The organism is Paenibacillus albiflavus (assembly GCF_004344915.1).
Lineage (GTDB): Bacteria > Bacillota > Bacilli > Paenibacillales > NBRC-103111 > Paenibacillus_AM > Paenibacillus_AM albiflavus.
Map to the genome: position 1 here is coordinate 173015 of NZ_SKFG01000001.1, position 230686 is coordinate 403700.

At 41.7% G+C, this 230686-nt stretch carries 211 protein-coding genes, 1 pseudogene and 5 riboswitches (2 of these 217 cut by a window edge); of the genes and pseudogenes, 32 read left to right on the top strand and 180 right to left on the bottom strand.

Features of this window, described 5'->3' with window-relative positions; genetic code table 11:
* The 6 genes and pseudogenes from E0485_RS00905 to E0485_RS00930 form a co-directional block, all read right to left on the bottom strand.
* Nucleotides 1–375, bottom strand: a pseudogene (locus E0485_RS00905) (carbon starvation CstA family protein) (its annotated part extends 132 nt beyond the left edge of the window); the annotation flags it as partial.
* 85 nt (nt 376–460) lie between these two features.
* Nucleotides 461–1486, bottom strand: coding sequence for an LCP family protein (locus tag E0485_RS00910; protein ID WP_132415621.1), 1026 nt, complete (start codon nt 1484–1486; stop codon nt 461–463).
* A gap of 342 nt (nt 1487–1828) precedes the next feature.
* Nucleotides 1829–2368, bottom strand: coding sequence for a GNAT family N-acetyltransferase (locus E0485_RS00915; protein ID WP_132415623.1), 540 nt, complete (start codon nt 2366–2368; stop codon nt 1829–1831).
* Between the two features lie 131 nt (nt 2369–2499).
* Nucleotides 2500–3678, bottom strand: coding sequence for an MFS transporter (locus E0485_RS00920; protein WP_132415625.1), 1179 nt, complete (start codon nt 3676–3678; stop codon nt 2500–2502).
* 97 nt (nt 3679–3775) lie between these two features.
* A complete protein-coding gene (locus E0485_RS00925; RefSeq protein WP_165921061.1) occupies nt 3776–4330 on the bottom strand; it encodes an SLOG family protein in 555 nt (184 codons plus the stop codon).
* A 98-nt stretch (nt 4331–4428) separates the two neighbouring features.
* On the bottom strand, nt 4429–4863 hold the full coding sequence (locus E0485_RS00930; RefSeq protein WP_132416420.1) for a GNAT family N-acetyltransferase: 435 nt from the start codon (nt 4861–4863) through the stop codon (nt 4429–4431).
* Between the two features lie 128 nt (nt 4864–4991).
* Between E0485_RS00930 and E0485_RS00935 the strand changes: the two genes are divergently transcribed.
* Complete coding sequence (locus E0485_RS00935) at nt 4992–5315, top strand: DUF3889 domain-containing protein (protein ID WP_235857341.1); 324 nt, start codon at nt 4992–4994, stop codon at nt 5313–5315.
* On the opposite strand, the gene E0485_RS00940 is transcribed toward E0485_RS00935, so the two are convergent.
* The 27 genes from E0485_RS00940 to E0485_RS01065 form a co-directional block, all read right to left on the bottom strand.
* The gene (locus E0485_RS00940) at nt 5312–5782 is read right to left on the bottom strand and encodes a hypothetical protein (RefSeq protein WP_132415629.1); all 471 of its coding nucleotides are present in this window, start codon (nt 5780–5782) and stop codon (nt 5312–5314) included. The two genes, E0485_RS00935 and E0485_RS00940, sit on opposite strands and share 4 nt — an antisense overlap.
* A 49-nt stretch (nt 5783–5831) precedes the next feature.
* Nucleotides 5832–6164 (bottom strand): HIT family protein, encoded by a 333-nt coding sequence (locus E0485_RS00945; RefSeq protein ID WP_165921035.1) that lies wholly within the window; start codon nt 6162–6164, stop codon nt 5832–5834.
* Between the two features lie 248 nt (nt 6165–6412).
* Complete coding sequence (locus tag E0485_RS00950; protein WP_132415633.1) at nt 6413–6940, bottom strand: DinB family protein; 528 nt, start codon at nt 6938–6940, stop codon at nt 6413–6415.
* A gap of 19 nt (nt 6941–6959) precedes the next feature.
* Nucleotides 6960–7103: a hypothetical protein gene (locus tag E0485_RS24965; RefSeq protein WP_165921036.1), complete on the bottom strand. Its 144-nt coding sequence runs from the start codon at nt 7101–7103 to the stop codon at nt 6960–6962.
* Nucleotides 7104–7109: 6 nt separating this feature from the next.
* Complete coding sequence (locus E0485_RS00955) at nt 7110–7553, bottom strand: VanZ family protein (RefSeq protein WP_132415635.1); 444 nt, start codon at nt 7551–7553, stop codon at nt 7110–7112.
* 30 nt (nt 7554–7583) lie between these two features.
* On the bottom strand, nt 7584–8603 hold the full coding sequence (locus tag E0485_RS00960; RefSeq protein WP_132415638.1) for an alpha/beta fold hydrolase: 1020 nt from the start codon (nt 8601–8603) through the stop codon (nt 7584–7586).
* Between the two features lie 33 nt (nt 8604–8636).
* A complete protein-coding gene (locus tag E0485_RS00965) occupies nt 8637–9203 on the bottom strand; it encodes a GNAT family N-acetyltransferase (RefSeq protein WP_132415640.1) in 567 nt (188 codons plus the stop codon).
* A 13-nt stretch (nt 9204–9216) separates the two neighbouring features.
* Nucleotides 9217–10008 (bottom strand): VanW family protein, encoded by a 792-nt coding sequence (locus E0485_RS00970; protein WP_132415642.1) that lies wholly within the window; start codon nt 10006–10008, stop codon nt 9217–9219.
* Nucleotides 10009–10121: 113 nt separating this feature from the next.
* Nucleotides 10122–10751, bottom strand: coding sequence for a pyridoxamine 5'-phosphate oxidase family protein (locus tag E0485_RS00975; RefSeq protein WP_132415644.1), 630 nt, complete (start codon nt 10749–10751; stop codon nt 10122–10124).
* A gap of 77 nt (nt 10752–10828) precedes the next feature.
* Nucleotides 10829–11674, bottom strand: coding sequence for an aldo/keto reductase (locus E0485_RS00980; protein WP_132415646.1), 846 nt, complete (start codon nt 11672–11674; stop codon nt 10829–10831).
* 161 nt (nt 11675–11835) lie between these two features.
* Nucleotides 11836–12600: an ABC transporter permease gene (locus tag E0485_RS00985; RefSeq protein WP_132415648.1), complete on the bottom strand. Its 765-nt coding sequence runs from the start codon at nt 12598–12600 to the stop codon at nt 11836–11838.
* Nucleotides 12601–12620: 20 nt separating this feature from the next.
* Nucleotides 12621–13532, bottom strand: a complete 912-nt coding sequence (locus E0485_RS00990; RefSeq protein ID WP_132415650.1) for an ABC transporter ATP-binding protein — start codon at nt 13530–13532, stop codon at nt 12621–12623.
* Nucleotides 13533–13558: 26 nt separating this feature from the next.
* Entirely contained in the window at nt 13559–14338 is a 780-nt protein-coding gene (locus E0485_RS00995) for a MerR family transcriptional regulator (RefSeq protein ID WP_132415652.1), read from the bottom strand.
* A 141-nt stretch (nt 14339–14479) separates the two neighbouring features.
* Nucleotides 14480–15436, bottom strand: a complete 957-nt coding sequence (locus E0485_RS01000; protein ID WP_132415654.1) for a hypothetical protein — start codon at nt 15434–15436, stop codon at nt 14480–14482.
* Nucleotides 15437–15493: 57 nt separating this feature from the next.
* Nucleotides 15494–16540 carry a HAMP domain-containing sensor histidine kinase gene (locus E0485_RS01005; protein WP_235857342.1) on the bottom strand — a complete coding sequence of 349 codons (1047 nt, stop codon included), beginning with the start codon at nt 16538–16540 and terminating at the stop codon, nt 15494–15496.
* Nucleotides 16530–17225, bottom strand: coding sequence for a response regulator transcription factor (locus tag E0485_RS01010; RefSeq protein ID WP_132415656.1), 696 nt, complete (start codon nt 17223–17225; stop codon nt 16530–16532). Before E0485_RS01010 ends, E0485_RS01005 begins: the two co-directional genes overlap by 11 nt.
* A gap of 5 nt (nt 17226–17230) precedes the next feature.
* Nucleotides 17231–17842, bottom strand: coding sequence for a DedA family protein (locus tag E0485_RS01015; RefSeq protein WP_132415658.1), 612 nt, complete (start codon nt 17840–17842; stop codon nt 17231–17233).
* A gap of 24 nt (nt 17843–17866) precedes the next feature.
* Complete coding sequence (locus E0485_RS01020) at nt 17867–18991, bottom strand: phosphatase PAP2 family protein (RefSeq protein ID WP_165921037.1); 1125 nt, start codon at nt 18989–18991, stop codon at nt 17867–17869.
* A complete protein-coding gene (locus E0485_RS01025) occupies nt 18975–19568 on the bottom strand; it encodes a class I SAM-dependent methyltransferase (RefSeq protein ID WP_132416426.1) in 594 nt (197 codons plus the stop codon). The genes E0485_RS01020 and E0485_RS01025 overlap by 17 nt, the downstream gene beginning before the upstream one ends.
* 166 nt (nt 19569–19734) lie before the next feature.
* Nucleotides 19735–20187: a DinB family protein gene (locus tag E0485_RS01030; RefSeq protein WP_132415662.1), complete on the bottom strand. Its 453-nt coding sequence runs from the start codon at nt 20185–20187 to the stop codon at nt 19735–19737.
* Between the two features lie 27 nt (nt 20188–20214).
* Nucleotides 20215–20712, bottom strand: coding sequence for a HugZ family pyridoxamine 5'-phosphate oxidase (locus E0485_RS01035; protein WP_132415664.1), 498 nt, complete (start codon nt 20710–20712; stop codon nt 20215–20217).
* A gap of 31 nt (nt 20713–20743) precedes the next feature.
* A complete protein-coding gene (locus tag E0485_RS01040) occupies nt 20744–21532 on the bottom strand; it encodes an ABC transporter ATP-binding protein (protein WP_132416428.1) in 789 nt (262 codons plus the stop codon).
* 1 nt (nt 21533) lies between these two features.
* Nucleotides 21534–22523, bottom strand: coding sequence for a FecCD family ABC transporter permease (locus tag E0485_RS01045; protein WP_132415666.1), 990 nt, complete (start codon nt 22521–22523; stop codon nt 21534–21536).
* Between the two features lie 40 nt (nt 22524–22563).
* The gene (locus E0485_RS01050) at nt 22564–23574 is read right to left on the bottom strand and encodes an ABC transporter substrate-binding protein (RefSeq protein WP_132415668.1); all 1011 of its coding nucleotides are present in this window, start codon (nt 23572–23574) and stop codon (nt 22564–22566) included.
* A 270-nt stretch (nt 23575–23844) separates the two neighbouring features.
* The gene (locus E0485_RS01055; RefSeq protein ID WP_132415670.1) at nt 23845–24534 is read right to left on the bottom strand and encodes a hypothetical protein; all 690 of its coding nucleotides are present in this window, start codon (nt 24532–24534) and stop codon (nt 23845–23847) included.
* Nucleotides 24535–24639: 105 nt separating this feature from the next.
* Nucleotides 24640–25209: a TetR/AcrR family transcriptional regulator gene (locus E0485_RS01060; RefSeq protein ID WP_132415672.1), complete on the bottom strand. Its 570-nt coding sequence runs from the start codon at nt 25207–25209 to the stop codon at nt 24640–24642.
* A 6-nt stretch (nt 25210–25215) separates the two neighbouring features.
* A complete protein-coding gene (locus tag E0485_RS01065) occupies nt 25216–25944 on the bottom strand; it encodes an MBL fold metallo-hydrolase (RefSeq protein ID WP_132415674.1) in 729 nt (242 codons plus the stop codon).
* A 154-nt stretch (nt 25945–26098) separates the two neighbouring features.
* Here E0485_RS01065 and E0485_RS01070 point away from each other — a divergent pair, with 154 nt between their 5' ends.
* Complete coding sequence (locus E0485_RS01070) at nt 26099–26338, top strand: DUF3951 domain-containing protein (RefSeq protein WP_132415676.1); 240 nt, start codon at nt 26099–26101, stop codon at nt 26336–26338.
* 29 nt (nt 26339–26367) lie between these two features.
* Here the strand turns inward: E0485_RS01070 and E0485_RS01075 are convergent, their stop codons facing one another.
* The 6 genes from E0485_RS01075 to E0485_RS01100 form a co-directional block, all read right to left on the bottom strand.
* Nucleotides 26368–28671: a histidine kinase gene (locus E0485_RS01075; protein WP_132415678.1), complete on the bottom strand. Its 2304-nt coding sequence runs from the start codon at nt 28669–28671 to the stop codon at nt 26368–26370.
* Nucleotide 28672: 1 nt separating this feature from the next.
* Nucleotides 28673–29299 carry a potassium-transporting ATPase subunit KdpC gene (gene kdpC, locus E0485_RS01080; protein ID WP_407944817.1) on the bottom strand — a complete coding sequence of 209 codons (627 nt, stop codon included), beginning with the start codon at nt 29297–29299 and terminating at the stop codon, nt 28673–28675.
* 26 nt (nt 29300–29325) lie between these two features.
* Complete coding sequence (gene kdpB / locus E0485_RS01085; RefSeq protein WP_132415682.1) at nt 29326–31356, bottom strand: potassium-transporting ATPase subunit KdpB; 2031 nt, start codon at nt 31354–31356, stop codon at nt 29326–29328.
* 19 nt (nt 31357–31375) lie between these two features.
* A complete protein-coding gene (gene kdpA / locus E0485_RS01090) occupies nt 31376–33055 on the bottom strand; it encodes a potassium-transporting ATPase subunit KdpA (protein ID WP_132415684.1) in 1680 nt (559 codons plus the stop codon).
* Between the two features lie 118 nt (nt 33056–33173).
* Complete coding sequence (locus E0485_RS01095; RefSeq protein WP_207910911.1) at nt 33174–33590, bottom strand: hypothetical protein; 417 nt, start codon at nt 33588–33590, stop codon at nt 33174–33176.
* Between the two features lie 229 nt (nt 33591–33819).
* Nucleotides 33820–33998: riboswitch (cyclic di-AMP (ydaO/yuaA leader) on the bottom strand.
* A gap of 155 nt (nt 33999–34153) precedes the next feature.
* Nucleotides 34154–34333, bottom strand: a riboswitch (cyclic di-AMP (ydaO/yuaA leader).
* Between the two features lie 291 nt (nt 34334–34624).
* Nucleotides 34625–36574 carry an ATP-dependent DNA helicase gene (locus tag E0485_RS01100; RefSeq protein ID WP_132415686.1) on the bottom strand — a complete coding sequence of 650 codons (1950 nt, stop codon included), beginning with the start codon at nt 36572–36574 and terminating at the stop codon, nt 34625–34627.
* A 185-nt stretch (nt 36575–36759) separates the two neighbouring features.
* Here E0485_RS01100 and msrB point away from each other — a divergent pair, with 185 nt between their 5' ends.
* On the top strand, nt 36760–37725 hold the full coding sequence (gene msrB, locus E0485_RS01105) for a peptide-methionine (R)-S-oxide reductase MsrB (RefSeq protein WP_132415688.1): 966 nt from the start codon (nt 36760–36762) through the stop codon (nt 37723–37725).
* Nucleotides 37726–37826: 101 nt separating this feature from the next.
* Here msrB and E0485_RS01110 read toward each other — a convergent pair whose 3' ends face one another.
* From E0485_RS01110 to E0485_RS01140, 8 genes are all read right to left on the bottom strand, one after another.
* Nucleotides 37827–38555 carry an MOSC domain-containing protein gene (locus E0485_RS01110; protein WP_132415690.1) on the bottom strand — a complete coding sequence of 243 codons (729 nt, stop codon included), beginning with the start codon at nt 38553–38555 and terminating at the stop codon, nt 37827–37829.
* A 78-nt stretch (nt 38556–38633) separates the two neighbouring features.
* Complete coding sequence (locus E0485_RS01115) at nt 38634–39107, bottom strand: hypothetical protein (protein ID WP_132415692.1); 474 nt, start codon at nt 39105–39107, stop codon at nt 38634–38636.
* A 162-nt stretch (nt 39108–39269) separates the two neighbouring features.
* Nucleotides 39270–41603 carry a M28 family peptidase gene (locus tag E0485_RS01120; protein ID WP_132415694.1) on the bottom strand — a complete coding sequence of 778 codons (2334 nt, stop codon included), beginning with the start codon at nt 41601–41603 and terminating at the stop codon, nt 39270–39272.
* Between the two features lie 82 nt (nt 41604–41685).
* On the bottom strand, nt 41686–43317 hold the full coding sequence (gene abc-f, locus E0485_RS01125; protein WP_132415696.1) for a ribosomal protection-like ABC-F family protein: 1632 nt from the start codon (nt 43315–43317) through the stop codon (nt 41686–41688).
* A 128-nt stretch (nt 43318–43445) separates the two neighbouring features.
* Nucleotides 43446–43616 carry a hypothetical protein gene (locus E0485_RS24970; protein WP_165921038.1) on the bottom strand — a complete coding sequence of 57 codons (171 nt, stop codon included), beginning with the start codon at nt 43614–43616 and terminating at the stop codon, nt 43446–43448.
* Between the two features lie 96 nt (nt 43617–43712).
* Nucleotides 43713–45446, bottom strand: coding sequence for a protoglobin domain-containing protein (locus tag E0485_RS01130; RefSeq protein WP_165921039.1), 1734 nt, complete (start codon nt 45444–45446; stop codon nt 43713–43715).
* A gap of 169 nt (nt 45447–45615) precedes the next feature.
* On the bottom strand, nt 45616–47925 hold the full coding sequence (locus E0485_RS01135) for a thiamine pyrophosphate-dependent enzyme (RefSeq protein WP_132415700.1): 2310 nt from the start codon (nt 47923–47925) through the stop codon (nt 45616–45618).
* Nucleotides 47926–47990: 65 nt separating this feature from the next.
* Complete coding sequence (locus E0485_RS01140; protein WP_132415702.1) at nt 47991–49001, bottom strand: 2-oxoacid:acceptor oxidoreductase family protein; 1011 nt, start codon at nt 48999–49001, stop codon at nt 47991–47993.
* Between the two features lie 299 nt (nt 49002–49300).
* Between E0485_RS01140 and xerS the strand changes: the two genes are divergently transcribed.
* Nucleotides 49301–50389: a tyrosine recombinase XerS gene (xerS, locus tag E0485_RS01145; protein ID WP_132415704.1), complete on the top strand. Its 1089-nt coding sequence runs from the start codon at nt 49301–49303 to the stop codon at nt 50387–50389.
* 2 nt (nt 50390–50391) lie between these two features.
* Here the strand turns inward: xerS and E0485_RS01150 are convergent, their stop codons facing one another.
* From E0485_RS01150 to E0485_RS01165, 4 genes are all read right to left on the bottom strand, one after another.
* A complete protein-coding gene (locus tag E0485_RS01150) occupies nt 50392–51288 on the bottom strand; it encodes a TetR/AcrR family transcriptional regulator (protein WP_165921040.1) in 897 nt (298 codons plus the stop codon).
* Between the two features lie 15 nt (nt 51289–51303).
* Nucleotides 51304–54462 (bottom strand): efflux RND transporter permease subunit, encoded by a 3159-nt coding sequence (locus tag E0485_RS01155; protein WP_132415708.1) that lies wholly within the window; start codon nt 54460–54462, stop codon nt 51304–51306.
* 225 nt (nt 54463–54687) lie between these two features.
* A complete protein-coding gene (locus E0485_RS01160; RefSeq protein ID WP_132415710.1) occupies nt 54688–55164 on the bottom strand; it encodes a low molecular weight protein-tyrosine-phosphatase in 477 nt (158 codons plus the stop codon).
* 24 nt (nt 55165–55188) lie between these two features.
* Entirely contained in the window at nt 55189–56682 is a 1494-nt protein-coding gene (locus E0485_RS01165; protein ID WP_132415712.1) for an MDR family MFS transporter, read from the bottom strand.
* 291 nt (nt 56683–56973) lie between these two features.
* Between E0485_RS01165 and E0485_RS01170 the strand changes: the two genes are divergently transcribed.
* Complete coding sequence (locus E0485_RS01170; protein ID WP_235857343.1) at nt 56974–58359, top strand: YheC/YheD family endospore coat-associated protein; 1386 nt, start codon at nt 56974–56976, stop codon at nt 58357–58359.
* A 35-nt stretch (nt 58360–58394) separates the two neighbouring features.
* Here the strand turns inward: E0485_RS01170 and E0485_RS01175 are convergent, their stop codons facing one another.
* The 6 genes from E0485_RS01175 to E0485_RS01200 form a co-directional block, all read right to left on the bottom strand.
* Complete coding sequence (locus E0485_RS01175) at nt 58395–59504, bottom strand: YheC/YheD family endospore coat-associated protein (protein WP_132415714.1); 1110 nt, start codon at nt 59502–59504, stop codon at nt 58395–58397.
* A gap of 105 nt (nt 59505–59609) precedes the next feature.
* Nucleotides 59610–60812 (bottom strand): hypothetical protein, encoded by a 1203-nt coding sequence (locus E0485_RS01180; RefSeq protein ID WP_132415716.1) that lies wholly within the window; start codon nt 60810–60812, stop codon nt 59610–59612.
* A gap of 14 nt (nt 60813–60826) precedes the next feature.
* A complete protein-coding gene (locus E0485_RS01185; RefSeq protein WP_132415718.1) occupies nt 60827–61648 on the bottom strand; it encodes a hypothetical protein in 822 nt (273 codons plus the stop codon).
* Nucleotides 61645–62334, bottom strand: coding sequence for an ATP-binding cassette domain-containing protein (locus tag E0485_RS01190; RefSeq protein WP_132415720.1), 690 nt, complete (start codon nt 62332–62334; stop codon nt 61645–61647). The genes E0485_RS01185 and E0485_RS01190 overlap by 4 nt, the downstream gene beginning before the upstream one ends.
* On the bottom strand, nt 62331–62723 hold the full coding sequence (locus E0485_RS01195; protein WP_132415722.1) for a GntR family transcriptional regulator: 393 nt from the start codon (nt 62721–62723) through the stop codon (nt 62331–62333). The genes E0485_RS01190 and E0485_RS01195 overlap by 4 nt, the downstream gene beginning before the upstream one ends.
* A gap of 156 nt (nt 62724–62879) precedes the next feature.
* Nucleotides 62880–64271: an amino acid permease gene (locus E0485_RS01200; RefSeq protein WP_132415724.1), complete on the bottom strand. Its 1392-nt coding sequence runs from the start codon at nt 64269–64271 to the stop codon at nt 62880–62882.
* A gap of 210 nt (nt 64272–64481) precedes the next feature.
* Nucleotides 64482–64625, top strand: a riboswitch (SAM riboswitch).
* Between the two features lie 99 nt (nt 64626–64724).
* Between E0485_RS01200 and E0485_RS01205 the strand changes: the two genes are divergently transcribed.
* The 4 genes from E0485_RS01205 (at nt 64725) to E0485_RS01220 (ending at nt 67590) form a co-directional block, all read left to right on the top strand.
* Complete coding sequence (locus E0485_RS01205; RefSeq protein WP_132415726.1) at nt 64725–65747, top strand: methionine ABC transporter ATP-binding protein; 1023 nt, start codon at nt 64725–64727, stop codon at nt 65745–65747.
* Nucleotides 65741–66394 carry a methionine ABC transporter permease gene (locus E0485_RS01210; RefSeq protein ID WP_132415728.1) on the top strand — a complete coding sequence of 218 codons (654 nt, stop codon included), beginning with the start codon at nt 65741–65743 and terminating at the stop codon, nt 66392–66394. Before E0485_RS01205 ends, E0485_RS01210 begins: the two co-directional genes overlap by 7 nt.
* A gap of 28 nt (nt 66395–66422) precedes the next feature.
* Complete coding sequence (locus tag E0485_RS01215) at nt 66423–67217, top strand: MetQ/NlpA family ABC transporter substrate-binding protein (RefSeq protein ID WP_132415730.1); 795 nt, start codon at nt 66423–66425, stop codon at nt 67215–67217.
* 142 nt (nt 67218–67359) lie between these two features.
* The gene (locus E0485_RS01220) at nt 67360–67590 is read left to right on the top strand and encodes a hypothetical protein (RefSeq protein WP_132415732.1); all 231 of its coding nucleotides are present in this window, start codon (nt 67360–67362) and stop codon (nt 67588–67590) included.
* On the opposite strand, the gene E0485_RS01225 is transcribed toward E0485_RS01220, so the two are convergent.
* From E0485_RS01225 to E0485_RS01245, 5 genes are all read right to left on the bottom strand, one after another.
* Complete coding sequence (locus E0485_RS01225) at nt 67587–68144, bottom strand: DNA-3-methyladenine glycosylase I (RefSeq protein ID WP_132416434.1); 558 nt, start codon at nt 68142–68144, stop codon at nt 67587–67589. The two genes, E0485_RS01220 and E0485_RS01225, sit on opposite strands and share 4 nt — an antisense overlap.
* A gap of 61 nt (nt 68145–68205) precedes the next feature.
* The gene (locus E0485_RS01230) at nt 68206–69096 is read right to left on the bottom strand and encodes a metal ABC transporter permease (RefSeq protein ID WP_132415734.1); all 891 of its coding nucleotides are present in this window, start codon (nt 69094–69096) and stop codon (nt 68206–68208) included.
* Nucleotides 69089–70024 (bottom strand): metal ABC transporter permease, encoded by a 936-nt coding sequence (locus tag E0485_RS01235; protein ID WP_132415736.1) that lies wholly within the window; start codon nt 70022–70024, stop codon nt 69089–69091. The genes E0485_RS01230 and E0485_RS01235 overlap by 8 nt, the downstream gene beginning before the upstream one ends.
* 24 nt (nt 70025–70048) lie before the next feature.
* The gene (locus E0485_RS01240; protein ID WP_132415738.1) at nt 70049–70792 is read right to left on the bottom strand and encodes a metal ABC transporter ATP-binding protein; all 744 of its coding nucleotides are present in this window, start codon (nt 70790–70792) and stop codon (nt 70049–70051) included.
* A 20-nt stretch (nt 70793–70812) separates the two neighbouring features.
* Nucleotides 70813–71730, bottom strand: a complete 918-nt coding sequence (locus E0485_RS01245) for a metal ABC transporter solute-binding protein, Zn/Mn family (protein ID WP_132416435.1) — start codon at nt 71728–71730, stop codon at nt 70813–70815.
* A gap of 630 nt (nt 71731–72360) precedes the next feature.
* On the opposite strand from E0485_RS01245, the gene E0485_RS01250 reads away from it, so the two are divergent.
* A complete protein-coding gene (locus E0485_RS01250) occupies nt 72361–72681 on the top strand; it encodes a hypothetical protein (RefSeq protein WP_132415740.1) in 321 nt (106 codons plus the stop codon).
* Between the two features lie 76 nt (nt 72682–72757).
* Here E0485_RS01250 and E0485_RS01255 read toward each other — a convergent pair whose 3' ends face one another.
* Both E0485_RS01255 and E0485_RS01260 read right to left on the bottom strand, forming a co-directional pair.
* On the bottom strand, nt 72758–73906 hold the full coding sequence (locus E0485_RS01255; RefSeq protein ID WP_132415742.1) for an MFS transporter: 1149 nt from the start codon (nt 73904–73906) through the stop codon (nt 72758–72760).
* A 39-nt stretch (nt 73907–73945) separates the two neighbouring features.
* Nucleotides 73946–74482 (bottom strand): hypothetical protein, encoded by a 537-nt coding sequence (locus tag E0485_RS01260; protein WP_132415744.1) that lies wholly within the window; start codon nt 74480–74482, stop codon nt 73946–73948.
* A 156-nt stretch (nt 74483–74638) separates the two neighbouring features.
* On the opposite strand from E0485_RS01260, the gene E0485_RS01265 reads away from it, so the two are divergent.
* The gene (locus tag E0485_RS01265) at nt 74639–75754 is read left to right on the top strand and encodes an aminopeptidase (protein WP_132415746.1); all 1116 of its coding nucleotides are present in this window, start codon (nt 74639–74641) and stop codon (nt 75752–75754) included.
* A gap of 83 nt (nt 75755–75837) precedes the next feature.
* Here E0485_RS01265 and E0485_RS01270 read toward each other — a convergent pair whose 3' ends face one another.
* Both E0485_RS01270 and E0485_RS01275 read right to left on the bottom strand, forming a co-directional pair.
* Nucleotides 75838–76800: an ROK family protein gene (locus E0485_RS01270; RefSeq protein WP_132415748.1), complete on the bottom strand. Its 963-nt coding sequence runs from the start codon at nt 76798–76800 to the stop codon at nt 75838–75840.
* A gap of 129 nt (nt 76801–76929) precedes the next feature.
* Nucleotides 76930–78183 (bottom strand): spinster family MFS transporter, encoded by a 1254-nt coding sequence (locus E0485_RS01275; RefSeq protein ID WP_132415750.1) that lies wholly within the window; start codon nt 78181–78183, stop codon nt 76930–76932.
* Nucleotides 78184–78284: 101 nt separating this feature from the next.
* Here E0485_RS01275 and E0485_RS01280 point away from each other — a divergent pair, with 101 nt between their 5' ends.
* Together E0485_RS01280 and E0485_RS01285 are read left to right on the top strand one after the other, a co-directional pair.
* A complete protein-coding gene (locus tag E0485_RS01280; RefSeq protein ID WP_165921041.1) occupies nt 78285–79229 on the top strand; it encodes a zinc dependent phospholipase C family protein in 945 nt (314 codons plus the stop codon).
* A 72-nt stretch (nt 79230–79301) separates the two neighbouring features.
* Complete coding sequence (locus tag E0485_RS01285; protein ID WP_132415754.1) at nt 79302–80699, top strand: hypothetical protein; 1398 nt, start codon at nt 79302–79304, stop codon at nt 80697–80699.
* Nucleotides 80700–80728: 29 nt separating this feature from the next.
* Here E0485_RS01285 and E0485_RS01290 read toward each other — a convergent pair whose 3' ends face one another.
* The 11 genes from E0485_RS01290 to ebgA all read right to left on the bottom strand — a co-directional run bounded on the left by E0485_RS01290 (nt 80729) and on the right by ebgA (nt 91119).
* A complete protein-coding gene (locus E0485_RS01290) occupies nt 80729–81127 on the bottom strand; it encodes a GNAT family N-acetyltransferase (RefSeq protein ID WP_207910912.1) in 399 nt (132 codons plus the stop codon).
* Nucleotides 81127–81705 carry a histidine phosphatase family protein gene (locus E0485_RS01295; RefSeq protein ID WP_132415756.1) on the bottom strand — a complete coding sequence of 193 codons (579 nt, stop codon included), beginning with the start codon at nt 81703–81705 and terminating at the stop codon, nt 81127–81129. Before E0485_RS01295 ends, E0485_RS01290 begins: the two co-directional genes overlap by 1 nt.
* Before the next feature lie 15 nt (nt 81706–81720).
* Complete coding sequence (locus E0485_RS01300; RefSeq protein ID WP_132415758.1) at nt 81721–82185, bottom strand: DinB family protein; 465 nt, start codon at nt 82183–82185, stop codon at nt 81721–81723.
* Between the two features lie 23 nt (nt 82186–82208).
* Nucleotides 82209–82676, bottom strand: coding sequence for a GNAT family N-acetyltransferase (locus E0485_RS01305; protein WP_132415760.1), 468 nt, complete (start codon nt 82674–82676; stop codon nt 82209–82211).
* A gap of 31 nt (nt 82677–82707) precedes the next feature.
* The gene (locus E0485_RS01310) at nt 82708–83163 is read right to left on the bottom strand and encodes an NUDIX domain-containing protein (protein ID WP_132416439.1); all 456 of its coding nucleotides are present in this window, start codon (nt 83161–83163) and stop codon (nt 82708–82710) included.
* A gap of 17 nt (nt 83164–83180) precedes the next feature.
* Nucleotides 83181–83972 (bottom strand): class I SAM-dependent methyltransferase, encoded by a 792-nt coding sequence (locus E0485_RS01315; RefSeq protein ID WP_132415762.1) that lies wholly within the window; start codon nt 83970–83972, stop codon nt 83181–83183.
* A gap of 496 nt (nt 83973–84468) precedes the next feature.
* Complete coding sequence (locus E0485_RS01320) at nt 84469–85029, bottom strand: DEAD/DEAH box helicase family protein (RefSeq protein WP_132415764.1); 561 nt, start codon at nt 85027–85029, stop codon at nt 84469–84471.
* A 5-nt stretch (nt 85030–85034) separates the two neighbouring features.
* Nucleotides 85035–85430, bottom strand: coding sequence for a group-specific protein (locus E0485_RS01325; RefSeq protein WP_132415766.1), 396 nt, complete (start codon nt 85428–85430; stop codon nt 85035–85037).
* A 26-nt stretch (nt 85431–85456) separates the two neighbouring features.
* A complete protein-coding gene (ybaK, locus tag E0485_RS01330) occupies nt 85457–85927 on the bottom strand; it encodes a Cys-tRNA(Pro) deacylase (protein WP_132415768.1) in 471 nt (156 codons plus the stop codon).
* A gap of 132 nt (nt 85928–86059) precedes the next feature.
* Nucleotides 86060–87595: an ABC-F family ATP-binding cassette domain-containing protein gene (locus E0485_RS01335; RefSeq protein WP_132415770.1), complete on the bottom strand. Its 1536-nt coding sequence runs from the start codon at nt 87593–87595 to the stop codon at nt 86060–86062.
* A 446-nt stretch (nt 87596–88041) separates the two neighbouring features.
* Nucleotides 88042–91119 carry a beta-galactosidase subunit alpha gene (ebgA, locus tag E0485_RS01340; RefSeq protein WP_132416441.1) on the bottom strand — a complete coding sequence of 1026 codons (3078 nt, stop codon included), beginning with the start codon at nt 91117–91119 and terminating at the stop codon, nt 88042–88044.
* Between the two features lie 239 nt (nt 91120–91358).
* On the opposite strand from ebgA, the gene E0485_RS01345 reads away from it, so the two are divergent.
* Nucleotides 91359–91805 (top strand): GNAT family N-acetyltransferase, encoded by a 447-nt coding sequence (locus tag E0485_RS01345; RefSeq protein WP_132415772.1) that lies wholly within the window; start codon nt 91359–91361, stop codon nt 91803–91805.
* Between the two features lie 61 nt (nt 91806–91866).
* Here the strand turns inward: E0485_RS01345 and E0485_RS01350 are convergent, their stop codons facing one another.
* From E0485_RS01350 to E0485_RS01375, 6 genes are all read right to left on the bottom strand, one after another.
* On the bottom strand, nt 91867–92991 hold the full coding sequence (locus E0485_RS01350) for a Ger(x)C family spore germination protein (RefSeq protein ID WP_132415774.1): 1125 nt from the start codon (nt 92989–92991) through the stop codon (nt 91867–91869).
* A 5-nt stretch (nt 92992–92996) separates the two neighbouring features.
* Entirely contained in the window at nt 92997–94082 is a 1086-nt protein-coding gene (locus E0485_RS01355) for a GerAB/ArcD/ProY family transporter (RefSeq protein WP_132415776.1), read from the bottom strand.
* On the bottom strand, nt 94063–95586 hold the full coding sequence (locus tag E0485_RS01360) for a spore germination protein (protein ID WP_132415778.1): 1524 nt from the start codon (nt 95584–95586) through the stop codon (nt 94063–94065). Before E0485_RS01360 ends, E0485_RS01355 begins: the two co-directional genes overlap by 20 nt.
* Before the next feature lie 228 nt (nt 95587–95814).
* Complete coding sequence (locus tag E0485_RS01365; RefSeq protein WP_132415780.1) at nt 95815–96909, bottom strand: glycosyltransferase family 4 protein; 1095 nt, start codon at nt 96907–96909, stop codon at nt 95815–95817.
* A gap of 16 nt (nt 96910–96925) precedes the next feature.
* Nucleotides 96926–97978 (bottom strand): YheC/YheD family endospore coat-associated protein, encoded by a 1053-nt coding sequence (locus tag E0485_RS01370; protein ID WP_132415782.1) that lies wholly within the window; start codon nt 97976–97978, stop codon nt 96926–96928.
* A 22-nt stretch (nt 97979–98000) separates the two neighbouring features.
* Nucleotides 98001–98879 (bottom strand): hypothetical protein, encoded by an 879-nt coding sequence (locus E0485_RS01375; protein WP_132415784.1) that lies wholly within the window; start codon nt 98877–98879, stop codon nt 98001–98003.
* A 201-nt stretch (nt 98880–99080) separates the two neighbouring features.
* On the opposite strand from E0485_RS01375, the gene E0485_RS01380 reads away from it, so the two are divergent.
* Nucleotides 99081–99776 (top strand): glycosyltransferase, encoded by a 696-nt coding sequence (locus E0485_RS01380; protein ID WP_132415786.1) that lies wholly within the window; start codon nt 99081–99083, stop codon nt 99774–99776.
* A 72-nt stretch (nt 99777–99848) separates the two neighbouring features.
* Here the strand turns inward: E0485_RS01380 and E0485_RS01385 are convergent, their stop codons facing one another.
* Together E0485_RS01385 and E0485_RS01390 are read right to left on the bottom strand one after the other, a co-directional pair.
* Entirely contained in the window at nt 99849–100361 is a 513-nt protein-coding gene (locus E0485_RS01385; RefSeq protein WP_132415788.1) for a GNAT family N-acetyltransferase, read from the bottom strand.
* A 121-nt stretch (nt 100362–100482) separates the two neighbouring features.
* A complete protein-coding gene (locus E0485_RS01390) occupies nt 100483–101058 on the bottom strand; it encodes a class I SAM-dependent methyltransferase (protein WP_235857344.1) in 576 nt (191 codons plus the stop codon).
* A 151-nt stretch (nt 101059–101209) separates the two neighbouring features.
* On the opposite strand from E0485_RS01390, the gene E0485_RS01395 reads away from it, so the two are divergent.
* Complete coding sequence (locus E0485_RS01395; RefSeq protein WP_132415790.1) at nt 101210–102358, top strand: phosphotransferase; 1149 nt, start codon at nt 101210–101212, stop codon at nt 102356–102358.
* A gap of 84 nt (nt 102359–102442) precedes the next feature.
* Here the strand turns inward: E0485_RS01395 and E0485_RS01400 are convergent, their stop codons facing one another.
* The 8 genes from E0485_RS01400 to E0485_RS01435 form a co-directional block, all read right to left on the bottom strand.
* A complete protein-coding gene (locus tag E0485_RS01400) occupies nt 102443–102889 on the bottom strand; it encodes a DinB family protein (RefSeq protein ID WP_132415792.1) in 447 nt (148 codons plus the stop codon).
* Nucleotides 102890–102904: 15 nt separating this feature from the next.
* Complete coding sequence (locus E0485_RS01405; protein WP_132415794.1) at nt 102905–103405, bottom strand: NUDIX hydrolase; 501 nt, start codon at nt 103403–103405, stop codon at nt 102905–102907.
* A gap of 4 nt (nt 103406–103409) precedes the next feature.
* Nucleotides 103410–104165, bottom strand: a complete 756-nt coding sequence (locus E0485_RS01410) for a hypothetical protein (protein WP_132415796.1) — start codon at nt 104163–104165, stop codon at nt 103410–103412.
* A 76-nt stretch (nt 104166–104241) separates the two neighbouring features.
* On the bottom strand, nt 104242–105210 hold the full coding sequence (locus tag E0485_RS01415) for a GNAT family N-acetyltransferase (RefSeq protein WP_235857345.1): 969 nt from the start codon (nt 105208–105210) through the stop codon (nt 104242–104244).
* A gap of 159 nt (nt 105211–105369) precedes the next feature.
* Complete coding sequence (locus E0485_RS01420; RefSeq protein ID WP_132415798.1) at nt 105370–116286, bottom strand: non-ribosomal peptide synthetase; 10917 nt, start codon at nt 116284–116286, stop codon at nt 105370–105372.
* A gap of 327 nt (nt 116287–116613) precedes the next feature.
* Nucleotides 116614–117177, bottom strand: a complete 564-nt coding sequence (locus E0485_RS01425; protein ID WP_132415800.1) for a hypothetical protein — start codon at nt 117175–117177, stop codon at nt 116614–116616.
* A gap of 138 nt (nt 117178–117315) precedes the next feature.
* Complete coding sequence (locus tag E0485_RS01430) at nt 117316–118029, bottom strand: uracil-DNA glycosylase (protein ID WP_132415802.1); 714 nt, start codon at nt 118027–118029, stop codon at nt 117316–117318.
* Nucleotides 118030–120327, bottom strand: a complete 2298-nt coding sequence (locus tag E0485_RS01435; protein WP_132415804.1) for a type IA DNA topoisomerase — start codon at nt 120325–120327, stop codon at nt 118030–118032.
* Between the two features lie 362 nt (nt 120328–120689).
* Here E0485_RS01435 and E0485_RS01440 point away from each other — a divergent pair, with 362 nt between their 5' ends.
* Nucleotides 120690–122777, top strand: a complete 2088-nt coding sequence (locus E0485_RS01440) for a HelD family protein (protein WP_132415806.1) — start codon at nt 120690–120692, stop codon at nt 122775–122777.
* A gap of 93 nt (nt 122778–122870) precedes the next feature.
* Here the strand turns inward: E0485_RS01440 and E0485_RS01445 are convergent, their stop codons facing one another.
* A complete protein-coding gene (locus tag E0485_RS01445; protein ID WP_132415808.1) occupies nt 122871–123386 on the bottom strand; it encodes a glutathione peroxidase in 516 nt (171 codons plus the stop codon).
* Between the two features lie 235 nt (nt 123387–123621).
* On the opposite strand from E0485_RS01445, the gene E0485_RS01450 reads away from it, so the two are divergent.
* Nucleotides 123622–124794 (top strand): M20 family metallopeptidase, encoded by a 1173-nt coding sequence (locus tag E0485_RS01450; RefSeq protein ID WP_132415810.1) that lies wholly within the window; start codon nt 123622–123624, stop codon nt 124792–124794.
* 75 nt (nt 124795–124869) lie between these two features.
* On the opposite strand, the gene E0485_RS01455 is transcribed toward E0485_RS01450, so the two are convergent.
* From E0485_RS01455 to E0485_RS01495, 9 genes are all read right to left on the bottom strand, one after another.
* Entirely contained in the window at nt 124870–125757 is an 888-nt protein-coding gene (locus E0485_RS01455) for a DMT family transporter (protein WP_132415812.1), read from the bottom strand.
* Between the two features lie 2 nt (nt 125758–125759).
* The gene (gene ytxJ, locus E0485_RS01460; protein ID WP_132415814.1) at nt 125760–126101 is read right to left on the bottom strand and encodes a bacillithiol system redox-active protein YtxJ; all 342 of its coding nucleotides are present in this window, start codon (nt 126099–126101) and stop codon (nt 125760–125762) included.
* A 33-nt stretch (nt 126102–126134) separates the two neighbouring features.
* A complete protein-coding gene (locus E0485_RS01465) occupies nt 126135–126683 on the bottom strand; it encodes a chromate transporter (protein ID WP_132415816.1) in 549 nt (182 codons plus the stop codon).
* Nucleotides 126684–126816: 133 nt separating this feature from the next.
* Nucleotides 126817–127509, bottom strand: coding sequence for an ABC transporter permease (locus tag E0485_RS01470; protein WP_132415818.1), 693 nt, complete (start codon nt 127507–127509; stop codon nt 126817–126819).
* The gene (locus tag E0485_RS01475) at nt 127502–128425 is read right to left on the bottom strand and encodes an ABC transporter ATP-binding protein (protein WP_132415820.1); all 924 of its coding nucleotides are present in this window, start codon (nt 128423–128425) and stop codon (nt 127502–127504) included. The genes E0485_RS01470 and E0485_RS01475 overlap by 8 nt, the downstream gene beginning before the upstream one ends.
* A gap of 87 nt (nt 128426–128512) precedes the next feature.
* Nucleotides 128513–130831: a cation-translocating P-type ATPase gene (locus E0485_RS01480; RefSeq protein ID WP_207910914.1), complete on the bottom strand. Its 2319-nt coding sequence runs from the start codon at nt 130829–130831 to the stop codon at nt 128513–128515.
* A gap of 200 nt (nt 130832–131031) precedes the next feature.
* Nucleotides 131032–131967, bottom strand: a complete 936-nt coding sequence (locus E0485_RS01485) for a sensor histidine kinase (RefSeq protein ID WP_407944818.1) — start codon at nt 131965–131967, stop codon at nt 131032–131034.
* A 3-nt stretch (nt 131968–131970) separates the two neighbouring features.
* A complete protein-coding gene (locus tag E0485_RS01490) occupies nt 131971–132663 on the bottom strand; it encodes a response regulator transcription factor (RefSeq protein ID WP_132415824.1) in 693 nt (230 codons plus the stop codon).
* Between the two features lie 179 nt (nt 132664–132842).
* Nucleotides 132843–134528, bottom strand: coding sequence for an AMP-binding protein (locus tag E0485_RS01495; protein ID WP_132415826.1), 1686 nt, complete (start codon nt 134526–134528; stop codon nt 132843–132845).
* A 329-nt stretch (nt 134529–134857) separates the two neighbouring features.
* Here E0485_RS01495 and E0485_RS01500 point away from each other — a divergent pair, with 329 nt between their 5' ends.
* Nucleotides 134858–136126, top strand: coding sequence for a serine hydrolase domain-containing protein (locus E0485_RS01500; RefSeq protein ID WP_132415828.1), 1269 nt, complete (start codon nt 134858–134860; stop codon nt 136124–136126).
* 74 nt (nt 136127–136200) lie between these two features.
* Here E0485_RS01500 and E0485_RS01505 read toward each other — a convergent pair whose 3' ends face one another.
* Nucleotides 136201–137199 (bottom strand): NADP-dependent oxidoreductase, encoded by a 999-nt coding sequence (locus E0485_RS01505; protein WP_132415830.1) that lies wholly within the window; start codon nt 137197–137199, stop codon nt 136201–136203.
* A 157-nt stretch (nt 137200–137356) separates the two neighbouring features.
* Between E0485_RS01505 and E0485_RS01510 the strand changes: the two genes are divergently transcribed.
* Complete coding sequence (locus tag E0485_RS01510) at nt 137357–137704, top strand: winged helix-turn-helix transcriptional regulator (RefSeq protein ID WP_132415832.1); 348 nt, start codon at nt 137357–137359, stop codon at nt 137702–137704.
* A 64-nt stretch (nt 137705–137768) separates the two neighbouring features.
* On the opposite strand, the gene E0485_RS01515 is transcribed toward E0485_RS01510, so the two are convergent.
* From E0485_RS01515 to gcvH, 8 genes are all read right to left on the bottom strand, one after another.
* Entirely contained in the window at nt 137769–138701 is a 933-nt protein-coding gene (locus E0485_RS01515) for an alpha/beta hydrolase (RefSeq protein WP_132415834.1), read from the bottom strand.
* Between the two features lie 46 nt (nt 138702–138747).
* On the bottom strand, nt 138748–139578 hold the full coding sequence (locus tag E0485_RS01520) for an alpha/beta hydrolase (protein ID WP_132415836.1): 831 nt from the start codon (nt 139576–139578) through the stop codon (nt 138748–138750).
* Nucleotides 139579–139592: 14 nt separating this feature from the next.
* Nucleotides 139593–140675: a sulfate/molybdate ABC transporter ATP-binding protein gene (locus E0485_RS01525; RefSeq protein ID WP_132415838.1), complete on the bottom strand. Its 1083-nt coding sequence runs from the start codon at nt 140673–140675 to the stop codon at nt 139593–139595.
* A gap of 2 nt (nt 140676–140677) precedes the next feature.
* A complete protein-coding gene (gene cysW, locus E0485_RS01530) occupies nt 140678–141535 on the bottom strand; it encodes a sulfate ABC transporter permease subunit CysW (protein WP_132415840.1) in 858 nt (285 codons plus the stop codon).
* Nucleotides 141536–141563: 28 nt separating this feature from the next.
* Nucleotides 141564–142415: a sulfate ABC transporter permease subunit CysT gene (gene cysT / locus E0485_RS01535; RefSeq protein ID WP_132415842.1), complete on the bottom strand. Its 852-nt coding sequence runs from the start codon at nt 142413–142415 to the stop codon at nt 141564–141566.
* Entirely contained in the window at nt 142396–143463 is a 1068-nt protein-coding gene (locus tag E0485_RS01540) for a sulfate ABC transporter substrate-binding protein (RefSeq protein ID WP_407944819.1), read from the bottom strand. Before E0485_RS01540 ends, cysT begins: the two co-directional genes overlap by 20 nt.
* A 293-nt stretch (nt 143464–143756) precedes the next feature.
* On the bottom strand, nt 143757–144233 hold the full coding sequence (locus E0485_RS01545; protein WP_235857346.1) for an acyl-CoA thioesterase: 477 nt from the start codon (nt 144231–144233) through the stop codon (nt 143757–143759).
* A gap of 132 nt (nt 144234–144365) precedes the next feature.
* Complete coding sequence (gcvH, locus tag E0485_RS01550; protein ID WP_132415844.1) at nt 144366–144752, bottom strand: glycine cleavage system protein GcvH; 387 nt, start codon at nt 144750–144752, stop codon at nt 144366–144368.
* A 192-nt stretch (nt 144753–144944) separates the two neighbouring features.
* Nucleotides 144945–145130: riboswitch (glycine riboswitch) on the top strand.
* 3 nt (nt 145131–145133) lie between these two features.
* Nucleotides 145134–145237: riboswitch (glycine riboswitch) on the top strand.
* 111 nt (nt 145238–145348) lie between these two features.
* Between gcvH and gcvT the strand changes: the two genes are divergently transcribed.
* The 6 genes from gcvT to trxA all read left to right on the top strand — a co-directional run bounded on the left by gcvT (nt 145349) and on the right by trxA (nt 151400).
* Nucleotides 145349–146443: a glycine cleavage system aminomethyltransferase GcvT gene (gcvT, locus tag E0485_RS01555; RefSeq protein ID WP_132416451.1), complete on the top strand. Its 1095-nt coding sequence runs from the start codon at nt 145349–145351 to the stop codon at nt 146441–146443.
* 29 nt (nt 146444–146472) lie between these two features.
* A complete protein-coding gene (gene gcvPA / locus E0485_RS01560) occupies nt 146473–147825 on the top strand; it encodes an aminomethyl-transferring glycine dehydrogenase subunit GcvPA (protein WP_132415846.1) in 1353 nt (450 codons plus the stop codon).
* A complete protein-coding gene (gcvPB, locus tag E0485_RS01565) occupies nt 147825–149318 on the top strand; it encodes an aminomethyl-transferring glycine dehydrogenase subunit GcvPB (protein ID WP_132415848.1) in 1494 nt (497 codons plus the stop codon). Before gcvPA ends, gcvPB begins: the two co-directional genes overlap by 1 nt.
* Nucleotides 149319–149476: 158 nt before the next feature.
* Nucleotides 149477–150526: a PdaC/SigV domain-containing protein gene (locus tag E0485_RS01570; protein ID WP_165921042.1), complete on the top strand. Its 1050-nt coding sequence runs from the start codon at nt 149477–149479 to the stop codon at nt 150524–150526.
* A 182-nt stretch (nt 150527–150708) separates the two neighbouring features.
* Nucleotides 150709–151083: a MerR family transcriptional regulator gene (locus E0485_RS01575; RefSeq protein ID WP_132415852.1), complete on the top strand. Its 375-nt coding sequence runs from the start codon at nt 150709–150711 to the stop codon at nt 151081–151083.
* On the top strand, nt 151080–151400 hold the full coding sequence (trxA, locus tag E0485_RS01580; RefSeq protein WP_132415854.1) for a thioredoxin: 321 nt from the start codon (nt 151080–151082) through the stop codon (nt 151398–151400). Before E0485_RS01575 ends, trxA begins: the two co-directional genes overlap by 4 nt.
* A gap of 92 nt (nt 151401–151492) precedes the next feature.
* Here the strand turns inward: trxA and E0485_RS01585 are convergent, their stop codons facing one another.
* The 42 genes from E0485_RS01585 to E0485_RS01790 all read right to left on the bottom strand — a co-directional run bounded on the left by E0485_RS01585 (nt 151493) and on the right by E0485_RS01790 (nt 193914).
* Nucleotides 151493–152179, bottom strand: coding sequence for a 4'-phosphopantetheinyl transferase family protein (locus E0485_RS01585; protein WP_132415856.1), 687 nt, complete (start codon nt 152177–152179; stop codon nt 151493–151495).
* 62 nt (nt 152180–152241) lie between these two features.
* Nucleotides 152242–153030, bottom strand: a complete 789-nt coding sequence (locus E0485_RS01590) for an aminoglycoside adenylyltransferase domain-containing protein (RefSeq protein ID WP_132415858.1) — start codon at nt 153028–153030, stop codon at nt 152242–152244.
* A gap of 27 nt (nt 153031–153057) precedes the next feature.
* Nucleotides 153058–153876, bottom strand: coding sequence for an SPL family radical SAM protein (locus tag E0485_RS01595; protein ID WP_132415860.1), 819 nt, complete (start codon nt 153874–153876; stop codon nt 153058–153060).
* A 26-nt stretch (nt 153877–153902) separates the two neighbouring features.
* Nucleotides 153903–154835: a carbohydrate kinase family protein gene (locus tag E0485_RS01600; protein WP_132415862.1), complete on the bottom strand. Its 933-nt coding sequence runs from the start codon at nt 154833–154835 to the stop codon at nt 153903–153905.
* A 12-nt stretch (nt 154836–154847) separates the two neighbouring features.
* Nucleotides 154848–155414 (bottom strand): nucleotidyltransferase family protein, encoded by a 567-nt coding sequence (locus E0485_RS01605; RefSeq protein ID WP_132415864.1) that lies wholly within the window; start codon nt 155412–155414, stop codon nt 154848–154850.
* Between the two features lie 113 nt (nt 155415–155527).
* Complete coding sequence (locus tag E0485_RS01610; RefSeq protein WP_132415866.1) at nt 155528–155977, bottom strand: hypothetical protein; 450 nt, start codon at nt 155975–155977, stop codon at nt 155528–155530.
* A 52-nt stretch (nt 155978–156029) separates the two neighbouring features.
* Nucleotides 156030–156437 (bottom strand): sporulation phosphorelay system protein KapB, encoded by a 408-nt coding sequence (gene kapB / locus E0485_RS01615; RefSeq protein ID WP_132415868.1) that lies wholly within the window; start codon nt 156435–156437, stop codon nt 156030–156032.
* Nucleotides 156438–156542: 105 nt separating this feature from the next.
* Nucleotides 156543–157856: an RNA polymerase factor sigma-54 gene (rpoN, locus tag E0485_RS01620; RefSeq protein ID WP_165921043.1), complete on the bottom strand. Its 1314-nt coding sequence runs from the start codon at nt 157854–157856 to the stop codon at nt 156543–156545.
* Nucleotides 157857–157970: 114 nt separating this feature from the next.
* Nucleotides 157971–158300: a thioredoxin family protein gene (locus E0485_RS01625; protein WP_132415872.1), complete on the bottom strand. Its 330-nt coding sequence runs from the start codon at nt 158298–158300 to the stop codon at nt 157971–157973.
* A gap of 11 nt (nt 158301–158311) precedes the next feature.
* Complete coding sequence (locus E0485_RS01630; protein WP_132415874.1) at nt 158312–158827, bottom strand: hypothetical protein; 516 nt, start codon at nt 158825–158827, stop codon at nt 158312–158314.
* 36 nt (nt 158828–158863) lie between these two features.
* Nucleotides 158864–160480, bottom strand: coding sequence for an ABC-F family ATP-binding cassette domain-containing protein (locus E0485_RS01635; RefSeq protein ID WP_132415876.1), 1617 nt, complete (start codon nt 160478–160480; stop codon nt 158864–158866).
* A gap of 36 nt (nt 160481–160516) precedes the next feature.
* Nucleotides 160517–161560, bottom strand: coding sequence for a M42 family metallopeptidase (locus E0485_RS01640; RefSeq protein WP_132415878.1), 1044 nt, complete (start codon nt 161558–161560; stop codon nt 160517–160519).
* A 131-nt stretch (nt 161561–161691) separates the two neighbouring features.
* Nucleotides 161692–161979 (bottom strand): Dabb family protein, encoded by a 288-nt coding sequence (locus tag E0485_RS01645; protein WP_132415880.1) that lies wholly within the window; start codon nt 161977–161979, stop codon nt 161692–161694.
* Between the two features lie 127 nt (nt 161980–162106).
* Complete coding sequence (locus tag E0485_RS01650) at nt 162107–163711, bottom strand: DUF6382 domain-containing protein (protein ID WP_132415882.1); 1605 nt, start codon at nt 163709–163711, stop codon at nt 162107–162109.
* 17 nt (nt 163712–163728) lie between these two features.
* A complete protein-coding gene (locus tag E0485_RS01655; protein WP_132415884.1) occupies nt 163729–164241 on the bottom strand; it encodes an A24 family peptidase in 513 nt (170 codons plus the stop codon).
* Nucleotides 164242–164278: 37 nt separating this feature from the next.
* Complete coding sequence (locus tag E0485_RS01660) at nt 164279–164986, bottom strand: TadE/TadG family type IV pilus assembly protein (protein WP_132415886.1); 708 nt, start codon at nt 164984–164986, stop codon at nt 164279–164281.
* A 32-nt stretch (nt 164987–165018) separates the two neighbouring features.
* Nucleotides 165019–167232: a hypothetical protein gene (locus tag E0485_RS01665; protein ID WP_165921044.1), complete on the bottom strand. Its 2214-nt coding sequence runs from the start codon at nt 167230–167232 to the stop codon at nt 165019–165021.
* Between the two features lie 20 nt (nt 167233–167252).
* Entirely contained in the window at nt 167253–168233 is a 981-nt protein-coding gene (locus tag E0485_RS01670; RefSeq protein WP_132415890.1) for a TadE/TadG family type IV pilus assembly protein, read from the bottom strand.
* Nucleotides 168230–168454 (bottom strand): Flp1 family type IVb pilin, encoded by a 225-nt coding sequence (locus E0485_RS01675; protein WP_132415892.1) that lies wholly within the window; start codon nt 168452–168454, stop codon nt 168230–168232. Before E0485_RS01675 ends, E0485_RS01670 begins: the two co-directional genes overlap by 4 nt.
* Before the next feature lie 27 nt (nt 168455–168481).
* Nucleotides 168482–169351 (bottom strand): type II secretion system F family protein, encoded by an 870-nt coding sequence (locus E0485_RS01680; RefSeq protein ID WP_132415894.1) that lies wholly within the window; start codon nt 169349–169351, stop codon nt 168482–168484.
* Nucleotides 169352–169355: 4 nt separating this feature from the next.
* Complete coding sequence (locus E0485_RS01685; RefSeq protein WP_165921045.1) at nt 169356–170135, bottom strand: type II secretion system F family protein; 780 nt, start codon at nt 170133–170135, stop codon at nt 169356–169358.
* Between the two features lie 4 nt (nt 170136–170139).
* On the bottom strand, nt 170140–171387 hold the full coding sequence (locus E0485_RS01690) for a CpaF family protein (RefSeq protein WP_132415898.1): 1248 nt from the start codon (nt 171385–171387) through the stop codon (nt 170140–170142).
* Complete coding sequence (locus tag E0485_RS01695; RefSeq protein ID WP_132415900.1) at nt 171387–172514, bottom strand: AAA family ATPase; 1128 nt, start codon at nt 172512–172514, stop codon at nt 171387–171389. The genes E0485_RS01690 and E0485_RS01695 overlap by 1 nt, the downstream gene beginning before the upstream one ends.
* 174 nt (nt 172515–172688) lie before the next feature.
* Nucleotides 172689–175799, bottom strand: coding sequence for an efflux RND transporter permease subunit (locus E0485_RS01700; protein WP_132415902.1), 3111 nt, complete (start codon nt 175797–175799; stop codon nt 172689–172691).
* A gap of 312 nt (nt 175800–176111) precedes the next feature.
* Entirely contained in the window at nt 176112–176828 is a 717-nt protein-coding gene (locus E0485_RS01705) for a KDGP aldolase (RefSeq protein WP_132415904.1), read from the bottom strand.
* 34 nt (nt 176829–176862) lie between these two features.
* On the bottom strand, nt 176863–177969 hold the full coding sequence (locus E0485_RS01710) for a DgaE family pyridoxal phosphate-dependent ammonia lyase (RefSeq protein WP_132415906.1): 1107 nt from the start codon (nt 177967–177969) through the stop codon (nt 176863–176865).
* A gap of 24 nt (nt 177970–177993) precedes the next feature.
* Nucleotides 177994–178650: a DUF4310 family protein gene (locus tag E0485_RS01715; RefSeq protein WP_132415908.1), complete on the bottom strand. Its 657-nt coding sequence runs from the start codon at nt 178648–178650 to the stop codon at nt 177994–177996.
* A gap of 1 nt (nt 178651) precedes the next feature.
* Nucleotides 178652–179440, bottom strand: coding sequence for a DUF4311 domain-containing protein (locus tag E0485_RS01720; protein WP_132415910.1), 789 nt, complete (start codon nt 179438–179440; stop codon nt 178652–178654).
* A gap of 52 nt (nt 179441–179492) precedes the next feature.
* Nucleotides 179493–179831 (bottom strand): DUF4312 family protein, encoded by a 339-nt coding sequence (locus E0485_RS01725; RefSeq protein WP_132415912.1) that lies wholly within the window; start codon nt 179829–179831, stop codon nt 179493–179495.
* 4 nt (nt 179832–179835) lie between these two features.
* Nucleotides 179836–180201: an SFCGS family glycine-rich protein gene (locus E0485_RS01730; RefSeq protein ID WP_132415914.1), complete on the bottom strand. Its 366-nt coding sequence runs from the start codon at nt 180199–180201 to the stop codon at nt 179836–179838.
* A 5-nt stretch (nt 180202–180206) separates the two neighbouring features.
* Nucleotides 180207–180578, bottom strand: a complete 372-nt coding sequence (locus E0485_RS01735; protein ID WP_132415916.1) for a PRD domain-containing protein — start codon at nt 180576–180578, stop codon at nt 180207–180209.
* Entirely contained in the window at nt 180569–181702 is a 1134-nt protein-coding gene (locus tag E0485_RS01740; RefSeq protein ID WP_132415918.1) for an amidohydrolase/deacetylase family metallohydrolase, read from the bottom strand. Before E0485_RS01740 ends, E0485_RS01735 begins: the two co-directional genes overlap by 10 nt.
* Before the next feature lie 4 nt (nt 181703–181706).
* Entirely contained in the window at nt 181707–183632 is a 1926-nt protein-coding gene (locus E0485_RS01745) for a BglG family transcription antiterminator (RefSeq protein ID WP_235857347.1), read from the bottom strand.
* 43 nt (nt 183633–183675) lie between these two features.
* Nucleotides 183676–185415 (bottom strand): phosphoenolpyruvate--protein phosphotransferase, encoded by a 1740-nt coding sequence (ptsP, locus tag E0485_RS01750; RefSeq protein WP_132415920.1) that lies wholly within the window; start codon nt 185413–185415, stop codon nt 183676–183678.
* 47 nt (nt 185416–185462) lie between these two features.
* Nucleotides 185463–185723 carry an HPr family phosphocarrier protein gene (locus E0485_RS01755; protein ID WP_165921046.1) on the bottom strand — a complete coding sequence of 87 codons (261 nt, stop codon included), beginning with the start codon at nt 185721–185723 and terminating at the stop codon, nt 185463–185465.
* Nucleotides 185724–185988: 265 nt separating this feature from the next.
* Entirely contained in the window at nt 185989–187059 is a 1071-nt protein-coding gene (locus E0485_RS01760; RefSeq protein ID WP_132415922.1) for an SAM-dependent methyltransferase, read from the bottom strand.
* Between the two features lie 27 nt (nt 187060–187086).
* Nucleotides 187087–187848, bottom strand: coding sequence for an ABC transporter ATP-binding protein (locus E0485_RS01765; RefSeq protein WP_132415924.1), 762 nt, complete (start codon nt 187846–187848; stop codon nt 187087–187089).
* A gap of 47 nt (nt 187849–187895) precedes the next feature.
* On the bottom strand, nt 187896–188231 hold the full coding sequence (locus tag E0485_RS01770) for a cyclic-phosphate processing receiver domain-containing protein (RefSeq protein WP_132415926.1): 336 nt from the start codon (nt 188229–188231) through the stop codon (nt 187896–187898).
* Between the two features lie 131 nt (nt 188232–188362).
* Complete coding sequence (locus tag E0485_RS01775; protein WP_132416457.1) at nt 188363–189199, bottom strand: deoxyribonuclease IV; 837 nt, start codon at nt 189197–189199, stop codon at nt 188363–188365.
* A gap of 19 nt (nt 189200–189218) precedes the next feature.
* Entirely contained in the window at nt 189219–190595 is a 1377-nt protein-coding gene (locus E0485_RS01780; RefSeq protein ID WP_132415928.1) for a ribonuclease H-like domain-containing protein, read from the bottom strand.
* Nucleotides 190596–190652: 57 nt separating this feature from the next.
* Nucleotides 190653–192929, bottom strand: a complete 2277-nt coding sequence (locus E0485_RS01785) for a DEAD/DEAH box helicase (RefSeq protein WP_132415930.1) — start codon at nt 192927–192929, stop codon at nt 190653–190655.
* A gap of 250 nt (nt 192930–193179) precedes the next feature.
* Nucleotides 193180–193914: a CAP domain-containing protein gene (locus E0485_RS01790; protein WP_132415932.1), complete on the bottom strand. Its 735-nt coding sequence runs from the start codon at nt 193912–193914 to the stop codon at nt 193180–193182.
* A gap of 180 nt (nt 193915–194094) precedes the next feature.
* Here E0485_RS01790 and E0485_RS01795 point away from each other — a divergent pair, with 180 nt between their 5' ends.
* The gene (locus E0485_RS01795) at nt 194095–194451 is read left to right on the top strand and encodes a hypothetical protein (protein WP_132415934.1); all 357 of its coding nucleotides are present in this window, start codon (nt 194095–194097) and stop codon (nt 194449–194451) included.
* Nucleotides 194452–194539: 88 nt separating this feature from the next.
* Here the strand turns inward: E0485_RS01795 and E0485_RS01800 are convergent, their stop codons facing one another.
* From E0485_RS01800 to metH, 5 genes are all read right to left on the bottom strand, one after another.
* Nucleotides 194540–195358, bottom strand: a complete 819-nt coding sequence (locus E0485_RS01800) for an alpha/beta hydrolase family protein (protein ID WP_132415936.1) — start codon at nt 195356–195358, stop codon at nt 194540–194542.
* A gap of 4 nt (nt 195359–195362) precedes the next feature.
* Nucleotides 195363–196157 carry an SDR family oxidoreductase gene (locus E0485_RS01805; protein ID WP_132415938.1) on the bottom strand — a complete coding sequence of 265 codons (795 nt, stop codon included), beginning with the start codon at nt 196155–196157 and terminating at the stop codon, nt 195363–195365.
* A 488-nt stretch (nt 196158–196645) separates the two neighbouring features.
* Nucleotides 196646–196873, bottom strand: coding sequence for a hypothetical protein (locus E0485_RS01810; RefSeq protein WP_132415940.1), 228 nt, complete (start codon nt 196871–196873; stop codon nt 196646–196648).
* A 94-nt stretch (nt 196874–196967) separates the two neighbouring features.
* Nucleotides 196968–197885, bottom strand: coding sequence for a ribonuclease Z (gene rnz, locus E0485_RS01815; protein WP_132415942.1), 918 nt, complete (start codon nt 197883–197885; stop codon nt 196968–196970).
* A gap of 102 nt (nt 197886–197987) precedes the next feature.
* A complete protein-coding gene (gene metH / locus E0485_RS01820; protein ID WP_132415944.1) occupies nt 197988–201431 on the bottom strand; it encodes a methionine synthase in 3444 nt (1147 codons plus the stop codon).
* 183 nt (nt 201432–201614) lie between these two features.
* On the opposite strand from metH, the gene E0485_RS01825 reads away from it, so the two are divergent.
* On the top strand, nt 201615–202157 hold the full coding sequence (locus E0485_RS01825; protein ID WP_132415946.1) for a 1,2-dihydroxy-3-keto-5-methylthiopentene dioxygenase: 543 nt from the start codon (nt 201615–201617) through the stop codon (nt 202155–202157).
* A gap of 122 nt (nt 202158–202279) precedes the next feature.
* Here E0485_RS01825 and E0485_RS01830 read toward each other — a convergent pair whose 3' ends face one another.
* The 3 genes from E0485_RS01830 to E0485_RS01840 all read right to left on the bottom strand — a co-directional run bounded on the left by E0485_RS01830 (nt 202280) and on the right by E0485_RS01840 (nt 203844).
* The gene (locus E0485_RS01830) at nt 202280–203077 is read right to left on the bottom strand and encodes an HAD family hydrolase (RefSeq protein WP_132415948.1); all 798 of its coding nucleotides are present in this window, start codon (nt 203075–203077) and stop codon (nt 202280–202282) included.
* Between the two features lie 4 nt (nt 203078–203081).
* Entirely contained in the window at nt 203082–203285 is a 204-nt protein-coding gene (locus E0485_RS01835) for a DUF896 domain-containing protein (protein ID WP_132415950.1), read from the bottom strand.
* Between the two features lie 121 nt (nt 203286–203406).
* Nucleotides 203407–203844 carry a LysM peptidoglycan-binding domain-containing protein gene (locus tag E0485_RS01840; RefSeq protein WP_132415952.1) on the bottom strand — a complete coding sequence of 146 codons (438 nt, stop codon included), beginning with the start codon at nt 203842–203844 and terminating at the stop codon, nt 203407–203409.
* 149 nt (nt 203845–203993) lie between these two features.
* Between E0485_RS01840 and lexA the strand changes: the two genes are divergently transcribed.
* The gene (gene lexA / locus E0485_RS01845) at nt 203994–204620 is read left to right on the top strand and encodes a transcriptional repressor LexA (protein WP_132415954.1); all 627 of its coding nucleotides are present in this window, start codon (nt 203994–203996) and stop codon (nt 204618–204620) included.
* A gap of 145 nt (nt 204621–204765) precedes the next feature.
* On the opposite strand, the gene E0485_RS01850 is transcribed toward lexA, so the two are convergent.
* A complete protein-coding gene (locus E0485_RS01850; RefSeq protein WP_132415956.1) occupies nt 204766–206163 on the bottom strand; it encodes an MATE family efflux transporter in 1398 nt (465 codons plus the stop codon).
* Nucleotides 206164–206319: 156 nt separating this feature from the next.
* Nucleotides 206320–206775 carry a GyrI-like domain-containing protein gene (locus tag E0485_RS01855; RefSeq protein WP_132415958.1) on the bottom strand — a complete coding sequence of 152 codons (456 nt, stop codon included), beginning with the start codon at nt 206773–206775 and terminating at the stop codon, nt 206320–206322.
* A gap of 227 nt (nt 206776–207002) precedes the next feature.
* Between E0485_RS01855 and E0485_RS01860 the strand changes: the two genes are divergently transcribed.
* Nucleotides 207003–207863, top strand: coding sequence for a hypothetical protein (locus E0485_RS01860; RefSeq protein ID WP_132415960.1), 861 nt, complete (start codon nt 207003–207005; stop codon nt 207861–207863).
* A 190-nt stretch (nt 207864–208053) separates the two neighbouring features.
* On the opposite strand, the gene glnA is transcribed toward E0485_RS01860, so the two are convergent.
* From glnA to E0485_RS01890, 6 genes are all read right to left on the bottom strand, one after another.
* On the bottom strand, nt 208054–209382 hold the full coding sequence (glnA, locus tag E0485_RS01865) for a type I glutamate--ammonia ligase (RefSeq protein ID WP_132415962.1): 1329 nt from the start codon (nt 209380–209382) through the stop codon (nt 208054–208056).
* Between the two features lie 232 nt (nt 209383–209614).
* On the bottom strand, nt 209615–210025 hold the full coding sequence (locus tag E0485_RS01870) for a MerR family transcriptional regulator (RefSeq protein ID WP_132415964.1): 411 nt from the start codon (nt 210023–210025) through the stop codon (nt 209615–209617).
* 156 nt (nt 210026–210181) lie between these two features.
* Complete coding sequence (locus E0485_RS01875) at nt 210182–211435, bottom strand: methionine gamma-lyase family protein (RefSeq protein ID WP_132415966.1); 1254 nt, start codon at nt 211433–211435, stop codon at nt 210182–210184.
* Between the two features lie 15 nt (nt 211436–211450).
* Nucleotides 211451–212740 (bottom strand): GTPase HflX, encoded by a 1290-nt coding sequence (gene hflX / locus E0485_RS01880; protein WP_132415968.1) that lies wholly within the window; start codon nt 212738–212740, stop codon nt 211451–211453.
* A 195-nt stretch (nt 212741–212935) separates the two neighbouring features.
* Nucleotides 212936–213916 (bottom strand): AAA family ATPase, encoded by a 981-nt coding sequence (locus E0485_RS01885; protein ID WP_132415970.1) that lies wholly within the window; start codon nt 213914–213916, stop codon nt 212936–212938.
* A 200-nt stretch (nt 213917–214116) separates the two neighbouring features.
* Nucleotides 214117–215166 (bottom strand): LCP family protein, encoded by a 1050-nt coding sequence (locus tag E0485_RS01890; RefSeq protein WP_132415972.1) that lies wholly within the window; start codon nt 215164–215166, stop codon nt 214117–214119.
* 182 nt (nt 215167–215348) lie between these two features.
* Between E0485_RS01890 and E0485_RS01895 the strand changes: the two genes are divergently transcribed.
* Together E0485_RS01895 and E0485_RS01900 are read left to right on the top strand one after the other, a co-directional pair.
* Nucleotides 215349–216125 carry a GNAT family N-acetyltransferase gene (locus tag E0485_RS01895; protein ID WP_132415974.1) on the top strand — a complete coding sequence of 259 codons (777 nt, stop codon included), beginning with the start codon at nt 215349–215351 and terminating at the stop codon, nt 216123–216125.
* Nucleotides 216126–216208: 83 nt separating this feature from the next.
* Nucleotides 216209–217087 (top strand): SDR family oxidoreductase, encoded by an 879-nt coding sequence (locus E0485_RS01900; protein WP_132415976.1) that lies wholly within the window; start codon nt 216209–216211, stop codon nt 217085–217087.
* Here E0485_RS01900 and E0485_RS01905 read toward each other — a convergent pair.
* From E0485_RS01905 to E0485_RS01950, 10 genes are all read right to left on the bottom strand, one after another.
* The gene (locus E0485_RS01905) at nt 217077–217691 is read right to left on the bottom strand and encodes a YdcF family protein (protein ID WP_235857348.1); all 615 of its coding nucleotides are present in this window, start codon (nt 217689–217691) and stop codon (nt 217077–217079) included. The two genes, E0485_RS01900 and E0485_RS01905, sit on opposite strands and share 11 nt — an antisense overlap.
* A 24-nt stretch (nt 217692–217715) precedes the next feature.
* Nucleotides 217716–218423, bottom strand: coding sequence for a peptidylprolyl isomerase (locus tag E0485_RS01910; protein ID WP_132415978.1), 708 nt, complete (start codon nt 218421–218423; stop codon nt 217716–217718).
* A gap of 25 nt (nt 218424–218448) precedes the next feature.
* Complete coding sequence (locus E0485_RS25665) at nt 218449–220983, bottom strand: transglycosylase domain-containing protein (RefSeq protein WP_132415980.1); 2535 nt, start codon at nt 220981–220983, stop codon at nt 218449–218451.
* A gap of 137 nt (nt 220984–221120) precedes the next feature.
* Complete coding sequence (gene hfq, locus E0485_RS01920; RefSeq protein WP_132415982.1) at nt 221121–221360, bottom strand: RNA chaperone Hfq; 240 nt, start codon at nt 221358–221360, stop codon at nt 221121–221123.
* A 59-nt stretch (nt 221361–221419) separates the two neighbouring features.
* On the bottom strand, nt 221420–222400 hold the full coding sequence (gene miaA / locus E0485_RS01925) for a tRNA (adenosine(37)-N6)-dimethylallyltransferase MiaA (RefSeq protein WP_132415984.1): 981 nt from the start codon (nt 222398–222400) through the stop codon (nt 221420–221422).
* Nucleotides 222394–223167, bottom strand: a complete 774-nt coding sequence (locus E0485_RS01930; RefSeq protein WP_132415986.1) for a class I SAM-dependent methyltransferase — start codon at nt 223165–223167, stop codon at nt 222394–222396. Before E0485_RS01930 ends, miaA begins: the two co-directional genes overlap by 7 nt.
* A gap of 5 nt (nt 223168–223172) precedes the next feature.
* Nucleotides 223173–225053: a DNA mismatch repair endonuclease MutL gene (gene mutL / locus E0485_RS01935; protein ID WP_132415988.1), complete on the bottom strand. Its 1881-nt coding sequence runs from the start codon at nt 225051–225053 to the stop codon at nt 223173–223175.
* Between the two features lie 14 nt (nt 225054–225067).
* The gene (locus tag E0485_RS01940; RefSeq protein ID WP_132415990.1) at nt 225068–226492 is read right to left on the bottom strand and encodes a S41 family peptidase; all 1425 of its coding nucleotides are present in this window, start codon (nt 226490–226492) and stop codon (nt 225068–225070) included.
* Between the two features lie 29 nt (nt 226493–226521).
* On the bottom strand, nt 226522–229245 hold the full coding sequence (gene mutS / locus E0485_RS01945) for a DNA mismatch repair protein MutS (RefSeq protein ID WP_132415992.1): 2724 nt from the start codon (nt 229243–229245) through the stop codon (nt 226522–226524).
* A gap of 211 nt (nt 229246–229456) precedes the next feature.
* Nucleotides 229457–230686, bottom strand: the 3' portion of a protein-coding gene (locus E0485_RS01950; protein ID WP_165921047.1) for a putative amidoligase domain-containing protein. 204 nt of this gene lie beyond the right edge of the window; only the last 1230 of its 1434 coding nucleotides appear in the window; its start codon lies beyond the right edge, outside the window; its stop codon occupies nt 229457–229459.

The following is a 230686-nucleotide window of genomic DNA, read 5'->3' on the forward strand; positions in this document are numbered from 1 at the left end:
ATAACCTTTGGCTGCTGGATTTAGATACACATTCTTAATCATCCAGAGTCCTGCTGCGTTGACCGTAATGTACAAGTAAGCTAGTGGAATCAAGCATGTGAGCACATACCAACGTTTTTCTGCAATCTTCAGAATAACCGTTGCACCGATAATTAGCCCAATGGATGCCATTAACTGGTTAGAAACTCCGAACAGTGCCCAGATTGAGCTGATATCCCCTGAGTAGAGAAGATAGCCCCAAACAAAACATGCTAACGCACTTGCAAAAATGTTGCCAGGTAACCAATCCGTTCTCTTTAATGGTTTATATAGATCTCCGAAGAAATCTTGAATCAAGTATCGTGCTACACGAGTACCCGAGTCGATTGCAGTTATGTCCTATAATTTGGAATTGATGTGTATCATGCAAGAAGATCGCCCTTTGTGCTTGCAGCACAACCATGCGATCTTCTATGATTAATTAATTATTAATTACCCCAATCACGTCACCTAAACGGAGTGAATCGTGAGGATTCAACCCAACTTCAGTCCGCAAGGCGAGCAATGCTTTATGCATATCCTCTGCATTTATGTATACATAGGGACTCTTCCATTGAGCTTCCAATTGTAGGGAATGAATTTGAAGCGGTTTAATTTTCGAAAAATTCAATATCCAATTACGCAGATCAGTTTCCGATACATCCGTCTCCACATTCTGACCGAAAATGTCAAGTATATTCCCCCATTGCATGATTCCCTTGAATGATCCCAGCTTCTCAATGATTTGTTTGATCACTTGCTGTTGCCGTTCGTTACGGGCAAAATCTGACGATTCACTTGTTCCCTGATTCGATTTACGATACCTCACAAAATCAAGAACTCTTTGACCGTCCAGCTTTTGTAGTCCTTTTTTCAAATCGATAGAAGTTCCATCCGCTGTATCCCTATATTTCATGTCCATGTCGACATCGATTTCTAGACCACCGACCGCATCCACGATACCGCGCAGTGCATCAAAATCCAGGACGACCATATGATCGATCGGCAGCTCAAGCAGGTCGCTGAAAAACTGTTTTGTTTTGGGAATGACTGATGCTTTGTCCTTGATGTAGTAATATGCGTAGTAATAATTTGCTTTGCGGGAGGGTAATGTTGTGGGCTTCATCAGCAAATCGCGCGGCAGCGACAAAATACTGGCAGATTGGGTTTGCGGATTAAAGCTTATCAACATAAGAACATCCGTATTTATCGCGCCTCCACTTCCATCGCGACTATCGATTCCGGCTAACAAAAATATCAATGGCTTGAGAGTGGCGTTCGAATGATCGTTAGCCATCTCATCCTCTCCTGACGAATTACCGGCGGCAGCCATACGATGGATTGCGGAATCACCTTTGTAAATTAAATAACCTGCATAGCTTCCAAGACCAAGTAAGAGAATGCCAATCACTGCTGCAATGAACGTAAGAATTCTTCTTATCTTTTTTTTCCTAAAAATAAATGCCATAATATCCTCCAGCCAATTCATATTTAATAAACACGAAATGAGTCTTTTCATAACTTCGGAAGCATTCGGTGCTGCATAAAAAAACCTCCGTTTAGGGAGGCGATTTGTCATTCTACATTTGAATTATAGATGTAAAAGTAATTATTAATTAGAATGATATGTCCAATGCTACCCATGCTCTCCTATTTTATATTTTTATAGCATTCAAAAGGTTATGAAAAAGTTAAAATTAATTCCTAAACTTTCCGCTAAAAACTTAAAAAGGACGATATCCATAAAGTCCAATGACTTTGGGATGTCGTCCTTTTTATACTTGCATACATTCATATTTATTTAATCTATTTAATTAATAATTCCGTAATACACCAAATCTTCATATCGATTTTCTTTCTTGACATGGTCGATTAGTATTCCTTCTTTTTTCATACCTAGTTTTTCTATAACTCTCCCTGAAGCTGGATTTGAGCTAAAATAACGAGCAAATACTTTATGGTATAGTTTTTCATCAAATGCGAACTGTACAATAGCTTCTGCTGCCTCTGTAGCATAGCCATTTCCCCAATATTCTTCACCAATCCAATAAGCAATTTCACCATTATTAAAATTCTGGTTATTAGATAACGCTATTGCTCCATATAGTTTGCCGCTTTCCTTATCTGTTACAGCAAATTCATAGGATCTATTCGCATTAAAATTATCCAGATGTCGTTCCATCCAAGTTAATGCATCCTCTATTGCATATGGATAAGGTAGATACAATGTACTTTTATAAAGGTTATAATTATTGCAAAGCTTAGCAACTGCTTCTGCGTCAGATTGCTGGAACAGCCTTAGTATCAACCTATTAGTCGTAATTGTTTTATTGTGGCTATCAAATATCATATGATTTCCCCCTTAATTTTCTTGCCATTATATCTGAAATTTCTAAAAAATCGAATATATTTAATAACAAAGACTAGCAACTGCATAAAAAAAGCAGAAGTAACTTCTACTTCTGCTTGTTCATTATCAATTTAAGAAGTAACTCTTACCGCTCTCTTTTTAACCTGGCCCCATACATAGAACCCTACCGCGGCTGCAATGCTAGTTAACATACCCATCCCATACATCGCTACTTCCCCAAAGTTCTGTTGCAATAAACCACCTACTGATCCACCAACTAGACCCGATACACCAAGGAATACCATACTTAATAAAGCTAAGCCTGTAGCTAACAAGTGCTTTGGTAGAATGGTCGAGATGTACTTAACGGCTAATGACCACATCGCAACGAATGTGAAAGCATGTGATATTTGAAGAATAATAATAATCGTCGGATCGGTAACCACTGCATAGAGCAGCCATCTGATCGCATACAGTACGGATACGACGGAGAACATGGAAATGATCGAATAGTGACGCATGATTCTGCTGATAAAATAAAATCCTATAATTTCTCCAACTCCTGCTACAGCCCAAGCCCATGACAATTGAGCTGAATTCGCTCCTAACGCTTGCAGATGGATCGTTAACAAGGCATCATTCATCCGATGTGGCATCGCAACTAAGAAAAAGAATCCGAAGAAAATTAAAACCTGCGGGTTTGACAATGTTTCTCGAATTACTTTGAGATTGACGGATGCTTGTGTCACGTTGTTCTTGGATGAAGCAGGCGCAGTCTTCGGCTCTCGTACGAAAATAGCCAGAATCATCACAGCGATCCATATTGGCATGAACATCCAAATTAGACTATCGACGCCTCCAAGCTCTTCAAAACGTTGACCAATCAGAAGTAAAATGACCATGAAACCAACTGATCCCCAAATGCGGAAAGAATCATACGATTGATTGCTTTCTCTAGCACTTTTGATCGTTAATGTATCTAATAGGGAAGTTGTTGGCTGGTAAAAGATATATAAAGAGATAACGCCAATCGCTACGATTGTCATTTGATTACTTGTAAATAAGAGTACCGAACTGATCCCTAGTAATATCCAGAAACCAATTATTAAAGGCTTTGTGGCTCGAAGCTTGTCGCTGACGATACCTGTTACAGGTTGTATGAACATTGCTATGAAGGGACCAATCATAAGCAGTGTTCCAGTTTCCGCCACGCTAAAGCCGCGTTTATCTAGCAATAATGGCAAGTACGGAATTAGGATTGAATTGATTCCATAAAAGAAAGTAAGCAGCATTTTGAGCGTGATTTTCATGAATTGACCTCTACTCTCGTCCATCTAATTTCATTAGAGAATTGAATCACAATAAGAGTATACTACTACAGATATAGGATCGAGGGAAGCTGTTAAATCAATAAGAATTCAATTGTTCCTCATCCGCAATGCTTTGCAGATCAAATGCATTAATCGTCAAGATCATATAATCATTCGTATATCCCCACTGTTCCGCCAGCTCCTTCATAAATCGAGGTGAACCAGGGTTCTCTTCATCGTAAATCAGTATCAATCCATCTGTGTTGCGAAGTAAAAATTTATTCTTCTCTTTAAACTGCCAGCCGCCCTCATATTTCTTCTTGCTGACGCTATTCAAATAGTCCGCATTTCGTAAGACATTCGAATAAACTTCTTTCTTCTCTTCATTCCAATTCTCTTCTTGATCGATAAAAGGTGTGATCACAGCTAATTGCAGATAACTATAACTCTGCTTCATCTCAATGACGACCTCGGCAGCCCATATCTCGACTCCCCACTGTCCACTTATGATCACCCATTCTAATCCATCATCTATTAAAGATTGAAGCTGCTTCTTAATGGCCTTCTTTATAATCGCTATTCCGGGATGCTTAAGGGAGAATATACCAAGCTCCGTCGCTTTATAACCTGAAATTAGAACCCGTCTCAATATGATTCATCCTCCGAATGCAATTGATTTATCGATAACATGTTAACACAAATAAAGCCTCCACGAAATGATTCATAGAGACTTGATCTATTCACTTAACCCTAAAGGATTATTGTTAGCCTAATCATATCTTTACACTGTATTCCATTCTCGAATATAGGCTCATCGTAATTGCGCATGAAGAAATCATGATCTATACCAGAAATGCGGAATCCACACTGTTGATAGAGCTTTAATTGGTGGATACTTGAATTACCAGTCCCAATCTCTACCGTTGCTGCGCCTAACTTAGCTGCTTCTTCTAATGCTTTATGAATCAGTTGCTTGCCAATTCCTTTGCCTTGGTAATCCTCATGAACGGCTACATTCATAATTTCCATCGTGCTTGGTTCTGTAGGAACCAGAACAATTTCGCCAATCAACGTATTATCGCTATAAGCCAAGTAACAAATACCCTTCTGAAGATAGCTATTCACTATTTCTTGGGAAGGATCTGCTAACAGGAGTAAATCATATGGAATTTCATCTTTAAGCATATCAAGTTGTTTATAAGTGATTATCACAATAATTGCTCCTTCTAAATGTTCGAATTCTGATTAATATTCATGGCTAATGACATACACTATATTCGGTATAATGATCATTGCCGATTAGGAGGTCTCACATGATGTTCAGACAAATCATCTATATTATAACACTTGTGTGCACACTGTTGTCATTTACTCCTACCATCTATGCTGCTGATCAGCCGCTGTATGCCAAATGGGGTAAGATTGCAATGAATGAAACAAAGAACAAATATCATGCTGCTATTGTTGATTACTTACATATGGGGAGAACACAAATCAATGAGAATATAACGGAAGAGAAATTTAAGCTGTGGCTCCGTAAAGCGAATCAACAAGAATTTGGGGTATATATTACGATCCGATTTGACACACATACAGAGCAAATCTTATTCATTCATTTTGAAGAAACGGCTCATTAAAGCTGCGCAGCCTCACTAGCATTAGTAGTAAGCTTGGATATAAAGAATCCTATTAGTTCATTCATAAGAAAAGCGGTCACTGCACCACACACACTTAATTTAAGAAAAGGAAGATAGCTTACAAAATCATTAAACATATCGCTTCCTCCAATAATAAGCATGAACAAGCTATATAAAAGAATACCGCCAAGCCCATATGCTACAATCTGAATGGGTAGCCGATAAAACCACTTTATATCAAATCGCGTCATATATTTAAGCCATAACCAATCCATTAATATGGAGAAAGGAACCCCTCCAATCAGATAGAATGGTAAACCAGCAATAAAATAAAGTACAAAAATGAAAGAGATCGACCCATAGAAGCTAACCTCTCTATCAAACAGAGGAACGATGAGCCACAAGCACATGAATGCATTTGATAGTATAACTGAGATGATTTTCCGGAGAATATGATACTTGATCATCCTAATTCCACCTCATGCCCTAATAGTTGAATCAACTAAAAAATATATGCTATCGAATCTGTTTACCGCTGACCACATGCCAGTGAAAATGCTTAGAATCCTGATACGCTCCCAAATTGGTTAAAACTCTGGCAGCCCCTGTTCGAGCTGTCATCTCTGCTGCTATTTCTTTGATTGTATGTAATAAATCTAACAATAACTGATCATTATTCTCCGCTTCATTTGAGATGAGAGAGAGTACATGAATTTTGGGAATCACCACAATATGATGTTCATAATAAGGTCTAGTATGGTGATATGCTAGTACAGACTCCGTCTCCATTACCTTTTGAACCTCTGTCTTCCCATTCAATACCTCGTCGCAATAGAAATCTTCTGTCATGATTCAGCCTCCTCTTATTTATGTTCAACTATAACCTTCTCCAGGAGAAATCTAAAATTATTTGTTTCTCTATAGACTAAATACGCAAACAAAGAAGAGAAAACTAAACCTGTAATTAGTGCAAATACGAAGTCTTTTCGCCAAGAAGCTTTGGTATAATAGCTCATGAACCTGAATATCCCAAATGCAACAATACTTATAATAAACCAGTTAGCGAACAATACACGTCCCCCTTTTACTTATAGAGACTAAAGCTGAATCTTGTTCTTTATCAAACGAATCTGACCCCTGTGATTAATCTCATCTTCAAAAACATGGAACCACATAAAATAGATGTTGCCTGGCTTCCCATCCCAAAAAGGCACTTCAAAGTGCAGCCAATTGTCATCTACGGTACGAAACAACTCACATGTTCTCGCTCGAACTTCATCCAATTTATTCAGATAGTAGCTTATTTCGTGACCTCTAATTTCTGCCCGTGCACGGTCGCCTAAGTTTAAGGCAGGCTCTAACCTAGCGACTTCTTCATCTGTCAATGCTCTTCTCTCAAAAGTACCGACCTGATACGCCGTCTCAACAGCGGCACAATGCAATAATAAGGCCCCTATCGAATTACTTTGATCATCAAGTAAATAATCGAGCTGATCAACGGTTAAATTTTCAACCGCCTGTAGTGTGGTATGCCTAGCATAATTCATCATCGATATTAACCTACTAATGTGCGGTGAGTAACCTTCTATATCTTTTACTAAGTAAATTTGATCCATATTCATCATGTGATTACAACCCCTTCAACTATTTATCAATGATTAATAAAGCGATAACAGCAATAACCATTACACTAATGCATATATAGCCAAACACACGAATTGGTGTTGGTATAGACTGGAATTTAGCACATCTCATCTCTACTTCTTGCTCTTTGTTATCCTCACTCACTCATGCTCACCTCAATCTGCGACTTAACCTCTTAGTCAAACTAAATCCAATTAGTGCACCAACAATATTCAGAATAATATCATCTACATCAAAGCTTCCTACCTTCAACACCATCTGCAGCAACTCCACAGATAATAACAGTGCGAGTGCCGATATAATAAATAATAGCGCTTTCAGAAATCGGTTGTTTAGCAGTGGGAGTATAATGCCAATAGGAATGAATAAAAGGATGTTCCCGAACAGATTCTTAGCCCAAGTATCTAGATCAAAATAGGCTCGATTGACAATATACAATTTAATTGTTTGAAATGGTATATAATTATAGTGATAATCCGAATCATGACCACGCCAAAACAGGAGTACAGCCATGATCAGCATATAGATGATCCCGATGATCAGAATCGTAATATTCAGTATTCGATTGCTGGACACAGCATAACGAAAGTTCATCGTGACCACCCCATCACAATTAATATAGCTTCACCCTAGCATGCGAATAAGCGTTCGCTCGTTATCTTCAGCATCTTCTAGATGAAACATATGGGAAGATTTATCCTTCCAGATGAAATTCTTACCCTGAGGAGCGTCCAGCTTCTTATAGAACTCTTCCACTATATGACCATATACATGAACGTCCTTGCGACCATGGATGAAAGTAACAGGAATGTCCAGCCGCGGGATTGTAACGGCAAAATCAATTTGTGCGAACTCTTCAATCAATGCTTGCGTGTAGCTGTGTTTAAATCCACGAAATATGTTGGCGAAATCGATGATTGAATAATCCGGTGACCGTGATAGAATCGACATGACTAATTTCATCCCTGGGTGCTTCACTTGCTCATCGTTATAGATCATTGAATTATATCTCGCCATCCACATGCGAAGTGTTGACCACTGCTTAACACTTGTTACAAAAGGCGGTTCGCCGCATGCCTCAAGCGCAGCTACAGCTTTTGTATGACCAAGTGATCTAGCCCTTTCGAGTGTCCATTGCAAGCATAGGCGATCATTCTCGGCCCAGTTGATTATTTGAGAGAATCCAATATAACTGTATAATTCATCAGGTATTTCTTGCGCTAAACGAAGCCCTAGAATAGATCCCCATGAGTGTCCTGCAAGATAAATACGCTCTTGATGGAATCGGCTCTTTAAATAATTAATAACTTCCTTAGCGTCTTGTATAAATTGAGAAAGGTTGAATGTATCCGCTGAGACATGACGACTAAACGTCTTCCCCGCTCCTCGCTGGTCCCAGAAAACTAACGTATACTGCTTAACTAACTCTTTGGTTGTCGTGACCATAGCGAAATCTCTAGAACGATTCGACACGCCAGGCACTGGAAAACCTGGTCCACCATGAAGCATCAACAGAACAGGATGTTTAACATTCTCCGTCTGAATTAATAAATATTGGTCAATCCCGCCAATTCTCGTCTTTACAACCTCACTAACTCCGGAAGAGGTAAGTTCAAAATCCTTTTTGGCCCAAAATAGTCCCATAGTCCGTTATTCCCAATCCCATCTACTGTAGATTTAATCCTCGTCTATTTCAAGATCCGTATTCCGCATGACCATATGGATATGATCTTCCCAAACGCCATTGATTTTGAGGTATTTGAGGGCTAGTCCTTCCTGGTAGAAGCCGAGATTCTCAATCAGCTTCATTGAAGCTTGATTCCTCGGCATAATATTCGCTTCAATTCGATGTAGTCCCATCTTGTTAAAAGCGTGATGAATAACCTTCTTGAGTGCTTCGGTCATATAACCTTTATTTCTTACATTCTGATCGATTCGATATCCGAGATGACATGACTGAAAGGCACCTCTTACAATATTATTCAGAGCGATTGACCCTATGATAAGTTCTGGTGCTTCTTTTGTACAAATCCATACTTTAAACATATCTCCACTTCTGATTTTGTGCTTTTCATCTGCAAGAATTTTATGATGGAAGTCATAAGTAAAATATTCATCTGTCCTCTTGATCTCCCATTGTGCCAAGAAATCTTTATTCCGAATAACATAATCCAGCACTTCGTTCGTGGCGGATTCATCAACGATTTTCAGTAGAAGTCGTTCAGTATACAGTTCATTTGTCATCAGCTTCTCCACTCTAGCATGAGATTTCATATTTCACTTCAGAATAATTATGAATTAATTGCTCTTCTGAAATGATCATACCAGTTCGCTTATCAACTACCTTCCTCCAAATTTCGTTCTCGCGATAGTTTTTACCTGCTATTTGATGAAAATGATGATTTCTTTCTTCAACATGGTAAGCATAAGGCCATTCTTGATCACAAGTTATGCAGCCTTTGAGATGCGTATCTGTTAACCACACACGAATCTGGAATTTCTGATTGGTCGGGTTATATAAACGAAGATCTACGTAGTTATAGAAGACACTTGCCCCGCTTCCAAAAGGCAGCACTCTCTGCTCATCAGGAAACGGATCAAAGCTGTGATGATGTCTTTCTTTGATGATGAGTGGTGAATGCAGTGATAGCCAAAATAAAAGATTCGCCAATTGGCACAGACCACCACCAACGCCAGTCCTTACTTCTCCTTGGGACAATAGCAGCCCTTCAATATATCCTTTACTCACACTCGGTTTACCGATCAGCTTCCAGAATGAGAACGTCTCCCCTGGTTCAATCAGGATTCCATCGAGCTGCTTAATCGCAATACTTAAATTCGTAACTTTGTTCTCCTGCAGTTGGGGATCAGACGAACCTAATTTTCTACGTAGCAAAGATTGATGTCGTTTGATCGTGAATGATAATGATTCATTATCATGACCCGAAGCAAATTTAATCCTAAGATTGCGCAATGACCTTGTCATCCGCAGCTGCCAAATTCGAAGCTTATAGATCAGAGGAATCTTTGCTAACAATTGTTTCATCATACATACACTCTCCACGTATGAAACTTATACACCGATATTACATTACCATTTATTTGAAGCTCATTAAGTACAACGCATCTACCCCTAGCAAGGTTGCATCATTTATAAAAAAATTAATACAATCGCTTTTCATACGTTTCTTTGAGAGATTTCTCAACGTCCTCAGCAGTTAGCCCTTCCAAATTGGCATGATCCGCCAGAATTCTAGCCACAGAGGGAAGCTTCTCTTTCGTTGGCCATGTATTCAACTGCCACAACTTCGAGCGTTTGAATGCTTTCGCACAGTGGATATAGCATTCCTCAACCTCAACGCCTATCCCTAGCAATGGTGCTTTATCATTTACTTTCATCTGATCAAGTACATTTGCATCACGTATAATGCAGGCCTTTCCATTAATTCGTAGCGTTTCTTCCAGCCCAGGAATTAGAAAAATAAGACCTATTTTCGGATTACTCAAAATATTTAGCATGGAATCCATTCTGCGGTTACCTGGGCGCTCAGGAATAACAAGATGCCAATCATCCATTACATAGACGAATCCTGGACTATCCCCACGTGGCGATACATCACACTCACCGTTTGCGTCTGCCGTAGATAGGAAGGCTATTGGCGATTGTGCTAGAAACCTGCGACAATGCTCATCCAAATGCGTAATGGATTTATTCTTCACTACTTCACTCGGATATCCTAATAAATCTCTAAGCTCTTGCTCTGTAGTAATTTGATTTTGAAAAAATGTCATCCGAATCTTCCCCCTATTTAAATACAATACCGAAAAAAAGCCAGCTGAGATTCCCCAGCTGACTCTTGATTCTGATCCTATTTCAAGAAATTAGCGGTTTCTGGGTCTGGACCAATACGCTCATTCTTGTTGAGTGCGTCAATTTTAGCCATATCTTCAGCAGAAATTTCAAAATCAAAAATATCCGCATTTTCGGCAATACGAGCTGCTTTAATGGATTTCGGAATCGTTACGACGCCATTTTGCAGATCCCAACGCAGAATAATTTGTGCTGTTGATTTATTGTACTTATTCGCAAGCTCTACTAAGGTTGACTCATCTAATAGAACACCTTGTTTAAGCGGGGACCAAGCTTCAAACTGAATATTTTTGTCCTTGCAATAAGCATGAAGTTCAGTTTGTGTCAGATGCGGATGATACTCCACTTGGTTCACCATCGGCACGATTTCAGCATCTTTGAGCAAATCTTCCATATGGGAGATGTGGAAGTTACTTACACCAATTGCTCTAATGCGACCTGCTTTATATAGGGTCTCCAGTGCTCTCCAGCCTTCTTTATAAGTACCCATCGCCCAGTGAATCAAATAAAGATCCAAGTATTCAAGACCGAGTCTTTGTAAGCTCGCTTCATATGCAGCAAGTGCATCTTCATATGCAAGATCGGTTACCCATACTTTGGAAGTAATAAATAAATCCTCACGGGATAATCCAGTAGCTGCCAGACCTTCACGAATTCCTTGTCCAACGCCTTCTTCATTCTTATAGATAGCTGCTGTATCAATACTTCTGTAACCTTGCTTGATAGCTTCTCGAACAGCAGAAACTGCTTCATCTCCATCTTGTACCTTAAACACACCAAGACCAAACCAAGGCATTTTCACGCCATTATGTAATACGGTAGTATCCTGCAAGCTTTGTACCATATATCATTACCTCCATCAATTCGATTTCCTGCCAACAATGCCGGGTATTCGTTAAAAAAGATAACGCTTTTTTATCACATTGCACCAATATTATACCATTTCTGTGTAAAGCGAACAATGTGGACGAGGATCTAAACAACAGGCCAGATTGGCCTGAGTTGTCATATATCCTTGTGTCGAAAGCTCCATACAGCCAAAATCGACGTGAGCAAGCTCCAAATAATTAGAATAAGGAAAGCTGTTACAATTCCCGTGTATTCTATACTGCCACTCTGTGCCACCCCTGAAAGTGAGTGTATAGCGGATGCGGGTAATATCGGCACAATAACATCCTGAATAGATCCCGGAAAAAGCTCTGCGATGGCAGGAAGGAACAACACCACGAGCGGAATGACGATGCCAGCTGCTGTATTTCTTGACAAAAATGCAGCGCTAACTGTAAGCCAAATATAAAATAGCGGCATAGCAACGCATCCAGCGACGAACTGCCAGACCTCAGATGCCGGGAGTGTCTGCCCGTGGATAGCTGAAAGCATTAGCTGTCCATTGCCAAGCACAATGAGAGCGACAATCACGCCTACCACTAATGACAAAGAGAAGTATGTCAGGAGCTTTGCAACAAAGTAACGGGTTCGGTCAGGTGTAGCTGTTAGATAGGTTTGTATCGTTTTTCCCTGAAATTCTCTGCCTATCTGGACGGCGGTAAAAAAAATGAGCAGGATGGTGACTACATCTACGCCGAGCATATTGACCTCAATGACCGACATTGGTTTAAGCTCGGACAACGCCTTGTTTTGGGTTATTTCTGTTGTAAAAGCAAGCACAAGTCCCATTAAAATGCTGAAAATCATTGCAATCGGTAAATAAAGCCGTGAGGATTTAGGAAACCATATTTTCTCCCACTCTGCACGAATAGCCTGTATCATTGTATCAGCTCCCCATTATCTTAATTGAGATTAATGCCTTTATAGTCTGTTTTTCCGTCTACCAATTCGGAAAAAAGCTGTTCCAGTGAAGGCTGATACTTTACCAGCTCGTAAATATGAATGCCGTAGGCAAAAGCAATATCTCCAATACGTCGTATGTCCATTTTCCGTACATGAAGGATCTCCGATTCCGGCACATCAACCCCCGCACCATGTTCTATCAGCGCTTTCTTCAGTAAAGGCGTGTTGCTCGACTGCACTTGCACATAAGAGCTAAAGCTTTCGTTCTGCATTTCGTCCATACCCATATCGGCAATCAATTCACCACGTGCAAGCACAATGATCCTGTCAGCTATTTCCTGAACCTCACTGAGTAGATGGCTTGAGATCAGAACGGCCTTGCCTTGCTTTGCTAAATCCCCGAGCAAATTTCGAAGCCAGTGAATACCTTCCACATCCAAACCGTTAAATGGTTCGTCCATCATGATCGTTTCAGGGTCGCCTATAAGGCTACCTGCAATGCCAATCCTCTGCTTCATACCAAGGGAGAACTCCTTAATTTTTTTATCCGCAACCTTGTGTAATCCCACAAAACCAAGAAGTTCATCCACTCTGCTTTTATTTATCCCAGCGGCAGTTGCTAAGATCGTAAGATGCTGCCGTGGCGTCAGCCGTCCATCTATGGCGCTGGCATCCACCATTGCGCCAATTTTACTCAAAGGCTGTTCCAGTGCAGCGTAAAGTTTTCCAGCAACGGAAATGCTACCGGAGGTTGGGGCGGCCAAGCCCAGAATCATGCGCATGGTCGTCGTTTTACCCGCTCCGTTAGGACCAAGAAAACCAGTGATCACACCGGGATGTAGATATAAACTGATGTTGTTTACAGCGGTTTTATCAGCAAATTTCTTTGTCACATTCGTTAGTTGTATCATCGTCTTTCCTTCCTTCCTTCCGTACATCAATCTGCGGTTTTAAGATGTAAGTCGTTATTAGCGGAATAGATACTAAATGCATTTTCAATATAACGTTTGGCTGACTCCATCATTTCTTCGTTTTGTCCGATCATCCGATTTTCAAGGTTAAGTTCAGATAAATGTTTGAGTAATTCCATATTGCCGCCCGTAAAGGATACTATGGTTTCCCCCCAACGTCTTGCTAAATCCTGTGCCAATGGGTTGTTAGGTGAAATGTTGTCATGATGCAGGATGGTTGCTTCGATCAAAATTTCTTTCCATTTATGATAAAATATTTGGATGGGTTCGATGTCTTGAAAATGCGGAGAAAGCAAGTCCTGTTGTTCCTTCGTCAGCATCTGAGGGGCATGCGAAAAAATATCGTCCCCAGGTAAAGCACTAAGAAACCGGAGCAGCACATGAAATGGAGGCTCTTTTCCTGCCTCAATCATTTTGGACATTATGCCAATTGTGGCAAACGACGTATGCAAATGCTCTATTCTTTGCAGCAAAAGCAATTGCTGATTTTTAAACATTTCCAGTAGTTCCTTCGTACCTGGCTGAAGTAAAAGCTGCTCCTTAATCTGGTCTAATGAAAAATCAAGAGACTTATAAAATACAATCTGCTCAAGGCGGATTAAATCGTCCTGCGTATAATATCGGCGCCCACCTTCCGTCCTTCCCGAAGAAGGCAATAGCCCGATATTGTCATAATGCTGAACTGCACGAATCGTTAGACCCGCAGCAGAAGCGATCTCACCGCTTGTGTATCTCTTTTCGTTCATATTAATTCCTCCTCACAAACAATATATTTCATTACGTAGCGTAATGAGCAAGCGATATTTTAAGTTATGTCAAAATCGGGCACAACAAAGCCGCCCTTAATCCTATTAAGGCGGCTTTGTTGTAATGCAATAACTCATTCGTCAAGAAGTAACGATTAAGCTCGCTGTATGTTCATCTAACAACGTACGGCTATACGCTGCAATTTCCTTATATGGAATCCCATAATATCGATCAAGTGCTTTTATTTGGCCATCCCCCCAGAATTGTTTATCTAGAGCAGTTATGATTTGATACGAAGCATGACTATGTGGAAAGCACTCATCTTCCTTAGCTTCTTGCGCAAATTTAATCAAGCATTCAGCATCTTGATAATATATCAGCTCAACTAACTTGGCGCGATACTCCAAATCCACTTGCGCCATATTCGGATACATACGCATGTCCATCAAATGTTGGCCTTCGTGCTTCAGATAAGATACGAGGAAGGCATCTTTATGAAGGATGTGTTTATACCTGTTATAGACGCAATAAAGTCCGTGAGAAGTAGCCCAGCCACCAGTGGAACCCCACCCAAAACTTGCAAAATGCAGCCAGCTAAGCATTAGAAAATGATGCATAAAATTCACAATAACGGTTTGCTCTCCATAAGGAAGAGACACTTGAAACTCCTCAGCACTGTTCTTTTGCCAAATATAAGGTCCTCTGTATGGCCTCGTATATCCGCCTAAGAAGTTATAGCCTTTGTCCTTAAATAGCAGTTCTAGCTTTCTTTCCGTCTCATCAAGATCCGTAGTTGGAGTTGGAATGCAGGAATTAAGTCTAGTATGAAGTAGGTGCTCACCTTGTTCAGCACTTACCCGCTTCGTTAGAACTTCAATGAAATAGTCGTAGTATGCACTTAGTACATCTTGTATCCATCTATCTTGAGTAGGAATATGCAAGCGAGCATTTTCTGAGTAAAATCTTCTTGTATATCTTCGCTCTAATAATCGAAGTTCGGGTAAATTCGGTTTATGATCATGAATATATTGTAGAACCTCTGTGACATCCCCTTGAACACATAAAGAAACAATTTGCGATTTCGTATTAGGCATCATTATTCTGATCCATTTCCTTTCATCATCTGTATTCTGTATCGCCATCATCATCATTCTCTATGAATGGAGTGGCAGTTCAATATAAAATTTGTAATGCCCCTCACTGTGTAGCAGCCCGACTCGACCTTGATGCAATTCGATGATTTGCTTTGTAATAGATAACCCGAGTCCATAACCATAGGGCATCTTCTGGTTTTTGGGTGATTCCTCCAATTGATAGAATCGTTCAAATAACTGCTGCGCTTGTTCCTGTGTAATTGGCCTCCCGTAATTCTCAACTGATAGAATGATCTGATCAGGAAGCCCCAACATTTTCACCTTAACGGATCCAGGCTTAAAAGAGTACTTAAGTGCATTTACAAGTAAATTATCGATGGCTCTTACTATTTTCTCCACATCAAGTGGGACCATCGTGCTGGTTGAATTGGTTTCAATTTCAAACGTGATTCCTTGCTCCTTGGCAACTGGCTCTATTTCAGAAATCATCTGCTGGAGCAAGCTGTGCAAATTTACGATTTGATACGTTAACCGAACATCTTGATTTGTTAAACGAGTATATTCGAATAGATCATCGATCAGCTTCTTAAGCTGTTGCGTTTTGTTATAAGCATTATCAATGTATCGTTCTTGCTCCTTTACATCATCGAATTGATGAGTTTTCAGCAGATCCAAATAACCGATAATACTTGTCAGTGGTGTTCTCAGATCATGGGAAACATACGTGATTAATTCCATTTTGGACTTTTCTAGCATGCGTTCTCTTTCGAGCTGCTTCTGTAATTGCTCGGCCAAATAGTTCATATGCTCAGCAACCTTGCCAAGCTCATCCTGCCTTGTTATCGGAAGTCGGTAATTGAGATTACCTTCAGATATCGTTCTTAATCCATCCGTAAGCGTAGAGAGGTATTTGACAATATGGCGAGTAAAGATAACGAACAATCCAACAAAGACCACAATAAAAGTAAGCATGGTTAAATCGGGCGCAACCAGCTCTACAATGGCCAAAATAAAGAACGTACAAATAAAACTTAGACAAATAGCCCATAAAATTTGAATACGGATGCTCTTCTTCCCACTAATGATCTCCCACAGTTTATTTTTCAATCTTATACCCCACTCCCCATACGGTCTTAATATACTGAGGCTCTCTAGGGTTAACTTCGATCTTCTCCCTAATATTGCGAATATGAACCATCACCGTATTCTCAGAATAATAAGCCGTCTGGTCCTTCCACACATTGCGATATATGCGATCGATGTTGAATACTTGCCCTGGATGCGTTGCCAGTAATTCCAGAATGGAGAATTCAATAGGTGTTAAAGAAATTTCTTGATTGCGGATAGCTACTGTATGATGAGTAATATTTATCGAGAGATCATGAATCTGAATAATCGATTGGTCTGTATTAGCTTGTGAGGCATTGATATTGGCTCTGCGCAGCTGTGCTTTGATCCTGGCGAGTAATTCCAACGGGTTAAAAGGCTTCGCCACATAATCATCTGCACCTGTCGATAAGCCCATAATTTTATCGAGATCTTCACCCTTTGCGGATAACATAATGATTGGCGTCCCCAGCTTCTCGCGAATCTGATAGCAAGCTTTAATCCCATCCAAATTAGGCATCATAATGTCTAATATGATCAACTGGATCGGTTCCCGCTCAAGGATCGCTAATGCCTGCATTCCATCCTCTGCTTGCAGAACTTGATAACCTTCGTTACGAAGATAAATATGGAGGATATCTCTTATTTCCTGATCATCGTCAACAATAAGGATTTGCGTCGGCATGGAATCTACCCTCTTTCTTTATGACCTCGATATTGCTTCAGGATTTGAACAATCAATAACATGACGAGACCAATGAGCACAAGCACCAAAATATCTATTCCGTAATTATAAATCAGTTTTCCAATTTCTTCTATATGTTTCCCTACAAAACGACCTATCGTGAAAAAAGTAAAAGTCCAGATCAATCCACTCGTATAAGCAAATAAAGCATAATGTCTGAATTTCATACGATGAAGCCCAACCAGATACGGCATCACATGTCTAACAATAGGAAGTAAATAACTTATACTGAGAGCAAATTTTCCGTATTTCTGCATCAAACGGTCGGATATTAAGAAGTATTTATCAAACTTTTGCCGGCGACGCAATCGATTTACGATCTTCTCACCCATCGTTCTGCCAAGTACATACCCTAACGATAATCCTGATATTACACCTAAATAAGTGAGCAGGAATGCAGGAATAACTAGCAATATCCCATTAGCTGTAACCGCTCCTCCAGTCATGACAATAACCTCATCTGGTATGGGTATGCCAACAATTCCTAACCACAATGCAAAGAATAAGGCCGCATAGCCGAAATCATGGATCATCATGACTAATGAATCATAATTCATCTTCAGACCTCCCTTCCCACCTGATCAACGAATCAGCACAGTCATAAAAAGTGCGGAACCAATCCCAAGCACACTACCTGCGATACAATCTGATGGGTAATGCAAGCCAAGATGGATGCGAGATAAGGCAACCGATACTGCAAGCAATAGGAGAAGAATACCATAGCTGCCTGTAATAAATAGGAACGGTGTAACTACGGCAAAAATGGCTGTTGTATGACCTGATGGAAAAGAGGAATCTTTTAACGGATTCGATCCAATATTTGCATATGGAATAGCTACATAAGGTCGATTCCGCTGCATATTTTTTTTGAGGATAACCACAATGAAGTGACTAAACGTCAATGCTGCGACACTTTGCCAACCAATCGTCTGCCACAACCCTGGCGCAAATATAGCTACAGAGACGGAACAAACAATCGTAGCAATTCCACCACCCAGATGTGTAATCACACGCATCAACCGATTAAAGAATGGCCTATGAAGCGACTGATTGAATAATTGAAATATACGTTTATCATAATGCGCGAGTTTGACTAAAGTTCGATTATGCATACACTTGCCAACAATATAGTAGAGAAATTGGGCTAATACAATTCCGCCTGCAGCATCCAGTATGACATGCTGTTTCACAAATAAGGTTGATAGGATAACCGACCAAGCGGAAATGATAAATCCGAATCGAATCATAAAGGGCACATTCTTACACTGACGAATTGCACTGAAGACAAGATAGCTGGTAAACACATGAATGCTCGGAAAGCAATTGTATGGTTGATCCGTCTGATATATGAGCCACACTATCGAATTTATTAAGCCATCTGGCGTTATGTCTGGTCGTGGCATCGTTGTTTGATAGAAATAATAGATGATGTATGAGATCACAAGACCCATACATAACGCGATTAATGTGCGATAATAGAGTTTAAGATTCTTAACATATAGAATAATTAATGCTGTTAATATTAAGGGGTACCATAGCACGTAAGGAATAATCAACCAAGAGACAAAGGGAATATGCTCATCTAAATCCGTGATTAAATTAACTGTAGTTGCATCACCATGATTCAGAATCATGTAGAATATATTCAGCACGGGGATAGCGAGAATCCATAATAACGGCTTATGTTTCTTAATCAAGTTCATCATAAACGACCTTCTTCTTCGTACATACATAGACAAAAGCAGGCGGTATATTTAAGGGGACAAAATTAATGGACTGAATATCAAAATATTGAGAAAATTGCTTCTGCATTTGTTTAGAATACTGAAATGCAATAAAGAGTCCGTCTTCCTTAAGCGAAAGAAGAACTTGGCGAATGATCTGTTCTCGCAGCTTAGGAGAGAAATTAAAGAAAGGCAAGCAGCTAAAGATGCAATCAAGTTGATCCATTTGCTCATACAGCATCGCGAATTTAAGCCCCGTAGCATCCGTATAGCACGGATAATCTTTATACTGTAGGCAGAGATCCTTACGCATGACATCATCCTTTTCAAACAATAGAACTCTTGTATCCTTGCTGGCCGCTTCTTGAATGTATTTCGTTACAGCTCCTGTTCCTGCACCGAGCTCCGCCACATTGCGAACTTGTTCCCATGGAACTACCTTCGTCATCGCTTGCGCCAGATGTTTGGAACTTGGCGTAACGCTCCCCACTTGACCAGGTGACCGTAAAAATGTCGATAAGAACAGCATCCTCTCCTGCAATAGTTCACCAATACTCATCTTCATCATCCCTTTCCTCTACCTTTCATACTCCCAATGTTATCTTGGAAATCTGCAGATTAAATGGAGGAAATTCTGAAGAAAATCTGTATTTTACAGCGGCAAAAAGCCCGCTTACAGCCTTCGGATAGGCAATAAACGAGCTTATTGGAGTAACATGCTTATTTCATGACTTCACACATTTGCGAATAAGCGCAATTTGTCCAGCATGCAGACCCGTATGATACAGCACACGCCCTAATGCTTCGCGTGGAGTGGATGGACCCATCGGCGAGTTAACAACTTGATCCCATGCATCCTCTGGTAATTCGCGCATGGCTTCAGATAGATGGCGATCCGACGCTTCTATAAACGCTAATTGCTCGGGCAGATTCGCATATATGCCATCGTCAGTGGATGGGCCACTCGCAATAAAAGAAACGGATTCTGGCTTAGGTTTGTTAAAGAACCATTCTGCGAACATATACTCAACTTCTGCACCGTGACGTAAAGTAAAGCCAATCGATGAAGTTTCGGCAGATAGCTTATACATGAGTTCTTCTTCCTTTAAGCCTTGCATTGTTTTCTGAAAGCGATCGCGAACCGCCCTCCAGACTGGATAAACAGCTTCATAACTCATATGTAACCTCCAAATTACGAATCTATCTTACTTGTCCTTCTTATCAATTACGACATGATCAAAACGATCGCCGTTTAAATCAGTATCGAACGCTTGACCAAAGCCAACAACATAACGTCCTTCATGTGGTGTAAGCTGGAACAAAGAGAAGTCTAATCCACGCAGCATATTTAACATTTTTTCGCCAAATTTATCGTTGAATAATTCAAAAATCTCTTCATGCCCTTCATTACCAAGATTCGCAGTGGAACATACCCATCTTGCACGCTCACGGGCAAATGCGTTCGGAGTTTCGGACTCATCCCCAATCATCATCACATGAATGCGCTCATTGTCATTCACATATTGGAAGTGATCAGAAATTTTGCTGATGTAAATGTAAATATGACTGTCCGTTTTAACATAAGGTGCATAGCTGATAAAAGGAACTCCTTCCGCATCTAATGTACTTAGGATTACAGACTTACGGCTATCCGTAAACTCTTTGTAACGCTGTTTAGTAGCTACTAAATCGATTGGTTTCATAGTCAATTCCTCCATATATTAGTTAACGATGTTAAATAACAGGTTGTGCACGTTTAAGTGGGTGAATTCGAGGTGACTCTGAGCCATCTGCGAACTGCACGTCTGCATCTACACCATAAATATCACGAATCATCTCGGTCGTCAGTACTTTGCTAGGTTTCCCGTATTGAACGAGATTACCCTTTTGGATCACATAGATTTTATCGCTGTATACGCTTGCTTGATTTAGATCATGCAGCACCATCACAACGGTAATGCCAAGTTCCTGGTTCAAATTCTTCACAAGCTCGAGCACTTCTAATTGATGTGCGATATCCAGATAAGTTGTAGGCTCATCGAGCAACAGAACCTTAGGTCTTTGAGCTAAAGCCATTGCGATCCATGCGCGCTGCGCCTCACCACCTGATAGAGACACAACTAACCTTTTGCGAAGAGGATGCAATGCAGTTTTCTCAATTGCCCAGTCCACAATTTCATAATCTTGATCAGAGAGACGTTCATACCACTTCTTATGAGGAAGACGACCGTAGGAAACAAGCTCCTCCACAGTCATATCTGCTGGTGTTTGATTCGATTGGCATAACATGCACATAATTTGTGAGATTTGCTTGCTGTGCAGCGACTTAAGCTCTTGTCCCGCAATACATACACGCCCGCTCTCACATGGAATCATACGGGAGATTCCCTTAAGTAACGTGGATTTACCTGAGCCATTCGGCCCTATTATCGTGACAATTTCACCTTCATTCACTTGAAATGTAAAGTTGTTAACGATCTTATTGCCGTCATAGCTTATCGATAATCCTTCTGCAGCGAGCATGTTAAACATCACCTTTTCTCATGAGATATAAGAAGTATGGCCCACCAGCAACTGCCATTACAATACCAGCAGGAATATCAAGTGGTGCGAAGAAAGTTCGACCAGCCGTATCTGCAACTAGTAGCACGAGTGCTCCTAGCCCAATGCTCATCGGAAGCGAATTGCGATAGTCTGATCCGACGATCATTCTTGCCATATGCGGAACAACAAGCCCAACAAAACCAACCATACCGACTGTCGATACTGACACAGCCGCAAGATATACAGCAATGAAGGATAAAACAATTCGAATTCGGTTAATATTTTCACCCAGATTAATCGCAGCTTGCTCTCCTAAACGAAGAATATTCACCTGTCTAATACAGAAAAGCGCTGCAATCCAACCTGCGATTGAATAGGGCATCATCACCATGACGTCAGGCATTCCCTTACCGGACATGCTTCCGTTTAACCATTGTAATGCTGCTGGGAGCTTATCGCTGTATAGAATTGACAGGAGCGCTATAATTCCGCCAAAAACGGAGTTAACGGCAACACCAGAAAGAATGACCCTTATAGGCGAAATTCCTCTCTTCTTCCAAGCTAAAGCATAAACCATTGCAGCAGCAATTGCGCCACCGACTATGGCAGCCACAGGTATGAAGGATGAATAGCTAGGTACAACTAACAGAATAAATAGTACAGAAACAGCTGCACCGCTCGATACCCCAGTTAACCCAGGGTCCGCGAGCGGATTATTCATGACAGCCTGCAAAAGTGAACCGGAGATAGCTAAGTTGGCACCAATGATTACTGCAAGCATTACTCTTGGGATCCGAATATCCCATACGATTGTATTCGATACTTCTACACCGTTACCGACGAGTGTATTCAGAATTTCTTTGGGTGAAATCCACACACTACCAAGTCCAATAGATAATATGATACCTACTACAAGAAGAATGAATGTGATGCCGATCGTAATTCCCTTTGTCTTCTTAACTTCTTGCACTTGTCTTCCTCCAATTCGATGTAACGAAGCTTAATCGTGATTATTGATATAATTTTTGAGCCATTTCTGCGTAAGCATCTGGTGCTTTAACAATAGATGCTACACCGAACAGGTTATAATCAAGTGCGACAACTTTATTGTTCTTAAACGCATTCAATTTATCCCATGCGCCGTTCTTTTTCACTTCTTCTTCAAACTTCTTAATGGCTGTATCCGGATCACCATGTGATACCAGCATGATAACGTCAGGATTAGCAGAAACAACATTCTCCATATTCAGTGCTATGTATGTTTCTTTAGATTTAAGAACATCTGATACGACGTTGGAAGCACCAAGCTTCTTCGCAATGCTGCCAGGGAATGTATTTTCGTTCATTAGCATAAAAGATTCGGCTGAACCGAATAAGAACATAACTTTTGGTGCTGGTTTATCTTTGGATAATTGAACTGCTGCTTGTTCTTGTTGATCCAGTCTTGCGAATAGATCAACAGCCTTTTGCTCTTGTTTAAATACTCGGCTCATGACAACCGTTGCTAATTTAAGATCTTCAAGTGAATCTGATGGAAGGTAAGCTGTTTTGAGAGAAGCGGGTTTGAAAATCTTCTCCAAGCTGTCTTTGATGGAGACAGGTCCAACAATGATGTCTGGTTGAAGCTTGGTAATTTGCTCAACATCAGGTTTGAGCGCAGAACCGATTTTAGCAACGTCTTTAAGACCATCCGGCAATGCGATCGTAGACGTTGGTACACCTATAGGCTTTACGTCTAATTCATTGAGAATTTCTGCCATAGCCACAGATGCACTTACCACCTTCGTAGGCATATCGGAACCGAACTGAGCCATCAATTCGGATGCTGCTTTCTCATCAACCGTAAATTGTGGTGCTTTGCTTGCTTCAGGTGTAGCTGTTGCTACAGGAGCAGGAGTTTGAATAGCTGCTGGTGTTGCAGTTGCTGCAGTTTGCTGAGAAGCTTGGCTTCCACATCCTACTGTTGCAGTTAATAGAGCTAATCCAAGAACAATACCCTTTTTACTAGACAATACTTTCATATCGTTTGATCCCACCTATAAATGTTATATGATTATAAATGATAATGATTATCAATATCATTAGTAACTTTATAACATGAATAGCCTGACAATTACAACATGTATTTTTAAATTTTTAAAAAAGTAACATCATTTCTTTTTTTGCTACAAATTAACCAATTTATGATCTAACATTTCTTGTATTCTACTAATCCAACGCAAATAAGCCCGTTATTATGTACTATAATAACAGGCTGATTAACTATGAAATTACTCCTCTAGAGTTCAGGATTAATGATAAATATGACGCACTCCATATCCCTCGCGCATCGAACCAATTAATAGATTCAAATAGTCCAGCGACGCCTGAATCTTGCTAAAATCAGGGGTGAATGTATAGGACTTGCCATTCAATAAAGATACGGCTTCAATTCGATCAGGTATATGATCAAAAGCTAGGTACGAGAAAACCGTACTCATATGGAAGTATGCCTGAATTACATCAGGCTCATCCGTTACAAAATATTTGCGAAGCAAGAAAGAATCATCCTTCTTTTCGATTAAATGAAACATGATCGAAAGCTCAAGCTCCAATTCCTCTACATGCACTGACATGGATTCAGCGTATAGTGACACAGCATTCTTGTGACTATGATTTTGTAAAAATTGCATGAGATACTTCGTAGAGATCCGTTTGACCTGCCGATAATGATGTAAGGAATCAAATCGATCGATATCATTAGTCCACACCTCATCCACGCAATCCATAATGAATGCTGGTGTTCTCGCTTCTTCAGGCATGGATTGATACGATCTGATCACCTGATCAACTGAGAACTGAGTAAGCTGCCTCCAAGACTCTGTATGCGATCCACTACAAATTCGATAATAACAGCCTGAGCATCGAACATACTGTTCAATCTCGACATCACGCATAAGCTGGGGCATTTCAACTTCTCTTACTAGTTCAGGTTTCAACACGTATCGTCCACTCCGTTTCTCGTTAAGTTGATAATGATTATCAATCACTCGAATGATAACGATTATCAATCCAAGTGTCAATACTTTTTTTATCAAATAGCTAATCTATTCTTTAACCGAGCGTATTCCAACGAGAAATATATGCAGCATCTGCTTAATGCTTACATCTAGATCTAAAGGAATCCCAAAGCCGCCTTTAGCTTCTAACGATGCGAATCCATGTAACAAGCTCCGTAAACCACGTGTCGTATGGATCGCCGCGTCTCCCTCAATTCCGTAGGATTGTAATACGCGAGTGAAAATATGGACGATATCACTTCCTAATTGCTGCAGCCTATCATCCTCATTCCCTGGTGCTGGAAGTGTTGCTTCATATAAACCTGGATGCTTCCGAACAAAAGCAATATAAGCATCAGCAATCGAATAGATCGCGTCATCTTCAGATCGGCCAATAGCTGCATTCATTAAACTGCCTCGCAGCTCCTCTAATCCATGAATGGCAAGCTCTATTCGCAAGCCAGGTAATCCATCGAAATGATTATATAAAGATGGTGGGCGGATGTTCAGTTTTTTGGCAAGTGTAGCGAGCGTTACTGCTTCTAACCCAAGTGCATCTGCAATGTCAACAGCAGCCTTAATGATCGTTGTCATATCTAATCCAATTCTCGGTGACATTCTTCCTTACACCCCTTTCAACTTCAATGCAGCTTGATTACGCATAGCTTTGGCAATAGCATCCTTAAGCGCTTGCTCCGGATTTACAAGCAAATTCCCATGACCTACGGCAAGCAAAGTAGGCTTATGTTGGGCCAATTTCATCGCGCTCTCAATAGCGACTTCCTTATTCCATGTAGCCATAGCTGGAAAAGGAAATAAAGGAACAAGCTGCCCCGATACGGCAATCCCGCCTCTTATTTGAATCGCGTCACCTGCGATCATAGCATGATCTCGTGTATCCAGAAAAGCCATCGAACCTGGCGTATGCCCTGGAGTCGCTATCGCAAGTAATGAACCAAATCGATCTCCATCTTGAAGCAATACATCTGGCCTGGTTGTCACATTCTTCGGCACACTGCCCTTGATCGGCAAATTACCTTCATTGGCTTCTAAGGATGAATCTCCTGCAAGCAGCTTTGCATCTCGCTTCGAAATATACACTTTCGCATCAGGTAACAATTGCTTCAAGCCATCTAAAGCACCAACATGATCACCATGCGCATGTGTGAGTACGATACGTGTAATGGGTTTGCCAATCTTACTGGCAGCTTTCATAATCCCCTTCACACTGTATGGCATCGCTGCATCAATCAAAGTTAAGCTATCTTCTTCCTCTACAAGATAACAATTAACGGGAAAAAATCTCGGCATAAAAGTAAGTTGGTAAACATTGTTGTGTTTGATTGTTCTCATTTAAATAACCCCCATAGCCTATAAACTAATATCGTTAGTTTTATATTAACTAATACCATTAGTTTTTGTCAAGCAGTAAATTTATTGCAACTTTCGGTTAATCTATACGTATACAAATCACTAACTAACTTCCTATAAACAGGAGTGAATGTCTATGGATTTTGGCTTGTATGTTATGCTCTCGCTAGTTGTACCCATACTAGTCCTGCTAGGAATAATCATTGTCAAGATGATAAAAGGCAAGCAGCTGCCAAGCAGCCACTATACCCCCTTCGATTACATTACAGGTCAGGCTCCATCTGAGTTTCATGAAGAAAAAGAAGATAAGGAAGATCAAGATGATGAAGGCGAGCAATATAAGAAACATAAGAAGTTTCGTTATCGTATTCGCTGATCAAACCCTTATAACGCACGTTTCTGCAGTCAATGAATGAGTAAAATATCCATGTGACGTCCATAGCGCAGAATCGTGCGTTCAACTGTGTTCGGTGACCATTTATCACGAAATGAATGATTGGACTGACCTATAATCATCTGTGTACTTTCATAACGATTTGCTTGGTCCAGCATGATTCGACCAATCGATTTTCTACTTCCCGCTTCAATAATCTCAAATGCCCCACCTAAACGCACCGTTAATTGCTGTAACAGGTCTGCTCGTTTCCTCTTCTCATCCGAAAGCGGTTCTCCAGTATGAATGTAATTTACATGCCAATCCGCCTTAAGTCTGTAAGCAATCCGGAATCCATGGCGAATTAATCGTTCTGAGTTAGCCCCCAAAGTAACACCGACGAATATCGTTTCCTTTCTTCTCCATGGTCCTCGAAGCGAACTATCCCGCTCCCATGCTTCAAGTCGTTCATCTACATCATCCGCGATTTCTCTTAACGACAACTCTCTTAGTGCAATCAAATTCCCAGTTCGAAAAAAATGATTCAATGCTTGATCAATTTTATCCGCACTATAGATCTTGCCTTCCTTCATCCGCTGCTGCAAGGAATTCGGAGATACATCAATGAGCTGGGCCTCATCAGCTAAACGCAATACATGGTCAGGCACCGTTTCACGTACACGAACCCCTGTAATTTGTTCAACTGCATCATTCAAACTCTCCAAATGCTGCACATTCATCGTAGATACGACTGAGATTCCCGCATTCAATAGTTCAATAATATCTTCATAACGTTTCTTATTTGTTGATCCAGGCACATTCGTGTGCGCTAATTCATCAACGAGTACAACCTCTGGATTTCGTTCAATGATCGCTTGTACATCCATGTCTTCTAGCTTCGTTCCATGATATAGAATTTGGGCTCTTGGAATAAGCTTTAGTGCCCCGATCTGCTCGGTTGTTTCTGCACGCTCATGCGTTTCAAGCAAACCGATCATGACATCGATTCCTTTCTTCAGCAAATCATTGCCTTCACGCAGCATCGCATACGTCTTCCCCACACCTGGTGCTGCTCCAATATAAACTTTCAATTGACCTCGCTTCATTTTACTGATATTCTCTTCAACCTGCTTATGCGTTAATCTGCGATATGCGTCTTCAGGCTGTTTAGTCCGAGTATGTCTAACAGGGAGTATACGCTCCCCGTTAGATCTTGCTCGATCAGCTACCACATATAAATCGACTAACTTAGCTTTACGCAGAATACGATTGACGATTGAGCCTTGCCAGATCTCCTGCCAACGGCTCTGTCTCGATTGTCCCAGTACAATTCGGGTAACATGATGATGCTTAGCGTAATTCAGCAATACTTCAGGCAATTTGCGTTTATGCGTGATTGGTACTTCTTCAAAGCTTGCTTCGATCTTCTTTATTAGTTTCAATATTGAGCGTTTGAACGACGCCTCTTCCTTCGATAATTCTGCATGAGGTCGTGCAAAATTAACGACGTACAAATCACCATTCAATCGTTTGGCAATTTGATAACCGCGCAGAATATGAATTGAACCATTCCAATGATATTGTGCAGAGACAAGAATGCGTTCTGCAGCCTGTGGTGCATCGATGAGCCCATTCTCCTCCTGATACTTCTTGAGTGAATCATTCACATCTTCCGCTACTAGTCGAAGTGCTAACTCACGCAGCTTGCCAATATTCCCGATTTGATAGACAGATCGTCCCTGATTCTTATTCAAGACACCTTCGGATAAACGATCTAGTATTTTCTCAGGTGTAACATCAATCAATCTGACCTCATCTGCTAGCTCTAATGTATCAGAGGGAACTGTCTCTTCTACATAGATGCCTGTCAACTTGCGGGCAGCTTCTTTGATACTTTCAAGCTCATATACGTTAAGCGTAGTAATGACACTAATACCACGGGCAAGCAAGAATTTAATATCTTCTAATCGTGTAGGAAACTTTGCTTCCTTCCGATTTCGATGTGCAAGACCATCAACAAGCACAACCTCGGGGTTGCGTTCGAGAAGACCATCTAAATTAAGATCTTTCTGAAGCACATCCCCCTTAGTCCAATGAATGCTAGGAACTCGCTCTATATCTCCAAGCTGTTCGATCGTTTCGGGACGACTCATTGTAGACACCGCACAGATTACCACATCAATTCCATGCTGTTTCAGATGCTGTCCTTCTCGAAGCATATGATAGGTTTTGCCCACTCCACTTACAGCTCCAATGTAAATTTTAAGTTTACCTTGATGAAGCTTTGAGATCGATAATAGGATTTCCTCTGGTGTCTTACGTTTAAAGCTATCCACTTTACTTGCCCCTTTGCATTAAGACATCAAGCGCCAAATTCAACTGCAATACATGAACCCTTTCTTCTCCAAACAAACCTAGACTCCTTCCTGTTGTGTGCTCTTTTACAAGCTGTTTAAGCTGCTCCTCCGATATACCGGTTAAAGCCGATATACGCGGAACTTGCACGAATGCTGATGCTGGGCTGATATCTGGATCAAGTCCAGATGCTGAATTCGTCAGTAGATCCACTGGTACTTGATCAATTGGCACTGCAGGATTATTGCTTTTCCAATCTTCAATGGATTGCTTTATTCTATCAATGAGTGCAGGATTTGATGGCCCGTAGTTATTACTGCCTGATGCCGCTGCATTGTAGTCAATACTGGATACGCGACCGTGAAAATACTTCTGATCCTTAAAGCTTTGACCAATTAGCTCCGAACCGATGACTATACCACTGCTGTTCTTAACAAGGCTGCCATTTGCACGATCAGGCATAAGAAGCTGGGCAATACCTGTTGATACAAGGGGATATAGAATGCCACATAACAAGATAAGCAATACACATAACCGAATGACGATGAATAGATAGGAACCTTTTGACTCTGTAGCTTGAACTGTTGCTTGATTTGCTGTTTGAACCATAACTCTCATTCCTTCCTTATATCCATTTATATCCACAAATGAACAACTAGATCAATCAATTTAATGCCAATGAATGGTGCGATAATACCGCCAAGACCATAGACTAGTAAATTTCGACTGAGCAGTTTATTAGCACTCATCGGCTTGTAGGATACACCTTTCATCGCAAGCGGGATCAAGATCGGAATAATGATCGCGTTAAAAATAAGCGCAGATAGAATAGCGGATTTAGGGCTTCCAAGCGACATAATATTAAGCGCATGAAGCTCCGGAATCGCAAGCATGAACATCGCAGGAATGATAGCAAAATATTTGGCAATATCGTTCGCAATACTGAATGTAGTTAATGCACCGCGTGTCATAAGCAGTTGTTTGCCAATCGCGACAACTTCAATTATTTTGGATGGGTCAGAATCAAGGTCGATCATATTCGCTGCTTCCTTCGCAGAGACTGTACCGCTATTCATAGCCAATCCAACATCCGCTTGTGCAAGTGCCGGGGCATCGTTCGTCCCATCACCTGTCATTGCAACGAGCTTGCCTTCGGCTTGCTCTCTGCGGATTACCGCAATCTTATCCTCTGGCTTACTCTCTGCAATGAAATCGTCTACGCCTGCTTCCCTTGCAATCGTTGCTGCTGTAAGCGGATTATCGCCTGTACACATGATCGTCTTAATCCCCATTTGACGAAGCTGCCCAAACCGTTCACGCATCCCTGGCTTAACCGTATCTTTCAGATAAATCAATCCAACAATCTCGTTGCCAATAGCTACTGCAAGTGGGGTACCACCAGCTGAAGCAATCACATTACTCTTCATATCTAAGTCAGTGGGTACTTCTCCACCATGCGCTGTTACCCAAGTCTTCACGGCATCAACAGCACCTTTACGTACCAATCTCCCATCTGATAAATCAATCCCACTCATTCTAGTTTCTGCTTTGAACTCAATAAACTCACCACCATCAGCTACCTCAGCATGATACGTAAAGCCTTCTTTTTTCATAAGCTCAAGCACCGATCTGCCTTCAGGTGTATCGTCTTTGAGTGAGCTAATAGCTGCCCACTCTCCCACTGTCTGAACAGAATGATTTCCTACTGGAACGAGTTCACTAGCCATCCGATTCCCGAATGTAATCGTTCCGGTCTTATCCAGGATCATCGTATTAATATCACCAGAGGCTTCAACTGCTTTACCTGACATCGCCAGCACATTGAATTGTGTCACTCGATCCATCCCTGCAATCCCAATCGCAGATAAGAGTCCGCCAATAGTCGTTGGGATTAAACATACAAGCAAAGAGATCAAGACAGGTATTTCGAGTTCAATTCCGATGTATTTAGCAATTGGCGCTAGTGTTACAACAACGATTAGGAAGATTAGAGTCAACGTCGTTAGCAGTGTGTTGAGCGCTATTTCATTCGGCGTTTGCTGACGCTTAGCTCCTTCAACAAGTGAAATCATCCGATCGATAAAGGATTCACCGGGATCACTCATTATTCGTACTTTGATGCGGTCACTGACAACACGTGTACCACCTGTCACTGAACTAAAATCTCCGCCTGCTTCCTTAATCACGGGTGCAGATTCCCCCGTAATCGCAGATTCATCGACAGAGGCTAAGCCTTCAATTACTTCTCCATCCCCTGGAATCATCTCTCCTTGTGAGACGATGACAATATCGCCTTTACGCAACTCTGTTGATGGCACTACTTTTATCCCATTGCCATTTACTTTATTCGCTATAATTTCTTTTTTCGATTTTTTCAGTGAATTTGCTTGTGCTTTACCACGACCTTCTGCTAGCGCCTCAGCAAAATTCGCGAACAGAATCGTAATGAATAAGACCAAAAATACGACGAAGTTAAAGCCAACACTATCCTCGGTACCAAAATACCCAGAGAAGATAGTCATCATGAGAACGACAAACGTTCCAACTTCAACGACGAACATGACTGGATTCTTCATCATCGTCATGGGATTTAATTTGATCAAACTATCTTTTAACGCATGTAAATACATGCTTCTTGTTATCATCTTTTTTCTCTGTGAGCTCATCACAATCCACCTCATCTAACTAACGTAATGTTAACCATTCAGCTACTGGCCCTAATACAATTACTGGTAAGAACGTTAAAGCACCAATTACGAGAACAATCGCAATCAGTAGTCCCATAAACATACGATTGTCTGTACGGAACGTCCCTATTGTCTCAGGCACCCATTGCTTTTTGACAAGAGATCCTGCAACTGCAAGCAAAGCAATGATCGAAATGTATCTACCCAGCAGCATGACTATGCCTGTTGTTATATTCCAGAACGGTGTATTATTACCTAATCCTGCAAAGCCTGAACCGTTATTGGCAGCAGATGAGGTGTATTCATATAACACCTGGGTAATGCCGTGATAACCTGGATTGCTAATTGCTGATGTGCCTAGATCCGTTACCAATGCAATCGCAGTAGGGGCCAAAATGATAAATGGGTGAACCAAGATCGCAATCGCAATTAGCTTCATTTCACGTGGTTCTATTTTGCGACCTAAGAACTCAGGTGTACGTCCTACCATTAAGCCTGCGATGAACACGGTCAGCATGGCATACATCAGCATGTTCACAAGGCCGACTCCATCACCGCCGAACACACTGTTTAGCATCATTAAGCCGAGTGGAACGATACTACCGAGTGGTGTTAAGGTGTCATGCATGTTATTGACCGACCCAGTTGTTGCTGCTGTTGTAACCGTAGTGAATAATGCCGACTGTGGAATACCAAATCGAACTTCTTTCCCTTCCATGCTGCCTTGACTTACATCCATACCCAGTGAGCTAATCGCAGGATTTGGCTGACTTTCGGCATAGTAAGCAAGTGATAAGAAACAAGTAAATAAGATCATCATTGCACCAAAAATAATCCAACCTTGCTTCTGATTCTTCGCAAATCTACCAAATGTATACGTTAATGCGGCTGGTATGCTCCACATTAATAGAATCTCGAGCACGTTTGTTAATGGATTTGGATTCTCAAACGGATGCGCTGAGTTAACCCCAAAGAAACCACCGCCGTTCGTACCCAAGTGCTTAATTGATTCAAGAGAAGCAACGGGTCCTATTGCAATCTGCTGCGTATGTCCATCAATGGTCGTCGCTTGAATCGTCGGACTTAGTGTTTGTGGTACATGAAGTGCTACTAAAACGAGAGTTGCTACAAGAGCAATTGGAAGCAATAGACGAACATGTGCTTTGACAAAATCCTCGAAGAAATTGCCTAAAGTCTTCCCTTTGCTTGTTATTCCTCTAATAAAAGCAATCGCCACAACAATCCCAGTTGCTGCCGATGCGAACATCATCATGATAATGACTGCTATTTGCGCTAAATAGGATAGCCCTGTCTCACCACTGTAATGCTGCAAATTGGTATTCGTCATGAAACTGACGATTGTATTAAACGTTAATGTTGGTTCCATATTCGTAATGCCGTTAGGGTTGAGCGGCAGCCCGCTCTGCCATCTTAAGATGCAGTACCCGATCGCTACGAGTACGATGTTGACGATAATTAAGCTCAAAGCGTACTTCTTCCAAGTCATTGCTGAATGATTTTTTAATCCGATAATTTTATAAATGACCTTCTCAATTGGTCCAAAAACACGATCCGTACGATTCGACTCATTCGAGAAAATATGATAGATATAAGTGCCTAATGGCTTTACGATTAAAATCAGTAAAACCATTACGACGATAATCTGCAGCACGCCCATGTGACTTCCCCCTATAAATTAGAACTTCTCTTCATTTCCCTCAATCAATCGATTACACCATGCAAGGAATGCGAATAATCCTCCGAATATCCCTGATAGAATAAGAACCATATATAAATCATTCATCTCTATTCCCTCCAGATTTCAATAAGAAAGATACATCATCGCTATGGGTATAGATCACATAATTCGCTCCAAGTCTCTTATATACCAGTCTTGGGTTAAAGCTATGCGTGATGACGTAAATGGGTTTAGATGTCCAGCTGCGGCACATTTGAATGTATCGGCAGCATAGATTAAAGCTATTTTCGAACAAATACACACTGCCAATCGGTGATTCAGGAATAAGCCATGTATCATATTCACCGCTTTTTACCGTTATAATGGAAGAGGTTCCTAGCTTGCGAAGTCTACCACTATCATTCTTGTTGTTCGTCAATGCTGCGAATGCTATGCCTTGTTGTTTCAATTCCTTTATGAAATTCTCACCTGCACAATTAGGGGCTGCAACGAGAATAACTTCTTGTTTTTGCACGTTAATTTCCTCCTGTATTTTTCGGCAGCAAAGACTTTCTTGCATCATAAAAAGCCGCTAGGAAAGGAACCTTTCCTGCGGCTTTAAATAAGATCACGGTCACAAGAAGAAACGGCTTCGCCGTCCTTATAGGACGGATGCGTTTCTTAAGGTATACTTAAGAATTTATTAGCCTTGCGATATAAATTCTTATATACCAATAAATAACCGTGTCTAATCGCACGAAATTGTTGCCTCTCTTGGTACGCTTACGAGGTTAGCTGTCGGATTCGGGCGTAAGAGTCGCCCTACTTGAACTTATTCTTGTGAGAATTAAGTACAAGATTCACCCCATGATGGCAATTAATGCAGCACCGATTGGTTCCCCCGTTCTTCAGTATGATTCCGAAGACTCAGCGATAAAGAACTACAATTGCTTATTCGTTTTCATAAATAGTCTACTTTTTTCATAAAAGGTCATAAGAAAACCACAGAGTCATTATTCCCTGTGGTCGCTCTATACGATCACAAGCCTCATCATCCTCTCGATTTAGCAGGAACACGGTTGTAAAAAATATTCGTTCCTGTACTTAGTACTACGCTGTCGAGGTTAGCTGACGGATTCGGGCGGTGAGAGTCGCCCTACCTGTACATGAAGTACAAGATTCACCCCAATCGGCAAGAGCATGACTCTCACATCATGATCACTTACCTTGTTTGGTTCCCCCGATCCCCTATAGAAGGAGATTAAGCGCTTAGCAATCTGAAGCTTAAACAATTCAAATTATGAAATGAATATTACTCTTGGCAAAGATTCTTGTAAAGTGAACCCAATCACAATAGAACGCCAAATAAGAATATTTTGGAATGCATATTGTGGTTGTTCCATCACGCATATACAATTAGCTCACTCTATCTCACGATCTCATCATTTTGCATTGTTGCGAGAAAAAAGGGGCGATGATATGATTTGTTCATTCTGTCTGCACAAGAAAAAGCCCAAATTATGAAACTTAACAGCGTTTCAAATAACTTGGGCTTATGGATTGGTCTATTTAGAAGCTTACACCTTTAGGGATAATCTCTTTAATTTTCTCGCGGACGAATTCATTATCATGCAATTCCTGACCTAATATCGATACACTTCCTCGATCCTCTCTTGATCGAATCAGTCTGCCAATACCCTGTCTTAGACGAAGGAGCATATAGGGCATATCAACCTCTTTAAAGGAGTCATCAGCCGCCTTACGCTTAGCAGCGAATACAGGATCATTCGGCGGAAAAGGCAACGACCAAATAATCACATTAGATAAAGAAGGTCCAGGAATATCCAGTCCTTCCCATAACGTAACAGCACATAGAATACTGTTCTCATCCTCTTGGAACGCAGCGATCAAATGACTAATTTCCTGATCACCTTCGAATAGCAGATGATACTTAGAGCATGACTCATCCTTCAACAAAATTTGTTTGAACTGCTTCAATTCTTCCTTGGAATTAAAGAGGACTAATGCCTTTCCATCTGACTCTTTGAGCAATTGGATGGCTGTGCTCGCCTTCTGCACGAACAATTGAGTTTCAGTTGAATTAGTGTCTAGCTTCGGAGCGATAAGCTTCATTTGTTCCTCATAATCGTATGGTGACGGCACAGACATCGATAAGTAGGATTTGATTCCTAAATTATCCGCTACATACTCAAATGAACCATCAAGCGATAACGTCGCTGAAGAGAAGACGACAGGCATTTTTTGTGAAAAAACATGTTCCTCCAGTACTTCTTTGACCATTTTGGGCATGATAACGAGCGTTAATCCATTCGCATCTTCGATAAGCCATGAAATTAATTGATCTTTGCCGTTATACAAGCTTAATGCGAGACCAATCATCTCCAGATGCTCTTCTACAATACGCAACTGATACTCGTCCAGTGTAAATATGCCACTTTCAAACACTAATTCCTCTTCAATTTGCCCAATTGTACTTTTAAACTTATTAATCACATTAACTAATTCGTCGGTATAAATGATTTCTTTGCGATCCGATCCTCTGACTGCTACACTATTGCGGCCTAACAACTCAAACATGTGCTCACCGAGCGAAATAGCTTCCTCAATCGTCCAAGCCAGCTCTTCCCTAACCTCACCTTGTAATAAGCGGGTAATGATTTCTTCAAATACGTTATGTTTGAGCTTGTACGTCAATGCTTTTTGCGCTGCAGCTTCGAGCAAATGCCCTTCATCGAACACAACTGAGCTATGATCTGGTAATAAAGGAAGCTGACCTTCTCTCTTACGTCCTTCGTAGGTCCAAACATGTTCCATATAGAAATCATGAGAGCAAATAATAATATCCGCCGCTTTGCGGTAATGATCTCGCGATAATGTCTGACCGCAGCGATGTCTTGCATCACAAACTAGACAGTCTTGAAACACATCCCAGTTCATTTGATTCCATTGATCGTCGTTAAGCTCCTTATAATCCTTGCGATCCCCATAATGATAAAAGCTCTGCAAGGCTCCGCTAACGTGAACAAACTCGGGCAAATCATCGTAAATATCTTGATATAACTCGGCTTCTTCGCTTTTGGTTCGAGCGATATCCAGTTTATTCAAGCATACATACTGATCTGGTGATTTCCCAAGTCTTACATCAATATTCATATTTAAATGCTTCGCAAGCTTGGCGATATCTCCTTCAGGCTTAACCAGCTGCTCAATCAAGGATTCGTCAGCACATGCGATAATCGCAGGCTTACCGATATGCCGCGCGTAACAAATCGTATATAGCAAATAAACGAGCGTTTTACCTGTGCCAACACCCGCTTCAGCAAATATGGTCTTTTTCTCTGCAAAAGCTCTTTCTAATTGAAAAGCCATGTAAATTTGTTCATCTCTAATTTCAAAGCCAACTTCAGGCAATACTTCATAGAATACGTCTGCCACAAAATCACTTACCTGCTGCACAAACGATTCGGATGGCTTATAAGCAAAAGGATACTGTTTCACTACAAATCTTTGCCCCCAATGATGATGTCTAAACTCTTATAATCGCATAACTAATGACTGAAAATCAACTAGAAAATAATTTCTATAAATAATCATCCAAAATATTGTGCAGAGCTATCATATTTTTGCCAATTGCATGACAAACATATAAAATAGAACCATTGATTAACGAAGGAGGCAATAGAATGACTAACCAGAACACAATTGAACAAGCGGCTTTTGCAGGTGGATGCTTCTGGTGCATGGTGTCGCCATTTGATGAACTACCAGGCATCATTAAAGTCATATCGGGATATACAGGTGGACATACTGTCAACCCAACCTATAAAGAAGTTTGTTCCGAAACAACAGGTCATTATGAGGCCGTCCAAATCACATTCGATTCGGCTATTTTCCCATACGAGAAGCTATTAGAGCTATTCTGGCAGCAGATTGACCCTACAGATGCAGGCGGACAATTCCATGACCGCGGCTCATCTTATCGGACGGCTATTTTCTATTACAATGAACGTCAAAAAGAACTTGCTGAAGCTTCCAAGCAGCTACTAGAACAAAGCGGTCGGTTCGACAAACCCATCGTTACCGAAATCATCCCTGCAGCTGAGTTCTACGAGGCAGAGGAATACCATCAGCATTTCTATCGCAAGAGCGTCGCGCATTATAAGAATTATCGCAGAGGCTCTGGCCGGGATGCCTTTATCAAACACCATTGGGAATCTCCAACTGACCGTGACGCGATTAAGCAACAATTAACATCCATGCAATATGAAGTTACTCAGAACAGTGCAACAGAGCCTCCCTTCCAGAATGAATTTTGGGATCATCATGAAGAAGGTATCTATGTCGATATCGTTTCAGGTGAACCCCTCTTTAGCTCTTTTGATAAATTCGATTCTGGTTGCGGTTGGCCGAGCTTTACTAAACCGCTTCGTGCCCATAATGTGACGGAGCATCAGGATTTCAATCATTTCATGATTCGGACTGAAGTGCGAAGTCACGCAGGTGATTCACATCTTGGACATGTGTTCAATGACGGTCCAGATCCGACAGGTCTTCGATATTGCATCAACTCTGCGGCGCTTAAATTCATTCCAAAGGATCAACTCGCTGAGGCGGGTTATGGCGAATATTTAACGTTATTTACGAAATAACATCATTCATATAATTAATACAGCGGTAGCCATGGACGAGAATGTAAAGTCCTAGACTGCCGCTGTTTAATTGTACTATCGTTTCCCGTTAGCCCAGGAAGCTAACAAGATTCAATTATAACCTTGTCATTTACTTGAATTTCACCGGTTCTTATAACAGTTGCGTATATACCAAAAAAGTTATTTCGCTCTTTCACAATCGTTTTTAGGAGCGTAGAATCCATTGCAGCAGTATCAGGATTTACAGTGACTATCATACATCTCTCACAATGCCGTTTTAATTCTAATTCCACTTCGTTTCCTATTTTTATCCGCTTACCGAACCAAGATTCTTCAACAAATGGAGTTTTATCAATTAATGAGATAAATAAGTTAGGTCGGAAACGTCTATAATCTACTTCCTGTCCCCATATTTCTTTTATCTTATTTACTGAAGCATCAGTAACAAGTTGTATATGTTCTTCTTCAATGGAGCCAAAGGGAACATAAGAAGGAGAATATTGAATTGAGGAAATAGCACGTTTCGATTTCATTTCTAATTGTTTGATTAGTTCCTCGTCTCCCCAATTGAAAACCATACCTTCTGGTGTAGTAATCTCAACATCTGGATAGTTATCTAGGTTCTCCTCTCCTACAAATCTTGCTTTATATAAAGCCATCTCCGGGAATTGTGTTATTGTCAAATACTTACCAGGTCTTGTTTCATCAAGAAAAGCATGGCTACGGTCACCATATAAACCATAGTCCATAACCCTGCTTTTTTGTAGACTTTCCCCATAGAATGATTTAACCGGATGACGAATGATTTCATTTATATAACCAATTAGCAATTGATTTCCCTACTTTCAATAATTCACTGGAATATCTTTCAATATTACCATATTAAACTGCTCTTTAGTTGAATCCTTTTACATAACTTCCAAAACAAAATTATAAAAAGCATCACCATGAGCGACATTCGGTTTTTTCTCATCCATCCACCACACGCCGTAAGAATAGTAATAGATTCCTTTTTGAATAGGTGCTTGAAAAGCATTATCATTTACAGCTACTTCCGTAATTTGATGATCGCCGGTGATTTGCTCGACAAAGAATTTATTCGGCATGAGGTCGGAATTTATAACGAACTTAATAACTGCTCCAGGAGAAACCGTTATTGGTTTTTCGTTCTTTAAAAGTTCAACAGGACCAATTGAATCTACACACGTACCCTGATTTTCTGATGACCAGCAATATGTGCCAAGTTTTGTTTCGTATACTTTATCGCCAATATGGATTTCAGCTATAGGCGGTTGATTTCCTGTAAGTTCTTCGGTCCTTTCCTTTCCGCATCCAGTCAGCAAAAGAAAACTGATTAATGTAATAATAAAAATCTTTTTCATGTCTTTCCCCCTAAATAGCATTGTTAACATATAAGGACGACAACAGTCTCACGATTGTTGCAATAATATTTTTGTAACAAAAATAGAGGAGATAAGCTCATAAAATGATGAACCAACCATCCTCTATTTACGTTATTATGCTCTATCCTTTTTACATAGCAGCTAATTGATCTCAATAGAAGTCGATGCAATGGTCGTTGAATCAAATTCTCGTGCAGGATTCAGATTGGCTGGCCTTGGTTTTACATCCAATCCTTGAACTGTCGTTAAATCATCTTTAATATCGCTGACAATTACGGCAGTCTTTCCTTTAGGAATATAATTCACCTCAAGATCAATTCCATCAGGCGATTTACCTGTAAAAGATAATACAAAACCTCTAGTCGATGGATCTGTATCGAATGGTTGACCATTAATCGTCACTTTCTGTACGATCACCTCTGGAATTGTTAGCAGTATACGACGTGCTTCCCGATTTGATTTGACTTGCAGGTGTATCGTCCTACTTCCACTATCATCATGCGAATCAAGAACGGTGACTGTTGGCTTCGCAATTGGAATCACTGGTGCTTGGCTTGATGCTACAAGTCGGTCTGATTGCCCTACTTTATAAATAAGAGGATAATACAGAATATCCTCGCTTTGTACGAAATAAGGTTTCGTCCAATCATTAAGCGGTGTTAAAGTAATCCATCGAGCATCTTGCTTATCAACATCCTGTACATAAACAAAATTCGAATCAATCGGGCGATCATTCATCTCCGTTACTAGGTAGCTGCCAGCTAACATAAGAATGGAAAGCGCGAATGTGATGGCAATCCAGAACCGCATACTTAGATCACGAAGAACATCTAGTAGAGGGAACAGCATAGCAAGCAACAGAACAACGATTCCCATCACATAGACATTCGTTGCCATAGGCATAAAGATAAAAAGCATCCGAACAATGATCGTCCACAGCAATATAGGTCCAGCAGCGATGATTAGCAACGTAACTGGATGCTTAACAACTGCTTCAGCATCACGTAAATGCAGCGCTATAATCATAACAAGCAATTGGATAACCAGCGGCCATAGGAATAAGTAGCTGCCGCCAGGCAATAAGATAGAAATCGCGATTAAGATTATCATCCACAGAAGCTGCCCCGTAAACCAGAAATTTAGCATCGATACTTTGGCTTTCATCAGCCCCCAGATCACGAAGCATATGCCAAACGTAAGGAAGATGAATGCGAGTGCGAACCAATTATGATAATACATAGCTCCATTGCTTACGTGTAGTTTATACCCCCACAATCGTTCTACCGCCATCCATAAGCCATATGTCGCTCCTATAGATACGATGATTCCACCAAGTATCCCCAAAAAGCCTAAAGCAAGTTGACCTCCCAGCAATATTTTTTTCCGAAATCCAATAAAAGCAGCATATAAACCGAGAATAACAGCACCTAACGTCATATAAACTACATAAGCCTTTGGATAATGAATGAGCGAGCCTAATACATTAAAATAGACTTGATCTGCCTCTTTCGTCTGTGTCAAATCTACCTGACCAAACTGTTTCGCCGCTGATAGTGCATTCACACCATGATGCTGTAAAGTCGATAGGCTGACATTTTCAATACTGTCTTGCATAGAATGATAATTTGTCCAGCCGTCTCCAAATGCAAAATTGATTCCTGATATTCCTGCGGCATTCGAAATCGTCATGTCAGTATCATTGGGCATCAACGCATAAACATCACCCATCATCGATGTAGAAACTGGGTATTTAACTGACTTGGCGAATTCGTCAATGATCCAACCATTCTCACGACTTGTCTGGAACATTAATGAGGGACCTTTCGTACCGCGTGCTTCAAAATTAACGACCATTCCTATATCGCTTCGGAAAGGACTATTTTCTGAATCCCAGTATGCTCTAGCTCCATCCAAATCAAGTTCTTCTCCATCCGTGATAAGGAAAATAATATCATTCTGCAGCGGAGGTCCTTCACGCAGCACCCGGAGCGTTTCGAGCAAGGTTGCAACACCAACGCCGTCGTCGCTAGCTCCTCTACTGTAAGGAACCGAATCATAATGCGCCGTTAGCATCAAAGCTTTGGTGCTATTCGTACCTGGCAGCCTGCCAATGATATTCGACACTGTAGTAGCTCGAATATAATTCGGCAGCAGGTTGCCTTGTTGTAAATCAGCAGTTGAGACTGTTTGAATAATAGGCTCGACACCCAATATTTTCATCTGCGATTGAATATAGGCCATCACCTGATCATTCTCATCCGATCCTGTTGGGTGGGGAGCTTGCGCAATGGCTTTCACGTGTTTCATTGCACGTTCAGCAGAGAATTCTGTAGCTGGAGCTGATTCAGACAATGGTCTTGGTGATGAATCCTGAATAAAACTAAGTGTAATATAAAGTGCAAAGATTACGACAACGATCAATGATGGTATTTGCTTTTTTAAATTACGTTTCGTATCCTTTAGTTCAGCTTCCATCTTCGTACCCACCTTCCATCAATTTCCATATAATAATACTATCATATGAAGGGTACGATCACACTACATTAGTTTTATCTGCTTACGATTTCTTTGTTTCCTTCTCTCTTAAATCATCAAAATTCCCGATATGCGATAATAATTTACGATCCTTGATCTGCCATATTTGCTGGGCAAGTTTATTGATGAAATATCGGTCATGAGAGATTGCGAGTACTGTTCCTGAGTAATCCTCAAGCATCTCTTCAAGCGCTTCTCTTGATTCAATATCCAGATGATTCGTTGGTTCGTCCAGCATCAGTAAATTCGGTTTGGCGTGCATGATTAAAGCTAGGCGCAGTCTAGTCCACTCACCGCCAGATAAATTACAGATCCCTTTGAACACATCAGCACCATAGAATAAGTATTGAGCTAATCTCCCTCGAGCAGTTCCTTCCTCCAAACCTGCTTCCTCCCGGAAATATTGCAGGACAGTTTGGTTAACCTGCGGCTTTGAATCCTGTGCTAGATAGCCAACCTGAACACGTGAACCAAGCATCACTTCACCCTCATCTGGCTTCTCCTGACCTAGAATGAGCTTAAATAATGTACTCTTACCCGTTCCGTTATCCCCTATGATGGCAACACGTTCACCATAACGAAGTAATTGCGAAGCATCTGTCAGAAGTAACCGATCTCCATACGACTTCTCTACCTCAAGAAGTGTCACTACATCTTCACCTGATCGATCACCCAGATTGAATTCGAATTCGGCAGTCTTTCTTTGCAGAATAGGTCGTTTTATCTTCTCCATACGATCAATCGCCTTCTGGATTGCAGCAGCTCTTCGGAAGAACTTATCATTACCACCAATCTTACCCCATTCTTGGTATCGCTTGATTGCTTCCTTCATCTGTTTGATCTGCTTCTGCTGATCTTGATAATCGGAGAATTGCTTCAGCAATCTCTCCTGCTTCTCCTGCTGATAACCTGAATAGTTGGTATGATAAATAGAAGCTTCACCATCTTCGACTTCAACAATCTTATTTACTACTTGATCTAAGAAATACCGGTCGTGAGATACAATCACGTAGCTGCCCTTATAATTACGCAAATAATTTTCGAGCCATTCTACAGCGGATACATCCAAATGGTTCGTTGGTTCATCAAGAAGAAGCAAGTTAGGATTCGCTAATAAAATCGAAGCAAGCCCGACTCTTGTTTTCTCCCCACCTGATAAAGATGCGAACAAACGTTGATAATGATCGGTAGGGACACTAAGTCCACTCGCAATTTGGTTTATCCGCGCCTCCATTTCATAACCGCCTGCTTGTTCGAATTGTTCTTGCAACTCAGCGTATTTCGCTAACACTTGATTTAGTTTGCTCTCATCTGCAAACACTTGTTCATCAGACATCGATGCCTCCATTACGACCATTCTGCGCTGTATGTCTCGAACCTCACCATATGCTTCCGATAAAACCTCGTAGACTGTCGTCTGCTCAGAGCGCTCAGCGGTTTGTTCTAGATAACCAATCTTCGTCATCTTACGAATGGCGATATCGCCTTGATCTTGCTTATCCATTCCGGCAATTAATTGGAGAATAGTTGTCTTACCTGTTCCATTGCGACCAATCAGGCCAATTTTATCTTCATCATTTACTTCAAGCGTCAAATCAGAAAGAACTAAGTTAGCTCCATAATATTTATGAACTTGCTGCATACTTACGATCATTGTTAACCCTCCATGGTTTATATATAGTTAGGTGTGAACGCCAAAAAGAGCCGTGGAATATTCCACGGCTCATAAGCTTTATCGATAGTTGAAGTTACGATTATCGGTCATATTGAAGCCTTTATGACTTAAATCGCTTGTTCATTTCCGTTAAAGGTTAAGGCAGGATTATTTGCACGAGTTGTAAATCGTATAGGGAATAATGGACAGACTTCTCCCGTAGTACGATTTGCATGGCAAACACAACTGATCGTATCCTCTAATTGACTCAAGCGATCGTTGACATTCTCGTAATTCATCCTACCTCACCTCCCTTAGTTCAGCACCACTGTATAATGGTTATAATTAACAATACAATATCACATCTAATTTACATTAGCAATGGGATCATTGTTTTATGCCTTAGCTAAAGCTAAATCTTTCTGCAATTGATCGATCCCTTTAACAACAATCGTAGAGGTTTTTTCAATTTGCAATAAAGTATCAAGTGCTTCTTTATGGCTTCCTTTTTGCATTTGTTGTGCAGCTGTCTTCGATAACTGATGAATTTGCGCATGCGGTTCATACAGAGCTTTGTAGGAATCAAGTGCTGCAATTGCAGCATTCGACTGATTTGAATCATACCATTGTCCAAGACGACAGCTATGAGCATCTACCACTTTGTCTGGGTCCATCTCTTGGAAGCCTAATACACTATTATAAACCCACCATTTCCACAGCAAATGATCCGTTCTGACTACACGAAGGAGCTGTGATTCACTCATATGGCCAATGAATTGCAAAGATTTATTTCGCAGATCATTCACCTTCACACTTACATCATAGATGCTGCGCCCTGTATCGTTTGCATTCGTTTTAATCTGCTCTGTTTCATTAAGTACTTCTACAATACGATTGGAGATATCATGTGTTGCTGCGGACTGCTCTTGAACTATTGCAGCAATATGCTGAGTAAAGCTGCTAATTTCACTTACCTTCGTCATAATCACATCAAGACTACTAATTGCTTCTTTCGCTTCCTCTACGCAGCTAATTAAGGAGCCTGACATTCCATCTGATTTATCGCCAACTGATCGAGCAGAAGCCTTCACTTTATCGATCATTCCTGTAATAGATTCCACTGAATGCTGTGTTTGGACAGATAATTTACGAACTTCATCTGCAACTACGGCGAATCCTTTGCCCTCTTCACCTGCACGAGCTGCCTCAATCGCTGCATTCAGTGCTAATAAATTCGTCTGTTCCGCAACTTCCCGAATGAATTTAACTACTTCGGTTACATTGTCAATTGCTTCAAATAGATGATCCAGTTTACTTCTTGTCTCTTTGAACTCCTCTACGACAGCTAAGAATCCCTTTAATGATTTATAGATAACTTGCTGCCCGAGATTTGTCTGATGAACAAGGTTCTCCGTATTCTCAGCAACTTGAACAGCATGCTCGGCAACCCGCTCTACGGATTGAGATAATTCTTCTGTTGCAAGATTGACGTTTATCGCTTCAGAAATTGTTTTATCTACTGCTACCAGCAGAGGTTTGACCTTATCGAGTTGAATTAATTCTTCAACAATCTGACTATTCGTATCGACAAAACGAAACTCATGCGCCTCTTGATAAGCTTCAAGAATTAATTGTGAATCTAGCGTCAATACGCGATTCAAGGAAAGAAGAATTGAACTTGCCTCGCTCCGATTCGTAAAAGTTTCTAGAATATAAGGCAATAAATACTCATAAATACGAACATATGAACCAATATACCACTCAGGTGATAATTGAATTCTGGCATGTACAATTCCGATCTTTATCCTCGATTGCACATATTTCTGATCAAATACAATTTGGGGAATTGAGTTTAGATACTCAACAAAAGTGTGAGACAACCGATCTATCGTGCTATGGCTTTGCATAATTTGCGCCAGATGAGGAACCTGTTTGAGTAAATCATAATGACGCTTCGTTATAGCCTCTGCATGCTTAGCGATAATATCTTGAAGCTTATTCACATTCGCCAAGTCATTCTTTGTTATTTGTAAGAAATAAAGTTTTTCTTTCAAACCATCTGACGCCGCAATATCTGTAGGTTGAATGGGATTTATAATGCTCGCAGGTGATTTTTTTAGAAGAAACACGAGTAAGACCCCCTCCTTAGTAATATACATTTTGTTCATTATAATCTATTGAAGACAAAAAAACGTCAGAATTCACCAAAATAATGACTAATAATTCGACAAATTTAGATTATTTATCAAAAAATGAAGCACATCTCTAATGAAAGAGATGTGCTTTCATATAAATAACCTATAGATAAGGACTTTCGTGCTTCGCTTTAAGCATGTTCCAGCGACGTTCAACCTCTTGCTCAAATGCGTGCAATTCCTCACTGTACTCAGGTTTGAGCATATGTCTAGTCTTACCCATCATCTTGAGCCAATCGGATAATGGAACTTTCTTATTTTTATCCTCTGGATTGTAGGTAAGTGTAGTAATTCCGTTCTCTACCTCATATAGCGGGAAGAAACAGGAGTTAACCGCTTCACCAACGATATTCGAACCATCTTGATCCTCAGATAACCAGTTCAGAGGACACGCGATCAGAATTTTACCATACACCATACCTTCGTGCTGTGCATACCATTGTGCTTTAGCAGCCTTCTTGACGAGGTCTTGAGGGAATGATTCGCTTCCGGTAAATACATATGGAATATGTGTAGCAGCCATAATTTGCGCTGTGTCTTTATGCTGGAATCTCTTTCCACCCTTGCTCTTACCAACGTTCGACGTCGATGTCCGATGTCCGATAGGCGTTGAGTAGGATTGCTGTGCACCTGTATTCATATAACCTTCGTTATCATACTCAAGAATGATCATTTTGTGGTTACGAAGCGCGGCACCAATCGATGGTCCCATTCCAATATCCATACCACCGTCACCTGTAATCATAACGAATGTGAAATCGTCCTTCAGGTTCAAATGATCAAGCTCGCCTCTACGCTTACGCTCCCAGAACATTTCAACGACACCTGATAATGTTGCAGCACCATTCTGGAACAGGTTATGAATGTACGTCGCTTTGTGAGCAGAGTATGGATAACCAGTTGTTACAACCATTGCGCAGCCTGTGTGGAATAGAGCGACGATATCGCCTTCGATCCCTTTGAAGAACAGCTCCAGACCTGAGAAAATACCGCAACCTGGACATGCACCATGACCTGGCGCAAGTCTCTTTGGCTTACCAGTAAGCGCACGTAGCGGAGGCATTTTGACATTAACCTTGCCTGTTCCCTCATCCTTCGTCGCTTTGATAAGGCCTGTGTTCAGTGACTCATATTTCATTGGGTTCAGCACACGCTTCGGAGCTTTAGTTGGGTCCCCAGGTGTGTGTCCATAGTAATCAAATGGAACTTCAACCTTCCCTGCTTTAACGGCATCGATTGCGAATTGGAACATGTTATGTCCATCTTCTGCATAGAAATCTTTACCGCCAAGACCGTAAATACGGCTGATTACCATCGTATCTTTGTTGCCATATGTGAATAATGCTGCCTTGATCTCAAGCACCATATTACCGCCATGCGCACCATAAGAATCAGCACGATCACCAACGGTTACAGCCTTAACATTCTTAAGTGCTTCAGCAATTTGCTTCGCTGGGAATGGACGGATGATGTTTGGTGCAATGGAACCAGCTTTAATGCCTTTGGCACGCAATTGATCGACTACGTCCTTGATGATTTCTGACGATGAGTTCATAAGGAACACTGCAACTTCTGCATCTTCCATACGGTATAGATCCAGAATTGGGTAGTCACGACCTGTTAATTCGAAATATTCTTTGCGAATACGATCGTACACTTCCTCTGCATTATACATCGCAACAGACTGCTGGTAACAGTTGTTGATATAGTCAGGTTCGTTCATGTATGGTCCAACTGTAATTGGATTGTCTCGATCAAGTGTATGCGGATACCCTACTGGAGGCTGCTCGCCAATGAAATCATGAACATCCTTGCGATGAGCAAAAGTCTCTACACGACGCTTCTGGTGAGATGTAAAATATCCGTCAGATGCAACGATTACCGGCAAACGAACATCTTTATCTTCAGCAAGCTTGATCGCCATAATGTTCATGTCATAAACCGCCTGAGGGTCACGACACATTAAGATCGGCCAGCCTGTATTTAATGCAAAATATAAGTCGGAGTGATCACCATGAATATCAAGCGGACCTGATACAGAGCGACATACAAGGTTCATGACCATCGGAAAACGTGTACCGGATTGAACTGGCATTTGTTCGATCATATACAAATAGCCATTCGCACTCGTCGCGTTGAACACACGACCACCAGCTGTCGAGGCACCATAGCAAATACCCGCTGAGCCATGCTCGCCGTCAGCAGGAATCAAGACGATATCATGTTGTCCATTCACTTTCATTAAATCTAGAAACTGTGCAACTTCCGTAGAAGGTGAAATTGGGAAGTAGCCCATAACATGATAATTTATTTGATGGGCAGCATATGCAGCCATTTCGTTACCTGACTCATACACCATGCGCTGCTCAACTTTACCGTCCACTAGTCCTTCTTTTTTAATATCAATTGCCAAAGTTACCCACATCCTTTACTTATCACTTGGAATTAAGGTTGAATCTATTCGATAAATACACGCAATTAATTCTGTGTAACGAGATCAAAACGATGCGGCGTGCGATGTTCTATTCCGTAGTTGCCATCCTCACGCTCGCCAGATAGAGCCTCGGTTGGACAAGCCTGGATACATTTTAAACAGCCTTTGCAGTATTGATAGTCAATTCCTTGCAGGAACATCTGTGGTTTGCCTTTCTTATCAGGCTGCTCTTCCCATACGAAGCAGAAGTCAGGACAAACCGTATCGCATTGTGCGCAGTGGATACATTTATCTTCATGAAAATGAGGCATCATACCCGCCCTGGAGATGCTCAAATCTTTTAACATACTATTACCAGGATTAATGATCATACCGCCCATAGGCTGAGTTTCATAACCAAGTACAGGTGTGTCCATTCTTACGAAGGCTGGCATTTGTTGTCCAGCAGGAAGTTCAAAAGTCTGGAACTTCACTTCGTTATAACCACGTTCAAATGTATTTAATGCAGGTTGTACGGAGCTAGGGTATTTCTTCTCAAGAGATTTGCGGATAACACCTTTCATCGCTTCTGGATCTAGGAAGCTGCACAAACGGAAGAGTCCGCCTAGCATTGCCATATTGGCACGATTCTTCTCTTCAAGTGCAATACCTGTAGCATCGACTACAGCAATTGTACCTGCGACCATTTTCATTAAATCTTTTAATTCCTCAGGAGACTTGTTAGAGTTAACGAGCACAATACTATCCTCGCTAATTCCGCTTGTAACATTGATAGTTTTGGACAATGCTTCATGAAATACACCGACAACATGTGGACGTTCAACTGGAGAAGTATCTCTAATATTCGTGTTGATATCACAGAAGCGAATATGAGCCTTAACTGGAGAACCTTTTTTCTCAGAACCATATGAAGAGAAACTAACACCATTTAGACCGACACCGACGACTCCTGCTTCTGCAAGCATTTTGCCTGCTAAGTTAGCACCGAGCCCGCCTATGGATTCGAGTCTGATTTCAAAAAAGCCTAGTTCATTCACTTTTGGTAAGGATACCATAAGACGACTCCTTTCATGATGGAATTGTAATTGTACAATATTTCCACATTGATACTATTGTTATATTCTAACCTTATTCACAAAGTCCTTTGCGATATATGCAAAAATACTAGGCAGCATAACAGAATTTTCGCCTGTACTATAACATGCAAATAAGTAGAAATAAAAAAAATTTACTTATTTAGTATATCATTTTTCCTATTTAATCTCATTAAATAATCTATTTGTAAAATCTTCTTGTGATATGATAGTAGTATATTAATAGCTTAGTGACATACATCCTTTGAGGGAGGTTCATCATGAATATCCAGAAGATACGCGACAGAGCTGAATTGGATCGCATTCTTGTGCTAATGCCTTGGTATGTCGATAAATTCATTCATCATAAACTACCTGACTTGTCCCCTTCTACTCTATTAGAATATGTTCGCGATTACGATACATTCTTGTCTTGGTTAATTGCAGAAGGTTTAAGTCAAGCTGAAGCAATCAGAGATGTTCCATTGGAAGATCTTGAGAAGCTTCATATGGAAAGCATCGACGGGTTCCGCAACTTTCTGATGACAAAAAGAGATGGACCTAATACCCGAGTTACCGTTACTCGCAAGATGTCATCTCTGCGATCGCTCTTTCATTATTTAAGCCAAATTGCGGAGGATGAGAACTTCTATCCCCTCCTGAAGCGTAACGTAATGGCAAAGGTTGAAATCAAGCGAATGAGCAAAGCCAAGGATCAAGCCTCCAAACTGGAGGGAAAGCTTCTTCAGGAGCATGAGATTCAAGAATTCGTAGATTATGTTCGAGTTGGCTATGCGTCTGATGTCGGCAATGTGAAGCAAGCTTTATATGCACATGAACTCAATAAGGTCCGCGATACTTGTATCGTCTCTCTGATTTTGCATTCTGGTCTTCGAGTTTCGGAAGTCGTGAATCTAACCATTGATGATATTGATCTGAAGAAACAAACCGTATATGTGTATCGCAAAGGGAATAACGATGGCACTTTCAAGACACGTGTCTTTTTCAGGCAGGATGCACTTTTGAATTTGCAGGAATACTTGAGCATCAGAGAAACACGCTATCTAGCTGGCAAAAAAGAAAAAGCCCTGTTCCTCACCATTCCAAATGGCAAGAAACAAGGTCAATTCATGTCCAAACGGGCCATACAGGAACTCGTTATTAAATATGCAAAACGGTTCGGCAAGCCTTATTTAAGCGTACATAAGCTTCGTCATTCTTTTGCGACGGACTATTATTTGCAGAATGACTTATATAAAACGCAAGAACAACTGGGTCATGCTTCTCCGGATACAACACAAATCTACGCACATTTAACCGATAAAACGATGTCTGATGCGATTGATAACCGTAAAGGTGACAATCATTAAAGTCATTTCATAACATCCATTACTTTGCTTTCAAATACATCCAGATGAGTGGCAAGAGCTGTGTTTGCTTTGCTCCTCATATAGGTGAGTAAGGTTTTGAGGATGATCATTCTTGGTTTATCCATGGTGATCTCCTCTTTCAATGCATCTAAACAATCAGCTATCTCGTTTCGTGCCTCTGTCTCCGAAACATTCTCTTCTATTATTACCCTAAAATCCGTTATCTCGTCCACAAGTGTGCGAGTATTCTGCTCAAATGTTTCTTTCCCCCTGGCCATAAAATGCTGCATACTCTGCATCGTAAATACCGGTTTTTGCTGAGCTGAGATCATGCCTGTGATGATGTCGTCTAGCCTTGCAACTAACGAGTGCGAGATTTGCTGTAAATCTAAATCCATCTGATATACCAACAGAAAGAATAAATACTCATTCATCATTGCATTGAGATAAACGCTTCCTTCAATGGCATATAGCCTGGCTTCTTCTCCATAGATATCCAGGATTTGTTTGTACACCCAGTACAATGAATAGGCACGTATACTAAAGAAGAACTCCCGCATTTCATCGTTAACCTGCATCGTATGTTCATTTAAGAGCATGAGAATGATATCTCGAGATTCCGTCAAATGATTGAATTGCGTATGCAATTGCTTGAATAGCCTCTCTTTGGGAGAGAGGCTATGGTCTTGTGCAACAGTTGTAAGCTGGCTTACTATACTGACATAGTAATGACGAAAGGTCGATAAAAGCAAATCTTCTTTGGACTTAAAATAAAAGTATAGCGAGCCTTTGGCAATACCTGCTGTGTCGGCAATTTCTTGTATGGAAGTAGCATGAAAGCCTTTATGTGCAAAACATTTGACAGCTGCCTCAATTATTTGCAGTCGCTTATCCACCACAATCGTCACTTCCTTCTAAATATCTGCATCCCTGTTCTTCTTACGGAACTTCATTAAGAACTCATACACGATCGGTACAATCACAAGGGTTAATAGTGTTGAGCTGGTTAAACCACCGATTACCGTAACACCTAATCCACGAGAAATAATACCTGCTCCTTCAAATCCAAGAGCTAGCGGTAGAAGTGCACCAATTGTCGCAAGTGCCGTCATCAAGATCGGACGCAGACGCGTACCCCCTGCTTCAAGCAATGCTTCTCTCGTCGATAAGCCTTCTTTCTCTTTGTGAATAACACGATCCAGTAAGACGATTGCATTCGTGACGACGATACCAATCAGCATCAGTGCACCCATTAATGCGGATACACTAAGTGTTTCTCCTGCAAAGTATAGAGCAACCAAAGCACCGATGATCGTAAACGGCAGCGAGAACAAGATCGCAAATGGAGCTAACGCGCCATGGAATGTAATGACAAGAACTAGATATACGATCGCAATCGCTGCTGCCATAGCTAGACCAAGCTGTGTAAACGTATCATTAATCTGTTCTGTTACACCGCCAAATTTAACATCTACAGTTGGTGGAAGTGTAAGTTCATTTATTTGCTTCTCTAAATCACTGGATGCTTTGCTTATATCGCTAATCGTAATATCCGCTTTGATATTTGCATTCATCCGATCATCTTTACGCGTAATTGTATTCGGGGATTTCCCTTCTCGAACCTGAACGACATCTTTAAGAGCTACCTCCATACCTAATGGAGATTGAATTGTAGTATTCTCAATATCCTGAATGGAGTTATATTCTTGCTTATCCACGTTAATATATACATCATATTCCTTGCCATCAACATGAACCTTCGTTAGTACTGGACGTTCACGAACTGGGCTTAGCTTCATTGCAATCTGGCCCGCTGTTAGCCCTAGCTTGCTCAATTTGGCCTGATCGGCCACTAACGTATATTGTCCATAGGTTTCTGACAAGCTTGTAGTGACATTCTCAAAATTTGTGTTTGTCTTCATTAATTCTTGAATCTGTTGAACGACAGGCTCAATTTCCTCTAATGAATCACCAAATACGGTTAATGTTAGACCGCTGCCTCCGATCCCTCCACCCATATCCATTAGCTTCCATTCGCCATGAGTCGAGCTTAAGTCATTCAATCCTTTGACTAATTCCTTCTTCTCATTGTCAAAACCCTTAAAGCTGTTCTCATATTGGACATAGAACAGAGCCGATTTCGATGAACCTGGCATCATCGGATTGCTGCCGCCAACCGAATACTGCATGTTCTGAATACCTGTGCGATCAAGCACAAACTTCTCAGCATCACTTGTTGTAGCTTTAACATCATCAAGCAGTTCACCAGGAGCAGGACTGTACGTAACCATCGCGTATTTATCTTCTTCCTGCGGTAAGAAGCTCACACCAATTACTTTAACGAGGAACATACTTCCAACTAGTAGAAGGACAGCAGCGCCAAAAGTAATCAGTTTATGATTCAGCGTCCAATTCAAAATCTTTTTATATCCACTTGCAAGTTTACCTGGCTTCTCTTCATGTGTATGTGGATTTTTAATCCCCTTACGGAACATCATATGAGCGAGCATCGGTACAATCGTAATCGCAACGACAAGAGAAGCAAGTAGTGCGAATACCATCGTAAGCGCAAATGGCATGAACAACTCGCCAACCATCCCACTTACAAGTCCGAGCGGCAAGAATACAGCAAGCGTCACAATAGTTGATGACATAATCGGTGTAAACATCTCTTTGGTTGCTTCAAGGATCAATTCTTTGCCTTTAAGCTTCTCATTCTTAAGAGACATCCGTCTATAAATATTCTCAATAACGACAATCGAGTCATCGACAACCCGACCAATCGCAACCGTCATCGCACCTAAGCTCATCATATTAAGGGTAATATCCATCTGTTTAAGGACTAGAACCCCGATCAATAAAGATAACGGAATAGATACGATCGAAATAATCGTTGTACGTATGTTTCGCAAGAATAACAAGATCACAACAACGGCGAATAAGGCACCAAAAATAGCCTTGCTAAACATCGTATTAACGGAATCCTCAATTGGCTTGCCTTGATCCATCATAACAGTCACATGCATGCCGGGATTTTCTTTCTCGATTGTCTTGATTTGATCCTTGACTTTATTAACGACATCAACTGTGTTGGCATCAGCGCCTTTAACAACCGAGATACTTACGGATTCTTTCCCATTCGTTCTCGAGATGGATTCCGCTTTACCAATCATTTGTAAATCAGCTATGTCCTTCAAATGTACTGTCGGGATCCCTGGGATAGCCACCATTCCGCTCGGCGCCCCTGCAGGCTGTCCAGTTGGCATTCCTTGCGGCATTTGACCACCAGCAGAACCTAATCCTTGTCCCTGTCCTTGACCTGCAGAAGACGGAATGACAGGGATTTCTATATTCTGTAAATCTTCTAAAGAAACAATATTACCGTCTACGACTACCGTTTTGGATGACTTCTCCAATTCAAATAGCCCCAAAGGTACTTTTAAAGCTGATCCTTGTACAATCCCTTTAACGGTATCTTCACTTAATCCAAGTTCCTTCATTTTATCTTTCTTAAAGGTTAGCTGCACTTCACGCAAGTATTGTCCAGCGATTGATACATTATCTACGCCTTCCAAGCCTTCCATATCAGGCTTAATACGCGTCTCAATGAGCTTCGTTAGTTCTTCCAGCGAGTGTTTGTCATCTGCAACACTCAGTGAAATAACTGGAAATGCATTCAAGCTGATTCGAGAAACAGTTGGTTTCTGCACACCTGTTGGAAAGGTAACACTGGTGACAGCTTCCCTTGCATCACTGGCGGCTTTATCCATATCCTGCTTGTAGTCGTATTCAACAATAATGGAAGATACGTTCTCCATAGATGTCGAGGTAACCGACTTAACACCTTTTAAATTTTTGACCCGTTGTTCAAGTGGCTTCGTAACTTTCTCCACCACTTCCTCAGGTGCTGCTGCAGGGTAGATCGTTGTCATCTGAAGAATTGGAATTTCCAGATTAGGCAAGGTCTCCTGCTTCATGTTCATCCCTGCGTAAAGACCCGATACAACCACAATAATGGTCATGATCCACAAGGCGAACTTGTTGTTCAATGAAAAACGAATAATTCCCTTCAAGCCCTTCACTCCTCTATTTATAAATACAACATGAACCATTGACCCATCAGTCAACTTAGTTTCAAGTATATCTGATACCATTTTCTTTTTCAAAAATTTGAGACTCGAACAATCGGTCAAATGAGGATTAGTCACAAATTTGTAACTTCTACGATTTTATCCATACCAAAAAATAAGACTACCCCTCAATTTTGATAAAATTAAGAGATAGTCTCTGGTCATGCTCTAAATCTGATGTTGGTTACGAATGTGAGCTAGAAGTCTGTCTGAGCTCTTGTTGATCATGTCGTATACTTCTTCAAAATTACCTGTAAAATAAGGATCGGGTACATCCTTTACCGTACTCTCAGGCAAGAAATCAAGCATTTTATAAATATTCGCCTTGTTCAATTCACCCTGCTGTACAAAGCTTTGCAAATTCGTGACATTAGAAGCATCCATTGCAATGATATAATCGAAGTCTGAGAAATCTCGACTGTTTACTTGCCTTGCAAACAATCCTTGATCATCGATTCCATGATGGCTTAGCATGCCTAATGTACCTTTATGCGGCTTATCGCCTATATGCCAATCCCCTGTACCCGCTGAATCTACTTGAATCTGACCTTCTAATCCAGCTTCTATCACTTTATGGCGAAATACAGCCTCTCCCATCGGAGAGCGACAAATATTACCCAAACAAACGAATAACACTTTAATCATGATCTAATTGCTCCTCCTTTCAGCTTACCTCACTTCTTCTCTCTTCACAGAATCAAGCTGATTCTCATGCCTAGGCATCCATAACACAGCAAGTAACCCTGCAATTGCCGCTCCACAAATGAAAATAAATACACTATGTAGACTTGAAGCTAGTATATTATGCATCTGACTCAGTTGGTCCGAAGGTAGCAGTACAGCTTCTTTGGGATCAAGCAGCTTATTGATCTCATTGAAGTCAAAAGTCCTGCCACTGTTAGAAGCTGACAATGAAGCAATTTCTTTGTTCATCCATGTACCAAATATCGCAATCCCGATCGTTTGACCCAGTGTTCGAGTGAAGGTTGCCAAACCTGTAGAAGCACCTCGGATTTCCCAACCGACTGAAGATTGTACGATTACCGTGAACACTGTCATTGATAAGCCAAAGCCAATTCCTCCAATGAACATTAAGCCGATAAAGTACCAGTAAGATGTATCCGTATCTGCAAGAAGCAAGATGAAGCAAGCTATTGTAATGAACCCGCAGCCCATTAAAGCAAAAATCTTTGTTCCATGCTTAACGAGTAGCTTGCCGCTTACTACAGACCCGATCAACCAACCGATTGACATTGGTGAAAGCGTTAATCCTGCAAAAGTTGCCCCCTTGCCCATAACCCCCTGCACCCACATCGGTAAATAGGTGCTTAACGCAATACTGACTGCACTAATAAAGAAGCCAGAAGCATTTGAAACCGTAATATCACGTATTTTGAACAGTTTCAGAGGAATCATCGGATCTTCTGCACGAAGCTCAATGATATAGAATGCGATTGAAAAAACGATAAAAATCCCAAATAGGCCAAGTATGAGTGGTGAGGTCCATGCATACTCTCCTCCACCTGAAATGACAGCGAACAGAAAAGCAGTCATAGCAATTGAGAATGTAATAGCCCCGGCATAATCGATTTTTTTATTGGTTTCATTGACACTTTCCTTCAAGAACATCCAAATCAAAGCAATCGAGACGATACCAAACGGTAAGTTAAAGTAGAAAATCCAACGCCAAGATAAGGAATCCACAAAAAAACCGCCAACAAGCGGACCAACTAAAGCCGCTATTCCCCAAATAGATGAGAATATCCCTTGCATTTGACCACGCTTCTCGTAAGGATATACATCCCCAATAATGGTGAATGTAACAGGCAGCAACGCACCAGCCCCTATACCTTGCAGAGCACGGAACCAAATGAGCGAAGTCATGGAACCAGCCAGACCACATAACATAGATCCGATAAGGAATAAGACCGATCCTGCGATGAATATTTTCTTTCTTCCATATAAATCAGCTAATTTACCAAATATCGGAGTGGTAATTGCTGATGTTAACAAATAGATCGCAAAAACCCAGGAAATGAGTTCAAGTCCACCTAATTCGCCAACAATTGTAGGCATTGCCGTACTTACAACCGTGACCTCAATAGCTGCTAAAAAAGTGGCGACTAGTAGCGCTAATGTAATATTTCTTCGATTGGTATACAACTCATCACCCCCATGTTGAATATCTTAACATACCAACCATTAATGTATTATGAACATTTCTATCTGTCAAATCATTCAAATTACCAAAACTTCTTGTCCTTAGTTGGAAAGTTTAGGCGAAAAAGGATAAACGCCGAATCGAGATCTACCCGTAATACATATATTGTGTTGAACAGTCAAAATGTACCCACATTATTAATGGCAACTTGGGCTATCTACACTTCACCAAGTCATTCCCAGCTTCATAGGATAAAGAAATTATGCGTTGGTCGGTGCTGGAGGGATCATGGAATGAAAAGGACAAAGGTATCAGTAACTGTTTTACCATCTGGCAACCATAATGAAATGACAATCGTGATTGATAGTCGTCTAATTAAGCAGCATAAAATTGCATTAGATGCACCTATTACATTTCGTTATGGTGCTGCTCATAGAGAAGTTAGAATCGTAAGTACTTCTCGAAGCAATCGAAGTTCCAAAAACTCGAGTATCAGACTTCATCCCCAGTTGGCAAATTCACTTAGTATTCAAGGGAATGAGAAACTCACCTTATCCTATAAACAAGAATCAAAGACCCTAACCATAGGACCATTAATTGGTGTGATTCTTCGCAAAATACATGACAAAAATCCAGACCAACTATTCGGTAATCAATCCTCCTTTTGTACCGAAATGTCTGAGGCATGCAAGCGCTATGGTGCAAGTGTATTCTTTTTTTCACAAGATGGTATACAGAATAATCACCATTCAGTTGGCGGCTGGATCCTAAATGGTCGGAATTGGGTACATCAAACATTCCCAACACCCAATATAATCTATAATCGGCTGACATCGCGAGTAATCGAGAGTAGCGCTAAAGTTCAGCAATTTATGAAGGATGTCAAACATCATCACGGCACCCATATTTTTAATGAAAAATATTTAAGCAAACATGAAGTATTTGACGCACTTAAACATAGTTCGAATGTGAAATCGTATCTTCCTGAGTCCTATTTATTACGTAACTCCAAAACCCTGCAAAATATGCTGAACAAATATGCTGTTGTATTCTTAAAGCCTGTCAAAGGCTCGTTAGGTCGAGGAATCGTCCGCATCAAGAGAGAGAGCGATGGCAGCTATCGTGCAGATAATACCGTCGTGAATCGCCTTCACAGAAAGACTCATTCAAATTATTCTAAACTTGCCAATAGCTTAAGAAGTAAAATCAAATCACATTCGTATCAAATCCAGCAAGGCATTGATATTATGACTGTAAACGGAAGACCTGTTGATTTCAGAGCGCTTGTACAGCGCGGATCTACAGGTAATTGGGGGGCTACTTCTATCGTTGCTAGAATTGCAGGTAGTCAGACCTTTGTATCCAATCTAGCTCGCGGAGGAACACTTACCACGATCAATGGTGCACTCGAAAGATCCAATCTAGCCTCTCACCATCACTCCGCAATTTCATCCAATCTTCGCAGCTGTGCTGTAACTATTGCGCAAGGAATCGAGGAGCAGATTCCATTTCATTTTGCCGAATTAGGTATAGATCTAGCAGTTGATGTGCATGGAAAAGTATGGTTAATTGAAGTGAATTCCAAACCATCCAAAGAAGACAATTCGCCTCTACAGATTGGTAAAATTAGACCTTCTGTAAGACAAATCATCAAATACTCCTTATTCCTCACCAAATAAACGATAATGAAGAACAGGCTGAGGGGAATATCCCCTCAGCCTGCTCCATTTGCACCTGATTTCCTCTGATTCGCTAAGTGAATAGCATATTGCAGCGGACGACGGCATGCTGTTCGATATAAATCCATCCGATCTATTCCTTTGAAAATATCCCTGCCAGGCTTAGGATTTACTTCGATTAGCCATACCCTGCCATCCGTGTCGATTCCAATATCAAGACCGAATTCCATCATGCTGCCAAAATGCCTTTCAATGGTTCGGACAACCTGATAGGCCAGTTCAAAGCATTCTTCACGGATCTCTTCCATCTTCTCTTGCCCGAATCGCTTGCTAATCATTTTCTCAAATTCTGCTGCTCTTCCACCTCCGTGGAGATTAGAAGTTGAGGAATTCTTAGGTCCAATCCGGATCCCATAGCCAGTTATCGTCCATACTCCTTTACTGTCTTTTTGGATCAGCAAACGCATATCGGATACATGGTTAGGGATTAGCTCTAGATCTAGACCCTTCTGAATCATGAAGATGCCATTGCGAATTTTTTCTTGATTCACCCAGCGATTTAATGCCTGTGTTAATAATTGTTCATTCGCATAATGAGCCGACATCTTAGCTAAACGTCGAGTTCGTGCGATCACTGAGAAACCTTTTGATTTATTTAATGTCGTTAACTTAATGATGCTTCTTCCGCCTGTTCCATTCCCTGGCTTAATATACAAAATGGGATGCTTAGACAACATTTGACGCAAGTGATCTCTACTATATTCAACTGTTTCAGGCATCCATTTCCGTAGTGACTCCGTCTCCATAAATAACCGAGTCGCATTCCATTTATTCGTATATTTATTATTGGCATACACGAAAAGTTTGGAATTCCGTACTTTCTTATATTGCGGATTCCCATTGCGACAGCGATCGATTACGATATCTGGCCAAGGGTACAGTTTACTACGAAATCCACTTCCTTCAGTTTTGGGAACGTATCCTCTTATTGTTTGCTTCGACTGTACAATATCACTAGCAGAGAATAAAAACACAGTGGCTCCCAAATCCTGTCCTTCACGAACTAATTGACGCAAATATCGAGATTCTTTAAAACTTGAACCTTGTCTCCAGGTTAATATGCCAATAATTGGCTTTGGCTGCATATAAGTAACACCCTCTGTCATCCGTGGTTTATACGATAGATATTTGTCTCTACTATTGTATTCCTCTGTAACAGAGCGGTTACGTATACCGCAAAATAATCCGCCCTACAATTTAAAGCTAATCTTGTACAAACTTAGACTAGTCTTAATCGCTTCATCCGATTTAGCCTGAATGCTACCTTGATAAACGATCTTTCCCGTATTTAAATCTATAGCATTGACCACAGGCATTTGTGTAAATCCAGTCGTATTGGAACTTCCTAATACGTATGCCCGATCATCCTTAACGGTTACAGAATAAATTCCACCAACTGTAAGACGCAGATCTTTCAAGCTTAATGTGAATTCACCCAACATTTTCTTCTCAGCTATTTGATAACGAACGATCTGCAAATCATGATTCCCAATAACCTTAGTAAGAGTAATAACATCACCAGTCAGTGCCGAGTATAGTTCTGAATCCATATTGCTGCTTAGCATTTCATTTAATTGATCATTCTCAATTTGTTCTAACTTATCATTATTCAAATCATAAGCAACCAGCTCTTTGTGCGATACAGTTTTAGTATCGTTATTGTCGTAGAAATATCTTTGAAAAATAACATTACGATTATGTTTCAAAGAATCCTGTTCATAACGTCCACCAATAAGAAGTCCCAAATTTGTATCTTCCATTTCATCTGGATTCATTATTTTATCTTGCAGCAAACTCTTCTGATCCAGACTAAAACGATACAAATGCAACTCATAAGAAGATTTGTAAGGCTCCCATGTAATCACATTAATCGCCTGTGCTTCGAGCCATACATAATCAATCCCACAATAACCATTACCCCCCCTAATTTTTTTAGGTACGATAACTTGGAATGAAGAGTTGTCTTTGCTTTCTTTATCGTAAAGGGATACCTTAAAAATCAATTTCTGATCACCTGGATTCTCTGTAGATCTTATGTCTAGACCCACATGTCCGATCATCTGTTCATTCTCGGTAAAATTATCTATTCCCCGTATCCCTCTCAAGAATGACGAATGATCCTGTGCAAGTTGATTAAGTGTTGGACTGTCATACGCCAATCGGTCTAATGAACGAAAGAAGGAACCTGACTCATAACTGCTTCCTCCCAAATCTATTGAAATGGGATCACTCTTATATCGACCATCAACAATAATATTGGCAGCTTCCTGTTTATCGCCGCTAAGCGTCTGAATATAATAATCTGGTTTCGGACCATCCGCACCTATATAATATACGCCTATACTAAGTACCATAACTGCAATGAAGGCAGTTGTTTTCCAATAACGCATCATACTTCTGCACCTCCCTATACACTTATTCTCTTACGAAGTAAATACGAACTTAACCATAGCGATATGGCAATGAGCAGTACACGAATAATAATTTCAATGATAAACACTTCAATATTGAACCAATACTTTGGGTAAAGAAGTATATTAATAATTTGCGGCAACCAAAGGATACCAAGCAGAACCACTGCATACCCAATACCTGCAATGATTCCTTTCCACCTAAAGCTTCGCTCTAGCATGATGATTGTAAATATAGCTACGATAAACATAGCGCCAGTTCCATAATGATATAAGAATTGAATAAAATATTTGGGTAGTAAGAGGCTTAATATGAAGTCAGACCTAATCAAGTCTACCAGTGCCATCTTTTCTAAGAATTTAATTGGCACTATCATGTTAAACAGCATATTTTGAAGTGCTAGGAGCACGATTTGCAATGCGACGAGTCCAAAAACGAAAACCATGATTGCTGTAACTTTAGCCATATAAATATTCATTCTTGAAGTAGGAAGCATCAATAACCGATAGGCAAAAGTGTTCTTTCCCCACCATTCTCTATACCAGATAAAGAACACATAGAGGACTAATACTGAAACACTTATTAAAATCGGTCCCCCGAACCATAACGAGTTTTTGAATACATTTATTTGAATGGGTGGGATCATTTCCACGGGAATGGCATTCTCTTTGACCATCTTATTGGCGCTAAACACGCTATATAGAGTAGTAAAGAATAGTCCTGCGAACTGCACAACAATAGTCAATGAACATAGAGCCAAATAAATTTTACCAAATCGACTAATCTCCCACTCGAGAAGCTTCATAAAACGGTTCATGACTGATACACCTCTCTCATGACATCAATAACGGATTTGCCTTCTTCCATGCGAATATCTTCCGTGTAGAATTCCTTCACAACTCTACCCTCATCCAACATAACGACCTTATCAATCAGATGTTCAATATCATGGATTTCATGCGTAGTCATAATGACTCCACGGTCTTCAATTAGATGGTTCGTAAACACACTAGCAATTTGCTCACGACTAAACATATCAATTCCGGAGAACGGCTCATCCATTAGGACATAATCGGTATCAAGCGCTAAACCGAATAATAAGTTGGCCTTAGCTGCATTTCCTTTAGACAAGTTGCCTATTCGATCCTCCAATTTAAGCTTGAAAATATCAAGCATTTCAGCGGCACGCTGCGGATTCCAACTTATGTAAAAATCCTGCATGAACTGCATTGCTTGTCCAATTTTCATGTTTGGAGGCATCGTGATCGTGTCAGGGATGAATGACACCTTCTCATACAAATGTTTATCGATAGACCTTCCATCAACAAGAATTTGCCCATTAAATAAGGGAATGAGACCCATGATTGCCTTCATGATCGTTGACTTCCCTACACCATTAATTCCGACGAGACATGTGATCTGACCTTTTTCAGCTGTGAAGGATACTTCGTCCAACACTCTAGTTCTGTTATATTTTTTCGTTATGGATTTAACTTCAATCATTCTCTTGCCTCCTGTCCCTTAGCCCGCTCCAATTCGTATTGCGTTTTGACAAGTCCGAGCAATTCATCAACAGGTACTGCAATTTTCATGACTGATCCAACAAATACATTAACCGCTTCTTGCAGAAGCTCATGTCGAATGGATTGAAGAACGGCTTCATCCGTCGTAATTCTGCTTGGCGAATTGCCTGCTGTCGTGATCAATTTCTGTTCCTCCATTTCTTTGTATGCTCGTTGGGCTGTATTCGGATTAATTTGGAGCTTACTGGCAAGCTCCCTCCGGGAAGGTATCTCCTGTCCACTTGCTAATCTTCCTGTTGCGATCTCTTCCTTAAAATATCGAACAACCTGCAAGTACACGGGGTCGCGATTATTAAAAGCTATATTCATCGGCCCATCTCCTATTGTGGTTTTCTTATAAAGGGTGCTGCTCCGCCCAATTACAAGTGTATGTACTAAGTGGTTCATACACTATATGTGTACTATATCCTTAATACACTTTGCTTGTCAATATCATAATATAAAAAAAGCCTTGACTCCAAAGAATCAAGACTTTTTTTGCGCAAATGGATAAAAAATGATCCCCCCGCCAACGAGGATAATTCCTGAGAGGAAGGTAACCAAATTAGACGTTCCTGCAACGATCATCCAGACGGCGTACGATGTTGCGGCAATGGCAATAATCGCATCAACTAGTCGTTGTCTCCCCTGTCCTAGATACGTATCTCCAGTTGCAATCATTTTTAATTGATAAATAGAGGCAATAATGTATGGAATAAGAACGGCTAGTACAGCAATCGTTGTTACGTATTCAAAAGCATCCGTTAATGAGCTTGAAAGTGTAGATAGAAGCAAGGTTTGTGTGATCAAATTGGTGATAATTAAAGAATTGATCGGTGCACCATGTTTATTTGTTTTGGTAAAGATCGAGATAAACATATGTCCTCGCGATGCTTGGAACGGAACTTCCGCACTTAACAGAATCCAACCAAGTGCACTACCGATCAAGGAGATAAGCCCCAGACCAGCCATTACATAGCTTCCTGATGGACCAATTACAACAGATAGCGCATCTACAAGCGGCTTATGAGATGCCATCAATTGATCCTGCGTTAATACACCCATCGCTAATATAGAAATACATAAATAAATCGTTAATGCCATGCTTAAGCCGATGATTGTCGCTTTCTTGATATCGGTTTTCTTGCGAGCACGTGAAGAGAAAACAACTGCAGATTCTACTCCGACAAATGCCCATAGGGTGGTCATTGCAGCCAAACTTACTTGACTAAGAAATGGAATTGGCTCCCCTATTGAATCCAGCTTTTCAGGCATAAGCGGTACAATGTTTGCTTTCTCAAAAGCCCACAGTCCAATCACGATAAAGATCGCAAAGCCAAGAACCTTGGCAATCGTCGCAGCCAAATTCAGCTTGCCTGCTCCTTCAATACCACGAATAATGATCATATGATTAATCCATAAGAATGAGGAACAAATGATAAACGTTAGTAAATTACCGAGCTTAATGGTGAGGCCAAGGATGGTGACTAGCTCGTATTGACTTGTCATCATTGGGAAAAATGTAGATAAATAGCTCGCAAAAGTCGTAACAATTGCAACATTACCTGAAATGTTGGATATCCAATAGCCCCATGTTGCCAAGAAACCAGTTACGTGCGACCTTCTGGTACCCTCTTTAAATAATCCTTTTGCATACATTTGGGGACCACCTGTAAGTTCAGGCTTCCGAATAGCTAAATTCCCAAATACTAGGGCGATTAACATAACGCCAAATCCAGTCAGGAGCCAAGCTAGGATAACTCCTACAGGGTTAGCTGCTTTTGCAAGTGTACTTGGGAGCATGAATAGACCTGAGCCTACCATGTTGCCAACAACGAGTCCAATTAAAAGCCACAAGCCCAGTTTGTTGTCTTTCATGATGTAAAGTTGCTCCTCCTGTTGTGACTTTATTCTTCATAATGCCGTACATATTATATTAGACACAAATTTTACTATACATTAGACGCAATAGTTGAAGCAAGAAGAATCCATGTATTCTTTACTTTGTATAATTTAACAATTATAAATATCTTATTGACAGTTCATTTCTTAGCGACGTATACTGTTAACACAAATTAAATATAATCTTTCTTATCAAGAGTGGCGGAGGGACAAGGCCCGACGAAGCCCGGCAACCGATTGGAAGAGATGATGGATATGAATCCTCTTCTTTCAATGACATGGTGCTAAATCCTTCAAAATATGCGTCCAGCATGTTTTGGCAGATGAGAAGTGGATGATACTATAAATAATCAACCCTTTTACTTCTGTGAAAGGGTTTTTTAATTTGTTTCTTCTTGTTCTAATACCTATACCAAAGAAGGTGACTGCATGATTCTACTTGAAGGAATCACGAAAAAATATGTGGATCCCAAATCCAAAACACAAGAAACGGTCGCACTCCGCGGCATCGATCTTCAAATTAAGCAAGGTGAAATCTTCGGCATGATAGGTCATTCTGGAGCAGGCAAAAGTACATTGCTGCGAATGATCAACCTACTCGAACGTCCTACCACTGGGAAAGTCATCATAAATGATGTTGATCTAACATCACTCAGTCATAAGGAGCTGCAGGATAAACGCAGGAAGATCGGGATGATTTTTCAGCATTTCAATCTCCTCTCTTCTGCTACAGTTGAACAGAACATTGCATTTCCGTTAAAGCTTAAGAAGCATTCAATGGATGAAATTAATCGCAAGGTGGAAGAACTAGTTAAACTTGTCGGACTTGAAGATCATCGAACTAAATATCCATCACAGTTATCTGGCGGTCAGAAACAACGTGTAGGTATCGCAAGAGCACTTGCTGCCGATCCTGATATCTTACTCTGTGATGAAGCAACATCCGCACTTGATCCGCAGACTACAAACTCGATTCTTCAGCTATTGCTTGAAATTAATCGGACTCTTGGCATTACCATCGTGCTCATCACACATGAGATGCAAGTCATTCGCTCGATCTGTGACCGTGTTGCAGTCATAAATTCAGGTGAGATCGTCGAGCTTGGCAATGTTGTTGACGTATTCCTACATCCAATGCATCAAGTAACAAAGCAATTCATTCAGGAAATAGCAGATGCAGATGATCATTCATCCTTCTTAAAAGGAACAGAATTGCCTAATGAGCTTGTTAGAATCACGTTCTTGGGCGAGCAAACCTACTACCCTATTTTATCGGAAACGGTCCAAGCAACAGGTGTTACTTTCGCCATTATGCAAGGTACGATATCCAAAATGAAAGATACACCCTATGGTCAACTGCTAGTCACCTTCCAAGGTGATCAACTGGCCATTAAAGATACACTTACACAGCTTCAAAACCGCGGTCTGCATGTGGAGGTGATAGCATGTTAAGCTCCATTAACTGGTCTGATATCGGAACAGCAACGGTCGATACACTAATCATGTTAGTGTTCTCATCCATCTTTACCTTCATCATCGGATTACCGATTGGCGTCCTCCTATTCTGGACTTCCAACAAACAAGGATGGTCGAAAGCGATCTATCGAATCGTATCTTTCATTATTAACATTCTGCGTTCGGTTCCGTTCATCATTTTGATGATCGCTGTTATTCCAATAACAAGACAACTCGTTGGCACAACGATCGGTCTTCAGGCTGCAATTCCTCCACTCGTTTTTGCAGCTACACCTTTCTTTGCAAGGCTCGTCGAAACTTCGCTACGCGAAGTTGATCGCGGAGTCATTGAAGCCGCGCAAGCCATGGGTGCTACGACGATGCAGATCATATTCCGCGTCCTCTTGCCAGAAGCCAAACCTGGGCTATGGGCAGGCATTACGATCACGACAGTAACACTTGTATCTTACACGGCGATGTCTGGCTTTATTGGCGGCGGCGGATTGGGTGATCTAGCTATCCGTTATGGATACCAACGATTTGATACAACAGTCATGATTGTAACGATCATTATCCTTGTTGTACTGGTACAGCTATTACAAATGACAGGCGATAAGCTTGTTGCACGCTATACCAAAAAATAAAAAAATTATATTTTAGGAGAGAAACACGATGAAAAAAATACTACTTGCACTATTCGCATCATCCCTTTTACTATTTGCTTCTGCTTGCGGCAGCAGCAGCAAAGAAGGAACTATTACAATTGGCGCAACGGCAGTCCCGCATGCTGAAATTCTGAATTTTATTAAACCGATACTTAAAGAGCAAGGTGTTGATTTAGTCGTCAAAGAATTCTCCGATTACGCAATAATTAACAGCCAATTGTTCGAGAAGAATCTGGATGCTGACTTCTTCCAGCACAAACCATACCTTGACGCTCAAAATAGAGAGAAAAAAATGGACCTGGTATCTGTAGCAAACGTCCATATTGAACCATTCGGTGCCTACTCCAAAAAGATTAATGACCTGAAGGATTTGAAAGATGGTTCAACAGTTGCGATTCCAAACGATCCCACAAACGGAGGACGCGCCCTTCTTCTACTTGAGAAGCAAGGATTAATTAAATTGAAATCAGATGCAGGAATTGAAGCAACACCGAATGATATCGTTCAAAACGATAAAAAGCTTGTCATCAAGGAGCTCGATGCAGGAATGCTGCCAAGATCCCTGGATGATGTTGAGCTTGCTTTGATCAATACGAACTACGCAATGCAAGCAGGACTAAATCCTCTTACAGATTCGCTTTTCATTGAAGATAAAGATAGCCCATATGCGAACATCCTTGCAGCCCGCCCTGACAATAAGGACTCTGAAGCGATCCAGAAGGTAGTTACTGCATTAAATTCACCAGAAGTGAAGAAGTTTATCGAAGATAATTACCATGGTTCTATCCTGCCAGCGTTCTAATTAAACAGTAATAAAACCTCGTATAGATTTCTGATAAGTCGTCAGAAATTTATCGAGGTTTTTTCTTGTAAACATCTTCCAATACGAACAAATGTTTGATATAATAAAACCAAACAAATGTTCTTATGAGGAGGTTTTATTGATGAAAGCATGCAATCATTTTCGATTTATGGATGAGGGGAATGAGTACGGCTGGAACGACCTTACTTTCAAGTTTTATCCGGATGGACATGTTGTGATTATGGATAATGAGACAAGCAATCTTGTTAATCCTAAGCAGCTTAAAGGCAAGGCACTCGACTTCTATATCCGTAAACGCATCTATCTCATTAAGACCAATCTACAAGAACAACAGCTCAAGTACGCCAATTAAGCTTGTCTGTAGCAATCGCAGCTTGTTATATGATCATTAACTATCCCTACGGCTTGCATGAACGAATACATAATTGTTGTGCCAACAAAGCTAAATCCACGTTTCTTCAGATCTTTACTAATCTTATCGGATAGTGGAGTCGAGACTGGGACTTCCTTAAGGGATTGCCAAGCATTCTGGATGGGCTGATGATCGACAAAGCTCCATATATAGTGATCGAAAGAGCCGAAAGTTTCTTGAATGCGAATGAATGCCTGTGCATTTTGAATTGTGGCACGAATCTTTAGACGATTGCGCACGATGCCTGTATTTTGCAGCAGTTCATTATATTTTGCCTCATCATAGCCTGCTACTTTATTTACGTCGAACTGATCCATAGCCTCTCTATAATTCTCACGTTTCTTAAGTATGGTATACCAGCTAAGACCTGCTTGAGCTCCTTCTAGTATTATCATCTCGAACAATTTACGATCATCATGAACGGGAACTCCCCATTCATTATCATGATAATCTAGATACAAGGGATCATCATTTACCCAACCGCATCTATTCAACATTACAATCATCACCCTTCGTCACAATAAGATTATGATTATAGAACCATATGTTCGTATTTTAACTTAAGGATGCTGCTGTTGTCGATTTCTTTTTTTGCCCAATCATTCTGACGATTATGCCTTGACTTGGTGAGAATAACACTGCTAACACAAATAGAATACCCGCAACGGACATCATGCTACCAGCAATAGAAGCATCTAGAATATAGGCTGTATAATAGCCCAGAACTGAACTTAGAACACTGATAATCATGCTAATCCCGATCATAGCCCCTAGTCGTTCAGTCAATAAATAGGCAGTTGAAGCAGGAACAATCAGCATGCCGACTACAAGAATAGCACCTACACTTTCAAACGATGCAACCGTCGTTAGTGAAACCAGTCCCATTAAAACATAATGGAACAGAACTACGGGAATGCCTACTGCCGCTGCCATTGCCGCATCGAAGGAGCATAACTTAAACTGCTTAAAGAATAAAGCTATCACAAGAATACTAAGTAGAAATACTGAGCCTACCTGCCATATTGCCATTGGTCCAAGATCCATTCCACCGATAACAAGTGTATTCCATGGAATATAAGCAATTTCTCCATAGAGCACACAGTCTAAATCTAGGTCTATATCTCTTGTGTACAAGCTGACTAGCACAACACCTACTGCGAATAATGCGGTAAATACGACCCCTATCGCAGCATCTCCCTGCACACCGCTCTGCTTAAAGGTCTGGATCAGAAATACGGTAAGCAAACCAATAATGGATGCACCAATTAACATAATGAAGGAATCTCTCGAACCAGAAATCAAGAACGCAATAACAATCCCTGGTAACACTGCATGTGAGATAGCATCACCAATCATGGACATTTTGCGTAGAACAAGAAAGCAGCCTACTAACGAGCAGGCACATGAAACTACTATACCTGTTAGAATAATCCAAAGATCATTCATAGATAGTTCCCTCCTTAGCAACCACTTGATGAGGGATATTCTGTACTTCACGTCTCAGCTTGAAGCGCTGCCACAGCTTAGGCAATATACCTCTTCTAGGTGCGATTAGAATCGAAATAATGAAGATCGTCGTTGCCGCTAGAACAGAAATAGGTCCAGTAGGCAGATTATTGCCTGAGGTGGAAATTAAAGTGCCAAGGAATCCGCTTAATGCGCCGAACAATCCCGACAAGATGACCATCAATCCTAATCTCTCAGTCCAATAACGAGCGGCTACTGCAGGTGTAATGAGCAGTGCAGCCATTAATACAACCCCAACTGCTTGAATCCCAACGACTACGGCAATCACAATAAGAAACATAACGAGTTGATCTAGTACACCGACTGGCATACCGATTCCACGTGCAAATCCCGGATCAAAGCTAATAATCTTAAGTTCCTTAAATAGTAATGTACATACACCAAGCAGTACAAAAGAAATAACCGACATCGTTATGACATCTGAACGAATCATCGCTGCTGCTTGCCCGAATAAGAATTTATCCAGCCCACTTTGATTCCCGCTTGCACTATGTTGAATTTGTGTTAACAGAACAATACCAAATCCGAAGAAAACAGATAAAATAATACCTAATGCTGCATCCTGCTTGAGTTTCGTATACCTCGTTATCCAACCAATGCTAAGTGTAGCTATTAAACCAGCAATTGCTGCTCCAACCAGAAACCAGACGATCGACTTTGATCCCGTGATCATGAAGGCAATACATATGCCAGGTAATGCAGCATGGGATAACGCATCTCCCATAAGCGATTGCTTACGCAAGTAGGCGAATGCACCAATAACACCTGAACTAAGGCCGAGTAGAATACTTCCAAGCAGAATCCACTGCGTATTGGGATCACCAAAAACCTTTATCCATTCAACCATGATGTGGTCCCCCTTTCTTCCACCTTAATGAAGCGTCTTTTTATCTAGCAGCGATAATCTGCCACCATAAGTTCGTTGTAGATTCTCATGCGTGAATATCTCTTCGGTTGGGCCAACATCCATCAGCTCTACATTCAGCATCATGACCCAATCAAAATATTCCTTCACCGTGGCTAAGTCATGATGAACAACAAGCACCGTTTTTCCCTTGCTTTTTAAGTTATCGAGCAGAGTGATAATCGCTTTCTCCGTAGCTGCATCTACTCCTACAAACGGTTCATCCATCAAATAGAGTGAAGCATCCTGGGCTAGCGCTCTAGCAAGGAATACACGCTGCTGCTGTCCACCTGACAGCTGTGATATTTGACGATTTGCAAAGGCATCCATTCCTACCTGTTCCAAGCAATGCATGGCAATTTCCTTTTCTTTTTTGCCTGGACGCTTAAACCATCCCAGATGTCCATATCTGCCCATTGTCACTACATCCAGCGCGTTGGTAGGAAAATCCCAATCCACTGATTCACGTTGTGGCACATAACCCACTTGTTTACGCTGCGCTTTATAGGTTTGCCCATGAATATAGACTTCTCCAGATAAGCTTGGAATAAGGCCTAACGCAGCTTTGATAAGTGTCGATTTGCCTGCTCCATTGGGACCGACTATACCAATTAATTTGCCCTTGGGCACTTTAAAGGATATATTTCGTAATACAGGCTTTTTCTGATAAGCAACATTCATATCCTTGATTTCGAGTGAATATTCCAACATCTGATCGTCTCCTTCCTTAATTAGCGCAGTGCTTTAACAATTTGATCAACGTTATGACGTACCATCCCAACATATGTACCCTCTAACGTTCCTTCGGCACCCATAGCATCCGAATATAATTCTCCGCCGATTTCTAAGTCGTGGCCTTTTACCTTAGCTCCTGCAATTACAGCCTCAATCGCATCCTTGGGTACTGACGACTCGATAAACACTGCTTTAATCTTATTCTCAACCAGATAGTCTCTGAGATCGGCAACATCCTTCGCTCCATATTCAGAGGCCGTTGACATGCCTTGCAATCCCATCACCTTAATCCCATATGCCTCTCCAAAGTATCCAAATGCATCATGTGCGGTTACGAGTACACGCGAGCTTTCAGGAATTGTGTTGATCTGCTCCCTTACGTAGTTATCCAGTTTACTTAGCTCATCTAAGTAGGCTGCGGCATTTTTCTCATAATCAGCCTTATGCTCGGAATCAAACTGAATTAATTCATCACGAACCTTTTCTGTTGCCTTCATCCAGTTCTGAACATTAAACCAAATGTGCGGATCATACTCCGTTTCCATCTCTGAGCCTGATCTAAGTTGATTCTTGTCGATGTTCGATGATACGGCAAACGTTGGCTTTTCTTTGTTCATTTTCTCGAAAATATCTCCCATCTTTCCTTCAAGATGTAGTCCGTTATAGAAAATGATATCTGCATCCTCCAGCTTCTTAATGTCGCCTTGTGAAGCCTTGTATAAATGCGGGTCAACCCCCGATTTCATTAAACCTGTTACATTCACATGCTCGGCACCTACATTCTTAACGATGTCCGTAATCATTCCAATTGTTGTCGTCACTTTAATTTGTTTGCTGCTGCTCGATGTTTGGTTCTGATTTGGCGTCTGACCACATGCAGACAACACACTAATTACGACCATCAGCATAACCATCACCCAGATATAACTTCTCTTTGAAACTTGTTTCAATTCAATCCCTCCTGATTTTTGAATATTTTTTTGATTAAACTAATTTTGTTTCCTTAGGGAAACTTTCAGGACAAAAAAAAGCAACTTCCCTTGTTCTGTATCCTATTAGCTCACTTAATCAAATTGATATTGATTATCACTATTATTATACAAAAACAAAAAAGTTGCAATAAGGAAAAATAATTAGTCTTGGTTAAGACTTATTTTTCGAGATTTGATTCAAGCTTGGTGCATATTCTGTAGATTTAGTAGAGTTCAATGATATCGCTTCTTCCATGATGGATGCATCGTTTTGACGATTTTTTATTTTTTCCGCTCTATTCTTCGGCATTAATCCACTCACCTCCATTCGATCTTTGCATAGTTTGCTATGAACAGACATTTTCTATGTGTCGAATAGATGGTAACTCGATCACATTGTGCGCTTGCCTAGGAAATAAATACAAGCAGGAAATATTCATTTCCCCACTTTATTGCCGAGTAAGCAGCTTTTAAGTATGAAATGAATGCTTTTGGAGCAACGTAACTAAAGCAACATGTAATTGTTCGAGGAACGATTGAACACACAGATCAGACTATCAGGAGGCGAACACTGTGACGAAAGGCGAGCAACATCAAGAATCCATCAAGCATGCGGAGGAACATGCAGAAAGTGCAATTATGGCGGCACAGCGAGCAGAAGCCATGCTTCATGACGCATTAATCACTTCCGATCCACAACAACTTCGAGCTGCCCAGGCTCGAGTCACTCAAACACAGCATGACATTGTAGAAGCACGTAAGCATATGGTCGAGTTCAGCACAATGGAACCATTTGAACAGCAGCTATCTTCTAAATCCGAAGACCTACATAAAGCATCTGTTGATATGGTGATTGCGAAAGATAAATCCAAATTACCTAAACAAGTAAGATAGTGAAGCAGTTAATAACAAGAATACAAGAAATGCCTTATCTCCTTCTGAAGAGACAAGGCATTTTTAGCTAATAGAATTATTGCGGTTTCGGGTTTGCTGCTCGATGTTGAAAAAGACCAATAAGCACAAAAGTAAGGAATGAACCACCTAAAACATAGAATAAAGAGGCAAGTGATACATAATTCAGCAGAAAGCCACCAATAAGTGGACCAACTAAACTTCCGAGACTAAAGTTCACAGAGGCAATAATATTTGCTTTGGGTAATAGTTCTTTGGGTAGTAAGTCGGCTGCATAAGCCATCCCTAGCGAGAAGAATGAACCGACCATTCCGCCGCCAATGATGAATAGCGTACCAACCATCCATAGATTCGCCCCCATAAATGGCACAAGCAAGAAGCATATCGTCCCGATAGTCCCCGTAATCATTAAGACTGGCTTCCGTCCAAACTTATCGCTCCATATCCCTAGAGGCAATTGTAGGATTAATCCGCCCATCCCTATTAGAGGCAATAGAATAGCTACATCAGCTTCAGTGAATCCCGTTCGCAATCCATAAACAGGGAATTGTCCATTCATCGTCGCTTCCATAAATCCGTATAGTATAGATGGAATAAGTGCGAACCAAGCAATTCTGATCACTCTGGAATAAGTCAAATTCGTATTGCGAACTCCTGGCGCCGCAAAGCCTTCTTTGGAATTCTGCAGCTTAATAAACAACAACCCAAGAACGATGGAGTAACAAATCGCCAGTACGACAAATGGCACCCATAACCCGAGCTTCATAAGCGGAATTCCAAAAGGTCCGATCGTAAATCCTAAACCATAGGACATACCATATAAGGAGATATATCTCCCCCTGCGATCAGCAGGGGCTGAAGAGACAATCCAGAGCTGAGATGCAAAGTGCAGCGCACTGTCACCAATCCCAACAAGTATTCGCAGAATAAACCAAATCCATAAATTATGAGTAAGCGGGAATGCGAGAACGGAACCAATAACAAGCACCATGCCGGCTGCGATTACAGGCTTATATCCATATTTTCTCGTAGGTTTTTCGATAAAGAACATGGTACCTAATATCCCGATATATAACCCTACTGCATTCAATCCATTAATATCGGGAGAAATCCCTGCCTGCTCTAACAAGATGGTTAAGAGCGGCATTAACAATCCTTGACTTGAACCTGCTACAATAACGACTAATAAAAGAATAATCAGATGCACGTACAATAACTTCCTTCCTAATTCATAGCTGTAAAGGGATTACTCAAAAAGCTTAAGTTCATCCCATCTACCTGCTGCGTTAAGTATTTTAGGATGCAGCGGGCTTCGAAATCTGGGGTCGATAAAAAAACGCAAGCGCTTGATCCATGCTTCAAATTCTACTGTATTTGCGAAAACATTCGCATACCAGTCATTCATATAGACAAAATAAGGACCGGGATATTTGTCCACAAGAAATCGTAGTAAGGTATCGATCGGCGTATATTTCTTACGCTTACCCTCCCACTCATCAATTACATAATCCGTATGTGGCTGCAGCAGCTCGATAATTTGGTTTAGATTTTTGATGCGTTTATAAAAAGGAATATCACATGGGTACTTCATCCTTCGCAAAGTCTCTTCATGCTGTGGAGCAAATACCACTTTAGCAAAAGCACGTTCTTCCGCTAATCCGAACAACTTAGATAGCTGCGGCTCTTCCCAATCGTCAAACGAATCTAACATGATTAAAGTCCCTTTCACTTTAACAGCAGGCTCTTTGTAGCCAAATGGTACGGTAATATTGTCTCTAGCCATAATACAAGCAACCACCCTTCAAGAACAGTCTTATACCTAGATTAACCTAGCGTAGTACCGATCATGCTGCGAAAAAGTTTTTGTTTACAAGACAATTATTATATAATACATCATGTATTCTTAAATTCACTTATTACTAAAGGAGACGAAATTTGCATGAGAGATCCACGTTTACAAGTGTTTGCCAAAAACATTATCAACTACTCCGTTAAATTGCAGCCAGGAGAGAATGTTCTAATTGATTTTATCGGCATAAAGGATGCTGAACTCCTTAAATGTTTTATTGAAGAAGCACATAAAGCAGGTGGTCATGCATTCGTCGACATCAAAGATCCAGCAGTAACTCGTGCCATCATGAAGACAGGTACCAAAGAGCTATTTGAAAGAATGGCTGATCTTGAATTAAACCGCATGAAACAAATGCATGCTTACATAGGTGTTCGCGGTGGCGAGAATATCACTGAAACATCCGATGTATCCGAAGAGCAAACCAAACTATACAGCCAAACATATTCACGTCCTGTAACAGATCAAAGAGTAAACCATACGAAGTGGTGCGTGATGCGTTATCCTAGCCCTTCAATGGCTCAACAAGCAAATACAAGCACAGAAGCATTCGAAGACTTCTACTTTAACGTTTGCAACCTAGATTATAGCAAAATGGCTAAAGCAATGGACCCACTAGTTGAATTGATGCAAAAAACAGATCGTGTTCGTCTCGTTTCACCTGGAACAGATCTATCCTTCTCCATTAAAGGTATTCCAGCAATCAAATGCTGTGGATTACGCAACATTCCGGATGGCGAGGTGTATACGGCGCCAGTAATTGATTCCGTTAATGGCGTATTATCCTACAACTGCCCAACGGTATATCAAGGCACATCTTTTGAAAATGTAGTCTTGCGCTTTGAGAACGGTAAAATTGTTGAAGCAACTTCTAATAATACCAAACGTATCAACGATATTCTAGATGCAGATGAAGGCGCACGTTACATTGGTGAGTTCGCAATTGGTGTAAACCCTTATATCCTGCACCCGATGAAAGATACTCTATTCGATGAGAAAATCGCTGGATCTATCCATTTCACACCAGGTCAAGCCTATGTAATCGCAGATAACGGCAACCGTTCCTCTGTTCACTGGGATATGGTTCTTATTCAGCGTCCTGAATACGGTGGAGGCGAAATGTACTTCGATGATGTACTTGTTCGCAAAGACGGCCTATTCGTCATCCCAGAACTTGAGTGCCTAAATCCTGAGAATTTAAAATAATTCTCTCACCAAAACTTCAATAATACGTAATAAAGCAAGCTCCCGTTCGATCGGCGAGCTTGCTTTTTATTTGGGTATGTAGATTAGCTTAATCTGCTCTTAGCGTATGAAGCAGAGCCAATAACCCCGCCATCATCGATCAATTGACCTGGAACAATCGTTAACTTATCCCAGTAAAATGAGATGACATTGTTCTTAATTTCTTCACGCATTGGAGCGAATAGCCTTTCACCCGCTTGTGCTGCGCCTCCTCCGATTACGATGCAATCGGGGCTGAATAAGGTTACAACAGAAGCGAGAGCTTTCCCGAGCACTTTGCCTGTATGATTCATAATTTCGATCGCAAGCTCATCGCCATCATCATAAGCTTTGGATACGTCTACAGCGGTAATTGCCGCTTGCGGGTCATTAACCAACTTCTGCTGCATAAGGCTCGCCCGACCAACAGCAAGAGCTTCTCTTGCTTGTCTTGCAATACCGTTCGCTGATGCGACTGTTTCTAAGCAGCCCTTCAAACCACATCCGCATGTATGATGCTCTCCGTCCATTGGGATATGCCCTACTTCACCTGCCATGAAGCCTCCACCATAGAACAATTGACCGTGATCAACAAATGCACCTGCGATACCAGTACCTAAAGTAATGCCGAATACACAATCATGACCCTGTGAAGCACCATTCATGGCTTCGCCATATACATACATGCGCACATCATTATCAATAAACACAGGCTTGCCAGTAAGCTCTTGTAATCTTGCTGCTACAGGATAGTCCTTCCATCCAAGATTAACGGCTAGCAGACATACACCGCGAATCGGATCAATGAATCCTGGTGACCCCATTCCGATTCCACGGAGATCATTCTTATCCACATGATTCAATTCTAATACTTCATCTACCATCTCAGCGATTTGGCTAAGTACGAACTCGCTGCCCTGATCCGCGCCAGTAGATCGTTTGATCTTGGATATTAACTTCATCTCATCATTCAATAAGCCAACTACAACATTCGTACCACCGAGATCAATTCCAATCCAATGCTCCATCTAAGTCCACTCCTCTGCTACTCTCTTGTTTTAATCATCTATCTTATATTGTTCTTACTACTATAATCGGAAACTATTATACGAATAATAAACTTATGCAGCAATATACAAGTTCATACCTCTATCAAATTAACTACTATGCGTTATATTCTGATCCGTTAGGCTAACTTTGGAAGAGACATATTTGGTCATCCAACTGAAGAAGACAACAGCTAAAAGCATTGGAATGACCAACATTTTCAGTGAAAATAAAAGGTTGGTTTGTTCCGATAGATAACCTGTAACCGTTGGACTTGGCACATCTCCAATGATATGCATAATAAATAGCAATAGAGCTGTTGCCGTATTCCAAATCCGATACTCTGTTACATCATATAATAAAGAAGATATGACACCGACATGCCAGAATAAGAAAAAGATAGATGCTGCTATAAGTGGGATACTGACCAACTGCAGTCCGAGATAAAGTAGAGCACAGCTAATAGTCATAGAGATGATGACAACATGGATACGTGCGCGTCCATTTCTTTTTAACCAGTAATCTGCAATATAGCCGCCAATCGGAACGCCTATGAATCCTGAGACCGCAATGATCGCGCCAAGAACAAGTCCTGCTGCATCAACCGAGTAACCCATTTCTCTGTTCAGCAAGGTCGGACCAAAGAATGATAACGCCCCAAACCCATAAGAAATCATGGCATAACCGACGGAAAGTAAGATGAAAGGCTTATTGCCAAATAATTGTTTAACGTCATTAATATTTATTTGAGCAGAAGAAGTGTCCATATTTGGAGCATGCTTTTGATGATCTGGATTACGATCCAATCGCAGTCTCCAAGTAAAGAACGCAAGAATCAAACCTGGCAAACCAACGATACAGAAAGCGAACTGCCAGCCAAAATGTACTCCGAGTGCTCCACCTGCCAATACACCGATTGAGCTCCCGATCGGCATCCCCAAATTGAATAAGGCCAGGATACGAGCTCTTCTGCTTTGAACATAGAGCTTAGATAGAATAGTTGACCCTGTTGCTACAAAGGCAGCCTCACCTATTCCAATTAGTGCGCGGAACACATACAGCGACTCAATCGACCATGCAAGTGCAGATAACATCGTTGCCGCGCTCCATATAACTGCGCCAATTGCCGCTACTTTGTGTGCTTGCCACCGATCTGACCACATGCCGAATGGCAATGCTATCAATGCGTAGGTGATCATAAATGCGCTTCCAAGAACACCAAGCGCTTGATCAGATGCATGAAAGCTTTCTTTTAGCAGGGGCAATACAGCAGAAGTAATTTGACGATCCAGATAATTCATGATGTTAAGGAGTAAAAAAAGATAGAAAACATTTCGAGTTTTCAGATAAAATCCTCCATTCATATTGGACTAGCAATCTAGATTTCTCTTGTATGTATACGAAAAATGTAGCAATATGAAACTGTACTCCGAAACACTTAGTTAATCGGGAAATGAGGATGTATATGCCCTTCGTATGGACACATATCATTTTTGGTGAAGAATTGCTTCAAAAATCAGGACTAAGTTCAATTATAGAAGATCCGCGGTTAAAGCAGATTTTCAATCTGGGATGTCAAGGCCCTGATGTCTTATTTTATCATAACTACTTACCATGGCGTAATAGTAGATTTGCAACTGAGTTAGGGAATATGATGCACGCTAAGGAATGCGGTCCTTTTATACTTCAATTAATTAATGAGGTTAAGAATAGATCCATTAAAGACCCTGCGCTCATCTATACAATCGGATTCATCACGCATCACATTCTCGATCGGACGATGCATCCATTCGTTTTCTATCACTCGGGATTCACTCCGCTCATGCATCAACGATTTGAAATTATTATGGATACGCTCATTGTCAAAGCCAAGCTTGGTATTGACACGTGGCGCACACCCACATGGAAGCTGCTAGCCTATGAGAAATCGCTACTTAAAGAGATCCCTGTGATCATGCACAAAATCGCTAAGCAATTGTACCCTGAACATTCGAAGCATGTCCAATTACAAGAATGGCGTGATTCTTACAGGCAAATGATTCAAGCGCAGAAAATTTTTCACGACCCTCACGGAATCAAAATGAAACTAACATTCGGATTGCTTGAACCTTATGTTTATAAGCGCACTAATGCGCCCTTAGATTATTTGAATGAGCAGCATGCTGAATGGAACTGCCCTACTTCTCTTGCAGAAAAGCATACAGATAGTATTTGGGACTTATGGGATAAAGCCAGATTAGAGGGTGTCGAGATTCTTATTGAGCTATCACGTATCCTAAAGACGATTCAACAGAATAAATCAGCGAACTTCAATCGTCTTATCGAGTTATTAGGAAATATCTCTTATGATTCTGGAAAACCTTGCGATAGTAGTCTTGAAATCATACATGTGAAATCTATGATTGGTTAGTATAACGCACCAAATTTTTCTAAGCACATAACCTGTATTACTACAGGCGTTCGCCTGATTGGAGGTGTGTGAATGGGAATTGAATTAGTCGGTATACATTGGATCTACATCCTATTTATTATACTTATCATCGGATTCATGATCATGCGGAGAGATACGACATTAATTTGCGTAATCGGGATATTCATTATCGGTCTAGTAGCAACACAATCGTTACCCGAATCAATTTCAGGTGTTTTTAACTCTTTTATTTATGCCATTAAAGAATTGTTAGGTACAATACTCGTCATCTCGTTAATCGTAGCGATGAGTTCTGTTCTCACCAAAACAGGAATTAATGAAATGATGATAACTCCTTTCACGAAGTTGATCCGGACACCAGGGTTAGCATTCTGGGTTGTGGGGATTCTCATGATGATTATTTCCTGGTTCTTCTGGCCATCACCAGCGGTAGCGTTGATCGGTGCTGTACTACTCCCTGTAGCAGTTCGAGTAGGTCTGCCCGCACTGGGTGTTGCAATGGCAATGAACTTATTTGGTCATGGGATTGCACTATCTGGTGACTACATCATTCAAGGAGCTCCAAAGCTTACTTCATCTGCTGCGGGTATTCCAATTGGTGATGTGATGACCGCTTCCATTCCTCTTGTTATCGTGATGGGTGTCGTAACAACTGTTACTGCTTTCTGGTTCTTGCGGAGAGACATGAAGAAAGGGAAGCTGAAGAATGATTTGACAGCACTTCAACCGATATATGAAAGCGATTCCAAGGAACCATATATGCTCTCACTTGGAACAAGAAAGCTGTTCGCCATTCTGATTCCACTCTTATTCATCGGTGATGTTGTCGCCATGGTACTCTTAAAGCTACAAGGTGGAGATGCAACCGCATTAATCGGAGGTACATGTATCTTTATTATGGGGCTAGTTTCCCTACTTGCTCATCGCAATGAGGGATTAGAGAAAAGCACGAGCTATCTACTAGAAGGCTTCCAGTTTGGGTTCAAAGTGTTCGGCCCTGTTATTCCGATTGCAGCATTCTTCTATCTAGGTGACTCTGCCTTCTTCGATTTATTCGGCAAGGTTCTACCTGCTGGATCTCAAGGCATTGTCAATGATCTCGGTGTCGCACTCGCTCAATCTGTACCTGTCAATAAGGCTATAAGCAGCATAACACTTACTACTGTTGGTGCAATTACAGGCTTAGATGGATCAGGATTCTCTGGTATCTCACTAGCAGGCTCAGTTGCACACTTGTTCTCTATTGCGCTTGGTACAGGTATCGCCACACTTACTGCTTTAGGTCAATTAGCAGCGATCTGGGTTGGTGGAGGAACACTAATACCATGGGCACTTATCCCAGCAGCGGCTATTTGTGGAGTCAGTCCATTCGAGCTGGCTAGACGCAACCTCAAGCCAGTTCTAATTGGATTGGCTGTGACAACGATTGTGGCGATGTTCTTGATCTAATTACGTTCGGATTACATGATCGTAAGATTTTATCGTTTTCTCCTGATTACAAATGCATTATCAACAGACTCAAATCCGATCCGTGGATAATAGTCCATTGCACCTGGGGCAGACAATAGGAGTAGCATACATTGTTCACCAATCATCTCTTGTACCTTACTAACCAGTTCCTTGCCTATCCCCTGCTTCTGGTAGTTACGGTCGACTGCAAGATCGGATAAATAACAGCAGTAAGAATAATCCGTGATGGCTCTGGCTACGCCAACCATTATGCCATTGTCCCAAGCGGTAACGAGGATGTCTGCTTCATCGATCATATGCTGAATTCTTGGAAGGTCTTCGCTTGGTCTATTGATCCCTGAATTCAGAAATACTTGAGCGACATCCTTCGCTTTTTGTAACTTATCATCTGAATATACGATCATCATTACGCCTCTACCTCCCATAATCGTTCGACACATTCTAATTGATTTTGAACGAATGTCATTTTGTAAATGTCTGGTTTAGAAGTCTGATTCCAGAACTCATAGCCATAGCTGCGATCATAGTAATTCATGATGATCGTCATGATGCCTCCATGCGTACCTACGACTACGCTTTTACCTTTATATTCTTGAAGCAGATGCTCTATTACAGGAATCGTTCTGAATTGCGCTTCCTTCGTCGTTTCGCCGCCTTCTAGGGCATAATCATGATCGATAAAAGATCGCTCAATCGCCTTCATTAATTCTCCCCAAGGTGCCTCATAGCCTAAGCCTTTGATCGGTCTTTCTCGTAATTCTTCATAAGGAATGATAGGCAGCCCTTTCGCATCTGCTAAACATTGAACCGTCTGAATTGCCCTCGTATAGGAGCTGGATACGATATGATCGATGCTAACATCTGTTAAGAGGTCAGCAATTTGACGAGCAGCTTCAAACCCTTCCTCTGACAAGCCTCTCATCTTTTCTTGACCAAATACATATGGTGATTCTGCATGTCTAACCATATAAATGGTAGTCTTCATCAGAAGATCTCCTTTCTAGCTCAACAGGTTTCTATGAATAAAATTTGGATCGACTGGCTTAATTCCGAGTTCCCTTGCCCAGACGGACAATTGACCAATATGATGGATTTCATGAGCGACAACATGCCTAACGATCTCACCCAATGCCATAGTTTCACCTGACCAAGGTACTATAACTTGATCATGATCTTGATCACCAGTCCAGTTATTGATATAATCTGCAATTTCATTGTGATATTGCTTCGATAATTCTCTTACAGCCTCTAAGGTCTGATAGTCTGCGAAATCAGGATCTTCAACTGGTTTACCCATCATTGCACAGACCCAGCTATATTCCACATCAACGATATGAAAAATAGTTCGCAAAAATGAACCTACGCCACCAACACGTTCCTTCATTAATTCCTCAGAATCAAGCTGCTCAAGCAGTAAGATCCACTCTTCACGAATCTGCCAGTTGTACTTAAAGAGATGTTTCATCCCATCACCTCTCCTTCTTTCAATTATTTTGCTTGAGCAAAATCCAAGCGATACACTACTTCTCCATCATAAATGTCACCTGTCTCTACGAAACCACATTTTATATATAGAGCTCTCGCCAGTGTATTCTCTGCATTCACCGTTAAATTCAAGCAAATGCTTTGCAGATAGTGCGCTTTAACATAATCAATCACAAGTTGAATTGCAGCCTTTGCGTAACCTTTGCCCTGCTCTGCTTGATCAATCAAAAACCCATTCATCCAATAGCACCAATTCGTTGATACATCGACTGTCACCATAACGAATCCTATGAGTAGGTCATCACTCATAATGCATAACGGAAAATAATCGCAATGCTCACCATCTGGTCGAATATGAACTTTAGCAAGGGAGACAGCCACGGATGGAACATAATGCAATTGATGTTCATGTACTTGCAATCTCAGTGCTTCTAACCAGTTATCACGAGTCGTCGGTACTAAATGGATCATATTTGCACTCCCCAATTACCAAGGATATTCTTTAATTGATGTCACCAAGATAGCTTGGCTTTGTTACTTTATTCCGAAGGATCCCAGTTAATCCTTGCGGATACAATCGAATCTCATTCAGTTTATCGATATCGATCCATTCAATTCCGATTTGAGTATCATCCGGATTAGTTGGTTTGAAGGCATCTGCCTTATTCAGAATTTCGCATTCAAAATAAAACTCTACCTGATGCACATCTTGATCCCAATCGGCAAACTCATGGTTCCTGCCAATGTATTCTCGTATGTATACAATATCTTTAACGCTTACCTGACATCCAATTTCCTCAAGGCATTCTCTAATTACCGTGTCTTTAAGCTCCTCAAACTTCTCCTGTCCACCACCTGGAAATATATAGAAGTGCCCTTCCTGATCTTCATTTTTTGTTAGCAGGAGCTGATCATTCTCAATAATAATTGCCTTAGCTGAATTTCGGATCGGTTTCATCATCATCCTCCGTGATATTATATTTTCTCAGCAATTATGGTAAAAGTCTTTGGAATCCCTTTGTCAAAAACATCCGAGGACAGATTAGGCTGTTCATCCAAAACTTTAATGCACAAACCTTGACTAGCAATAGCAGTCACAATCTCCCCAAGTGTCCATTGACGTAATAGTACCTTGCTAGACTCCTCATTGCTGGAATTTGCCTGCAAATACTTCGAGTAGGCGACTTCTTTTTCCACGAGTGCTGTATCAAAATAATCCCCTGTTACCTTATGCTTGCGAATATTTGCAGTTGTACCCTTGGAAGAAATTAATTTCGTGGATACAGGATGAAAATCTTGCAGAATAAGTCTTCCACCAACACTTAGAAGCTTAGACACAACGGCAAATAGAGGCTCCATATTTTGAAAATAATGAAGAATCCCATTTTCCATGAGCACGGTATCATAAGATGAGCGCAGTTCTTCCTGTGGCATTTGAAGAACATCCGAAAGGAGATACTTAATCTCCACTCCAGCTTCTCGTGCCAATTCCGTTGCATACGCTTGATTTTCAATTGAGAAATCAACAACAGTTACTTGATGACCGAGTATAGCTAGCGCAACTGCTTTCATACCGTTAGAACCAAGTAGATTGATAATCGCTTGCTTGTCATCGCTAGCACCAATATGTTGATAAAGCCTGCCAACTCCCTTAACAGGATCGGATTTCAGCTTATGCGCTGCAGCTTCAGGTGTGCCAAATCGATTAATCCATGCTTGAAACGTACTGGAATTCCAAGCGTCTTTATTGATCTGTAATGTTTCCAAGTTGAAAGCCTCCAATTAACGAACAATTCCAATAGCATCAAAAAAATCACTTTTATGCCAAAAATCAAAATTAATAGAATAGGTAGAAGACAAGATTAATAAATAGAGTCAAAATGCCACAAACAATTCCTACGATTATAAAGGTTCTCAAATTCTTATTCGGTGAGCCGAATGTATCAATATAGGCTAATACACAAAGAATTATTCCACTTATCGCAATGATGGTCGAATATAATGGAGAGAACAACGATAAGATTCCTAGCACTATGCCAACATAGGCTTTCAAATTATTTTTCATTCAATTACACGTCCCCTATAATTCTATTATGTCGCAATAGTTTGAATTATTAAGCTTATATCCTAGAATGAATGATTATAAGATTCGCTAAACTTATAATCTTGATCATATTAACATAATTCGGGGCTATTCGTCACTGAATTCTAACCTTTCTGATAAGCATAATTCTTCCCCTAATCTGAATAATCCGCCCATCTACTATAAACTAAATCTCTCTTTGATCATGTAAGCTACTTCTGCAACACTAATCATTGTGTTATTAATCCGAGTGTAATGCTCTCGATCAATTTCTCCTTCGTAGGAATTCAATCGGTGCTTCTCCATCGTTTCGATTAGGTCCTGCTCAGAGAATGCTAGATTTCTCTTGGATGGTTTATGATGCAATCGATTCGGACTTTTATTGCGTTCGAGCCTTACCTCTACATCTGCTTCAAGCTCTACAAAGTAGATCTCTCCACCCTGATCTTGGAAGATTGTGCTGATATGGTTGATATAATCCCAGTCTGCTTGCTGGTCAAATTCCCATACACACGTAAATATCAAACCTTCTAAGTCACTCTTAGCGACTTCTTCAAAAATTCCCTGACGGAATAACTTAACTAATCGTTTGCCAGCAGGTGTACTGTAGCTGAAGAATGGCGACACCAGATCAATCGTCATATGATTATGAAATAGCTTCAATTCCGTAATTGCTGCCAGTTCTTGTCCAACACTCATTTTACCTACTGCTTGAGGTCCAAATAAGATAATAAGCTTCATACTGATCACCCTTTTCGATTTCTTTTATCGATTTGTTCGATTAAGCTATCAATCGTCCCCCTGCATTTAACGATGCCATCCAAATGATAAAATGTACTTGTCGTTTCGAAATCATCGATATCGTTATTCGGCGAGTACAAATAAATCGGAATTCCTTGTCCGAGTGCAAGCCCAAGCTCAATGTGGCTGCCTTTGCCCGCAGGTAAAATCACGATGACAAAATCTGATTCGAGTACAGCTTGCTTTTCATGCTGACCGATTATCCTTAGGTGTTTAAGTGTTGTCGCTTTGTTATTCTGTGTCCAATCATAGGTATGTATATATCCTCGATTAATTAAACAATTACTGACAGATCTCACGATATCTATATTCTTAAAGCTTGAGGCTACATAAAATTTCATTTTTTTCCCCCTAGACACTTCTTGTATTACACAGTTAGGTTAGCCAGTTGAAATGGTATAGCTTTGTGCAATTCTTCGAGTTTCATCTCGAGCTGAAAGCCGATTTTGCCCGCACTGAAGATGATCGTCTCAAATTGTGCTGCCGACTCATCTATCCTCGTCATAAAGCTCTTTTTCATGCCGATAGGCGAACAGCCTCCATGAATATATCCGGTAATAGCCAATAAATCCTTCGATTTAATCATTTCGATTGATTTCTCATTAACGCTTTGAGCTGCCTTTTTCAAATCGAGCTCGTTTGCGACAGGGATTAGAAATACATAATATTTTTTCGATCTTCCAATCGTGACAAGTGTTTTAAACGTTTGCTTCTCATTCTGATTTAGGACATGCGCTACATCAATGCCACTGACGGCATCTGTCTGCGAGTAATCATGACTTGCATACTTCAATTTTAATTTATCCAATATCCTCATTGCATTTGTTTTATGTTCCATCGTTCATCACCTTATTGATTCAATATTTCTCGGTTAAATGCTTTAATTCTACTATGTTGTCTTTCATGTATCAATTAAAATCATAAGAGACCTCTCCCATACTAAGAGTAGAGGTCTCCATCTGTTTATTTCTTAATTCTTACCCTCAATATTGAAAATGCGATCCGCCCAATCTTTATAAAAGGCTGGTTCATGCGATACCAGAATGACGCTTCCTTTGAACTGCTGCAATGCTTTTTGGAGTGCAGTTTTCGTTTCAGCATCGAGATGGTTGGTCGGTTCGTCCAGGATCAGAAGATTGCATGCGCTAAGCATTAAACGACACAGCTTTACCTTGGACTGCTCACCACCGCTTAAAGTATTTATGGATTGCATGACATGCGTATCCTTCACTCCGCACCCAGCCAAATGACGACGTATTTCTTTCACATTCATTTGTGGATAGCTCTCTGAAATGATCTGGAGCGGGGTCAATTGATCATTATCCCATTCTAAATCCTGCTCAAAGTAACCAACATTAACGGGTGCCGCAAAACGGTAGCTGCCAGAAATGCTGGGGAGTGTGCCTACTAAGGTTTTGAGCAAGGTCGATTTCCCTATCCCGTTGAATCCTGTAATGACGAACTTCGAGCCTCCAGTAACGACAAAATTTAGCTCTGGCAGCAGTGGGGTGTTATACCCAACTTCTAATTTCTTAACCTCAAGCGCCTTGTGTACGCTAAGGGGAAGCTCGCGAAAATTGAAGAAAGGCTTGGAAACAAAGGTAGGCGGGGCAATCCGCTCCATCCGCTCCAACTGTTTTCTGCGCCCCTTGGCGTTCTTGGAATTTACGCCAGCTATATTTTTGCGGATAAAAGCTTCTGTCTCTTCGATTTTCTTCTGTTGTGCGTAGTATTGGCGAATATGATCCTCTCTCAAATGTGCTTTTTGTTTCAGAAATTCCGTGTATTTGCCATAATATTTGCGAATGGTTTCCCCTTCGATATCGCAGATGCAGTTCGTAATTCTATCCAAAAAAGCAAAGTTATGTGATACGACAATGAAGGCTTGCTTGCTGTTCATCAGATAATCGCTAAGCCATTCGATATGCGTCGTATCCAGAAAGTTTGTAGGCTCATCAAGTACGAGTACATCGGGCTGCTCTAGTAGAAGCTTTGCAAGAATCACTTTAGCTCGCTGTCCTCCGCTTAGCGTTTCGATCACTCGGTCACAGCCAATGGCATCAAGTCCGAGTCCAGTTGCGATTTTATCAATTTGACTGTCAACCAAATAAAAATCGTTTTGATCGAGCTGTTGTTGATATTCTGCAGCTTTATGAAGGAAGGTCTCATCACCTGTAGCTGCACTTTTCTCATATAGGGCTTGCAGCATTATTTCAATCTCATAAAGCTCGGTGTAGGCGGTTTGCAAATACTCGCGGATCGTACTGCTATTGTCCATCATGGCATATTGGTCTAGATAACCGATCTTCAAATTGGACTGCCATCTGACAGTCCCTTCATCGGGTATCACTTCACCTGTCAAAATATGAATAAGCGTGCTTTTGCCAGTACCATTCTGCCCAACAACACCTAGATGCTCGCCTTTGTACAACTCCAGATTGACCTGCTTATACAGTCTTTTATCCCCAAAGGAATGGGACATATCCATAATCTCTAATAAACTCATCTTAACTCCTCATTTCTGTGTATAAATGCAAAAAAGCAGAAGAACTAGTGCCTAAGCGGCACAAGCCTTCTGCTTTGTCTGTACGTGGCATACGAGTACCTTCGTACAATTTTCAGCTTAAAACTGAAAACAAAATAACAAAAGGCTGCAGACAAAACTTTGTCTACAGCCTCTTAATCGGTATCACTGGCAGAGAGCATCGAGAAATAAGCGTGAGTAATCACACTTTTTAAAAATGCTATCTGCCGATGAATAATAAGCGAATATGCTTATGGATTAAGCTCCGAACAAAGTCTCATCGTTTTTGTCCATTTGTAGGGAGCAGCTTTTGGTTATCAGTTTTTCAGCTTTATAGTTAAACATTGTGAATCATCCTTTCACTAGTTGTAATATTAGTCTGATTCATTAGTTTCGTCAAGATACAGAGACCTATGAAGACAATGATCTTACTTAATCGTCTCCTTCGCCTTACGTACATCCGATATTTCTTTATTCGTGTACACAGACAATTTAACTTTGAGATGGAATGGTTCAAATTTGCAGCGGTACTTATCAAGCTGATTCTGACCGCAAGAATTAGAACCAAGCCCGTTCTGTTTCGCGTCCAAATTCAGTACGATGTAATCCCGTTTTTTCAAATCAATCGTATGCTTGGCCGCATCCAAATCCTCTGCTTCATAATACATCGCGCTAAAATCCATTGATGGATAACCGGCAGCCATAACGCCAACACCATATCGATCGGTTAGCCGTACCCAACGAGTATCGGTGTGATTGCCGTTCTCCTGTGGAACTACGTAATTCGTAAACATGCCATCGACCGTCTGCTCATACACACCAAATAGCCCTGCTTGCTTGGAATCCGCATATGTCTCTCTAGGACCACGACCGTACCACTTGCCGTTCTCGCAATCTTTATTGATATGCAATTTGACCCCAATTCGAGGCAGCATTGCAGGTGCCAGATTAACAAGTCCACTTGGATCACCCTTAACATCTAGCAATACATCTCCATTCGGGTAAATGCGATACTCATAAACAGAACGATAGTACCACGCCGCATTCGTCGCTCCATTCATCGTTTCTACACGTACATAAACATGATCGGTTAATTGTTCAAAGCTCATCTGCTCAACAACCTCGTGCATCAGATGCATGAACGTCGTCTGCTTGTAATCTTGAACGATATACATGTCGTTATCGATTGGTGCGCGCCAGAACTGCAAGGCTGGACCTTTCTCAATCACTAATTTGCCATGCCGCTTCCATGACTTCATAGAACCTTTTACCGTATCAAAAATAATCTCGAATTCATCACCCTGCACAATCAACTCACAATGCTTCTGCGTCATCACAAGTGAGCCTTTAGGTTCAATATATACAGGCTCTGTATCGATTGGCAGACTAAATTGACCCGTCGCTAATTCATGGCCACGCTGAGCCCATTTATAAGAACGGTTGAGTACATAAGAGATATTCAAATAATAATCCGTCCCCTGCTCTGGCTCCCAATCTAGCTGATAATCGAGTTGGATATCCTTACTTGTGCGTGCTGCAATGCCATTTAGACAAGCTCTGCCAGTATGGAGAATTTCCTCATCATGAACGATTGAATAAAGCAGATCTAAATGATCCAGACTGCTAAAATCATATTTACTCTCTACTCGAATCATCCCTTTGGTCAGATCAACAGCATGTGTATGCACGGGTTCTATTACTTTTTTGTACTCTAATAAGCTTGGTGAAGGTGTTCGATCCGGCATAATAAGTCCATCAATACAAAAGTTGCCATTCGTTGGATCATCCCCAAAGTCACCACCGTATCGGTAGTATACCGTTCTATCTTCATGAATGGTCTGGATGCCGTGGTCAAACCATTCCCAGATGAAGCCACCCTGCAAGTGATCATGCGCATAGAACAACTCTTGATACTCGTTCAAATTACCAGGACCGTTGCCCATTGCATGTGCATATTCACAGAGAATATGTGGTTTGGTCGGTGTTTCAGCGATGGTATGTAAAGTTCGCTTTTTGGCAGCAGAATCATTTAAACGTTCTAACCACGAATACATCGTAGATAGCACATCCGTCACTTCCGCCTCACGATCTCCTTCATAATGCACGAGACGTGTCGGGTCTAACTCTCGAGTACGCTTTGCCATCGCTCTAAAATTACAACCAAATCCCGATTCATTGCCTAGGGACCACATAATAATGGATGGATGATTCTTATCTCGTTGCAGCATACGCTCTAGCCGTTCGACATAGGATAGCTCCCAAGCGGGGTCATCCGATATCCAGTTAAAATTCTCCGTCAACTCGAACCCGTGACATTCTAAATCTGTCTCGTCGATTACATACATGCCGTACTCGTCGCACAGATCATACAACCACGTCGAATTCGGATAATGTGCTGTTCGAATAGCATTAATGTTATGCTGCTTCATCAGGTGAATGTCCTTGATCATATCCTCACGTGATACGACTCGACCTGTTATCGGGTGATAATCATGACGATTCACACCTTTAAACTTAATTGCTACACCATTAATCGTAAAAGTTGCTCCTTGAAGCTCTATTTTACGAAATCCGACTTTTTGTGGAATGACCTCTAAAATTTGATCTCTCTGTTTGAAAGTCAGCAACAAATTGTATAGATTCGGCGTCTCTGCTGTCCATAGTTTAGGTGTATCAACGAATTCTTCGATGATTGCTTGATTCGTACAAACTATCGCGTCTCCACTAGCAATCAAGCGTCCTTTATCGTCCAATAACTCATAGCCAACTATACAATCAGCCTGCGCATTGCGCAGAACTGCAGTTACCTGCAGCTTACCTATTGTATAATCCGCGTTCAGGTCTATTACAACCGAATAATCATCAATACCAGTCTTTGGTTGGGTGTATAATTCTACATCACGGAAAATTCCACTTAACCACCACATATCTTGATCTTCCAAATAAGTTCCGTCTGACCATTGGAATACGCGAACTGTCAGATCGTTCTCACCAGTATGCACATAAGGGGTAATATCAAATTCCGCAAGCAGCCTAGCTCCTTTGCTATAGCCTACCTCATGACCATTCACCCATACCTGATAAGCAGAATCCACTCCGTTAAATCGCAGAATCACTTGTTGATCCGCTATCCAATCAGCACCAATCGTAAAGTTGCGTTTATAGATGCCAGTCGGATTATCTGTTGGCACATAAGGAGGATTAATTGGATAATTATACCATAAATCGGAGTATTGCATTTTTCCATAACCTTCTAGCTGCCAATTGCTCGGAACGTTGATCGTATCCCAGCTTGTCGTATCGTAGTCGACTTGCTCAAACCCAATGGGACTGTATTCTGGTGCTAGAAGGAATAAGAATTGCCAGTTGCCATTTAAGCTTTTGTAATGATGTGTATATGCAGGTTCATTCATCAGTGCCGGTTGCTTATTTGCAAATGAATGAAAAAATGCCCTTGGTTTCATTCGATTAAGATGACTTTGTGTATAGTTCTCCCATAATTTCATTGTACGCACAACCTAAATCCTCCGCTATTAATCTCTTATTGATAGGGAAATACTATCATGATATATTAACAGAAACAATCAATGAATTCTGAACATTTTGCCAAAATATTGTTTGTTTCATTACTGAAGGGAGTGATGTGGTATGAAAAATATCCAGGTTATGGTGGTTACAAGAGGAGTTTTGTTATAATCGTAGAGGATGAATTCCTCTGCGAAGTCAACTTTGGGAGGAATTGTATATGGGAATTACACTAAAACCAGTATCTATTGAAAATTGGTACGCTTGTACCAAGCTTAAGGTAAAAACAGAGCAGCTTAATGTCTTTCCTGCACCTGTTGTTTATTGGATTGCGGAATCTAAATATGTGGATGATTTTGAATTACGTGCTGTTTATTGTGAAGAAGATGTAGTCGGATTTATCGTTTTTTGTATGAAGCCAGACACGGATGATAACCACTGGATTCCTGCAATCATGATTGATGAAAAGCATCAAGGCAAAGGCTACGGTAAGACAGCAATGGAATTACTGATTGAGTTAATGCGTACTTCTAATTGCAAAAGAATAATGATCGGACATCGACCAAATAACCAAATTGCTAGTAACTTGTATGAATCTTTGGGGTTTAAAAAGGCTAGTGAAGAAGTAGTAGATGGTGAAGTAATTCGACTTCTTCAAATCATATAGCAATAACAAAGACTGTCGGCACTCGTCGGCAGTCTTTATTATGTTCTCTTTCCGATTCAACTTAGTTTAATACCCCTTTCTTCGTTATTTGCACCTGTATCGCTGGGATAAAATCGACTTTTTGATAATTGCTGCCCCATTCATCCTTCTGTTTCTTCCAAATATCAGGATGAAACGCTCTAAGTTCTCTGCCAATACCTAATCCATCACAGCGGGCTTCTTGTATTTTCCGAAGTGTTTCTTTTGCCAAATCAGTCATCTCTTTCGAAAGGTACTGGTTTAATTCTGCGAGCACTTTTTCCTTATCCAAGTGATCTTTCGGGTATTCAATCACACTCAATTTCATATTTAAATCCAGCTTAACCGTAATACGATCATCCGATTGAGCCTGTACAGTCATTTTTCGCTTTAATTTATCTACACTAAAGGTTAAAAAGTTATACCTATTTTGGCGACCCTCATGTGCAGCATTTATTTTTCGGGTAAATCTAGCCAATTTTTCCCTCCTGTCTTTCAATAATAAATACATTGTAGATTCATCAGGACTTAGCTGGCCTGTCAACTTATTATCATGAAACAGGGCAATACGAGCAACTTTCACTCGGCCCCCTTCTTCTATTAAATAGGGAAGAACAAAATCTTCTCCGGGATCCAACATAACAGAGTAGATATTTTCAAGCGTCACCTTCGGTACAGTTGTTGTCTCTTCTCTGCTCTTGATTAGTTCATCAATTTCTTCTCCGATCAACACATTCCCAACTTTCTTTAGGGAAAGTATGTTTGCTGCTGTCCCTTTGGTCACTCCGATTCTAGCGTTTAAGGCACTTTTAGGGTCACGGTAAAAAGTTTCCAGGATTGGATAAATATCTTGTTTGGCCAGTTCTTCTCCGATGAGAATAATCCGATTTCTATAAGTTACAAGATGTCGCGATACCTGTTCATCTGCATGTTCGCGGGTTTCCATTAGCGTATTGCCAACTGTGTATATAATGTCGTTTTTAGGACTCTGTTGTTCACCTGGCGGCATGTCCCGAATAACAAAGGTGGAGCGAAGCTTACCATTGGGGGCGAGATCAATCCCTTCTCCATAGAGCAAACGAGCATTCTTTAAAAGATCTTGGTCCCAGCAACCATTTACAATTAGGAGAATGAATATGACCGCACATAATACGCAAATCCTTTTCATCTGACTTACACCCTCCTTTTCCTAAGAAGGTATGAAAAACAGAGCAGGATCAAAGGTAGTACAACCACAAATGTATAATGAGCTATTGCAAGAATTCGATCATAGAAATCTGTTATCGATGGGTCTTGAGAAATCATAGCCAGAATAAAGAGAATGAAAATCGTATAGGGCACAGCTTTTTTATGTTCGCCCCGATGAAAGAAGCGCCCCAATCCAACCGTTGCCGCGTATATCCAAGAGACCGTAGCAGTAGTAACCACAAAGATCCATAAGGATAAAAAGATCAAGTCGATCCGTTGAATGGTCTGGAAAGAAAACCCTTTCAGCATGTAGAGGAGAGGTTCAGAAACCGCAGGCATAACCTCGGGGCTGAAAATGACTAAACTAGTAAATACCTCAAATGTGTAAAAAAGTGTAATCAACATATTGCCTAAAGAAGCTGCCTTTAATTTCCCACCGCTATTCCCTTCAACAAAAGGATAAATCACCAATAAAACTTCATATCCAACTAAAGGAAATAATGCCTGATTTGCAGATTTGATGATTGTCCCCCACCCAGCTTCCGTTATCGGGAAAATATAACTGAAGTTTGCATTAACATAACCACACAAGGATAATATCACCATCACAATAATCGTAAAGGAAGAGATGACAAACAATTTAGCAATGACCTGAAGTTTTTCTTTTACCAAGTACATACAAGTGAAAAGGGCGAGAATTAATAATGCCCATCTTGGCGTTTCGATCAGCACCCAACTTTCAACCACATAGGCAAACTTGGATAGAATCGTTCCTGCTGAAAACAGGAAATAGGCAATATAAGCAAAGCCAAGCAGATTCCCAAGAAGCTTCCCGGTAATCTTCGGTAAAAAACCGAATATGGTATCTAAAGGGAATCGTCTGCAAAGCGCCCATAAGATTATAATGATGGTTTGTACCGCCAATCCTGCAATTAAGACTGAAATCCACCCTCCCCCCTTGGCGCTTGCTTGTATTGTATGAGGAAGTGTTAAAATTCCAACCCCGACTTGGGACTGTATTATAAAAAACATAAGCTGCCCTTGGGTAATTCTACTTTTTTCCGGAATCATCCTGTTTCCACCTTCTTGAATTACCTTCTTGTTTAAACTTTTTGGGATGCGGATCGTGGGGGCGTTGATTCAAACTCCAGATCGGAAAACGTACAAATGTATCCTTCAAATCTTTAATTCGAAGAGGCATAACAGGCGCAAAATAGGATGTACCAAAGGACTCTAATTTGCATAGGTGAATAAGGATAAAAAGCATACCAAACGTAATCCCGATCAAACCGAACAGTGAAGCCAGAATCATGAGCGGGAAGCCGAGAATACGTGTTGCCGTACTTATTTCATTTGACGGTGCAACAAAAGAAGAAATCGCTGTTAAAGCGACTACGATAACCATCGGATATGAAACCAGTCCTGCTCGTACAACCGACTCACCAATAACCAAGCCACCAACAATACCAATGGTTTGACCTACCCGACTTGGCAAACGAATCCCTGCTTCACGCAAGACTTCTAAGGTAATCTGCATGAGAAAAGCCTCTATAATAGGCGGTAATGGAACCTTGTCTACACTGCCCTTTACTGAAAGGATCAAACTATCCGGAAGAATCTCGGGGTGAAAGCCAATAATCGCAATATATAAAGCAGGCAATAGGGATGCGATGATAAAACTCATGAAACGAATCAATCGAATAAATGTTCCGGCAATCCACCTGCTTTGGTAATCATCGGGACTTTGATAAAAGGCAAAGAAAGTCACCGGTAAAATTAATGCAGACGGGTCCCCTTCAGTTAAAATAACTACACGGCCATCCATGAGATGAGCTGCCGCACGATCCGGTCTTTCCGTATATAAGATTTGAGGAAATATTGAAAATGGGTTATCTTCAATCAATTCGGCAATGACTCCGGGTGAGATCGTGGTCTCCATTGCAATGGAACCAATTCTGATATCTACTTCCTTCACCAGATCTGGATTCACTAGGTTCTGCATAAAAAGAACAGCTAATTTTGTGTTGGTTGCCTTTCCAGTTTGATAATAGCGAACGACCAGCTCCGGATTCTCGACCCGCTTCCGAACCAGGTAAAGATTTGTCATCAGATTCTCGATAAAACCATCATGAGCGCCACGAATGATCCCTTCGTTTGTTGGCTCCGAGATATTCCGTTTATTAACTGCAGCTACACCGACAATAATTACTTGTACTGTACCTTCGAATAACAATACGCAATTCCCTTGAATTAAAGCACTGGGCACCTCTCCCAGATCCGATTTTGTTGTAATCTCCACAGAAGTAATAACTTCGTCCAGGATTCCTACTCTTTTTTCTTCTATAGGTTGGATGATCTCTTTTTGAATCTTCTGTAGATCAGATAAGGATTCCAAATAAAAAATGAGACCTTCCGATTGATTAAAATTTATGCTTCGCGATTTCAAATCACTCGTATGAAAGAGCTGATTTTCAATGTACTCCTTATTTTTCTCTAAAGAAGGATAGACATCTATTTTCGTATTCTGCCTACTTGCTGTCTGGGTGTTCGAAAATAATCTTCTTAAAAGATCCATTATGATATTCCACCTAGGTCATTCCAATTTTCATTATTTTAACCATTTAATGGATCGTTATTCTAACGAAAATCCAAATAACCTACCACCAATTTGTGATAGGTTTATTAATGAATCAGTTCGAATCGATCATATGGGATATCATTTGTTCATTGACAAACAACTGAATGACATCCCCATAATCGCTTTTTGTAACATGAAGCAATTATTATTTTTTCCCTCGCCATACTAAAAAACCTTATAGAGTTTAACCAATTTCTTTGCCGTTTGGTTCCAATTAAATCGTTGTAGCACCGTCCGACTTCCTTCCCACGAAATCTCCCTCGCCTTTTCCCTATTGGTAGAAATGGTTATAATATAGCTTGCAAAGCTTGCCGGGTTTCGGTAACTGTTTACTAAATACCCATCTTTTCCATGTTTAATAATCTCTTTAATACCACCAACTCTGGAAGCAATAACGGGCAACCCTGTACTCATCGCTTCTATATTGACAAGACCGAACGCTTCATGCTGTTGTGATGGGCAAACGAAGCAATCCCCCACCCGGTAAAGATGGTGAATTCGATGATGCGGTACATTTCCTACAAACTTTGTCGGGACTCCTAGTTGTTTCGCCAGTGATTTTAACTTACGGACGTATGCCGGCTTACCTCCCCCAGCAATAATCAACTTTATATTGATGATTTTCTGTCTGGCAATACTTGATGCCTTGAGTAAAACGGGAATTCCTTTACGGGGTATGATCCTCCCGGCAAAGAGTGTTACAAAAGAATTTCCTACATTAAATTTTTTCCTGCTTCTATTGCGTTCTTTCGGTATCGGAGGTTTAAATCTTTCCGTATCTACACCAAGATAAACCATCTTTATTTTATCTTTATTCCCAGGAAACCTTTGATTTAGATGATTCCTTACTGAGGTGCTGTTGGCAATAATTACGTCGGCCTTCTTCAGTTGGGCTGCCACTTTAGGGGACTTGCGTACAAATGTCAAGGAATGCAAAAATAATGAGACCGGTGTATTTGGCTTGGCTTCCTTCACTCTTGCCATGTACCTGGGGCGATTATCTATTTGTATAAAATCAAATTTTTTCCCCTTTATATAACGCAACACCGAAGATATATATCTATTAGGTCCCCCCGAAGGTAGGCGGACGATCTTTAAATTTCCTTGTTGAGTGATCACACCGTGTTTTGGATGTCGCCGACATAAAATGGTAACCTGATGATTCTTAATAAGCTGTTTAGCAATAGAAAGAATACAAATTTCCACGGAACCGATGCCTGGTAACGGGAATTGCTCTGGCGCGATCATTAAAATATGCACGGGTTCCCCCCCTGACTTATTTTTTTCCGGATTGCATCACATATTTTGCATAAAGTATAGGGGACTCGTAAGTACGGTAAAACGTCTTTGGCATCTTTGCTTTTATAAAACCGTAGCGTTGATCCCGACCATTCATTTCGATGAAAAACGGCTTTCCTGATCTATTCACGCCTATATCCAGCCCTACATCCGCCAGATGCTTTAAGCGATTACCTAAAAAACGGGCAATATCTAATGATAAACGTTGGACATCATCAACAACCTGCGACGGATTTTGAAAGCTGCTTTGGAACAACAAATCGCATTTTTTCGCTGTACCTCCCCGTGCAACATTGGTCACATGACTTCCCTTCCTCGCGATCTTGCCATACAGACCCGTCAACCGCCATTTTCCGTTTAAATCCCGTTGTATTGATACTCGAATGTCGTAAGGATTCCCTTTATATGTTGCCAAAGGTATTGTTTGTTGAATGAGATAACTTCTTCGTTTCACATTGTTGTTTACTTTCAATTCTGCTCGTTTTCTACTGGTAACTACTGTAGTAGTCGGGAGTTGAACTTTCCATCGCTCATCCCCTTTGCGAGTGATTTTTATAATCCCTTTACCTATGCTGCCGCTCTGAGGCTTAATGTATAAGCTATTAAACCGGTTCATCATGTTTCGTAAATGAACCCGAGAGTAACGTGTGGTCACAGGCAAATGCGAAGCAAAGCGAATTTTTAGAAGCCTATGAATTCGAAACTTAGGAAACCTATTGCGTGCATTAAATACATAGTATTTTTGCGATAAATGCTTAAGACGCTTGTGCAAACTATTCGACGATGGCAACGTTCTGTTGTGTATGACCTTCGGAATCGAGAATTGCTTGTATACGTATTTTCCATTCACAACTTTGTATCCATGTGCTTTCCCCGTTGATAAAGAAATTCGTTCCAAACACATATACGCAAGAGTCAGACCATGTTTGCTGGCAGCCTTATTGTAATGTCCAAGCTTTTCTCTGCCAGTTTTTCCGTTTTTAATATTACGAAACACTTTTGCATCAACCAAGATTCCGATCGTTCCCATGATTCTCACTCCCCTCCTTCAATTATGCGTCATGCTGATTTTTCCTGGCTTTAAAATAATGAAAAAATGCATTTTCTAATTTTTCTCCCTTTGATCCATAGTCTTCAGCAGATACCGTATTATTTTTTTTACCTTTAAGCATGCTGTTGTTGTCGCCATGTCCAAGTACCCAGGTGACCAAAGGAAATTTGACGATTTTACAGGGTCTGCGCAACGTTCTTAAGTTCTGGATTACTTTTGGATGAGCTTTGAGAACGAGGTGAAACGGCTTTTTTTCCGCATTGTTCGTCTCTGGAGTCAACGGAAAATCTTTATTGGCAAAATAAAAGACCGCACTGCTGCCGCATCCTATATAAAAACGTTTCTTCCTCAGCCACACCTCTTTTTTTACTAAATTTATCATCATTCCCGTGTCTATCACAAAATTCTTCCTCGTGGGCTGAGATCGAACATATTGTACGAGCCTATGATGTGCCCAGTCATCCGAATCGAAAGGCATAAAATAGCCGGAAAATCCTATTTTTCTTAAATACTCTCCAATCACTTTGCGTTTACGCATTTTGTCTCTGCTGAATCCTTTTTGATTCGAAGGGGGAGGAAAATTTACGGGCAACCATGTTACACGTTTATGCCGTATTTCCTTAATGTCAGGCTTTTCATGACCTGCAACAATCACACGAAAATGGGAGTCCGTATTGTTTAGAATCGAACGCAATGTTTTTGCCAAGTTGGACTGAACATTATTCCAATTTCGAGAAACGATTTTACTTTTCAAAGATATTGCAAATGCCACTTCTGCCTTGTTCTTGTTGACGTGTTTGTTTAAAAAGTATGCTTCCACCCGCTTTAATTGTTTTTTGATCGAATAAACTGAGCTTGTTCCTGTTATATGGCGACTCAATGAGTAACCTCCCTTATCAACCTAATTGTCTTTGCTGTACATTCCTTTCCTTTGCTCCTTTAGCTTATGTCGAAGCCAGTACCATGGATTGGATTACAATCGGGTTACATCCGCCGTTACTCTACAAAAATGATTACATACATTAATTTTGAAAATATCATTTGTTAAATTTCATCCATAGGGAGAAAGGAATGGTATATATTGGTTTCTATTATTGTTTGTACAGAGCGACCTTCATTTATGAACAATATTTTCGCAAATTATGAACGGCAAAGTTATAAAAATAAAGAGATGATCATTGTTTTAAACCGGGATGACATGGACATTAAGAAGTGGAGAAGAAAAGCAAGTCAATATAAGAACGTGTCTGTTTATCGAGTCCCACAGAGATATCAGTTGGGCAAATGTTTAAATTATGGCATTCAGAGGGCAAAACATAGCATTATAGCAAAATTCGATGATGATGATTATTATGGCCGCTACTATTTGGTAGAGTCCGTCAATAAAATGCGAAGACAAAATGTTCCCGTCATTGGAAAAAATACCTGCTATCTATATTTTGAACCCAAAAAAGCACTTATGTTATATAGAGAAGGCGGAGAAAACCGATATCTGGATATCATTAAGGGCGGTACATTGGTGTTTAAGAAATCTGTGTGGAGAAATGTAAAGTTTAATGAAAAGAAGCTGCATGGAAGCGATGTTGCCTTTTTGCGCGGATGCAGAAAAAGAGGATATAAAATTTATTCTGTGTCGAAATATAATTATGTTTGTGTAAGGAGAAAAGATGTAAATTCCCATACTCAAAAAACATCCACAAAAGAATACATGGGCAGGTGTAAATTAGTCAGGTCTACAACACACTATATTCCATATGTAACTAAAAAAGTTTTGTAGCGGCATGTGCCTCGGTCCAGGAGAATACACGAGTTACTACGAACATTGAAATTTTTAATTATCAGGATTTATTTATATACAAGTGTTATTACGATCTTCACGCTTCAAACAATAGACCGATTGCTCAGCACCAAATCGATGCAGCCTATCGATTAAAGTCATCCCGATTCGCTCTAGAAGTTTGCATGATCGAGTATTCGCTGTTTGTGTTTCTGCAAAGAGCATATCTAATCGTAACTCATCGAATGCATAGTCAGTTAATGCTCCAATGACTTCGGTGGCATATCCTAATCCCCACCATTGCGGCAGAATTTCATAGGATACTTCAGTATTCGTATTGTCATGGTATGTATCCAATGAGACAAGTCCGATAAAATCATGATTATCGATTGTTCTGATCACCCAAAAATGTGAACCGTTCTTGGATCTATTTAGAATATCCTCGAATTTTTTCTTCAGAACAATCTCATTCTCAATCGTTCCTCCAAGATATTGCCTGACTTGTTCATTGACAAACAACTGAATGACATCCTCATAATCGTTTTCTGCAACATGAAGCAATTTGCATCTGCTTGTTTCAATCATTATTTTCTAAACACCCTATTCTATGGCTTATTGGCTTTCCAAATGATCTTATTCTCTCTGATCCCTAATTTGCCATCTATCATATTTTCCCTAATCATATTCTCAAGATCTTGTTTATTCTCTAGTAACGTGTAGTCTGGATTTCCTGGAATATCCGAAATGAACTTTGCGAATTCTTCCTCATTCGGAAAATAGGTAATCCATCATTAAACTCTTCAATCTCAATGTTGATATATCCATTTGCAATCAACCGTTCTTTTACTATAGGAACATTGTTATGAATACCGAAGATCGTACCACCTGAACGCAGAATACGACTATGATTGATTATCGAAGTTGGACCTCTACTATCATAGATCAAATCAAACTGTGCATCTGCAAATGGAAGTTCCGATTTCGTAGTTGCATAAACAAATTTTACATTGGAAATTTCACTATTTTCTAATAAGGATTGGGCAATATGAATAAGTTCAGTTGAATTATCAAATCCCGTAATATGATCTGTATACGTAGACATTTTCAAGGTAAATTCTCCATGTCCACAACCCGCATCCATAACATGATGGTACTGTGACAGCATGCGAATCAATCTCTCTTCAAAAATATCTTCTGCTGACGTCCCGACAACTGTACATACCGCTCTTCTCTTGTAACCACCATTTCTTCTAGCAATCATATCGTACCATTCGATTCCCATCGTTTATCTCCTCTCAGATTCTCCTGAAGTTGCGAAGTGAATTACGGATAGACTATAATCATAAATAATTTAATTATCAGAATATATTGAATAGCAATTAAATTATTTGTTATATAAGTATTATAATACATAGTAAATAAAGGACAATGATATGGCCACAGAACTGACACTAATGAATAATACGACAATACCTATCGAGAATAAAATTGATCAGATTCATGCATGTGTGCAGTTCATTCTTGGAGAAACTGCCGTACTCAAAACGATAACATGCAACGATTTAGGTTATCAAACCCCAAATTTCACAACAGCAGGAATTTATCATCTTCATGGGATTGCTGAGATTCAGAACAAACAATTGCCTTGGTCAATTATTTTGAAAATTATTAAGCCGGATAGTACAGAGAAAGCTAATCCTTTATATCACAATTACTGGCGTCGTGAAGCCTTAGTTATGGAAGCAAGACTATTAGAGGAGCTTCCAAATTCCATTCATGCTGCCCAAAGTTATCTTGTTGAAGAACAACCAGATGAAACCATTTGGCTATGGATGGAACATGTTGAAGGCAAGTATGCCTACTCACAAGAGCAGTTCTGTTTTATTGCTCGACAGCTAGGTCGGTTTAATGGGGCTTATCTTACGGGAAATAGATCAATCCCCGATTATAGCTGGATATGTAATTCCTGGCTTAAGTCATGGACCAAGGCATGCCGCATGTATGCCCCAAACCCTGAAGCTTATGTAAATCGATTAAATAAAGATCATGAGCGAAGCATATGGTCATGGTATCAAGAGTTTAATCAACAAGTTGATGCTACAATAGGTTCGCTTGAACAGCTGCCTCGTGTGCTTGCTCATCAGGACTTAAGCCAAATGAATATGCTACTCGTAAATAATAATACAATTTCCGACGAACTTGTATTGATCGATTGGCAATTCATGAGTATATCAGGAATTGGCGAAGATCTTGGCAAGCTGTACGGTGTAAATATGAGCCTTGGAATCATTCCGCCTGATCAATATGAAGTATTTCAAAGTTCTCTTTTCAATGCTTACCTTGAAGGCTTACGAGATATGGGCTGGATGGGCGACGAAAGATTAGCGCGATATGGTTACTGTGTAAGCATGTCTGTAAGAAGTGTATGGGAAGTTCCTCATTTCTTCGCATCAGCAGCTAAGCTAGAAATAGAACCACAGAACCACAAGTTGAAGGAGCGAATGAGTCGGCTTGAACGAATAATCAGCATACATCAGAAAATGGCGCTAGAAGCTGACTCTCTAAAGGAAATATTCAGGTAGTTCATATAGAGTAAAAAACACAACAGATCACTAAGATTCTGTTGTGTTTTTTTATCAGATGCTCTACTAGTAATAGTGTATATATCACTTGCCCTCAATTTGTTTCATATGATGCACCATATGCTCGATATAATCAGTAAATAGCCATTCAAGCGTCACAATGGATTGATTAGGCAAAATGCATTGCTTGTTGAAATCATTCTCACTTGCACCCTTTAAAGTGTAATAAATTTGTAGATTCAATTGTTTCCACAAAGCTGTAAGTTCACTTTTGCTATAATTATTCTGATAATCATGAATACTGACCCATTGATTCTGAAGGTACGCTTCACAGCTAATAAGTCCCTCAGACAACATAATCTTCACAAATCGCATATGGTTATTGGTTGCTGAATCGCATAAATGACCTAGAATTTCTTTTTTAGACCATTTATCCTTTGCGTGCTTCTTGTTAAAATCCTCATCACTTATTGTATCCATCATACTTGGAATTTCTTTAATTAGAAGTTCAAGTCTAGTTACAATATCCATAATCACACCTCCGAATTATGATTTCGTGTTCTGATTAATTCCATGTTTCAAATAATAAATGATCCCTGCCAAATCAATACGTGAGAATTGCTTGGGGTCGTTTTGTACAATTGCAGCAAGTTCTGATGTATTTATCCATCTGACATTTTCCGTTTGATCACCTATAGGTACAAGCTCACCTTCTGCTTTGCATCTAAAATAGTATCCGACCGAATCAATCGGACCCTTGATTGTTTGATAAGCCCCAAATGGCTTCATACACTCAACTGCGAAATCTGGATTCACATTTGATGTGTCAATCCTGGTGTCTTCTCCTTCAATTTCGACGATATCAAGTCCAGTTTCTTCCTTCACTTCTCTTCTTAGTGCCACAGTCAATGATTCAAAAGGTTCAATCCGTCCCCCAGGCAATTCTATTGTAAGCGGCTCACCAGGTTTATTTCTAGTTTGAATCACGATTTGCTTGTGACCCTTATAATCTCTTTCAATAATCGCTCTCGAATTCACGTAGAACATAGAATCACCCTTTTTTCGAATAGATAACTAATGCTTTACATATAACTTCTCTATCAATACCCGACATCAAGTGAATTCGATCCGCCCACTGTGCATCATCAATTAATTTTGGTTCATTCATAAGCCCACTATTCGAGCTCATGAAACTATTCCATCTATCAAATTCCCAGTGAATCACTTCCTCCGGCGTATATACACGCATTTCGACAAGTGGATTTCTTAACAAGGATTGTGAGAAACTCGCTGCACTTTGCAATTCGTCTAAGGGAATCGGTTGTAGATTAAATTTTTGCTTACTTACTTTGCCACTAGGTCTAATGTACTTAAAAAGCACATCGTTTGAGCCGACTTGAACGCTAATCTTGCCTCCTGTAATAAATCCGCTAAGCGCATCTTCACAAAAGTCACTGCTATTTCGTGTAATCAAGATTGGATCAATCCACTGATCCCCCAAATCACAAAAATACGAATTACCCTCATCGTTAACCGCAACTACTGCTACATGTGCTTCTGGTGTGTGCAGATCATGACCTATCGCATAGGCATGAATGCCTTCAGCCTTCAATTCATCCATTAACCAGAGTGCAAGATCGAAGCAATTGCCTGCCGTCCCAAACTGTTCCCGATGTTCTTTCATTAGAGTGACACTTCTTTGTTTGTTCTGACCAGATTGTGAAGCATACCATGCCTTTGTAATTGTTTCCATCGGATGCTGATCAAACTTTCGCCATACTCGCAGCACATCTTGAGTTGCTTTCATGTCAACCTCCACTATCTATTCGTATTGGTATGTAATGTAAAAAGAACAGCATGTAAGCTGCCTCTTTATTCCAAAATTATGTTCTCGATTTCTTCTCGATGATGATTTCTTGTAAGATTCTGATACTGTCATAATCCTTCGAACGTAATTTACGTCCCGTTCCTTGCTCATATATCAACAAATTATCAAGCAATTGCTGTGGGCTTAATGTACGTGTTGAAACATGATGTAAAGTATAACTTCGTAAAGGTAAAGCATCTGACCTCCATACCCATTCTGGAAATCCATTAGCTGTAATTTGTCCAGCTTGATTTCGAGTTAGATAAATGATGCTTACTTCCAATTCATTCTGATAAAAATTTGTTTGCAGCTCGCTTACTGGAGCACATCTGAATCCAGCCTCTATTAACGTCTGTTCTAGCGATTGTCGATTATGCAGCCAAGTTACGATATCTATGTCAGAGTGCTCTCTTGTTACTTGTCCAAGTATAAAGTCGATAGCCCAGCCACCACGTAACCAAAATTGCATATCAAGCGATTCGAATATTCTATTAATTTGACCTAGAACTTTAAATTGCAATAAAGATTGCGTAGATAAAGTCTCTTCATCAATTGGCTTCTCTTGTAATTCAAGTTCATAAAAATAATCAGCATTCTGATTATCATTGTATCTCGAAATTTCATAGAATCCAAATTTCTTAAAGATCTGATGCGCTATGACAGACTGCTTCATTGTGTCCAATCGTAATTTGATAAAATGATGATCTCTTGCATAATCAATTGCAGTTTGCATTAGAAGCTTTCCATAACCATAGCCCGTATACGCTGGCAGCACAAAGAACCTTTTCAGTTCACCTATATGTTGAATCGGATCTAGTTCCTTGAGAGCTATGCATCCAATTATACTTTCACTCTCATCCTTGATGATCCAGAAATGACCGTGTTTCATATAGGTCTTCTCTATCGTTCTGAAATCAGAATGAGCTCCATCAGGGTTATACTGCATCCCTCTAGATTTATACATGGTATCCAAGAACAGTTCCAAATTGAGTTGATCCTTATTTCGATCAAAAACGCTAATTATGATTATCACATCCTATATCTGTTCTTAATCGGTTGTCCTTAGTTCCATTGATTCAGAGGCCCGCAACAAATTTTTCGTTGCTCTGGCCTCATTGAACTGAAACCTTAACACTTGCCCATTTTAGAATGTAAACCCTTGAACTTTTTCATCGGCTATTCTTTGTAGTTTATCTTTATCTTTAATAATAACTTCGCCTGGAGTTGCATCTTCAAGGATATCATCCATATCACTCAGTGGTTTATACTTGATCCCGATTATGCTCCAGACTAATAATACGGCTCCGGCAAGTAATAGACTAAGTCTCATTTCGCGGCCTGCACCCGGCCCTAAAATCAAGTTTACAATTGGGGAATCAAATACACTGGATGTCAGTACAGTCTTGAATACATTATCGGCTAATACACCTGCGACAATATAGCTGACCGGTGCTAATAGAGCTACCAACATACGATTCACCGCAAATACACGTCCTTGCAACTCCAGTCCAACCTTCACCTGGATGAGTGACTGCCAATGAATATTCGTAATCGTTATAGACAAAGAGGATACGAACAAAGCAATCGCTCCATAAATAGGCAATGGTTGTATTCCTGCAATCATAATGGAGATGGCTAATGGAATGACAAAACCAACCATCCCTTTTGCTCTCTTACTCATACCGCCAGTTATTAACATCGCTATAGCTCCGCAAAGAACACCGATTCCTGAAAATGCATTAAGAATTCCCAACGTGGTTGAATTCGTGAAAGAAAGGATGAGCGGCGTCATTGTAACCGTAAAAATGCTTAGTAAAAAGTTAACGACAACAAAGAAGACAACCATGGCAATCAAACTTTTTCTTCTCATGATAAAATTCCAACCACCCATTAACTCTTTCCGAATCGGTTCCTCTAATCTTGTAAACATGGTATTCGGAAATCTCAAAAAGAGCAAAACGATCACGGAGAGTCCAAATGTTATAAGATCAATAATAACAAGCCCCTGAAAGCCTATCGACTCCATAAATACGCCTCCGAAGATAGCTGCCAGTACGCCTCCGATTGCGACGGAAAATTGAGAAACACTATTTGCCTGCGGCAAGTACATCTTTGGCGTAATCTGCGTCACTGCTGCCATATACGCTGGCTGCCTGAAGCTGTTTGCAACAGATAAAACGATGGTAAAGACATAGACATGCCAAAGTTGAAGCTCATGAAACCCTAACAAGATAAGCAAACCTAAAGAACTTACTGTCGAAAGCAAGTCACTAATAATTAAAATGACCCGTCTGTCAAACCTGTCTACAATGGCACCTGCAAACGGAAGCACCAAAATGGTGGGAACCATTGCCATAAGAAACATCATGGCAAATTCCGATAGTGCATTGGTTTGATTGAAAACCCAGATCCCGGTCCCAAACGTCGATAAAATTGTACCTATTTCAGAAATGATCTGCACGAAGGCAACCATTAAAAACAATCTCATACTTGGAACGACTTTGTTTTTCGCTAAGGCATTCAACCTTACCCTGTTTTCTTTGCTTTCATTCGTTTTCTTGGTTTCATTCACTTGCTTGGTTTCAGATACCCTCGAAGATCGATCCTTCCATACGTCTATCTTCTCTTCAATAATATCTACAAGGTCCGCTACTTGATTTTTAAAGAAAAAATGTCCGGCATGCTCAATTGTTCGTAAATCCACATCGTCACTGAAGTATTCCCATTCCTTATATCTTTCCTGATAAAATTCCGTAGCTCGATCGCCCTCTCCAATGATGCATGTGATTGGCGCATGGAATTTCGTATTATTCTTATTGCTATAGTGCCTGGTATACCACTTGACGCATTCTTTTGCATCATGCTTCAAATTCCTAAGCACAAATTCTGTTTCATCGGAACTAAATTCACTGTTTAAACCACCAATCATTATCAACATGTCCCGATTGCCTTTGTCCGTCAACTGAGTAGGGAATATTTTTTCCCATATGTCGAAAAACTTATTGGTTATTCGCGGTGTCGGGAACATGGCTCCAACAACAACGCCATTCACCTGAATGCCCGCCTCTTCCAGTTTAGGAGCAAGAAGTACCGACATCGTGGCGCCCAGACAATGTCCATAAAGAACGACAGGTCCCTTCACCTTCTGTTTGATTTCCTCCAAGCAACGAGCCGCGCTCTCCTCGATAGAAGCCAATTCTTCATCGGGGCAGCTGTAGTCGTGGCCCGGAAGCTCAACGGCATATAGCGAGTAATTCTTCGGTAATGCGTTGGCTAAAGGTTGATACGAGATCGCGCTTCCTCCCCCGTAAGGAAAACAAATGAGGGAGACTACTTTATGTTTCTCATCAATCGGCTTGGTAAGCTCATGCAGCATCGTCCGATTCCCATCGTTTCCTGCACCTTTTGATTGGGATAAGTAAGCGACCAATTCGCGAATCGTTGAATTTTTAAACAGCTCCATGACTCCTAGGTTATTGCTAATACTTCTGACCAGCTTAATGGCTTTAAAAGAATCTCCACCTAAATCAAAGAAATCTTCATCAATGCCTATTTTCACAATTCCGAGTACGCCGGCCCAAATTTCAGCCATGTCCATTTCTTCTTTGTTCCTCGGCGCGACAAAGCCTTCATCCGAATCTCTTGACAGCAAATCAGGCGCAGGAAGTGCAAAGCGGTCAACCTTACCATTCGTATTTAGCGGGATCAACTCAAGCTGATCAAATTTAGCCGGAATCATGTATTGAGGAAGTTGTTTCTTTACATATTCCTTTATTCCCGCTTCGCTATATTTCTCCTCGCTGTGTGTCTTTGGAACAATGTACGCGAATATTCTATTTTCGCCCGCGCTATCCTCGCGAACCAGTACGACAGCATCTTGCACAGGAGGGTAACTCTTAATCGTAGCCTCGATTTCCCCGATTTCAATGCGGTAGCCTCTGATTTTTACCTGGTGGTCGATACGTCCTAAAAATTGTACATTTCCATCAGGCAGCCATTTAACAAGGTCTCCTGTTTTATACATCCTTTCCCCTGGGGCAAATGGATTTGCTACAAACTTTTCTTCTGTCAGCTCAAGATTATTGAGATAACCTCTTGCCAGTCCGTTTCCTGCTATACATAATTCCCCTGGTACCCCTACAGGCTGAGGATGATTGTCTTTGTCCAAGACGTACACACAATAATTGACTAGCGGACGACCAATTGGAATCGTGTTCAACTGATCCAGACGCGCTCGGTCAATCAGGAAGGCAGTCGAGTCCACGCAGCATTCAGTTGGTCCGTATATATTGGTGATCTCGGGTTTTCTTTCGCCGCAAAGTGTGAAGAAGTCCTTCACGGCTGAAACGGTCAATTCTTCCCCGCCGAATATAAAATGCTTGACGGTCATCTCTTTTATTATTTCTCTGTTATCGCTCAAGATCAATTTCAAATGAGACGGTGTTCCGTCTGAAACATCGATTGCGTGATCAATGTAGTATTCTACCAGTTTTTCCCCTATGGTTCTGTAGTCTTCTGGGATAATATGCAGGCAGTCGCCTCGTAACAAACTGGCAAATATCTGCTTGACGGAAGCATCAAAAACATAATGTGCAACCAAAGCTACCTGTAATGGTCCGGTATATTGGTCATAAATGATTTTACCCAGCCCTGTAACAAGATTGATCACATTACCATGCTGGATCATCACGCCTTTTGGTCTGCCCGTTGAACCAGAAGTATAGATGACATAGACAAGATCATTCGGATGATTGACGATTTCTACATTCGTTTTATCACCTTGATACCATTGTTCGTCTTCTAAATCTAATACCATTCCCTCAAACTGTATCGTATGCATGAGATGTTTTTGTGTCAGCAACAGGGTAGTTTTACTATCCTCCAGCATATAGGTGATCCTGTCATTCGGATAGTCCGGTGAAATTGGCAAATAAGCTCCTCCGGCTTTTATAATGCCCATGATTCCAACCATCATCTCCACCGATCGATCCACCATGATTCCGACGATGGTATCCGGTTTTACACCTTTTCCGCGTAACACGCCTGCCAATTGATTGGCTTTCTCATTGAGTTCCCGGTAAGTTAATTTTCGATTTTCATATACGACTGCGATCTGATCCGGCGTCTTTTCAACTTGTTCCTCAAAGACTTCGCAGATCGTTTTATCCTGGGGATATGGTGCTTTCGTGTTATTAAAATCGACTACGACTTCCTTTTTTTCTTCCGCTGAAAGCATCTCGATTTTACACAGCTGTATATCCGGATTCTCTACTACTGCTTTGACGATATTCTGGAAATGCGCAATCATTCGTTCGATGGTTTCTCGCTTAAACAGCTTGGTGCAATACTCTAACTCGAAGCAGATTTCTTCGCCTTTTTCTTCCGCTCCTAGCGTGAGATCAAACTTGGAAACGCCTCTTTCAAATGGAAGCTGTTTAATTGTTACCCCATCCAGTTCCATGTCTTTCGTGTCCGTATTTTGCAGCACAAACATCGTGTCAAACAATGGATTTCTACTTAAATCTTTTCGTAGGTTTAGATTTTCCACCAATCGATCGAATTGAACATTTTGATGTTCATATGCGCATAAAGCCTTTTTCTTTACTTCCTGTAGAAAGCCAGCAAACGTTTTCGTTCTTCCAGGATAGTTTCGCATGGCAAGCGTGTTGACGAACATTCCTACCATATACTGCAGATCCGCATGCGGCCTGCCTGATATTGGTGAACCTACTACGATATTTTCTTGTCCGCTATACTTGGAAAGCAATACGTTGTAGGCGGACAGTAACATCATATACAAGGTGACTTCCTTCGTCTTGCATATGTGCTTTAGCTTTTCGGTTACATGCTTGTCCAGATGGAATCCGATGCTTTCTCCTTCAAAACTTTGAAAACTTGGCCTCGGATAATCAATAGGCAAATTCAATACAGGTATTTCATCACTGAATAGGTTTGTCCAATAGGCTTCTTGTTTTTTCATAGCCTCGGATTCTATCATTTTATGTTCCCAGGCAGAGTAATCCTTATACTGTATTTTCAGCTCTTCTAAAGCTTCACCTTTATACATCTTCGCGAGTTCCTCCAAAATAATACCCATGGAAGTACCGTCGGATATGATGTGATGCATATCCATCATAACCACATGCTTCTCTGCTGCAAGCCGAATTAGCTTCACCCTTAATAGCGGCGATTTTTCTAAATCAAAAGGTTTAACGAATTTTTTCGCCTCAGAGGTGATCATCGCTTCTGAATCTAAGTTTAGCTCTTCGTATTCCACGCTAAATGCAATCGTTTCATCAATTTTCTGCTTGATTTCTCCCTCTTCCAATTCAAAGCAAGTTCTAAAGACTTCATGTCTTTGCACAAGCTTAGAAAAGCTTTCCGATAACTTCTCTCGATCCAATTTTCCGTCAAAAACGAACATATACGGGATATTGTAACTGATTTCTTCCTTCGCGAACTGATTTAAAGCAAACAATCTCTTTTGAGCCGAGGAAACTTCATAACGTTCCCTTTCTTCCACAGCTTCGATCGATGAATATTCAGCTTCCTTGGTATTCCCCACATACTCTGCCAATTGCCTTACCGTTGGGTTTTTAAATATTTCATCTACAGATATTTCAACAAGTAAGTCTCTTTGTACAATGGCTGCCATTTTTATGGCCTTTAGAGAATGTCCTCCCATGAAAAAGAAGTTATCATTTATTCCTACTACATCTACATGAAGTACTTCCTGCCATATTTCTGCCAATTTTTCTTCTGTTTCGTTTCTCGGTGCTTCATATTCTGTTCCTGTTTCCATACTTCCATCAGGTTCGGGCAACGCCTTCCTGTCAACCTTACCGTTTGGTGTCAACGGAAATTTGTCCAATTGTACAAAATAGGATGGAATCATGTAATCCGGTAATACCTTCGATAAGTATACTCTTAGCTCGCCTACCGTTAGTTCTTTATCTCCTACAATGTATGCACAGAGGTACTTGCTGCCGCCTTCCCCTCTTGCTACGACGACTGCTTCCATGACATTTGGATAACAAAGCAGCTGGCTTTCTATCTCTCCCAGTTCGATCCTGAAGCCCCGTATCTTTACCTGGTGATCGATCCGTCCCAAATATTCTACGTTGCCATCAGGCAGCCATCTTGCCAAGTCTCCTGTTCGGTACATTTTAGTTCCCGCTACGAAAGGGTTGGAAACAAACTTCTCTGCCGTCAGCTCCGGTCTGTTTAGATACCCTGTTCCTAAACTGTCACCCGCGATACACAGTTCTCCTGGTTGTCCAATGGTAAGCAACTGATCATCTTTATTGACTATATACAGTTTTACGTTATCAATGGGTTTACCTATCGGTATCATTTCTATATTTCTTATCTGTTCATTCGGTATTCTGTAAGATGTCGCTATATCCGTACACTCTGTCGGGCCATAGGTATTGACGATTTCTGCCTGATAGTACGGCGTATTGATCCAGCTTAACAATTTAGGGATATTGATGGGTTCCCCGCCTAAGAATACCCGCTTCAAATGCCTTAATTCACGATAGTCCGATGTTGTATCCACAAGGATTTGAAATGCACTCGGCGTACAATTCACGATCGTGACTTTTTGCTCGTCCATCAGGGAAAGAACATTTTTGTAGCTGTAAATCTTTTCTGGAAGTACGATCAGCCTTCCCCCTTTGATGAGGGACGCGTAAAGGTTCTTTTGCGCTAGATCAAAACCTACAGGTGCGATTAAGAGAATGTTATCGCTTTCATTTATTTCAAAATCCCTTGTAAACCAGTTCATAAGGTTCGTAAAAGAATCGGCTCTTACCATGGCGCCCTTTGGATTCCCAGTAGAACCTGAGGTATAGATCAGGTACATCTGCCGATCCGGACGATACTTGAGATTCAAATTTTCTACGGATTGTTCGGACGCTTCTACTATTTTTTCTATCCCTACTACTTGTATACCCAAACCTTCCGTCTGCTTACGGCAGCTCTCCTGTGTCAACAATATGCCTGCGCCGCTATCCTTCAGCATATATTCAATTCGATCTGATGGGTATTGCGTATCGATAGGAAGGTAAGTTCCGCCGGCCTTCAGTACGCCAAGTATACCGATGAGAAGTTCAGCAGATCTGGAAATTAAAATACCGACGATCTTATTCTCTTCGATTCCCTCATCTCGGAGCGTTCTTGCAACCTGATTCGCCTTGTTATTTAACTCCCTGTAAGTAAGTTCCTTATCTTCAAATACAATGGCTATATGATCCGGTGTCCTTTCTACTTGCTCCTCAAACAATTCATGAATAGATTTGCCACTTGGATACTCTGTATAGGTGTCATTGAATTTATGCAGCAGCTGATGTCTCTCATCCTCAGTAAGCATATCGATGTCGAGTAGTTTGATTTCCGGATTCTCTGTTACTACCTTAACGATATTGATAAAATGTTGAACGACTCTTTCTATGGTCTCCCGCTTAAATAGCTTAGTACAATATTCTAAATTAAAACGTATTTCTTCTCCTACTTCTTCTGCTTCCAACGTCATATCAATCTTGGATACTTTTCCTCTATACGCATATTCTCTTATGCTTATATTTTCAAGTTCCATTTCTTTCGTATCCGTATTTTGCAGCACAAGCATCGTATCAAACAACGGATTCCTACTTACATCTTTTCTTAGATTTAGTGCTTCTACCAACCGATCAAACGGATAATCCTGATTTTCATAGGCACTGAGTGCATTTTGCTTGACCTCTCCTAAAAAATCAGCAAAGCTTTTCTTTCCTTCAGGATAGTTTCTTAGAGCTAAGGTATTGACAAACATACCCATAACTCCCTGTAAATCATCATGGGATCTGCCTGCTGTCGCCGAACCTACGACTATATCTTCCTGTCCACTGTATTTGGCTAGCAAGATATTGTAGGCGGACAATAAAGTCATGTACAAGGTTGCTCCACTATCCTTGCCTACTTTCTTCAGCTTTTCCGTTAGATTCTTGTTTAATCGAAAGCCGATACTTTCCCCTTCAAAGCTTTGGAGAGCGGGTCTTGGCTCATCCATTGGCAAGTCTAATACCGGTACGCCATCACGAAATAGCTCTGTCCAATATTTTTCCTGCTTTTTCATGGCCTCGGATTTCAGCAAGTTATGTTCCCAGGCAGAATAATCCTTATACTTTACACTTAGCTCTTTTAGGCTTTCACCTCTATACAGTTTTGTGAACTCCTCCATAAAAATACTCATGGAAGTACCGTCAGATATGATGTGATGCATGTCGAACATAAACAAGTGTTTTTCTGCCGCAAGTCGAATAAGCTTCACTCTTAGAAGAGGCGCTTTTGATAAATCAAAAGGTTTTACGAATTTCTCTACTTCATCCTTCATCATTTCTTCTGAATCTGTGTTTATTTCTTCGTACGCAAACTTACATTCAACCGTTTGGTGAATTCTTTGCATAATTTCTCCAGCTTCCAATTCAAAGGAAGTTCTGAAGGCTTCATGTCTTTGCACAAGCTTACTCAACGTCTCTTCAACTTTATTTCTGTCCAGTTCGCCTTCCAAAAGCAGGATGAACGGTAGATTATAATGGATCTCCTGTTTTGAAAACTGATGTAAAGCATACATCCTTTTTTGAGCGGAGGATACCTCGTAAAGTTCTTTTTCCTCTACAACTTCTATAGGTGAATAGACAGCTTCTTCCGTTTTCCCTATATATTCTCCCAGCACTCTTACAGTCGGATGGCTCAATATTTTCCCTACAGATAGATCGGCATTTAGCTCTCTTTGGATCATGAACGCAATTTTGATCGCCTTTAATGAATGTCCGCCCAAAGTGAAGAAATCATCATTGATTCCAATCCGATCTACTTCTAATACTTCACTCCATATTTTCACAAGCTTTTCTTCTACTTCATTTGTTGGAGCGACATATTCCACGCCTGTATCGATTTCTCCGTCCGATTCTGGCAGTGCTTTTCGATTTATTTTACCATTTGCCGTTATAGGCATTTTTTCTATTTGCATAAAATGGGTCGGTATCATAAAGCTTGGCAAGCTTTGAGACAAGGTTTTTCTTAACTCTGGTACTATTATCTCTTCTTCGGATACCATATAGGCGCATAAGTACTTATTTCCTTGTCCATCCTGTCGATCCACCACAACTGCCTGCTTGATTCCTTCATATTTCAGCAACTGGCTTTCGATTTCTCCAAGTTCGATTCGATAGCCCCTTATTTTCACCTGACTATCGATCCTGCCCAGAAATTCTATGTTGCCATTAGTCAGCCATCTTCCTAAATCTCCTGTTTTATATAGGTATGTGCCTGTTTCAAAAGTATTTTCTATAAATTTGTCCTTACTTAAAGTTTCATTATTTAAATACCCTCTTGACATGCCGCTGCCTGATAAACATATTTCTCCTGGAACGCCTATTGGCTGAAGATTATTATGATGATCCACAATATAAATCTTTGTGTTGTATATTGGTTTTCCAATCGGTATATTTTTATATTCCTGATCGATCTTAAAGACTGTCGATACAACCGTATACTCTGTCGGTCCATAGTTATTGTGTATCTCATAGCTCTTAATCTCTGTATATCTGAGTATATCGGCTCCCGTTATTAATTTTCGTAACGAATGATTTTCCAATCTTATGAATTGTTCACACATTTGAGTCGGTATGAAGCCTATTGATATTTCGTTCTCATGGTAGTACTCATTTAACTTATTGACATCAAGTTTCAATTCGTCACTAAGGATATGTATGGAAGCACCGCATATAAGGTAGGGGAATATTTCCATCACAGAAGCATCAAAACCAGCTCCTGCATATTTTGCTGATCGATCAGATTCGTCTACCTCATAATAATCATTATGCCAAATGCATAAATTCACTAAGCTTGAATGTTCGACCATAACTCCCTTTGGCCTTCCCGTGGACCCGGAGGTATATATCACATAAGCTAATGCATTTGGGCTATTTATACTTGTTAAATTTCCTCCTTCCGATGAATATCCTTCTTCATTGTTCAGGTCGATGATTTCTCCCGTAAAATCTATTTCGGGCAAATCCTTTTGCGTAAGTAATATGCTTGTTCCGCTGTCTTCAAGCATATATTGTATCCTTTCCTTAGGATAATTGGTGTCTATAGGCAGGAAACCTCCACCCGCTTTTACCGTTGCCAATATTCCGATCAGCATTTCAATCGATGGCTTTGCCATTACTCCTACAATGCTGTCCTGCACTACACCTTTATCCCTCAGCACCCTTGCCAATCGATTGGCCTTCTCATTCAGTTCTCTATAGGTTAATTTCTTATCTTCATAAACTGCTGCTAGGTTATCTGGTGTCTTTTCAACTTGATCCTCAAATAACGCAGATATCGTTTTATCTTTAGGGAATTCCATCTTGGTGTCATTGAAATCTACTAGAATTCTCTTCTTTTCTACATCTGAAAGCATATCTATTTCGCACAGTTTTAATTCTGGATTTTCCGTTACTTTTTTTAATATATTGATAAAATGTTCGCATTTTTGTTTAATTTCATTTTTCTCGAAACGACTTGTGTTAAATTCGATTCTTCCCTTTATTCCTTGCAAGATTTCACTAAATCTAATCCATATACCAAACTTAAGTTCTTTTAACAAAGGGATTTCCTTCAGCATAGTCACAGTATCAAAGATTACATCGTGATAAAGATCCGACTCATCGCCACTAATTGAAAATTCAGAAAATTCAGCGTATAATTTTATACTTGCACTTCTAAAAGTTTCATTTTCATTTATAACATTCTTAATAAGAGCATATCCGAATGGATTACTGCTATTTCCAGTTACAACTATATTTTCAATCCTATGTTCTTCTTCACGAGTATATTTAAACAATAAAGTTGTAAATGCAGTAAATAAAAGGTTGTTAACTGAAATCTTATCTTTATCAGCAATTGATTTTATTCTGTTTGTAAGCGAAGGATCGATAGTAAAATTCACGCTGTCTGGGGAGAAATCGATTTCTGTGCGACTCTCAATATAACTTCCTAAAGTAATACTTTCACTAAAAAATTTATTCACTGATATTTCACCATCCCAGACATTTTTTTAGAAATACAGACAATCTTTATTCTGCCTAATCCTATAAAATATGCACAAAATAGTATGACCACCTCCAATATGAACCTGAGTATGCTCTAATCTTATAGTATGAATACTCGATTATTTTGTCAATTTAAGTTTCAACTATAGATAATATTGACACTTATTGGTCGTTCTAAGCTATGTGGGCGTTCGTTAATATAAAAATGGACATAGCGAACTATGCCCTTGCGCAGTTCGCAAGGGTTTTCGATTGTCCAAAATTCATATTAATATTCCTCTTACTATCATTTCCTATACCTGTTGTTAAGCTGACATGGATCGTGATCTTTTCATTCTGCGCTTACCCAAGTATTTCTGCAAACAACCCCGATAGACTTCATTTAGAACTGGCGCCTGCTCAATATCCTGGGGTGTGACGAATACAGGCTCTTTTGGACTGATCGCAACGCCGTTCTCCTTCAGGATCGTTGCTACAAACTGCGAACAGAAATAAGCACGTTCTCGATTAATTTGTATATTAAAAAGAACACCAAATAAACCTAGTAAATTGTATTTATATAATTCTTTATTTCTCTCTATTTCGTTAATATGCGATCGAATCTGCTCATATGTATCTGAACTAACCGTGCAACAGTATAGCGCACATTCACAGCTTTTAAACAGTTCGCTATTCAAATCTTCTTTTACAAAACCAGCTAGAAGCGGATTGCTTATTTTTTTGCGGCCAAAGCTGTATACTTCTGTCAGCTCTTGATCGAACGCAATTGAGGCATGATTTAGCTCAGCCCCTGTGAATACACGAATTAATTTTGTAAAAAGCGTCCCAGTGTCAGTTAGCAATACATAAATATGGCGTGTTTCTTGCACTTCAACCATCCTCCATATATTACGTTAATGTATACCTTAATCATACAGGGGCAAATATACGAATTAAACGCACTTAAGATGGAGTCAGAAGCACGACTTAAGTCTAGTAACACTGGTAATAGGATTAAGCCCCTCAAACTAACCCAGCCAATTGATATCGCTCATAGTAGATTTAAAGCAATCCGATTTTAAGAAATCATCCTCATACTTCTCACTGCACATCATGGGATGTCTGGATTCCTTGAGAACTCCAGACCGAAGAAACTGCTTATTCGCTATCGCCTCTTTGCCCCACAAGAACCATACCAAGTCTGGTCTAACAATTGAAATATAAGCTAATACTTGCTCAGAGAAGTCAGTCCATAGTGCTTTATGACTATTCGGTTTGCCAACTTCACAAGTAAAAGACGTATTCAAAAACAGGACCCCTTGCTGTTCCAATGATTGAAACCATTCTACAGGATGCAGTATGGGAAATTCGCCCTGTTTGATAAATCCTTGTATTTCCTTAAATCCCTTAATATCCGAGTATTCATGTATATCATTGTAAGTCTTATGAATAAGTCTGACGATATTCTTAAGCGATACTTGGCGAAACGTCGAGTTCCAATCTGTCAGTCCGCCAACTTCGAATGATCTTCCCGTTGCTACTCCCTCAGCAGGATAAACATCCTGCCCTAGCCATACGACCTTTACCTTATCCAAATCTATAGTCATAAATCGTAAAATCACATCAGGTCTAGTCGGATTAATATTAGGACCTAGTTTACTTTCAATATCACTTAATAAACGAATCATACCATTGTTTAGAAAATTTTTCCATGAGGAATGTATATTTTGCGGAATAAGCATCTAGCGCCCCTCTCCAATCTGTACTTCGATCTTTCCTGTGTTCTTATCGATCATTACGATTCGTCCATCGGTTGAAGTTCCATCTTCATTCTTCATCTTTAGCTTAGCTGTTTCGCCTTTTGTAATCAGAGCCTTCACTTGCGTATCTGTTAAGGTACGTCCACAGCTTTCTTTCCAAATCACAAATCCGCAGCCGGATTTATAATGCGAACATCCGTAACCCTTTTTGCCTAAGAAAATCGAACCACCACAGCCCTCTCTTGGACAAGTCCCGATAATGGTTACACCGCCGTTTGCTTGTAATTGCGAATCAGCCTTAGTCTTGGCACTTGCACGAGTCTTCGTCTGTCCTTGTTTAGAGCTGCTGCTTGAAGCTGACGTTTTACCTTTCGTCCTCGACTTGGCATCGTCATTGCCCTTGCCCGTACGACTCTGCTCGCCAAAATCCGCTTGAGATGCACTGGACTGCGCTTTGACTTTGTCCACAATGAACCATGCAAATCGCTTGACCTGTTGAATGAACGCTTGATCCGTTGCATCACCTCTTGCGATCTGATTCAGCCTGTGTTCCCATTGACCCGTCATTTCAGGTGATGTGAGCAGCTCCACGCCTGCACTGCGTATCAAATCGATCGCCGTACGACCTTTTTGCGTAATCATAAGTCGCTTGCCTTGTGCTTCGATATACCCAACCGTCTTTAGACGCTCAATTGTTGCTGCGCGAGTTGCAGGTGTTCCGAGTCCTGAATCTTTCATGACATCGCGAAGCTCTTCGTCCTCTACATTCTTACCAGCACTCTCCATCGCCTTAAGTAATGTGCCTTCAGTATAATACTTCGGAGGTTGAGTCTGCTTCTCTTTAATTTCAGCGTTAAAACAATGCGAAGGATCGCCTTGAATAACAGAGAACGGCTCGGATACTTCGGTCTCCTCTTCCTCTTCTTCCTCCTGCTTGTCATTCTTCGCCTTACGTTTGGAAGCTTGCTTCTCATGCTGAAGATCCTCGTAAATCACCTTCCAACCTTTGTCAAGGAGCTCCTTCACGTTCGTCTTGAACGTTTCTCCACTCACTTCGGTCAGCACAGTATGTACCTTATACTGCGCAGGCGGATAGAATTGGGATATAAACCGACGAATAATGAGATCGAACAATTTATGCTCATCTGCTGATAAATTGGATGCTCTTCGACCAGTCGGCATGATCGCATGGTGATCCTCAACCTTGGCTGGATTACAGATTGCTTTATTGTTCTTATGAACGATCGAACGATCCGCACCTTTAACTAATGAATCATAGCTTGTTCCTTGCAGCGATGATAAAACTTTATGCATCTCAGGAATATTCGCCTCATTCACATAGTTCGAGTTTGTCCGTGGATAGGTGATCACTTTATGTTTCTCGTAAAGAGCTTGCGCAATATCTAATGTCTTTTTGGCTGAGAATCCGTACCTCGCATTCCCATCACGCTGCAATAATGTCAGATCGTACAACTTGAACGGATACTCCCGTGTATCCTTCACTTCATATTCACGAACGAACCCTGTTTTGTTATTTACTTTATTAAAAAGTTCCTCAGCCTTCTCCTTGTCCGTTAACCGATCACCTTGCCATATTCCACGATACTCCGTCTCATGCTGCTTGAAATAAGCTTCCAGATCGTAGAACACGAGTGAATCGAATGATTCGATCAGCTTTGTTCTTTCATATAACAACGCAAGAACTGGCGTTTGCACACGTCCAACGGATAGTAATGTGTTATGCTTTGTCGTGAATGCGCGAGAACCATTCATACCGATAAGCCAATCTGCTTCGCTTCTTGCCCTAGCTGCACTCGTTAAATTCGCAAATTCCGCACCTTCTCGTAACTCTGCAAATCCACGCTTAATCGTTTCAGGTGTTAAGTCCGAAATCCAAAGACGTTTAACTGGCTGTGTAAGCTTCAAATATCGCGTAATCAAAGCAAAAATATGTTGACCTTCCCGCCCTGCGTCACATGCGTTAACGAGGGAGTCACAGCGTTTGGCAAGCTCACCAATAATTTGAAGTTGATCTTTCGTCTTGGGGTTCGGAATTAATCGAAATTCCTCAGGAATAATTGGCAAATGGTTAATATTCCATTTTTTGTATTTATCATCATAGACATCTGGCTCCGCGAGTCCAATGAGATGTCCAATTGCCCACGTAATGATATAAGTTTCGCCTTCTAGATACGTACGTTTATTCACAGCTCGCGGTTCTATCGCTGCTGCAATATTGCGCCCCATATCAGGTTTCTCGGCGATGACTAGAACTTTCATAGAATCGTAAATCCTCCCTACCGTGTCTCTTGCAAGAAGAAACGGTCTCACTGTCCTTATAGGACGGTGTACACTTGTAACCTTTATTATACCGAACCTCTCATGCAAAAAGATAGAATCCTAAATGAATATGATCGCATTGCCCTATACAAAAAACAATGTCAGTTGCTTCCAATCTGTATTAATGATATAATTTATCTCTTTCACACAGAAGAAATGGTTTCACCGTCTTTAAGGACGGATGCATTTCTCGTGGTATTACTTGGGATTTATGAGACGAAAGTTATAAATTCCATAATACAAAATAATTTACATGCTTTCGAAACGTTAACGTTCGATAAGCCCTTAGGAGGTAACTGAGCTTGGATACACAGATTCAAAGTGCCTATCAAGAGGAACTAAGTAAGCTTGAGCAAGTCAATGCGATTATTGATGAGCAGTTAGAAATTCTTCAGAAGTTCCCGCGTTATCATGGGCCAGATGTTACCGAGCAGTTGCTCGAATCCCATCGTGAGGTGACGAGACAATCGCTTGCAATTGCAACTGTAGAACCTTACTTTGGTCGACTTGATTTTCAAGAATCGGGTACAGATCAAATTAAACCGCTCTATATTGGCAAAACAGGTGTACAGCACGATGTTGCTGGAGAGCCACTCGTGATTGATTGGCGTGCACCAATTGCAAGTCTGTTCTACTCCTTTACTGGTGGCGATGATCTAGCATCCTATGACTCCCCTGAAGGATTAATTGAAGGATTGGTCTATCTGAAGCGTAATATGGTTATTCGTAAAACGATTCTGCAACGAGTTGTAGATACGTATAACCGAGCATCCGATAACTTAGCTGTAACCGATGAATTCCTCCTTTACCGCTTAGGTGAAAACAAAGATAATCGCTTGCGCGACATCGTTTCCACCATTCAAGCAGAGCAAGACCAGATTATTCGTTCAGCAAAGAATACAGCTCTTATTATTCAAGGCGTTGCAGGCAGCGGTAAAACGACGGTTGCTTTGCATCGATTAGCTTTTTTGCTTTACCAGTATCGAGAGAACATCAAGGCAGAACGAATGATCATTTTCGCCCCGAACAGTATGTTCTTAGATTATATTTCTGGAGTATTGCCTGAACTTGGCGTTGGGAATATTCAGCAAACGACTTTTGCCGATTGGGCATTGCAGCAGCTAGAGCATGAAGTTTCGCTTAAAGATTCAACGGATGCGCTTGAATATTGGTTCGCCGTTGGACCGAAACGTCCACAGATCGATGATCTTGCACCAGGCAGAGCCAAAGGCTCCATTCAGTTTAAGAATAAGCTTCATGCGTATCTAGTGAAATATGAAGAGCAATTCGTTCCTTCAGGAAATTATGAAGCTTGGAGCGGTTGTGTTCTACAAGAGACGATGATCAGAGATTGGTTCTCGACAGAATATAAGCATTATCCACTAATGAAGCGATATGACCGCGTCGTTGCACGTATTAAACGTTGGCTCGAAATGCAGCTTGATCGTGCGCCGTCTGCCAATATGCGCAAGGAGCTAAAGAAGAGTGCCAGCGCCAAACTTCGTGCATATTTGAAAAAATGGCCTGTTCACACACCATTTACCTTATATAAAGAATTCCTTGGCGATGCCGCCACGTTTAAGAAAAAGCAAGTAGATGTTGAAGATCTAGCACCACTGGTTTATATCCTGGCTTACTTCAATGGCATTGAAAGCAGTGATAAATTTGACCATACGGTGATTGATGAAGCACAGGATTTCTCACCGTTCCAGGTTGCATTACTTGGGCAATATACATCTAATCAATCCTTTACGATACTTGGTGATCTTTCTCAAGGAATCCACGCGTATCAAGGTATACATCATTGGGACGAGTTCCGTGTTCTCTTCCCAGAAGAACAGTTCGGTTATTACGAATTAACCAGAAGCTATCGATCAACGATGGAAATTATTCATTACGCCAATGCCATTCTAGCTAGTATAGGTTCATCCACTACGCTTGCAGTTCCTGTCTTCCGAAGCGGCGAACCTGTCAAGGTGGCACAAATTGCAGCCGTTGATCGAGCAAGCAAACTGCTCCAAATCGTGGATCAACTACGTACTCGAGATAATGACACCATTGCATTCATTGCACGAACAGCGAAGGAATGTCTCACATTACATGCTGAGTTAAGTAAGGCTGGGCTTGAAGTAAGCCTGATCTTACCGAAGAACAAACAATATGCCGGTGGTATTTCCATATTACCGATCTATATGGCTAAAGGTCTTGAATTCGACGCTGTCATCCTCATGAACGTGGACCAAGCGAATTATGAACAGCATACAAATGATGCCAAGCTGCTCTATGTGGGATGCACACGTGCTCTACATGAATTGATCGTTATCCACCAAGATACCCCTTCGCCATTAATCGATCAAATACCGAGAGAATTGTATCAGCAGTTGTCATAAAGTCTATATAAACAAAAACAGCAATTAAAGATTACTTCCCGTAATCCTTAATTGCTGTTCTCCACTTATACGATTTCTTAATGATAATTATATTTAAATTCCCTCATTTCCTGATTCAATAATATCCATACTGAATAAATCTTTCTCTAATACTTGTCTCAATTCTAATGCTTCAGGGGCAATATTGCTTACAAAACGTTTGAGAATGGTTCCATCACGTGAAATGAGGAATTTCTCAAAATTCCACTTCACCTCGGTTGTTTCAGGTGCCTGATCGATCAAAAACGAGTAAAGTGGATGTTTATCTTGTCCGACGATATTGATCTTTTGGAAAATATCAAACTTCACACCATATTTGGATAAACAAAAATTAATAATTTCTTCCATCGAACCTGGTTCTTGCCCTCCAAAGTCATTGCACGGGAAGGCCAATATTGCAAATCCCATTCCTTTATATTGTTCATACAATTTTTGTAAACCTACATATTGATGGGCATAACCGCAATTGGAAGCAACATTAACGAGCAACAGAGTTTTACCGGAATATTCCTCCAACGTCGTTTCTTCCCCATCTGATTTCGTAACTGTAATATCGTATAAACGTTCCATGATACCTCCCCATTAACATGATGTATTTACGTCATCATAGCATATTATGTTTAAAATTTCAGTTAATTTCGACAAATTTGTCATTAATTTAACATAATTCTGTATGTGTTTTAATGGAAAATGGCGCCTATGGTTCTTATCTTGCGATTCAGTGGTGGTTACTGTAAGAATCAGTTACAATAGAGCTATTGTTTGTCACGAAAACATTATTTTACAATAAGGGGGTACTCCTTGAATGAAACAAACGATACACGCCACCATTGATTCTCATACTGCTAGATTCAAAGAAATCTCTCGATTTATTGGCGACAATCCCGAGCTTGGGCATGAAGAAGTTCTTGCTAGTAAGCGTTTAACGGAGGAATTAGAGTATCATGGATTCGTAGTTGAACGTGCCATTCTTGATATTCCAACTTCGTTTCTAGCAACCTATCAATCAGCTAAGCCTGGTCCTACTATTGCTTTCATGGCGGAATACGATGCGCTTCCTGAGCTTGGCCACGCTTGTGGTCATCACCTCATCTGTATGATGAGTATTGGAGCTGCAGTTGGTCTGAAGTCCGTTATTGATGAAATCGGCGGCACGATACGTATTTATGGAACTCCTGCTGAAGAAACCAAAGGTGCAAAGGTTCCGATGGCAGCTGCTGGCCTATTCAACGATGTCGACGCGGCTATGATGGCTCACCCTTATTATACATATGAACAATCAGGAGAATCACTTGCGATGGATGCGATTCAGTTCGAGTATTCAGGCAAGCCTGCGCATGCTGCTGCAAGTCCATATGAGGGAATTAACGCGCTTGACGCAGTGATTCAGTTATTCAATTCCATCAACGCATTAAGACAGCAGCTAAAGAGCCATGCTCGGATTCACGGCATCATCACAGAAGGTGGTAAAGCTGCGAACATCATTCCAGATTACGCCGTAGCCCAATTCTATGTACGTTCAGGATCCCGTGCTTACACGGATGAAGTCGTTCGTAAAGTGCTTGATTGCGCCAAAGGTGCCGCTTTGCAAACGGGCTGTACATTACAAACAAGCAATTATGAATACTCCTATGATGAACTGCTAACTAACCGCACGTTGTCCGACACCTTTAATCGTAATCTGTATGAAGCTGGTATACGACCCGAAGATATTCAATCTGGCAAGGATCATGGCTCGCTTGACCTCGGGAACGTATCCATTCATTGTCCAACGATCCATCCTTATATGAAAGTAATAGATGCCAAACATTTGCTTCATACGAAGGAGTTCCGTGATCTCGCTATGGAAGAACAGGCCCTAGATGCAATGATATTCACTGCCAAAATGCTTGCTTCCACCGCATATGATGTCATTACGGATCCTGATCTTCTGCAAGCGATCAAGGATGAGTTCAACAGCAGTATACAAGCTAACTAACAGTTGAATCATATACAAATAAGAGATGCTATTCGATCATTCTGATCAACAGCATCTCTTTTGTATTTCCCAAATCTATTTCTCTTGTTTAATAAACAAACCTACACCGATCAACAATAAGAGTCCTGCCCCCGCTTGAATCCAAGTAATCGTCTCGTTCAGCAGCAAATAGGCTAGAATCGTAGCACCTAATGGTTCCCCTAACACGCTCATGGATACGGTTGTCGCTGACATGTATTTAAGCAGCCAGTTAAATAATACATGCCCAAACAAGGTTGGAATAATGGCTAACAATAAGAATAGCAGCCACTCATTCGCATCATATTGGAAGATTGAATACCCAATAATCAGATTATAGATGAGCAGAAGCAGTCCGCCAATTAAGAATACCCACCAAGAATACACGAATGCAGACATGTGTGTCCTTAAGCTTTTGCCAAGAATCATATGAATCGCAACAGCTACCATGCTTAAGAACGAAAGAACATCACCGATCCAAGCATCTCCAGCAAAACGGAAATCCCCCCACCCAATCATCATCGCCCCGAGAATGGCAACGAGCATAGCCATTATGGCACTAAAGCTCGTTTTATGTCGAAAAACGAAATAAGATCCTACCATCACGACTACAGGCTCCAATGTGAGTATAGCGGTTGAAGAAGCAACTGATGTATAGCGCAAGGAAGACATCCACAATAAAAAATGCAGTCCTAGGGATAAACCCGACCACATTAACTTGATATAGGAAGCACCATTTATCTTCTTCATTTCAGGCCAGAACTTATACAGTAACGGAGACATAATGATTACCGTAACAAGCAGGCGATGAGATGCAATGATAGAGGCAGGAGCTGCCGACCACTTCACCAGGATAGCCGAGAACGATATCGCGAGGATACCGATAAACAGCAGGATTGAAACTGGAAAACGAGTGGTCACAGCTGTTCGTTCGACTTGCTGCATCTTTAATCTAGAACAGCTCTAATATGCTTAGCTGTCACTGACCAGTGTGAAGTGTTCCATTCGGATGATTTGTTCTTAATGTAAATAATTTGTGGCGAAGCATGCTTCACCTTCACATCTTCCGCAATTTGAAGTGAAATCGGTCTAGATTCAATCACCTTAATTAAATAATAATCTACATTCTGATTCGGATTGTTTGCTAAATATTCTTCATATTCTTCTAGTGCAGATGCGGACACAGGACAAGTAGTGCTATGTTTAAGCAGGACAGCACCTCTATCGCTTGTTTTGTCATAAATCTCTTGCCACTCTTCAAAGCTGGTAATTTCTTTCCATGCTGACATGTTGTTGACCCCTCTCATTTAACTCCTAATATTCTATGGTCTTAGAAAAATAGCACCAGCGATCAACGCCCCAATAATGCCCCAAATTACGCTAATACCTGTATATTGTACGAGGACAAAAAATACAGCGGCAATAAGGAAGGGTATGAAGTTTATACTTCCCCCACTTGGCTCGAATGCATACTTGGCATAATCGAATGCGAGCATAGCAAACATGACGAAGATGACAGGTTGAATACCACGGATCATCCCTTTAATCGTAGGGTTATTCTGCAGCTTATTCATCGCGAACACAAGAACAATCATAAGCAGCGCAGTTGGCAATACGACAGCACCAATTGCGACAGCTGCTCCTAACCATCCAGCTACCTTGTAGCCTATGTAAGCTGACAACTTCGTTGCGATCGGACCTGGCATCGCGTTGGCCATAGCAAGTGCTTGACCGAATTCTTCATTCGTCAGCCATTTAAACTGCTCTACCGCTTCATGTTGATAAAGTGGAATGATGGAAGGACCACCACCAAACCCAAGCATAGTTGAACGACCGAATCCAATGAATAATTCCCAGAGCTTCATCATCATGTGCTTTTCTCAACTTTCTTCTTAGACTTTCCTTTATAAGGATACACCTATACGCCCAGTTCTTCAATATCTTAATAAACGCAAAGCCGCACTCTCTACTTAGGAGAACGCGGCTTCTGTTAAATGCCTAATGCTAATTAATATCGACATGATCAATCTTATTGATCGATAAATAAGCTATACTAACACCAATTAAGGATAAAATGATGGGAATGATAATAATTTGATCAAGACTATAACCCATATTATTCGAGCAAACAATCATAACTAGAATAACGGATGAAACGATGGTCGCTACAGTCGATTTTTTGCGCATTCCAAAAAACAAGGAAATTAAGGACATGCCCGTCGCAGCTAATGCGCTGTAAGTGAAAACAACCGCGTTTTTTTGGATAAGATCAAACGTTAAACTACCCGGAATTAAGTCTGTAAACTGTGAAACCGTAACGGCTATTGTACCAACAATGATATAGGAAAGCAGCATAGCAAAGTAAGTAAGAATCACAACAATTAACAGCTTAGCCGTAAGCAGTTTCTTCCGTGGAATCGGATATAAGAATAGTACAGTTATCGACCTATCTTTAAATTCACTGACAACTAGATTCGCAATCAACACCCCTGCATATACCATAAAGGTTGCCCTTATGAATGTACTTATCATCACAAACAACATTTCATAGTTTTCAACTACACGTGAGTCATCAAACTTAGGTGAAAAGATCATCATGATCATAAATGCACTAATAACGATACTGCAAATGGCGAAACCTATCATATACCCTTTAAGTTTAAACCTTTTGAGTTCAAGCTTCATTAATTTAAGCATCGATCCCACCTCCGTTCAATAGCCCGAAGAAGTAATCTTCCAGTGAGATCGTCTTTTTATGAACAGATTCTACAACCACATCGTTCATAACCAGTGTCTTCATGACTTCACCCTGCGAAATATGGTCATTATAAATTCGAATAATCTGGTTATCCATTACACGAATATTCGACAAGTTCAATTCGTTCGTGAGTACAAATGCAGCTTTTTCTACATTGTGCGTCACAATCTCAATATATTCGGTATTCGCTCCACGAATCGAGTCCATGGACACTTCATCTATTAAGTGCCCATGATTAATGACGCCGATTGTATCTGCAATTTGTTCAATTTCAGCCAGAATATGACTCGAGATTAGAATGGTAATCCCATATTCGCGGCTTAGCATCCGAAATAGTTCACGAATTTCTTTAATACCAATCGGGTCAAGTCCATTAATCGGTTCATCCAGGATGAGAAATTCAGGCTTTGTAATAATCGCTCTTGCAATTCCTAGGCGTTGCTTCATCCCAAGTGAGAAATCTTTGGCAGGCTTATCGTTAATATTGGTTAAATTCACTAGCCTTAATGCATCATCAATCGCTGAGAAATTATAAAATCCCATGTATTCACAATGCATCTCCAAATTTTGTCTTGCAGTCAGTTTGTCATAGAAGATGGGGTATTCAATGATCGTTCCCATTCTACTTAATAAGTGATAGGAGTTGGGCGTTAATTTCTCACCGAATATTTCCACTTCGCCTGATGTAGGCTTAACCAAATTGGTGAGCATCCGCATGATCGTTGTTTTCCCCGCGCCATTCGGCCCTAGAAAACCGTATATTTCACCTTTTTTGATATTCATATTAACGTTCATTACGACTTCTTTGCCTTGATAGACCTTGGTCAGTCGATTCGTTCTCAAGATGTAACTCATGATTCTATAAGCTCCCCTCGCTGTTCGTTATGGTCTAATCATATCGAATGAACGTTTCTTTTTTCTTACTCAATTCTTACTTGTTTCTTAAGCTTGCTTGGTTAGCTTGGCTGATAATCGATTCAAGAGTGAAAGCAGCGGCCAAGAGAGCAGAATAAGCAATAAGGCTGGTACTATAGATGATAATGATGTCAGCATGAAAATTTCTTTACCAAGTTTCGTTAAGAACGCAGCAGTAAATAACAGCGACACGGCAATCACTAGTCCAATTTTAATCGGACTAAATGGTCTTGCAAGCCTTGCTAAGACAACTAAGCTTGTCCCGCCGAGCACAAGAACCGCTAGTGTTCGAGCTTCTCTAATTCCGTGTCCAGTCTTGTGAGCATAGATGAACATGATGATCGTCAAGGCAGCTAAAATAATGGCATTCGGAATCGAAATACTTAATACCCTTTTTAAAAAGCCTGCACTAACACGATCTTGATTCGGGCTAAGCGCCAAAAAGAAACCAGGAATGCCGATCATTAATCCGCCAATCAACGTAACGTGAATAGGCATAATCGGATAAGGCATTAAGAGAACTGAGAAAATAAGTGACAATAGGATGGAATAAACCGTTTTGGATAGGAAAAGAACGGATACCTTCTCCAAGTTATTAATAATTTTTCTACCTTCAGTCACAACCTTTGGCAATACGCCAAAATCGGAAGTGAGCAGGACAAGCTGGGACACTGCCTTTGCTGCGTCGGAACCATTCGCCATCGCAATTCCGCAATCCGCTTCTTTAAGTGCTAATACATCATTTACACCATCTCCGGTCATCGCCACTGTATGTCCCTGCGATTGAAGAGCTTGAACAAGCAATTTTTTCTGATGCGGCGTTACACGTCCGAACACGGTGTATTGATCCACTACCTTCGTCATGTCTTCCACATTATCAGGCAATGTTCTTGCATCGACATAGTTCTCTGCACCTTGAACGCCAGCCCGCGCAGCAACTGCTGATACCGTTATTGGATTATCACCGGAAATAATTTTGATTGAAACGCCTTCTTCAGCAAAATAACGCAAAGCATCCGGTGCCTCTTCTCTTATGCGATCCGCGATTAGAAGCAAAGCGACGATTCGTGGTTCTCTTATTTCACCTTGAAGCAGTGCCCCTTCATTCACCTCTACAAACAGCAGCACACGTCTGCCTTGCTTAGCTTCTTGTTCAACAAGCTGCTGAACCTGCTTATATTCATCCATAAGAATCATTTCGGGAGCACCAAGTACCCATGCGCCTTTATCAGCGAATACGGCACCGCTCCACTTTTTATCTGAAGAAAAAGGGATTTTATTCTTAACTTCTATATCCGGTGCATTCTGATAACGATCACGTATCGCTTGCTGCGTTGGATTCATACTTGGCAATGCATGTACAACAGCGGCAAGCATAGTATCCACCTGCTGCTTTGATTCATGACCTAACAACTTAACATCCACAAGGTCCAGCTTACCTTCGGTAATTGTTCCCGTTTTATCTAGGCATAGCATATCTACCCTTGCAAGCACTTCTGTTGCAGGCAATTCCTGTACCAGCGTACGATGCTTCGCAAGCTTGGCGATCGCGACGACGAAAGTTGCACTTGTAAGCAATACTAGACCTTCTGGAACCATACTTACAATACCCGATACAGCTGCAATCGCTGCATCTTGCCATGTGGCATGTGTGAACATAAGCTGTGTCCAAATAAGCATTCCGCCAATTGGAACGACTAGCCACATAATCACTTTAAACAACTTATTAACCGCACCCTGCAGTTCCGAATTAATTCGCTTGAATTTCTTAGCTTCGCTAGCAAGCTTAGCCGCATATGTCGCTGAGCCTACCTTCGTCACCTTAGCATAGCCGCTGCCCGCAACAACGAAGCTGCCAGATAAAATCTCAGCACCTTCTTGCTTGTTAATTGGATCCGCTTCACCTGTAAGCAAAGACTCATCAACCTCGAACTTGCTATCCTCCAGAACGACAGCGTCCGCTGCAATTTTATCCCCTGGATTTAAAATCATGACATCATCCATAACTATTTGCTCGGTTACGATAGATTGCTCTTGTCCATCACGTATAACATTGACATGAGATACGTTCAGAACTGACAGCTTCTCAAGTGTCGCTTTGGCACGTAATTCCTGGAACATTCCGATAAAAGTATTAAAAATAATGACACCAACGAACAGGGCATTCTTCGGTGAGCCGGCAATGAATACGACTGCTGCAAGAATCGCATTTAATAGATTAAAACTCGTGAATAGATTTGCACGCATGATTTCCCAAATTGTTCGAGACGGTGCTTGTGGCAGCTTATTCACTTGTCCTTGATGTATTCGTTGTGTTACTTCTTGATCTGTAAGTCCAATTCTCACTATACAAGCTCCTCCTCTAAGACCTGATACCATTTGGCTAACTTTCATAATAAGTTATCCCAGTCCTATCGGACTATCGATTAACCTTACACTAATCTTACAAAATTGAGAGATTACCATTTATTTCTATAAGATAGATTCTATAATAACGAAATTGGCTTTCTTGATTCTTAATTGAATCTTACTTATTTCTTAAATGTTCAAAATTTTATCTTCGCCAATTCAACTATAAATACGGTTCTTTCATATGGTTTACTGTTCAGGTGAATCTTACCACCCATTTTCTCAATTAATCGCTTCGTTATGGTAAGTCCAAGCCCGCTTCCTTGGTATGATCGGTTACGTGAATCTTCTAATGTATACATTCGCTCGAACACGGCATCTTTATGTATTTCTGATATCCCTTTGCCTCGATCCCAAACCTGTATGTATGCTGATTCCTCATCTTCATGTAAAGTAAGACCAAGCACTTTGCCCTCACTACCGTACGCAATTGCATTAGATATTAAATTGTTTAAAATTCGCTGCAGCGCTTCTTCATTTCCTTTGGCAGCAATCACTTGATCCGGAATATCGATATCAACCTCTATCCCTTTGGCTGTTAATACCTCATAAAATTGCAAAATGCTCATCCGACATAATTCATTCAGCTGCACTTTGCTGATGACCATATCGTTATCTCCAGCTTCAAGCTTAGCTAAGTCAAAAAAGGTGTGGATGAGGTCCAACACCAAGACAGTTTTAGTATGTACTTTGGCAATTAGATCATTCCGCTCCTCAGCAGATAAATCTGGATTAAGGCGAAGCATTTCCAAATATCCAATTACAACCGTCAATGGCGTTTTTAAATCATGCGAAATATTAGACAGCATTCGCCGCATGGAGTTCTCTGTTCGTGCATATACAGCTCCTGTATGTTGTATCGCAATCAATAGACGATTGATCTCCGCTAGTAAGGTTTGTAAAGCGGGGTCATTCGTCAAAAGCAATAGTTTCTCGTTCAATGGACGATTTATGATTTTATGTAACCTTTGCTGAACCTCAAGCAGCTCCTGCGTTCTCTTTTTCTTATGCTGATGTTGAACGATAATCACAAGGAGTAACAATACAATTAAAGTTATGTAAAAATAATTCACCACTCACACTTCCCATTTATATCCAATTCCCCACAAAGTTTTAATCCATTTCGGATTTGAAGGATCGGTTTCGATTTTCTCGCGGAGTCTTCTCATATGGACATTAATCACATTTTCATCCCCGTAGTATTCATCCTTCCACACAAAGCTATAGATCTGCGCCTTCGTAAATACACGATTCGGATTCGAGACGAACAGCTTTAGAATGTCGAACTCCTTGGATGTGAGCTTAACGGGAACTCCATGTTTAGTAACCAGCATGTTCTCTATATCAACAATCATATCGTCAAACGTTAAAGCCTGCTCCTGCTTAGATTCCACACTGGAGTACTGTGTCGCTCTACGTATCATCGCTTTGATCCTCGCTGAGAGCTCAAGCATTGAGAAAGGCTTAGCCAAGTAATCATCTGCTCCAAATCCAAGACCGAGCGCTTTGTCTATATCGCTATCCTTAGCGGACATAATCAAGATTGGAACTGCGCTCTGCAGACGAATTCGTTGAATGACTTCTATTCCATCCATCTTAGGCATCATCAAATCTGAAATGACCAAATCGTAAGAATTCGTCATAAATTCCTTGACTCCGTCCTCACCTGAATAGGCATAGGTTACACGGAACCCCTCTTTAACTAAATACTTTTCAACCATCTCTACGATCGAGCTGTCGTCTTCAATCAATAATATCGAATGCTGCATAAGAAAGTCACTTACCCCCGCTTTCTGTCTTGATGCACGAATCTCACCTCTCTACTTTACCACCATTTAACTACGCTTGGCTAGGAGGTTTGGTTTCGGTTGTCCCCCTGTCATACATCAAAAAGGCTGCTTCAAATGCCGCATACCAGACATTCAAAACAGCCTTCTAATCTATTAACTTAGCTTATCTCCTTATTCCGTTCCATCTCTTCTTCTAATAATTTACGTCTTAATACTTTGCCTACAAGTGATTTCGGTAAAGTATTTCGAAACTCATATAACCGCGGTACTTTATAGGCAGCTAGCCGTTCTCTGCACCAGACATTCAGCTCCTCCTGACTTACTGTTGAGCCTGCTTTTAGGACGATGTAAGCTTTGACCGTCTCCCCTCGGTAATCATCTGGTACGCCAACTGCTACTGCCTCTTGAATAGCAGAATGCTCGTATAAAACTTCTTCAATTTCCCTTGGATAAACGTTAAATCCGCTTGCGATAATCAGATCTTTCTTACGATCCACAATCGCAAAGAAGCCTTCATTATCCATTGTTCCCAGATCTCCAGTATAGAGCCAGCCATCACGAAGTGTCGCTGCAGTATCTTGCGGCCTATTCCAATATCCAACCATCACTTGTGGACCGCGAACGATTAGTTCGCCAATTTCACCTATTGGCAGTTCTACACCTGTCTCTGGGTGAACGATCTTCGCTTCTGTATCCGGATAAGGTATGCCGATCGTGCCAATTTTGCGGTAACCCCATACCAAGTTAGCATGTGTAACAGGTGAGGCCTCAGTTAGTCCGTAGCCTTCAATAAGTTTGCCTCCCGTCAATGATTCAAATACTTCCTGTACTTCCCGCGGTAGAGGTGCAGCGCCAGAGACACATACCTTAATGGAAGACAGATCATACTCCTGAATTCGTGGATGATGGATCAAGGCAATATACATCGTCGGTGCACCAGGGAAGACCGTAGCCTTCATTTTTGAAATCGTTTTCATAACCATCTGCGCTTCAAACTTAGGCAAAAGAATTAACGAATCACCTTGTAAAATAGCTAAATTCATAAGCACTGTCATACCAAACACATGAAAAAAAGGCAGAGCAGCTAAATATCGCTCGTTCCCTGGCGTAATGTTATAGCACCAATTCGCATTTTGAATCGTATTAGCGATCAGATTATAGTGCGTTAACATAACGCCTTTGGATATACCCGTCGTACCGCCCGTATATTGCAATAAGGCGAGATCCTTCTTCGCATCCACTTCTACACAGATCATCTGCTTGGAGGACGAAGCGAGTATCTTCTTGTATCCAATCACTTCTGAGCTGTAATTAACTGCAAGATCGAAACCATCTTTTGATGCGACCATCGGATACAATAGATTTTTGGGGAAGGGTAAATAATCCTTAATCGATCCAACAATTATTTGCTTGATCGATGTGTGAGGTTGAACAGCAAGTACTTTCTTGTGAAGAAAATCTAGGGTAATGATCACGGTTGCTCCGGAGTCAACCAATTGAAGCTGTAACTCCCTTTCAGTATAAAGCGGATTCGTCTGAACGACGATAGCCCCTAACATCAGAGCACCGTAATAAGCAACAACGGCATGTGGCGTGTTCGGTAGCATGAGCGCCACACGGTCTCCCTTGTGCACACCAAGTCCCTGAAGGGCGTGTGCCAGCTTATAACTTTGCTCCAACAGTTCACCATAACTGATTTGCTTTCCCATAAAATACATGGCGATGTAGTTCGGTCGTTTCTCAGCTGAGTTAATGAGAAATTGTGCGAGATTATGCTCGGGGTAATCGCAGTGAGGGCTAATTTCTGGCGGGTACCATTTGTACCAAGGCATTTCCGTAGACATGATTGCTCATTCCCTTCTCAATCAAAATCTTGACAGAATATGCTTCTCCAAATAAACAACGATACTTATACTATAAGCTTAATATTTCGCCACAGAACCTGATTAACCTGTTTATATGTCTACACGATGAAAAAGAATAACAAAAAACGCCACATAAAATGTGGCGTTATCTATTTTAGACATAATTTAAGTAAGGGTGCTATTTCCAGCTCCTTACAATACTATTATAAACGACAGCAAAATATAAGTCTATATCTTTATTGCAAAAACCAGTATCCTTACATTGGATTGGGACAACAATCCAAACACTACAATGGGAGGTGAATGTAATGAACGAGTCATACATTGATACACTCGAGAAGTATGTCAATCAATACTTGGATTTGTGGGACTTATTTGGTGTGATCCAGGTGATTCAGAAAGGGGAAGTCGTGTTCGTAAGAAGCAGTGGCTATGCTTGCCTCGAGTTTGATATCCCAAATCATGTGCAGTCGCGATTCTCCTTAGCTTCTGTGTCAAAGCAATTTACCGCTTTTGCCATCATGCTCTTGCATGACAGGAAACAGCTGGACATTGATCAGCCCGCCAATCGGTACCTTCCACCGAACATGAAAATTTCAGACCAAATTACCGTCCATCATCTTCTCTCTCATACCTCTGGCCTTACTAATTTTTATAACTTTGAAAATAATTTTTTTGGCGAAGAGAATCGGCTGAGTTATTCGAAGGATGATTTTTTCGCAAAGTATATGAATAGGCAGCCAACACACAATCCGAGTGAGCGATATGACTACAATAATACCAACTATCATTTGCTTGCGTGGATTATTGAGCATGTATCCGATATGAGCTATGACGAATTTCTGAGCAGAAACATTTTTGAGCCATTAAATATGAACCATACAACTGTTGATGATGGAGACAAAATTATCGAAGACAGATCATTTAACTATGTCCTAGATTATGATCGTTATATCAAAGCCCCATATAGCAACGAAAAATTCAGTATTGGTGCAGGCGCAATCGTGTCAAACTGCGAAGACCTATTTAAGTGGTATCAATGTTTGAGGGATCGAAAAATGTTATCGGAAGAAGCGTACAACCGATTTTTCACGGAAAATCTCAATCATTACTGTTATGGCCTAGAGCATTCATATGTGTACGGAACAGACAAGTTTTCGCATGGCGGGGATAATATGGGGATTACAACCTACATGCAAAGCTTCTTCGATGAGGACCTTTGCATCATCATTCTTTCCAATAACGAATGCATCAATCAGTACAAGTTAGGCAATGCCATTTCAGATATTTTACATGGTGTTGAAGTGGATGCTCCGGCCAAGTTTCAAGAAATCTCGCTAAGTCACAATGAGCAGAAAACCTATTGTGGCACTTATTTGAAAAACAAAATTCAGATTGAGCTCATTAACGGAACGTTGTATTTTACTAGATTTAAAGGCAATTTACATATTGAAATATATCCGGTAGGCGAAAATCAATTTGCCAGAAGATATTACGACCAGCTTAAGCCTTACCAGATAACATTTGATCAAGATAACAAGCCGCAGTTCTTCGGTTATACATTGCAGGATTACTAGCTCATAATGCAATTGTAGATGAATAAAAAATGGATAAAGATTCAGATGTATTTTGAGAGCTCTATCCATTTTTGTTACTTAATTTTTAATATGATTTTGCCTTTTGCTCTACCTGATTCAGAATACTCCATAGCTTTTTGTGCCTCTTCAAAAGGAAATATCCTATCAATTACAGGTTTGATTTTTTTCGATTCAATTAACTCAGTTATGATGTCTAGTTGTTCTCCACTTGGTTTCATAAATAAGAAGGTATAAGTTACATTATGCTGTTTTTCGAGCTTTGTTATCTTTGATGTAACCATTCGGAACAGACTGGTTTTTAGAACACCTACACCGTATTCTTTACCGAATCGTGCGTTTGGTAATCCAGATACGGAAACAATTTGTCCCCCTGATTTTACAACTTTAAATGATTTTTCTAAAGTTTCTCCACCTATTGTATCTAATACAGCATCATAATTATTTAAAACTTTATCAAACTCTTCATTTCTATAATTGATTATTTGGTCTGCACCGAGACTATTAACAAGTTGAAACCCAGCTTCACTGGCTGTAGTTGCTACGAAAGCTCCCATAGATTTAGCTAGCTGTATCGCAAAAGTACCAACACCGCCAGACCCAGCATGTATTAACACTCGTTTATCTACAGATAATTTTAGAATATCATGGAATGCTTGGTAAGATGTTAACCCAACTAAAGGAATGGAAGCCGCTTCTTCAAATGAGAGATTAGTGGGTTTGAGAGCTAAGGCATTCTCGTCAATTGCAATATATTCAGCAAATGTCCCAATTCTCTTCTTATCTGCTCTTCCATAAACTTCATCACCAATTTTAAACTTTTTTACATTTGCTCCCACTTGGTTAACTACGCCAGAAAAATCATTACCTAAAATAAGTGGCATTTCGTATTTAATAAGCATTTTTACTTTTCCGTCTCTTATTTTAAAATCAACAGGGTTGATACTTGCCGCGTATATTTCCACCAAAACATCATTCTCTCCAACTGTAGGCAATGGCATATCTGCTTGTTTTAATGGTACTTTTCCGTACTTTTCAATAATCATCGATTTCATAATGTTCCTCACTCCAGTAATAAATTTTTAAACATTTATTTACAAATTGATTTTGTGATTTATAGGTCTATAATAATTCTAACGATTCTATTTTGGAAGTAGACACTTATTTGTGCCATAGTATCAAAAAAGTAACCTTAGAGTGAGGAGTTTACCAATGGATGATAGCTGTGAAAAAAAACGAGGAATTGAAACTGCCTTAGACATTATTGTTGGAAAGTGGAAACCAGTGATTTTGTATTTCATTTATTGTAATGAAGTTCTGCGTTTTAGCGAATTACAACGCCTGATTCCTGATATTTCAAAAAAGATGTTGACAGCTCAACTAAGGGAACTAGAATATCATGACATTATTCATCGAAAAGTGTACCCGCAGGTCCCACCGAAGGTAGAATATTCTATAACAGAATATGGAAAGGAACTCGCACCACTACTTGAAGCAATGCAACAATGGGGAAAGAAACATATGGAACACTTATTAGAGCTTTATGGAGAAATTGAATAAAAAAATGGATAGAGATTCAGATATATTCTGGAGGCTCTATCCATTGTTATTTTCACCAAACATATTAGGACGTATGTGTATTTAACCAATTGATGACATCCTGAGTGACTTCATCCCGATTCACTTCATTGAGCATTTCATGTCTTCCCTCAGGGTAGAGCTTATAAGTCATATCAGTAAAGCCACTCGTTTCGTACAGCTTTACTAGATTACGGATTCCTTTGCCCATGTTGCCAACAGGATCTCGATCGCCAGCAAAGATATAGATCGGCGTATCCTTCGGAATTATGCTCAAGTTCTCTTGAAGATGAAGTTCTTTGAGACTTTGAAAAAAATCACGATAAAAACCAGCCGTAAATTCATGAACAATCAAAGGATCGCTTAAATAAGCATCGACCTCTTGTTCATCTCGACTCAGCCAATCCGCTGTTGTCCGATTCGGTTTAAACTTACGGTTAAAATCACCGAAGGTCAGACGATTCAAAAGTTTACTGATATAACGATCACCTTGCTTATCAGCTTGTCGATTAGCCAACATATGTCCAAGTGTTAAATCAATTCCACGTTTGCCATTCGTTCCTGATAAAATAATGGCATTCACCTTGCCAGGGAACATAAACATATATTTCTGTACGATAAAGGAGCCCATTGAATGACCCATTAAGGTAAGCGGAAGATCTGGAAATTCTTCACGAATATGATTGGTTAATTGATCCACATTACGGACCATCCAATTGAATCCATCCGTTCCTATATACCCTCTATCTTCAGGTGAGGTTGTATTTCCATGACCTCGATGATCGTTCGCATAAACCATATATCCAGCATTTGCTAATGATGTTGCAAAGCGCTCATATCTTGCGCCATATTCTCCCATTCCATGTACAAGCTGCACGATCCCTCGATAACTCGTCGCATCTTCATTATCTGGCAGCCATCTGTTCACATAAATATGTATATTCTGAGGATCGGTTAAGGTAAATGTATCCTTGCGCATACTACTCCTCCAATCTGATTCTACAAAGTATTATACAGAAAGGTAGTCAAATGTTCCAATCATACCAACCTTCTTGAGGCGCAATCATCCGAATCAGCCACTCGCCAGTAACCTGAAGCAACTCGTTAACCGAACATTGAGATGAATAGGTATGATCTGCTTGCTGAACCAAATGCAGCTCACAACTACCCGTTGATCGCAACGCAAAATGATTCTGATAAAGAGGTGCATAATCAACAGGAATGACCTCATCTCCTGTTCCATGCACGACGAGTACATCGCCATCATATTTACGCAATTGGATGAGTGGCTGTTCTGAAGCAAGCGATTTAAAAAACCGCTGTGTAAATCCATATCCATTATGATCAAGTACACTAGTTGAAGTTAGTCTTGCATATTCCTCTCGGCCTACGATGTTCACTAGATCATGATGCGGATAAGCAACAGCCGACCACATGACAAGCTTCTTCACACGTGAATCTCTGGCTGCAGTGAGCAGTGCTGAAGCCCCACCTAAGCTGTGTCCAAGTAAAATAACGCGATCTGGATCAACATGTTCTAGACTGATTGCATAATCAAGAACACTTCGTGTCTGAATAATTAGCTCGTCCAAACCACTCGCACCGTAATCTCCTGTACTTTCACCGCAGCCACCATAGTCAAACCGAAGAACTTTAAAGCCGAGTGAAGATAAATGACGTGCCGCTTTAACAAACAATCTGTTAACACCTATACGGGTACCAATAAAGCCGTGGCAGATAATAATTATCGGCCACGAACCATTTTGGACTAGCAAATCTTTGCTTTCATGTTCAGGAATATGGAGTGTTGCAGCTAATTGGGCTTGCGGGCTATGAATTGTAATTGAATGTTCCACTTTATCTTCCCCTTCTAACGTATATTCACAATACCGTAGTCAGCATTTCGCAAACTAAGCTGCTGCTTCCAGCTGTTCTCAACGGCATAAGACTCATTCTTGTTAAATACATACAAGCGATGAATAAGTACTTTTATAGAATCACCTAGCTTCGGTGTCTGTCTCTCTAAAGAACGGTAAGCGAATAATCTTAGCCCGCACACCTCAACTTCCACTTGCCAGCTATGACCTCTGAAGGTTACATTGCGAACGATGCCATTCTCGGTCGGCGCTGACTGCGGAATTTCATGATCATATCCAATTTCGATAAATTCAGGTCTTACTATCGCTTGTTCTTGCTCATCCACATGCTCAAACCCCTTAAGGACGGATACCTCATTCAAAATATTCGTTTCTCCAATAAATTCAGCAACAAATGGTGTCTCTGGATACTGATAGATCACATAAGGCGCACCCTTCTGCTCGATTTGTCCATGATTTATGATCATAATCTCATCCGCTACCTCTACAGCTTCATCCTGATCATGTGTTACGAATATTGTCGTAATGCCTAATCGATCAATCGTTTCCTTCAACCACCCTCTAAGCTCCTTACGGACTTTAGCATCTATCGCTGCAAAGGGCTCATCAAGAAGTAGTAGCTGCGGCTCTGGTGCTAATGCTCTGGCGAATGCCACGCGCTGCCTTTGGCCACCTGATAATTGCAGGGGCAGTCGATGCTCTAACCCTTTTAGACCCGTTAATTCGAGCAGTTCATTGACTCGTTCATTGATTTGAGCTTTGGAACGTTTCTTTACTTTTAGACCAAATGCGATATTCTCTTTGACCGACATGTGCTTAAATAAGGCGTAATTCTGAAACACAAAGCCGATATGTCGCTCTTGAGGTGTAAGTTCATTCACCCGTACGCCATCAAAAAATATATCGCCTGCATCTGGATGTTCAAGACCTGCCAGAATGCGTAGAATCGTTGTTTTACCACCACCGCTCGGACCGAGGAATCCAATTAACTTACCATTATGAATATCAAAGGATACTTGATTGGCTGCCAAATGGTTACCGAACTGTTTAATAAGTCCACGAACCTCGATATGCATGACTAAAGTTCCCCGCTTTCCTTAAGTAATTGCTGAGTACGCTGAGCCTTCCATTCAACCAATCCTTTGATGATCATCGTTATTAGTGAGAACAATACAAGCAGAGAGGCTACGGCAAAAGAGGCTGAAAATTGATATTCATTGTACAGAATTTGAATATGCAGAGGGATCGTATTCGTCAATCCCTGCACATGTCCTGAGACGACTGAGACCGCTCCAAATTCCCCTATTGCTCTTGCGTTACACAGAAATATCCCATAGATTAATCCCCACTTAATATTAGGTAATGTGACGCGCCAGAATATCCGCCAGCCCCGAGCACCTAAGGTTGCGGCAACCTCTTCCTCCTGTCTGCCTTGCGACTGCATGAAAGGAATTAGCTCACGAGCAACAAGCGGGAACGTAACGAAGATCGTCGCCAGCACCATCCCTGGAAGAGCAAAAATAATCTGAATATCATGTTCAGTTAACCAAGGACCCAGCCATCCACGAATTCCAAATACTAAAACGATGGAGAAGCCGACTATAACGGGGGATACGGCCATTGGTAAATCAATTAATGTCATTAACAAACTTTTGCCACGAAATGTAAATTTAGATAAAAGCCATGCGACTGCAATACCAAATATCGCGTTAAGAGGAACGGTTATTAAAGCGATCTTAAGTGTAAGCTTGATCGCCTCTACTGCGTTTTCATCAACTAATGAATCCCAATATAGTTTGATGCCTTGAGACAATCCTTGAATAAATACAAGGAGAAGTGGCAAGACGAGCATGACGATCAGGAAAACAGCTGCAATTCCGCAAACAACCCATTTACCCCAACCAGTGTGATGCTGTTTTGGACGGACGAATGCCATATGTTCACCTACCCTTTAGATCAAGTCGTTAGTTTATCCGTCTGCTTAAACGCCATTGCAAATAGTTCGTAACTAGCAGCAAAATAAAGGAAATTACGAGCATCACCGAAGATATAGTTGCCGCACCCACATAATCAAATTGCTCTAGCTTCGTCATAATGAGAAGTGGCGCAACTTCGGTGCTCATCGGCATATTGCCCGAGATGAAGACAACTGAACCATATTCGCCAACACCTCTGGCAAAGGCAAGAGCAAAGCCCGTTAACAAAGCAGGGTATAGTCCAGGTAGGATTACTCGTATAAATACGCTTATGCGAGAGGCTCCAAGGCTTGCAGCAGCTTCTTCTGTGTCAGGCTCTAGTTCCATCAAGATGGGCTGTATCGTTCGAACAACAAACGGCAAACCAATAAATGTCAAGGCTACAACAATCCCAAGTGGTGCATAAGCAACATGTATGCCGAGTGGCTCCAGAATCGATCCTAGCCAACCTTTGTGCGCATATAATGTCGTTAAGGCAATACCTGCAACTGCTGTAGGTAGTGCAAACGGCAAATCAATCAAGGCATCAATCAGTCGTTTACCTGGAAATTTGTAGCGTGACAGCACCCATGCAACGATAAAACCGAACAACACATTGATGAGTGCAGCAACGAGTGAAGCACCGAAGCTTAATGCATAAGAAGCAAGTACGCGCTCTGACATAATAATGCTCCAGAATTTCGTCCAACTTATGCCGGCTGCATAAATAAAAACAGCTGACAGAGGAAGTAAAATGAGCAAGCTGAGATAAGTAATGGAGAAGCCCATCGATAACCCAAAACCAGGAAGAATTGATTTTTTTGAGCCTTTGCTCACGATATTAGTGCTGATAAATTTCATCAAATATGCCTCCGTCTGCAAAATGCTTCTTCTGCACTTTATCCCAGCCTCCATAAGCAGGATCGTCAAGCGAGAACAGCTTAATCTTTGGGAATTGATCCGCATATTTGTCTGCTACACTTTGCATTTGTGGGCGAAAATAATGCTGTGCAGCGATAGTCTGCCCTTCTTCGGTATACATGAACTTCATGTATGCTTCTGCAGCTGCCCTTGTACCTTTGTGATCAACAACCTGATCGACAACAGACATAACAGGATCTGCACTAACAGAGATGGATGGCGTTACGATCTCTACATGCCTGCCTGGCTCGTTCGTTGCAAACAGAGCTTCACTTTCCCAAGCGATTAATACATCCCCAATATCCTGCTCTAGGAATGTCGTCATCGAATCACGCGCTCCAGAACCAAGAATAGGCACATTTTTATACAATGCAGTGACAAACTCCTTGGCTTTATCTTCATTCTGATCAAATGCTTGCAACGCATATCCCCATGCACCCATGTAATTCCATCTTGCTCCGCCTGAAGTCTTGGGATTCGGTGTAATGACACTAACGCCCGGCTTCACCAGATCATTCCAATCGTGTATCTGCTTGGGATTGCCTTCTCGCACAAGAAAAACAATGGTTGAGGTAAACGGTGAAGGTCCTGAAGACATGCGAGTTCGCCAGTTAGGGTCAATTAACCCTGCCGATTTAACCCGATCCATATCGTAAGATAAAGCAAGTGAAACGACATCTGCCTGTAAGCCATCATTAACGGTTCGAGCCTGCTTACCAGACCCGCCATGCGACTGCCTGATGAGGACCTCTTCGCCTGTCTTAGCTAGCCATTCATCGGCAAATACTTTATTCATGTCATCGAATAGCTCACGAGTAGCATCGAAGGACACATGAATTAATTCAACTGATTTTGGGGAATCCGTTGAATTCGATCCACAAGCTGTAATGCCGAAGATTAACAACAAGCTAATGATAAGTTTGTAGCGTACAACGCTGCTAATGGATTGTTTACGATTCCGAATTGCAAGCACATCCTTCCATCGCAAGTGGGCGACTGACCCTATTACAATAGCCTATGTAAGAACCAGCTGATCGGACAATATTAAATTATTCATATATGATTACTCGGAATTATTGTAGCATGAGTCCGCCTGATTGCCAACTAGAAAATTCCAGTTTACGAATACAATTAGCATAAATGGATCATTTGGAGCAGCTATTACAAATAAAATAAAGGATCCACAGGTATTTACTTCAAGAGCTTCACCTCTCGTTCACCTGCAAATCCTTAAATATATGTGTGTTATGGATACCTCGAAATCCTTTATTTACAACTGCATTACTGCATAGCCGCACGCTTCAGCTTTCGTTCATGGTAGCGTGATTCGCCTAGCTTAAATAACCGCTTCTCTTCATCTGTCTCTGGAATTACTTCTGGCACCTGTGCTGGCTTATGATTATCGTCAAGACCAACAAAGGTTAAGAAAACGATCACCGCCTGCTTTTTCAAACCTGTCAGCAAATCTTCTACTATCCCAGTGACTTGAATTTCCATCGATGAACGATGAGTCCATATAACAGACGCTGTAAGCTCAATCGCTTCTCCAAGTCCAACTGGGCTAATAAACTGCGCTTCGCTTGATGCGGTTACTACAGGTCTTTGACTATGCCTCATCGCCGCTATTGTAGCAACCTTATCTACGGATTGCAGCAACGTTCCGCCGAATACGGTACCATGATAATTCGTTTGACCAGGTAAAATAATGTCTGTGCTGATCGATCTCGATTGACTGACTGTTTTTGCCTCTATACTCATGATCCTTGATCCCTCTTTCTGTGTAATACAGCTTGTACAATTATCTCAAGAAATGACAAAAAGCCAAGACATATGGGAGTTCTCCCCTTATGTCTTGACACATTGTAAACTATGTAAGAACAAAGATCAATGTTATTCGTTTGTATAAGCTTCGTATTCAGCAGCAGTCAGCAAACCTTCAAGCGCTTCACGGCCACTAATTTCAACTTCGATCATCCAGCCATCCCCGTACGGGCTGCTGTTCACTAGTTCTGGAGCGTCTTCAAGTGAAGAGTTAACAGAAGCTACTTTACCGCTTACTGGACAGTAAATATCAGAAACCGTCTTCACGGATTCAACGCTTCCAACGCTGTCGTCTTGAGCAACCTTAGCACCAACTTCAGGCATTTCAACGAACACGATATCCCCTAGTTGGTTTTGAGCAAAATCTGTAATCCCGATTCTAACTTTGTTATCTGATAACACTTCAACCCATTCGTGCTCTTTTGAATATAATAAATTTGACGCTACTTGACTCATTGTGCTCGACCTCCGATTTACGATATCGATATAAGGTTAAATCAAATAAAACACCAAAGTCAAGTTATATGTATTTCTACGTGCAAATACGTTAGAAACCGTTTCCTTTTTGCTATTGACAAAATGTTCTGGATAATCGTTAATATTAAGTGTAAAATGAATGAGTCTAACTTATCATTATTAATATGGCGGATGATCATACAGGGAGAGATTACGCAAGGAGAAACGGCTTCGCCGTACTTAAAGACGGCGCGTTTCTTAAGGTGATACTTAGAATTTATGATACGAATGTTATAAATTCTATATCACCTAACGTAACGCCGAAGGAGTAAGCCCATGCTGGGTGAATCTCTCAGGCAAAAGGACTTGTATGGGACGCATCTCTGGAGAGCTTTGCTTGACGCTGGATCAAGTAGACACCCATGGGGAAACTTGAACCATCTTGAACGATGTCTCAAGGACACTCTCAGGTACAAAGGACAGAGCAAAAAGAACGCATACCCTATATGCGCGCTTTTTGCTCTTTTTTTGTGTTTTAATTTATGTTTTCTAGGCTTAAATTCTATGAAAAATCAAAAATGAACAAAGCGAAGGTGATTCGGATGCTAAAAAGAACGCCCCTATTTCCGATTTACAACGATTATGATGCACGTGTCATTGATTTTGGCGGCTGGGAGCTTCCCGTACAGTTCGCTGGTATTCAGAAAGAGCATGCAGCAGTACGCGAGCAAGCTGGACTATTCGACGTATCTCATATGGGTGAAGTTAACGTAAGTGGTAGTGACGCTGTTAATTATTTGCAAAAGCTAACGACTAACGATGTAACGAAAATCCAAATTGGACAATGCCAATATAGCTTAATGTGCTATCCTGATGGCGGAGTTGTTGATGATCTGCTTGTCTACCGCACAGGTGAAGAGGCTTACATGCTCGTTATCAATGCTTCCAATATTGACAAGGATTTGGAATGGATGCAGCAGCATCTCGAAGGAGATATACAACTCGATAACATTTCGGACACTACAGCACTACTTGCGCTTCAAGGGCCGAAGGCTGCGCACATTCTTAGCAAATTAACTTCTGCTCCACTTAACGAACTTAAAGTCTTCAGATTCTTCAACCAAATCGAGGTTGCAGGCGTGAACGCACTTGTATCACGTACAGGCTACACAGGAGAAGATGGCTTTGAACTGTACATCGCTTCAGATGATGCTATTCATCTCTGGAAGAAGCTGCTAGAAGTTGGTGATGCAGATGGTCTTGTTCCTGCAGGTCTTGGCGCACGCGATACGCTTCGTTTTGAGGCTAAATTGCCGCTTTATGGACAAGAGCTATCGAAGACGATTTCTCCGCTGGAAGCTGGCGTATCCTTCTTCGTAAAGCTTGATAAAGGTGATTTCATTGGACGAGAAGCACTCTCTGTTCAGAAGCGGACCGGTATTCCTCGCAAGCTTGTTGGTATTGAAATGATCGGCAGAGGCATTCCTCGCTGTCATTATCCCGTCTACTCAACGGAAGGCGCGCAGATCGGTGAAGTGACAACTGGCACACAATCCCCTACTTTGAAAAAAAATGTTGGCTTAGCCTTAATTGACTCCTCCTTCTCCGCTTTAGATACAGAGCTGGATGTAGAAATTAGAGGATCGAAGATTCGCGCTAAAGTGGTGGCAACACCTTTTTATAAAAAATAAATCATCCCACAATGAGGAGAAGAAACGACATGAACCATCGCTATTTACCGATGACCGCAGAAGATCAGAAGCAAATGCTGGATACGATCGGCATTCAATCCATTGATGAGTTATTTAACGACATTCCTGATGATGTTCGCTTCAAAGGTCGTTTGAACGTTGCAGAAGCACTTGATGAGGGTGCATTACTTCAATATATGCGCAGATTGGCAGGCAAAAACGCTGATTTCGATCAATACTCTTCTTTCCTAGGCGCTGGCATTTATGATCATCATCTGCCTGTTGTTATTAATCATGTGATCTCACGCTCTGAATTCTATACAGCTTACACACCGTACCAACCAGAAATTAGCCAAGGCGAATTGCAGGCGATCTTTGAATTCCAGTCCTACATTTGCGAACTGACTGGTATGGCAGTAGCCAACGCATCGATGTATGACGGAGCAACGGCTCTTGCGGAGGCTGGTGCTCTTGCGAGCGGTGCGACCAAGCGCAAGCGCCTGCTTGTCTCCCGCGCGGTACATCCAGAAGCTCGACAAATCCTTACGACGTCTGCGAAAGGCCTTGGCCTCGAAGTCGTCGAGATTGCTTGCGAGCAAGGTGTTACAAGCGCATCCGATCTCGCGTCCAAGCTGGATGCGGACACCGCTGCAGTGATCGTCCAATCGCCGAATTTCTTCGGCGCTGTGGAAGATCTCGCAGTGTTCGAGCCGCTTGCGCATGACGCGGGCGCACTGCTCGTCGTGAGCGCGAATCCGCTCACGCTGGGCTTGCTCGAAGCGCCTGGCAAGCTAGGCGCTGACATCGTCGTCGGCGATTGCCAGCCGCTTGGGATCTCCGCTTCGCTAGGAGGCCCAACATGTGGCTACTTCGCCGTCGCAGACAAATGGATGCGCCGCATGCCAGGGCGCATCGTAGGGCAAACCGTCGATCGCCAAGGCAAACGCGGATTCGTGCTCACGCTGCAAGCGCGTGAACAGCATATCCGCCGTGAGAAGGCGACGTCGAACATTTGCTCGAACCAAGCGCTTCTCGCTCTCTGCGCGTCTGTATACCTATCGACGCTAGGCAAGCGCGGCATCCAAGAAGTCGCCGCACTTAACGTACAGAAAGCTCACTATGCTGCTTCTCGGATTCAATCCTCCAAGAAGCTCTCGCTCGCAAATGACAGCAGCTTCTTCAATGAGTTCTTGATCAAGTTGCCAGAAGGAACAGACATTAAGCAGATTAACGCTAAATTGCTGCTATCAGGCTTCATCGGCGGTTATCAAGTGGATCGCGATTATCCTGAACTTGCAGGTCATATGCTGATTGCCGTTACAGAGCAACGCAGCAAAGAAGATATCGATCAATTCATCGAATGCTTGGAGGTGCTCGTGTAATGACACAGATCACTACGGATTCCCAAACGGAAGTTAAACACGATAAAGCGCTTATTTTTGAATTAAGTCACCCAGGTCGTGTAGGCTATTCCCTGCCAGTTTGTGATGTACCCGAACAAAAGCTTACCGATTTAATCCCTGCCAAACTTCTCAGACAACAGCCTGCGGAATTGCCAGAGGTATATGAAGTCGATGTTATTCGCCACTATACGGCACTATCCCGTCGTAACTTTGGTATCGATAATGGCTTCTATCCACTCGGTTCCTGTACCATGAAATACAATCCGAAAATTAACGAGGATGTTGCTCGTTTTGCTGGATTTGCCAAAATCCATCCTTACCAGCCTGAAGAATCCATTCAAGGCGCGCTAGAACTGCTGTACAACTTGCAGCAAGACCTTGCTGCTCTAACAGGAATGGATCGTGTAACGCTTCAACCTGCTGCTGGTGCGCATGGCGAATGGACTGGACTTATGATGATCAAAGCGTATCATGAGAGCCGTGGCGAAGCTCGTACGAAGGTTATCGTGCCTGATTCCGCTCACGGAACCAACCCTGCGAGTGCAACGGTTGCTGGCTTTGAAACAGTGACAATTAAGTCGAATGATCGTGGTCTAGTCAATATTGATGAGCTGAAGAAAGCGGTTGGATCCGATACTGCTGCCTTAATGCTTACGAACCCGAATACACTCGGTCTATTCGAGGAACAGATTACAGAAATTGCGGCAATCGTTCACGATGCTGGCGGTCTACTCTATTACGATGGTGCGAATACGAACGCTATTATGGGCATTACACGTCCTGGTGATATGGGCTTTGACGTTGTTCACCTTAACCTGCACAAAACGATGAGTACGCCTCACGGCGGCGGTGGCCCTGGTGCAGGACCAGTAGGTGTTAAATCCCTACTCGTTCCGTTCCTACCTACTCCGATGGTAGAACGCAATGAAGCTGGACAATACTACTTCGATTACAATTATCCAGAATCCATCGGTCGAGTAAAAGGCTTCTATGGCAACTTCGGTATTCTTGTTCGTGCTTATACTTATATGCGTACGCTTGGTCCAGATGGTTTACGCAAGGTTTCGGAATATGCCGTTCTAAACGCAAACTACATGATGGCACGTCTTGCACCGTACTACGACATTCCATTCAAGCAAGCATGTAAGCATGAATTCGTCATGTCCGGTAATCGTCAAAAAGAACACGGCGTGCGTACACTTGATATTGCCAAGCGTCTGCTCGACTTTGGCTATCACCCACCAACTATTTACTTCCCACTTAATGTGGAAGAAAGCATCATGATCGAGCCAACTGAAACGGAAAGCAAAGAGACACTAGATAGCTTCATCGATACGATGATCCAAATCGCTCAAGAAGCGATTGATGATCCAGAGCTAGTCATTCATGCGCCTTACTCCACTGTTGTCAGTAGACTTGACGAGACACTTGCAGCACGCAAACCAGTTCTAAACTGCGCTTGTGGTTCCTAATCTAGATCAAATATGAAGGGTTGACGAAATTATTTCGTCGACCCTTTTTTTGTAAAATCATTTAGTAAGTGTAACCTTCTAGTAACCAAATTTTTCACATATAGAGCTATACTGTAATTGTTAAGACATTAATAAGGCACAGAGAGAGGATGGAAGTTATGAAAAAAATGAAGAAATCAATTGCTGTATTATCCGCACTTGCGATGACATTAAGTATCTCAGCAACAGCTTTCGCTGCTGATAATCAGGCACGAGGCATTGTCATTGACGGACAGAAAGTTGCAGATACATCCCAGATAAAGAATGATCAGTTGCTGCTTCCACTCCGCAGTATTGGGGAAGCTAGTGGCTATAAAATTGGCTGGTCTGCTCCTAACCATCAGATTACATTAACAAAAGATGGCAAGAACATTACCATTTCATTAGATGATCAGACTTATACCTTCAACGATCATAAGAGCTTCCTGCAAGATGAGATTCAAATGATTAATGAGCGTACATATATTACTTCCGATCTCGTTAGAGCGATTTTGGGATTCAAGGTGACAAGCAGCCAGGATAACCAATTAGTGGAATTAACTACTCAAAAGCAGAACACCATTACAATTCGTAATGTAAAAGATAATGCAAAATCTGATCAATTGACGTTGGATATCCAATATCCACAAATCGAAGGATTAGCTGATGCAAAAGTTCAAGAAGAAATCAATAAAGCCTTTGAGCAATATGTGACAGCGATCAAAGATCAAGCCTTGAAGGATCAGAAGGATAATGCATCAACTGAAGCTGGCGACGCTTATAAAACAGAAGTTGCAATCAACTACGACATCAAATACAACCAAGACAATGTGTTAAGCGTTGTGTTCGATCACTACGCGTATACAGGCGGAGCACATGGCAATACCGTTCAAAGCTCCTACAATTTTGACTTGCAAACAGGTCAAGATTTAAAGTTAAAGGATCTTTATTCAGAAGGTAAAGACTTCACTAGCCTGATCAACCAAGCAATCAAAAAACAAATGGATGAGCAGAAACAAACAGAGAACTTATTAACTCCCTTTGAATCCATCGCTGCTGATCAGCCTTTCTACATTGCAGATAACAATCAATTGGTGGTCTACTTCCAGCAATATGAGTACTTCCCATATGCAATGGGTATGCCAGAGTATGCCGCTACTTTTGACGGAATTCCTGCACAAGCCAAGTAAAATAATAAGTACATGATTATTACCACCCCATAAGGGTAGTTGGGATATTTCTCGACAACCTTTACGGGGTGGTTTTCTTTATTTTCGGGTTTATAATGGAATTATTTAAAAAGCAGTTGACTCTCACATTAATGTCACAGTTTATAATAAACTCACAACCTTCAGTATAGGAGTTGTATCTAGTGAAAATTGGAGAATTGTCCAAATTAACAGGTGTCAGCGTTCGATCCCTTCGATATTATGAGCAGCAAGGCTTGATAACTCCTCAGCGCCTTGATAATGGATATCGAGAGTATCATGTACTTACCGTTGAACAAGTAAATACCATTCAGTTTTATTTGAAGCTTGGTCTATCAACTGAGCAAATTTCACGATTCCTCCAATGTGTTCTTATCAGTAAAGAAGCATTCTGCAAGGAAGTGATGCCAATTTATCAAGCAAGACTTAAAGAGTTGAATGAGCAGATTAATCAGCTTACCTTAATCAAGTCAAATTTAGAGGAACGCATTCAAGCCATACAGGCTGACTGCGTACAATATGGAGGGAAACTCGAATGACAATACGGAATATAAACGACACGAACTATAAAGAAGCAATTGATGCTAAAGGTGTGACGCTAGTAGATTTTACAGCACCATGGTGCCCACCATGCAAGGCTCTGAATCCAATCTTGGATGACTTAGATCAGAAATATGGAAAATCAGTACAGATTATTAAAATTAATGTAGATGATTCCCCAGAAGTAACTTCTGCATATGGCATTATGTCGATGCCAACTGTTATGTTGTTTAAAGATTCCAAACCGGTCGAGAAGTTTGTGGGGCTAAGAAGCAAAGATTTCTATGAAGGTCTTATAACGAATTACATTAAATAACAATTAAGCAGCTCTAAACCACCCCTTTTTCATAAAGATGGTTAGAGCTGCTCTTTATTTATTATTTGGTTGATTTCACTTAACAAATATTCTTACATCATGTTAAATATTTGAATCATCTTTTGAAAAGATGAAACATTAAAATCTTCAGATATGTATTTATGCATTGCGCAAACTGCCAATTTATATTCAGGATGAAAATCGTACTTTTTTAAAAAAACTTCTTCCCTTTCTTGATGAGAAATAAATACAATTTCCTTACTTAATAAACGAATTGAGAAAGAATCTAAAGGAATTGACAAGCCTTTACCAAGCATTTTGATATAGCTTTCTTTTAATGTCCATAAATCAAAAAAGTATGAAGTTCTAGAATCTCTATCTTGTTGATATAGATCAATCACCTCTTGTGTAGAAAAAAATCGGTCTGCTATCTGTAAATCTATATCTTGTAACATTTCTATGTCGATTCCAATTGGTTGATTATCTACAGCACATACAATCCAATTTCCTGAATGAGATATATTGAAATGGAATCCGGGGTGTCCTATTAATTGAGGTTTGCCATAGGAATTATATTTAAATTCAATCTTGGCATTCTCAATGAAACACTGTTGCATAATGATGGATCGTATAAACAAATCCGCACATAATACTCGATGTGCATCTTGTTTAAAAACAAACTTTCGAATACGATTTGCCTTTTCAGGAGACACTTTGGTTAATAAATTTTCAAAGACACCTTCGTTTAATTCTTGGATTTCCAAAACAAAAACTTCCAATCAGGTTACTCCTTTCAATAACAATTAAGCAGCTCTAAACCACCCTCTTGTCATAAAGATGGTTAGAGCTGCTTTTTATCTTTCAATTGGTTGATTTCACTTAACATATATTCCGCATAACCGACTAGATCATACTGTTCAAATACTTTAGGATCTTGCCCTAATCCAACATAAACTTGAAGACAATGTTCAATAAGCCCGTGATATGCCCAAGGAAGGACATGCATCCCCCACTGACCGCCTTCAAGCTTGGAGGTGATCTGACCTTCCCGCAGGAAGCACAGAACTCTACATAAATTCAGCGTATAATAAACAGGTGCATCTTTAATATGATGTGGAGCGCAGTTTACATCCGCAACAATCGAATTCATGTAATAACGGAGACCTACTGGTTGACCCAGCTCTTCCATCTTTGGTCCAACTAACGCAATTCCACGATGATAGGCAATCACCAGATGTGCTGCTAAATCCGGATCCTCCGCCCCATCGCCACCACACACATAGTTCACATCTGTTAGGTATCGCTCATGGTGGTTGTCTGAATAATGAAGTTCGAATGGCGTTGGATATTTAAAGCACTGAAGATAAGTTTCAAGAAGGATACTTAGTTCAATACCAGATGCACATGGCAATTGCTCACGAAAAGCTGCTAATCTATTGCCTATGCGCCTTCTACTATTAATTGTTAGCTCTGATTTCACAATAACCAGAATATCGATATCGCTCTGATTCGGATTGTAGCAGCCCATAGCTAAGGAGCCATGCAAATACATGCCTATGAGATTATTTCCCAGCTCACTTTTCATCAAATCAACCAATCGGTCCAGCATAAGTTGTACTTTTTGATCCATTCAACAACTTCCCCTTAAGCATATATTCTAACTAAATCCCTCTGTACTAATCTTGATATTGTCTGGAGAGAAATAGGCTTTCATTTGTTCATATACTTTCTTATAAGCATTAGGGTCATACCATTCATCCAGATCATGCTGTTTATACAGTTCTTCAATTTGAAGCTGCTTCGTTCGGCGACCATTACTTCCATCACCCATAAAAAAATCATCAATACATACCCGATTTGTCACTTGAGCAAGTATACTGCCAAATCGGTCTGAGGATGGTAGAACGGGAGCTACTGCTACCTGCGTTGGCAGCCCGGCTTCTGTTAACTGCTTCAAAGCATGAAGCCTTGCAGCAAGAGGTGGTGAAGCTGGCGCCATAATTCGGCGCACATCTTCGAGGTCCGTTTCGACTGTCACACTGATGCGAATCCGATCCTTCAGGCGAAGAAACAAATCCATATCACGTGTTACAAGTGGACTTCTTGTCTGAACAAATAGGAAATCAGGCATTTCTTCTATCATGACTTCAAGCAGCGATCTCGTAATCTTTTCCTTATATTCAACAGGTTGATAGGGATCTGTACTGGAAGACATAAAAATACGAATCGGCTGTTCTCTACGCCTCAGGCTGCGAATTTCCTTGCGCAGTAATTCAGCTGCTCCAGCTTTCAGATCCACCCAAGTTCCCCATTCTTGTTTGCGAAAGAGCGCTACAGGTAATCTTCGCACATAACAATAGGAACAGGAGAATGCGCAGCCTACATATGGATTCAGAGAATGAGTATATCCGCTAAGGAATCCACCAGTTGATGTCAGTATCGTTTTGGGACTTGATACCTTCGTATAGATACTCATTCTCCAGTCACCTCTTTGTTTGTAATTTATTTGCTTTCTTCCATGAAAGCTTGTACTTCCTGTTCCGATGGCGCAGCACTTGCACCACCAATTCGTAGTGTTGCCATCGCTCCACAAGCGCATGCAAACCGCAACATTTCTTCTTTATTACTACCTTGTAAATAACGATAAATTAAGCCTGCGTTGAAGGAATCCCCTGCACCTGTTGTATCGATTGGCGTTACAGGGAATGGTTTCCCCCATGTCTGATTCCCATCTTTGTCAATGAGAACAGCTCCCTTTGAGCCGCATTTAACCGCAACAATATGATGTTTTGACGGCAGTTTGCCAATTGCATCTTCCAAATCTGCTACTGCATAAATCTCCATCAATTCATCCTCACTAGGAATAAATAAGGATGTATGCTCCATTAATTCGGAAATTTGCTCAGCATACCATTTGCCATGAATATCCCAGCCTGTATCGAACGAGGTACTAATATTCGCAGCTTGCGCTTGCTTGAACACTTCTAGCCAATGCTCTCTCATATCTTCCTGCAAATAATAAGAGCCAAAGTGAATATGAGCAGCCTGTTCAAATAAATCCTTTGGAAGATGATCTACAGTCAGGTGTGGAATCGCGCCCATGTAAGTAAGGAAAGCACGGTCCTTCTCTGTTGATAAAGATACCGTTGCACCCGTTTTCATCGTCTTATCTATCGTTATGTATCTCGTATCGACACCTCTTTGCTGCAGCTGCTCAATACAGAAATGACCAAATTGATCATCACCCACAACGCTCACTAGATGTACATTTAACCCCAAGCCAGCAAGTCCAGAAGCAGTGATCGCGGAAGAAGAGCCAAGTACAATATCGAATGAATCGAGCAGCTTCTCTCTATTCCACTCGGGTACTACATCCTTCCCCTTCAGTATAATATCTACATTTAATTCACCAAGTATAAACACATGATTTCTCATACGATCAACCACCTATTCAATTTGTAATTTAGGCCAGATTTCAATCCAATTTTTAGTAGAAACCCGGTTTTCATATTTTGCTCGATCATGAAAGAAAGGGCTCTGTCTAACCCTACATTCAAATATATCATCTAATCCATGTGGACATAAGTAGGTAATCCGATCATCCTCTTCCAATCGAATCGCAATTCCTGTTACATTCTCAGGCCAACGACTTATTGCATTCTCAATTCCCGTATAAGGCTCTATACCATAACCGATATGCATTCTGGCTTGGTTCTTGACTGACCATATCGGATTACCTGTTTGTTCGATTAGCATTTGCTCATATTGAAGATCATTCACTTCATCCAATTGTTCAGGATCGTAATAGATGACATCGATATCATTAAGCGGAGTGCGATTAACATAACCATGGATATGATCCCAAATATAATTGCGAATGTATCCGGCTGCGATATAGCTTTCAGGCATTTTCAGCTCGCGAATTCGCTCCAGGTCGCGCATTATTTCACGGTTATTACGGATGAGGGCCAGAAATTCTTCATCATACTTGGATCGAACCTTGTTTGACTGCATGTTCACACACTCCTACGAAACTTAATATTTCAATTTTTAATCGAAGACAAAAAGGCAGTTACTTCGTCAAACAACACAGTAACTACCTTTTATATCAAACTGATATAAAAAAACTACTCGCCAAGAATTTTACGAATGGATTCTTCATCTGTCTGTTTTGAAGCCTTCAGTTCCTGCAATTTGGTCATCATTTCCACAATCTCAGGATCGAGCTCCTCGATAACTTCACCCGGGTCAAACCAGATATAGGATCCAATCGGACCGTTCCTTAGAAACCGATTATGCCAATGGTCAGGATAAGTATAAGGTTGTTCACTGAACATGATGCCAAGCACATCGTCATTCTCTAATGGCATCAGGTAATGAAACTGTTCCTCTGTACCTCCCGCAGCAACATCCTTATGCATATAAGCATAGTGGAGATAATGCTCCCCGGTCTCTGAATCTTTTATAATTTCATAACTTTCATATTCAGGAGCAGCTAACTCCTTAATTGTTGTCAGACGCTCTTGCAGCTGATCAGCAGCAACCTTGTCTTGTTTCGTCCATGATACGGCCATCATCTTACTCCTCCTTAGATCCCCAAAAAGAAAGCCCTGCTTTTATTTGGCAAGGCTATTTCCTATATCTAGTCTCTACCTGTTCCACTGCGAAGCCATAATCACTTGCTAACCCTTGCAGTTCACCAAGTGAGCGCTGTGCCCATAGTTCAATCAGCTGAACACGATTCATCTCTTTATTAAGGGCATGTAATAGTGATGCCTTATAATCGGGTACTTCGCCACGATAAGGTTTTAGACTTGATGCTTCAACCAACGTGATTTCACCGAATGCATGCGCCCTCCGTTGAAAGAATCGCTTCGCGTCGCCTTTCATGGGATGATGCAAATCCCCCTGATCGGGATGTTTAATCACTGCAAGAACCTTGACCGCATATCGATTGGAAGGCGTAATTTCAACTACTTCCCCTATATATTCCCCCGTATTATAAACAGCAATAACCTGATCGCCTGCTTGAACCATTCATATACCTCCTCTAGTACGTCCAATTCATCATCAAGAATGTTTAAACTAATGGTAATCTTCTTGAAACAGATCGTCAAGTTTACGATCCTTCATGCGATTGAGTTAATCTGGTCTGCCAGTCGCTCGAAGTCTAGAGGATACAATATGAAGCTCTTCTCGATACTTCATAACCGTTCGTCTCGATATTTGCATCCCTTCTTTGACTAAAATATCGGTTATTTGCTGATCAGAATAAGGCTTAGACTGATCTTCATTCGCAATCAATTTGCGTATAAGAGCCTTAATACTTTCAGATGAGGTTACTGCCCCATCATTCGTCACGAGTCCATTGGTAAAAAAAGATTTTAACTCAAATAAGCCCCGAGGTGTCTGCACATATTTATGAGCAATCGCTCTGCTAATTGTCGATTCATGCAATTGCAATCGATTTGAAATCGCTTTCATATTCATTGGTTTTAAACTGTGAATGCCATTATCCAAGAAGGCATGCTGTTCTTCAACAATGCTTTCTATCACACGCAAAAGCGTTGTCCGTCTTTGCTCCAAGCTGCGTGCAAGCCACTTAGCGGAGTAAGCGTATTCACGCAAGAATGTCCTTGCTTCCTTATCTTGTTTCAAATAGGCCAAATCTTTGTGATAGGGTCTAACATTAATTTGTGGATAACTTCTCTCGTTCAAAATAACCGTATAGCCGTTAACGCTGCGTTCGATGAATGCATCAGGTACTACATACTTGGGTATTGAATGATTATATGCTAAACCAGGACGTGGATTGAGTTGTCTAATCAAGCCAAGAACTTGCTTCACCTCATCAACGGTGATTTGTAAACTATCTGCGATTCGCTTAAATTTGCTGCTTGCCAGTTCATGTATGAAGCTGCTTATGATTGCATAGGCAGAAGAGTTTATTCCATCCATTCTGTTAAGTTGAATTAATAAGCACTCCTGTAAATCTCTCGCCCCAATACCAGCTGGCTCCAAGGATTGAATATCCAATAAGGCTTGCTTTACAACCTCAATCGGTTGATCTAAATGAATAGAAGCTTCTTCTAGACCTACAGATAAGTACCCATGCTCATTCAAATTCCCTGCTAAATATGCCGCTGCACGATACCTACTTCCCGTTAGACCTAATACGCGCAGTTGGCTGATTAGCATATCTTCTAATGTTTCTTCATAGCCATGCATCCAATCTGTTTCATCATACTCCTCTAGCTGATAGGATACTTTCTTACGCCGCAGCTCCAAATCTGAATCATACACGACCTCGATAAGCGGGTTCTCTGCACACTGCTCCTGTAGATATTCCGTTAAATCGACTGAAGGCATTTGTAAAATATGAATTGCTTGAACAAACCGTGGTGTAATCGTTAAGCTAGTATTCAAAGTTTGGGATAAGTTGTTCTCGAGCTTCAATATTTTCACCTACCCATATGTTTGATACCCTCATCATAACAGATACAGAGCTTGAATTAACAGCATTGTTTGCATCAAAAATCGATAAGAATCAAGAAAAAAAACGTACAAGAACTATTGAAGTTCTGTACGTTTATTGAGCGGACGAAGCTTATTCAATAAGTTCTCCACAGATTCCATTCGGTAAATTCGTTCCTTCACTTGTCCCTGCTCGATAATAGCGATGCAAGGCACACTTTGAATTTGCCATTCAATACTTAATTCAAGCATATAATTCAGATCGCTTTGGAATAAAGGTAGATCTGGCTCCATTACTTCAACGATCGACAACATCTTCTTCGTTACACTACATGTCCCACATATTGGTGTATATAGAAACAAGGCGAAGGAAGATGAGCTGTTAGTTAACTTCTGGCCTAGATCCTGCCTGCTCAACTCCTGCATCCTTATCCCTCCTAGTTATGCTCAGACAGCCATTGCAAACTTTGAAGCGTATACTCCACAAGCCTAGGCAAATCCTCAGCATTCTGCTCATTCAGCTTACGCCCGAACATCAAGATCACGGTAATATCGCTTCTTGGATCGTTTTCCTCGTAAACGTAGGATACAGTTTGGCGAAGTAGCGGTCTGCCTTCCCACTGTACTGTGAATTCTTTTTGGATCATAGCACACAGAGCCTGCGGGTTAAGAGATGAAGTATAGAACTTAATCTCAATGAGACAACCAGCTTCTTGTGTTTCACCGTTCAACAATTCTGCTGCAAGGTCTGTCAATGTAGCTGTTAATACGATCTCAGCACTTGGTGAAGCACTAGCATGGGCTCGAAATCCAATGGAGTAGTTTCTCGAAACAGACGATAAATCAATTACGTCACTGCGAGAAATGATACATAAATTTCCGCTCATATCTAAATCGTAAACAGCGCCTTCCAATACAACCTTAAGATTATCGAAAATCACTGGATCAAACATGTTAATCCCTCCATGAAGAATGTATCTTAAGGAGTATTAAATCGTGTACATTTGCTCACGTAAAGCTTTAATTTCTTCGCTTGCAAGGTACTCATCATAAGTCATCATACGATCGATTAGACCATTTGGCGTAATCTCCATAATACGGTTAGCGATGGTTTGAATAAACTCATGGTCATGCGATACGAATAACAACGTACCATCAAAATCGACAAGTCCGTTATTGAGTGCTGTGATGGATTCAAGATCCAAGTGGTTCGTTGGCTCATCAAGAAGCAATACATTCGATCCACTCAGCATGACTTTAGACAACATACAACGGACTTTCTCTCCCCCGGATAGAACGTTCGCTTTCTTAAGCGCTTCTTCCCCAGAGAACAGCATGCGGCCCAGGAATCCACGGATAAACGATTCATCCTGATCCTTCGAGTATTGACGCAGCCAGTCAACAAGGTTCAACTCCATATCAAAATAATCGGTTGAATCCTTAGGGAAATAAGCTTGTGTCGTTGTGACACCCCAAGTGTAAGTTCCCGCACTCGCTTCAAGCTCACCCATTAGAACTTTGAATAAAGTCGATTTAGCATTGCCATCTGGACCTACGAATGCGATCTTATCCCCTTTATTAAGGGTGAAATTCAGATCTTTGAAAATATCTACGCCATCCACATTGGCAGTTAGTCCTTCCGCCTGAAGCAACTGCTTACCTGCTTCTCTCTCAGGCTTAAAGTTAATAAATGGATATTTACGAGTTGACGGCTTAATATCATCAAGCGTTAGCTTCTCTAATTGCTTTTTACGTGAAGTTGCTTGCTTTGATTTCGATGCGTTAGCTGAGAAACGAGCGATAAACTGTTCAAGCTCTTTGCGCTTTTCTTCAACCTTCTTATTGGACTCACGCATTAATTTCAATGCGAGTTGTGAAGATTGATACCAGAAATCGTAGTTGCCCACATACATTTGAATTTTGCCAAAATCAATATCTGCAATATGCGTACACACTTGGTTCAAGAAGTGACGGTCATGGGATACAACGATAACTGTACCTTCGAATTTCGCTAAGAAATTCTCCAGCCAGTTAATGGACTCAATGTCCAAATGGTTCGTCGGCTCATCGAGCAGCAAGATATTCGGCGAACCGAACAAGGCTTGCGCAAGAAGTACACGAACCTTTTCATTACCGCTTAACTCAGCCATTTTCAAATCATGCATTTCGCGTTTAATACCTAGACCGATTAACAATTCCGCAGCATCCGCTTCAGCCTGCCATCCATCTAGCTCAGCGAACTCACCTTCAAGCTCCGCCGCTTTCATACCATCATCTTCATTAAAATCAGGTTTTGCGTAAATGGCATCCTTTTCTTTCATGATCTCATAAAGACGCGCATGTCCCATGATGACCGTCTCAAGAACAGGATATTCGTCATATTCATAATGGTTCTGCTTAAGAACTGCTAAACGCTCTCTGGGCGGAATGCTTACATTACCTTTGGAAGGTTCAACATCACCAGAAAGAATTTTAAGAAATGTAGATTTACCCGCGCCATTAGCACCGATTAGTCCGTAGCAGTTCCCAGGTGTGAACTTAATATTCACGTCTTCAAATAATGCTCTTTTACCATACCTTAACGTTATGTCTGTTACAGTTATCATTTAATTAGAAACCATCCTTTAATTTTGTTATTGGGCTTATTCCTTATCCATAATATAAGCTGCAAGTAAACCTGCTGTTCCCAGAATAGCCATAATATGCGTACGTTCCATCGCATGTGACGCCTGCACGACTGGACCAATGAGCGCACCGCGAATATCGTTGCCGCCTCTTAGCGCTGCTGAAGCATCGGAACCATATTGAGGGTAGATATCTATTACGTAAGGAATGCTTTCCTGCTCGGCTAATTTAATCAGCTTACTAGTCATCGCATAATCGTAAGGACCTGAAGAATCCTTCGCACAGATAGACACATCCTGCTCCGTTCCAGCTAAGTCATCGCCTGCCGCACCCATGTCAACTGCGATAAGCTCCGTTACTTCGCTTGGTAGATAGCTTAGACCATGTCCAACCTCTTCATAAGTCGTGATTAGAATTTTAAGTGTATAAACAGGAGTAATCTGTTCCCGCTTCAACCACTCAAGCAACCCAAAAATAGCTGCTACACTAGCTTTATCGTCAAGATGTCGTGATTTGATATACCCATTCTGCTTAATCTCAGCTCTAGGATTGAAAGAAATGAAGTCACCTGTGCGGATGCCAAGCTCCTCAACATCTTTCTTGGAGAATACCGGCTCATCGAGTCGAACTTCCATGACAGATTCCTCACGTTTAAGATCACGAGCATCTGGGAATACGTGTACGGATGGCTTGTTGGTCATAATCGTACCATCGAATACACGGCCGCTACGAGTATGAACCTTGCAATATTCATTCTCAATCGAACCCATCATATAACCACCAACAGAGGTTAACTTGATACGACCGTTATCTTTAACTGAACGTACCATAGCACCTAGTGTATCCACATGACCCGATATTCCTATCACCCGAGCATTACTTGCGCCTTGGACCGTAATCAGTCCGCAGCCTTTATTTGTCGTTTCGAAAGCATAGCCCAGCTTGGCAGTTTCTTCTCTCAGTATTTCGATAATATCATGTGTAAACCCTGTTGGACTTGGTGTATTGAGCAATTTCTCCAATAATTCAAGCACATACGTTTGATCAAAGACATTTTTCATATCAATAGCGCCCCTTCTCTCAAAATACATGATAGTTCTATATCACTGACAAAAGGAAACGGCCTCACAGTCCAAAATAGGACGAGCACATTTCCTTCTGATCAATAGCTTCATTCATTTTATCGGCAAGACTAGCTTTCAAAATCAACAGCTACTGATCCTTCAACCACGGATTTAATATGTTTGCCAACTTCAACATGAACTGGATGCACTTGATAGGCTTGCATGTCTTCTAATGAATTAAACTTTGTAATCAAAGCAAGGTCATAGGAACGCTCTGTATGCAAAACATCTGTACCTACTTCGATGTGAAGCAATTGAGGAATTTTCCCATCCATATTTGCAAGTACATCATGCGTAACCTTCACTGCTTCTGGTGAACGATCCTTTAATTTAAAAAACACTACATGAGTCAACATCGGTAAATTCCTCCAATTCCTTTAGAAAACAAAAAGATTTTTTATATAAATTATGGTGCAGCACAAAAATAACGTCACCAAAATCGGTGACATCTCATTATACCATTTGTGACGTGTTAGTGGAAATTTATTTTCTGAAAATCATTTTGGAAGATACGATGCCGATTACATCACCATCAGATAACAGGTAGCTTTCATAAGGTACAAGTGTCTGCTCGTTTAGGGTTGTACCATTCTTGGAGTCTAGGTCTCGAATCACATATCCATTTAATCCTTCACTTACTTCAGCATGAATACGTGAGACACCCTGAGTTTGAATAATCAAATTCGCACCAGTTTCATCTCGACCAATTAAATATGGCGTTTGATGAATTCGCTTAATCTCCAGTCTGCCATTCGTTGATACTTCAAGGGTTGGCTCAATTGGGGCGGGATTCACTCTAACGATTCCTTGAGCAAACTCTGCCTTCGATTTGGCATCCAGCAGCGTCGTAGCCATTGGATGACTTGATGACAAGAGCGTGGTCCTATTGCCCAGCTGATCATAATAGGAATCTAAATTCTTAGGTTCGGTATGATTCGGCAGATCATTAGGTTCGTGTGGAATAAAAGTGTTCATCCGAGATGGAGGAATGGATTGCTCTCTTTCTGTTTTCTCTTTGTTCGAAAGCAGGCAATCTTTTAATACAAATAAGCTGATTAATAATAGCACTAGCATACCTGAACTTGGGTATAACCATAAATCTGTTGGTTCCATTGCCGTTTGAGCTCCTAGAACGACTGTAACGGCAAGAAGCACATAAATGATCATCTTTGCTGTTTTTTGACTTAGATTAATGTTCATTAAAGACTTCTTAGGTGACTCCTCTTCGACTTCATCCCACCAGGTTCCCTTCCAATTGCTCTCTTCCCGCAGCTGTTCAACGTGATCATGTACGAGCTGTTTAGCAAGGACAGACTCATCCTTAGCATAATCCTCGGAATCAACTGTCGACCTAGGAGGCACAGGCTGTGAATACTCGATCTTCGGCTGGATTTCTGGAGCTGGAGCTTGAGTTTGAGTAGTGAGTATTGGACTTGAATCTGCTTGTATTTCTTGCTTATTTTTGCTCTCATTAGCTTTTTTGTTTTCATTAGATTGATAGAACCAGTCAGGCGCTGGCTGAAAGCCGGCAACCTCCTCTTTAAATCCAGCAAGTGTCCATGCAGAACGATCACAATAACGCTGTAGAGCCTTTACCGCTTCACTTGGCTCATGATGATTATGTAAATACTGTGCAAGAGTAGCTAACAGTTTCTTAAATTGATTCTGCAAAGACGGTATCGCTGCATGGTGAATGGGTACATAGGCTAAACTCACGTCTCCCCAATTTTCTCCGACATAAATCATTCGATCATGAATGACATACTTCCCCTCTTGTAGTAAATAATTGACTGAATTACTTAGTATATCTGTCATTCTCGTAATGAGTTCTACCGCATTCTTATCTGTTAACCTCCTGATTTGCAAAGCATAATGCAGCATTTTATAGGTGCTGATGTCATACAAGAGCTGTATTTGGAGATCAATCTCATCTATTCGCAGCGGCAATACACCAGGAATCGTGCTAGCCGTCAGCATCTGAGTTTGCAACTCATTTAGCTGTTCACGGCTTATCCCTTGATCTATTACCATATAATGTCCTCCGCGATCAATATATCGTACTTGCAAACCAGCTATTTCCTCGCTCATGATCTTCACTCCTTTCGCTATATCCACTTATCAAAATAGGTAAATACAATGCCTGGAACTACTGCAATCATAAAAGGAAAGGTTACATTCTTGCCTTGGTGCATCGTTCTTATTGCGTTTAATTCACGCACCCAAATAAACATCCATATTTTTACAAAAATTGCCGCTATACGATGATGTAATTCTTTACGCCAGATCAGTATCGCAATTCCAATCAAACCAGCGCAAAGCAGAGAATAAATCATAGAATTAATGACAAAGGAAGACCCTGTTAATGCACCAATACCTGCAAAAAGCTTAACATCGCCTGCGCCAACTGCTCTCACTAAATATAAAGGAAGCATCAAACCAAATCCGATAAGCAATCCGATGAAAGATTGGTATAAACCATCCCAACCATTCAAATAAGTGTGCAGCATTAATCCTGCTAAACAAGCATTCACAGTCAAATAATTTGGAATAAGAGATTTACGAATATCCGTAACGCTTGCATAAATAATATAAGCACCTAGCATCACATTTACGATCAAGTGGTTTGTGCCTCCTATAGGTATGTTTGTTTAGTTTTTAGGCTCCGAGCCATACACGTTCATAAGCTTTCTTCTTCAATATGAGCTCTGTGTTGAGAAAAGGAATGCGGATCGGAAACCGATAAGACACTTCGATTCCGAGATAGGCATGATCTCGATCAGTTAAACTTGGCCAATTCACTCTCGTTACCTGCATTCGATCCTTTTCTAGAACAGACTGATCTGCAAACATGTAAACGATTGGTGTGACAACTTGATTTAGTTTAGGCTGTAGAACCGTCTCATTTAGGTGTTCAATCTCTTCCTGCGTTTGGTTAACTGCTGATTCTCGCATTTCCTTCTCCCATGCAATCAGGTTAATAAATGGTGCTGGGATCCACGCAGCATAATCATCAACGAATTCCTCTACTTGTTCGAGCTTACCTTGCGCCTCTTCAACTCGTTCAATCGCCGAATTAATACCTTCTCCAATTTTACTCCCGTTGTACTTACTTATCGCTTCATTTACTAATAGCTCAACTGGATATAGATGTGCGGATACCAGCTTGGTTGTCTCAGCAGCAGCAGATTTGAGCGCAATTTCAGTTACAGCTAAACGAACGAATAGAATAAGTACAAGCACGAATGCAATAAACATCGGCGTTATAATCGCCGCTTCAAGCGTAATTCCACCCCTCACTTCACGCACGAATGAAGGAGGCTTGAACACCTTTATTACCGCATCCATTCTTCGATGATTCAGCATAATGTCAGTCCTCCTTCCTGATCTTCATTAAATCAATACGTAATCGCAAATGATTTGGTCATTTCACAGCGATTTCCACTAACTGTACATTGCGAGCTACCCGTTAATTGAAGAATCTTCAATAAGCCAGAAGTGAACCATAACGAGGTCGAAGTTGTTGCTGATCCTTCCATGTAAGTGGATACATTGGCGAGGTCTATTCCCGTGTTTAGTTCTATTAATGATTGCATTCTGGACATGAGCTTCTTATCATTTGAATGGATGAACAAGAAAAGACGCAAATAATCTTTATACGTAAATGATAAAAGTGAGCTCTTAATTTTCGAGGAAATCGGTACTGCTTTACCCTTGATTAAATCATCCATATCGGAATAGGCTTTGACTGCGCCTTCGGCTGCAGCAACTAATAGCACGAGAAGCGGAGAACCGATGTTAAGCATTTCATTCTTAGGATCCATTAATTCTTCAATGGTACGGATCGCAAATCGAATCGCGAACATTTCTCCGTATGCAGATGTTAGATTAGCTTCACATGAGGAAAATCCGTAGATCAAGTATTCCGCTTCCTGATTGTATAAGGTATGGCCGCTTGGATCGTTCAACGTCCGTTCTTGCTTGATCTCCCCGTTCGGCTTCTGCTCTAGACCTAATGTCCGATAATTATATTTAGTAAGCGCATACTCATTTAAATAAAGTTTATCCCTCGCACTAATCAGCATGTCAGTTAAGGCATCAAGCAATCCCATGGCGCTCGAAGTAGATCTATCCGCATCGTCAAAGTCATAAGAAGTTGCCAAATCGCCAGCAGCATCTATTTGATTCAAAGCAAGGTACTTATTGTACAAACCCGTTTGTTTGTTCTTCCCATCCCCTTCAAGCTTGGTATATACGTTCTTGTTAGCTTCTTCGTTACCTACTGTGCAACTGCTCATCAACGTTTTCTTCGCTTGCGCAAGAATGCTCTTAATTGCATTACGGCGTTCCTTCTTCTGCCCTTTGATATTATCGTTCTCCTGCTGTCGCTGCGTTTCCAAAACCGACTGCTGACTATAAAAGCTCTGATTCTGACTTAGATAAGCATCATTCGCTTCAATTAATGGATCAAAATTAGCATTCAAATGCATTTCAACAGCTGAAATCTGATTGCGGAATCCTGCAAATAAAGATGTCACGGATGCAAGTCCAGACTGAAATCCGCTTAAATAGGCTTGGTCACGAATTTTGACATGATTAAAGACATCATTTACTTCAGGCAAGTCCGAACTTCCTGACTCTTCCCGAAGTCGTTCTAACTCAACCACAATTTCGTCGTTATACTTCTTCGCCTTTTGAATGTAATCATCCACATCCTTCTGTATGCTTAGCAGCAAACGATACCTCATTTCGGCTTCGACCTTCATCTGCGCCACAATCCGATAATATTCTGCGATCCAATCTAGAATTTGTTTGACTCTGGCTATCTCTTGCTCTAACCTTGCCTTCTCCTCTTTTCTATCTTTTTGGGCTTCTTCGCTTTCGTCTTTGTCTCCAGATTTCAAGCTGTTGAGTTCACTTTGCAAGCTGGCAAGCTGAATCAGCAATGAAGCTTCTGTTTCTGAACCGATCTTGCTAATAAGATCCTTCAAATGATTCATTTTCTCGTTCATCGAGTTATACGATTCTTCGATCTGAACTTTGAAATCTTCGCTCCTTGACCATGCGTCGTCCAGCGCATCTTCTCGCTTATCGATCAATTTCTCCAAGCTGCTTGCATTGCTAGAAAACTTCGTCCCACTTTGGAATATTGCTGTTGTGGCAGGCTGCTGAAGCTTGTCCGTAATTTCTAAAGCAAACTCAATTGGCGCGCGATACTTCATTTCTTCCAACACTTGACGTTCAAATACGGTATGATTACTTAGCATGTACATCGGCGTTAACTTAGCTGAGTCTGTTACAAGCTCGGTATCCAGGTAATTGAAGATATCGGTTCCAGTCGCTGTCTTCAGATTCTCAATTAATACCTGATTGAATATTTCCTTGGCTTCCTCCGAATCTTTCCCTAAACCAAATAATCCCCATTGCTGCAATTCAGGATGGTAAGCAGACATAACTGAACGGATACCAGCTCGAAGTGCTTGTTCGGTTTCCAGTTCAGAAGCCTTGACCCGTGCAAAATCAATAAATACGGTGGTGAAAAGAAAAATCGGTACGATGATAATGATCAAATAGACCGAAACTGCTCCTTTAGCGGAACGAAACCTACGCAACAAGCTGCCGCCCCTTTCTACTACTCATGAATTACGACAATAATACCTGCTTCATCCAATTTTTTTTGAAGCCTTTCGGAAGGTAAATTTTTACCTCCTTTAAAGAAATGCCAGACGACACCCTTCACCATCCCTGCTTGCAAAAGCTCAATATCCTTCGGTAATTGAACCGTTTCTAACTGAGAGTTGGTCGTATAATAAGCTTGATGAGCGATACCGTTAGCATCAAGTGCATCAATAACACGCCTTGGACCTGATGGTGTTACCATCTCCGTTCTTTGACCACTGACAAGCTTACGAATATAATCTGAGGCCTGGGCTTCTGACTTGAATGTTATCGTCGTCCCTTGCTCCGTATTAGCAGGCTCCTTAAACAGCTCTCCTGCATCCTTCGGTTTGATCCGATCTTTCACTTCACCCATATACGTACGTGTCAGATCAATCATGCGAATGAACTCGATCGGATCTGTAACGTACGATTCATGCTTCCCCATAGCCAGCATCGAGCCTCTGAATGGCATGCTAAAAGGAACATCAAGCTGAACCTGAACCTTGCTGAGGATGCCATAGCTGGCATATTTAATTTCGCCATGCAGATTGCTCGGAATCTGCATGGCTGATTTGGCTAATTTTTTTTGAATGAGATTGCTATCAGAAGGAACTCCTTGCACGGGAAGTGTAAGCTGCGAGCTGCTAGTGGAACCGAATAACCCAAGTCCCGCACTTAGCAAATCACTGGTTATTCGTCGATATAATCCGTCATGTGAACTAGGAGAGAATCGACCCGTTGCAGGATCTTTGTACGAATTGTCCCATACGAACGCCGCCCGCTCCGCAACTATGCTTGATTTGCTGTGCATACTTGCCACCTGATACGTGTACACTGCCGTAAATAGTAAAATTACGGTACAGATCATAATGAATGGAAACAACACCGTTGATTCAAGCGTAAAGCTGCCTTCGGTATCTCGCCAGAAACGAGTGCCAGTACGTCTTATCATTTGCAGCCTGTAATTTTAGGATCACATACTGGGACAGAATTATTACCGTCGAGATTTGTTTCCGCATCTCCAATTAATTTTGTAAACCATGCACCGATCCATTTTCTAAAAATAATGGCAATCGCGACAAGTACAGCTACAATCAGTAGAATCTCGAGTGTGCCTAACCCATCTTCTTCCTTCCACAATGCGGTTAACTGTTGTTTAAGATTCAAGTTCATTATTCATCCTCCAATAGTTTAGTAGAATCACATCATCATCAAAGCTGGGGCACCTACAATAATTAAAACAACTAGAAAAATGACGACCATCGGAATTACAAGCTTGGAAGCTGCTTCCTCCCCTGCTGTTCTGCTAACTGCCTTGCGCCTGTCCCATAATTCTTTAGATAATGTGCGTAGAGATAGAACGAGCTCATCACCGCCTCTCTTGTAATTTAGGAGTAAAGTTGTTGTAAACATGGTTACTTCTTGTGATGCACATCTTCGACTCATATTCTCTAGTGCCTTGGCAAATGAAATATTCATCTGCAATTCTTGAATCGTAAGCTTCATTTCTTTAAAAAGAGGCGTTTCTTCTGTGTTATTTCCTTGATTAATCGTTCGAATTAATGCTCCTTGCACAGTTTCTCCCGCATTCACGAGCAGAATGATTTTATTAAGTACCTCAGGAAGCTCCCGAATGATGCTTCGCTTGCGCTGCTCAACTTCGTTGCTGAGCTGTCTAAGCACAAGTACTGGAATCAGAATAGCGATAAATAGACCAAATCCAAATATGGTCGGATCATCAGCAAGAACGGTAAATAATGTACCTCCAACTACACATAAGGTAATCAAGGTCAAAGTTTCAGCTATAAACCATTGTGTTATTTCTCTCGCATGCTTATTGCCATAGATGGTGATCACTTTCTGATGAACTTTGATCGTATAAAAATCAATCCGACGCATGATTTGAAAAACATTCAACACATACAGAGACACTGGGGCGAGGAACTTCAGTTTATATTTATAAGGAAGCTCATTCCCAATATTCAATTCTTTCCTTAACCTAAGACTTAACAGCATGAATAGGAAACACAATCCAACCTCAACAGCTAGCAGAATCTTTAATAGAATCATCGCTCTACACCACGATTCTCATCATTCGTTGTGTTAGCCAGAAACATAAACCAAGCACAACTAAGCTGATGGTCATAATTATTCTTCCAACACCTTGAAATAACGGCTGCATATAGTCTGCAGAAGTAAAGCTTAGAATGGCAACGATACAGATTGGTGCTAGTGTCATAATGCGTGACTCAAACTTCTTCTGCGCAAGCATAACGGCAATATCCGTTTGAATCTCGATTTTCTCGGTCAATATGCTCGTCGTTCTTCGCATCACTTCGATCAAGTTGCCACCTGTTCGTTTACACGTTACGAGCACATCCGTAAAATTAGTTAAATCGTCAATATTCGCTCGACTCGAAAAATCCGTTACCGCCCTCTCAATCTGCTCCCCATTATCCAAACGCTGTACGATAATCGTAAATTCCTGAACGATGAGATTAGAAGGCTCAATAAATAACAGCTTCAAATCAACTAATGCATCTCGAAATGCATTCTCAATCGACTTGCCTGCCGTAAGGGAAGAAGATAAGCAATATAGCGCTTGTCTGAACTGAATTAGCAGCTTATCCTTACGTCTTTTGATAACACTCGATCTCCATATTCTGGGGAATAATAGTCCTGTTAGCCCAAACAGAAGGGCAAGAAATAGATTTTTATAGAAAATAAAACCAACCAGCCCTGTCACAAACCCTCCGATAAGGATAACGATCAACCTTTCACGAATAGATAGATCATACAGATCGTATTCGATTAATTTGTTTCTGAGTTGTTCGGACTTTATGCCAATCCTCAACTGGTCAAGCACTCCTTTCCATCATCCAATCTGGTAGTGAACTTCCCGCCATTTGGAGCTTTAGCGTATGGTTAAGCGGATTCCCCGTATAGATAAGCTCTCCTTTCACTTTGCCATCCTGCTCCTCGCCATGTTCAACGAAGGTGAAAAGTGGATTCAGTTCGATCTCACCATTATTCACACCGACAACTTCGCTTATCTCCGTAACTTTGCGTGTTGAATCTCGAATTCGACTTAAATGGATCAATATATCGATCGCTGAGCTAATTTGTTGCCTGATAACCGTTAGAGGAAGCGGAGCAGCACTCAACACCATCGTCTCTAATCTGCTCAGCATATCCTTCGATGAGTTTGCATGCCCAGTGGACAAGGATCCATCATGGCCGGTATTCATTGCTTGTAGCATCTCTAAGCATTCTGCTCCTCGAACCTCCCCGACAATTACCCGATTAGGTCGCATGCGAAGCGAAGTTCGAATGAGATCACGAATCGATATTTCCCCTTTGCCTTCGGTATTCGCATTACGGGTTTCCAAAGAGACCAAATTCGGAACTGTTCGAATCTGCAATTCAGCCGAGTCTTCAATTGTAATGATTCGCTCATCACTCGGAATCCACTGCGACAATGCGTTAAGAAATGTTGTCTTCCCTGATCCCGTACCACCGCCAATAAAAATGTTGTATTTGGATTTCACAAAAATTTGAAGCAATGTCGCTGCTTCTCGGGACAAAGCACCAATCGATACAAGATCCTGAATCGTCAATGGATTCTCCGGAAACTTACGAATAGTCATTGTCGGTCCCTTGAGTGCAATCGGTGGTAAAACCACATTCACACGCGATCCATCTGGCAACCTGGCATCTACGATAGGCGAAGATTCATTAACCGTCCGATTCACCTTGGCAACGATACTTTGAATAATATCCTCTAGTCTTTCTTTACTTTCGAACGTATCTTCTACACGTATTACACGTCCAGCACGCTCTATGAACAGCTCTTGATGTCCATTCACCATTATTTCAGTGATCGTTGGATCATCAACGAGTGGCTGCAGCACATCAAGCCCACGAAAGCTATGAAACAGCCTCATCACACACTGGTAAAGTTCATTCGCTGTTAATCCGAATCCAGCCGTATTCTCAAATACAACTTGCTCAATCACTGCCTGCAATTGCTCATCTGCTATCGGGCAGGATAGATCAAGTCTTTCGGCTACTTTACGTTTAAGCAAGGCAATATCTTCTGTTTTCATCAGCCTAATCTCCCTTTAGTTGATACTTGCTTCTCCAATGCTCTGATGAGAAAGCTGATCGCCTCTTGATAAATTCGATGTGTTATCAACACATTCGGATTCGCATTATTCTTCCATTCCGGAATGTAGGGTAAAAAGAATGATGGCTCACATCCATATGTACCTGCATCAAGCGCCAATCTCCCTGTATATTTATTCACGACATAATGCAGTCGATTTAGAGCAGGCATTGTTCGAATAAAAAGATTCGTTTTGTGAAGACAGATCGCATCATCCTGAATCAACCAAACAACATCATCACAATATTCAAGTGCTGTCACAATTCGTGGATGAGCGGAACTCTCCATATCGATAACAAGCCAATCGTACTGATCGTTATGTATCGCCCCGTCCAAGAAGAGCTTTACTTCTGATTTCGACATCTCTTCCATTTCTCGAACCTGATTGATCGTACTGATGTAATCAATTCCTGTAGCAGGATCGCGTTTGATTACAGACGACAGCTTGGATGTGAATCGGCTCCGATCGATTTTGAGCAAATACATCAGCTGTGACAGCATCTCACTGCTGGAATTATTATCAGCACCTGCCTGAAGCACGATTTCAGCAGATCCAATGCTCTCTAATGATACATAGAGTACGCGATATTGCTTCATAGATAAGCTTCTAACAATATTGAGCGCTACCGTAGATTTGCCACAATGTCCAATGGCGGAACAGACACCAATTACTTTCGTTCTTCTAGCTTTTCGCTCATCAACAAGTCCTAGTACTTGCTTGTGAGATAAGTCGATTTGACATAATTCAGCAAATAAGCGTGTCAATGCCTGATATTTATGTAGATGATAAGGATAAGTACCTTTGTGATTGTTAGCCTCAATAGCCTGTGTATGCAAAACGACTGAAGGATACCCTTTATCTGATAAAGTCATCGCTTGAATAGCTTGTTCCGTCCCAATAATCAGCGGTATCTTACTCGTTCTAGCCAAGAAATTCTCTGCGTTCGATGCTGTTGTAAAAATCTTAAGATCAATCAAGTCTTTATAGGACGATTGCTGCACAAATGCCATCACCCCACCCACATACTCCATATCCTCATCGATCCAAACAAACAGATGCTCCTTCATATTGACCTCCCAAGAAGAAACGATTTCATCGTCCTTTAGGACGAATGCGTACAACAAAAAAAAGCACGCGCTGAAAGCAGATGAATCTGCGTTTCAGCGGTGCTTCCGCATGCATAACGTAATATTTGAAGTTATCTTAGCATAATCTTCCAATCGATGCAAGTTGATTTTACATTAGATTTTCTGTTCCGCAATTCTAGTTTCGATAGTCCCTTTCGATGCATTGGTTTTCTTCAAAAAAACTCTAGCGAAGAAAGCTTTAATCACTTCATTGCGCTCATACACGATAGGTACGATAACCAGTGTTAATAGTGTGGATACAACCAATCCACCGATAACAACAACAGATAATCCTTTGGAGATTAGAGCACCGTTAGACAACCCGACTGCAAGAGGCATAAGCGTCATGATCGTAGCTACGGCTGTCATAATAATCGGACGCAACCTTGACATACCGCCCTCAACCAGCGCTTCCCGAACCGAATAACCTTGTTCACGCAATTGCTGAACACGATCGATTAGGACAATCGCATTCGTTACTACAATACCAATTAGCATTAAGAATCCAATTAAGGAGGTAATATTAACAGATTCATTTGTAATGTATAGACCGAGAATACCACCAATTGCTGCAAGAGGAAGTGAGAACAGGATTGCAAATGGTGCGCTAGCATTACGGAATGCGATAACCATCACTAAATACACGATGAATACAGCCGCACCCATAGCTACAAACATATCCTGGAAGCTCTCTTCTAAGTTTGCGGAGACTCCCTTAATCTCTGTACTAACACCGCTTGGAAGTGTAAGCTGCTTAAGATCGGTAATAACTTTATTGCTTACGGATTGCTTATCAGGGTCGTTAATCGTAGCCGTAACAACGAGAACCTGCTCCATCATTTCACGTTCAATCATGGTAACTCCATCTGTTAACCTTACATTTGCTACATCACTAAGCTTCACTTGTTGTCCAAATGGTGTATTAACAACCATATGTTTCAACTGATCAACGGATTGCTTATCTTCTTTAGTCAACTCCACAGTTGCCTGATAATTTTTCTCATCCAGCTTAATTTGACCGATGGAATGCGAACCGATCCAGCCATTGACAGCTTCCATGATCTGAAGATTCGTTAACCCATGTTCCATCGCCTTTTGTTGATCCACATTTACTTCCACTTCTTTGTTGCCCGCAATCAAGCTGTCTTTAATATCGGATAGCTCTGGGAACTTAGCCATCGATTGCTTGATCATCGTTGCCGCTTCTTGAAGCTTGACTAAATCATCACCTTTTACATTGTAGGTGAACGTATTTCCACCATTGGAGCTAGGGGCTATACTAATAACGGAGCTATAAATAGTCGAATCCTTGGAAACGATATTTTCAATTTTCTCCTTATAATCCTTCATTACTTGCTTTGCATCACTTCCAGCATGGAGCTGTGTAAGCAAATATCCACGATTCGAGAGAGTACCTGCAGAAGAACTGTAACCGATAATCGATTGTACAATTTCGAACTGTTTGTCGCCTGTAGACGTAGTGGAGTCATTCAACAATTGTTCGATCTTCTCGATCTCTGAATTCGTCATATCAAGCGTATGATGTTCAGGTCCAACGACATCAAAAACAACATATTGATCGGAGTTGCTGGCAGGCATTAATTCTGACGACAGCTTGCCTGCAAGGAAAATCGATCCTACGAAGAATATTAGCGCGATGCCAAGCGTTACGACCCAATGCTTGAGCGTCCAAACTAGTGTCTTCTTGTACGCTCTCGTTATTCTTCCTGGTTCTCCACTATGTGTCTTGATCGATTTGCTATTCATCACCATAATCTTAGCAAGTACTGGAATTACCGTAAGCGCTACAATAAGAGAAGCTAACAGCGCACTTACAAGGGTGATGGCAAAAGGTACGAATACTTCCCCTACAATCCCGCTGACAAAGGCAATCGGAACAAACACGCCGACTGTTGTAAGCGTAGATGAAGTAATTGCTCCTGCAACCTGCTTCGTAGCAAGCTTGATAACAGATTCATTACGTTCCTGCGCCTTTTGCAGATGACTGTAAATATTCTCAATAACTACGATACTATCGTCGACGACCCGACCGATCGATATGGCGAGTCCACCTAAAGTCATAATATTAAGGGAAATACCAAGCGCTGACATGAACAGCATGCTGGTTAGAATCGATAACGGAATCGACACAAGAACGATTAATGTCATTCTGAAATTGCGAAGGAAAATGAGAATCATAGCTGAAGCCAGCAATGCCCCAAGCAAGCCTTCCTTGATCATACCTTCCAGCGAGGATTTGATTTCCTTCGATTCATTATAAACTGTCGAAACGACCAGCTCCGATTGTGATTTGTTCCAGCCTTCAATCAAATTCTCGATATCTGAAGCAAATTTCACCTGGTTTGCTTCTTTACTTTTATAAATATTGATGCTAATTGCGTTCTGACCATTAATTCTAGAAATGGATTTCGATTCGTTGATCGTTTTAACATTGCCCAGATCTTTTAGCGCAATTAGACCTTTGGGGGTAGCCAGTTTCATTTGCTCCAGCTTGCTGATTGAATCCAGATCGCCATTGACACGAACCATTTGCGCCTTCCCGTCCGCTTCGATTGCGCCAACTGGACTAGACGCTAATGCCGCTTTCATATAACCCGTAACCTGAGCAGGATTGAAACCATTCGCTTGAAGTGCATCGGCTTTCAGTTCAATCGTTACAGCAGCTTCATGGTCGCCGATCGTTTCAATATGATCCAGCCCTGTAAGCGACATCAAACCAGGTTTTAATTTTTCACTGAATATTCGATTGATTTCATCCGCACTGAGTCCCTCTTTTCCATGAACAGCCATGTAGTAAACAGGAAAAGAAGCAAAGCCTTGTGTTAGAAAATGCGGTTTATCTACACTCGATGGTAGATGAGCATTCGCAATGGCATTGTCGGCCAACTGCTTGAACTCATCCACTTTAACACCTGATTCTAATAAGATCGCGATTTGCGACACATTATTACCTGAACTTGATTGCAGGTTCTTGATGCCCTTAATACCGCTAAGCGATTGTTCAACTGGCTTCGTAACTTGCTCCAATATATCGCTTGGAGAAGCGTTATAACCAATCGTAACTAACATAAACGGAAAGGTTATGTCCGGCATGCTTTCAACCTTAAGCTTGGTTGCTGAGTACCCTCCTCCAAGTACAAGCATTGCCATAATTATTATGACTGCCGCAATGTTGCGTAGGGAAAACTTCGTTAACAAATTCATGAATTTCTGCTCCTTTTCTCCTCTATATGTACAATGGTTTATTTTTCCTACAAGAATCTTACATGGAACAGACCAACCTGAAACACCGTCCGAAGCATAGAATTCCACTTAGGCTAAAGTCTAGGACAACCTCAGTCCTAGGCAGGGTGCTAATTGACATATAATGAATTAAGGAAACAATCTAAATTACAGCTTTTTGATACCTATATCAGTAGGATAAGACAAGGGATTTCTTCCTCGGACTCTGCATGGAGCACAAAAAAGAGACTAACGGTAAAAACCGTTAATCTCTTTTTTCACTACATTATTGTTTTATTTGCACAAACGAGCTAATTCCTTCACATCTTCGATCCGCGTCAAACCCGTATTCTTGTCGATAATCGACGTGTACAAATGCGGGATAATTTGCTCCGCCCCGTTCTCGGCGCATACTTCAATAATTTGACCGATCGTATGGATATCAATGCCGCCGGTAGGCTCGAAAATTTTGATCTGATGCTTCGCTGCAGCCTTGACCATTGCAGCCACCTCATCTAGATGAGCGGTTCCTCCGATTGGATAAAACTTGACCGAATGGACCCCGATTTCAGCGAGCATCGCAGCCGCGGCATCGCAAGACACCGTTTCTTTCAACGATTCGCTTTGTGGTCCGGTCGTAATGATGACTTGACCTGGTGTGCCACTTGGCGTTATCACCGCGTTAACAATTGAATGTCCGCTACCTACGCTTTGCAAAGCTCCCAAGGTGTAACCCGCAGCAGGGAACACTTGGTTGACATGAGCCGGTTTCGTTTGGACGGCCACCTGAACAACCTTTTTCCACATGGTCGGATCGGCTGCCCCCAACCCTACAGATACTGGAACGTCTGCCTGCTGAAATTCTCGAACGGTTGCTACAGCTGCCTCTACGGAAGCGAAGTTTTTCACCATCAGTCCAACATACACATTTCCTTGTGCGGCTTCTACAATTTGCTTGGCATTGTCAACGTCTTTCGCCAGCACGTTTAATTGAATCCTTGGATTACTCACAGTAAATCCTCTCCTTCATGTATCCTGATGTCTATTAGTTCCCTTTTGCCAAAACTTGTTTTATCCGTGCGACTATGATTTCTTCCTGACCCGCTAGTAATGGTCGCGGATCGATATTGATCAACCCTAGATTAGCATAATGATTACGCGTATATACCGCAGGGTTGCCGGCTTCAAGCTCTTTAATGACATCGTAAGCGGTTTTTCCAGTGACCTTGGAGTCAATGGCCAGCTGAGCGCGATAGATAGCACGGCCGGCTTCATCCTGAAGTATCGTCCCGCTAACCCCTGGTGTATCCTTCAACTGCTCAATCAGCCATTTCATTCTTTCCAGCTGCTGCTCGGATTCATCTGGCCTCTCATCATATCGTTGAAGTGCGGTCAAGAAGCCAATGATACCTTCCTTGCCGATCTTCATTGGTCTTCCAACGCCGTGATATTGAGCTCTGCAAGCCTCGATCAACGAAGCGCGTCCGCAGATCATTCCCGATGTTGGCCCTTCAATAGCCTTGCCTCCGCTATAGACGACCAGATCAGCGCCCATCGCGATATACTTGCGTAAATCTTCTTCTGCCGCCGCATCAATAATAAGCGGAATCCCTTTTTCCTTGGCAATCGCGATCATCGTTTGAATAGACTGCATCCCTTTTTGCACGGCATGATGGGATTTGACATAAAACAATGCAGCGGTGTTCTCGCATACAGCTTCTGCAATGTGCGCTTTCTCCACATGGTTCGCTTGTCCTACCTCAACGACTTTACCGCCGCCGATAGAAATCATTTGCGTGATAGAAGCTCCGAAGTGAATGGCATGGCCTTTTTGGATAATAATTTCGTTAGGTACCCCATTCGTATGCGGAATGCTCTCGATCAAGGACAAATTCGTCCCGGCGATCACCGAGGCGACGGCAATAGCCGTTCCAGCCGCGGCTCCAGTCGTTGGGCAACCGTCCTCGGCACCAGTTACCGATGCAATGACTTTGCCTGCAGCAACCAACAATTCGGAAACATCCACATAGTCTTTAGCGGCAGCACTTAGTGCATCACCAACAACAGGCGCAACTGCGCTTGCCCCTAGAGCGGTCATTTTGCCACTCGCATTGATGACTTTTCTGCACCCGTATTGTTCGAATATACTCATGTCTTACTCCTTCGTTGAAAGGTTTTATTTTGTAATAATCGGGAAGATAGCCCCAAGAATCATAGCACCAATAATGGCTCCACCTGCAATCGGCTTTTTATAATAGTAGAAGATCGCTGAGCCAACGGTAGCTCCTATGCCTACTGGAATCGATGCCATAACCGCAGAAATAATGATGAGCGGTCCCAAATAACGTCCGGCTGCATTCCCTGCTCCCATCATGACATCAGCGCCAAAGGTGGAATTCGAAGCATTGATCGTAAATTTGCGGATCGTAATGATGACTAAACCAACTAGAAATCCAAGAACAGCGCCTGTTAGCAATGCAAGCGGAAACGAGGTTAGCGGAGCGGTAAAGCCTGCACCAAGCATTAAAGCCGGGACGCCGATACCAATACCTGTTTGAAGCGAGCCTCCGATGTCCAATATACCAACTAACGGTCCTTCTAAGATGCGGGCGAACAGAAAGCTCGCTCCGAACGCGGCAGCAGCCCCATAGCTTCCTCCTTTAATTCCTGCCTCCAGTAAAGCCACAATCGCAATATCGTTGAACGCTCCTACATGATAAACGTAATACAAATGCGTACCAGCGAAAATCCCCGAAGCAAGGCAAGCTACAAATAGCGTAAACGCCCACTCCGAATACCAAAACCCTTTTTTCAATTGTTGTATATTTTCCATCTTATTTCACCACCGATCCAAAAAATGCGTGAAGATCAACCAGCCACTCTGGGATGACTTCAACATTCAAGCTGTGCAGTAACGCTACGTCGAAGGCACGGAAAAATCCGCTGAAAATAAACAAGAACACAACAGCAACAACGAGCGTCTTTGTAATGCGGTTCCATCCACCATCATCGACACCTTTGCCGATCAGAATACCAAGCACTAGTCCTGGAACGGCATTGCCCATAACAAGGTGTGCCAAGCCGCCTAAAAGTGTAGCCCATACGCCCGTTCTTTTACCTGCATCCATCGCCGCAGTCCAAAATACGATAGGCATGATCGGATTAATCAGCCAGTTTGCCGCAGGCACAAGCACATTCGTTGCAATCGCTTGCAAGGAGGCTGGTATTGCAGCCGCAGTAGAGTTCAGTACGCCTACGACAACGGCCCCAACAATAGCACCAGCGATTGCCATTTTCTTCGGATTGTGTAGTGTTTCTTCTACGTTCTTGTTCTTCGCCAGCAGGATTGCAGCCGCCCAGTTCGGAATGATCCGATGATCGACATCCTGCGTTAATCCCCCCGCACCTACGACGGAAGCCCAAGCATTGAACAAGAAGCCAAGTCCGAATGAGAAATGCGCGATAGAATCGCCTTCACAAGCATTTAGTTCTCCCAATGTCCGGAATGCCCCCATCCCTTGAACACTAGGTGCGTGGAACATCCGGGCTGCACCTGCGCCCACTCCAAATCCTACCAATAAACCAATAATAATGGATTCAAATACAATCGTAAGCGTATTCATTTGGATCCTCCCAACTTGGTATACAATACAATTTTGCTATATTTCATCACATTCATCTCATGCGAAGAACGCGCTGTAAAGGAGGTAATGATTCTGCATGCTCTTCAAATTGAACTTCGGCTAGTGACACTGCCCGTATTTTCACATCCACCCGGATCGTAATTTCATAACGGGTTCTCGTTCTTGGAAACAGGAAGCCGAGAAACTTTTCTCTATATGTCGACACCTTCGCAGTAAGTACTTCCACATCCTGAGGCTCGATCTGCAGTAAAATATCAGGGTTATTCTTGGCAATGTCCTTCTTCATCTGGGACAGCGCATTCTGGAAAGCGCCTTTCTTCGTTTCCGCCGTTCCGCTAACAGTTATCGATCGCTCCATCACTTGGAACATGAACTCACCCCTTATTTTTTTTAATATAAGCTTCGGTCAATCTCCTGCCCAATTCCTCAATATCCATAAATCCAAAACCGATAACTTTCTTTCCAGCATTGATTGCCGTCACTCCTGCATCAACGGAACGTAGCCCAAACTCCATCGGATACTTGTATTTCGTGTTCGCCGTAACAGCTCCAGCACCACCGCTGCCACAGAACGAGATACCGAAATCGGCATTTTCTTTATGCATGACGTCGCCAAGCTTCATATCCGCGCCTACGCCTGGAATGACAATAGCGATGCCTCCCGCCGCTTCCACACCTTTTGCAACATTTTGTCCTTTGCCTAAACGATCACCAATAACAACAATAACTTTATTTTCCATGCCCATTACCCCTCTTCATTAAATTTGGCTGCTTCAAAATGAACAGTTAAATAAAAAATCTCCGCGGCGTCCAAAGTGCGATCCGTCGTCTCCAAATAGCTTTGAAGTACACGACGGCTAAGCTCCACCAGCTCAGGGCTCACTTCTTCAAACATACTTTCATCGAGCTCAGGCAAATATTCGTTAAGCTTCACCCTGCGCGTAAAAGCCAATAGATGAATTCCGATAACTAACATTTTATCATCGGATAATTTCAAACTCGCATCCTTAGCACATGTTGCCACGAAGTCTAGCAGCGGACGAAGCTCGTCCAGCTCAGCCTCCGTTACAGTTGTCTTTCCCGGTATTTCCTTTAGTAGGGTCTCAATCATTTGCATGTGTATAATTCTCCAGATTTCATCGTGTATTGTGCTTGAATTAATTTGTTATAGGATAGCTTCTCGTTCTCCGAATCGATTAGCTCCACCGGTTGATCTACAATTTTGAGGATCGAAATATCCGCGATGGTTCCTACCTTTAACGTTCCGATGTCATCGGATTTGCGCAAAATTCGTGCAGGGGCTGCTGTAGTCCATTCGATAATTTGGTCGATTGAATATCCTAAAGCCAAAAATTTGGTCATGGTCGTAGTTAAGCTGTAAACAGGACCGTTAAGCCAATTTACCAAGTACAGATCTGTGCTGATCGAATACGGCGTAATGCCTAGTTCACGAGCCCTATTCATCGTAGCAAAGCTGAAGCTTGCGCTGCCATGCCCAACGTCGAACCGTACTCCGCGATCCAATGCCCGCTGTGCTTGTGGAATCAGCTGTCCATGTTCATCAAGAATGCCTCCCGGCTTGCCATGAAATGCATGCGTTAGGACATCTCCCTCTTCCATCAAATCCAGGACATCCTGAAGTTTCGGCGGCGCATTGCCAATATGGACCATGACCGGAAGTTCCGCTCTGCGAGCCACCGATTTGGCGACAGCGAGAGGAGAAATACCGCTTCCCTTCACAACCGAGCCACTCATCCGCGCCTTAATGCCAATGATGGTTTCTGGATATTCCGCAATGCGGGCCAAGGTGGATTCCACAACCAGTCTGTTTAAATCCGCCAATTCGCTTCTTCCTTCAACCAGTCCGGGACTGGAGATGTTCAGCCATGCTAGAACCTCCGTAGCATTTTGTTTAACGCTACGTTCCACGAAATCATGGAAGTTCTGCTCACCCGAACTGCCGGCATCCGCAATCGTCGTTACTCCCTGATCTACCCCAAAATTATCCGGCTTCACACCCATTTGAGGAACAGCCTCGAAAATATGAGCGTGAATATCAATCAAACCAGGAGTGACCAAGCAGCCTTCCGCATTTACCCGACGTTGAATATCGCCTCCTACAGTTCCTGGCTCCAAAATACCGACAATACGATCTCCGGTAATGGCAACATCATACTTGCCGGAATGACCGGTTGAAGGGTCGATGACTGTTCCATGCTCAATTAGGACGTCGATTTTCATAGTTTTATTCTCCTTTGTTTACAGGTTCGAAATATCTAAGAATAGCGTGAAGCTCACCTTCTGTAACCTCTAGATTTTTCCTTTGCAATACATGCTGCAGCTCCTCTTTCAAAGCCAACGCAGTACTTCCAAGCAGCGGGGGTTCCCCATATTGCATGTAGGCCGTGCCGAAGTGAATCCTATTCACCATAAACAAGAGGTGCAGCGTCAATCCTTCCGCCCGTTCATCGCTTAAATATTCTCTAAAATGGGCTATGATTTCCCTGCTCAGGTCGTAGCCAGTATAAATAATGTCCTGCACCATATTCTCAAGTTGTCCGGCATTATGAGCAAGCATTTCTGGTCTGCGAAGTCCGCCGCCGTTTGATGTGGAACGTACCTTGCTACTGCCAAGCTGGTTCAACTGGGTCTGTATCGCCTGAAAGTCGTGTTTGCAAGGAATCGAATGAACGACAACAACCGGTACATTCGCTTTAATCGGCAATATGGAGATCACCAAATCCACCTGTACTTTCTCCAATACCTTCTCCACATCCATAACCGAGCAAGACGCTACGAACTGAAGGTGCTTTATTTCATTTTCAATGATCGTCATCAGCCATTTTGATGTGCCTCTACCGGTTCCGCAGACGATAAGTGCTTTCCACCTTTGCTGTTCAGCTTTACGTTCGTATGCCGTTTGAAAATGAAGCACGAGAAAGGCGATATCCGAGTCGGTTAAATGCACCCCTAACGATCCCAGGACCTCCAAACACGCCTTCTGCACATAATCAAACATCGTTCGGTAGGATTGCATAATTTCTTTTAGCAGCGGATTCGGCTCCATTACACCATAACTGTACTTCGTCATTTTATCTGACATGTGGGCAAGCAGGTTGTTAAGCAGCTCCGGATCATCCAGAAATGGAAAACGCATTTGATCCGTAACATGTCGAATTATTCCATGGGTTATCGTGTACACATCCGGTAAGCTCTCGCCTTTATTTATCTGGTATGGAAAAGGAGCTGCCATGCCAATAGCCTGCAAGCTGATGAACCATACGGCATTATCCGTAAGTGTGATCGACTCCATTTCAGCCAGCTGTGCAAGTACTCTTTGAAACACATAAAATATGTTCAAGCTGTGTTCGGAAACACCCTCTTTGGTTCTATCCTCATTCTCTATATGTTCGTCTTGATGATGCCGCTGAATTGCAATGCATAGACGAATGAACACACCGATTATGACTCGATCCGACAACATTACCCCAACCTCGGATTCAGTGTTCCTTACGATACGGGATAAAGCTTCGAATAAGAAATCCAAATCATTAACAGGCTCCAGGAATCTCTCCAGTACTTTGTTAAAGTGAAGCGTCGGCTTATGCTCCTGCGCGACACCTTGAACAATTTGCAGCATATCGTTGCTATCGAGCAGATCATGAATGATATTCTCCAACACAGTGCGTCTTTGCTTCTCTGTACCGATTAATTGAATACCAAACCGGCTACGTTCCAGCAGAAGCTCCCATTCTTTGAAAAAAGCTTCAGCAATCGCCAAGTCGGACAGAATCGTATTACGGCTTACATCGTTCTTCTTCACCATTTCACCGATGGTTATATGCTTGTCGCTAAGAAGCAAATCGAGAATAATGCCGCGCGCTCGTTCATGCTGATTAACAAACACATGGCTTCCGGAGTCTTCCAACATACCGAGCAGCATTGTTCGCTCCGATTCGTCACAATCAATCCAGATGCCTTTGCTTGGATTCGAGCACATGAATACGTCTTGTTCCTGCAGCCATACACGGATCGTTTCCAGATCATATTTGATCGTTCTGTCACTCACATTGAATTGTTCGGAAAGCTCCTTGATTCGCAAAGGCGCTTGTTCAAGCAGCATTTTTTTGAGATGTATGCGTGATCGAGTAGAAAGTGCTATCGGACTCACCTCTGTTTGCTAAAGTTACATGTTGAACAAGAACGTCGGTTCCTTACGCTCTCCAATCAGCTATAGCAGGAACTTTGCACTCCACATAGCTTTTGATTTGTTCAGCGGAAGTCATTTGGAGCACGTCTTCCACCAACTGTTTCATTTCACGACGGTCCAGCTTATGCATCAGCGCACGCGCTGCAAGAACAGATCCTCCGCTCATACTGAACTCATCGAGTCCCATACCGAGTAAAATAGGTAGCGCTGTCAAATTGCCGGCCATTTCCCCGCACATCCCAACCCACTTGCCTTCGCGATGGGCAGCTTTAATAACTTGATCGATAATACGAAGAACTGCTGGCTGAAATGGTTCTGTCAAATAGGATAGCCGTTCATTCATCCGGTCCGCAGCCATCACATATTGGACGAGGTCATTCGTTCCGATGCTGAAGAAATCCGCTTCTTTGGCTAGTTGATCTGCAATAAGCGCCGCTCCGGGAACTTCGATCATTAACCCGACTTCCATATCGCGATTAAACGCGATGTTCTCCTGCTCCAGCTCGTTTTGCACCTCAGCCAGCAGCTCTTTCGCCTTCCTTAGCTCCTGCAAAGTAGCAATCATCGGAAACATAAGTTTGACATTTCCATATGCACTAGCTTTCACGATAGCTCGCAACTGCGTTTTAAACAGCTCCGTTTCTTCTAGGCACAAGCGAATTGCACGATGACCTAGGAACGGATTCGCTTCTTTAGGCAAATCCAGATAAGAAAGCTCCTTATCTCCGCCGATATCCAGCGTTCGAATGACGACCGGTTGGTCTTTGCCGAACATCTCGGCTACGACTTTGTAAGCTTGAAACTGTTCTTCCTCCGTCGGAAACTGATTTCTTCCCATGTACAAAAATTCGGTCCGGTACAATCCGATGCCTTCGGCTCCGCTGTTTTTGGCTGTCCATGCATCCTGCGCATTGCCGATGTTGGCTACCAACTCAACTTGTTGTCCATCAGCGGTTATACTTGGTTGACCATCATATTTTTTTAATTCAGCTAGGCGCGCTCTGAACCTGATTTGCTTATCTTTGAATTCCTCTATCACGGCTTGCTCCGGATTGATATATACCGCACCCTGACTTCCGTCAATAATAACGTAGTCTCCGGTCTTTACCTGCTTTGTTCCTACCCGCAAACCTACTACAGCAGGTACGTCCATTGAACGAGCCATGATAGCTGAATGTGATGTCCTGCCTCCAATATCGGTAACGAAACCGGCAGTCTTGTTTCTATCCAGCTGAGCTGTATCGGAAGGGGTCAAATCGTGAGCGAATAAAATAACCGGATCTTCTGATTCCTGCTGCATATCCTCCTTCTTACCTTCAAGCAAGCGCATCACACGATTGGTTATATCCCGGATGTCTGCGGCCCGTTCCCCTAGGCGCTCATCCTCCATGCTCTCGAAAATTCCGATAATTGCATCAGACGCTCCGTCCAATGCCGCTTCTGCATTAATCCGTTGCGCTATAATAGTGTCCTTCGCTGCGCCGGAGAATTCTTCATCCTGAAGCAGCCATATTTGCGATTCAAATATTTTAGCCTGCTCCGAGCCTACTGTAGCACTTGTGCGTTCGATAAGCGCTTTCAATTGAAGAATCGCAAGCTGGATGTGAGATTCCAATCTTTCTACTTCAGCTTGTACCTGCTCACCCGAAATCTCGTATCTTATAACAACTTGAGGCCCCTCTTGTATAACTAACGCCAGGCCCATGGCAACTCCTGGTGCAGCAGCAATCCCTTGTAATAGCATAGTTACCACCTCCTAATCAGTAATCAGTCAGTTTAAGCTCCATCAATCTATTCCAACACCGATTCGAGCATAGCCCCGACTTCATCTAAAGCTTCCTGCTCTCTCTCACCATTTGTTTCCACGATGACTTTATCACCACAACCCATTTCTAATGCTAATACACCGATGATGCTTTTGGCGTTGATGCGTTTCTCTACTTTGGTGATAAAAACATCACATGGAAACGATTTCGCTTTTTTCATAACCTCACCGGCCGGTCGCGAATGGATTCCTAACGGATTCGCAATTGTAAATTCCTTCTGCATCATCTTTCCTCCAATAATAGATCTTGTTGAGTAGTATGAAAGCTTACAATATAGCAGTAAGATGTATCTGCAATTAAATGATAACTTAGCATAACAGTTTGGCATAGATTCAACATCTTGCACCATCGTTTGGGATGCAGATTGGATGAGTAGAATCGAGTTCAAAGCTTCCTTCAGTAGATTAGGCGACTGTGAGCGCAACAAAAAAATCAGCCCTTTAAATTAAGGGCTGACTCATTTATCAATTCGTGACTATTGAATTCATTCACTAATTCTTAATCAAAAATAACGTTAATTCCTCACGATTGTGGAACAATTGCTTCGCATGCTGCAAGCTAAGCTCTGGCTCTAATTCTCTTAGCAGCTCCTTAATCGTTTGGAAAGGTTTCTTATGCATAAGTTTTACAGTTAGAATAATCGTTCCGCCGGATTGCAGCGCATATAGCAAATCCTTGAGTAGCTTACCTGTTTGCTTGGGATTCCAGCTCATATCACAGACAAGTAAATCGTAATTGTTGTCATCCAGCTTCACGTTCGCAGCATTGCGGCGGTAGAAGGTAAGACGCTTATGCCGAATAATCGAGGAATCAAGTGCACCAGGATCAATCGCAGTCACATGTAGACCTCTCTCAAGCAATAAGCTCGTCCATCCGCCAGGTGCTGCCCCAAGATCAATCGCATGACGGTATTGTGTAAAATCAAGCCCAAACGCATACTCCGCTTCTAATAACTTGAACTTAGCACGTGAAATTTGCCCATCTTCCTTGCGGAATCTTATAGCTCCTCCAGACCAGTCGGATAAATTATCCGTCGGACGGGAAATGCCCATATAAATAGAATCTGCCATCACAAAGACGGAGATAATCTGATCAGCATCTCGAACAACGGCTTCTGCACGGTATTGATCGATCAAGACAGCGTCTAGCGCCTTTTTGATCTCAGACGGTGAATAGTTAAAATTCGAGCCTTCTGATTTACGTGCTTGAATGGCAATTTTGGCACCCGAATGAATGCCAGACAAGTCTTCTAAATGACTGCAAATTGCCGCTAGCTCAGCCTCCGCTTCCACTTCTTCAGTACGTTCGATCTCCACATGTACAGGATGAAGATGTCGCAAGAACATCGGTTCATTAGCATGAAGCAGCTGCAATACCTCTTCCTGTGGCAATCCAATCGTGAATTGAACAATTTCAGATGGAACGATATAGCTGAATTTTAAACTCGGAAATAACCGCCGAAGCTCCTCAACTGCATACACGGCAAACCCATGATTCGCTGTCCCTATCCAAGTTGAACTTACTGACGATGTTGTGTCATCTTTATCTAAGTGATTGTTCATTGTAGGTTTCTCTATTCTCCTTCTGTCTTATAAAACTTTAATCCACGGACGATCCTTGAACCAATCTATTTCTACTGGCACCCCAAAAACTTGGAGCAGGTTATCAGACGTCAGCACTTCCTTCTTTGGCCCCGCTGCAACTAGTCGTCCATTCTCAATCAGAGCAACATGAGTAAAAAGTGGAATCATTTCCTCCAGATGATGGGTGACATACACAACCGTCATCTCTGTGCCTAGCTCCGTAATATCAGCAAGCAGCTTCTCTCTTTCATACAGATCCAGTCCTGAGCATGGCTCGTCTAGAATCAGAATTTCTGGATTGGTCATAAGTGCACGAGCCAGCATGACTTTCTTGCGCTCACCTTGTGACAAGGTACCGAGCTGTTGATCCACTACATGTCCTAGACCAACCCGTTGAAGCAGAGCAATCGCCTTCTCAATAACCTTAGGTTCAATTGTCTCATAGAAACGAAGAAACGCATATTCCCCCGTAGCGACAACTTCCCATACAGGGTCTGTTAAATTCAATTTCTCAAATAAGGATTGTGAAATATACCCAATCTTGCGCCGAACCTCACGCACATCGCATTGCCCATATCGATTGCCCAATACTTCTACTTTGCCTTTGCTTGGAAATTCGTAGCCGTTGACAAGCTCAAGCATGGTCGTTTTGCCTGAACCGTTGCGTCCAAGTATAACCCAATGTTCTCCCTTGCGCACTTCCAATTGTACATTATCTAGAATCTTGCGATCTTCACGAATAAAATAAATATCAGTTAATCGAATCATCTTGCTTCCCCACTCCCACATGGTTGTATCCTCTATGTATAAGCTGTTTATCCTTCTTTAGCAACTGCTGCAAGAATATCATCAGGCATCGGACCATTATAGAGTTTAACCTCATCAGGCTTACAGCTATATAAAGTTTCGTACATGCTGACTCTACCGCTATATGATGAAGTATGCAAATAAATTTTCCTTGGATATTTGCCCGAAGCAGCAATCCATCGCGCAACCTCACTACCAGTAGGGCAATTCCAACCCAAATCATAATCCAGGGACAAAATGTCCACTTCATATTCATCAAGAATCAGAATGCATTCTGCTGCCGTCTTAGCTAGTACAAATCCTTCAGGACATCTTCTTGAATCATCCAAGTATACATGTATCACGAACAGCTTCCTCTCCTTTGTTTGAGCACTTGCTCAAATTTCCTGATTAACTAAACCATTCAAAAGTAGAAATTTGACGACAAAGGCGAACGCTAACGCTTCGTAAGAAACGATCCGTCACCTACGCAAATTTACTTTTTATAATATAATGTCTGAACATGATTAATTTCTTCCCTGTGTGTACCATCTTTGCCTTGCGGTGTCTCTAGAATAAATGGGATATGCTGCAATACGGGTGATTGAATTAGCTCTTGAATGGCTGTGTCACCTATATGTCCGCTTCCAATCGTCGCATGTCGATCACGTCTAGAGCCTGCGGGATAAAGAGAGTCATTCAGGTGAACCGCTTTCAAATGTTTAAAGAAATCAAGCGCTGAACCGCGCTCCGCTACTGCTTCCCAATTATGTCCATCCCATAACCCACTGGCAAAAGCATGACAGGTATCGAGACAATAACCTATTTGATCAGGAAAATGACTTAGCTTGCGAATTGTTGCCAATTCTTCCAGCGTTGTGCCCATTCCAGTTCCTTCGCCCGCTTGATTCTCTATAAGAATTAATGCATTACCATGCCATTCCTGGAGCGACTCATTGGTCAATTGTATAATATTTTTGTAAGCTTGTAACCTGTCAGTTCCCTTATTTTTGCCAAAATGCACAACTAATCCTAACGCGCCACAGGCTTCCGTAATTTCTAAACAATTGAGCAATGCCCGCTTCATCAAATCCTGCTCGCTAGCATCAGCAGCTAAATTAAGTGCGTAAGGAGCATGTGTAATGGAAATCATACCTAGGCTGCTGCAGAAGTTAGCACAATCCCTAGCATCTACCTCGTTATAAGAGGTTTTGAGGACAAGAGAACGGGGATTCTTCGGGAAAAATTGAAACGTATTTGCCCCCATCTTATGTGCAGCTAAAGCAGCACCACTATACCCTTGTCGTGTTGAAACATGAGCACCGATCAGCAGTTTGGAACACTCCCTTTCCTTACTGCTTTCTAGCATTCCCCAATTTTTGCGATTTTGTACGCAGGCGTTCCATTCGTTTCTTCAGATCCAGCTCTTCCACCGAATCCACTGTCTGCGACCTCCGAAGTGTCCTGCGCTTTCTCAGCATGTTATAGGCTATATTGGATAAACTTAATGCTTTATCATAATTACGCTCTCGATGTTCATAGTATATCGCGAGTTCGATATAAGGCTGAATCATCGTTGGGAGACCGCTTGATCGCGTATCAATCCATCTATGCCATAATGCTACCGCTCGCTGATGCTCATGTTTTTGTTTATAACAAGAGGCTAACCTAAGCGGCAAATCACCACGCCATACGGAATGGCCTTCATCTGAAAATGCCCCATACAGCAGTTCTTGCCAGATATGATCCAGATACTCATCAGCTAGATCATGCTTATTCATTTTGGCTAACCACAGTGCCGAACGAAATTGTTCTTCCAGTGGTACAAGGCTTAAATCAAGCGTACCTGACAGTAATTTGCCAAAATGAATGACAAGTGATGCGAGTGTCACGATATCCTGCTCATTATGCTTGAACACCCCATGAAGGATTGTCGGATTGCCTTCAGCTAAATATTGAAAATATAGTGCTGGCGCAAGAGACCCCGGCACATCGTCATATCGGAGCACGCCTAGACGATCTACTTCCACCTGACTAAGTTTGCAGGTAGGAAGCGTATTTTTCCATAAACTGCGAGATGGATGAAGAAGGTCGATGTGTTTCAATTCATGAGAATCGGTTGATAGCCGATTCAGAATGAATCGATTGACAATCAGCGGCCAATCGAATGTACGTCCATTATAGGTAACTAAATGGGTAAACTGCTGAACAAGCGTCTGCAAATAATGAAGCATCGCTAGCTCTTCTGCAGGATTGCGAATAAATAGCTGTTCAACTACGAAGGCATCCTGCTCATAATAACCAATCCCGATCATAAAAGGCACATTCCCTGCGCCAATTCCAAGCCCAGTCGTCTCCGTATCTAGAAACAGCATGGAACGTTCTGTAAATTGATCTGAATCTTTATCATCGTGAAAGGCAATCAGTTCAGAAGCATGCGTCATAAGCTCCCCCAATCGATAGATACCCTGAAATTCAGATAAAGAGAATGATTTGCGGCGCAGCAGAAAAGAGCCCATCGTATTAGAAGACAACTCAGCACCTATAATCGACCACGCAGGCTCAAGAGCGGGGACATAGGTAGCAGTATCAGTTCGCTCATCTTGAGTGGAATTTAAAAGCGTCTCTGCTTGTACATTTACTCTTGATATTGGTTCATCAGAGCTACTAGTAACTGATTTGGTACTCGCTTGCTTATGCCGCAATAATCGCTCCCTTACACTACTCATCTATTATCCCTCCTCTCTATTGCCTTCAACATCTCTTTAGAAGTTAGCGTACTGTACTTAAATAGAACTTGATAATAAGTCCAAAGCAAGCTTCTTGCCAAGCAACCCCACTTCTTCAATTGGCCCAACACATGCAGGACAACCGCTTAGGCAGCTGCAGGAAGTAATGATTTGCTTCGCCTGATCTAGCAATTCACCATGAATTTCGTATAAATGCTCGCTAAGACCGACCCCACCAGGGTAACGATCGTAGAAGAAAATCGTTGGCTTCTTATTATGCAAGGCGCGTACCTGCGGAACAACTCGGATATCAAATGGATCGCACATTAAATATAACGGGGCAATATGAACGAGTACATTCGCGATACCTAGCAAAGCAAATTGAAGATCGTTTGCTGAGAACTTCTCCGTCACGGAATCCTCAAATGAAAACCAATAGGAGCTTGTATGCAGCTCTTCTTCTGGCAAGCGAATTGGCCCAGAGCCGATATTTTCATGCGTGCGCAAGCGGATTTTTTTGAAAATCGTTGCTTGCGCATTGATCGTAACTTCGCCAAATTGACGCTCCAAGCCTTCCCTTACTTCTTCTTTGTTCACATGAAGAACCTTAAGTTGTACGGCTAGATTGGCGTCAGTATAGTAATCAACACTGACTTCCCTAACAAAAGCTTTCTTCTCTTCATAGTCCAGCTTCTCCACCTGATACTGAACACCTTCATGTATATATATCGCCTCTTCATGGATAAGCGTTGGCGCAGAGAAGCGATCTACTTCGCCAATGACACGGGAGCCGTTCGTCATATCGATAATAACGAAATTCTCCTGCGCAGCAGATCTTAAAGAGATGCCTTGTGCCGGAAAAGATTGCTCCATCCAGTACCAGCGGTTATCTACCGCGTGAAGAACTTTCTCTTCTGCCAAATAATCGAGAATATCGACGAGCGATTCGTCGCCGAACTTCTCGTCTGCTTCGAACGGCAGCTCATATGCCGCGCATTTGACATGATCTACCAGGATAATGAGATTATCCGGGCTAATGCGCGCTTCCTCTGGTGGACGTTCGAAGAAGAAGCGAGGATGCTGGATCACGTATTGATCCAGCGTTCCCGAGCTCGCTACGAGCACGGTGAGCGAGCTCTCCTTGCGGCGGCCAGCGCGGCCTGCCTGCTGCCACGTGCTGGCAATTGTGCCGGGATACCCGCACAAGACGCACGCTTGCAGCTGACCGATGTCGATGCCGAGCTCGAGCGCGTTCGTGCTGACAACGCCGCGGATCTCTCCGCTGCGCAGTCCGCGCTCGATCTCACGCCGCTGCATCGGCAAGTAACCGCCGCGATAGCCGCGGATCGATTTGCTGCCAAGCTCGCCGCGAACGAGCTCCTGCAAGTAGGTTAGCAGCAATTCAACCCGTACGCGTGATCGTGCAAACACGATCGTCTGAATGCCGCTGCCAAGCAGCAAGCCAGCGATTTTCCGCGCTTCAAGCACAGAGCTTTTGCGAATTCCAAGCTGCTCATTGACAACGGGTGGATTGTAAAACACAAAATGCTTATCTCCCGAAGGCGCGCCATTATTATCAACGAGTGATACATGTTCACCAATCAGTCGCTCTGTATGCTCGCGCGGATTCGCGATTGTAGCCGAAGCGCAAATGAACTGCGGATTCGATCCGTAGAATCGGCATATTCTTTTGAGACGACGAATCACATTCGCCACATGCGAGCCAAATACGCCACGATAAGAGTGAACTTCATCTATAACAACATATTTTAAATTCTCAAATAGCTTAACCCATTTCGTATGAAGCGGCAGAATGGCTTGATGAAGCATATCCGGATTCGTCACCACGATATGACCCGCATTACGAATCGCTTGTCTAGCAGTTACGGGAGTATCCCCATCATATGTACTCGACTTAATATCGACCCCCATGATGTCCACTAGCTTCTGCAATTCCGTTACTTGATCCTGGGCTAACGCCTTCGTCGGGAATAAATAAAGTGCTCTAGCACTATCATCTTCGATAATTTTCTGGATGACAGGCAAATTGTAACAAAGCGTCTTACCCGATGCCGTTGGCGTAACCGTCACCACATGATCGCCTGCCAATGCGCGCTCGAATGCTTCCCCTTGATGCGTATATAAATTGCCAATGCCACGAGCGACAAGGGCTGTACGAATTTTACTATGAAGACCGGCCGGAAAAAGCACCGTCCTAGCATCTTTAGCCGGAATTGTATGCCAATAAGTAACACCAGCCATTATTTCTGGCTTATTACGCATAACCTCTAGCATTTCTTCAACGGAAGTCACTTTACCCGTTAGTGGATTCACCTTGACATTTCCCCTTAGACCCTTTGTATGTTAGTACCATTGTACAGAATATACGTTCGTCTTTCAACCCAAGAAAGAGGCTGTCTCAAAAGCCAAAATGAACTTTCTCGTGGTACTTCCATTTTACAAAAGAATGATTTCTTTGTGTTAAAAAAAGAGGATGTCCCTCGTCAGTTTAACGACTTTTGGGACACCCTCTTAATATATTCATAGTTTTATACACGAAGCTGATTAGCTTATATCCTGTATTTTAATTCCCGATAAATTCTTGAACCCAGTAGCCGTTATCATAAGCTACGCCAATTGCGGTGAAGCTAGGATCTAAAATGTTTTTACGGTGGCCTTCACTGTTCATCCAAGCGTTCATGACTTCGGCAGGTGTACGTTGACCTTTTGCGATGTTCTCACCTGCAGATCTGTAGGAAATACCGAACTGCTTCATCATATCGAATGGAGAACCGTAGGTTGGTGATTGATGGTCAAAGTAATTGTTTTTGCGCATATCAGCAGCTTTGGCAGCGGCCATATTCGTCAGATCGGCTTGCGTAGTGAGCGGCTTCAAGCCTGCTTTACTACGTTCTTTGTTTACCAAATCAACCACTTGTGCGGCAAAAGAGGCTGCGTCCGTTTGTCCAACCGCGTTATTGTTGTCTTGACTAGGCGTGGTAGGCGTTCCATTGTTGTTAGATGAACCTGATCCCGTTGATGGCTTCTCACTTGGTGTAGTCGGTTTTTCCTTCTGTGGTTCCTTAGGCTCTGTTCCTATTGTTGGGAGCTTAGACAGATAGTCTTTCAAATTATCAAAAGACCCATCAAAATTCCATTGTACCAATAGTTTTTGAATTTGTTGAAATTGCTGATTGCAATCTATGTTCGAAGCCGAAGCTGCTTCGGCTTTTGACCCTAGTGGCAGAACAAGTCCTCCAGCGAGTACAGCCGTCGCTATACTGCCTGTTATTAATGATCTTAACTGTTTTTTCTTCATAAAAATATTCCCTCCAAATCATTCTATTAGTTATTTGGTAACATGATAGATTGAGATACGACAACAATTACAAGCTTGTAATTTACCGCAAACCCATTCTATCATGCTTAAAAGTAAAAGGAGCAGGTAAGTTATGGATGGTAGATTACCTTCAGGTATTTTTTAGTAGAGGGAAATGTTGTGAATCAGGCTATTTCACATGCGATCATCAATGTCAAAGAGCAGGAATTGAGAAAGCTGAATCAGGCGTTGGACAAGCTGCATGAATCGTATGAGGAGGACATGATAACGAAGCAAGTATTCTTAGAGCGTAAAGCTAAACGGTCAAGGCAGATACAGAAGCTTGAGGAAGAGTTGAAGGATTTGTGGAAGATTACAGTAATAGATTTTGCGAATATTTTTACTGTTAATGAATTGGCTTTGCACTTAGAGAAAAGTAAGGAAACGATTACCATAAAAATCGTACTGCTATTTACAATATTGTTATCTGTGAGGACGATTGCCGCTGAGCTAATAAGAGAAACCGCGGTAGCATAGGACAGGAAAATAAAGTCCTAGACTGCCGCGGTTTTATTAAACTAACGCATGCGTTAGCACAATAAGGTTTTTTAAAAACGTAACCAAATTAATTGTTGCCAAGATGCTTCTCAAACCAATTACAAGCTTTAAGTTTCATATTATAATTAAATTGGTGATTAACAAAAGGCATGTTAATTTGTAGATTTTCTGGCTGTTCAGAATATAATGGTAACAACTTTTTGTAGAGTTCTAATGAATAAATGTATAGTGAATCAGTATCTTGATCGCCATTAATAATTAATAAGGGTTTTGGTGAAAAACTACTCAACTTTTCATAAGGGTCTATCATTTGGAAATACTCTGTTCTTTTGTCGATTTCTCTCTCCGCATCCCGAATCTGTTCACTCCATTGTTCATAAGTACCCGTTGATGTAATGGTATCTTTCCATGCTTTAGTAAAAGCTGGCTTTCCTCCTATTGGAACCGAAACCTTAATATCAGGGTTATTTGCTGCGATATAAAATGAGGCATATCCACCCATAGAAAAACCTGATATTCCTATTTTATTAGAATCAATCTCATCTCTATTTTTAAAGTACTCAATGAGGTTTTGTATATCGACAGCAGATTGTTCTATAATTTCATGCATGTGAACATAAGTATCTAGACCTGTATCTGGTGGAAATACATTAGTAAACCTATTAATTTCTTTGTTCGTTTTTCTCTTGCCGTGTTCTTTGCAATCCATACTAACGTAATAAAATCCTTTTTTTGCAAGCATATATCCAAAATCTATAGCTTGTTCGCGATCTGAACCATACCCATGAAGAAAAAAGATCAATGGATATTTATTTAAATTACTTTGATAAATACTTAAAATGGGTATGTCATTCACTGAGCTATCTTCAATTATTATTCTTGTCATAGTCTTAAAAACCACCTCTGGAATGAATGATTTGACCGGTAATCCATTGGGAATCGTCACTTGCAAGAAAAGCGATCAGACGTGCCGCATCTTCAGGAAGACCGATCCGGCCCATAGGGAATTGCGGCAGCAGAGCTCTTCTCACCTCTTCAGACATCCAGCCCGAGTCGGTAGGACCGGGATCAACAGCGTTTACTGTTATATATAGTGGTGCCAGCTCTGCGGCCAGCGATTCGGTAAAAACAGAGATGGCACCTTTTGTCGCGGCATAGGCAAGATTTCCAGGCATGGGACCTTTACCCTGTCCTGAAGTAAGGTTGATGATTCGTCCACCTTTGCTTTGGGAGGAATAAGAGTTATTCTCTGCCTCGATCATGCGAGCGAATTCAGCGGATAGCATGAATGTACCCCTAACGTTCACAGCACAGTGTGCGTCGATGAGAGCCTCGTTTAATTGTCGGAAATCTGCATCGACGCTATATGTAGCGTTATTAACGAGGATGGTCGGAAAACCAATCACTTTCCGTACTTCCTCCAGCAGTAAGGACCCCGAACCCTGTACGGCAAGGTCTAACTTCATATGTCCAACTTGTACACCAAATTGACGAAGTTCCTTAGCGAAAAGATCAGGCCAATCTTCGTCTGCATCATTTGGATTAATATTTTTATCGTATGCGCACAAATGTGTAAAGAATAGGCTGGCGCCTTCAGCGGCAAATGCCCGGCAAATTGCAGCTCCGATTCCACCGGGACGACTCGCACCCGTGATTATAGCGATTTTCCCTTGCAATCTGGTCATTATTGATTTACCTCCCGTTATGAGAAAACGAGAGCCACCGTTCATCGTATGGAGATGAATTAATTCCGTCGCTTAAATAAAAAAAGCGGATACCTCAAGTATCCGCGCAACGAGTTATTCCAACGGTTGCTCGTATCCCCTGAATGGTTGAAGATCTGCATGACGAATCGGACCAATGGCAAATAACCATCACCGAGTCACGCGATCGAAAAAAATCAAACCATTACAAGGTAGTCCACATTGGCTAACGAGTCCCCTTTCCTTCATCTCCAATATATTTAAATTATCAAATAAATCCAATGTTAGTCAAGACGTACAACCAATTCGAGTTGAACTTCGCTTACAAAAAAAAGAACCTCATCCCCACTTGTTAGTAGGAATTGCGGTTCTTTCGCTTCACATATAGGATGTTATGGGCGTTCACTTACCATACGAACACTTTTGAAAACAGCCCCATTATTTTGCTTCAGAAAGATCAGGCTGTGGCCTTACACTTCTTCATATATATGTTCGATCATATCATCATAATCATAGGGTATTTTCTCGTAATCCTGCGCCATGGATTTTCCACTTAGCTGCATTGCACTTAATACGTTACACCGCAGCTTCTCTAGCACCTCTTCAATCTCTGCGACCCGAGGCTTAGAAGTTTCATGCTGTATAGCGGTTTGAAGAGCAGATTCAATAACAGCAATATCGTGGCTATTAAATTTCAAGCTGTTCACCTCATCAGATGTAGGATGGTCATCTATCGCTATCCACACTTATTTTTACCTGAATGTTGGAAAAATAATCACACTTGTTTAGGATTTACAATCGAAATGTCCAAAAATCTGCTGCTGCATAGGTATCCTTATGTATAGCTTGTGCCTCTGATAGCAGTACATCCACATCTTCTCCCTGGTAGCGTGATGAAATATGCGTTACGATTAGTGTCCGTACATTAGCTGTTTCAGCAATCTGCGCGGCTTGCGCAGAAGTGGAATGCCCAAAATCATTGGCATGTTCATGATGTGAGGAAGCGAAAGTTGCTTCATGGACAAGCACGTGTGCATCTCTAGCAAGCTCAATTGCAGCTTGACACGGCTTCGTATCTCCCATGATCGCAACAACTCGGCCTGGAATCGATTTACCAACGTAATCTTCACCTTGGATCGTACGACCATCTGGAAGCTCTACGGCTCCGCCTTGCTTAATTTGGGAATAAATAGGTCCTGGTTTAATCCCCTCATGTTGCAGCTTATCAACTAACAATGTACCTGTCTGATCCGGCTCGGTAATTCGATAACCAAAGCATTCACCGCGATGCTCGAGTCTACGCGCTTCAACGACGAAACCTTGTTCTTCTACTAAAATCCCTTCAGACGTAATCTCTTCAATACACAGATCATAATTCAAATGCGATCCACTAATCGCTAGCGCCTGTCGAATAAAAACAGCGATACCAGCTGGCCCATATACGGTTAACGGCGTTACACCGCCTTGATAAGAACGTGAGGATAATAAGCCTGGCAAACCATAGATATGATCGCCATGCAAATGGGTAATGAAAATTTTATTTGTTTTGCTAAGTTTAACAGGTGTTCGAAGGATTTGATGCTGAGTACTCTCTCCACAATCAAACAACCAGTACACCCCAAGCTCATCAAGCAAATTCAAAGCAATCGATGTCACATTTCGCTCCTTGGATGGCACTCCCGCTCCTGTACCCAAAAATTGCAGCTCCATTACTCTGCACTCCTTCCTTAATTACATAAATTCACTATAACATTCGTGGCCAAAGCAATAAAGCGCAGGAAGCCCTGCGCTTATCAGTATAGCCAATATCATTCAAGCTTTATCAACGTTAAAATAACGCGCTTCCGGATGCGCGAATACAATCGCCGACACCGATGCTTCCGGCTCCATCATGAAGCCTTCCGTTAATTCAATCCCGATATCCTTCGGATTCAAGAGTTTGAACAGTGGTTCCTGGTCTTCTAAATTTGGACAAGCTGGATAACCGAAGGAGAAACGCTGTCCAATATATTTCGCACTGAATCTCTCCTGCATTGTCATCTGGGCATGGTCTGCAATTCCCCATACATCCCGCATAATATGATGAATGCGCTCAGCAAAGGCTTCCGCGACCTCAAGCGCAGTAGATTGCAAAGCATGTGAACGAAGATAATCTCCACTCTCACGCCACTTGCGGGCAAGCTCCGATATGCCTTCTCCTGCAGTAACGATCAAGAATCCGATATAATCCATCTCGCCACTGTCAACAGAACGAATGTAATCGGCTAGGCATAAATACGGTTCAACTTCTTGACGTGGGAAGCTGAACGTATGCAGCACTCGGCTCTGGTCTTCAGGATCATAGACGATAACCTCATTGCCTCTCGATTGCGCAGGGAAGAATCGATACATCCCATTCGCACGAATAATGCCAGTATGCATAGCTTCGCTTAAGATAGAATCTACCGTCTCTTTAAGTCCAATTGCCTTCTCATCACCTTCGGCTATCAGCTTCTCAACTTTGCCTTTGAGCCCTAGGTGATGTCCGAGCAGCATTTGCATGTTCACGTAAGGAAGCAAATGGCTTAACGGATATTCGCGCAAGACGTGTCGCTCTAGATCAGGCGGTGTCATAACTGGAACGTCCTTACTCACATTGGAAGTCACATCCAGCTTAGGTTTCACTGCGACCTGCGCTGATTTGCCAGAGTCCATGACATCGGACTCCATGTTGTCCCGCAGCTCTTGCACGAGCCGCGCACGCTCCTCTGGATCGCTCAATTGATTCGCAATCTCAAGCCCATTCATCGCATCTTTGGCGTATAGCACGAGTCCCTCGTACTCAGGCTGGATGCGATTCTTGGTGAACTTGCGCGTGAGCGCCGCGCCGCCAACCATGATCGGAACGTCGATCCCCGCGTTCCGCAAATCCTGCGCAGTTACAACCATCTGCTGCGCGGATTTAACCAACAGGCCAGACAGGCCGATCGCGTCTGGCTTCTCCCGATGAAACGCCTCGATTAATTGCTCAGGCGGTACTTTAATCCCAAGGTTCACGATTTCATAACCATTATTGGATAGAATAATTTCTACTAAATTTTTACCAATATCGTGAACATCACCTTTTACCGTAGCGAGAAGAATTTTACCTTTAACTGCAGATTCATTCTTCTCCATGAATTGCTCAAGGAACGCAACTGAAGCTTTCATGACTTCTGCACTCTGGAGCACTTCCGCCACAATCAGCTCATTATTGTTGAACAAACGACCTACCTCTGACATACCAGCCATCAGTGGACCGTTAATAATATTTAATGGAGCATCCTTCTTAAGTGCTTCTTGCAGATCGGGAATAAGCCCTTCTTTTGTACCTTCAACAACATAAGAGGCAAGTCTCTCTTCCAGCGATAAGTTGGAGATTTTCTCCTTCTTCTCTACTTTCTTCGTACGGAAGTGTGCAACGAATGCTGCAAGTGTGTCATCATTCGTCTCATAGATTAACTGCTCAGCCAACCTACGCTCTTCCTCGGGAATCGAAGCATAGCGCTCTAATTTTTCCGTATTCACGATCGCATAATCGAGTCCAGCCTTCGTACAATGGTAAAGATACACGGCATTCAGCACTTCACGCCCTGCTTCTGGAAGTCCAAAGGAGACATTAGATAAACCGAGAATCGTATGACACTCTGGCATTGCTTGCTTGATCAAGCGAATTCCTTCAATTGTCTCCTTAGCAGAGCCAATATACTGCTGGTCACCCGTACCAACAGGGAAAACGAGCGGGTCAAAAATAATATCCGAACCATTCATGCCATACTTATTCACTAGTAGGTCTCTTGAACGCTTGGCTACTTCCAATTTATCCTCACGTGTAATCGCTTGACCACGCTCATCAATCGTGCCAACTACCGCAGCAGCACCATACTTATGAATAAGAGGTACGACACGTTCAAATTTCTCTTCGCCATCTTCAAGGTTGATAGAATTAATAATTGCTTTACCTTGTGAGTATTTAAGTCCAAGCTCAATTACGCGCGCATCTGTGGAATCGATCATTAGTGGGACTTTAACCTTTTTCACTACAAGCTTCAGGAATTGTTCCATATCGATCATTTCTTCACGGTCAGGGTCTTGAAGACATACGTCAATGACATGCGCACCGCCTTTGACTTGTGCACGAGCGATTTCGGACGCCTCTTCAAACTTTCCTTCGACAATCAGGCGCTTGAATTTACGCGAACCAAGTACATTCGTTCTTTCCCCTACCATGTACGGACGATTCTCTGTTTCAATATAAACCGTTTCGATACCCGATACGGCAGGTGCGTGAGAGCCCGTTAGCTCTCTCGGACTAAACTTGGATAAGGAATCCGCCAGAGCTCTGATATGATCAGGCGTCGTACCACAACAACCACCTGCAATATTGATCCAGCCCTGTTCAGCAAAAGCGGTCATTTTCTTCGCAAGAGATTCTGGCGATTCGTGGTAATGGCCATTCTCGTCAGGAAGTCCCGCATTCGGATAACAGGAGATCGATGTATCTGCAATTTGAGAAAGTGTACGAATGTGGTCACGCATGAATTCTGGACCTGTTGCACAGTTAAGACCGACGGATATTGGCTTTAAATGCTCAAGCGAAATATAAAATGATTCAATATTCTGACCTGCGAGCGTCGTTCCCATCGGTTCAATCGTACCTGAGATCATAATCGGCAGTTCACGATTTAGAGCAGAAAATGCGCGTTTAATCCCGATCGATCCTGCTTTGACATTAAGCGTATCCTGAGATGTTTCAAGCAATAATGCATCAACACCAGCTTCCATTAGGGCCAGTGCTTGTTCATAATAACTATCTTCAAGCTGCTCGAATGTTACCCCACCTGTAACAGATAAGGTCTTCGTAGTTGGACCCATCGCACCCACAACATATCTTGGCCATTCAGGAGTTGAATATTTGTTTGCAGCTTCGATAGCTAATCTAGCAGCTTCCAAATTGATTTCTCGAGAACGATCCTGTTGATCATACTCTGCAAGAACAACACTTGTAGCACCGAATGTATTCGTCTCGATGAGATCCGCTCCAGCTTCCAAGTACAGCTCATGTATTTTCGATATAATATCTGGTCTTGTTAAAACCAGCATCTCATTACAACCATCTAAATCCTCGCCACCAAAATCAGCACCTGTCAGATCTTCTTGCTGAATCATCGTGCCCATTGCACCATCTAATATCATAATTTTCTTCGTTAACTGATCCGTAATAGCAAGTTTTCCCATCTGTTTCTCCTTCTTTCCCCATAAACATCCGACTATTCTAACAAATTGATTATAAGTTTAACAGAAAGGTCGCATTATGAAAAGAAAATCACCTCATATGTTCTATACAGCGGAAAGAAATTCCACTATAATAATGCTTATTATTATATTCTTATTATCACATTGGAAAAGAGAGGGATTAAAGTGGCAGAGATTCGTATACGGAATACAGGTGAGCGTATTAGCGGTGAGGAGAATGTCAAAGCATTCTTAGATAAACAAGCTGTATTATATGAACATTGGGATGCTACCAAGCTTCCATCGCATTTGCATAACAAATTCGTTCTAACGGATGAAGAAAAAAACGAGATTCTAACAGCTTTCAATACAGAAATTATAAATCTGGCGGGAAGACGCGGCTATCGCACTTGGGATGTCATTGCGTTATCTGATGCTACTCCTAATATAGATGAACTTCTCGCAAAATTCGAACAAGTTCATACACATTCGGAAGATGAGGTCCGCGCGATTGCAGCAGGACAAGGAATTTTCGTTATTAAAGGTTCAGAAGAGGTTGGTTACTTCGATGTGGAGTTAGAAGCTGGTGATTTGATCTCCGTTCCTGAACGCATCCCTCATTTCTTTACCTTAATGGATTCCCGTCAAATCGTAGCGATCCGTCTGTTCATCGAAACAGAAGGCTGGATTGCAACACCTTATGATGATCCAGATTTCGTAGTTGCTTAATGACTTAGCATCTAGGAATCAAAAGTTATCCATTCTAATATATTCAAAAGAGGTTGCTCCATAAGTCCAAGACTTAAGGAACAACCTCTTCTTTCGTATTCTAGAATTTATTACTCTATAGATTAGAGCTGATCACGATCAATGATTTCTTGAATTTGAGCTAAATTTTGAATCTCGTAACGAGGATGAATGTCCCCAGTTAATGATAGACCACGACGATTGATCCACATATTCGGCATGCCAACTCGATTCGAGCCGAGAATATCCGTCGTTAGTTTATCACCGATCATAACACCTTCGGCTGCATGAATACCGAGAACGGACATCGCATGTTCAAAAAGAGATACTGCCGGCTTACCTTCGGTAAAGTTGCCCGAAATAATAATATGATCAAAATAACCTGCAAGTTCAGGGACGCCATCGATCTTCTCTTGCTGAAGATCAGGTGCTCCATTCGTTAGCATAAGCAAAGTATATTTAGACTTCAGCTGCTTTAACACTTCGAACGTCTCTTCATATACATAAGGACGCTTACGACGCTCTGCAGGGAACATTTCGCCTAGTTGATGTCCTAATTCTTGGTTATCAATGCCTAGAGCCTTAAGACCTCTTGTCCATGCTTCTGTACGGTAAGTTGAAGCTATCGCTTCCAGCTTGCGGAAATTCTCATTCTCTCCGCCTGTAAAATGAGCCCACAAGCCTTCAAATGGATTAATACCAATATTTTTCGTAAAAGGAAACGTTTCATATGAGGCGTACAATTCTCTAGCTTCCGCTTTTACCGCTTGCTCAAGCTCATCCGGATTAACAGCTGCATGCTTGGCAGCATACTCACAAGTTACACGGAATGCTTCTTCAACACTCCGCTCATCCCATAATAACGTATCGTCTAAATCAAACAGAATCGCTTTAATCGTCATCGTATTATTCTCCCTTCTTTGTAGGCTCCGTTACATTACCATCTTCGTCAACAAACTTGACATTATCGAGTTGGCCTCTAACCTGACCGGTAATAAATTGAAGGTACTTCTGACGAAGCTCTGCGCGTTCAGCTAGCTCTTCAGCGGTAAGCGGCTCTATTTTAGCTTTTCGTGCTAATTCATTGATACGATCTATTGTTTTCTGCATCTAGTTGATTGAACCTCCCTGTGTTTCCGTTCATGAGTTGGAATTATCATTAATACTTTGACATTCACTCAGACCGTTGTCAAGGGTAGCGCTGATAAATATTGAATTATCGGATAATCGCTCAGGGAAGCTGCAGCCTTTGGCCTTCCATTACTACGGTAGAAGTCAAATGATTTAATGCCATGATCTTCTTTATATAGGTCCGTTTGTCGATTTGAGCAGATGCATGTTCTGTAGCAATGGACCATAAGGTATCACCACTATAAACAACAACATAAGTTGGCTGCACATCGTCTGCTTGCATATTGGATGTGTCAGTTGATTGCGCACCTTTGACACTAACCGGATCGAGCGCGGCATAAGCATGCACAATCGCACCTGACAAGAACACTAAAGTAAGAATAGTAATCAAAATAATAAGTCGAACGGCTTTAATTGGCTTTGTCTTACCAGTCTGCGTATTGGCTTGTCTAGCCTTTAACGGTTGAGCATGATTCGTACGGTTCACACTTCTATGTAAAGGTCCTGCTGTTAAATTAGCATGATTGGATAAATACATGATTTTCCCACTCCCCAAACGTTTGTTCTTATTTGTTCTCAATTTAACACGAACATTTGTTTGTGTCAATAATTTTCGAACTTATGTTTGTACGAACTTGGGTTCTGTGGTATACTTTAGAAAATGATTACATACTGGAGGGCTACCCCGTGAGCAAAGTGTCTCAACGTCAATTAGCCATTCTCGATTTTATTAAAACAGAAGTTAAATCCAAAGGTTATCCCCCATCCGTTCGTGAAATTGGTGAAGCTGTCGGACTTGCCTCTTCATCTACTGTTCACGGTCACTTGGACCGTTTAGAGAAGAAAGGCCTAATTAGACGCGATCCAACGAAGCCAAGAGCGATTGAAATTCTAACCGATGAGGATTCCAAAGGTGCAGAGAATTTTCAGTTGGCTGTCAAGCGCGTACCGTTAATCGGGAAGGTTACCGCTGGTGTTCCTATTACAGCAACCGAGAATATCGAAGATTATTTCCCACTTCCAAATCACTATGTTAAAGAAGATAATGTATTCATGCTAAGTGTTAGCGGGAATTCCATGATTGAAGTTGGTATTAACAACGGAGATTATGTGATTGTTCGCCAGCAGCAAACTGCAGATAATGGAGACATCGTCGTAGCAATGACTGAGGAAGACGAAGCAACCGTGAAGACTTTCTATAAAGAGAAGGATCATATCCGCTTACAGCCAGAGAATTCAGATCTTGAACCTCTACGCCTTCGCAATGTAACGATTCTGGGGAAAGTCATCGGACTGTTCCGCAATATTCATTAGTACTTATTCATTAATAAAGTGGCTGTCCATGGTAGTAAGTCGACTAATGGGCAGCCACTTCTATTATTTGTAAATCAAATAAAAGGAGCCCATTTTACATGCGCTCCTTTTTTCTCTTTCCTGTGAAACGATCTACTATCGTTTATTAAATCAATTTATGCTTATACCACTTCTCGCCTCTGAATCTCCACATGAAAATGGATCCACGTACAACCCACTCCGCAATCATGGCAACCCAGACGCCGATAATTCCGAACCCGAATGTAATCCCTAGCACATAACCGAACACGACTCTGAATAACCACATTGTAAGCAGTGAGGTGATGGATGTAAAGTTGGAATCGCCTGCAGCACGAAGTGCCGATGGCATTAGGAAGCTGAACGACCACAGTATTGGGTTCGCGATCGCCGTCATGAGAATGATAATATAGATCGTTGGAATAATCTCCTCTGGTGGTGAGAACATCCTAACGACGAGCGGGAGTACAGGCAGCATGAGGACAGCTAACACAATAAAGGACAGAGAAGATAATCCCATAAATGACTTCGCGAACTTTCTGGCATCCTTGATATTTTTGCTTCCTATGCATTGTCCGACTACAGTTACGACAGATAAACTGAGCGCATTCGCCCCTATTTGAAGCACTAACGTAATTGAGCCGCATATAGCATTAACCGTCAAAGCAAGCGTCCCTAGCTGCACGATAAACGTCTGCGTAAGCAACTTACCTCCATTAAAAAACATCTGTTCCGCAGCAAAGGGCAAGCCGATGAACATAATTTTTTTGATAATCCCAAAATTAATACGGAGTGCATTTTTTAGTTTAAATCGCAAGGAATGATTATATTTAAGCAAATAAATGATCGACGTTACTGCGCCTAACACCCTAGCCAGATTAACGGAGATCACAAGCCCTAGCACACCCATCTGCATTACCGAAATAAGTAGGATGTTCAATAGCAAATAGGTCATATTCATGATCAAAGATAGCCTCAGACATGCCTTGGTTTCAGCCGCTCCCCTAAGAACACCGCTTACCGCTTGAAAAAGAGCAATGAACGGATAAGAAATACAGCTGCCAATCAAAAATATTTTGGCATTCTGGAAGACATCGGCTTCCGCATGACCGAACAGCAGATTCAACGTCGGCGTATGAAAAATAACGACCGCTAAGCTAATCACTACCGACAAGACCGCAACAGCAGAAATCGTTTGTGCAGCAGCATTCGACATCATCTTTTCGTTACCGCTGCCCTTATATTGTGCCACGATTACCGTACCGCCTGTAGCAACCGCAATGAATACGTTAAGGATAAAAATATTGAATGAATCTACCATACTAACCGCACTAACTGCTGCTACCCCTGCTGAACTGATCATTGCTGTATTCAGCAAGCTCATTAGGATAATAAAAGCTTGATCGACTAATAACGGGAGAATAATCGCAACAATTTGCTTATAGTCTATGGAATCTCCGGTAAAATACTTGTTTAGCCAAAAAACAGATTTGTTCTTCACTTTGTTTATTAATTGATTTAACATTTGACCACTTCTTTTGGTTATAACCATATATTATCTTGCCAACAACCGAACCTACCATCAAAAAACGAAAAAGAGCCACACTGGGACATATAACCCAGGACTCTTTCATTTGAACCAAATTAAACTATACTCCTCTTGCCTTGAAAAAACAATCACTTATGGTTCGATTGCTTTAATTGGCACAAAAATATCCAGTTGCCTATATCCCATGACTTGATAGGCTGAATCAGGAGTAATCACATGGAACATCGTATAATGTCCCGGACGCTCATCAAGTTCAAAGCAGCTGCTATGATTGACCCATTCGATAATCCCTTTATATACACGCTCTCCATCTACATCATTCTCATCCTCAGACACTGCAGCTGCGTACAATCCCCCAGGGAATTGAACGACATCAAAACCGTTCGTGTCCTCCAAACCGTCTGGTAAAGCATAATACCAAACCAAATGATTCTTTTCTTGATCAAAAAACATAAAATCACGAGGGAAAAACGCATCCTTCCGCGTCTTATTCACCTCAGAGAACCACTCATCGAATTCCTCAATTCCGTCGATTCCTGATGTGACCATCCTAGCTTCTGGCAATCCGATAATGCGAATACCTTCCATAAGATAACCCCCTCTGTATTCATAACATAAAAATAACCCTAATAAACTATGAAGTCTGTGAGCCTCGTCATAGATTTTAACCGAAACAAGAAAAAACGACATAGCTTTACAGACTATACCCTTTGGAATAATTATGAATTATCTGTAATTTTAGGTAGGATAATGTTACTCAACGTCGAAGTGGTAATATGTACCAACAAAAAAATATGCTGGAGGGTAATAGATAAATGAGGATGTTCATAAAAATATTGTTGCTTACACTAGTTATTGCTCTATCTGCTTGTAGCAATAGCAGTGATATTGTTAAAAAGAGTGAAGAAAATATTAAAGATAGCAGCCTGCCAATGGAAACGAAGGTGCCTGAGAGCTCATCGGATTCAAAGGAATTTGAGCAGTTGATGGGCATGACTGTATTACAGGGAGTAAGAAGCTACTTCGAATACGAACAAGGTACTGTTCCTCTCGAATTGCGAAAACAAATGACTGGCTTAATCACAAAAGCAACCACCACCTTTCCTAATGGAAACAAAGAGAAGTTCATAAAACTAGGCGAACATATTGAAAAGGATAGCTTTGAAAATGCCAGAACAGCTTTTTTAGAGTTGGCTGATATCTACGGACTTCAGGTGGTTGAATCAGAGGTAAAGAAGCAGGTGAAAGAGAGTATAAAAACGGATGTTCCTAATATTTCCAATTTAATCGCAGACCTTGATCCAACAAAAGTGGAAGCAACAATAAAAGAGAACGCAGAAGCTAAATGGGTTGGGGATTATGATATGCAAGCCTATGAAATAAAAAAACAAACAGAAGCTTATAAGAAATTAGTTAAATTTAATTTAGATACTGATGCAAAGAAGATATCCTTGGACAAAGCACATAAAAAATGGAAATCTGATTTTGATATGATTATCTACGAATACGAAAAACAAATGAATGCTTTTGCGGACATTCAAGCATTAAACGCTGATTCTAGCGACATGAAAAAGATTCTGGATCGCGCTTTCGAGAAATGGGGCGACGATTACAATATGGTTTTGTACGAATACAAAAAACAGTTGAAAGCATACGAGAGCTTGAAGAAGAAGTAGGGTAAAAGAGTAGCGATAGTATACATCCTACTCTTTTTGATTCATCAAGCCTTAACAATCCGCATCTCTCTACATTTAACTTTGATAATATTAATCACTACCGATTACCTAACAAAAAATACCCGCCAATGGCGGGTTATTTCTACATATAAAAACCCCCTGACGCTCACTGCGCCAAGGGATCCACAAATTAAATCATGGTCATATATTGATCGCGTTCCCAAGCATGAACTTGCGTGCGGAACATGTCCCATTCGATTTCTTTCAATTCGCAGAAATGTAGGAGTGCGTGCTCGCCAAGCGCTTCGGCGATTACTTCGTTCTTACGAAGCTCATCAAGCGCTTCTTTCAAGTTCTCTGGTAAGCTTGGAATGCCTTCTGCCAGTCTTTCTTCTTCCGTCATCACATAAATGTTGCGATCCGTAGGTGCTGAAAGCTGCATTTTGTTCTTAATGCCATCAAGACCTGCTTTAAGCATAACAGCAAGCGCTAAGTAAGGGTTTGCCGCTGGGTCTGGATTACGAGCTTCAATACGAGTGCTTAAGCCACGTGATGAAGGAATACGGATCATTGGCGAACGGTTAGATGCAGACCATGCCACGTAGCAAGGTGCTTCATAACCAGGCACTAAACGCTTGTACGAGTTAACAATTGGGTTCGTAATGGCTGCAAAACCTCTTGCATGGTGCAGGATTCCTGCCATGTATTGACATGCTGTTTCGTTCAAACCAAGCTTATCTTCTGGATCATAGAAAGCATTCTCTTTCCCTCTGAATAAGGATTGATGGCAGTGCATACCAGAGCCAGCAACACCAAAGATTGGTTTCGGCATAAATGTAGCATGAAGTCCATGTTGACGTGCGATCGTCTTAACAACAAGCTTAAAGGTTTGAATTTGGTCAGCAGCTTTAATCGCATCTGCATATTTAAAATCGATTTCGTGTTGGCCCGGCGCATTCTCGTGGTGAGAAGCTTCAATCTCAAAGCCCATTTCTTCTAATGTTAGCACGATATCTCTACGGCAGTTCTCACCAAGGTCTGTAGGCGCTAAGTCAAAATAACCAGCTTGGTCATTCAGCTCCATCGTTGGATTGCCTTTTTCGTCTGTTTTGAAGAGGAAGAATTCTGGTTCTGGTCCAACGTTCATTGAAGTAAAGCCCATTTCCTCAGCTTCTTTAAGCACTCGCTTTAGAACGCCACGAGGGTCGCCAGGGAAAGGATTGCCATTTGGCAAATACACGTCACAGATTAGACGAGCGACTTTGCTTTCCATTACCCACGGGAATACCACCCATGTGCTTAAATCAGGATACAAATACATATCTGATTCTTCAATGCGCACATAGCCTTCGATGGATGATCCGTCGAACATCATTTTGTTATCAAGTGCTTTCTCTAGCTGACTTACAGGAATTTCGACATTCTTAATCGTTCCTAGCAAATCTGTAAACTGCAGTCGAATAAATCTTACATTTTCTTCTTTTGCGATTCTAAGAATGTCTGCTTTTGAGTAACTCACTTCAATTTCCTCCTACATGTTTTGCGGGTTATCTAAAGAATTATGTACCCACAATCTTGGTATGGTTTTTAATATGTGGACTGAATCAGATCACTTATTTGCAACCTGATTAGACATCAACTTGATAGAAAATACTAAAAATACTGAAACATTCGTACCATACAGCTCTACACAAGCAGAAACGGCTTCGCCCTATAAATTCATAGGACGAGCACGTTTCCGAATAAAACGTTTAATTAGAATAAAATCGTGATAATTCACCTTGAATAAGTGATACTTGTCCAGGACGCTTCGCCACTAGCAATTGCTGTTTAAGCAAACTGTGTAATTGTAGATCAGTTAACTCTTTCCGTTTGACTTCCGATTGGTCATCGAGCACGGTAGCATCTTCATGAGCATTAGCGTTAGGCCCGATCATTTGTTTAATACCAGCAATATTAACGCCTTTCTCCAATAACTCCTTGATCCGAAGAAGGCTAGTTACGTCATTAAACGAATATAATCGTTGATTCCCTGATGTTCGCGCTGGAAAAACAAGTTCATTCTGCTCGTAATAGCGAATTTGGCGAGCTGTTAAATCAGTCAGCTTCATCACTATTCCAATAGGAAAGAGTGCCATATTCTTGCGGAACTCATCGCTCAAAATTTAATCACTCCTGTAATTTGTAAGCCATCTAGTTGCCTAAATGACATGTCAAAACTATTCCCATAGGATACCCCCGATGGGCTTCGCCTTGATAACCTATTTAACATTGTATGCCCGTAGGAGTAGGATGTCAATCACCTATGTTAGATAAGTTTACAATAAATGATGATTGATCATATTTTGCAAGGCTGTGAGTACGCCAAACTTGGCGTGCGCGTAGGTTAAACCGCCTTGCATGTAAGCGATATACGGCTCACGAATCGGCGCGTCAGCGGATAACTCTAGTGAGCCGCCTTGAATAAACGTGCCTGCTGCCATAATGACAGGATGCTCGTAACCTGGCATATCCCATGGCTCAGGCACGACATGCGCATCTACGGCAGCCGCTCGCTGGATGCCTTGCACGAACGTCACGAGATGCTCCGCGCTCGTGAAGCGTATCGCTTGAATGAGGTCGGTTCGCACCTCATTCCAGGCTGGGCTCGTCTCGAAGCCGAGCCCTTCGAATAGGGCCGCGGCAAGCACCGCGCCCTTAACCGCTTGCCCCACCATGTGCGGGGCAAGAAACAACCCCTGGTACATGCTGTGCGTCGCGCCCAGCATGGCGCCAACCTCGCCGCCGATGCCCGGCGCGGTGTGGCGATAAGCGGCGAGCTCAACGAGTTCTCGCCGCCCTGCGATATAGCCGCCTGTGGATGCTATACCGCCACCTGGGTTCTTGATCAGCGAACCCGCAATGAGATCCACGCCGACCTGCGGCGGCTCAAGCTCCTCCGTGAATTCACCGTAGCAATTATCCACGAACACGACGAGGTTCGGGTTAATCTCCTTGACAAATCGAACCATCTGTCCGATTTGCTCCACGGTGAAAGAACGGCGCCAGTCATATCCGCGAGAGCGCTGGATGCCAACAACCTTGACATCGCCATCTTGTAACGCGATGCGAATCGCATCCCAATCTGGCGATCCATCGCTAGTTAGCGCAACTTCTCCGTAGCCGATGCCAAAATCCGCTAGCGAGCCTTTGCCATCACCAGGTTTACCAATCACTTTATGTAAAGTATCGTATGGCGTTCCTGTGATATACAGCAGCTTATCTCCCGGACGCAACACGCCGAATAAAGCCGTCGAAATCGTATGCGTACCTGATGCAAAATGCGGTCTGACGAGCGCCGCTTCAGCACCAAAAACATCGGCATACACAAGATCCAGCACCTCACGACCCCGATCATTATAGCCATACCCGGTTGATCCAGCAAAATGGTAATCACTCACCTTATGCTTCTGAAAGGCTCTAATCACTTTCCATTGGTTATGGTCGATCAGCTTGTCAATTTCCCGAAATCTCGATTGTGCGCGTTCTTCCGCCTGTTCAGCTAGTTCTGTAATTCGATTATCAAAAAACATATTCCTTACTCTCCCTTATGTCTGAGACACATAATCACGCAATTTGCTTGATACCTTCGCGTAATCATCGTCGTTAATTCTAACTTCATAAACAATCTTCTCATCTAACACTTCTGTACGGATGACCTCACATGTTCGATGCACTAAAGCGGACAGATCGCCGCGTTCTACTGGTATCGTGAGGACTAGCTTATGTCCAAGCAATATGTCTTGAATTTTATGCACAAGCTTGTCCAAATCTTCTTCCAGGTAAGCTGACATGCGAATCGAATCGCCTGCAACGGTTAGCAGTTCAGACTCAGCAGTAGGGCATAGATCAATTTTGTTAAAAAGTGTCAGCTGCTCCTTACCATCCGCGCCTAGCTCGTGAAGAACTTCATCAACAACGCGCATTTGCTCCGTACGCATTTCAGATGAGGTATTCACCACATGCAAGATTAAATCCGCTTCACACACTTCCTCCAATGTCGCACGGAATGCAGCAACCAGACTATGTGGTAAATTCTGAATGAAACCCACCGTATCGGTCAGCACGATTTCTTTGCCGCTAGGAAGCTCGAGCGCTCTTGAAGTCGGATCAAGCGTTGCAAATAGCTGGTTCTCAATATAGACATCCGCATCCGTTAATTGTTTGAGCAAGGTTGATTTACCTGCATTCGTGTAACCGACGAGCGCAACTTGAAACACACCCGCCTTCTTGCGTCGTCCTCGGTGCAGCTGACGGTGGCGAGTCACTTCCGACAATTGTGCCTTAAGCTCGGAGATCCGATTCCGAATATGTCTTCGATCGGTTTCCAGCTTTGATTCCCCAGGACCTCTTGTCCCAATCCCGCCGCCAAGCCGCGACAAGTTCTTCCCTTGACCTGACAGCCTTGGGAGCAAATAACTGAGCTGTGCCAGCTCCACCTGAATAATTCCTTCACGCGTACGCGCCCGCTGAGCAAAAATATCTAAAATCAGCTGCGTTCTATCAATAATCTTGACATCCAGCGCAGCTTCCAAATTCCTGACCTGTGCGCCTGAAAGCTCTTGATCGAATATCGCTGTGTTCGCATCCAGTTCTTCAAGCAATTGTTTAAGCTCTTCTACTTTTCCCTTCCCGATAAACCACTTGGAATCAGCCGTATCCTTGTTCTGCATCATCGTATCCAGAACTTCCACACCTGCGGTTTCAGCCAAATTGATCAATTCATGCAACGAGTAGGCAACTAGCGCCTCACTCTTCTTAATCTGAGCTGTCACAAGTGATACCAGTACTGCGCGAGCCTTTATCTCAGTTGTTACCTCATGCACGGATATTTTCATCGCTTCACCTCTATTTGTGCAACCACTGTTTCATCCTGCTTAAACTGTGTTGTAAGAAAGCTACACAGAGTATACCATGAACAAAAGACAAGTTAAAACGATAAGCGTTACAGTAAAAAAACAGCAATTAGGCATCGAAGCCGTACTGATGACGGTTCAATTTATCCCATTTGCTGCTTTTTGTTTATTTTAGTTTTAAAACAACCCCGCTTTTTTTTCAAACCGAATATCCTCAGGCTTAATTAACATCAGTTCTTGCTTAGTAGGCTGATGAGTTTGTGGATGCTGTTCAAGAAGACGAACCGCATGATGTCTTATTGCACGTTCGATAATATTGCGTACGTAACGCGCATTGCTGAATGTGCTGAACATCATCGCTTTCTCGGTCGTTAAATGCTGTCTCAGCTTCATTTCACTTGCGGATGAGAAAATATACTCTCTTTCTTTGGTCATCAACTCCGCTATTTGCATCAATTGATCCACCGAATAATCAGCGAAATCCACTTGGATCGCAAACCGCGACGGAAGTCCCGGATTTGTGAGAAGGAATTGTTCCATTTCATCTGAATACCCGGCGAGTATTAATACAAAGCCATTCTTATGGTCTTCCATAGATTTTACAAGGGCATCAATCGCCTCTTTACCGAAATCCTTCTCTCCCCCACGCGCTAATGAATAAGCCTCATCGATGAACAAGACACCACCCATTGCTTTTTTGACGAGTTCACGCGTTTTAACTGCGGTATGACCGATATATTCCCCTACCAAATCCGCACGTTCAACCTCGATTAAATGTCCTTTGCTTAACACCCCCATCGTCTGGAACAGCTTTGCCATAATGCGTGCAACGGTCGTCTTACCTGTGCCGGGGTTACCTTTGAATATCATGTGATACACCTGAGCACTCGATATCAGACCTGCTATCGAACGATATTGACTAATTTGAAGCAAAGCATAAATTTCATACACGAGCTCTTTGACATTATCTAGACCGATCATTCGATCAAGATCCTTTATCACGTCAGCGAACTGACCTTGCTCTGGAAACGTACGTCCGTTCCTAAAGTCACCCGTCTTCGGGAGTGCAGATCCGTTGTCATTTTGCCTTAATACAATATTGATCTGCCGTGAATTTCTGCCAGTCGTTACAGGGTCTGATGACAAACGCCCATTCACCGCCTCTCACTTTCAACTCGGATGTATGATGTGGTTTGTGCGTGAGCTTTGAGTTACGCCCTATGTGTACATTATATTGGCGAAACACAAATTTTATTTATAAGCTATCAAAATAGGACAAGCCAGTTACATCTTGTTGAGCCATAAAAAAGCCACGAAAATACGGAATCGTATCTCCATGGCTTCATGAATGTATGTAATTAAGGTCTTGTTCCTGGAGCTGGCGTTGTAGTTGCGCTAGAAACATTGGAGCCATCTTCAGATGTTTGCGGTGTTGCCGTCTTACCTTCTAAAGTATCTTTAAGTGCTTGACGTGCTTGCTCAATTTCTTCCTGAGAAAGCTCGATAAATGGAGAGATCCATTCCCCTTCCAAGCTGATATATTGAATTTTACTACGATCAATTCCAATATATTTCTGGAAGAAATCCAATAACTTGCTTGCTGGTATGTCCGTTTGGACATGATCGCCTGCAATTTCCATTAGCTTATTAAGTTTCATAACGCCGCCGAGTGAGAACACCTTGCCAAGCATCTGATCAATAACTTCATGCTGACGCTTGTTGCGCTCAGTATCACTGGATTCAGCAGTACCCATATTCGATTTGCGATAGCGAACATAATCGAGTGCCTGTTTACCATTTAGTGTCTGCGGCCCTTTTTTCAAATTAATGTTCGTTCCATCTGCATTATCAACATAGCGCATATTCATTGGTACATCAATATCGACACCGCCAAGTTCATCAACCATTTTTCTGAACCCATCAAAGTCAACAGATACAGCAGCATCAATTGGTATCTGGAAAAAATTTCCGAACAAATCTCTGGTATGTTTATAAGCAGTTAATTTTTCTTTATTATGGAAGTATGGGTAATAATAATTTGCTTTGCGTGACGGTAATCCTTTGCCAGGCGACAGATGTGAATCCCTAGGTAGTGATACAATGGTTGCAGACTTCGTTTCCGGATTCAGCGTTGCCACCATAATAATGTCACTATTCAACGAACCGCTCTCTGGCCGGTTATCTATTCCGAGAAGCAATAAAGAAATCGGTTTGACTGCTTCTACCTCCACATCTGTCACCTCGTCTATTTCTTTGCCCGTTGTGGTGGCACCGATTTTATCTACCGTCGTTGTAATCGGTTTAATAATCATTAAATAAGCTGCATAAGAGCCAGATCCAAATAAGGATAAGGACAAGAATATTACAATTCCTCTTAATGTTCTGCGTAATTTACGGCTTTGTCCCATTTGATGCCTCACTTTCTTTATTCCTAAGCACAATATTCGTATTATAACATGACAAGATCCTCAAAAAGGATACAAATTCTTAACAAAACTAAAAATTGACAAAAAAATTGAAAAATCAATTGCATAAATAATCAAAATTATGTATATTTATTAGAAATTTTATCGAGAGAAGGTTGTCTTGTATGTTAAATTCTCCTGAATTTATAAGGACATTAGAGAAATTAGCGTATGATCTGTGGCCTCCTGAGCATGAGGAAGCTATTGGAGAGTGGAGGCTTAGAGCTTCGCAAGGAATAACCAAGAGAGCGAATTCTGTATTTACGCTAAATCAAATACCTGATGATCCAAACTGGTTTACGAAAGTAAGCGAATTCTATCAGCAGCATCAGTTGCCTGTACATTATCATGTCAGCGATGCTTCGCCATCTGAGCTTAAAGAAATACTTGCTAGTCAAGGCTTCTACGAGCATACGGATTGTACAGTCATGGTCGCTGACACAGAAGAAGTGCAGCTATATGCAGGGCAGCGCATCACAAACGATGCGAATGACATCCGTATCATTCTGACACCACAAGTGGATGAAAGTTGGATACAAGATTTTTTGCGAATATCCGAATATGATCCTTGTAAATTTCATTTTTATGCTCATATGTTAGAACGTATTAAGGGGCCACAATGTTTCATTAAATTACAAAAAAATACACAAATCATTGGAATTGGTACTGCAGTCTCTCAACATGGCTGGACTGGATTATTAAACATCGCGATTGATCCCGAATTCCGCGGACAAGCTCTTAGCTATTATATCCTTCATGCTCTTGCCGAGTGGGCATCTGAGCAAAATTCACCTAATATGTTTTTGCAGGTCGTTACAGACAATATACCCGCAGTAAAGTTGTATCAGAATAGTAGCTTTAAACCGCTATACCAATATCATTATTGGAGTCAACAATCTTGAGCATTAAGGCATAATTATATTGCGCGTGCCACATCCTAGTTATTGGGATTATATCCTTATAACGTTACTGGAGGTGTTATCAGATGTCTGAGCAAGCTGCTAATTCACAAACCAAGCTGACATTTCCCCCACAACATCAAGCTCATCAGCCTGGCATCGAATCAGAAATGACTCCTAGACCGATTTTTCAAAGGTCAAGCTACAAATCAGCAGGGAAATTAATGAACAAAACGGCAATTATCACAGGCGGAGACAGCGGAATCGGTCGAGCAGTTGCGGTTACATTCGCCAAAGAAGGTGCTAATGTCGTAGTCGTTTACTTGAGTGAACACGAAGATGCGACTGAAACCAAAGAATATTTGGATAAAATCGGAGGGCAGCATCTATTTCTTGCTGGGGATATTGGAGAAGTACAATTCTGTCAGGAGATTGTAAGCAAATCGATTTCTACATATGGTAAGTTAGATATACTGGTTAACAACGCTGGTGAGCAGCATCCACAATCAAGTATCGGACTTATTACACCGAACCAGCTGCTTCGAACTTTTCAAACCAATGTATTTGGAGCCTTCTATTTAACTCAGGCATCACTGCCTTATTTGACAACAGGAAGCTCAATTGTGAATACAGCATCTATAACCGCATATAAGGGAAGTAAGGATCTGATCGATTATTCTGCTACCAAAGGAGCGATCGTCTCTTTTACCCGTTCCTTATCGCAATCTCTAGTTGGTCAAGGCATCCGAGTAAACGCGGTAGCGCCAGGACCAATTTGGACACCATTAATTCCATCGACATTCGATGAAACCAAGGTGTCCAAATTCGGTGCTGATACCCCTATGAAACGCGCTGGGCAACCAGAAGAGCTAGCCCCAAGCTATGTATTTCTTGCAAGCGATGACTCGGCATATATTACAGGACAAGTCATCCATGTTAATGGCGGCGTGATCGTTAATGGATAAACAATTTGGTCCATTCCCACTTGGCGAAGGCGAGCGTCTCTCTCGCCTGATGCCATGGCATGAATAAGGCCTTGGAATCCGTAGTCGAGATATAATAAGAAGATAATCCAACAGTTCGAGCTATATCAAGAGCTCTCGCGCCATGAAAATGATGCGTCACGATTATGGCACTCCTCCAATCATGGGTGTCCATGATTTGCTTCGCATTTACGAGATTCTCATAAGTCGATGTTGATTTACCCTCTAGCATAATTGAATCTTCAGGAATTCCGTGGTTCACCAGATACCGCTTCATCGCTTCAGCTTCAGTAATGATCGCTCCGCTAGCATCCATTCCACCCGTGACAATGATATGATCAAAATATCCATATTGATATAGTTTAATAGAATGATTCAAGCGCTCCTTAAGCCCTGGACTAGGCTCATCATGCCAGATGGAAGCTCCTAGCACGATACCAACATCTGCATGCTCAGGCAACTGCTGATCTAGCGCATCATGAATTCTCCACTGGACGTAAGCTGTCCAGATCCCCCCAATAATGAAGAGAATAAGAAAAGAGCGCAGTGAATACCGCAGCACTTTACTCCTCGTCGGTTTGTTCAACTGGCTCTCCCCCAATATCACTACTTATTTTTCTGTAATCTTGATTGCATTAATCGTTACTTTCTCCGATGGCGTGCTTGACTCACCTGTCATCGGATTGCGTTCAACAGGCGTTTTGGCAATTACAGTTACATTCTCCATACCTTCAATCACTTTACCAAAGATCGTGTAGTCATTCTTTAGACCTTTGGAATTTTCTCCTGTGCAAATAAAGAACTGAGAACCGTTCGTGTCCTTGCCCGAATTCGCCATGGCTACGATTCCTGGTTCATAACCAACTTTCGAAGGCAATTCGTCTGCGTATTTATATCCAGGACCACCTGTACCAGTTCCAGTCGGGTCACCCGTCTGAATCATGAAAGTCTCGATAATGCGATGGAAAATTACGTTATCGTAGAAGCCTTCCTTCGCTAGAAAAACAAAGCTATTCACTGTATTCGGAGCATCCTTGGCAAACAATTCAATTGTAAATTTGCCCTTGGATGTATCCACTTCAGCTAAATAAGTTTTATCCGTATCAATCTGCATTGCAGGTGGATTGCTCCACTGCTTTCCGTTAGTCGCAGGCTCACTAGGAGTCGGCGTAGGCGTTGGAGCCGGTGTTGCTCCACCTTGAGCTGCTGGCGTAGGTGTTGGCGCAGGAGATTGAGCCTCATATTTCTTGCCACATCCAGCTGTAATTATTACTAAAACCATTACTACTGCGAATAAAGTCGTCCATTGTTTACGCATGTTGTTCATATAGCTCCTTTAATTATTAACCTACGCCGTCTGTACCGGCATGATCTTCTTCACCTTTGACTCCTGGCGGAGCGGTTGGATTCTTCCCGTTACCTCCGCCATGTCCGCTATTAGAATTCGGCCCGTTACCCCCGCCATTTCCGCTATTAGAATTCGGCCCGTTACCTCCGCCTTGTCCGCCATCATGATCACCACCGCCAGGATTTGGCGATTGTTCTGGCGATTCGCCATTTTCATCTGGTGGTGCTGTCGGATCCGTTGGCCCAACATCTGGTGGCGGCGTTCCTTCCTGTCCATCAACTGGAATTTTTATTTCGGCGACGTTCGACTTCTCGCCTTGGGCATCGCCTTGTACAGGGATTACATAATACAAGTACGTATCACCAGGTGTAATCGCAATATCGTTAAATGCTGGCGAATCAACTGTACCTATCAGCGCAAAATCATCTTCACTATATGATTTGCGATAAACCATATAGGCTGTGCTTTGCGGTACAGCACTCCAAGTTAGATCGACAGATCTTGTTTCAAGTGTATAGTTCACTGCCAAATCTGTAATTCCTTTTGGCGGTTCTTTTAAATCTTCCACACCTTTCGGACGCTCAAAATCAAGCTTCTTCATGTTTGCCATTGCTTTGGTCATAACTTCTTTAAAGATTGCAGCGGTATTCCCACTTCCGACCGTTACATAATGGCCATTCTTAAGGTCGATCTTATCGAAGCCTTCCCATACAGCTGCTGTCCATTGTGGTGTATACCCGACAAACCACACGTTACTATCAAACTTCGTGTAACCTTGTTGTGTAAGACCGGTTGATCCAGTTTTACCTGCGACAGGTCGATCCATCTTAGCGCGTGTACCTGTTCCACCTGGCTCTACAACGGATTGCAGCATTTTGGTCAAATAATAGGCTGTGCTTTGTTTGAGCACTTGCTTCGGTTTAGTTTTAAATTCTTTAACGGTTTCCCCTTTGGAATCCACAATTTTAATAATCGCATGTGTCGTATGCTGCATACCGCCGCTAGCAAATACCGAGTAAGCACTTGCCATCTGAACCGGTGTAGCACCGTTTGTTAGACCACCAAGCGCAATTGATAAGTTGCGGTCATTCGTAGGATCTAGCGGAATCCCAAGTTTCTCGGACATTTTCATGCCATTTGTGATACCAATATCATTCAACACAGAAACCGCTGCAATATTCTTCGATTTCTTAATGGCATCAAGCATTGAGACTTGGCCTTCGTATTGATTGTTATAGTTGTTTGGACAATACTTGCCAAAGCACTGCTTCTCATCCGATAACATGGAATAAGGATTATAGCCTTTATTTTCTAATGCTTCCGCATAAACTGCGATCGGCTTGAACGCTGAACCTGGCTGAAGTGGACTTGTCGCACGGTTATAATCCTTCGTCTTGTAATCACGCCCACCGATAATCGCGACCACGCCGCCATCTTCATTATCCAAAATGACCATAGAACTTTGAATTTTCGTTCCATCCTTGGCATCTTTTTGGAACAGCTTATCGTTCGCATAGGCTTGTTCCATAACGGTTTGGGCATTCTTATTCATCGTTGTATAAACCGAGAAGCCGCCACTAATTAATTCTTCTTCCTTAATGCCATAGACAGTTTCCGCTTCATTCACAACATAGTCAATGTAAGTCATGAATTCACGCTTAGATTTATCTTGTGAAAGCACAAGCTCTGCATCTGTTGCTGCCTTCTGCTGCTCAGGGGTAATATACCCTTCTTCCTTCATCAGCTGAAGCACCACCGCTCGGCGCTGCTTAGACTTCTCGGGATTCTTGATCGGCGAGTAAGTGTTAGGCGCTTTTGCAAGAGCTGCCAACGTCGCAATTTCTTCCAGATTCAAATCATTCAAATCAGACTTGCCAAAATACAGCTTCGATGCTGCTTTAACCCCGTAAGCACCATGTGCAAAATAAATTCGATTCAAATAATTGGTAATAATTTGGTCCTTGGTATTTTCCTTCTCAAGCGCCATTGCCATGGATGCTTCTGTCGCTTTACGGAATATCGTTTTGTCCGGGTTCTGGTACAAAATATTTTTGGCTAGCTGCTGTGTGATTGTTGATCCACCTTCCACTGCACTTCGAGCCACAACGTCCTTAACCAGCGCACGTCCGATTGACCAGAGGTCAACGCCTTGATGCGTGTAGAACCTGCGATCCTCTGTCGCAACAAACGCCTTTTTGAGCAAATCCGGAATTTCCGATTCAGCTACTACTTCCCTATTCTGATCATAGAGCATCGTTACTTCTTGCTCGTCGCGATCATAGATCTTAGTCGCTTGGGCCATATCAAATTTGTCGCTATTGGCCTCTAACAGTCTGGCACCATTAAGCATAATTGCGATATATAGACCAACTGCACATATCACACCAAGAAGACCAGCGATTACGATACCAAAAATCATTTTTTTGGCGTTAAATTTTTTCTTCTTTTTATTTTTCGGTTTCGAATGGTTAGGACCTTGATCCCGATTCTGAGTTTGATATGGTCTAGGTCTCTGACTCTTCTTATCCATCTCTCCGACTCCCTTTCTCTCTGTGTCAAACTTATAATATCTGATCTTCCAATAAAAGAACAACCTTATCCTTAAGGTTGCTCCATTTTCAATCCTTATACTTTTATACGTGAAAAATAAAGCAAAAGTTGCAAAGCTTAGTCGTTAGACTGATTATCCGGCATTAAAGAAACGGGTCTTTGAGGGGTGAATGTTGAGATTGCATGCTTGTATACCATTTGCTGACGACCCTCAGAGTCAATAATAATTGTGAAATTATCGAACGCGCGAATGATTCCTCTAATTTGGAATCCATTGGTTAAATATACAGTTAAAGGTATACTTTCTTTTCTTAATTGGTTCAGATAATTGTCTTGAATATTAATGATTTTGTTCATGAATGGTCCCCCTTATAATAGTAAACTCATTTTTGTTAAAACACCCGCTTGGTGTCGATTCACTGACTAGAATTATATTCGCAGTTTTGTACAATCTTTCCTGTTATTATAGCACTAATCTCAGCATAATGGGCAGAAAAATTTGCACCGTCTGTCACATCTATCCACTGGATATCTTTCATATGACGGAACCAGGACAATTGTCTTTTGGCGAATCTTCTCGTGTTTCTTTTGAGCAGTTCCACAGCTCTAGGCAGTGAATACTCACCATTCAGATAAGATACCATCTCTTTATAGCCAAGGCCTTTCATCGAGACCAAATTTGGATTATAGCCATGTGCTAACAGCTTCTGAACTTCCTCAAGTAAGCCTTCCTCCATCATCTGATCCACTCTTGCTTCGATACGTTCATACAATAATGCCCGATCCATGGTCAAGCCGATCATACATAGATCATAAGCCGGCGCTTTCGTTTGACCTGCCAGATATTCAGATAAGGGTTTACCCGTTAGCTGATAGATCTCAATAGCGCGGATGATTCTTCTGCGATCATTCGGATGCAGTCGTTCAGCTGACTCAGCATCTATCACTACAAGCTTTGCATGCAGAGCATCATCACCATTCGTTTCGGCATATTGATCTAGCTCCTGACGTAGCTGCTCGTCCATTTGTACATCAGTGAATTGGTAATCATAGCAGACAGACTCCACATAAAGACCAGTCCCGCCTACGAGAAACGGCAGCTTGCCACGTTCATGAATATCAGTTGTCAGTGCACGAACGCGATCCTGAAATTCTGCCACCGAGAACGGATCATCTGGATTATGCGTATCGATCATATGGTGTGGAATCCGCTTTCGCTCCTCTGGTGTCGCTTTGGCAGTTCCGATATCCATACCACGGTATACCTGCATGGAGTCACCTGATATAATTTCACATCCGAATTGCTCTGCAAGCTGCAAGCTTAGCTTGGTTTTGCCAACTGCGGTTGGTCCTACGAGTACGAGTAGACTCGGCTTATCCTTCTTGCTTGCTAACATTGTATCACTCCATAAGCTAATTTCGTCCCCGAAGGTACAACCATCTGGAATCCAAGCCGCTCAAACTCTTCGCTGAATCTTGCCTCTTTCAACACCACACGTTTGCGAGCAACTCGTCTTGCTTCGGCAATCGTTTCCAACGTCAGCGCATTAGGATTAGCTATCCCGCGCAATGGAGAAATCGAATTCGAAGCTGTAAGCGGTGTTCGAAACATAGGGTCAAAATAAACAACATCAACACTCTTGTCTTGCGCCTGTTGTAAATAAGTATAATGATCAGCACATGTGACTTCAATTCGTCTCATGGCCTCATTTAAAATTGCGACGTCAGAACTATACATGTCTAAGCCTACTCTTAATAACAAGCACAGTTCAGGCTCACTGTCGAGTGCGATTACGCGCCCTGCCTCACCTACAGCATAGGAGAAGACAATTGAATCGGATGCCAATCCAGCAGTGCAGTCCAGCACGATGTCGTCTTTTGTCACATTTGCTGCTTGAAGCATCACATCTCCCTCGCCCCGAATAAGCCGCTGCACACGTACATGCGCCATACTTGGATGAAAGAAGATCGGTGGTTCTTCACCAACGAAGCATCTTAACTCATCTCTTGTTACAAGTAAAATACGATCGACGTTATATTGCTTACGTAAGGCATTCATGGAAGCATGATTTCTTGGAACAAGCTTCCAGTTGAGTTCATTCGCATATTCTTTTGCTTGAGCGAGTATTTCTTCTGTTGGTTTATACGATGTCGTTACAATCACGCTGCTCACATCACCCGTTTAAACATTTTTTCTAATTCATAAGTTGAAAACGATACTACAATGGGTCTGCCATGCGGGCAGGTATACGGATTCTTGCATTTGCTTAATCGATCAAGCAGTACTTCCATCTCTAACACGCTTAACGCCTGATTCGCTTTAATGGATGCTTTGCATGAACACATAATAGATGATTTTTCACGCAGTTTGGCAAGCTCTACACCCTTCTTCTCCGATAGCAACCATTCACACATCTCTTCAATAATAGCTTTCTCTTCGCCAGCAGGGAACCAGTGTGGATAAGCTCTTACGATGAATGAATTACCGCCGAAGCTTTCTAAAAATACACCAACATTCTCTAGAAGAGGCAGCTTGGAAGCAATATGCCCCGCTTCTGATGGAGTAAACTCAAGCGTCAAGGGTACAAGCAATTCTTGACTTGCCTCAGTAGGCGTCCCAAACTTGTCATAATAATACTCATAGTTGATCCGTTCATGTGCCGCATGTTGATCGATCATATAAAACCCTGTTTCATTCTGCGCAAGTAAATAAGTACCATGCAATTGCCCGATAGGTGCCAAGCTAGGGAACTGCGGTACAGTTGCGTCAGGTGCTGCAAGAAACTGCCTCGATTCCTCTGCAACACCTCTTATTGTAACCGCTGGCGGAACGTAGGGCAAATCTGACCTAGCCCTCCCCGTTCCTGACACTGTGGAATTAGAAACAGGTGTATTCGACTGATAGTTATACGAATAAGACTCCTTGTTTGGCCGTTGTACACTTTCATTTCGCTTCGTCTCTTCGTATACAGGCAAAGGCTCAGCAGGACGAGATAATACAAGCTGCTCTTGTACATAAGTCGGCTTGCTAAGAGCTGGTGCAGCAGCCTGCGGGATTAATACTTGATTACCTAAGGCAGATTTAATCAGCGTTTCCACGAATTGCATCAATTCATTCTCTTTGCTGAATCTTACCTCAAGCTTCGACGGATGGACGTTAACATCGACTAGCGTAGGGTCCATCGTGATTTGCAATACAACAATCGGATAACGATTAATAGGCAGTAAAGTATGATAGCCTCGCAAAATAGCTGCATTCAAGGCAAGATTGCGAACATATCTACCATTAATAATCAACGAGATTCCACTGCGATTCGACCTAGTCAACTCCGTACGGGAAATATAGCCATGAATGCTATAATCAAGATCATTAGCTTCTACAGGTATCATCTGCTTCCCAATCGCTGTGCCATAGATCGCAGCAATTGCTTGCAGCATATCGCTGCCTGCCAAGGTTTGAAGCAGAACATTCCCGTTATGTGAAAGGGTAAACGAGATTTCCGGATGGGCAAGTGCCAGTCGATACATATAATCAGATACATGTCCAAGCTCGGTTTGAACCGTCTTCATGTATTTTAATCTGGCTGGCGTGTTATAGAAGAGCTCACTTACTGTAATTTCTGTTCCTCGTGCAGCATTCACTTCACCAGCCTCCAGAACCTTGCCTCCGTGTATCACGATTTTACGACCTAGTCCTGAATCCACTGATGATGTAATACATTCCAACTTGGATACTGCAGCAATACTCGGAAGCGCCTCACCACGAAAGCCTAAAGTGCGAATAGCGAACAAGTCCTTGCTGCTCGAAATCTTACTTGTTGCATGACGGCTAAATGCCAGCTCGCAGTCATCCGATTCCATCCCTGAGCCATTGTCTGTTATCCGAATCAGACCCAGACCACCTTCTTCAATCGCAACATCAATACGGGTTGCCCCTGCATCAATGGAGTTCTCCACAAGCTCCTTAACGACAGACGATGGGCGTTCAACAACTTCACCTGCAGCGATCTGGTTCGCAATTTGCTCATCTAACAGTCTAATGTTACCCAACGTTCACATCCCCTTTACTTCGTCGAAACTTTAAGAATCCAGCTGTCCCCTGTTTGAGACCATTTTGTATCAAAAGTTTTCGCAAACTCAGCAACGTTCAAATACGTGATAGAATCTGCTTGAATCACAACCTTCTTTGTTAACTCATAAGACTGTTTCTTCGTTCCTTTAATAATGTCTACTGTATTATCTTTACTGTTCCATACAACATCAGCACCTATCATTGCGGCAAGCGTACGTGACGGTACATATAATTGTCCATCTTCAACCTTATATGGCATAGGATCGCTTACATCAATATCATTAATAGCTGCATGATGTTTATTGAACTTAATTGTGATATCTGATAATCCAGCAGCTTGCAGCGCAGCAAGCATTTGCGGCATACTCCCATAGACCTCGACATCAGGCTTCAAACCGACATGATTCACTTTATTATTCTTAGGGGTCAAATACTCAACCGTCGTAACTTTGAGCATGCCGCCATCCGTTAAATTCATCATATACTGCATACTGCCCTTGCCAAAGCTATTCATTCCGATAATCGTAGCGTTAGCTGAATCCCTCAGTGCACCAGCAAGTGCTTCAGAAGCGCTAGCGCTATTGCCGTTCAATAACAGGAAGATCGGCTTGTCGAATGTTTGTCCGTTCTCAATGATGCTTGGAATATCCTTCTGATTACGATCATTCGTATGCACAAATACCCCTTGCTTAATAAAATTCGCTCCAATGTTCTTTGCTGTATCAATATATCCCCCGCCATTATCACGCAGATCGATGATAAGCGCCCCAATATCATCTGCTTTCATTTGCTCAAGTGCCTTCGTAAATTCCTTATCCCCATTGGAAGAGAAGCTAGAAAGCTCAATATAACCGATTTGACCAAATCGCTTCGAGACAACGATTGGAACCTGCACTTGACCTCGTTGGATCGATATATTTAGCAAGTCCCCGCCTCTTTTAACCGTCAGCCTGACACTCGTATTCTCTTCACCCAGAATGGAATTCACCGCATCTGTCGCCGACTTCCCTTGTACTGAGCTGCCATTAATTGCGGTTATATAATCGTCGCGCTGCAAGCCCGCCAGATCGGCAGGCATATTCGGGAATACTTCCGAAATATAAAGGCCGTCTTCGTCTTCCCCTAAACGCACACCAATTCCAACAAAGCTATTCTCAATCGCATTCAAGAATTGATCTCGCTGCTCTGAAGTAAAGTAAGTCGTAAACGGATCATCTAACAACGCGAGCATTTCCTCGACAGTTTTACCCTCTAACTTATCTTCCGTAATACCACTAACATGATAATTCCCTAATAAATATCTAATTTCATTCGTTTCGTTCTCAGTAGCAGCTTGAACCGTCGCAGGGAATACAATTGCTGCCGCAAACATAAGCACTAAGAATAATTTCATTAAACGTGCTGCTTTATTCAACATGTTAACCGACCACCTTCTCCTGATTAAATTTATAGCTTCTGCTTCAAATCGTAAATCAAGTTAAGCGCTTGGAGTGGGGTCATGTTGATGAGATCTGCAGCTTTTAACTGTTCGAGCACTTTATGCTGTTTACTATTTATGATTTCATTTGCACCACTTTGCTGCTTCGCCTTCTGCTCCTCACCCGTATCGAACAAGCTGAGTTGAACGATTGGAGGGGACATAGCCTCTTCTAATTTAGATCCATTTTCTATTGGCTTCGCTGCTGAAGTTTCTGCTACTACAGGTTCTATAGCATCCTTAACTGGCGCGACTTCAGCCCCTTCAGCAACAGCTGCCGCCTCAAGCAGTCCAGCACGCGTCTCAAATGCATGCAGCAGATCATAAGATCTGCCAATAATCGACTGCGGCAGCCCGGCAAGCTCCGCACAATAAATACCATAGCTTGTACTAGCCGCTCCACGAATCAATTTGCGCAGGAACGTAACACCTGCATCACTTTCCTTAACAGCCATGCAATAATTGTTTAAGTATGCTAGAGATTGCTCCAAATGTGCTAGTTCATGAAAATGTGTCGATACGAGCGTCTTACACCCTACATGATTATGCAGATGCTCGATGACAGCTTGAGCGATTGCCATTCCTTCGCCAGTTGATGTTCCGCGTCCCAGCTCATCAATGATGACGAGTGAACGTGAGGTAGCTTTGGCAGTCATCGTCTGAATATCCATCATTTCAACCATGAATGTGCTCTGTCCGCCGATCAGATCATCCGCAGCGCCAATTCGAGTGAAAATCCGATCGACAAGCGGAATCACCGCTTTATTCGCTGGCACGAAGCAGCCAATTTGTCCCATAATCGTCAGAATCGCCACTTGACGCATATAGGTACTTTTACCTGCCATATTCGGACCCGTAATAAGCAGCATACGTCCGACATCCCGGGTCATTTCCGTATCGTTCGCGATGAAAGCTTTGCGTTCGATCACCGCTTCAACAACCGGATGTCTGCCATGCTCAATCTTCATATCGTACTGATCGGTAATATCAGGACGAACATAATGATTAGCCGCACTGGTGTGCGCGAAGCCTTGCAGAATATCGACTGCTGCAATTCGCTCTGCCAGACCTTGCAGTCTGGACACATGCTCGCAAATTTGATTGCGCAGCTTGCTGAACAACTCGAATTCGAGGTCGAACATTTTATCTTCTGCCTCAAGAATGAGCGTTTCCTGTTCTTTAAGCTCAGGTGTTATGAAACGTTCAGCATTCGCCAATGTTTGTTTGCGTTCATAACGTCCTTCAGGCAGAGATCCTATATTGGACTTGGTAACCTCGAGGTAATAGCCAAATACTTTATTAAAGCCAACCTTCAATGACTTAATGCCCGTGACTTCGCGTTCCTTGCGTTCGAGTTCGGCAATCCATTTTTTTCCATTCATACTTGCTTCCTTCAGCTTGTCCAGGTAATCGTCAAGCCCAACCCGAATCATCCCCCCATCTCGTACAGACACAGGCGGTTCATCGACAATTGCTTGTTCAATCCAATTCTTAATATCTTGGCAATCATCCATTTGAGATGCTAACTTCTGCAGCGTTGCAGATCCCGAATTCATACATGCTTCTTTAAGCAGTGGCACTTGGGATAAAGATAGCTTGAGCGCGACCATATCGCGTGCATTCGCATTCCCATACGATAAGCGAGCTACCAGACGTTCCAAATCATAGACTTCTTTAAGCGCTATCCGCACTTCATCTCTGGCAATGAGATTGCCATACAGCCGTTCAACAGCTTCCAGTCGCTCATCAATTCGCTCCTTGCTAAGAAGCGGTTTATCAATCCAACGACGAAGCAGCCGAGCTCCCATCGCTGTAACCGTACCATCGATTAACCACAGCAAAGAGCCTTTCTTGGAGCGCTCACGAACCGTCTCAGTCAATTCAAGATTCCTTCTTGTAAAAGGATCCATCGTCATGTACTGTGCTTGCTCATAGAGATGAATATGCTTAAAGTGAGACAGTGACCGCTTCTGTGTCTCTTGCAAATACATAAGCAAGGTCATAACGCTTTCTTTGGTTGCTCCTCTTAAAGAAGAAACCTGTTCTAGAGGAAAATTATCCAAAAGCTGTGCCTGCTCGTCCACATTCTTGTGTTCTCTTGTTGTATAGACGATCGGTTTGCCCACAATTGGCAATCGTTCTTTAATTATTGCTAACAATTCACTTGATCCGATGATTTCAGAAGGCGCATATACATTAATCTCATCAAGCATCGGTTCAATACCTGCTACAATGAGCGTCACATGCAGCTCGCCTGTTGAAATATCACATGCGGTCAGACCATATCCATCGACCGATTGTGTAATCGAGAGCATATAGTTATTCGTTGCTTCACCTAAAGCCTTGCTTTCCATCACGGTACCAGGGGTAACGATGCGAATGATCTCACGACGCACGATTCCCTTGGCAGCGGCTGGATCCTCCACCTGCTCGCAGATCGCCACTTTATAACCTTTTTCCACTAGTCTCGTCAAAAAGCCCTCGGCTGCATGATACGGGACTCCGCACATCGGAATCCGTTCCTCTGTTCCACCCTCACGACCGGTTAAAGTGATCTCAAGCTCACGAGATGCTTCTAAGGCATCGTCAAAAAACATTTCATAAAAATCGCCTAATCTAAAAAATAAAAGCGCATCAGGCACTTGTGCTTTGATGGCGAGATATTGCTGTATCATCGGCGTATATTGTGCCATAACTTCCTCCTAAAAGTTTTGGTTTCACGATAGCTGTAGTTCAAAGTGCAAAACTACATCGGAAGCATAAGCTTAAAAGTTTTGGTTTCACGATAGACGTAGTTCTAAGTGCAAAACTACATCGGAAGCATAATCTTATGTACTTCGTGATCATCTTGTATAATTATCACGTCCATCACGAAGCAATCTTCTTCGCTCATTATAGCATGATTTAGGAGTGCTGTGGGACGGCAGGTGGCATTGAAATTTGCCATAAGTGACGAAAATCTTCCTTTTCATCCCATGTTCGCATTTGGAAAACAAGATTTTTTAGCCGTCCCAATTCCGCTGCATACAGCCCATATGTAGGCAACCTCTCAAGGTCTTGCCAGAGTACGCTTACGATTGGCAGCAGCTGCTGCTTCTGTCCGCGATAATACATCGCGGTGACCTCTGGATCGCTGAGCGGTCTGCGCGTCAATTGCGCGTAATTCTCAGCGATCAGCTTGGCGAGCGCAAATGTGCCCTGCGCAATTGCGGGTGCCGCGAGCCAAGAAGGCAGCGTGCGATATTCGAAGCCGCCGTGAGGCTGGCGGCGATAATCGCCAAGCGTGCCATAGCGCGGTCTGCGACGAAGCGACTCCTCGCTCTCGACAAGGAGGAGCGGCAGCGCCAGGTAGTTATCGAGCGCGCGCAGCAGCGGCGTATGCAGCAGCGTACGCGAGATGTGGATGTGCCCGCCTAAGGCGAAGCCTGGTACGGGCATGCCTCCTGCGACCCAATGAAGATCCGGAGAGCTGAACCTCTGTGCAGCTGTTTGTAATGCCTGCTGCACATGATCCGCTAACTCAGCTGGTGACTCACTTGGCTGTGGCCTGAGCTCGGCAAGCGGATGCAGCGTCTCATCGCCCCTATTGACTGTTCCATCGCAGCCAACCTCACCTTGCCGCTCCACATAACGTGAAGCGGCGACAACCTTGCCTTGCTTGCTCAAGAGCAGAAACTCAGGATCAGCACCAAGCATAATAGGCTGAGGATTGCGAGTTTGTTCATACAAAGCTTGGTCATATTTCATAATCGCATCGGCAAACAATTCAGCCAGCTTATCGTCCAACATTGGCTCAGGGTCAACATCTAAGATTAAGGTATGACCGCTTGAGGGCACACCTACGGTCACAACTCCATAATCAAGTCCTAGCGCATATACCGCTTTGACAGCTTCTCGAACCGCGCGCTTCACACGAAAAGCCTGATGATTCAGTCCGATATCCTCATAAGATGCAGGCCCTTTTATTCTTCCGCGAAGCATCAGTAACCCTGATTCCTTCTTGCGAAACACCGTTAAGGCATCAAGCTGAAACACAGGAATGATATAAGAGTACGGATATAGCTCCTTATGATATTTCGTCAAATTGCCATGAGAAGACAAGGTTTTGATTCCATAGGTATGCAGAAGCGCATT

What these genes read in the sequence shown, in the direction of transcription:
- E0485_RS01310 (WP_132416439.1), bottom strand. Translation starts at nt 83,163, where the DNA reads ATGAAACCGATCCGAAATTCAGCTAAGGCAATTATTATTGAGAATGAT.
- gcvH (WP_132415844.1), bottom strand. Translation starts at nt 144,752, where the DNA reads ATGAGTCAAGTAGCGTCAAATTTATTATATTCAAAAGAGCACGAATGG.
- E0485_RS01525 (WP_132415838.1), bottom strand. Translation starts at nt 140,675, where the DNA reads ATGCATATCGAGGTTCGTGGACTTATTAAACAGTTCGGTAACCATTTG.
- E0485_RS01595 (WP_132415860.1), bottom strand. Translation starts at nt 153,876, where the DNA reads ATGAGTATCTATACGAAGGTATCAAGTCCCAAAACGATACTGACATCA.
- E0485_RS01065 (WP_132415674.1), bottom strand. Translation starts at nt 25,944, where the DNA reads ATGAGAACAATCAAACACAACAATGTTTACCAACTTACTTTTATGCCG.
- cysT (WP_132415842.1), bottom strand. Translation starts at nt 142,415, where the DNA reads ATGAAATTTATCAGCACTAATATCGTGAGCAAAGGCTCAAAAAAATCA.
- E0485_RS01790 (WP_132415932.1), bottom strand. Translation starts at nt 193,914, where the DNA reads ATGAAGAAAAAACAGTTAAGATCATTAATAACAGGCAGTATAGCGACG.
- E0485_RS00970 (WP_132415642.1), bottom strand. Translation starts at nt 10,008, where the DNA reads ATGATGAAACAATTGTTAGCAAAGATTCCTCTGATCTATAAGCTTCGA.
- gcvPB (WP_132415848.1), top strand. Translation starts at nt 147,825, where the DNA reads ATGACACAGATCACTACGGATTCCCAAACGGAAGTTAAACACGATAAA.
- E0485_RS01015 (WP_132415658.1), bottom strand. Translation starts at nt 17,842, where the DNA reads ATGAATTATGATTCATTAGTCATGATGATCCATGATTTCGGCTATGCG.
- E0485_RS00995 (WP_132415652.1), bottom strand. Translation starts at nt 14,338, where the DNA reads ATGAACGAAAAGAGATACACAAGCGGTGAGATCGCTTCTGCTGCGGGT.
- E0485_RS00910 (WP_132415621.1), bottom strand. Translation starts at nt 1,486, where the DNA reads ATGGCATTTATTTTTAGGAAAAAAAAGATAAGAAGAATTCTTACGTTC.
- E0485_RS01640 (WP_132415878.1), bottom strand. Translation starts at nt 161,560, where the DNA reads ATGAAAAATGTCTTTGATCAAACGTATGTGCTTGAATTATTGGAGAAA.
- E0485_RS00980 (WP_132415646.1), bottom strand. Translation starts at nt 11,674, where the DNA reads ATGGTACAAAGCTTGCAGGATACTACCGTATTACATAATGGCGTGAAA.
- E0485_RS01120 (WP_132415694.1), bottom strand. Translation starts at nt 41,603, where the DNA reads ATGGAAGCTGAACTAAAGGATACGAAACGTAATTTAAAAAAGCAAATA.
- E0485_RS01840 (WP_132415952.1), bottom strand. Translation starts at nt 203,844, where the DNA reads ATGTATTTATCCAATCATGCTAATTTAACAGCAGGACCTTTACATAGA.
- kapB (WP_132415868.1), bottom strand. Translation starts at nt 156,437, where the DNA reads ATGGTTCAAGCAGGCGATCAGGTTATTGCTGTTTATAATACGGGGGAA.
- miaA (WP_132415984.1), bottom strand. Translation starts at nt 222,400, where the DNA reads ATGTTAGCAAGCAAGAAGGATAAGCCGAGTCTACTCGTACTCGTAGGA.
- E0485_RS01690 (WP_132415898.1), bottom strand. Translation starts at nt 171,387, where the DNA reads ATGAAAACAGAAGATATTGCCTTGCTTAAACGTAAAGTAGCCGAAAGA.
- E0485_RS01830 (WP_132415948.1), bottom strand. Translation starts at nt 203,077, where the DNA reads ATGACGATTAAAGCGATTCTGTTTGATTTAGACGATACGTTATTATGG.
- E0485_RS01605 (WP_132415864.1), bottom strand. Translation starts at nt 155,414, where the DNA reads ATGCAGTCAAACAAGGTTCGATCCAAGTATGATGAAGAATTTCTGGCC.
- E0485_RS01170 (WP_235857343.1), top strand. Translation starts at nt 56,974, where the DNA reads ATGAAAAGGACAAAGGTATCAGTAACTGTTTTACCATCTGGCAACCAT.
- E0485_RS01630 (WP_132415874.1), bottom strand. Translation starts at nt 158,827, where the DNA reads ATGTTTGATCCAGTGATTTTCGATAATCTTAAGGTTGTATTGGAAGGC.
- E0485_RS01235 (WP_132415736.1), bottom strand. Translation starts at nt 70,024, where the DNA reads ATGGTTGAATGGATAAAGGTTTTTGGTGATCCCAATACGCAGTGGATT.
- E0485_RS01035 (WP_132415664.1), bottom strand. Translation starts at nt 20,712, where the DNA reads ATGAAACCAATCGATTTAGTAGCTACTAAACAGCGTTACAAAGAGTTT.
- E0485_RS01115 (WP_132415692.1), bottom strand. Translation starts at nt 39,107, where the DNA reads ATGAAAAAGATTTTTATTATTACATTAATCAGTTTTCTTTTGCTGACT.
- E0485_RS01940 (WP_132415990.1), bottom strand. Translation starts at nt 226,492, where the DNA reads ATGTTGAATAAAGCAGCACGTTTAATGAAATTATTCTTAGTGCTTATG.
- E0485_RS01670 (WP_132415890.1), bottom strand. Translation starts at nt 168,233, where the DNA reads ATGATAAGACGTACTGGCACTCGTTTCTGGCGAGATACCGAAGGCAGC.
- kdpA (WP_132415684.1), bottom strand. Translation starts at nt 33,055, where the DNA reads ATGGGCGTGCTGCAGATTATCGTCGTAATGGTTTTACTGATTTTAATC.
- E0485_RS01230 (WP_132415734.1), bottom strand. Translation starts at nt 69,096, where the DNA reads ATGAATGATCTTTGGATTATTCTAACAGGTATAGTAGTTTCATGTGCC.
- E0485_RS01505 (WP_132415830.1), bottom strand. Translation starts at nt 137,199, where the DNA reads ATGAAATCGATGATTATTGAAAAGTACGGAAAAGTACCATTAAAACAA.
- E0485_RS01710 (WP_132415906.1), bottom strand. Translation starts at nt 177,969, where the DNA reads ATGAGTATATTCGAACAATACGGGTGCAGAAAAGTCATCAATGCGAGT.
- E0485_RS01070 (WP_132415676.1), top strand. Translation starts at nt 26,099, where the DNA reads ATGGATTTTGGCTTGTATGTTATGCTCTCGCTAGTTGTACCCATACTA.
- E0485_RS01335 (WP_132415770.1), bottom strand. Translation starts at nt 87,595, where the DNA reads ATGAGTTTATTAGAGATTATGGATATGTCCCATTCCTTTGGGGATAAA.
- E0485_RS01260 (WP_132415744.1), bottom strand. Translation starts at nt 74,482, where the DNA reads ATGGCTAGAGACAATATTACCGTACCATTTGGCTACAAAGAGCCTGCT.
- ptsP (WP_132415920.1), bottom strand. Translation starts at nt 185,415, where the DNA reads ATGCTATTACAAGGGATTGCTGCTGCACCAGGAGTTGCCATGGGCCTG.
- E0485_RS01400 (WP_132415792.1), bottom strand. Translation starts at nt 102,889, where the DNA reads ATGGATATTGTAACTAGACTTGAACTTCTAATTAAAGAAATTCCAAGT.
- E0485_RS00985 (WP_132415648.1), bottom strand. Translation starts at nt 12,600, where the DNA reads ATGATACAGGCTATTCGTGCAGAGTGGGAGAAAATATGGTTTCCTAAA.
- E0485_RS01910 (WP_132415978.1), bottom strand. Translation starts at nt 218,423, where the DNA reads ATGCGTAAACAATGGACGACTTTATTCGCAGTAGTAATGGTTTTAGTA.
- E0485_RS01510 (WP_132415832.1), top strand. Translation starts at nt 137,357, where the DNA reads ATGGATGATAGCTGTGAAAAAAAACGAGGAATTGAAACTGCCTTAGAC.
- abc-f (WP_132415696.1), bottom strand. Translation starts at nt 43,317, where the DNA reads ATGATCGTAAGTATGCAGCAAGTTCATAAATATTATGGAGCTAACTTA.
- E0485_RS01895 (WP_132415974.1), top strand. Translation starts at nt 215,349, where the DNA reads ATGTTAAATTCTCCTGAATTTATAAGGACATTAGAGAAATTAGCGTAT.
- E0485_RS01140 (WP_132415702.1), bottom strand. Translation starts at nt 49,001, where the DNA reads ATGGTATCCTTACCAAAAGTGAATGAACTAGGCTTTTTTGAAATCAGA.
- E0485_RS01200 (WP_132415724.1), bottom strand. Translation starts at nt 64,271, where the DNA reads ATGAAAGACAACAAACTGGGCTTGTGGCTTTTAATTGGACTCGTTGTT.
- E0485_RS01290 (WP_207910912.1), bottom strand. Translation starts at nt 81,127, where the DNA reads ATGATGATCGTATATTCAGATGATAAGTTACAAAAAGCGAAGGATGTC.
- E0485_RS01470 (WP_132415818.1), bottom strand. Translation starts at nt 127,509, where the DNA reads ATGCTTAAATTAATGAAGCTTGAACTCAAAAGGTTTAAACTTAAAGGG.
- E0485_RS00930 (WP_132416420.1), bottom strand. Translation starts at nt 4,863, where the DNA reads ATGCTTAAAGATGAAATTCCATATGATTTACTCCTGTTAGCAGATCCT.
- ytxJ (WP_132415814.1), bottom strand. Translation starts at nt 126,101, where the DNA reads ATGTCAGCATGGAAAGAAATTACCAGCTTTGAAGAGTGGCAAGAGATT.
- E0485_RS01025 (WP_132416426.1), bottom strand. Translation starts at nt 19,568, where the DNA reads ATGAGTATTGGTGAACTATTGCAGGAGAGGATGCTGTTCTTATCGACA.
- E0485_RS01590 (WP_132415858.1), bottom strand. Translation starts at nt 153,030, where the DNA reads ATGGATCAAAAAGTACAACTTATGCTGGACCGATTGGTTGATTTGATG.
- E0485_RS01855 (WP_132415958.1), bottom strand. Translation starts at nt 206,775, where the DNA reads ATGGAAGGTATTCGCATTATCGGATTGCCAGAAGCTAGGATGGTCACA.
- E0485_RS01410 (WP_132415796.1), bottom strand. Translation starts at nt 104,165, where the DNA reads ATGAAAGCAACTCAAGATGTGCTGCGAGTATGGCGAAAGTTTGATCAG.
- E0485_RS00945 (WP_165921035.1), bottom strand. Translation starts at nt 6,164, where the DNA reads ATGACAGAAGATTTCTATTGCGACGAGGTATTGAATGGGAAGACAGAG.
- E0485_RS01610 (WP_132415866.1), bottom strand. Translation starts at nt 155,977, where the DNA reads ATGATGGCCGTATCATGGACGAAACAAGACAAGGTTGCTGCTGATCAG.
- E0485_RS01570 (WP_165921042.1), top strand. Translation starts at nt 149,477, where the DNA reads ATGAAAAAAATGAAGAAATCAATTGCTGTATTATCCGCACTTGCGATG.
- E0485_RS01715 (WP_132415908.1), bottom strand. Translation starts at nt 178,650, where the DNA reads ATGGAAAATATACAACAATTGAAAAAAGGGTTTTGGTATTCGGAGTGG.
- E0485_RS01465 (WP_132415816.1), bottom strand. Translation starts at nt 126,683, where the DNA reads ATGATGATGAAGCTCTGGGAATTATTCATTGGATTCGGTCGTTCAACT.
- E0485_RS01215 (WP_132415730.1), top strand. Translation starts at nt 66,423, where the DNA reads ATGAAAAAAATACTACTTGCACTATTCGCATCATCCCTTTTACTATTT.
- E0485_RS01455 (WP_132415812.1), bottom strand. Translation starts at nt 125,757, where the DNA reads ATGCAGCAAGTCGAACGAACAGCTGTGACCACTCGTTTTCCAGTTTCA.
- E0485_RS01730 (WP_132415914.1), bottom strand. Translation starts at nt 180,201, where the DNA reads ATGGAAAATAAAGTTATTGTTGTTATTGGTGATCGTTTAGGCAAAGGA.
- E0485_RS01635 (WP_132415876.1), bottom strand. Translation starts at nt 160,480, where the DNA reads ATGATAACTGTAACAGACATAACGTTAAGGTATGGTAAAAGAGCATTA.
- E0485_RS01600 (WP_132415862.1), bottom strand. Translation starts at nt 154,835, where the DNA reads ATGAGAAATCATGTGTTTATACTTGGTGAATTAAATGTAGATATTATA.
- E0485_RS01650 (WP_132415882.1), bottom strand. Translation starts at nt 163,711, where the DNA reads ATGAGCGAGGAAATAGCTGGTTTGCAAGTACGATATATTGATCGCGGA.
- E0485_RS01475 (WP_132415820.1), bottom strand. Translation starts at nt 128,425, where the DNA reads ATGAGTTACATCTTGAGAACGAATCGACTGACCAAGGTCTATCAAGGC.
- E0485_RS01345 (WP_132415772.1), top strand. Translation starts at nt 91,359, where the DNA reads ATGGGAATTACACTAAAACCAGTATCTATTGAAAATTGGTACGCTTGT.
- E0485_RS01500 (WP_132415828.1), top strand. Translation starts at nt 134,858, where the DNA reads ATGAACGAGTCATACATTGATACACTCGAGAAGTATGTCAATCAATAC.
- hfq (WP_132415982.1), bottom strand. Translation starts at nt 221,360, where the DNA reads ATGAACAAAATCATTAATATTCAAGACAATTATCTGAACCAATTAAGA.
- E0485_RS01405 (WP_132415794.1), bottom strand. Translation starts at nt 103,405, where the DNA reads ATGTTCTACGTGAATTCGAGAGCGATTATTGAAAGAGATTATAAGGGT.
- E0485_RS01720 (WP_132415910.1), bottom strand. Translation starts at nt 179,440, where the DNA reads ATGAATACGCTTACGATTGTATTTGAATCCATTATTATTGGTTTATTG.
- mutS (WP_132415992.1), bottom strand. Translation starts at nt 229,245, where the DNA reads ATGGCACAATATACGCCGATGATACAGCAATATCTCGCCATCAAAGCA.
- E0485_RS01300 (WP_132415758.1), bottom strand. Translation starts at nt 82,185, where the DNA reads ATGAAACATCTCTTTAAGTACAACTGGCAGATTCGTGAAGAGTGGATC.
- E0485_RS01900 (WP_132415976.1), top strand. Translation starts at nt 216,209, where the DNA reads ATGTCTGAGCAAGCTGCTAATTCACAAACCAAGCTGACATTTCCCCCA.
- E0485_RS00950 (WP_132415633.1), bottom strand. Translation starts at nt 6,940, where the DNA reads ATGATGAATATGGATCAAATTTACTTAGTAAAAGATATAGAAGGTTAC.
- E0485_RS01060 (WP_132415672.1), bottom strand. Translation starts at nt 25,209, where the DNA reads ATGTCACCGAGAATTGGATTAGATATGACAACGATCATTAAGGCTGCT.
- E0485_RS01195 (WP_132415722.1), bottom strand. Translation starts at nt 62,723, where the DNA reads ATGAATATAGCTTTTAATAATCGCGACCCCGTGTACTTGCAGGTTGTT.
- metH (WP_132415944.1), bottom strand. Translation starts at nt 201,431, where the DNA reads ATGGGAAAACTTGCTATTACGGATCAGTTAACGAAGAAAATTATGATA.
- E0485_RS01645 (WP_132415880.1), bottom strand. Translation starts at nt 161,979, where the DNA reads ATGTTGACTCATGTAGTGTTTTTTAAATTAAAGGATCGTTCACCAGAA.
- E0485_RS00920 (WP_132415625.1), bottom strand. Translation starts at nt 3,678, where the DNA reads ATGAAAATCACGCTCAAAATGCTGCTTACTTTCTTTTATGGAATCAAT.
- E0485_RS00975 (WP_132415644.1), bottom strand. Translation starts at nt 10,751, where the DNA reads ATGACATTTTTTCAAAATCAAATTACTACAGAGCAAGAGCTTAGAGAT.
- E0485_RS01245 (WP_132416435.1), bottom strand. Translation starts at nt 71,730, where the DNA reads ATGGTTATGCTGATGGTCGTAATTAGTGTGTTGTCTGCATGTGGTCAG.
- E0485_RS01660 (WP_132415886.1), bottom strand. Translation starts at nt 164,986, where the DNA reads ATGCTGAATCATCGAAGAATGGATGCGGTAATAAAGGTGTTCAAGCCT.
- trxA (WP_132415854.1), top strand. Translation starts at nt 151,080, where the DNA reads ATGACAATACGGAATATAAACGACACGAACTATAAAGAAGCAATTGAT.
- E0485_RS01805 (WP_132415938.1), bottom strand. Translation starts at nt 196,157, where the DNA reads ATGACCAGATTGCAAGGGAAAATCGCTATAATCACGGGTGCGAGTCGT.
- E0485_RS01445 (WP_132415808.1), bottom strand. Translation starts at nt 123,386, where the DNA reads ATGGAACGTTTATACGATATTACAGTTACGAAATCAGATGGGGAAGAA.
- hflX (WP_132415968.1), bottom strand. Translation starts at nt 212,740, where the DNA reads ATGAAAATATCCGTGCATGAGGTAACAACTGAGATAAAGGCTCGCGCA.
- E0485_RS01190 (WP_132415720.1), bottom strand. Translation starts at nt 62,334, where the DNA reads ATGATTGAAGTTAAATCCATAACGAAAAAATATAACAGAACTAGAGTG.
- E0485_RS01760 (WP_132415922.1), bottom strand. Translation starts at nt 187,059, where the DNA reads ATGAACAATCACTTAGATAAAGATGACACAACATCGTCAGTAAGTTCA.
- ebgA (WP_132416441.1), bottom strand. Translation starts at nt 91,119, where the DNA reads ATGAAATTATGGGAGAACTATACACAAAGTCATCTTAATCGAATGAAA.
- E0485_RS01000 (WP_132415654.1), bottom strand. Translation starts at nt 15,436, where the DNA reads ATGATGCCTAATACGAAATCGCAAATTGTTTCTTTATGTGTTCAAGGG.
- E0485_RS01320 (WP_132415764.1), bottom strand. Translation starts at nt 85,029, where the DNA reads ATGAAGCTTATTATCTTATTTGGACCTCAAGCAGTAGGTAAAATGAGT.
- msrB (WP_132415688.1), top strand. Translation starts at nt 36,760, where the DNA reads ATGACTAACCAGAACACAATTGAACAAGCGGCTTTTGCAGGTGGATGC.
- gcvPA (WP_132415846.1), top strand. Translation starts at nt 146,473, where the DNA reads ATGAACCATCGCTATTTACCGATGACCGCAGAAGATCAGAAGCAAATG.
- E0485_RS01875 (WP_132415966.1), bottom strand. Translation starts at nt 211,435, where the DNA reads ATGTTTTTTGATAATCGAATTACAGAACTAGCTGAACAGGCGGAAGAA.
- E0485_RS00935 (WP_235857341.1), top strand. Translation starts at nt 4,992, where the DNA reads ATGATGTTCAGACAAATCATCTATATTATAACACTTGTGTGCACACTG.
- E0485_RS25665 (WP_132415980.1), bottom strand. Translation starts at nt 220,983, where the DNA reads ATGGATAAGAAGAGTCAGAGACCTAGACCATATCAAACTCAGAATCGG.
- E0485_RS01370 (WP_132415782.1), bottom strand. Translation starts at nt 97,978, where the DNA reads ATGGGAACGATCGGAATCTTGGTTGATGCAAAAGTGTTTCGTAATATT.
- cysW (WP_132415840.1), bottom strand. Translation starts at nt 141,535, where the DNA reads ATGGCATTCGTCCGTCCAAAACAGCATCACACTGGTTGGGGTAAATGG.
- E0485_RS01515 (WP_132415834.1), bottom strand. Translation starts at nt 138,701, where the DNA reads ATGCGCAAGGATACATTTACCTTAACCGATCCTCAGAATATACATATT.
- E0485_RS01020 (WP_165921037.1), bottom strand. Translation starts at nt 18,991, where the DNA reads ATGATGAACTTGATTAAGAAACATAAGCCGTTATTATGGATTCTCGCT.
- E0485_RS00960 (WP_132415638.1), bottom strand. Translation starts at nt 8,603, where the DNA reads ATGGGACTATTTTGGGCCAAAAAGGATTTTGAACTTACCTCTTCCGGA.
- E0485_RS00965 (WP_132415640.1), bottom strand. Translation starts at nt 9,203, where the DNA reads ATGACAAATGAACTGTATACTGAACGACTTCTACTGAAAATCGTTGAT.
- E0485_RS01385 (WP_132415788.1), bottom strand. Translation starts at nt 100,361, where the DNA reads ATGATTGAAACAAGCAGATGCAAATTGCTTCATGTTGCAGAAAACGAT.
- ybaK (WP_132415768.1), bottom strand. Translation starts at nt 85,927, where the DNA reads ATGGAACATAAAACAAATGCAATGAGGATATTGGATAAATTAAAATTG.
- E0485_RS01205 (WP_132415726.1), top strand. Translation starts at nt 64,725, where the DNA reads ATGATTCTACTTGAAGGAATCACGAAAAAATATGTGGATCCCAAATCC.
- E0485_RS01430 (WP_132415802.1), bottom strand. Translation starts at nt 118,029, where the DNA reads ATGCTTATTCCGCAAAATATACATTCCTCATGGAAAAATTTTCTAAAC.
- E0485_RS01725 (WP_132415912.1), bottom strand. Translation starts at nt 179,831, where the DNA reads ATGTTCCAAGTGATGGAGCGATCGATAACTGTTAGCGGAACGGCGGAA.
- E0485_RS01295 (WP_132415756.1), bottom strand. Translation starts at nt 81,705, where the DNA reads ATGAAGACTACCATTTATATGGTTAGACATGCAGAATCACCATATGTA.
- E0485_RS01275 (WP_132415750.1), bottom strand. Translation starts at nt 78,183, where the DNA reads ATGAATGGAGGATTTTATCTGAAAACTCGAAATGTTTTCTATCTTTTT.
- E0485_RS01355 (WP_132415776.1), bottom strand. Translation starts at nt 94,082, where the DNA reads ATGATTCCGGAAAAAAGTAGAATTACCCAAGGGCAGCTTATGTTTTTT.
- E0485_RS01180 (WP_132415716.1), bottom strand. Translation starts at nt 60,812, where the DNA reads ATGATGCGTTATTGGAAAACAACTGCCTTCATTGCAGTTATGGTACTT.
- kdpB (WP_132415682.1), bottom strand. Translation starts at nt 31,356, where the DNA reads ATGAGCTCACAGAGAAAAAAGATGATAACAAGAAGCATGTATTTACAT.
- E0485_RS01435 (WP_132415804.1), bottom strand. Translation starts at nt 120,327, where the DNA reads ATGAAAGTTCTAGTCATCGCCGAGAAACCTGATATGGGGCGCAATATT.
- E0485_RS01210 (WP_132415728.1), top strand. Translation starts at nt 65,741, where the DNA reads ATGTTAAGCTCCATTAACTGGTCTGATATCGGAACAGCAACGGTCGAT.
- E0485_RS01545 (WP_235857346.1), bottom strand. Translation starts at nt 144,233, where the DNA reads ATGAGTATAGAGGCAAAAACAGTCAGTCAATCGAGATCGATCAGCACA.
- E0485_RS01360 (WP_132415778.1), bottom strand. Translation starts at nt 95,586, where the DNA reads ATGGATCTTTTAAGAAGATTATTTTCGAACACCCAGACAGCAAGTAGG.
- E0485_RS01675 (WP_132415892.1), bottom strand. Translation starts at nt 168,454, where the DNA reads ATGAACTTGAATCTTAAACAACAGTTAACCGCATTGTGGAAGGAAGAA.
- E0485_RS01835 (WP_132415950.1), bottom strand. Translation starts at nt 203,285, where the DNA reads ATGCAGAAAACAATAGATCGTATCAATGAATTAGCACGAAAAGCTAAA.
- E0485_RS01325 (WP_132415766.1), bottom strand. Translation starts at nt 85,430, where the DNA reads ATGAAATTTTATGTAGCCTCAAGCTTTAAGAATATAGATATCGTGAGA.
- E0485_RS01010 (WP_132415656.1), bottom strand. Translation starts at nt 17,225, where the DNA reads ATGCCGACGCAAATCCTTATTGTTGACGATGATCAGGAAATAAGAGAT.
- E0485_RS00990 (WP_132415650.1), bottom strand. Translation starts at nt 13,532, where the DNA reads ATGATACAACTAACGAATGTGACAAAGAAATTTGCTGATAAAACCGCT.
- E0485_RS01850 (WP_132415956.1), bottom strand. Translation starts at nt 206,163, where the DNA reads ATGTTAAATCAATTAATAAACAAAGTGAAGAACAAATCTGTTTTTTGG.
- E0485_RS01765 (WP_132415924.1), bottom strand. Translation starts at nt 187,848, where the DNA reads ATGATTCGATTAACTGATATTTATTTTATTCGTGAAGATCGCAAGATT.
- E0485_RS01270 (WP_132415748.1), bottom strand. Translation starts at nt 76,800, where the DNA reads ATGGAGCATTGGATTGGAATTGATCTCGGTGGTACGAATGTTGTAGTT.
- E0485_RS01285 (WP_132415754.1), top strand. Translation starts at nt 79,302, where the DNA reads ATGGGAATTGAATTAGTCGGTATACATTGGATCTACATCCTATTTATT.
- E0485_RS01265 (WP_132415746.1), top strand. Translation starts at nt 74,639, where the DNA reads ATGAGAGATCCACGTTTACAAGTGTTTGCCAAAAACATTATCAACTAC.
- E0485_RS01390 (WP_235857344.1), bottom strand. Translation starts at nt 101,058, where the DNA reads ATGGGAATCGAATGGTACGATATGATTGCTAGAAGAAATGGTGGTTAC.
- E0485_RS01030 (WP_132415662.1), bottom strand. Translation starts at nt 20,187, where the DNA reads ATGAGTTATGAAGCTGTTTATCCAGTCTGGAGGGCGGTTCGCGATCGC.
- E0485_RS01680 (WP_132415894.1), bottom strand. Translation starts at nt 169,351, where the DNA reads ATGATTCTATTAAAGATTCTGCTAGCTGTTGAGGTTGGATTGTGTTTC.
- kdpC (WP_407944817.1), bottom strand. Translation starts at nt 29,299, where the DNA reads ATGGTTCAAACAGCAAATCAAGCAACAGTTCAAGCTACAGAGTCAAAA.
- E0485_RS01185 (WP_132415718.1), bottom strand. Translation starts at nt 61,648, where the DNA reads ATGAACCGTTTTATGAAGCTTCTCGAGTGGGAGATTAGTCGATTTGGT.
- E0485_RS01625 (WP_132415872.1), bottom strand. Translation starts at nt 158,300, where the DNA reads ATGCAGGAGTTGAGCAGGCAGGATCTAGGCCAGAAGTTAACTAACAGC.
- E0485_RS01495 (WP_132415826.1), bottom strand. Translation starts at nt 134,528, where the DNA reads ATGTCTACGGAAATGCCTTGGTACAAATGGTACCCGCCAGAAATTAGC.
- E0485_RS00940 (WP_132415629.1), bottom strand. Translation starts at nt 5,782, where the DNA reads ATGATCAAGTATCATATTCTCCGGAAAATCATCTCAGTTATACTATCA.
- E0485_RS01860 (WP_132415960.1), top strand. Translation starts at nt 207,003, where the DNA reads ATGAGGATGTTCATAAAAATATTGTTGCTTACACTAGTTATTGCTCTA.
- E0485_RS01695 (WP_132415900.1), bottom strand. Translation starts at nt 172,514, where the DNA reads ATGAAGGAGCATCTGTTTGTTTGGATCGATGAGGATATGGAGTATGTG.
- E0485_RS01240 (WP_132415738.1), bottom strand. Translation starts at nt 70,792, where the DNA reads ATGTTGGAATATTCACTCGAAATCAAGGATATGAATGTTGCTTATCAG.
- E0485_RS01040 (WP_132416428.1), bottom strand. Translation starts at nt 21,532, where the DNA reads ATGCTCGCTGCAGAAGGATTATCGATAAGCTATGACGGCAATAAGATC.
- rnz (WP_132415942.1), bottom strand. Translation starts at nt 197,885, where the DNA reads ATGGAGCTGCAATTTTTGGGTACAGGAGCGGGAGTGCCATCCAAGGAG.
- E0485_RS01305 (WP_132415760.1), bottom strand. Translation starts at nt 82,676, where the DNA reads ATGATCCATTTAGTACCGACGACTCGTGATAACTGGTTAGAAGCACTG.
- E0485_RS01755 (WP_165921046.1), bottom strand. Translation starts at nt 185,723, where the DNA reads ATGATGCAGAAGGAATTTACAATTGCGAATCCGTTAGGAATCCATTCG.
- E0485_RS01800 (WP_132415936.1), bottom strand. Translation starts at nt 195,358, where the DNA reads ATGACAAGAATAATAATTGAAGATAGCTCAGTGAATGACATACCCATT.
- E0485_RS01175 (WP_132415714.1), bottom strand. Translation starts at nt 59,504, where the DNA reads ATGCAGCCAAAGCCAATTATTGGCATATTAACCTGGAGACAAGGTTCA.
- E0485_RS01740 (WP_132415918.1), bottom strand. Translation starts at nt 181,702, where the DNA reads ATGAAAATCGACGTCCTAATTGAGCATGGAACAGTCATCGACCCTTCA.
- E0485_RS00955 (WP_132415635.1), bottom strand. Translation starts at nt 7,553, where the DNA reads ATGAACTTTCGTTATGCTGTGTCCAGCAATCGAATACTGAATATTACG.
- E0485_RS01160 (WP_132415710.1), bottom strand. Translation starts at nt 55,164, where the DNA reads ATGATTAAAGTGTTATTCGTTTGTTTGGGTAATATTTGTCGCTCTCCG.
- E0485_RS01780 (WP_132415928.1), bottom strand. Translation starts at nt 190,595, where the DNA reads ATGAGTAGTGTAAGGGAGCGATTATTGCGGCATAAGCAAGCGAGTACC.
- E0485_RS24970 (WP_165921038.1), bottom strand. Translation starts at nt 43,616, where the DNA reads ATGAATTACGAGAATGTCAACGATCGCTTGAGTCAATTAGAGGATACG.
- E0485_RS01700 (WP_132415902.1), bottom strand. Translation starts at nt 175,799, where the DNA reads ATGAATTTGTTAACGAAGTTTTCCCTACGCAACATTGCGGCAGTCATA.
- E0485_RS01490 (WP_132415824.1), bottom strand. Translation starts at nt 132,663, where the DNA reads ATGCAGCATTCGATATTATTGATTGAAGACGACAGCTCGATCGTAGAG.
- E0485_RS01890 (WP_132415972.1), bottom strand. Translation starts at nt 215,166, where the DNA reads ATGGGACAAAGCCGTAAATTACGCAGAACATTAAGAGGAATTGTAATA.
- E0485_RS01280 (WP_165921041.1), top strand. Translation starts at nt 78,285, where the DNA reads ATGCCCTTCGTATGGACACATATCATTTTTGGTGAAGAATTGCTTCAA.
- E0485_RS01350 (WP_132415774.1), bottom strand. Translation starts at nt 92,991, where the DNA reads ATGAAAAGGATTTGCGTATTATGTGCGGTCATATTCATTCTCCTAATT.
- E0485_RS00915 (WP_132415623.1), bottom strand. Translation starts at nt 2,368, where the DNA reads ATGATATTTGATAGCCACAATAAAACAATTACGACTAATAGGTTGATA.
- xerS (WP_132415704.1), top strand. Translation starts at nt 49,301, where the DNA reads ATGAATATCCAGAAGATACGCGACAGAGCTGAATTGGATCGCATTCTT.
- E0485_RS01220 (WP_132415732.1), top strand. Translation starts at nt 67,360, where the DNA reads ATGAAAGCATGCAATCATTTTCGATTTATGGATGAGGGGAATGAGTAC.
- E0485_RS01050 (WP_132415668.1), bottom strand. Translation starts at nt 23,574, where the DNA reads ATGAAAGTATTGTCTAGTAAAAAGGGTATTGTTCTTGGATTAGCTCTA.
- E0485_RS01450 (WP_132415810.1), top strand. Translation starts at nt 123,622, where the DNA reads ATGAAACAAACGATACACGCCACCATTGATTCTCATACTGCTAGATTC.
- E0485_RS01735 (WP_132415916.1), bottom strand. Translation starts at nt 180,578, where the DNA reads ATGCAAATGATTGAGACCCTACTAAAGGAAATACCGGGAAAGACAACT.
- E0485_RS01395 (WP_132415790.1), top strand. Translation starts at nt 101,210, where the DNA reads ATGGCCACAGAACTGACACTAATGAATAATACGACAATACCTATCGAG.